This is a genomic window from Bosea sp. OAE506, from assembly GCF_040546595.1.
Classification (GTDB): Bacteria; Pseudomonadota; Alphaproteobacteria; order Rhizobiales; family Beijerinckiaceae; genus Allobosea.
This window is the reverse complement of record NZ_JBEPOB010000001.1, coordinates 737,986-961,891: the sequence shown is the minus strand read 5'-3', so window position 1 is coordinate 961,891 and position 223,906 is coordinate 737,986. Positions and strand designations below refer to the sequence as shown.

At 68.8% G+C, this 223,906-nt stretch carries 208 protein-coding genes, 2 tRNA genes, 1 other RNA gene and 1 pseudogene (2 of these 212 running past the window's edge); 113 read left to right on the top strand and 99 right to left on the bottom strand.

Going from position 1 to position 223,906, the window contains the following annotated elements:
• Positions 1–782, top strand: partial view of an adenosine kinase gene (locus tag ABIE41_RS04605; RefSeq protein ID WP_192643614.1) — the 3' portion only. 217 nt of this gene lie to the left of the window's left edge; the window shows 782 of its 999 coding nt (coding positions 218–999); the start codon falls outside the window, past its left edge; the stop codon is at positions 780–782.
• Between the two features lie 123 nt (positions 783–905).
• Here the strand turns inward: ABIE41_RS04605 and ABIE41_RS04600 are convergent, their stop codons facing one another.
• The 3 genes from ABIE41_RS04600 to rpsO form a co-directional block, all read right to left on the bottom strand.
• Positions 906–1,541 (bottom strand): pyridoxamine 5'-phosphate oxidase family protein, encoded by a 636-nt coding sequence (locus ABIE41_RS04600; protein WP_192643613.1) that lies wholly within the window; start codon positions 1,539–1,541, stop codon positions 906–908.
• Positions 1,542–1,738: 197 nt separating this feature from the next.
• Complete coding sequence (pnp, locus tag ABIE41_RS04595) at positions 1,739–3,907, bottom strand: polyribonucleotide nucleotidyltransferase (protein WP_192643612.1); 2,169 nt, start codon at positions 3,905–3,907, stop codon at positions 1,739–1,741.
• A 266-nt stretch (positions 3,908–4,173) separates the two neighbouring features.
• The gene (gene rpsO / locus ABIE41_RS04590) at positions 4,174–4,443 is read right to left on the bottom strand and encodes a 30S ribosomal protein S15 (RefSeq protein WP_069053202.1); all 270 of its coding nucleotides are present in this window, start codon (positions 4,441–4,443) and stop codon (positions 4,174–4,176) included.
• Between the two features lie 225 nt (positions 4,444–4,668).
• On the opposite strand from rpsO, the gene ABIE41_RS04585 reads away from it, so the two are divergent.
• The 3 genes from ABIE41_RS04585 to ligD are packed head-to-tail and all read left to right on the top strand — an operon-like array spanning position 4,669 to position 8,499.
• Positions 4,669–4,893 (top strand): hypothetical protein, encoded by a 225-nt coding sequence (locus ABIE41_RS04585; RefSeq protein WP_354191777.1) that lies wholly within the window; start codon positions 4,669–4,671, stop codon positions 4,891–4,893.
• Positions 4,893–5,798, top strand: coding sequence for a non-homologous end joining protein Ku (ku, locus tag ABIE41_RS04580; RefSeq protein WP_192643610.1), 906 nt, complete (start codon positions 4,893–4,895; stop codon positions 5,796–5,798). The genes ABIE41_RS04585 and ku overlap by 1 nt, the downstream gene beginning before the upstream one ends.
• A gap of 19 nt (positions 5,799–5,817) precedes the next feature.
• Positions 5,818–8,499, top strand: coding sequence for a DNA ligase D (gene ligD, locus ABIE41_RS04575; RefSeq protein WP_192643609.1), 2,682 nt, complete (start codon positions 5,818–5,820; stop codon positions 8,497–8,499).
• A 7-nt stretch (positions 8,500–8,506) separates the two neighbouring features.
• Here ligD and ABIE41_RS04570 read toward each other — a convergent pair whose 3' ends face one another.
• The 7 genes from ABIE41_RS04570 to rimP all read right to left on the bottom strand — a co-directional run bounded on the left by ABIE41_RS04570 (position 8,507) and on the right by rimP (position 18,547).
• Complete coding sequence (locus ABIE41_RS04570) at positions 8,507–11,017, bottom strand: methyl-accepting chemotaxis protein (protein WP_192643608.1); 2,511 nt, start codon at positions 11,015–11,017, stop codon at positions 8,507–8,509.
• A 156-nt stretch (positions 11,018–11,173) separates the two neighbouring features.
• Positions 11,174–12,121 (bottom strand): tRNA pseudouridine(55) synthase TruB, encoded by a 948-nt coding sequence (truB, locus tag ABIE41_RS04565; protein WP_192643607.1) that lies wholly within the window; start codon positions 12,119–12,121, stop codon positions 11,174–11,176.
• Positions 12,114–12,542: a 30S ribosome-binding factor RbfA gene (rbfA, locus tag ABIE41_RS04560; protein WP_192643606.1), complete on the bottom strand. Its 429-nt coding sequence runs from the start codon at positions 12,540–12,542 to the stop codon at positions 12,114–12,116. The genes truB and rbfA overlap by 8 nt, the downstream gene beginning before the upstream one ends.
• A gap of 98 nt (positions 12,543–12,640) precedes the next feature.
• Positions 12,641–15,478 (bottom strand): translation initiation factor IF-2, encoded by a 2,838-nt coding sequence (gene infB / locus ABIE41_RS04555; RefSeq protein WP_192643605.1) that lies wholly within the window; start codon positions 15,476–15,478, stop codon positions 12,641–12,643.
• Positions 15,475–16,248 carry an RNA-binding protein gene (locus ABIE41_RS04550; protein WP_192643604.1) on the bottom strand — a complete coding sequence of 258 codons (774 nt, stop codon included), beginning with the start codon at positions 16,246–16,248 and terminating at the stop codon, positions 15,475–15,477. The genes infB and ABIE41_RS04550 overlap by 4 nt, the downstream gene beginning before the upstream one ends.
• A gap of 14 nt (positions 16,249–16,262) precedes the next feature.
• On the bottom strand, positions 16,263–17,855 hold the full coding sequence (nusA, locus tag ABIE41_RS04545) for a transcription termination factor NusA (protein ID WP_192643603.1): 1,593 nt from the start codon (positions 17,853–17,855) through the stop codon (positions 16,263–16,265).
• 5 nt (positions 17,856–17,860) lie between these two features.
• A complete protein-coding gene (gene rimP / locus ABIE41_RS04540; protein WP_192643602.1) occupies positions 17,861–18,547 on the bottom strand; it encodes a ribosome maturation factor RimP in 687 nt (228 codons plus the stop codon).
• A 343-nt stretch (positions 18,548–18,890) separates the two neighbouring features.
• On the opposite strand from rimP, the gene ABIE41_RS04535 reads away from it, so the two are divergent.
• The gene (locus tag ABIE41_RS04535) at positions 18,891–19,979 is read left to right on the top strand and encodes a DUF2336 domain-containing protein (protein WP_192643601.1); all 1,089 of its coding nucleotides are present in this window, start codon (positions 18,891–18,893) and stop codon (positions 19,977–19,979) included.
• Here ABIE41_RS04535 and trmB read toward each other — a convergent pair.
• The 24 genes from trmB to ABIE41_RS04415 form a co-directional block, all read right to left on the bottom strand.
• Entirely contained in the window at positions 19,954–20,646 is a 693-nt protein-coding gene (trmB, locus tag ABIE41_RS04530) for a tRNA (guanine(46)-N(7))-methyltransferase TrmB (RefSeq protein ID WP_192643600.1), read from the bottom strand. The two genes, ABIE41_RS04535 and trmB, sit on opposite strands and share 26 nt — an antisense overlap.
• A gap of 142 nt (positions 20,647–20,788) precedes the next feature.
• A complete protein-coding gene (gene metK / locus ABIE41_RS04525; protein ID WP_192643599.1) occupies positions 20,789–21,997 on the bottom strand; it encodes a methionine adenosyltransferase in 1,209 nt (402 codons plus the stop codon).
• A gap of 163 nt (positions 21,998–22,160) precedes the next feature.
• Positions 22,161–22,574 carry a helix-turn-helix domain-containing protein gene (locus ABIE41_RS04520; RefSeq protein WP_192643775.1) on the bottom strand — a complete coding sequence of 138 codons (414 nt, stop codon included), beginning with the start codon at positions 22,572–22,574 and terminating at the stop codon, positions 22,161–22,163.
• A 123-nt stretch (positions 22,575–22,697) separates the two neighbouring features.
• Entirely contained in the window at positions 22,698–24,293 is a 1,596-nt protein-coding gene (gene lnt / locus ABIE41_RS04515) for an apolipoprotein N-acyltransferase (RefSeq protein WP_192643598.1), read from the bottom strand.
• Positions 24,293–25,270 carry a hemolysin family protein gene (locus ABIE41_RS04510; RefSeq protein ID WP_192643597.1) on the bottom strand — a complete coding sequence of 326 codons (978 nt, stop codon included), beginning with the start codon at positions 25,268–25,270 and terminating at the stop codon, positions 24,293–24,295. The genes lnt and ABIE41_RS04510 overlap by 1 nt, the downstream gene beginning before the upstream one ends.
• Positions 25,267–25,875 (bottom strand): rRNA maturation RNase YbeY, encoded by a 609-nt coding sequence (gene ybeY, locus ABIE41_RS04505; protein WP_192643596.1) that lies wholly within the window; start codon positions 25,873–25,875, stop codon positions 25,267–25,269. The genes ABIE41_RS04510 and ybeY overlap by 4 nt, the downstream gene beginning before the upstream one ends.
• Positions 25,872–26,969, bottom strand: coding sequence for a PhoH family protein (locus ABIE41_RS04500; RefSeq protein ID WP_192643774.1), 1,098 nt, complete (start codon positions 26,967–26,969; stop codon positions 25,872–25,874). The genes ybeY and ABIE41_RS04500 overlap by 4 nt, the downstream gene beginning before the upstream one ends.
• A 207-nt stretch (positions 26,970–27,176) precedes the next feature.
• Positions 27,177–28,562, bottom strand: a complete 1,386-nt coding sequence (gene miaB / locus ABIE41_RS04495; RefSeq protein ID WP_192643773.1) for a tRNA (N6-isopentenyl adenosine(37)-C2)-methylthiotransferase MiaB — start codon at positions 28,560–28,562, stop codon at positions 27,177–27,179.
• Positions 28,563–28,668: 106 nt separating this feature from the next.
• The gene (locus ABIE41_RS04490) at positions 28,669–29,481 is read right to left on the bottom strand and encodes a lysophospholipid acyltransferase family protein (protein ID WP_354191776.1); all 813 of its coding nucleotides are present in this window, start codon (positions 29,479–29,481) and stop codon (positions 28,669–28,671) included.
• Positions 29,482–29,497: 16 nt separating this feature from the next.
• Entirely contained in the window at positions 29,498–29,926 is a 429-nt protein-coding gene (locus tag ABIE41_RS04485) for a GNAT family N-acetyltransferase (RefSeq protein WP_354191775.1), read from the bottom strand.
• Between the two features lie 136 nt (positions 29,927–30,062).
• On the bottom strand, positions 30,063–30,746 hold the full coding sequence (gene tsaB / locus ABIE41_RS04480) for a tRNA (adenosine(37)-N6)-threonylcarbamoyltransferase complex dimerization subunit type 1 TsaB (protein WP_192643594.1): 684 nt from the start codon (positions 30,744–30,746) through the stop codon (positions 30,063–30,065).
• A 107-nt stretch (positions 30,747–30,853) separates the two neighbouring features.
• The gene (locus ABIE41_RS04475) at positions 30,854–31,414 is read right to left on the bottom strand and encodes a NifU family protein (RefSeq protein WP_192643593.1); all 561 of its coding nucleotides are present in this window, start codon (positions 31,412–31,414) and stop codon (positions 30,854–30,856) included.
• 109 nt (positions 31,415–31,523) lie between these two features.
• Positions 31,524–32,018, bottom strand: coding sequence for a universal stress protein (locus ABIE41_RS04470; protein ID WP_192643592.1), 495 nt, complete (start codon positions 32,016–32,018; stop codon positions 31,524–31,526).
• A gap of 92 nt (positions 32,019–32,110) precedes the next feature.
• Positions 32,111–33,160 carry a tryptophan--tRNA ligase gene (gene trpS, locus ABIE41_RS04465; protein WP_192643591.1) on the bottom strand — a complete coding sequence of 350 codons (1,050 nt, stop codon included), beginning with the start codon at positions 33,158–33,160 and terminating at the stop codon, positions 32,111–32,113.
• Between the two features lie 44 nt (positions 33,161–33,204).
• A complete protein-coding gene (gene murJ, locus ABIE41_RS04460) occupies positions 33,205–34,767 on the bottom strand; it encodes a murein biosynthesis integral membrane protein MurJ (protein ID WP_192643590.1) in 1,563 nt (520 codons plus the stop codon).
• 11 nt (positions 34,768–34,778) lie between these two features.
• Positions 34,779–35,093: a type II toxin-antitoxin system RelE/ParE family toxin gene (locus tag ABIE41_RS04455; protein WP_192643589.1), complete on the bottom strand. Its 315-nt coding sequence runs from the start codon at positions 35,091–35,093 to the stop codon at positions 34,779–34,781.
• Between the two features lie 6 nt (positions 35,094–35,099).
• Positions 35,100–35,342 carry a ribbon-helix-helix domain-containing protein gene (locus ABIE41_RS04450; RefSeq protein WP_210320968.1) on the bottom strand — a complete coding sequence of 81 codons (243 nt, stop codon included), beginning with the start codon at positions 35,340–35,342 and terminating at the stop codon, positions 35,100–35,102.
• Between the two features lie 83 nt (positions 35,343–35,425).
• The gene (gene hslU, locus ABIE41_RS04445) at positions 35,426–36,736 is read right to left on the bottom strand and encodes an ATP-dependent protease ATPase subunit HslU (RefSeq protein ID WP_192643587.1); all 1,311 of its coding nucleotides are present in this window, start codon (positions 36,734–36,736) and stop codon (positions 35,426–35,428) included.
• A complete protein-coding gene (locus ABIE41_RS04440; protein WP_354191774.1) occupies positions 36,733–37,275 on the bottom strand; it encodes a GNAT family N-acetyltransferase in 543 nt (180 codons plus the stop codon). The genes hslU and ABIE41_RS04440 overlap by 4 nt, the downstream gene beginning before the upstream one ends.
• Entirely contained in the window at positions 37,272–38,354 is a 1,083-nt protein-coding gene (locus ABIE41_RS04435) for a hypothetical protein (RefSeq protein WP_192643586.1), read from the bottom strand. The genes ABIE41_RS04440 and ABIE41_RS04435 overlap by 4 nt, the downstream gene beginning before the upstream one ends.
• On the bottom strand, positions 38,351–38,920 hold the full coding sequence (gene hslV / locus ABIE41_RS04430) for an ATP-dependent protease subunit HslV (protein WP_354191773.1): 570 nt from the start codon (positions 38,918–38,920) through the stop codon (positions 38,351–38,353). Before hslV ends, ABIE41_RS04435 begins: the two co-directional genes overlap by 4 nt.
• A gap of 150 nt (positions 38,921–39,070) precedes the next feature.
• Positions 39,071–40,282 (bottom strand): 5-aminolevulinate synthase, encoded by a 1,212-nt coding sequence (hemA, locus tag ABIE41_RS04425; protein WP_192643585.1) that lies wholly within the window; start codon positions 40,280–40,282, stop codon positions 39,071–39,073.
• A gap of 86 nt (positions 40,283–40,368) precedes the next feature.
• Positions 40,369–41,628 carry an allantoate amidohydrolase gene (locus ABIE41_RS04420; RefSeq protein ID WP_192643584.1) on the bottom strand — a complete coding sequence of 420 codons (1,260 nt, stop codon included), beginning with the start codon at positions 41,626–41,628 and terminating at the stop codon, positions 40,369–40,371.
• A gap of 9 nt (positions 41,629–41,637) precedes the next feature.
• Entirely contained in the window at positions 41,638–42,384 is a 747-nt protein-coding gene (locus ABIE41_RS04415; protein WP_192643583.1) for an SDR family NAD(P)-dependent oxidoreductase, read from the bottom strand.
• A 420-nt stretch (positions 42,385–42,804) separates the two neighbouring features.
• On the opposite strand from ABIE41_RS04415, the gene ABIE41_RS04410 reads away from it, so the two are divergent.
• Together ABIE41_RS04410 and ABIE41_RS04405 are read left to right on the top strand one after the other, a co-directional pair.
• Complete coding sequence (locus tag ABIE41_RS04410) at positions 42,805–43,611, top strand: WecB/TagA/CpsF family glycosyltransferase (RefSeq protein WP_354191772.1); 807 nt, start codon at positions 42,805–42,807, stop codon at positions 43,609–43,611.
• Positions 43,608–44,498 (top strand): DUF6492 family protein, encoded by an 891-nt coding sequence (locus tag ABIE41_RS04405; protein ID WP_192643582.1) that lies wholly within the window; start codon positions 43,608–43,610, stop codon positions 44,496–44,498. Before ABIE41_RS04410 ends, ABIE41_RS04405 begins: the two co-directional genes overlap by 4 nt.
• Here the strand turns inward: ABIE41_RS04405 and ABIE41_RS04400 are convergent.
• The gene (locus tag ABIE41_RS04400) at positions 44,473–45,732 is read right to left on the bottom strand and encodes a lipopolysaccharide biosynthesis protein (RefSeq protein WP_192643581.1); all 1,260 of its coding nucleotides are present in this window, start codon (positions 45,730–45,732) and stop codon (positions 44,473–44,475) included. The two genes, ABIE41_RS04405 and ABIE41_RS04400, sit on opposite strands and share 26 nt — an antisense overlap.
• A 136-nt stretch (positions 45,733–45,868) precedes the next feature.
• Between ABIE41_RS04400 and ABIE41_RS04395 the strand changes: the two genes are divergently transcribed.
• Together ABIE41_RS04395 and ABIE41_RS04390 are read left to right on the top strand one after the other, a co-directional pair.
• Positions 45,869–46,957 (top strand): endo-1,4-beta-xylanase, encoded by a 1,089-nt coding sequence (locus tag ABIE41_RS04395; RefSeq protein WP_192643580.1) that lies wholly within the window; start codon positions 45,869–45,871, stop codon positions 46,955–46,957.
• Positions 46,958–47,040: 83 nt separating this feature from the next.
• Positions 47,041–49,431, top strand: coding sequence for an exopolysaccharide transport family protein (locus ABIE41_RS04390; RefSeq protein WP_192643579.1), 2,391 nt, complete (start codon positions 47,041–47,043; stop codon positions 49,429–49,431).
• Between the two features lie 9 nt (positions 49,432–49,440).
• On the opposite strand, the gene ABIE41_RS04385 is transcribed toward ABIE41_RS04390, so the two are convergent.
• Positions 49,441–50,469: a glycosyltransferase family 2 protein gene (locus tag ABIE41_RS04385; protein ID WP_354191771.1), complete on the bottom strand. Its 1,029-nt coding sequence runs from the start codon at positions 50,467–50,469 to the stop codon at positions 49,441–49,443.
• Positions 50,470–50,649: 180 nt separating this feature from the next.
• Between ABIE41_RS04385 and ABIE41_RS04380 the strand changes: the two genes are divergently transcribed.
• Positions 50,650–51,822 (top strand): glycosyltransferase, encoded by a 1,173-nt coding sequence (locus ABIE41_RS04380; protein ID WP_192643578.1) that lies wholly within the window; start codon positions 50,650–50,652, stop codon positions 51,820–51,822.
• Here ABIE41_RS04380 and ABIE41_RS04375 read toward each other — a convergent pair whose 3' ends face one another.
• Positions 51,823–52,932 carry an AbrB family transcriptional regulator gene (locus ABIE41_RS04375; protein ID WP_354191770.1) on the bottom strand — a complete coding sequence of 370 codons (1,110 nt, stop codon included), beginning with the start codon at positions 52,930–52,932 and terminating at the stop codon, positions 51,823–51,825.
• A gap of 303 nt (positions 52,933–53,235) precedes the next feature.
• On the opposite strand from ABIE41_RS04375, the gene ABIE41_RS04370 reads away from it, so the two are divergent.
• From ABIE41_RS04370 to ABIE41_RS04350, 5 genes are all read left to right on the top strand, one after another.
• Positions 53,236–54,306 (top strand): DMT family transporter, encoded by a 1,071-nt coding sequence (locus ABIE41_RS04370; protein WP_192643576.1) that lies wholly within the window; start codon positions 53,236–53,238, stop codon positions 54,304–54,306.
• A 114-nt stretch (positions 54,307–54,420) separates the two neighbouring features.
• Entirely contained in the window at positions 54,421–55,464 is a 1,044-nt protein-coding gene (locus ABIE41_RS04365; RefSeq protein WP_192643575.1) for a GMP reductase, read from the top strand.
• A 99-nt stretch (positions 55,465–55,563) separates the two neighbouring features.
• Complete coding sequence (locus ABIE41_RS04360; protein ID WP_210320966.1) at positions 55,564–56,595, top strand: amino acid ABC transporter substrate-binding protein; 1,032 nt, start codon at positions 55,564–55,566, stop codon at positions 56,593–56,595.
• A 142-nt stretch (positions 56,596–56,737) separates the two neighbouring features.
• Positions 56,738–57,901, top strand: coding sequence for an amino acid ABC transporter permease (locus ABIE41_RS04355; RefSeq protein WP_354191769.1), 1,164 nt, complete (start codon positions 56,738–56,740; stop codon positions 57,899–57,901).
• A complete protein-coding gene (locus tag ABIE41_RS04350) occupies positions 57,898–58,947 on the top strand; it encodes an amino acid ABC transporter permease (protein ID WP_192643574.1) in 1,050 nt (349 codons plus the stop codon). The genes ABIE41_RS04355 and ABIE41_RS04350 overlap by 4 nt, the downstream gene beginning before the upstream one ends.
• 69 nt (positions 58,948–59,016) lie before the next feature.
• On the opposite strand, the gene ABIE41_RS04345 is transcribed toward ABIE41_RS04350, so the two are convergent.
• The gene (locus ABIE41_RS04345) at positions 59,017–59,580 is read right to left on the bottom strand and encodes a GcrA family cell cycle regulator (RefSeq protein WP_192643573.1); all 564 of its coding nucleotides are present in this window, start codon (positions 59,578–59,580) and stop codon (positions 59,017–59,019) included.
• Positions 59,581–60,144: 564 nt separating this feature from the next.
• On the opposite strand from ABIE41_RS04345, the gene ABIE41_RS04340 reads away from it, so the two are divergent.
• The 4 genes from ABIE41_RS04340 to ABIE41_RS04325 are packed head-to-tail and all read left to right on the top strand — an operon-like array spanning position 60,145 to position 64,103.
• Entirely contained in the window at positions 60,145–61,371 is a 1,227-nt protein-coding gene (locus ABIE41_RS04340) for an aspartate aminotransferase family protein (protein WP_192643572.1), read from the top strand.
• A gap of 40 nt (positions 61,372–61,411) precedes the next feature.
• Positions 61,412–62,332: an ornithine carbamoyltransferase gene (gene argF / locus ABIE41_RS04335; RefSeq protein WP_354191768.1), complete on the top strand. Its 921-nt coding sequence runs from the start codon at positions 61,412–61,414 to the stop codon at positions 62,330–62,332.
• Positions 62,332–63,357, top strand: coding sequence for an Hsp33 family molecular chaperone (locus ABIE41_RS04330; RefSeq protein ID WP_192643571.1), 1,026 nt, complete (start codon positions 62,332–62,334; stop codon positions 63,355–63,357). Before argF ends, ABIE41_RS04330 begins: the two co-directional genes overlap by 1 nt.
• 26 nt (positions 63,358–63,383) lie before the next feature.
• Positions 63,384–64,103 (top strand): HAD family hydrolase, encoded by a 720-nt coding sequence (locus ABIE41_RS04325; protein ID WP_192643570.1) that lies wholly within the window; start codon positions 63,384–63,386, stop codon positions 64,101–64,103.
• An 18-nt stretch (positions 64,104–64,121) separates the two neighbouring features.
• On the opposite strand, the gene argE is transcribed toward ABIE41_RS04325, so the two are convergent.
• Both argE and apaG read right to left on the bottom strand, forming a co-directional pair.
• The gene (gene argE / locus ABIE41_RS04320; RefSeq protein WP_354191767.1) at positions 64,122–65,297 is read right to left on the bottom strand and encodes an acetylornithine deacetylase; all 1,176 of its coding nucleotides are present in this window, start codon (positions 65,295–65,297) and stop codon (positions 64,122–64,124) included.
• Positions 65,294–65,686, bottom strand: coding sequence for a Co2+/Mg2+ efflux protein ApaG (gene apaG, locus ABIE41_RS04315; RefSeq protein ID WP_192643569.1), 393 nt, complete (start codon positions 65,684–65,686; stop codon positions 65,294–65,296). The genes argE and apaG overlap by 4 nt, the downstream gene beginning before the upstream one ends.
• Before the next feature lie 196 nt (positions 65,687–65,882).
• Here apaG and ABIE41_RS04310 point away from each other — a divergent pair, with 196 nt between their 5' ends.
• Both ABIE41_RS04310 and ABIE41_RS04305 read left to right on the top strand, forming a co-directional pair.
• On the top strand, positions 65,883–66,971 hold the full coding sequence (locus ABIE41_RS04310; protein WP_192643568.1) for a 2'-deoxycytidine 5'-triphosphate deaminase: 1,089 nt from the start codon (positions 65,883–65,885) through the stop codon (positions 66,969–66,971).
• A 113-nt stretch (positions 66,972–67,084) separates the two neighbouring features.
• Positions 67,085–67,159: transfer RNA gene (locus ABIE41_RS04305), tRNA-Gly, on the top strand.
• 64 nt (positions 67,160–67,223) lie between these two features.
• On the opposite strand, the gene ABIE41_RS04300 is transcribed toward ABIE41_RS04305, so the two are convergent.
• From ABIE41_RS04300 to ABIE41_RS04290, 3 genes are all read right to left on the bottom strand, one after another.
• Positions 67,224–68,924 carry an AMP-binding protein gene (locus ABIE41_RS04300; protein WP_192643567.1) on the bottom strand — a complete coding sequence of 567 codons (1,701 nt, stop codon included), beginning with the start codon at positions 68,922–68,924 and terminating at the stop codon, positions 67,224–67,226.
• Positions 68,925–69,130: 206 nt separating this feature from the next.
• Positions 69,131–69,673, bottom strand: a complete 543-nt coding sequence (locus tag ABIE41_RS04295; protein ID WP_192643566.1) for a hypothetical protein — start codon at positions 69,671–69,673, stop codon at positions 69,131–69,133.
• Between the two features lie 35 nt (positions 69,674–69,708).
• Entirely contained in the window at positions 69,709–70,008 is a 300-nt protein-coding gene (locus ABIE41_RS04290; protein ID WP_192643565.1) for a PepSY domain-containing protein, read from the bottom strand.
• Between the two features lie 193 nt (positions 70,009–70,201).
• Between ABIE41_RS04290 and ABIE41_RS04285 the strand changes: the two genes are divergently transcribed.
• The gene (locus ABIE41_RS04285) at positions 70,202–70,387 is read left to right on the top strand and encodes a hypothetical protein (protein WP_192643564.1); all 186 of its coding nucleotides are present in this window, start codon (positions 70,202–70,204) and stop codon (positions 70,385–70,387) included.
• A gap of 45 nt (positions 70,388–70,432) precedes the next feature.
• Positions 70,433–71,026, top strand: a complete 594-nt coding sequence (locus tag ABIE41_RS04280) for an SCO family protein (protein WP_192643563.1) — start codon at positions 70,433–70,435, stop codon at positions 71,024–71,026.
• On the opposite strand, the gene ABIE41_RS04275 is transcribed toward ABIE41_RS04280, so the two are convergent.
• From ABIE41_RS04275 to ABIE41_RS04265, 3 genes are all read right to left on the bottom strand, one after another.
• The gene (locus ABIE41_RS04275; protein ID WP_192643562.1) at positions 70,971–72,872 is read right to left on the bottom strand and encodes a glycosyltransferase family 2 protein; all 1,902 of its coding nucleotides are present in this window, start codon (positions 72,870–72,872) and stop codon (positions 70,971–70,973) included. The two genes, ABIE41_RS04280 and ABIE41_RS04275, sit on opposite strands and share 56 nt — an antisense overlap.
• Positions 72,873–73,033: 161 nt before the next feature.
• Positions 73,034–74,251 carry a tryptophan synthase subunit beta gene (gene trpB, locus ABIE41_RS04270; RefSeq protein WP_192643561.1) on the bottom strand — a complete coding sequence of 406 codons (1,218 nt, stop codon included), beginning with the start codon at positions 74,249–74,251 and terminating at the stop codon, positions 73,034–73,036.
• On the bottom strand, positions 74,248–74,934 hold the full coding sequence (locus tag ABIE41_RS04265; RefSeq protein WP_192643560.1) for a phosphoribosylanthranilate isomerase: 687 nt from the start codon (positions 74,932–74,934) through the stop codon (positions 74,248–74,250). Before ABIE41_RS04265 ends, trpB begins: the two co-directional genes overlap by 4 nt.
• 121 nt (positions 74,935–75,055) lie before the next feature.
• Here ABIE41_RS04265 and ABIE41_RS04260 point away from each other — a divergent pair, with 121 nt between their 5' ends.
• Together ABIE41_RS04260 and typA are read left to right on the top strand one after the other, a co-directional pair.
• Positions 75,056–76,357: a TAXI family TRAP transporter solute-binding subunit gene (locus tag ABIE41_RS04260; protein ID WP_354191766.1), complete on the top strand. Its 1,302-nt coding sequence runs from the start codon at positions 75,056–75,058 to the stop codon at positions 76,355–76,357.
• Positions 76,358–76,533: 176 nt separating this feature from the next.
• Positions 76,534–78,357, top strand: a complete 1,824-nt coding sequence (gene typA / locus ABIE41_RS04255) for a translational GTPase TypA (protein WP_192643558.1) — start codon at positions 76,534–76,536, stop codon at positions 78,355–78,357.
• A 76-nt stretch (positions 78,358–78,433) separates the two neighbouring features.
• Here the strand turns inward: typA and ABIE41_RS04250 are convergent, their stop codons facing one another.
• Positions 78,434–79,273, bottom strand: a complete 840-nt coding sequence (locus ABIE41_RS04250; protein ID WP_192643557.1) for a universal stress protein — start codon at positions 79,271–79,273, stop codon at positions 78,434–78,436.
• Positions 79,274–79,409: 136 nt separating this feature from the next.
• Between ABIE41_RS04250 and ABIE41_RS04245 the strand changes: the two genes are divergently transcribed.
• From ABIE41_RS04245 to ABIE41_RS04235, 3 genes are all read left to right on the top strand, one after another.
• The gene (locus ABIE41_RS04245) at positions 79,410–79,811 is read left to right on the top strand and encodes a hypothetical protein (RefSeq protein ID WP_192643556.1); all 402 of its coding nucleotides are present in this window, start codon (positions 79,410–79,412) and stop codon (positions 79,809–79,811) included.
• Positions 79,812–79,834: 23 nt separating this feature from the next.
• Positions 79,835–80,680, top strand: a complete 846-nt coding sequence (locus tag ABIE41_RS04240) for a universal stress protein (RefSeq protein ID WP_192643555.1) — start codon at positions 79,835–79,837, stop codon at positions 80,678–80,680.
• Positions 80,681–80,796: 116 nt separating this feature from the next.
• A complete protein-coding gene (locus ABIE41_RS04235; RefSeq protein WP_192643554.1) occupies positions 80,797–81,729 on the top strand; it encodes an aldo/keto reductase in 933 nt (310 codons plus the stop codon).
• Positions 81,730–81,869: 140 nt separating this feature from the next.
• On the opposite strand, the gene ABIE41_RS04230 is transcribed toward ABIE41_RS04235, so the two are convergent.
• Complete coding sequence (locus tag ABIE41_RS04230; protein WP_192643553.1) at positions 81,870–83,324, bottom strand: AMP nucleosidase; 1,455 nt, start codon at positions 83,322–83,324, stop codon at positions 81,870–81,872.
• A 167-nt stretch (positions 83,325–83,491) separates the two neighbouring features.
• Here ABIE41_RS04230 and ABIE41_RS04225 point away from each other — a divergent pair, with 167 nt between their 5' ends.
• Positions 83,492–83,974 (top strand): DUF1579 domain-containing protein, encoded by a 483-nt coding sequence (locus ABIE41_RS04225; RefSeq protein WP_192643552.1) that lies wholly within the window; start codon positions 83,492–83,494, stop codon positions 83,972–83,974.
• A gap of 29 nt (positions 83,975–84,003) precedes the next feature.
• On the top strand, positions 84,004–84,435 hold the full coding sequence (locus ABIE41_RS04220) for a VOC family protein (protein WP_192643551.1): 432 nt from the start codon (positions 84,004–84,006) through the stop codon (positions 84,433–84,435).
• A 167-nt stretch (positions 84,436–84,602) separates the two neighbouring features.
• Here ABIE41_RS04220 and ubiB read toward each other — a convergent pair whose 3' ends face one another.
• Both ubiB and ubiE read right to left on the bottom strand, forming a co-directional pair.
• Positions 84,603–86,159 carry a 2-polyprenylphenol 6-hydroxylase gene (ubiB, locus tag ABIE41_RS04215; protein WP_192643550.1) on the bottom strand — a complete coding sequence of 519 codons (1,557 nt, stop codon included), beginning with the start codon at positions 86,157–86,159 and terminating at the stop codon, positions 84,603–84,605.
• Between the two features lie 103 nt (positions 86,160–86,262).
• The gene (gene ubiE / locus ABIE41_RS04210; protein WP_192643549.1) at positions 86,263–87,075 is read right to left on the bottom strand and encodes a bifunctional demethylmenaquinone methyltransferase/2-methoxy-6-polyprenyl-1,4-benzoquinol methylase UbiE; all 813 of its coding nucleotides are present in this window, start codon (positions 87,073–87,075) and stop codon (positions 86,263–86,265) included.
• A 62-nt stretch (positions 87,076–87,137) separates the two neighbouring features.
• Here ubiE and mutM point away from each other — a divergent pair, with 62 nt between their 5' ends.
• Positions 87,138–88,037, top strand: coding sequence for a bifunctional DNA-formamidopyrimidine glycosylase/DNA-(apurinic or apyrimidinic site) lyase (mutM, locus tag ABIE41_RS04205; RefSeq protein ID WP_192643548.1), 900 nt, complete (start codon positions 87,138–87,140; stop codon positions 88,035–88,037).
• A gap of 23 nt (positions 88,038–88,060) precedes the next feature.
• On the opposite strand, the gene ABIE41_RS04200 is transcribed toward mutM, so the two are convergent.
• Positions 88,061–88,612 carry a lipocalin family protein gene (locus ABIE41_RS04200; RefSeq protein WP_192643547.1) on the bottom strand — a complete coding sequence of 184 codons (552 nt, stop codon included), beginning with the start codon at positions 88,610–88,612 and terminating at the stop codon, positions 88,061–88,063.
• Positions 88,613–88,792: 180 nt separating this feature from the next.
• Here ABIE41_RS04200 and ABIE41_RS04195 point away from each other — a divergent pair, with 180 nt between their 5' ends.
• The 9 genes from ABIE41_RS04195 to gyrB all read left to right on the top strand — a co-directional run bounded on the left by ABIE41_RS04195 (position 88,793) and on the right by gyrB (position 101,603).
• On the top strand, positions 88,793–89,566 hold the full coding sequence (locus tag ABIE41_RS04195; RefSeq protein WP_192643546.1) for an enoyl-CoA hydratase: 774 nt from the start codon (positions 88,793–88,795) through the stop codon (positions 89,564–89,566).
• 7 nt (positions 89,567–89,573) lie between these two features.
• Complete coding sequence (locus ABIE41_RS04190) at positions 89,574–90,569, top strand: threo-3-hydroxy-L-aspartate ammonia-lyase (RefSeq protein WP_354191764.1); 996 nt, start codon at positions 89,574–89,576, stop codon at positions 90,567–90,569.
• A gap of 183 nt (positions 90,570–90,752) precedes the next feature.
• Positions 90,753–91,019 carry a 30S ribosomal protein S20 gene (gene rpsT / locus ABIE41_RS04185; protein ID WP_192643545.1) on the top strand — a complete coding sequence of 89 codons (267 nt, stop codon included), beginning with the start codon at positions 90,753–90,755 and terminating at the stop codon, positions 91,017–91,019.
• Between the two features lie 760 nt (positions 91,020–91,779).
• Positions 91,780–93,339 (top strand): chromosomal replication initiator protein DnaA, encoded by a 1,560-nt coding sequence (dnaA, locus tag ABIE41_RS04180; RefSeq protein ID WP_354191763.1) that lies wholly within the window; start codon positions 91,780–91,782, stop codon positions 93,337–93,339.
• A gap of 147 nt (positions 93,340–93,486) precedes the next feature.
• The gene (gene dnaN, locus ABIE41_RS04175) at positions 93,487–94,602 is read left to right on the top strand and encodes a DNA polymerase III subunit beta (RefSeq protein WP_192643544.1); all 1,116 of its coding nucleotides are present in this window, start codon (positions 93,487–93,489) and stop codon (positions 94,600–94,602) included.
• A 13-nt stretch (positions 94,603–94,615) separates the two neighbouring features.
• Entirely contained in the window at positions 94,616–95,743 is a 1,128-nt protein-coding gene (gene recF / locus ABIE41_RS04170; RefSeq protein ID WP_192643543.1) for a DNA replication/repair protein RecF, read from the top strand.
• A gap of 79 nt (positions 95,744–95,822) precedes the next feature.
• On the top strand, positions 95,823–97,148 hold the full coding sequence (locus ABIE41_RS04165) for a methyl-accepting chemotaxis protein (RefSeq protein WP_192643542.1): 1,326 nt from the start codon (positions 95,823–95,825) through the stop codon (positions 97,146–97,148).
• Positions 97,149–97,205: 57 nt separating this feature from the next.
• Positions 97,206–99,044 (top strand): DNA helicase RecQ, encoded by a 1,839-nt coding sequence (gene recQ / locus ABIE41_RS04160; RefSeq protein WP_192643541.1) that lies wholly within the window; start codon positions 97,206–97,208, stop codon positions 99,042–99,044.
• A 120-nt stretch (positions 99,045–99,164) separates the two neighbouring features.
• Positions 99,165–101,603, top strand: a complete 2,439-nt coding sequence (gyrB, locus tag ABIE41_RS04155; RefSeq protein ID WP_192643540.1) for a DNA topoisomerase (ATP-hydrolyzing) subunit B — start codon at positions 99,165–99,167, stop codon at positions 101,601–101,603.
• Positions 101,604–101,636: 33 nt separating this feature from the next.
• On the opposite strand, the gene ABIE41_RS04150 is transcribed toward gyrB, so the two are convergent.
• Both ABIE41_RS04150 and ABIE41_RS04145 read right to left on the bottom strand, forming a co-directional pair.
• Positions 101,637–103,991, bottom strand: a complete 2,355-nt coding sequence (locus tag ABIE41_RS04150; protein ID WP_192643539.1) for a methyl-accepting chemotaxis protein — start codon at positions 103,989–103,991, stop codon at positions 101,637–101,639.
• Positions 103,992–104,109: 118 nt separating this feature from the next.
• Positions 104,110–105,852 carry a methyl-accepting chemotaxis protein gene (locus ABIE41_RS04145; protein WP_354191762.1) on the bottom strand — a complete coding sequence of 581 codons (1,743 nt, stop codon included), beginning with the start codon at positions 105,850–105,852 and terminating at the stop codon, positions 104,110–104,112.
• Positions 105,853–106,093: 241 nt separating this feature from the next.
• Here ABIE41_RS04145 and ABIE41_RS04140 point away from each other — a divergent pair, with 241 nt between their 5' ends.
• Positions 106,094–106,537 carry a hypothetical protein gene (locus ABIE41_RS04140; RefSeq protein WP_354191761.1) on the top strand — a complete coding sequence of 148 codons (444 nt, stop codon included), beginning with the start codon at positions 106,094–106,096 and terminating at the stop codon, positions 106,535–106,537.
• 62 nt (positions 106,538–106,599) lie between these two features.
• Here ABIE41_RS04140 and ABIE41_RS04135 read toward each other — a convergent pair whose 3' ends face one another.
• From ABIE41_RS04135 to ABIE41_RS04120, 4 genes are all read right to left on the bottom strand, one after another.
• Positions 106,600–107,532, bottom strand: coding sequence for a glutaminase (locus ABIE41_RS04135; RefSeq protein WP_354191760.1), 933 nt, complete (start codon positions 107,530–107,532; stop codon positions 106,600–106,602).
• Positions 107,533–107,601: 69 nt separating this feature from the next.
• Complete coding sequence (locus ABIE41_RS04130) at positions 107,602–108,807, bottom strand: diguanylate cyclase domain-containing protein (protein ID WP_192643536.1); 1,206 nt, start codon at positions 108,805–108,807, stop codon at positions 107,602–107,604.
• A gap of 144 nt (positions 108,808–108,951) precedes the next feature.
• Entirely contained in the window at positions 108,952–109,746 is a 795-nt protein-coding gene (locus ABIE41_RS04125) for a class I SAM-dependent methyltransferase (protein WP_354191759.1), read from the bottom strand.
• 143 nt (positions 109,747–109,889) lie between these two features.
• Positions 109,890–110,648, bottom strand: a complete 759-nt coding sequence (locus tag ABIE41_RS04120) for a Crp/Fnr family transcriptional regulator (protein ID WP_192643535.1) — start codon at positions 110,646–110,648, stop codon at positions 109,890–109,892.
• 222 nt (positions 110,649–110,870) lie between these two features.
• Here ABIE41_RS04120 and ABIE41_RS04115 point away from each other — a divergent pair, with 222 nt between their 5' ends.
• From ABIE41_RS04115 to ABIE41_RS04105, 3 genes are all read left to right on the top strand, one after another.
• Positions 110,871–112,679, top strand: coding sequence for an ABC transporter ATP-binding protein/permease (locus ABIE41_RS04115; RefSeq protein ID WP_192643534.1), 1,809 nt, complete (start codon positions 110,871–110,873; stop codon positions 112,677–112,679).
• Positions 112,680–112,810: 131 nt separating this feature from the next.
• Positions 112,811–113,089, top strand: coding sequence for a hypothetical protein (locus ABIE41_RS04110; protein ID WP_192643533.1), 279 nt, complete (start codon positions 112,811–112,813; stop codon positions 113,087–113,089).
• Positions 113,090–113,238: 149 nt separating this feature from the next.
• Positions 113,239–114,117 (top strand): transglutaminase family protein, encoded by an 879-nt coding sequence (locus ABIE41_RS04105; protein ID WP_192643532.1) that lies wholly within the window; start codon positions 113,239–113,241, stop codon positions 114,115–114,117.
• Positions 114,118–114,135: 18 nt separating this feature from the next.
• Here ABIE41_RS04105 and ABIE41_RS04100 read toward each other — a convergent pair whose 3' ends face one another.
• Genes ABIE41_RS04100 through ABIE41_RS04090 form a run of 3 tightly spaced genes read right to left on the bottom strand, consistent with a single transcriptional unit; the run spans position 114,136 to position 116,553 of the window.
• Positions 114,136–115,782 (bottom strand): histidine kinase dimerization/phosphoacceptor domain -containing protein, encoded by a 1,647-nt coding sequence (locus ABIE41_RS04100; protein ID WP_192643531.1) that lies wholly within the window; start codon positions 115,780–115,782, stop codon positions 114,136–114,138.
• Positions 115,782–116,342 carry a sigma-70 family RNA polymerase sigma factor gene (locus tag ABIE41_RS04095; RefSeq protein WP_067253624.1) on the bottom strand — a complete coding sequence of 187 codons (561 nt, stop codon included), beginning with the start codon at positions 116,340–116,342 and terminating at the stop codon, positions 115,782–115,784. The genes ABIE41_RS04100 and ABIE41_RS04095 overlap by 1 nt, the downstream gene beginning before the upstream one ends.
• Positions 116,329–116,553: a NepR family anti-sigma factor gene (locus ABIE41_RS04090; RefSeq protein ID WP_354191758.1), complete on the bottom strand. Its 225-nt coding sequence runs from the start codon at positions 116,551–116,553 to the stop codon at positions 116,329–116,331. The genes ABIE41_RS04095 and ABIE41_RS04090 overlap by 14 nt, the downstream gene beginning before the upstream one ends.
• Before the next feature lie 215 nt (positions 116,554–116,768).
• Between ABIE41_RS04090 and ABIE41_RS04085 the strand changes: the two genes are divergently transcribed.
• From ABIE41_RS04085 to ABIE41_RS04075, 3 genes are all read left to right on the top strand, one after another.
• Positions 116,769–117,569 (top strand): response regulator, encoded by an 801-nt coding sequence (locus ABIE41_RS04085; RefSeq protein WP_192643530.1) that lies wholly within the window; start codon positions 116,769–116,771, stop codon positions 117,567–117,569.
• Positions 117,570–117,742: 173 nt separating this feature from the next.
• Positions 117,743–117,907 (top strand): hypothetical protein, encoded by a 165-nt coding sequence (locus ABIE41_RS04080; RefSeq protein ID WP_192643529.1) that lies wholly within the window; start codon positions 117,743–117,745, stop codon positions 117,905–117,907.
• 274 nt (positions 117,908–118,181) lie between these two features.
• Positions 118,182–118,733, top strand: a complete 552-nt coding sequence (locus ABIE41_RS04075; RefSeq protein ID WP_192643528.1) for an extensin-like domain-containing protein — start codon at positions 118,182–118,184, stop codon at positions 118,731–118,733.
• Between the two features lie 24 nt (positions 118,734–118,757).
• Here the strand turns inward: ABIE41_RS04075 and ABIE41_RS04070 are convergent, their stop codons facing one another.
• Positions 118,758–118,982 (bottom strand): hypothetical protein, encoded by a 225-nt coding sequence (locus ABIE41_RS04070; protein ID WP_192643527.1) that lies wholly within the window; start codon positions 118,980–118,982, stop codon positions 118,758–118,760.
• Between the two features lie 122 nt (positions 118,983–119,104).
• On the opposite strand from ABIE41_RS04070, the gene ABIE41_RS04065 reads away from it, so the two are divergent.
• On the top strand, positions 119,105–119,605 hold the full coding sequence (locus tag ABIE41_RS04065) for a DUF992 domain-containing protein (protein WP_192643526.1): 501 nt from the start codon (positions 119,105–119,107) through the stop codon (positions 119,603–119,605).
• A gap of 165 nt (positions 119,606–119,770) precedes the next feature.
• Entirely contained in the window at positions 119,771–120,142 is a 372-nt protein-coding gene (locus tag ABIE41_RS04060) for a response regulator (protein ID WP_192643525.1), read from the top strand.
• Positions 120,143–120,200: 58 nt separating this feature from the next.
• On the opposite strand, the gene ABIE41_RS04055 is transcribed toward ABIE41_RS04060, so the two are convergent.
• The 3 genes from ABIE41_RS04055 to ABIE41_RS04045 all read right to left on the bottom strand — a co-directional run bounded on the left by ABIE41_RS04055 (position 120,201) and on the right by ABIE41_RS04045 (position 123,546).
• The gene (locus tag ABIE41_RS04055; RefSeq protein WP_192643524.1) at positions 120,201–121,070 is read right to left on the bottom strand and encodes a VOC family protein; all 870 of its coding nucleotides are present in this window, start codon (positions 121,068–121,070) and stop codon (positions 120,201–120,203) included.
• A 121-nt stretch (positions 121,071–121,191) separates the two neighbouring features.
• Positions 121,192–122,433, bottom strand: coding sequence for an NAD(P)/FAD-dependent oxidoreductase (locus ABIE41_RS04050; RefSeq protein ID WP_192643523.1), 1,242 nt, complete (start codon positions 122,431–122,433; stop codon positions 121,192–121,194).
• Positions 122,434–122,496: 63 nt separating this feature from the next.
• Positions 122,497–123,546 (bottom strand): YihY/virulence factor BrkB family protein, encoded by a 1,050-nt coding sequence (locus ABIE41_RS04045; protein ID WP_192643522.1) that lies wholly within the window; start codon positions 123,544–123,546, stop codon positions 122,497–122,499.
• Positions 123,547–123,738: 192 nt separating this feature from the next.
• Here ABIE41_RS04045 and ABIE41_RS04040 point away from each other — a divergent pair, with 192 nt between their 5' ends.
• Positions 123,739–124,464, top strand: coding sequence for an outer membrane protein (locus ABIE41_RS04040; protein ID WP_192643521.1), 726 nt, complete (start codon positions 123,739–123,741; stop codon positions 124,462–124,464).
• Positions 124,465–124,477: 13 nt separating this feature from the next.
• Here ABIE41_RS04040 and recR read toward each other — a convergent pair whose 3' ends face one another.
• The 4 genes from recR to ffs all read right to left on the bottom strand — a co-directional run bounded on the left by recR (position 124,478) and on the right by ffs (position 127,607).
• Positions 124,478–125,083 (bottom strand): recombination mediator RecR, encoded by a 606-nt coding sequence (gene recR, locus ABIE41_RS04035; RefSeq protein ID WP_192643520.1) that lies wholly within the window; start codon positions 125,081–125,083, stop codon positions 124,478–124,480.
• A 104-nt stretch (positions 125,084–125,187) separates the two neighbouring features.
• Positions 125,188–125,508, bottom strand: coding sequence for a YbaB/EbfC family nucleoid-associated protein (locus tag ABIE41_RS04030; protein WP_192643519.1), 321 nt, complete (start codon positions 125,506–125,508; stop codon positions 125,188–125,190).
• A gap of 16 nt (positions 125,509–125,524) precedes the next feature.
• Positions 125,525–127,399, bottom strand: coding sequence for a DNA polymerase III subunit gamma/tau (locus ABIE41_RS04025; protein WP_192643518.1), 1,875 nt, complete (start codon positions 127,397–127,399; stop codon positions 125,525–125,527).
• Between the two features lie 111 nt (positions 127,400–127,510).
• Positions 127,511–127,607: signal recognition particle sRNA small type (ffs, locus tag ABIE41_RS04020), an RNA gene on the bottom strand.
• Between the two features lie 241 nt (positions 127,608–127,848).
• Between ffs and rpmH the strand changes: the two genes are divergently transcribed.
• The 14 genes from rpmH (at position 127,849) to hisA (ending at position 139,447) form a co-directional block, all read left to right on the top strand.
• Positions 127,849–127,983 (top strand): 50S ribosomal protein L34, encoded by a 135-nt coding sequence (rpmH, locus tag ABIE41_RS04015; RefSeq protein WP_067253664.1) that lies wholly within the window; start codon positions 127,849–127,851, stop codon positions 127,981–127,983.
• A gap of 67 nt (positions 127,984–128,050) precedes the next feature.
• Positions 128,051–128,503 carry a ribonuclease P protein component gene (gene rnpA / locus ABIE41_RS04010; protein ID WP_192643517.1) on the top strand — a complete coding sequence of 151 codons (453 nt, stop codon included), beginning with the start codon at positions 128,051–128,053 and terminating at the stop codon, positions 128,501–128,503.
• A gap of 47 nt (positions 128,504–128,550) precedes the next feature.
• Positions 128,551–130,425 carry a membrane protein insertase YidC gene (gene yidC / locus ABIE41_RS04005; protein ID WP_192643759.1) on the top strand — a complete coding sequence of 625 codons (1,875 nt, stop codon included), beginning with the start codon at positions 128,551–128,553 and terminating at the stop codon, positions 130,423–130,425.
• A 43-nt stretch (positions 130,426–130,468) separates the two neighbouring features.
• Positions 130,469–131,095 (top strand): CatB-related O-acetyltransferase, encoded by a 627-nt coding sequence (locus ABIE41_RS04000; RefSeq protein WP_192643516.1) that lies wholly within the window; start codon positions 130,469–130,471, stop codon positions 131,093–131,095.
• Between the two features lie 10 nt (positions 131,096–131,105).
• Positions 131,106–131,771 carry a ribosome biogenesis GTP-binding protein YihA/YsxC gene (gene yihA, locus ABIE41_RS03995; RefSeq protein ID WP_192643515.1) on the top strand — a complete coding sequence of 222 codons (666 nt, stop codon included), beginning with the start codon at positions 131,106–131,108 and terminating at the stop codon, positions 131,769–131,771.
• A gap of 111 nt (positions 131,772–131,882) precedes the next feature.
• A complete protein-coding gene (locus ABIE41_RS03990; RefSeq protein WP_192643514.1) occupies positions 131,883–133,118 on the top strand; it encodes an alpha/beta hydrolase family protein in 1,236 nt (411 codons plus the stop codon).
• Between the two features lie 110 nt (positions 133,119–133,228).
• On the top strand, positions 133,229–133,597 hold the full coding sequence (locus ABIE41_RS03985) for a DUF423 domain-containing protein (protein WP_192643513.1): 369 nt from the start codon (positions 133,229–133,231) through the stop codon (positions 133,595–133,597).
• A 79-nt stretch (positions 133,598–133,676) separates the two neighbouring features.
• On the top strand, positions 133,677–134,576 hold the full coding sequence (argB, locus tag ABIE41_RS03980) for an acetylglutamate kinase (protein ID WP_192643512.1): 900 nt from the start codon (positions 133,677–133,679) through the stop codon (positions 134,574–134,576).
• A 166-nt stretch (positions 134,577–134,742) separates the two neighbouring features.
• Positions 134,743–135,486: a pyrimidine 5'-nucleotidase gene (locus ABIE41_RS03975; protein WP_192643511.1), complete on the top strand. Its 744-nt coding sequence runs from the start codon at positions 134,743–134,745 to the stop codon at positions 135,484–135,486.
• Positions 135,487–135,613: 127 nt separating this feature from the next.
• Positions 135,614–136,810, top strand: a complete 1,197-nt coding sequence (locus ABIE41_RS03970) for an O-succinylhomoserine sulfhydrylase (protein WP_192643510.1) — start codon at positions 135,614–135,616, stop codon at positions 136,808–136,810.
• 170 nt (positions 136,811–136,980) lie between these two features.
• Complete coding sequence (gene hisB / locus ABIE41_RS03965) at positions 136,981–137,568, top strand: imidazoleglycerol-phosphate dehydratase HisB (RefSeq protein WP_192643509.1); 588 nt, start codon at positions 136,981–136,983, stop codon at positions 137,566–137,568.
• 12 nt (positions 137,569–137,580) lie between these two features.
• Positions 137,581–138,066 carry a DUF2628 domain-containing protein gene (locus tag ABIE41_RS03960; protein WP_192643508.1) on the top strand — a complete coding sequence of 162 codons (486 nt, stop codon included), beginning with the start codon at positions 137,581–137,583 and terminating at the stop codon, positions 138,064–138,066.
• The gene (gene hisH, locus ABIE41_RS03955) at positions 138,063–138,719 is read left to right on the top strand and encodes an imidazole glycerol phosphate synthase subunit HisH (RefSeq protein ID WP_192643507.1); all 657 of its coding nucleotides are present in this window, start codon (positions 138,063–138,065) and stop codon (positions 138,717–138,719) included. The genes ABIE41_RS03960 and hisH overlap by 4 nt, the downstream gene beginning before the upstream one ends.
• Positions 138,707–139,447 carry a 1-(5-phosphoribosyl)-5-[(5-phosphoribosylamino)methylideneamino]imidazole-4-carboxamide isomerase gene (gene hisA / locus ABIE41_RS03950; RefSeq protein ID WP_192643506.1) on the top strand — a complete coding sequence of 247 codons (741 nt, stop codon included), beginning with the start codon at positions 138,707–138,709 and terminating at the stop codon, positions 139,445–139,447. The genes hisH and hisA overlap by 13 nt, the downstream gene beginning before the upstream one ends.
• A 173-nt stretch (positions 139,448–139,620) precedes the next feature.
• Here hisA and ABIE41_RS03945 read toward each other — a convergent pair whose 3' ends face one another.
• Genes ABIE41_RS03945 through trpA form a run of 4 tightly spaced genes read right to left on the bottom strand, consistent with a single transcriptional unit; the run spans position 139,621 to position 143,639 of the window.
• Complete coding sequence (locus tag ABIE41_RS03945) at positions 139,621–140,466, bottom strand: aldo/keto reductase (RefSeq protein ID WP_192643505.1); 846 nt, start codon at positions 140,464–140,466, stop codon at positions 139,621–139,623.
• Positions 140,467–140,484: 18 nt separating this feature from the next.
• Positions 140,485–141,807 (bottom strand): bifunctional folylpolyglutamate synthase/dihydrofolate synthase, encoded by a 1,323-nt coding sequence (locus ABIE41_RS03940; RefSeq protein WP_192643504.1) that lies wholly within the window; start codon positions 141,805–141,807, stop codon positions 140,485–140,487.
• Between the two features lie 16 nt (positions 141,808–141,823).
• Positions 141,824–142,729: an acetyl-CoA carboxylase, carboxyltransferase subunit beta gene (gene accD / locus ABIE41_RS03935; protein WP_192643503.1), complete on the bottom strand. Its 906-nt coding sequence runs from the start codon at positions 142,727–142,729 to the stop codon at positions 141,824–141,826.
• Between the two features lie 49 nt (positions 142,730–142,778).
• Positions 142,779–143,639 (bottom strand): tryptophan synthase subunit alpha, encoded by an 861-nt coding sequence (gene trpA / locus ABIE41_RS03930; protein WP_192643502.1) that lies wholly within the window; start codon positions 143,637–143,639, stop codon positions 142,779–142,781.
• Positions 143,640–143,725: 86 nt separating this feature from the next.
• Between trpA and hrpB the strand changes: the two genes are divergently transcribed.
• Complete coding sequence (gene hrpB / locus ABIE41_RS03925) at positions 143,726–146,236, top strand: ATP-dependent helicase HrpB (protein WP_192643501.1); 2,511 nt, start codon at positions 143,726–143,728, stop codon at positions 146,234–146,236.
• Positions 146,237–146,352: 116 nt separating this feature from the next.
• On the opposite strand, the gene ABIE41_RS03920 is transcribed toward hrpB, so the two are convergent.
• From ABIE41_RS03920 to aroA, 3 genes are all read right to left on the bottom strand, one after another.
• Entirely contained in the window at positions 146,353–147,165 is an 813-nt protein-coding gene (locus ABIE41_RS03920) for a DUF1194 domain-containing protein (RefSeq protein ID WP_192643500.1), read from the bottom strand.
• Between the two features lie 75 nt (positions 147,166–147,240).
• Positions 147,241–147,915 carry a (d)CMP kinase gene (cmk, locus tag ABIE41_RS03915; RefSeq protein ID WP_192643499.1) on the bottom strand — a complete coding sequence of 225 codons (675 nt, stop codon included), beginning with the start codon at positions 147,913–147,915 and terminating at the stop codon, positions 147,241–147,243.
• A complete protein-coding gene (gene aroA, locus ABIE41_RS03910) occupies positions 147,912–149,252 on the bottom strand; it encodes a 3-phosphoshikimate 1-carboxyvinyltransferase (protein WP_192643498.1) in 1,341 nt (446 codons plus the stop codon). The genes cmk and aroA overlap by 4 nt, the downstream gene beginning before the upstream one ends.
• Before the next feature lie 211 nt (positions 149,253–149,463).
• Between aroA and ABIE41_RS03905 the strand changes: the two genes are divergently transcribed.
• Together ABIE41_RS03905 and ABIE41_RS03900 are read left to right on the top strand one after the other, a co-directional pair.
• A complete protein-coding gene (locus ABIE41_RS03905) occupies positions 149,464–149,865 on the top strand; it encodes a TIGR02300 family protein (protein ID WP_192643497.1) in 402 nt (133 codons plus the stop codon).
• Between the two features lie 193 nt (positions 149,866–150,058).
• A tRNA-Ala gene (locus tag ABIE41_RS03900) sits at positions 150,059–150,134 on the top strand.
• 275 nt (positions 150,135–150,409) lie between these two features.
• Here ABIE41_RS03900 and ABIE41_RS03895 read toward each other — a convergent pair.
• Positions 150,410–151,198 (bottom strand): class II glutamine amidotransferase, encoded by a 789-nt coding sequence (locus ABIE41_RS03895; protein WP_192643496.1) that lies wholly within the window; start codon positions 151,196–151,198, stop codon positions 150,410–150,412.
• A 171-nt stretch (positions 151,199–151,369) separates the two neighbouring features.
• On the opposite strand from ABIE41_RS03895, the gene ABIE41_RS03890 reads away from it, so the two are divergent.
• Complete coding sequence (locus tag ABIE41_RS03890; protein ID WP_192643495.1) at positions 151,370–152,794, top strand: sodium:proton antiporter; 1,425 nt, start codon at positions 151,370–151,372, stop codon at positions 152,792–152,794.
• 107 nt (positions 152,795–152,901) lie between these two features.
• Here the strand turns inward: ABIE41_RS03890 and ABIE41_RS03885 are convergent, their stop codons facing one another.
• Positions 152,902–154,203: a polyhydroxyalkanoate depolymerase gene (locus tag ABIE41_RS03885; protein ID WP_192643494.1), complete on the bottom strand. Its 1,302-nt coding sequence runs from the start codon at positions 154,201–154,203 to the stop codon at positions 152,902–152,904.
• Positions 154,204–154,404: 201 nt separating this feature from the next.
• On the opposite strand from ABIE41_RS03885, the gene ABIE41_RS03880 reads away from it, so the two are divergent.
• Complete coding sequence (locus tag ABIE41_RS03880; RefSeq protein WP_192643493.1) at positions 154,405–155,760, top strand: ActS/PrrB/RegB family redox-sensitive histidine kinase; 1,356 nt, start codon at positions 154,405–154,407, stop codon at positions 155,758–155,760.
• A gap of 76 nt (positions 155,761–155,836) precedes the next feature.
• A complete protein-coding gene (locus tag ABIE41_RS03875; protein ID WP_192643492.1) occupies positions 155,837–156,403 on the top strand; it encodes an ActR/PrrA/RegA family redox response regulator transcription factor in 567 nt (188 codons plus the stop codon).
• Positions 156,404–156,428: 25 nt separating this feature from the next.
• Here ABIE41_RS03875 and mmcB read toward each other — a convergent pair whose 3' ends face one another.
• Positions 156,429–156,893, bottom strand: coding sequence for a DNA repair putative endonuclease MmcB (gene mmcB, locus ABIE41_RS03870; protein WP_192643491.1), 465 nt, complete (start codon positions 156,891–156,893; stop codon positions 156,429–156,431).
• A 105-nt stretch (positions 156,894–156,998) separates the two neighbouring features.
• Between mmcB and ABIE41_RS03865 the strand changes: the two genes are divergently transcribed.
• Both ABIE41_RS03865 and ABIE41_RS03860 read left to right on the top strand, forming a co-directional pair.
• Positions 156,999–158,045, top strand: a complete 1,047-nt coding sequence (locus tag ABIE41_RS03865) for an MraY family glycosyltransferase (protein WP_192643490.1) — start codon at positions 156,999–157,001, stop codon at positions 158,043–158,045.
• Positions 158,042–158,972, top strand: a pseudogene (locus tag ABIE41_RS03860) (NAD-dependent epimerase/dehydratase family protein). Before ABIE41_RS03865 ends, ABIE41_RS03860 begins: the two are co-directional and overlap by 4 nt.
• On the opposite strand, the gene ABIE41_RS03855 reads toward ABIE41_RS03860, so the two are convergent.
• From ABIE41_RS03855 to ABIE41_RS03845, 3 genes are all read right to left on the bottom strand, one after another.
• Positions 158,896–160,860 (bottom strand): SDR family NAD(P)-dependent oxidoreductase, encoded by a 1,965-nt coding sequence (locus ABIE41_RS03855; RefSeq protein WP_192643488.1) that lies wholly within the window; start codon positions 160,858–160,860, stop codon positions 158,896–158,898. The pseudogene ABIE41_RS03860 and the gene ABIE41_RS03855 overlap by 77 nt on opposite strands.
• A gap of 72 nt (positions 160,861–160,932) precedes the next feature.
• Positions 160,933–161,529, bottom strand: coding sequence for a TetR/AcrR family transcriptional regulator (locus tag ABIE41_RS03850; RefSeq protein WP_192643487.1), 597 nt, complete (start codon positions 161,527–161,529; stop codon positions 160,933–160,935).
• Positions 161,530–161,766: 237 nt separating this feature from the next.
• The gene (locus ABIE41_RS03845; protein WP_192643486.1) at positions 161,767–163,251 is read right to left on the bottom strand and encodes a cobyric acid synthase; all 1,485 of its coding nucleotides are present in this window, start codon (positions 163,249–163,251) and stop codon (positions 161,767–161,769) included.
• 274 nt (positions 163,252–163,525) lie between these two features.
• On the opposite strand from ABIE41_RS03845, the gene ABIE41_RS03840 reads away from it, so the two are divergent.
• Positions 163,526–164,686, top strand: a complete 1,161-nt coding sequence (locus tag ABIE41_RS03840) for an aminotransferase (RefSeq protein WP_192643758.1) — start codon at positions 163,526–163,528, stop codon at positions 164,684–164,686.
• 8 nt (positions 164,687–164,694) lie between these two features.
• Here the strand turns inward: ABIE41_RS03840 and ABIE41_RS03835 are convergent, their stop codons facing one another.
• From ABIE41_RS03835 to ABIE41_RS03805, 7 genes are all read right to left on the bottom strand, one after another.
• Positions 164,695–166,086, bottom strand: coding sequence for a hypothetical protein (locus ABIE41_RS03835; RefSeq protein ID WP_192643485.1), 1,392 nt, complete (start codon positions 166,084–166,086; stop codon positions 164,695–164,697).
• Between the two features lie 70 nt (positions 166,087–166,156).
• Positions 166,157–166,507, bottom strand: coding sequence for a RidA family protein (locus tag ABIE41_RS03830; protein WP_192643484.1), 351 nt, complete (start codon positions 166,505–166,507; stop codon positions 166,157–166,159).
• An 81-nt stretch (positions 166,508–166,588) separates the two neighbouring features.
• A complete protein-coding gene (locus ABIE41_RS03825; RefSeq protein WP_192643483.1) occupies positions 166,589–167,035 on the bottom strand; it encodes a YqaA family protein in 447 nt (148 codons plus the stop codon).
• A gap of 51 nt (positions 167,036–167,086) precedes the next feature.
• Positions 167,087–168,046, bottom strand: a complete 960-nt coding sequence (gene coaA, locus ABIE41_RS03820) for a type I pantothenate kinase (protein WP_465247110.1) — start codon at positions 168,044–168,046, stop codon at positions 167,087–167,089.
• A gap of 69 nt (positions 168,047–168,115) precedes the next feature.
• Entirely contained in the window at positions 168,116–168,433 is a 318-nt protein-coding gene (locus tag ABIE41_RS03815) for a phosphoribosyl-ATP diphosphatase (protein WP_192643481.1), read from the bottom strand.
• A 4-nt stretch (positions 168,434–168,437) separates the two neighbouring features.
• Positions 168,438–169,199: an imidazole glycerol phosphate synthase subunit HisF gene (hisF, locus tag ABIE41_RS03810; RefSeq protein ID WP_192643480.1), complete on the bottom strand. Its 762-nt coding sequence runs from the start codon at positions 169,197–169,199 to the stop codon at positions 168,438–168,440.
• Between the two features lie 58 nt (positions 169,200–169,257).
• Positions 169,258–170,043 carry a hypothetical protein gene (locus ABIE41_RS03805; RefSeq protein WP_192643479.1) on the bottom strand — a complete coding sequence of 262 codons (786 nt, stop codon included), beginning with the start codon at positions 170,041–170,043 and terminating at the stop codon, positions 169,258–169,260.
• Between the two features lie 263 nt (positions 170,044–170,306).
• Between ABIE41_RS03805 and ABIE41_RS03800 the strand changes: the two genes are divergently transcribed.
• On the top strand, positions 170,307–171,032 hold the full coding sequence (locus ABIE41_RS03800; RefSeq protein ID WP_192643478.1) for a carbonic anhydrase: 726 nt from the start codon (positions 170,307–170,309) through the stop codon (positions 171,030–171,032).
• Positions 171,033–171,055: 23 nt separating this feature from the next.
• Here ABIE41_RS03800 and ABIE41_RS03795 read toward each other — a convergent pair whose 3' ends face one another.
• Positions 171,056–171,808, bottom strand: a complete 753-nt coding sequence (locus ABIE41_RS03795; RefSeq protein WP_192643477.1) for a sulfite exporter TauE/SafE family protein — start codon at positions 171,806–171,808, stop codon at positions 171,056–171,058.
• Between the two features lie 233 nt (positions 171,809–172,041).
• Between ABIE41_RS03795 and ABIE41_RS03790 the strand changes: the two genes are divergently transcribed.
• Positions 172,042–172,509: a L,D-transpeptidase gene (locus ABIE41_RS03790; protein ID WP_354191756.1), complete on the top strand. Its 468-nt coding sequence runs from the start codon at positions 172,042–172,044 to the stop codon at positions 172,507–172,509.
• A gap of 61 nt (positions 172,510–172,570) precedes the next feature.
• Entirely contained in the window at positions 172,571–172,693 is a 123-nt protein-coding gene (locus tag ABIE41_RS03785; protein ID WP_354191755.1) for a hypothetical protein, read from the top strand.
• A gap of 7 nt (positions 172,694–172,700) precedes the next feature.
• Here ABIE41_RS03785 and ABIE41_RS03780 read toward each other — a convergent pair whose 3' ends face one another.
• Entirely contained in the window at positions 172,701–173,594 is an 894-nt protein-coding gene (locus ABIE41_RS03780) for an aldose epimerase family protein (protein ID WP_192643475.1), read from the bottom strand.
• A 10-nt stretch (positions 173,595–173,604) separates the two neighbouring features.
• Positions 173,605–174,372: an IclR family transcriptional regulator domain-containing protein gene (locus tag ABIE41_RS03775; RefSeq protein WP_192643474.1), complete on the bottom strand. Its 768-nt coding sequence runs from the start codon at positions 174,370–174,372 to the stop codon at positions 173,605–173,607.
• An 82-nt stretch (positions 174,373–174,454) separates the two neighbouring features.
• Here ABIE41_RS03775 and ABIE41_RS03770 point away from each other — a divergent pair, with 82 nt between their 5' ends.
• The 7 genes from ABIE41_RS03770 (at position 174,455) to ABIE41_RS03740 (ending at position 180,020) form a co-directional block, all read left to right on the top strand.
• On the top strand, positions 174,455–175,312 hold the full coding sequence (locus ABIE41_RS03770; RefSeq protein ID WP_192643473.1) for a CoA transferase subunit A: 858 nt from the start codon (positions 174,455–174,457) through the stop codon (positions 175,310–175,312).
• Positions 175,309–176,082, top strand: coding sequence for a CoA-transferase subunit beta (locus tag ABIE41_RS03765; protein ID WP_192643757.1), 774 nt, complete (start codon positions 175,309–175,311; stop codon positions 176,080–176,082). The genes ABIE41_RS03770 and ABIE41_RS03765 overlap by 4 nt, the downstream gene beginning before the upstream one ends.
• The gene (gene pcaH / locus ABIE41_RS03760; RefSeq protein WP_192643472.1) at positions 176,079–176,789 is read left to right on the top strand and encodes a protocatechuate 3,4-dioxygenase subunit beta; all 711 of its coding nucleotides are present in this window, start codon (positions 176,079–176,081) and stop codon (positions 176,787–176,789) included. Before ABIE41_RS03765 ends, pcaH begins: the two co-directional genes overlap by 4 nt.
• Complete coding sequence (gene pcaG, locus ABIE41_RS03755) at positions 176,779–177,369, top strand: protocatechuate 3,4-dioxygenase subunit alpha (RefSeq protein ID WP_192643471.1); 591 nt, start codon at positions 176,779–176,781, stop codon at positions 177,367–177,369. The genes pcaH and pcaG overlap by 11 nt, the downstream gene beginning before the upstream one ends.
• Positions 177,370–177,486: 117 nt before the next feature.
• Complete coding sequence (locus ABIE41_RS03750) at positions 177,487–178,383, top strand: 2-dehydro-3-deoxygalactonokinase (protein WP_192643470.1); 897 nt, start codon at positions 177,487–177,489, stop codon at positions 178,381–178,383.
• On the top strand, positions 178,380–179,288 hold the full coding sequence (locus ABIE41_RS03745; RefSeq protein WP_192643469.1) for a ribokinase: 909 nt from the start codon (positions 178,380–178,382) through the stop codon (positions 179,286–179,288). Before ABIE41_RS03750 ends, ABIE41_RS03745 begins: the two co-directional genes overlap by 4 nt.
• Positions 179,289–179,453: 165 nt before the next feature.
• Positions 179,454–180,020, top strand: a complete 567-nt coding sequence (locus ABIE41_RS03740; RefSeq protein ID WP_192643468.1) for a retropepsin-like aspartic protease family protein — start codon at positions 179,454–179,456, stop codon at positions 180,018–180,020.
• An 87-nt stretch (positions 180,021–180,107) separates the two neighbouring features.
• On the opposite strand, the gene ABIE41_RS03735 is transcribed toward ABIE41_RS03740, so the two are convergent.
• From ABIE41_RS03735 to ABIE41_RS03725, 3 genes are all read right to left on the bottom strand, one after another.
• A complete protein-coding gene (locus ABIE41_RS03735) occupies positions 180,108–180,734 on the bottom strand; it encodes a TadE/TadG family type IV pilus assembly protein (RefSeq protein WP_192643467.1) in 627 nt (208 codons plus the stop codon).
• 8 nt (positions 180,735–180,742) lie between these two features.
• Complete coding sequence (locus tag ABIE41_RS03730) at positions 180,743–181,378, bottom strand: TadE/TadG family type IV pilus assembly protein (protein ID WP_192643466.1); 636 nt, start codon at positions 181,376–181,378, stop codon at positions 180,743–180,745.
• Positions 181,379–181,586: 208 nt separating this feature from the next.
• Positions 181,587–182,006, bottom strand: coding sequence for a pilus assembly protein N-terminal domain-containing protein (locus ABIE41_RS03725; protein ID WP_192643465.1), 420 nt, complete (start codon positions 182,004–182,006; stop codon positions 181,587–181,589).
• Positions 182,007–182,524: 518 nt separating this feature from the next.
• On the opposite strand from ABIE41_RS03725, the gene ABIE41_RS03720 reads away from it, so the two are divergent.
• The 10 genes from ABIE41_RS03720 to ABIE41_RS03675 all read left to right on the top strand — a co-directional run bounded on the left by ABIE41_RS03720 (position 182,525) and on the right by ABIE41_RS03675 (position 191,506).
• Positions 182,525–182,698, top strand: coding sequence for a Flp family type IVb pilin (locus tag ABIE41_RS03720; protein WP_192643464.1), 174 nt, complete (start codon positions 182,525–182,527; stop codon positions 182,696–182,698).
• An 87-nt stretch (positions 182,699–182,785) separates the two neighbouring features.
• Complete coding sequence (locus ABIE41_RS03715) at positions 182,786–182,959, top strand: Flp family type IVb pilin (RefSeq protein WP_192643463.1); 174 nt, start codon at positions 182,786–182,788, stop codon at positions 182,957–182,959.
• A 148-nt stretch (positions 182,960–183,107) separates the two neighbouring features.
• On the top strand, positions 183,108–183,620 hold the full coding sequence (locus tag ABIE41_RS03710) for an A24 family peptidase (RefSeq protein WP_354191754.1): 513 nt from the start codon (positions 183,108–183,110) through the stop codon (positions 183,618–183,620).
• Positions 183,621–183,757: 137 nt separating this feature from the next.
• Complete coding sequence (cpaB, locus tag ABIE41_RS03705; protein ID WP_192643462.1) at positions 183,758–184,537, top strand: Flp pilus assembly protein CpaB; 780 nt, start codon at positions 183,758–183,760, stop codon at positions 184,535–184,537.
• A complete protein-coding gene (locus ABIE41_RS03700; protein ID WP_192643461.1) occupies positions 184,534–185,979 on the top strand; it encodes a type II and III secretion system protein family protein in 1,446 nt (481 codons plus the stop codon). Before cpaB ends, ABIE41_RS03700 begins: the two co-directional genes overlap by 4 nt.
• 30 nt (positions 185,980–186,009) lie before the next feature.
• Positions 186,010–186,750, top strand: a complete 741-nt coding sequence (locus ABIE41_RS03695; RefSeq protein ID WP_192643460.1) for a CpaD family pilus assembly protein — start codon at positions 186,010–186,012, stop codon at positions 186,748–186,750.
• Positions 186,750–188,009, top strand: a complete 1,260-nt coding sequence (locus tag ABIE41_RS03690) for a CpaE/TadZ family protein (protein ID WP_192643459.1) — start codon at positions 186,750–186,752, stop codon at positions 188,007–188,009. Before ABIE41_RS03695 ends, ABIE41_RS03690 begins: the two co-directional genes overlap by 1 nt.
• A 52-nt stretch (positions 188,010–188,061) precedes the next feature.
• Positions 188,062–189,513: a CpaF family protein gene (locus ABIE41_RS03685; protein ID WP_192643458.1), complete on the top strand. Its 1,452-nt coding sequence runs from the start codon at positions 188,062–188,064 to the stop codon at positions 189,511–189,513.
• A 27-nt stretch (positions 189,514–189,540) separates the two neighbouring features.
• Positions 189,541–190,518 carry a type II secretion system F family protein gene (locus tag ABIE41_RS03680; protein ID WP_192643457.1) on the top strand — a complete coding sequence of 326 codons (978 nt, stop codon included), beginning with the start codon at positions 189,541–189,543 and terminating at the stop codon, positions 190,516–190,518.
• 10 nt (positions 190,519–190,528) lie between these two features.
• Positions 190,529–191,506, top strand: a complete 978-nt coding sequence (locus tag ABIE41_RS03675) for a type II secretion system F family protein (RefSeq protein ID WP_192643456.1) — start codon at positions 190,529–190,531, stop codon at positions 191,504–191,506.
• Between the two features lie 199 nt (positions 191,507–191,705).
• Here ABIE41_RS03675 and ABIE41_RS03670 read toward each other — a convergent pair whose 3' ends face one another.
• Positions 191,706–192,608: a tetratricopeptide repeat protein gene (locus ABIE41_RS03670; RefSeq protein ID WP_354191753.1), complete on the bottom strand. Its 903-nt coding sequence runs from the start codon at positions 192,606–192,608 to the stop codon at positions 191,706–191,708.
• 110 nt (positions 192,609–192,718) lie between these two features.
• Here ABIE41_RS03670 and ABIE41_RS03665 point away from each other — a divergent pair, with 110 nt between their 5' ends.
• The 3 genes from ABIE41_RS03665 (at position 192,719) to ABIE41_RS03655 (ending at position 195,450) form a co-directional block, all read left to right on the top strand.
• Positions 192,719–194,104: a leucyl aminopeptidase family protein gene (locus tag ABIE41_RS03665; protein ID WP_192643455.1), complete on the top strand. Its 1,386-nt coding sequence runs from the start codon at positions 192,719–192,721 to the stop codon at positions 194,102–194,104.
• Positions 194,105–194,185: 81 nt separating this feature from the next.
• A complete protein-coding gene (locus tag ABIE41_RS03660; protein WP_192643454.1) occupies positions 194,186–194,539 on the top strand; it encodes a MarR family transcriptional regulator in 354 nt (117 codons plus the stop codon).
• A gap of 38 nt (positions 194,540–194,577) precedes the next feature.
• Positions 194,578–195,450, top strand: coding sequence for a C40 family peptidase (locus ABIE41_RS03655; RefSeq protein WP_192643453.1), 873 nt, complete (start codon positions 194,578–194,580; stop codon positions 195,448–195,450).
• Here the strand turns inward: ABIE41_RS03655 and mutS are convergent.
• Positions 195,447–198,146, bottom strand: a complete 2,700-nt coding sequence (mutS, locus tag ABIE41_RS03650) for a DNA mismatch repair protein MutS (RefSeq protein WP_354191752.1) — start codon at positions 198,144–198,146, stop codon at positions 195,447–195,449. The two genes, ABIE41_RS03655 and mutS, sit on opposite strands and share 4 nt — an antisense overlap.
• A 238-nt stretch (positions 198,147–198,384) precedes the next feature.
• Here mutS and ABIE41_RS03645 point away from each other — a divergent pair, with 238 nt between their 5' ends.
• The 3 genes from ABIE41_RS03645 (at position 198,385) to ABIE41_RS03635 (ending at position 204,554) form a co-directional block, all read left to right on the top strand.
• Positions 198,385–200,220 carry a methyl-accepting chemotaxis protein gene (locus tag ABIE41_RS03645; RefSeq protein WP_192643451.1) on the top strand — a complete coding sequence of 612 codons (1,836 nt, stop codon included), beginning with the start codon at positions 198,385–198,387 and terminating at the stop codon, positions 200,218–200,220.
• 75 nt (positions 200,221–200,295) lie between these two features.
• Positions 200,296–202,128: a methyl-accepting chemotaxis protein gene (locus ABIE41_RS03640; protein WP_192643450.1), complete on the top strand. Its 1,833-nt coding sequence runs from the start codon at positions 200,296–200,298 to the stop codon at positions 202,126–202,128.
• A 140-nt stretch (positions 202,129–202,268) separates the two neighbouring features.
• Positions 202,269–204,554: an NADP-dependent malic enzyme gene (locus ABIE41_RS03635; RefSeq protein WP_192643449.1), complete on the top strand. Its 2,286-nt coding sequence runs from the start codon at positions 202,269–202,271 to the stop codon at positions 204,552–204,554.
• Between the two features lie 8 nt (positions 204,555–204,562).
• On the opposite strand, the gene ABIE41_RS03630 is transcribed toward ABIE41_RS03635, so the two are convergent.
• Positions 204,563–204,871, bottom strand: a complete 309-nt coding sequence (locus tag ABIE41_RS03630; protein ID WP_192643448.1) for a plasmid stabilization protein — start codon at positions 204,869–204,871, stop codon at positions 204,563–204,565.
• 185 nt (positions 204,872–205,056) lie between these two features.
• Here ABIE41_RS03630 and ABIE41_RS03625 point away from each other — a divergent pair, with 185 nt between their 5' ends.
• The 3 genes from ABIE41_RS03625 to ABIE41_RS03615 all read left to right on the top strand — a co-directional run bounded on the left by ABIE41_RS03625 (position 205,057) and on the right by ABIE41_RS03615 (position 208,554).
• Positions 205,057–206,814, top strand: coding sequence for an ABC transporter ATP-binding protein/permease (locus tag ABIE41_RS03625; RefSeq protein ID WP_192643447.1), 1,758 nt, complete (start codon positions 205,057–205,059; stop codon positions 206,812–206,814).
• 28 nt (positions 206,815–206,842) lie between these two features.
• Positions 206,843–207,418 (top strand): hypothetical protein, encoded by a 576-nt coding sequence (locus ABIE41_RS03620; protein WP_210320964.1) that lies wholly within the window; start codon positions 206,843–206,845, stop codon positions 207,416–207,418.
• 161 nt (positions 207,419–207,579) lie between these two features.
• The gene (locus ABIE41_RS03615; protein ID WP_192643446.1) at positions 207,580–208,554 is read left to right on the top strand and encodes a lysylphosphatidylglycerol synthase domain-containing protein; all 975 of its coding nucleotides are present in this window, start codon (positions 207,580–207,582) and stop codon (positions 208,552–208,554) included.
• Between the two features lie 9 nt (positions 208,555–208,563).
• Here ABIE41_RS03615 and ABIE41_RS03610 read toward each other — a convergent pair whose 3' ends face one another.
• Positions 208,564–209,154 carry a hypothetical protein gene (locus ABIE41_RS03610; protein WP_192643445.1) on the bottom strand — a complete coding sequence of 197 codons (591 nt, stop codon included), beginning with the start codon at positions 209,152–209,154 and terminating at the stop codon, positions 208,564–208,566.
• Positions 209,155–209,526: 372 nt separating this feature from the next.
• Between ABIE41_RS03610 and ABIE41_RS03605 the strand changes: the two genes are divergently transcribed.
• The 4 genes from ABIE41_RS03605 to fhuF all read left to right on the top strand — a co-directional run bounded on the left by ABIE41_RS03605 (position 209,527) and on the right by fhuF (position 215,083).
• Positions 209,527–210,765 (top strand): multidrug effflux MFS transporter, encoded by a 1,239-nt coding sequence (locus tag ABIE41_RS03605; RefSeq protein WP_354191751.1) that lies wholly within the window; start codon positions 209,527–209,529, stop codon positions 210,763–210,765.
• 234 nt (positions 210,766–210,999) lie between these two features.
• The gene (locus ABIE41_RS03600; protein ID WP_192643444.1) at positions 211,000–213,099 is read left to right on the top strand and encodes a TonB-dependent siderophore receptor; all 2,100 of its coding nucleotides are present in this window, start codon (positions 211,000–211,002) and stop codon (positions 213,097–213,099) included.
• Between the two features lie 8 nt (positions 213,100–213,107).
• Positions 213,108–214,331 carry an MFS transporter gene (locus ABIE41_RS03595; RefSeq protein ID WP_354191750.1) on the top strand — a complete coding sequence of 408 codons (1,224 nt, stop codon included), beginning with the start codon at positions 213,108–213,110 and terminating at the stop codon, positions 214,329–214,331.
• An 8-nt stretch (positions 214,332–214,339) separates the two neighbouring features.
• Positions 214,340–215,083, top strand: a complete 744-nt coding sequence (gene fhuF / locus ABIE41_RS03590; RefSeq protein WP_192643443.1) for a siderophore-iron reductase FhuF — start codon at positions 214,340–214,342, stop codon at positions 215,081–215,083.
• A 206-nt stretch (positions 215,084–215,289) separates the two neighbouring features.
• Here the strand turns inward: fhuF and ABIE41_RS03585 are convergent, their stop codons facing one another.
• Complete coding sequence (locus tag ABIE41_RS03585) at positions 215,290–215,499, bottom strand: cold-shock protein (protein ID WP_066718201.1); 210 nt, start codon at positions 215,497–215,499, stop codon at positions 215,290–215,292.
• A 240-nt stretch (positions 215,500–215,739) separates the two neighbouring features.
• Here ABIE41_RS03585 and ABIE41_RS03580 point away from each other — a divergent pair, with 240 nt between their 5' ends.
• The 7 genes from ABIE41_RS03580 to ABIE41_RS03550 form a co-directional block, all read left to right on the top strand.
• Positions 215,740–216,426 carry a fumarylacetoacetate hydrolase family protein gene (locus ABIE41_RS03580; protein WP_192643442.1) on the top strand — a complete coding sequence of 229 codons (687 nt, stop codon included), beginning with the start codon at positions 215,740–215,742 and terminating at the stop codon, positions 216,424–216,426.
• A gap of 41 nt (positions 216,427–216,467) precedes the next feature.
• Positions 216,468–217,397 (top strand): dihydrodipicolinate synthase family protein, encoded by a 930-nt coding sequence (locus ABIE41_RS03575; protein WP_192643441.1) that lies wholly within the window; start codon positions 216,468–216,470, stop codon positions 217,395–217,397.
• 109 nt (positions 217,398–217,506) lie between these two features.
• On the top strand, positions 217,507–220,557 hold the full coding sequence (polA, locus tag ABIE41_RS03570) for a DNA polymerase I (protein ID WP_210320963.1): 3,051 nt from the start codon (positions 217,507–217,509) through the stop codon (positions 220,555–220,557).
• A 76-nt stretch (positions 220,558–220,633) separates the two neighbouring features.
• A complete protein-coding gene (locus tag ABIE41_RS03565) occupies positions 220,634–221,755 on the top strand; it encodes an AI-2E family transporter (RefSeq protein ID WP_192643439.1) in 1,122 nt (373 codons plus the stop codon).
• A 127-nt stretch (positions 221,756–221,882) separates the two neighbouring features.
• Positions 221,883–222,245: a glycine zipper domain-containing protein gene (locus ABIE41_RS03560; protein ID WP_192643438.1), complete on the top strand. Its 363-nt coding sequence runs from the start codon at positions 221,883–221,885 to the stop codon at positions 222,243–222,245.
• A 4-nt stretch (positions 222,246–222,249) separates the two neighbouring features.
• Entirely contained in the window at positions 222,250–222,687 is a 438-nt protein-coding gene (locus ABIE41_RS03555) for a hypothetical protein (RefSeq protein WP_192643437.1), read from the top strand.
• 124 nt (positions 222,688–222,811) lie between these two features.
• Positions 222,812–223,906, top strand: partial view of a sensor histidine kinase gene (locus ABIE41_RS03550; RefSeq protein WP_192643436.1) — the 5' portion only. It continues 210 nt past the right edge of the window; only the first 1,095 of its 1,305 coding nucleotides appear in the window; it begins with the start codon at positions 222,812–222,814; its stop codon lies off the right edge, out of view.

Sequence of the window (223,906 nt, the reverse complement as noted above, 5' to 3'; positions counted from 1 at the left end):
TCGGCGGCAAGGGCGCCTTCATCGGCAAGGTCAAGGCCGACGAGCTCGGCAAGCTCTACCGCCACGACCTCGCCTCGCTCGGCGTCGCCTTCGACACGCCCGCCGCGACGGAGGGGCCCGCCACCGCCCGCTCCTTCATCATCGTGACCCCCGATGGCGAGCGCACGATGAACACCTATCTTGGCGCCTGCCAGGGCCTCGGCGTCGCCGATGTCGATGCGAAGGCGATCGAGAACGCCGACATCATCTATCTCGAGGGCTATCTCTGGGATCCGCCGGCCGCCAAGGACGCCTTCCGCAAGGCCTCCGAGATCGCCCACAAGGCCGGCGGCAAGGTCGCGATCACCCTGTCCGATTCCTTCTGCGTCGACCGCTATCGCGACGAGTTCGTCGGGCTGATCCGCAACCGCATGGTCGACATCGTCTTCGCCAATGAGCACGAACTGAAGAGCCTCTACCAGGCGCCAGCCTTTGAGGATGCGCTGGCGGCCCTGCGGCAGGAGAACATCCTCGCCGTCGTCACCCGCTCCGAGAAGGGCGCGCTGGCGGTGACGCCCGAGGGCGTGATCGAGGAGCCGGTGTTTCCGATCGAGCGCGTTGTCGATGCCACTGGCGCCGGCGATCTCTTCGCTGCCGGCTTCCTCTTCGGCCTGACCTCGGGCCGCGAGGTCCGTGACTCGCTGCGGCTCGGCGCGCTCGCCGCCGCCGAGATCATCAGCCATGTCGGCGCCCGGCCGGACGTTAACCTGAAGACGCTGGCGGGGAACGAAGGGCTGCTCTGAGCCTTGCCGTCATTCTCGGGCGCTTCGGGCGGACCCGAGAATCTCCTGCAGGACCAGATGCGCGTGACCGCGCCCCACTTGTCATGAGATGCTCGGGTCAAGCCCGAGCATGACGACGGATGTTCAATACAGCGTCGCCTTGACCCGCTCGGGCAGCGCCTTGTCATAAGCCGCACCATCGAACATCTCGACCGCCGCGTCCCGCGCTGTGATGGCGCGCAGGATCGTGCCCGCGCTCGGCACCTTGCTGCGGTCGACATGCCGCTCGGCATTCCACAGCTCCGCCCGGACGACCGCGCGCGAACACTGGAAGTAGACACTCTCCACGGTGACAACGATGACGCAGGCCGGAGCCTTTCCGGCGACGGCGAAGCCCGCGCACAACCCAGGGTCGCCGGAGAGGGTCGCGACTCCGTTGACGCGCAGCGTCTCCCCGTAACCGGGGATCAGGAAAAGCATTCCGATTCTCGTATCGAACAGGATATTCTTCAACGAATCCAGACGGTTATTGCCTCTTCGGTCGGGAATCAGCAGCGTTTTCGCGTCCCGGACCGTGACAAAGCCCGGCTTATCCCCGCGCGGTGAACAATCCAGGCCGTCCGGACCGTTCGTTGCGAGCACGAAAAACGGTGAGGCGGCGATCAGCGCGCCATAGTTCTCGTCGACATGGTCGATCTCCTTGTGGATCGACGCCGGTGCGACCGGGTTGGGGTAGAGCGCCATGAGCTGCCCGAGCGAGGTGATGGCGTGAGCGGTCATGTCCGGCGTCCGTGAGCAGCATTCGATAAGTCTAGACTATGACGATCCCGCCGCGGCGGCCAGCACCACACTGACAATATTCGCAATCTGTCAGCCAAGGCTGCGTGTTTTCCGGTTCACGCACCCGCAACGAAAAAGCCCCGCATCGTCAGATGCGGGGCTTCGCGTTTCACGTGAATCGCGTGAGGAGCTGCGGCTTACTCGGCCGACTGCTTCTCGCGGGTCTTCTCGGCATCGCGCTGGGCCTTGAGCTTCTCGGTGATGTCCTCACCGGTCTCCTGGTCGACGACCTTCATCGAGAGGCGGATCTTGCCGCGCTCGTCCTGGCCGAGGAACTTGACCTTGACCTTGTCGCCTTCCTTGACGACGTCCGAGACCTTCTGGACGCGGGCGGCGGCCAGCTCCGAGATATGGACCAGGCCGTCCTTGGCGCCGAAGAAGTTCACGAAGGCACCAAACTCCATGATCTTCACGACGGTGCCGTCATAGATCATGCCCGGCTCTGCCTCGGAGACGATCGACTTGATCCACTTGATCGCGGCTTCGATCGACTTGCCGTCGGCCGAGGCGATCTTGATGGTGCCGTCGTCCTCGATGTTGACCTTGGCGCCGGTCTTCTCAACGATCTCGCGGATGACCTTGCCGCCGGAGCCGATGACTTCGCGGATCTTGTCGACCGGGATCTTCATCGTCTCGATGCGCGGGGCATACTCGCCGAGCTGGCCGCGCGCGGTGGCGAGCGCCTTGTTCATCTCGTTGAGGATGTGGTCGCGTCCGCCCTTGGCCTGGTCGAGGGCGACCTTCATGATCTCCTCGGTGATGCCGGCGATCTTGATGTCCATCTGCAGCGAGGTGATGCCCTCGGCCGTGCCGGCGACCTTGAAGTCCATGTCGCCGAGATGGTCCTCGTCACCCAGGATGTCGGAGAGCACCGCGAAGCGCTCGCCTTCCAGGATCAGGCCCATGGCGATACCCGCGACAGGCGCCTTCAGCGGCACGCCGGCGTCCATCAGCGCCAGCGAGGTGCCGCAGACGGTGGCCATCGAGGAGGAACCGTTCGACTCGGTGATCTCCGAGACGACGCGGATCGTGTAGGGGAACTCCGACTTCGCCGGCAGCATCGGCCGGATGGCGCGCCAGGCGAGCTTGCCATGGCCGATCTCGCGACGGCCGGGCGAACCCATGCGGCCGGCTTCACCCACCGAATAGGGGGGGAAGTTGTAGTGCAGCAGGAAGGTCTCCTTGTAGGTGCCTTCCAGCGAGTCGATGAACTGCTCGTCATCGCCGGTGCCCAGCGTGGTCACGACCAGCGCCTGCGTCTCGCCACGGGTGAACAGGGCCGAGCCGTGGGTGCGCGGCAGGATGCCGGCTTCCGCAACGATCTTGCGGACCGTCTTGAGGTCGCGGCCGTCGATGCGGATGCTGTCGTCCAGGATCATCCAGCGCACGACCTTGGCCTGCGCTTCCTTGAACTGGCTGCCGACCTGCTCCTTGGTGAAGGTCGTGACGCCGTCCGGGGTCTCCGAGATCAGCGAGGCGACCTTGGCCTTGGCGGCATCGAGAGCCTTGTAGCGCTCGGCCTTGGTGCGGATCTGGTAGGCGGCGCGGATGTCGGCGTCGACCAGCTTGAGCACGGCGTCGAGAACGGTGGAGTTGTCGGCCGGCGTGTAGTCGCGCGGCTCCTTGGCGGCCTTCTCGGCCAGGCGGATGATCGCGTCGATCACCGGCTGGAAGTGCTTGTGGCCGAACATCACGGCGCCGAGCATGATCTCCTCGGAGAGCTGCTTGGCTTCCGACTCGACCATCAGGACGGCGTCGGGCGTGCCGGCGACGACGAGGTCGAGCTGCGACTCCTTGATCTCGTCGACCAGCGGGTTGAGCTTGTAGGCGCCGTCGAAATAGCCGACGCGGGCGGCACCGACCGGGCCGGTGAAGGGCACGCCCGACAGGGTCAGGGCGGCGGAGGCGGCGACCATCGCGACGATGTCGGGGTCGTTCTCGAGGTCATGCTGCAGCACGGTGCAGACGACCTGCGTCTCGTTGCGGTAGCCCTCGACGAAGAGCGGGCGGATCGGCCGGTCGATCAGGCGGGAGACCAGCGTCTCCTTCTCGGTCGGGCGGCCTTCGCGCTTGAAATAGCCACCCGGGATGCGGCCGGCGGCGAAGGTCTTTTCCTGGTAGTTCACGGTCAGCGGGAAGAAATCGATCCCCGGCTTCGGCGATTTGGCGGAGACGACGGTCGCGAGCACGACGGTCTCGCCATAGGTGGCGAGCACGGCGGCGTCGGCCTGGCGGGCAATCTTGCCGGTCTCGAGCACGAGCTTGCGCCCGCCCCACATCAGTTCTTCGGTCTGGACATCGAACATGGATTTTCTTTCGGATCGGATGCGACCCGCCTTCGCGTCCCAAGCCCATGGGCAAGACGGCGAAGCGCTCGGTTCCGGACGGTCACGATCCGCGCCCGAGCGCTCGGCGATCCTGCCATGGGCGAGAGGCGCCCGGCGGGTCATGCGGCAGGCCGCCCCATGCGGCTGCCGCGTTGGAGAGGGGTCGGTGCCGCACCATTGCGGCGAACCCCTTTAACGAAAGCGCCCGGAGCGGAACCGCACCGGGCGTTGGCGTCAGCGGTCGATCAGCGGCGGATGCCGAGCTTCTCGATCAGCGAGCGGTAGCGCGGCTCGCTCTTGCTCTTCAGGTAGTCGAGCAGCGAGCGGCGCTGCGAGACCATCTTGAGCAGGCCGCGACGGGAGTGGTTGTCCTTGGTGTGGGACTTGAAGTGGCCGGTCAGGTTGTTGATGCGCTCGGTGAGGATCGCGACCTGGACTTCCGGCGAGCCGGTGTCGTTCGGCTTGGTGGCATGCTCTTTCATGAGCGCGGTCTTGCGCTCGGCAGTGATCGACATCGTGTGATCCTTCGGTTGGGTGTTGATCTGGCGGGCCGCAGCCGGGATGTCGTCCAGCAGGGTCCGAAGCCCGCGATCCGCCTCATCGGGGAGGGGTCGCGCAGCCGGCGGGGAGGCCGGTTGCGGGCGGTATACACGAAATCGCGGGAAATGCCAGCGCGCCGGGCGGAACCTGTCGGGAAGCCGCCCGTTGCACGAGTCTGGTCGATGGAGGGGTGTGGCGTCATGCGCAATTCGGACAAGGATCGCCTCATTCTCGCGCTGGCCGCGCAGCTGCAGGCGGAGCGCCAGACCCGCGAGGCGCTCGCCGCCGTCGTCGCCAACGGCCAGCTCGACCGCGAGGTCCTGCTCGCCATCCTCGAGGATCCTGTTCCGGCCCCGTCCCGCGAGGATCTCCTGCGCGCCGAGGCACTGTCCCGCCGGCCGCATCTCGCGGCGAGGGCCGCCTGATGGCGCCGCGTCCCGCCTGGAAGGGCTATCTCAAGCTGTCGCTCGTTTCCTGCGCCGTCGAGCTGACCGGCACCACCGACCACAGCGAGAAGGTCTCCTTCCGCATCATCAACCGCAAGACCGGCCATACCGTGAAGCGGCAATATGTCGACGGCGTCACCGGCAAGCCGGTCGAGGACGACGACGAGGTCAAAGGCTACGAGATCGGCGACGACGAGTATCTGCTGGTCGAGGAGGACGAGATCGACGCCGTCCAGATCGAATCCTCACACACCCTCTCGATCGAGCATTTCGTCGACCGCGCCGACATCCCGCAGATCTATTTCGACACGCCTTATTACGTGACCCCCTCCGACGACGTCTCGGAGGAGGCCTTCGCGGTCATCCGCGAGGCGATGGCGCGGCAGAAGAAGGCTGGCATCGCCCGCATCGTGCTCTATCGCCGCGAGCGCCCGGTGATGATCGAGCCCTTCGACAAGGGCCTGCTGCTGACGACGTTGCGCTACGACAAGACGGTGCGGAAACCCGACGAGATCTTCAGCGATCTGGGCAAGCCCAAGATCGATTCAGAGCTGATCGACCTCGCCACCCACATCATCGACAAGAAGCAGGCCGCCTTCGACCCGTCGGGCTTCGAGGACCGTTACGAGAGCGCCCTGCTGGAGCTCATCCAGGCCAAGCAGAAGGGCAAGAAGCCGCCCGTGGTGCAGGCGGCCGAGCGGCCTGCCAATGTCGTCAACCTGTTCGAGGCGCTGAAGAAGAGCCTCGCCGGAGACGACGGGGCCGGCGCGGGCAAACCCGCCCCGAGCAAGGGCAAGAAGGCCGCCGACGAGCCGGCGCCCGCGAAATCGTCCGCGCGCGCCAAATCGGCTGCCAAGCCCGCCAGGACGAAGAAGAGCGCCTGAGCGGCCGGGAGCGCGTCGAATGGCTGGCCTCGACCTTTATCGTGCCAAGCGGGACTTCAGCCGCACCGGCGAGCCGGAGGGAGCCCGGCAAGGCAAATCGGGCAAGGCCCAGGCGCGCAAGGCCCATGGCGGCGCATTCGTCGTCCACAAGCATGCCGCCCGGCGCCTGCATTACGATCTCCGGCTCGAACATGACGGCGTGCTCTGGTCCTGGGCGGTGACGCGCGGGCCGAGCCTCGATCCCGACGAGAAGCGCCTCGCCGTCCATGTCGAGGATCACCCGCTCGAATATGGCAGCTTCGAGGGCACCATCCCCGAGGGGCAATACGGCGCCGGCTCCGTCATCGTCTGGGACGAGGGGCGCTGGGTCCCGGAAGGCGATCCCGCCTTCGGCCTCGAAAAGGGCCATCTCTCCTTCATGCTCGAGGGCCACAAGCTCGCCGGGCAATGGCATCTCGTGCGTCTGAAGCCGCGCCGGGGGGAAAAGCGCGACAACTGGCTGCTGATCAAGGTCGATGACGCGGCCGCGAGGCCCGACGGGGACATTCTCGAAACCGCGCCGAACTCGGTCGCGTCGGGGCTGAGTATCGAGGACATCGCCGCCGGCAAGGCGTCAGAGCCGCGAGTCTGGGGCAAGACGAAGCGGCCGGGCACGAACGACGTCAGCGACGCCGGCCGGCAGCCGCAGGCCAAGCCGGCCCCGAAGGCCTCGCGCGCCGCAAAGTCCAACACAGCTCCCAAGACGGCTCGCAAGACCACTCCCAAGGCGCCGCAGCGCGATGCCCTGCCAGATTTCGTGCCGCCCTGCCTAGCGACGCTGCAGGAGAAGCCTCCGGCCGGCGAGCGCTGGCTCCACGAGGTCAAGTTCGACGGCTACCGTCTTCAGGCCCGCATCGAGAACGGTGCCGTGCGTCTCCTGACCCGCTCGGGGCTGGACTGGACGGAGCGTTTCGGCACGACGCTTGCCGAGGGGCTCGCCAACCTGCCCTGCGAAACGGCCCTGATCGACGGCGAGGTCGTCGCCCTCGGCGAAAGCGGGGTCTCCTCGTTCGGGGCGCTGCAGGAGGCACTGTCCGCGGGTCGCCCCGGGGTCCTGGTCTTCTTCGCCTTCGACTTGCTGCATCTCGACGGGCAGGATCTGCGTGCCGACCCGCTGATCGCGCGCAAGGGCCGGCTCGAGGACCTGCTCCGCGGTGCCGACGAGGCCGGCCCCTTGCGCTACAGCGAGCATTTCGTCGAGCCCGGCCAGACCATGCTGCGCCATGCCTGCCGCATGGGGCTTGAAGGCGTCATTTCCAAGCGCGCCGACGCGCCCTATCGAAGCGGCCGTGGCCGGGACTGGGTGAAGTCGAAATGCACGCTGCGGCAGGAATTCGTGATCGCCGGCTATGTGCCTTCCAAGGGCTCGGGCCGTGAGCTGGGTTCGATCGTCGCGGCCTATCACGAGGGAGGCGTGCTCAGGCCGGCCGGGCGCGTCGGGACCGGCTTCACCCGCGCTTCCGCAGCCGTGCTGAAAAAGCGCCTCGACGCGCTCCGGAGCGAGACATCGCCCTTCGAGGGTGCAGCAGGCCGCGAAAAGGGCATCGTCTGGGTCAAGCCGGAACTCGTCGCGGAGGTCGAATTCGGCGCCTGGACCGGGTCGAAAACGCTGCGCCATGCCAGCTTTCTCGGCCTCCGGGAGGATAAGCCGGCGCAGGAGGTGGTGGCCGAGCAGCCGCAGAAAGCGACGGCTAAAGCTGAGCAGGCGCAGCCGCGCGAGCCGACCAGGACGTCAAAGGCGCGCCCCACCGCCGGTCAGGCCAAGGCGAAGCGCCTTGCGGCGAAGTCAACAAGCAGGCCCGCGGCCCCGAAGGCGGCGACCTCGGTCAAGCTCAGCAGCCCCGACAAGCCGCTCTGGCCCGATATCGGCTTCACCAAGCAGGATCTGCTCGACTACTACGCCACCATCTGGCCGGTGATGGCGCCGCATGTGATCGACCGACCGCTCAGCCTCGTCCGGGCGCCGAACGGCATTGGCGGCCACTCCTTCTTCCAGAAGCACGCCATGCCGGGAATGCCCGAGGCGATCCACCGCATCCGCGACAAGGATGGCGAGGAGTTGCTCTTCATCCGCGATTTCGACGGGCTGGCGGCGCTGGTCCAGCTCGGCACGGTCGAGATCCATCTCTGGGGTGCGACGATCGAGGCCGTCGAAACGCCGGACCAGATCATCTTCGATCTCGACCCCGATCCCGGCGTGCCGCTCGAGCGCGTCCGTGAGGCCGCGTTGACCGTCCGCGACCGCCTGAGCGAGATCGGGTTCGAAAGCCTGCTGAAGACATCCGGAGGCAAGGGCTACCACGTCGTGATGCCCTTGAAGGCGCGCGCCGGCTGGGACCGGGTAAAGGGCTTTGCGCGCGATTTTGCCCAGGCCCTGGCCGGCAGCGAGCCGTCGCGCTTCACCGCGACGCTGTCGAAGAAGGCGCGCAAGGGCAAGATCTTCGTCGATTATCTGCGCAATGGCCGTGGCTCGACCGCGATCGCGCCCTATTCGACCCGCGCCCGCCCCGGTGCGCCGGTGGCGATGCCGATCGCCTGGGACGATCTGGCGACCACCACCCCCGACGCCTTCAGCGCCGGGGCCGTGCTGAGGGATGGGCCGCCGGCCGATCTCTGGGCCGGCTTCTTCGATTCAGCCCGCCCCCTGACGGGGAAGGGCTGAATTCCACTCAGAACTCTTCCCAACCGGCATCGCTGGCGCGGCTGTTGGCGACCTTCTTCGCCGGAGCGGGGGCCGGGGCAGGAGCGGACGCCTGCGGCCGGGGCGCGGCGGGACGGGGCGCTGGGCGCGGCGCCTGCGCCTTGGTCTGAGCAAAGGCGGCTTCCGCGAGCTCGCGCAGGCGGGCGGGCTCGCCTGCTGGCGCGGAAGGTGCCGCATGCGCCGCGTGGCCGGAGTCCGGCCCGGTTTTGAACGCCGCCACGAGGTCGTTGAGCTGGCCGATGCGGTTGGAGAGCGAGCCGGCGGACGCCGCGCTCTGCTCGGCGAGTGCCGCATTCTGCTGGGTCATCTCGTCGAGATGGGCGACAGCCTGGCTCATCTCGTCGATGCCGTTGGCCTGCTCGCCCGACGCCGCCGAGATGTCGGCGATGGTGGCGGCGACCTTCTTCGAGGCGGAGAGAATCTGGCTGAGCTGCTCGCCCGCCTGACGCACGAGCTTCACGCCCTCGCCGACCTCGCTGTTCGACGACGAGATCAGCGCCGAGATGTCCTTGGCCGCCTCGCTGGAGCGCTGGGCGAGCGTGCGGACTTCCGAGGCCACGACCGCGAAGCCCTTGCCGGCATCGCCGGCGCGAGCCGCTTCGACCGCCGCGTTCAGCGCCAGCAGGTTGGTCTGGAAGGCGATGTCGTCGATCACCCGGATGATGTCGGAGATCTTGGTCGAGGCGCCCTCGATGCGGGCCATGGCGTCCACAGCCTGGCCGGCGATGGTGCCGCCGGTCTGGGCGGCTTCCATGGCTTCGTTCGCGATCGAAGCCGCCTGGCGCGAGGCCTGGGCCGAGGCCTTCACCGAGGCCGCGAGCTCTTCGGTGGTCGCGGCAGTCTCTTCCAGGCTCGAGGCCTGCTCCTCGGTGCGCTTCGACAAGTCGTCCGCGCCCATGTTGATCTCGCGGGCGGCCAGGCCGACCTCCGAAGAGGTCAGCTGGATCGTCTTCACCGTGGCCGAGAGCCGGTCGACCGTCTCGTTGATGGCGCCCTTCAGTTCGGCGAACTTGCCGCGATAGGCGGCATCGACCCGCACCGTCAGGTCGCCGGCGGCGACCGCCGAGAGCGTGCGGGCGAACTCGCTGGTGGCGGAATCGACGACCGCATTGATCTCGTTGATGCCGGCGACGAGCTTCTGCATCTGCTCGTCGGCCTGGTCGATCTGCAGCCGCGCCGAGAAATCGCCCGCTGCCGCAGCTGCCACCACCTCGCCGACATCGGAGACCACCGCCTCCATCGACTGGGCACGGGCGAGGCGCGCCGCTGCCGCAGCCTGCTCCTGCTGCTCGAGCGCGCGGATGCGCTTGATGTTCTCCTGGAAATCGCCGAGCGCATGGCTGATCGCATCGACCTCGACCATGCCGACCTTGGACGGGATCCGCGCATCATCGGCGCCCGACAGCATCAGCCCGACCGATTCTGCGAGCTGCCCCAGCGGACGCACCACGCCGCGGTGGAACAGCACGACGATGCCGATGACGATGCCCGTCACGGCGAGGATGGCGACCAGCGACAGCGCCAGCTGCCAGCCGGCGCGGGTCAGGCCGGCATCGATCTCGGCCTTGGCCTGGGCGAAGGCGGCGTCGCGCATCTCGAGAATCGTGGCCAGCGACTTCTGCGTCCAGGCGCGCCAGTCGGTCAGGCTCATGCCGGGCGGCGTGCCGTCACGCGCCGCCTCGTACATGGTGCGGTAGGTCTTGGCCTCCTCCTCGCGGAAGCCGTTCTGCACCGTGGCAAGCGCCGCCTTCAGCTGCGGCGTAACCTCCATCTGGGCCACGGCCTGGTCGATCAGGACCCAGAGCTGCTCGATGCGACCGCCGAAGCGGTCGACCTGCGAGATCGCCGTCGGCGTCAGCTTCACGCCGCTGCCGACATATTGGGTGAAATGGACCGAACGGCTGCCGGCCGCCTCGCGGATCGTCGTGGCGAACTCGCCGAGCGACACGGTGTTGCTGACCTCGGGGTTGAGATCGCCGATCCGGGCGCCGATCTGGCGTTGCAGGGCGGTCTGCTGGTTCAGCAGTTCGAGCACGGTCGCGCTGAACTGCTGGGCGATCTTGGGGTCGCGCTGCTGCAGGGGCTTGGTGCCCTCGGCCATCGCGATCCGGCGCGCCTCGGCGAGCCGCGGAGCGATGCTGGCCACCGGGCCGGCATAGTCCGCACGCTTGGCGAAGCCCGTCTCGGCGACGCTCTCCTGCATCTGGGCGACGCGGGCATCGGTGTCCTGGGCGGATTGCTTGGCCGTGGCGGCGATCTTGCCGTCGGGATCGGCCGACAGGATGACCTGGGTCATGCCGCCGCGCTCGATCGCGGCGCGCTCGATGACCCGGCTGATCGCCTCGGAGGCGACGACGAGGCTGCGGGTCTCCCGCGCCGTCGAGAGCGCCTGCATCTGCTGATAGGCGACGTAACCGCTGGCCAGGATGGCGGCGCCACCGGCCGCGATGGTGCAGATGAGAAAATGCGTGACGCGCATGGCGCTGTGTCCCCGACGGCCGCCGCCTCGAATCCGGGTGGCGGGCCGTGCCGTTCTGATGCGGCTGGGGACCCGCGCTAACCGGAGCGTTGTCGTCCGAGAGATAGGCGCCGGGCCGTTAACGCGACCTTTCGATCGACCGCCTCGGCGCTGCAGTCAGAGATTGAAGACGCGGTGGGGGACGAATTCACCCTGCTCGACCGCGCCGATGGCGATCAGGACGCCGCCGCAGGTGGCATAGACCGCCGGGCTCGCCGGCAGCGCGTCGCGCCCACGCAGCAGCACGCTCTGCCCGCGCTTCAGCCGCATCGCCGCATCGCGGTTGATCGCGATCTCCGGGATCAGCGACAGCGCCGCCATCACCGGCTGAAGGGCGCCGGCCGCACTCTCCGCGCTTTTGCGCAGGGTCTCGACCGAGGTCGCGTCGGCAATGCCGAAGGGCCCGACGCGGGTACGCCGCAGATGCGCGACATGGCCGAGGCAGCCGAGCGCTAGCCCGAGATCGCGGGCGATGGCGCGCACATAGGTGCCCTTGCCGCATTCGGCCTCGAAGGTCGTGGTAGCGCCGTCATGGGCGACGATGCGCAGCGCGTCGATCTCGACCGGGCGGGCCTCCAGCACGACCTCCTCGCCATCGCGGGCGAGGTCATAGGCGCGCTCGCCGGCGATCTTGATGGCGGAGAATTTCGGCGGCACCTGGCTGATCGTGCCGGTGAAGCGCGGCAATAGCGCCGCAATCGCCGCTTCGTCCGGCCGCGCATCCGAGGTCGCGATCACCTTGCCTTCGGTGTCGTCGGTATCGGTCTGGCTGCCCCATGACACGGTGAACTGGTAGGCCTTGCGCCCGTCCATGACGAAGGGAACGGTCTTGGTGGCCTCGCCGAGCGCGATCGGCAGCAGGCCCGAGGCGAGCGGGTCGAGCGTGCCCGCATGGCCGGCCTTCTTCGCCGCGAAGGCTCGCTTCACCACCGCGACCGCATGGGTCGAGGTCATGCCGACGGGCTTGTCGAGAACGACCCAGCCATGCACGTCGCGTTTTTTCGGACGCGGAGCGAAGCTTTGGCCCTGGGGTTCGAGCACATCCGGAGAGGCCGGCTCAGTCATCGTCCTGCTCGTCGGTCTGGATGCGCAGCGGCTGCTTCAGGATGTCCTGGCGCACCTTGTCGGAATAGAGGATGGCATCGACGCGCTCGGCCTCGGCGAAGCTCTCATCCGCCAGGAAGCGGATATCCGGCGCGAATTTCAGGTTCACCCGATGGGCGATCTCGCCGCGGATATAGCGCTTGTGGTCGTTGAGCGCCTTCAGCACCGGCTTCACGTCGCCGCCGCCCAGCGGCATGATATAGCAGGTCGCGAGCTTCAGATCCGAAGAGAGGCGCACCTCGGGCACGGTGACGACATGCCGGGCCAGGACCTCGTCATGGATGTCACCGCGCGAGAGCAGCTCCGCCAGCGCGTGACGGATGACTTCGCCGATACGCAGCTGGCGCTGGTTCGGTCCGGAGGGTTTTGCAGGTCTTGCCATGGTTCTCGTTCTCCGGGTTCGGACCGGATGGACGGTCGATAAAAGCATCATGGCCGGGCAAGCCCGGCCATGATCAGCCTGGGTCGAAGCGCAACGCCTCAGAGCGTGCGCTTGATCTCCTCGACGCGGTAGCACTCGATGACGTCGCCGGCGCGCATGTCCTGGTAGTTCTCGAAGGACATACCGCACTCCTGGCCCGCCACGACTTCCTTGGCGTCGTCCTTGAAGCGCTTGAGCTGGGCGAGCTTGCCCTCGTGAACCACGACATTGTCGCGGATCAGGCGGACATTGGCGCCACGCTCGATCGTGCCGTCGGTGACGCGGCAACCGGCGATCTTGCCGACCTTCGAGACCGCGAAGATCTCGAGGATCTGCGCGTTGCCGAGCATGGTCTCGCGCAGGGTCGGAGCCAGCAGACCCGACATCGCCGCCTTCACATCGTCCACGAGGTTGTAGATGATGTTGTAGTAGCGGATTTCGACGCCGGCCCGTTCGGCCGCCTCGCGCGCTTCCTTGTGGGCACGCACGTTGAAGCCGATCACGGCCGCGCCCGAAGCCTGGGCCAGCGTGATGTCGGATTCCGTGATGCCGCCGACGCCCGACTGCAGCACGCGGGCGCGCACCTCGTCGTTGCCGACCTTTTCAAGCGTTCCCACAATGGCTTCGACCGAACCCTGCACGTCGCCCTTGACGACGAGCGGGAATTCCTTGCGGCCGGCGCCTTCCTTGAGATCGCGCATCATGTCGGCGAGCGAGCGGCCGGCCGACGATCCACCGCCGCGAGCGGCGATCCGGTCGCGCTTCTGGCGCTCGCGGTAATCGGTGATCTCGCGGGCACGGGCCTCGGACTCGACCACCGCGACGCGGTCGCCGGCCTCGGGCGTGCCGTTGAAGCCGAGAACCTCCACGGGAAGTGACGGAGGCGCTTCCTTGATCTGGGCGCCGGTGTCGCCGATGAGGGCGCGCACGCGACCCCATTCCGAACCCGCCACGACGATGTCGCCGGTGCGCAGCGTGCCGCGCTGGACGAGCACGGTCGCGACCGGGCCGCGGCCGCGATCGAGCTTGGCCTCGATCACCGTGCCCTCGGCCGGACGATCCGGATTGGCCTTGAGGTCGAGCAGTTCGGCCTGCAGCGCAATCGCCTCGAGCAGCTTGTCGAGGTTCTTGCCCGTCTTGGCGGACACCTCGATTTCGAGCGTCTCGCCGCCCAGCGTCTCGACCTGGATCTCGTACTGCAGCAGTTCCGCACGAACCCGCTCGGGGCTCGCATCGGTCTTGTCGATCTTGTTGATCGCCACGATCAGCGGAACGCCCGCAGCCTTGGCGTGATTGATCGCCTCGACCGTCTGCGGCATCACGCCGTCATCGGCCGCGACGACCAGCACGACCACGTCCGTCACCTTGGCGCCGCGGGCGCGCATCGCCGTGAAGGCGGCGTGGCCGGGCGTGTCGATGAAGGTGACGAAGGCGCCCGACGGCGTCTTCACCTGATAGGCGCCGATATGCTGGGTGATGCCGCCGGCCTCTCCGGTGACGACATGGGTCTGGCGGATCGCGTCGAGCAGCGAGGTCTTGCCGTGGTCGACATGGCCCATGATCGTGACGACGGCGGGCCGCGAGAGCAGCGTCTCGTCGGTGTCGGGGGTGTCGAAGAGACCCTCTTCAACGTCCGATTCGGCGACGCGCTTGACCGTGTGGCCCATTTCCTCGGCCACCAGCTGGGCGGTGTCGGCGTCGATCACGTCCGTGATCTTGTGCATCGCGCCCTGCTTCATCAGCAGGCGGATGACGTCGACGCCCCGCTCGGTCATGCGGTTGGCGAGTTCCTGGATGGTGATCGTCTCGGGAATGATCACCTCGCGCATCACGCGTTCCTTCGCGACGTCCGAGGCGCGATGCCCGGTCATGCGCTGGACACGGCGGCGGAAGGCGGCGACCGAACGCGTACGCTCGTCGTCTCCGCCGGTCGCGGTCGACAATGTCAGACGGCCGCGCGGCTTCTCGCCGACCTTCGGGGTCTTGGGAGCCGGAGCCGGGGCGCCGCGCGGCGGACCACCCGCACCACCGCCGGGGCGGCGGAAAGCGGGCCGGGCCTCGCCGTCATCAGGACGGCTGCGCGGGGTGGCGGTGGACGGTGCCTGACGCGTCGGCCGGGTGATGGCGGGCTCGGCCGGAGCCGCCGCATCGACGCGCGGCGGCCGCGGCGTCTCGAGACGCGGCGGACGGGAATCGAGGCGCGGAGGACGCGCGCCGACATCCCGCATCGGGGTGCGGGGCGCGAATTCGGGACGCGGGCCGGCAGCGGCCGGGCGCGGCGCAAAGCCGGCGGCCGGCGGCGGGGCCGATTGCGGCTGCGACGGAGCGGCCGGGGCGACATCGCGCGGCGGCTGCGGCGCACGCGGGGCCTGGGGCTCATCCATGCGCTGGCGGGCGGCGCTTTCGGCGCGGCGCTTGCGATCTTCTTCCTGCCGGCGACGCTCTTCCTCTTCGCGCTGGCGGGCGAGGGCGGCTTCACGCTCCTGGCGCTCGCGCTCGGCGGCCAGCGCACGGGCACGGGCCTCGTCCTCGGCGATCCGGCGGGCTTCCGCCTCGCGGCCGCGGGAGTCGGAGAGGGCGCGCTGACGCGCCTCCTTCTCGTCCTCGGAGAGGGTCCGCAGCAGCATGCCGGAAGCAGGGCGGGCGGGCGGCGTCGGCGCGGCGGGAGCCGGGCGGGGCGCAGCCTGCTGGACCGGCGGCGCGGCAGGGCGCGGTGCCGCGACCTCCTTGACGTCCGGGCCGGCGACGCGGCGCTTGACCTCGACGACAACCTGCTTGGAGCGCCCATGCGAGAAGCTCTGCCGGACAGTGCTCTGTTCGACAGGACGCTTCAGGCTCAGGGTCTTCGGGGGGCTGACGGTCAAAGTCTTGTCGCCCGGGGTCTTGGTATCGCTCATTCTGTGCTCGGTCCTGCCGCGTTCGGTCCAGCCGGTTCGGTCGTTCGTTGGTCTACGGAATCGTCGCCTGCGGGGTTGGCACCGGTCGGCTTATCCGGGTCGGTTGCGCCGGCATCGCCCGTCCGATAGCGAACGAGCCGACGCCAGCGGGAGAGGAAACCCTCCGCCGCCGGTCCCGGAGCAAGCGCCGCATGTATCACATGTGGGCGGCCCAACGCCAATTCCAAATCTTCGCTCGCAAAAATTGCCACGACGTGAGGCCTTCGCGGCTTCAGACCGGCCTCTTCGCGGGCCAGTTCGGCCCGGCGCAGGGCCTGGCCGATCTTGCGGCGCCCGTCCTCGGCCCCGTCGCTGGCCTCGATCACGCCGGCACACTGGCCGGAGCCGATCATCGCCTCGACCTTGGCGAAGCCCGCCTGCACCAGCCCGGCCTTGTTGGCCATGGCCAGCGCCTGCAGCGCGTCCTTGTGCATCAGCCGGTCGATCATCGCGACCAGATCGGGCGGCACGACGACTTTGGTCTTCAGCGAGCGCTCGAAGGCGCGGCGCTTGATCGCCTCGGCGACGGTTGCCGCGCTGAGGCTGGCCCAGACGCCGCGCCCCGGCAGCTTGCGGCGCAGATCCGGCACCAGCACGCCTTCGGGGCCGACGACGAAGCGGATCAGCTCGTCGGGCGACTGGACCGTCCGCGTCACGACGCAGCTCCGCTCCGGCCCGTCGCGGCGGGCCTGGGGCGTCTCGCGCGCAGCGCGCGCTTGAGCCGCGTTCATGGCGGGTTTCCGGCTCAGGCCTCGGCCGTCGCCTCGGCGGCGTCCTCGGTCTCTTCGGCGGGCGCCTCGACCCAGCCGGCCTGGACGCGGGCGGCCATGATGATGGCCTCGGCGTCCTGGCGCGACAGGTCGAACCCGTCGAGATAGCCGGAATGGCGGGTGGTCTCGCCATCCTTGCGCTCGGTCCAGCCGACGAGGTCGTCGGTGGCGCAGCCGGCGAGGTCCTCGACGTTCTTCACGTCGTTCTCGCCCAGCGCCACCATCATCGCGGTGGTGATGCCGGCGACCTCGCGCAGCCCGTCCTCGACGCCCAGCGCACGGCGCTTCTCGTCGAACTCGGCCTCGACCGCGGCCAGATACTCCTGGGCGCGCGACTGGATCTCGGCACCGGTCTCCTCGTCGAAGCCCTCGATCGAGGCGAGCTCGGAAGGATCGACATAGGCGACCTCCTCGACCGTGCGGAAGCCTTCCGACGCGAGCAGCTGGCCGACCGTTTCGTCGACGTTCAGCGCGTTCATGAAGATGTCGGTGCGGGTGACGAATTCCTTCTGGCGCCGCTCGGATTCCTCGGCCTCGGTCAGGATGTCGATGTCCCAGCCGGTGAGCTGCGAGGCCAAGCGGACGTTCTGGCCGCGACGGCCGATCGCGAGCGAGAGCTGCTCGTCGGGCACCACGACCTCGATCTTGTCGGCCTCCTCGTCGAGCACGACCTTGGCGACTTCCGCCGGCTGCAGCGCGTTGACGACGAAGGTGGCGACGTCGGGCGACCACGGGATGATGTCGATCTTCTCGCCCTGGAGCTCGCCGACGACGGCCTGCACGCGCGAGCCGCGCATGCCGACGCAGGCGCCGACGGGGTCGATCGAGGAATCGCGGCTGATCACGGCGATCTTGGCGCGAGAGCCCGGATCGCGGGCGACGGCCTTCACCTCGACGATGCCGTCGTAGATTTCCGGCACTTCCTGGCCGAACAGCTTGGCCATGAACTGCGGATGGGTGCGGGACAGGAAGATCTGCGGGCCGCGCGGTTCACGGCGCACGTCGTAGACATAGGCGCGGGCACGGTCGCCGACCTTGAAGGTCTCACGCGGGATCATCTCGTCGCGGCGGATGATCGCCTCGCCGCGGCCGAGATCGACGAAGACGTTGCCGTATTCGACGCGCTTGACCGCGCCGTTGACGATCTCGCCGATGCGATCCTTGTACTCGTCGTACTGGCGGTCACGCTCGGCCTCGCGGACCTTCTGCACGATGACCTGCTTGGCGGCCTGGGCGGCGATGCGGCCGAAATCGAAGGGTGGCAGCGGATCGGCGATCACGTCGCCGACCTGGGCGGCCGGGTTGTGGCGCTTGGCCTCGTCGACGGTGATCTCGACGGCCGGGTTCTCGACGCTGTCGACGACCTGGAGATGGCGCGCCAGGCGCAGTTCGCCGGTCTTGGTGCTGATCTCGGCATGGACGTCGGTCTCGGCGCCGTAGCGCGAGCGGGCGGCCCGGGCGATGGCGTCCTCCATCGCGTCCAGCACGATCTGCCGGTCGATCGATTTCTCGCGGGCGACGGCGTCCGCGATCTGAAGCCATTCGAGCCTGTTGGCTGCGACCACCATGGCGCTCACTCCTCTTCGGTTGTGTCGGGCGGAGTCTGTCCGCGCATCTTGTCGGGCCGCGGGCCCAGCGACTTCTTGCGCCCCTTGGGCGGCGCGGCGATCTCGTCGGCCGACGGCATCGCGGGCGGCAGCCCCGCCTTGCCGCGGCGCAGCGACTCGGTCACCAGCGCGTCGGTCAGCACCAGCCGGGCATCGCCGATCAACGTCATCGGAATCGCGACGTTGCGCTCATCCTCGGTCTTGGCGTCGTCGCGGGCGAGCAGTGCGTTGTCGCCCTCGACGCCGAGAAGGATGCCGCGGAAGCGCTTGCGACCATGGACGGGGGTCTCGGTGTCGATCTTGGCCAGATGGCCGGCCCAGCGGGCGAAATCGCCGGCGCGGACAAGGGGCCGGTCGATGCCGGGCGACGACACCTCGAGGTGGTAGGCGACCTGGATCGGGTCGTCGACGTCGAGCGCCGGCGAGACCGCCTGGCTGACCTCCTCGCACCCCTCGACATTCATCGTGCCGTCCGGCCGTTCGGCCATGATCTGCACGGTGCAGCCGTTCTGGCCGGTGACCCGCACCCGCACCAGCCGGTAGCCGAGATCGACGATGGCGGGCTCGATGATCGCGGCGACGCGCGCCGCCACACCGCTCTCGACGACGAGGCGGGGATCGTTGTCCTGTTCGCTGGCGTTCGGCTCGTTCATGCCCTGGCTGCCTGCCTCTCAGACGGGCTCGAGCCCGGCTGCGACCGAAGGATGGCGCATGGAGCGCCGGGAGCGGCCGCGCGGGGGCCGCCGGCCATCGGCGTCATGCTCGGCCCCGGCTGGGCTGCGGCCAACAAAAAAGAGCGGACCTTCCGGCCCGCTCTTGATCATCGGCTGATACCGAAACCAGAGCTGTTGGCGCCTATTTAGTCTGCATCGGCCCTGCTGGCAAGCGTCCTCTCCCGACCGCGACCGCGCGAAACTCTGGTGCGGCATTCCGCTAACCCGCTGGTCATCCTTCTGCGCCATGTTGGGGCCGCTGCGCGTTGTTTGGGGATGCGGTATGAGTTCTGTCAGTTCGCTGTTGCGCGATCTCGAGACGACGATGGTGCGCGGCTCGGCCGACGAGCGCACGCAGATCCTGTCGCGTCTGACCGATCTCTTCCTCAGCACCGCGGCCGTCATGGACGACGACCAGGTTGGCATTTTCGACGTCGTCATCGGCCGGCTCTCGCGGGCGATCGAACTCAGGGCGCGCATCGAGCTCTCCGAGCGGCTGGCACCGGTGCCCAACGCGCCGGCGGGCGTGGTGCGCCAGCTGGCGCTGGACGAGATCGCCGTGGCCCGTCCCGTCCTCGTCGCCTCGCCTCGTCTCACCGATCAGGACCTCGTCGCCATCTCCGCGGCGAAGGGGCGCGATCACATGCTCGCCATCACCGAGCGCGAGGATCTCGGCGAGCCGGTGACCGATTTCCTGATCCTGCGCGGCGGGCGGCTCGTCACCCACGCGATCGCCGCCAATCACGGCGCCCGCTTCTCGCATCACGGCATGGGCGTGCTCGTCATGCGCGCCAACCAGGACGATGCGCTCCAGTCCGCGCTCGGCGACCGCAGGGACCTGCCGGCCGAACTCGCCGCGCAGCTGATGGCGGCAGCGAAGAACTCCGCCCGGCGCCGGCTCTCGGCCGGTCTCGATCCGAACATGGCCGAAGCCGTCGGCGACGCGGTCGAGCGCGGCGCGCGGGCCGTTGCAGCCGATGCGGAGATCCAGGGTAATCTCGGCACGGCCAACGAGGCGCTGGTCGAGATCAACCGGCTCCGCGATGAAAACCAGCTCGACGAGGCCACGCTCGTCCGCTTCGCCACCTCCGGCGCGACGGAACATGCGATCTGCGCCGTGGCGGTGCTGTCGGAACTGAGCCTGCCGGCAGCCGAACAGGCCGTGCTCGGGCCGGATCGCGACGCGGTGCTGCTGGTTGCGCGTGGGCTGGGCTGGTCCTGGGAGACCGCCGCCGCGCTGATCGGCCTGCGCAAGGATTTCGGCAAGTCCGACGCCGCGGTTGATCGGGCCCGGCAGCATTTCCGCACCATCGCCCAGCCGACGGCGCAGCGGGTGCTCGGCTTCCTCAGGATGCGCGACGCACAGCAGTGAGATAGCTCGACACCCGCCCCGCCGCGACCGCCTTGGCTTCGTAGCGGGTCTGGATCCAGCCGAGATAGGGCTGGCGCCAGTCGTCGGCCTTTTCGTCGGTCCAGTCGAAATCGGGCGAGCGCGCCAGCCGCGCCAAAGTCCAGCCGACATAGTCGTCGATGTCGCTGGCGAAGCGGAAGCGCCCGCCCGGACGCAGCGTCCGGGCAAACAGCGCCAGCGTCCGCTCGGACACGAAACGGCGTTTGCGCTGGCGCCGCTTCGGCCAGGGATCGGGATAGAGCAGGTCGATCGCGTCGAGAGAGCCGGCCGGCAGGCGCGGCAGCATCAACGCCGCATCACCATCCCAGATGCGGATATTGGTCAGGCCTTCGCGCTCGATCACGGCCAGGAACTTGGCCATGCCGTTGATGAAGGGCTCGACGCCGATGAAGCCGATCTGCGGGCTCTCGCGCATGCGGCTGAGCAGATGTTCGCCGCCGCCGAACCCGATCTCGAGCCTCACCGCCTCGACCGGCTGCGGAAACAGCGCCCCCAGGTCGGCGATCTCGCCCTCCGGCAGCCGCAGCCGCGGCAGAACCGTATCGATCATCACGCTCTGGCCGTCGCGCAGGGCCTTGCCCTTGCGCCGGCCGAAGAAGGCGCGGTCGGGATCATGGTCATGGGTCATCGGGCGGGTCTTCTGGCTTCGTGACAGGTCGGTCGAACGGCGGGCCGGGCAGGCGGCGAGGTAGCGCCGGACGGGTCCCTAGCAAAAGAAAAGGGCCGGAGCGATCCGCTCCGGCCCGATGGGCTGCTTGCTTGAGCGCAGCTCAGGCGGCGACGGCCTTCTTCAGCGCGTCGACCAGATCGGTCTTCTCCCAGGAGAAGCTGCCGTCGCGGCCGGCCTTGCGGCCGAAATGGCCATAGGCCGCCGACTTGGCGTAGATCGGCTTGTTGAGCTGCAGATGGGTGCGGATGCCGCGCGGGGTCAGGTCCATCACCTCGCCGAGGACCTTCTCCAGCTTGGCCTCGTCGACCTTGCCGGTGCCGTGCAGGTCGACATAGATCGACAGCGGCTTGGCGACGCCGATGGCGTAGGAGAGCTGGATCGTGCAGCGCTCGGCGAGCTTGGCTGCGACCACGTTCTTGGCCAGGTAGCGCGCCGCATAGGCCGCCGAACGGTCGACCTTGGTCGGGTCCTTGCCGGAGAACGCGCCGCCGCCATGGGGCGCCGCGCCGCCATAGGTGTCGACGATGATCTTGCGGCCGGTCAGGCCGGCATCGCCATCGGGGCCGCCGATGACGAACTTGCCGGTCGGGTTGACGTGCCAGACCGTGTCCTTCGAGATCCAGCCCTCGGGCAGGGTCGCGCGGATATAGGGCTCGACGATCTTGCGGACATCCGCCGAGGACAAGGTCTCGTCGGTGTGCTGGGTCGAGAGCACGATCTGCGTCACGCCCACCGGCTTGCCGTTCTCGTACTTGACCGTGACCTGGCTCTTGGCATCGGGGCCGAGCTTGGCGGCGCCGCCTTCCTTGGCGTGACGGGCCTTGGCCAGCACCTCGAGGATCTTGTGCGAGTAGTAGATCGGCGCCGGCATCAGCTCAGGCGTCTCGCGGCAGGCATAGCCGAACATGATGCCCTGGTCGCCCGCGCCCTCGTCCTTGCTGCCGGAGGCGTCGACGCCCTGGGCGATGTCGGCGGACTGGGCGTGCAGTAGCACGTCGATCTTGCACTTCTTCCAGTGGAAGCCGTCCTGCTCGTAGCCGATCGCCTTGATCGCGCGGCGAGCGGCCGACTTGACCTTGCTCTTCATCGCCTTCTCGTCGAGCGAGGTGCGGACCTCGCCGGCGATGACGACGCGGTTGGTCGTGGCCAGCGTCTCGCAGGCGACGCGCACCTGCGCGGCATCCATGCCGGCCTTGGCGGCTTCCTTGAAGAACAGGTCCACGACCTCGTCGGAGATGCGGTCGCAGATCTTGTCGGGATGGCCCTCGCCGACGGATTCGCTGGTGAACAGGTAATTCTGGCGTGACACGGTCGGGGAACCCTTGGTCAGCGATGGAAGGAGATCGGCCCTGGAACCAAGGCCGATCGACGAAAAACGGCCAACCTCTTTGCAGCGGACGTGTTCGGCGTCAAGCACGCCGAACCGTTTATCGGGAGAATCGTTCGACAGGGCGAACGTTCGGAGCCGGTTTTCAGCTGTTTTCCGGCTCTTCCTCGGCCAGCGTCTCGACAAGGTCGATGATCCGGCGCCTCGCCTTGGCGCTCTTGATGCGGACGAAGGCCTTCGTCAGCTGCACGCCTTCGCTGCTCGACATGAAGTCGGAGACATAGGCATTCGCCGCGGAATCGGAGAAACCGCCGGTCGGCATGTCGCCGGTGGGCGCGCCCTCGAAGAAGAAGGAGACCGGCACGTCGAGCATCTTGGCGATCTGCTGGAGCCGGCTGGCGCTGATCCGGTTCGAACCCTTCTCGTACTTCTGGACCTGCTGGAAGGTCAGCCCCAGCGCATCGCCGAGCTTTTCCTGGCTAACGCCCGCGAGCATGCGCTGCATCCGCACGCGACTGCCGACATGGCGGTCGATCGGGTTGGGGACTTTCTTCAACATAGGATTGCCTTGGCTTTTTTGGCGCTGGCCCGGATGGATGTGTGCAGGCGACAGCATAGTCAATTGGTTTAAGGCGGTGGAGGTCGGCACCCTATCCCCTCGGTTTACAAGTTCCAAATGGGATTAGTCACGGGGCAGCAATCGCGCCAGCAGCAGGAAGCCTGCCAGCATCGCCGCATAGGCCCAATCGGCGATGCGGCCATAGAGCGTCGCCGGGCTGACGCGCGGCAGGCCAACATCCAGCACGCCTTCGCGGCCGAGCGGCAGGCTTGCCAGCGTGCGGCCATAGCCGTCGGTCACGGCGGAGATTCCGGTATTGGCGACACGCACCAGCGGCAGCCCTTCCTCGATCGCGCGCAGCCGCGCCTGGGCGAAATGCTGGTAGGGCCCGCTGGTCAGGCCGAACCAGCCGTCATTGGTCAGGTTCAGCATGAAACCGGGGCGCGGACCCTGTGGTGCGGCCTCGCCCGTAAACACTACCTCGTAGCAGATCAGCGGGGCGGCCGGCGGCAGGCCGCGGATCGCCAGCGGCAGCCGGCGCGTTCCGGCCGCGAAGCCGCCGGGCACGGAGACGAACTCCGAGAGCCCGACGCTGCGGATCAGCCGTTCCAGAAACGCCGGCAGATACTCGCCGAACGGCACCAGATGGACCTTGTCGTAGCTCGAGACGATCGCGCCCTCGTCGTCGACGACCTGGATCGAATTGAAGATCGGAGGCCGGCTCTCGCCGGGCAGCACCTCGCCGGCCCGTGCCGCGCCTGTGATCAGCGTCGTGTTGGGCGGCAGCAGCGCAGCGATGCGCGCCAGCGCCTGCGGTGTGCGCCCGAGCAGGAAGGGGAAGGCCGATTCCGGCCAGATTAGATGGGTCACGGCCTGGACGCCCGGCGTGGACGGGCTCGTCGCCCGGTCGCTGAGCGCCAGATACTGGTTCAGGATCGCCTCGCCATTGCGGGCGTTAAACTTGGCGTCCTGCGGCAGGTTCGGCTGCATCAGCCGCAGTTTGACGCCGGCGACGAGCGGCACCGGGTCCGTCGGCACGCGCCAGAAGCCGAAGCCTATGAGCCCGGCCAGTGCCAGCAGCGCCAGAACCGGCATCCGCCAGCGCGCGACGGCGCCGTCCGAGGTGCCCAGCGTCGCCGGAGCGGCGCCGATCGCAACCGCCAGCAGCGTCAGGCCATAGAGCCCGACGAGGGAGGCGATCTGCGCGATCTGCGCCTGGCCGGCGAGCATCATGCCGTAGACGTTCCAGGGAAAGCCGGTCAGTACATGGCCGCGCAGCCATTCGCTGAGCGAGAGCATGACGGCAAGAACGAGGATGCGGCCCGCGCCGGTCGACCAGAGCAGCCTCGCGCAACCGAAGCCGAGCGCGGGGAAGAAGGCGAGCAGCGCCGGCAGTGCGACAACCCCCAGCGGCATCGCCCAGGCGAATTTGTCGGCCTCCACGAGAAAGGCCGCACCCAGCCACCAGAGCCCGGCCAGGAAAAAGCCGAAACCCCACCACCAGCCAGCGGCGGCGGCGGCGCGGAACCGCGCGAAGACGCTGCCGCCGACGGAGCCATCGACCAGCCAGACGGCCACCGTCATCGGCACGACGATCAGCGGCCAGAGGTCGAGCGGGGGCAGGGCAAGCGCGCCGCAGGCGCCCGCGACGAAGGCGATCGATCGCCTGCGCCATCCCCAGGCGAGAATGACGCCATCGGCGAGAGCAGCGATCCGCATCAGCCCGCTTCCGCCGCGCTCTCGCCCTCGGTGGCCGGGCGCCGGTGAATGCTCAGCCGCTTGACCCGGCGGCTATCGGCCTCGATCACCTCGAAAAACAGCCCGTCGGGCCCCTCGACCGTCTCGCCCTGCGCCGGGACATGTCCGGCGAGCGTCACGATCAGCCCTCCCACGGTGTCGACCTCTTCGGCGATCGGGCTCTGCGACAGGTCGATTCCGGTCGCCTCCCGGAGTTCCTCCAGGGTGGCGCGAGCGTCGGCGCTGTAGCGGCCCTCGCCATCGGGGGTGATGGTCGGCGCCTCCTCGAGGTCATGCTCGTCCTCGATATCGCCGACGACGATCTCGATCAGGTCCTCGATGGTGACGAGCCCGTCCGTGCCGCCATATTCGTCGATCACCAGCGCGATATGGGTCCGCGTCGCCTGCATCCGCACCAGAAGCTCGACGGCCGGCATCGAGGGCGGGACATAGAGCACCGGCCGCATGATCTTGGTCGAAGCCAGCGTCATCGTCAGGTCGACGGCGCCGAGATCGTGGAAGGCCGGCTCGGAGAGGCCGGCGCTCGGCTCCGCCTTGGCCTGGCCGGCGATGAATTCGAGGAAGTCGCGGATATGGACCATGCCGCGCGGGTCGTCGAGCGAGTCGTCGAAGACCGGCAGGCGGGAATGGCCGGCTGTGCGGAACAGTGCCAGCAGCTCGTCGAGCGTGGCATCCGCCGGCACGGCGATGATGTCAGCGCGCGGGATCATGACGTCGCCGACGCGCCGCTCGCGCAGGCTGAGCACATTGGAGAGCATGGCGCGCTCCTGCGCGCTGAGATCGGCAAGCTGCCCGCTCCCCTGCGCTAGCGCCTCGGTGATCTCCTCGCGGATGGTGCCGCCGCCACGCAGGCCGAGCCTGTCCAGGAAATGGCTGAGCCAATGGGTGAGGCCGCGGCCGGCGGCTTCGGGCTGGGTCTGTCGACTGTCGTCGCTCATGATCGTGAGGGTCGGTCCGGGGTGGAAACATGCGAGGATGAAACGGAGGGCGGCGCGGTGACGAGTTCGCCGTCGGCATAGGGGTCGGCGATGCTGAGCCGGGCCAGGGCCGCCACTTCGAGCGCCTCCATGCGCTGCGCTTCGGCGTCGGTCTCATGATCCTCGCCGAGCAGATGCAGCAGGCCATGGATCACGAGATGGCTGAAATGATCGGCGACGGCCTTGCCTTCGGCCTCCGCCTCGCGCGCCACGGTCTCGTAGGCGATGACGATGTCGCCCAGGACGGGGCTCGCGGCGATCCGGTCCGCCGGAGCGGCCGGGAAGGACAGCACATTGGTCGCCTTGTCGAACCCGCGCCAGTCGCGGTTGACGATTCGGATACGCCGGTCGTCGGTCAGCAGCAGGCTGAGTTCGGCGCCCGGGCTGGGCTGCACCGGCGCGACCGCCAGCGCTGCCTCGATCGCTCGCGCGGCGTGGGCCCGCAGGACCGGCAGATCGCCCAGCGCGCGCCATTGCCGCGACTGCGCCCGCAGGGCGAGCGCGGGCGGGGCCGGCCGGGTCTCGGGTCGCGGCGCCGAACGCCGCGCGCGAGGTCGATCGTTCATCGCGGGCGCTCCCGCGAGAGCGTGCGCTTCAGGCCCTCGGTATCGCTTTCGATCGGCGCCTCGGGAAGGGGTGCGCGCATCCGCTCCTCGCGTTCCTCGCGCTCGCGCCGGGCCGCGCCCTCATAGGCCATGACGATGCGGCGCACGAGGTCGTGGCGGACGACGTCGCCCTCCTCGAACTTGGCGTAGCCGACGCCCTCGACGCCCGAGAGCAGCTTTACCGCTTCGATCAGCCCCGAGCGCTGGCCCGGCGGCAGGTCGATCTGGGAGGGGTCGCCGGTGATGATCATGCGCGAACCCTCGCCCAGGCGGGTGAGGAACATCTTCATCTGTACGGAGGTCGCGTTCTGTGCCTCGTCGAGCAGCACCACCGCATTGGTCAGGGTTCGCCCGCGCATGAAGGCCAGCGGCGCGATCTCGATCATACCGGTCTGCAGCGCGCGCTCGACATGGCGCGCCTCCATGAAGTCGTTGAGCGCGTCGTAGATCGGCCGCAGATAGGGATCGACCTTCTCGCGCATGTCGCCAGGCAGGAAGCCGAGCCGCTCGCCCGCCTCGACCGCCGGGCGCGACAGCACCATGCGCTCGACCACGCCCTGCTCGATCAGCGAAACGGCATGGCCGACCGCGAGCCAGGTCTTGCCCGTGCCGGCCGGCCCTTCGGCGAGGACGAGCTCGTTGCGCTTGAGCTGGCGCAGATAGGCGTCCTGCGCCGCATTGCGTGCCCGTACGGGGCCGCGCTTGCGCGTGACGATCGCGTCGAAGGAGGCCTTGCCTGCATCGGCCGCCGGAAACAGCGAACGCTGGACGTTGCTTTCTTCGATCGCGCCGTCGACCTCGCCCAGGGTCACCGGGGCGCCGGCCTTGGCGCGCGTGTAGAGCGTCTTCAGCACGCGGCCGGCCTGCTCGGCGGTCTCGCGCGGCCCCTTGACCGTAGCGTGATTGCCGTTGGGGCTGATCACCACGCCGAGCCGGCGCTCGAGATGCGCCAGGTTCTGGTCGTAATGGCCGAAGACCAGGCTGGCGAGGCGGTTGTCGTCGAAGGAGAGCAGCACTTCGGTCGCCGGCAGCCCGTCCCGCGTCAGCCCGTCGATCCGTGTCGGCGTTGCCTCGCGGCGGGGGCTGCGGTCCGGGCGGGGTGTCGTCGTGTCAGCCTGTGCCAATGGCGTCGTCTCCCTGGCGCCTGTTCCGGCCGGACAGGAGCGTGAGGCCGGGTCGTCTACCCTGTGCAACGGTCATATCAGCCGGCGCGACGGTGGCAGGCTGATGACAAGGACGCGCGGAACGCAACGGAACGGGGCTCACGCGGCGATGTCCTCGGAGGAGGGCTTGCCCGTGCCTGCGCCGGCCGCCTCGGCCTTGCGGCCGAACAGCGAGTTGGAGCCCGCCCGCTCGATCACCACCTGCACGAGCTCGCCGATCTGATTCGTCTCCGTCTCGATCTGGACAGCCTGAAGGTAGGGCGATTTGCCGGCAAGCTGGCCGGGATGGCGCCCCGCCCGTTCCAGCAGCACCTCGACCGTCCGTCCCACCATCGCATGGTTGAACGCCTGACGGTGATGTTCGATCCGTGCCTGGAGACGCTGAAGCCGCTCGTCCATCACTACGGCGGGAACCGCGTCGTCGAGATCGGCGGCCGGCGTGCCCGGGCGCGGCGAATACTTGAAGGAATAGCTCGAGGCGAAGCCGATCTCGTCGACCAGCGCCAGCGTCGCCTCGAAATCCGCATCCGTCTCGCCGGGGAAACCGACGATGAAATCCGAGGACAGCGCGATGTCGGGCCGCGCCTGCCGGATGCGGTCGACGAGCCGGCGGTAATCCTCGGCGCTGTGCTTGCGGTTCATCGCGGCCAGGATGCGGTCGGAGCCGGCCTGGACCGGCAGATGCAGGAACGGCATCACCTGCGGCAGGTCGCGATGCGCGGCGATGAGATCGTCGTCCATGTCGCGAGGATGGCTCGTGGTGTAGCGGATGCGGGCGATGCCCGGCACCTCGGCGACCCGGTGCATCAGCCGCGCCAGACCCCAGACGCGCCCGTAGGGCCCCTCGCCGTGATAGGCGTTGACGTTCTGGCCGATCAGCGTGACGTCCTGCACCCCCGAAGCCGCCAGCCGCTCGATCTCGGCCATGACCTGTGCCACCGGCCGCGAGAACTCGGCGCCGCGCGTATAGGGCACGACGCAGAAGGCGCAGAACTTGTCGCAGCCTTCCTGGACGGTGACGAAGGCCGAGATGCCACGCTGGCGGATCGTTTGCGGCCGTGGTGCGGGCAGGTGGCCGAACTTGTCGTCGATCGGCAGGTCGGTATCGACGACGCGCCGCGCCCGCGCCCGCTCCAGCAGTTCGGGCAGGCGGTGATAGGCCTGCGGCCCGACGACGAGATCGACCGCCGGCTGGCGCCGCTGGATTTCCGCGCCCTCCGCCTGAGCGACGCAGCCCGCCACGATGATGCGGGTGTCCTGCCCCTCCGCCTTCTGCGCGGTCTTGATGTCGCGCAGCTTGCCGAGCTCGGTATAGACCTTCTGCACCGCCCGGTCGCGGATATGGCAGGTGTTCAGCAGGATCAGGTCCGCGCCCTCGGGCGTCGCCGTCTCCTCGAAGCCCTGTTCGCCCAGGATGTCGGCCATGCGCTGGCCGTCATAGACGTTCATCTGGCAGCCGAAGGACTTGATGTGGACTTTCTTCATCGCGCCGGGTCTGAACTCCAAACCGTCTCCTTACTCCGGATCGCGCCGCGAGGAAACGCCCGGCACCGCCCCGGAGCCCAAGCAATGACCGGGCCAGTGGTGCGCCTCACGGCAGCGGCCGCCCGCTGACGGTTTCCTGCCGGGCCTTGCGGATCGCGTCCTGCGCGCGCCGCGTCGCTTCCTTGCGCGAGGTGGCGCGACCCATGGCGATCGGCTCGCCCCAGGCGAGCTCGACATCGATGGCGCCGGCCCGCAGCACCGCCTGCAGATGCGGGGCGAGCTCGGTGTCGCCATACCAGGCCAGCGCCGTGCGCTCGAAGCGCCCGCCCGCCATGCCGTGAAAGCCCGTATAGCTGATCGTCAGCGGATAGACGGCAATGTCGTCCTCGGCGCCGGGTTCGCCCTTGCCAAGCGCCTCATGGGCGGCCCCGAGCAGCGAGGAGCGCAGCGGCAGGATGCGGGTGCCGTCGCCCGTCGTCCCTTCCGCGAAGAGCACGACCGCCTCTCCCGCCGACAGCCGCTCGCCCATCTGCGCCGCGACGTCCGCCGTCGCCCCCCGTCGCGAGCGATCGATGAAGACGGTGCGCTGCAACTTCGCCAGGAACCCGATCATCGGCCAGCCCGCCACCTCGCTCTTGGCGACGAAGCAGACCGGCCGCTCGGCACCGAGCACCGAAATGTCGAGCCAGGAAACATGGTTGGCGACGATCAGCCCGGCGGCGCCTTTCGGCGGCGGCGTCCCGCGGACACGGCGCCGCACGCCGAGGCAGCGGCAGGTCAGGCGGTGGAACAGGCGCGGGATCGCGGCGCCCCTGGCCGGTGCCAGCCGCATGACCAGCAACTGCACCGGCAGCAGCGCGATCATGCCGACCGCAAGGGCCGTGACACGCAGGAGCGCACCGGGCGGCAGGGTCTTCATGATGTGCGTGGCGGGGTCACGCCAGATCGAGCCGCATCGCGACAGCGGTGGCGCGGCTGCCATCGGGCTTCGGATAATAGCCCTTGCGACGGCCGACCTCGCGGAAGCCGAGATGCCGATAGAGCCGCTCCGCCGCGACATTCCCGTCCTCGACCTCGAGGAAGACCTGCGAGACGCCGTTGCCGGCGAGCCGGGAGAGATGCGCGCCGAGGAGATTGGCGGCCAGCCGGTTGCCGCGATGCGCGGGCGCGACCACGATCGACAGGATCTCGGCCTCGTCGGCGGCCTGGCGCGACATCACGAAGCCGGCCGGCTGCGCGTGATGGCCGGTGAAGACGCCATCCGCCGCGATGCTGGCGTCGCTCAGCAGGGCGGCGCATTCGCCCGCCTCCCAGCCGCGCGCGAACCCGCCCCTGGCCGTGCAGCGCCGCGATGTCGCGGGCATGGCGCGCGTCGAGCCGCGCCGTGCGCGCCGGGCAGGATTCGGGATGGAGAAGTCGGCGCAGCCAGTCCATGGCGCTTGATGGCACAGCCAGGGTGCGCGGCAAATACCCTTGCGTCATGTAGGCCGTTCGCCTCGCTCAGCGCCGCGGCAGGCGCGCGCGGTCCTGAGGCGTCGTCTCCGGCGCCTTCAGATAGAGCGGCCGCGGCGGCGCCTGGTCGGGATCGGCGATCAGCCCGAGCCGGGCCACCCAGGTCACGTCCGGTGCGCGCGCATCGTCGATCACCAGCGCATCGAGCCCGATCGCCCAGGCCTCGTTGGCGACGGCCAGCGCAGCCGATCCGACGAGGCTGACCGGGCCCGCCCCGATCGCGCGCGCCGCATCGCGATAGCTGACCTGGCGCAGCGCGACGATCGGGCGGCCTTCGGAACTCAGCGCCTGGAACCAGACCTGGCCGTGCTTGGCGTCGAGAGCGGCGGCGATCACCCGGCCGCTCTCGCGGCCGACCAGGGGCGCGGCGCAGGCGGCGAGCGTGGTCACGCCCACGGCCGGGATTTTCGCAGCAAGCGCGATCGCCCGTGCCGCGCTGACGCCGACGCGCAGGCCGGTATAGCTGCCGGGTCCGACCGTCACGGCGACGCGGTTGAGCGAGGAGAAGCCTCCCGGCACCGCTTTCATCACGCGTTCGATCAGCGGCATCAGCGCCTCGGCATGACCGCGCTCCATCGCGATCTGCTCGATCGCGAGGGGCTCGGCCGAGCCGGCCTCGAGTACGCAAGCCGAGCAGGCGCCGAGCGCGGTGTCGATCGCGAGGATGCGCATCAGCCTAGGCCTTGCCTGTCCGGTAGTCTTGCAAGCGGGACGTCATCTCGGACAGGCGGCTCAGCCGCGAAGCCCGGGATGACGGCAGGAGGTTTGACCGACGACGATCAAATCGCCTCGACTTCCCGCACATCCGGCAGGAAGTGACGCAACAGGTTCTGGATGCCGTGCTTCAGCGTCGCGGTCGAGGAGGGGCAGCCCGAGCAGGAGCCCTTCATCGCCAGATAGACCGTGCCATCCTTGAAGCCACGGAAGGTGATGTCGCCGCCATCGCCGGCTACCGCCGGCCGGATGCGCGTCTCCAGCAGGTCCTTGATCGTCTCGACCGTCTGGGCGTCCTCGGGCGCGAAGAACTCGCCCTCTTCCGTGACATCCGCCTGTGAGCCGCTCGCCAGCACCGGCGCGCCCGACATGAAATGCTCCATGATGGCGCCGAGGATCGCGGGCTTCAGATGCGGCCACTCGCCGCCGGCCTTGGTCACGGTGATGAAATCGGCGCCGAGGAAAACGCCGGAAACGCCCGAGACGCTGAAGAGCCGCTGCGCCAGCGGCGAGCGCTCGGCCTGCTCGGCGTCGCGCAGCTCCAGCGTGCCGTCTTGCATGACGGTCCGGCCGGGCAGGAATTTCAGGGTCGCCGGGTTCGGCGTGGCTTCGGTCTGGATGAACATGCTGGAGTCTCCGGTCCCGGACGGGTCAAGGCCGCCGTTCCATCGGCGAGATATAGGCGCGTGGCGCGAATCATTCCAGCGTGAAGCGGGTGGTTGGCCCCGCCGGGGATCACGCCAGCGCGTCGATTTCCTCGTCCTCGAGATGACCGGGCACGATCGCGACGGGAATCGGGAAGCTCGCGGCGGATTTGCCGGCAAGCGCGCTGACCAGCGGCCCAGGGCCGTCGCGGCCGACGCCCGCGGCGAGAACGAGCAGCGAGATGTCCTCGTCGGACTCGATCAGCTTGACCACCTCGTCCGCCTTATCGCCGGTGCGCACGACGCGCTCGGGCTCCAGCCCGGCGAAAGTGCGCACAGCCTCCGCGGCGGCCTCGATCAGCTTCTCGGCCTCGGCCTCGGCCTCCGCCTGCATCACCTCGCCGACGCCCAGCCAGGTCTCGTGCTCGGGCGGCGTGATGACGCCCAGCAGGACGATCGACGCGCCCAGCCGCGCGCAGCGACGCGCCGCAAAGCGAACCGCCTTGGCGCATTCGACGCTGTCGTCCACCACCGCGAGGAACTTCGGTCGATGGCCCGTCTCGTAGGACCGCCGTCGTTTCACCATGTCGACTGTCCTGCCGCCGCTTCAGGAGACGGCATGGTGGCCCGCGCCGCGAGGTCAGCGCAAGCCCATACCGTCAGGTCTGGCCGCACCGCTCAGCCGCGCCGCACGAAGCCGACGATGTCCTTGACGTCGCGCATGATGGGGGCGGCGATGGCCTCCGCCCGCTGCGCGCCATCGCCGAGGATCGCGTCGATATGGCTGACATCGGCCAGGAGCCGGCGCATCTCGCCGGCGATCGGCGCGAGCTTCGCCACGGCGAGGTCGACCAGCGCCGCCTTGAAGCCGGAGAACTGCCCTCCGCCGAACTGCGCGAGAACCTGCGCCTTGGTCTCGCCGTTCAGCCCGGCATAGATGCCGACGAGGTTCTCCGCCTCGGGCCGGCCCTCCAGCCCCTTCTCCTCGGACGGCAGCGCGTCGGGGTCGGTCTTCGCTTTGCGGATCTTCTGGGCGATGGTCTCGGCATCATCGGTCAGGTTGATGCGCGAATTGTCGGAGGCGTCCGACTTCGACATCTTCTTGGTGCCGTCGCGCAGGCTCATCACGCGGGGTGCCGGGCCCTGGATCATCGGTTCCGGCTGCGGGAAGAACCCGAACTCGCCCGTGCCGAGCCCCTTTTCCGCGATCTGCGCGCCGAAATCGTTGTTGAACTTCTGCGCGATGTCGCGGGCGAGCTCGAGATGCTGCTTCTGGTCCTCGCCGACCGGCACATGCGTCGCCTTGTAGAGCAGGATGTCGGCCGCCATCAGCGCCGGATAGGCATAGAGCCCGATCGAGGCATTCTCCCGGTCCTTGCCGGCCTTTTCCTTGAACTGCGTCATGCGGTTGAGCCAGCCCAGGCGGGCGACGCAGTTGAAGACCCAGGCGAGTTCCGCATGCTGCGAAACCTGGCTCTGGTTGAAGATGATGCTGCGCTTGGGATCGACGCCGGCCGCGACATAGGCCGCCGTGACCTCGCGGATCGCCCGCGTCAGGTCGGCGGGGTTCTGCCAGACCGTGATCGCGTGCATGTCGACGACGCAATAGATGCACTCATGCGTGTCCTGCATCGCGACCCAGTTGGTCAGCGCGCCCAGATAATTGCCGAGATGCAGCGTCGAGGTCGGCTGCATGCCGGAGAAGACGCGCTGGTGAAAGGTCGCCATCGGGCGCTCCGTCGTCACGAACGGGAGGGAGGGGGGCTTCTGGCTCAACCCCGGCGCTTGCGCAAGGGGCCGGGCCAGCCGCGCGGCCCGAAGACGCCGAGCGCCCAGCCCGCCGCGCCATAGCCGGCGAGCCCGGCGCCGCAGAGCAGCGCGAGCCCCGCCGCGCGCACGATCACCGCTTGGCCCGGCGCCATCCAGCCCTGCAGGGCCGGGCCGAGGCCCATGAGCAGGAGGAGCATCGCGAGACTGGCGACGGCGACGCCCGCTGCCGGTCGCAGCGCCGAGGCCGGCCGCCAGAGGCCTTCCCGGGCGAGCAGCACGCCCAGCATCAGGGCCTGGAGCAGGAAGGCGAGGCTGGCGGCGAGCGCCGCCGTCGCGGCCGCCGGCCCGAAGGGAGAAAGCAGCCTCCCGGCGGCGGCGGCGACTGCCACGGCGGCCAGGCCGACCAGAAGCGGGGTTCGCGGGCGCTGGCGGGCGAAATAGGCCTGGCCGAGAACCTTGGTCACGACCGCGAAGGGCAGCCCCGCCGCCAGGAGCGCGAGCGCGGCGGCGGTGCGCGCCGTATCGTCGGTGCCGAAGCGGCCATGCTCGAACAGGATCGAGACGATCGGCCGCGCCAGCACGATGAGTGCGACCGCCGCCGGAAGGGCCAGCGCCAGCCCGAGCCCCAGCGCCCGCCCGAGCAGCGCGTCGTCGCCGGCGGGGCGCTGCGCCATCTCGGAGAAGACGACGGTCCCCATCGCCACCCCGACGAAGCCCAGCGGCAGCTGGAAGATCCGGTCGGCGTAGTAGAGCGCCGCGACCGCCCCCGCCTCGCCCGAGGCGATCTGCGTTGCGACCAGCAGGACGAGCTGCGCGCTCGAGGCCGCCAGCAGCGTCGCGCCGCCGGTGCGGATCAGGCGGCTCATGGCGGGCGACCAGCGCAGGCTCGGCCGCGGCCAGCCGACCCGTCGCAGCGCCAACAGCACCAGCCCGAGATGGGCGAGGCCGGTGGCGCTCACCGCAAGCGCCTGCCACCGCGCCGCCATCGCCGGCTCGGTGCCCTGCAGAAGCTGCAGGAGCAGGATCGCGATCAGCAGCGCATTCATCAGGGCCGGGGCCAGCGCCGCCATGACGAAACGCCGCTCGGCATTGAGCAGCGCCGCCAGCAGCGCAGCGACCGTCGTCAGCAGCAGGAACGGCAGCATCAGCCGCGTGTAGGAGGCCGCCAGCGCCAGCGTCTCCGGCTCCTCGGCGAAGCCGCCCGCGATGGCGAGCACGACCCAGGGCGCGAACAGCTCGCCGAGCCCGACCAGCACCAGCAGCATGAGCGCGAGATGGCTCGCTGCCTCGCCGGCGAAGCCCCTCGCAGCCGCCTCTCCCTGCTCCTGCCGGACGGCCAGATAAATCGGCACGAAGGGCGCATTGAGACCGCCCTCGCCCAGCACGCGCCGGACCAGATTCGGCAGGCGCAGCGCCGCGAGGAAGGCATCCGCCACCGGGCCCGCGCCGAGAAGCCGGGCGACGAGCACATCGCGGGCGAAGCCGAGCAGGCGGGACAGGATGGTGGCCGCGCCGACCACGAGCGAGTCGCGGGCAAGGCGGGATGGTGGCGGGTTCGCTTCCACGATCGGCTGCGTCAGGATCGAAGATCGTCGCGGAAGCGGTCGATCTGGTGCATGCGCTCATGAAGGATCGTCACGATGCCGATGTCGCCATTGGAAAGGCGGCGCCAATAGACAAAATGCCGCTCGTGGCGAAACACGAACCCATCGACGCCGAACTCTGCCGGGACGGGGCGCGACAGAACGCCATGGCCGTCGATGTGCGCGAACGCCGCAAACAATCCTGAGATGTAGCGATCCGCCTGCTCTTCGCCCCAGCGCTGCTTGGTGTAGCGATAGATCTCGTCGAGACGATGCGAAGCAGCTTCTTGAATGCGAACGGTAGCCATTCGCGCTCAAACTTTGTTTCGCGCGATGACCTCGGCTGCCGTCAGGGGCACATAGCTCGATTCGGGAGCAGCAAAGGCTCGGGCCAGTTCCGCCTTCAGCCTGTCGAACGCTTCGCTCTCGCTGCGCTCGCGGTCGCGCCGGATCAGATCACGGATGTATTCGCCGGCATCCGCATAGGGTCCGTTCTCCCCGACCTTGTCCGCGACGAAGTCGCTGAGCGGACCATTGAGCTCGATGGTGGTCGTCATGGTACCGGACATGCGGAGCCTCCCTTGCCGGGATTATATCCGGGATCGCGCAGAGCAGAAGGGCCGGACCGATCCGGCCCATGCTACAGGATGAACCGGCTCAGATCCGCGTTCTTCGCAAGATCGCCGATGCGGGACTGCACATAGGCGGCGTCGATCGTCACGGTCTCGCCGGAGCGGTCGGGCGCGGTGAAGGAGACGTCGTCGAGAATGCGCTCGATCACGGTCTGCAGCCGCCGCGCGCCGATGTTCTCGACGGTGGAATTCACATCCACCGCAATGCGCGCGATCGCGTCGATCGCGTCCGGCGTGAAATCAACCGTGACCTCTTCGGTGGCCATCAGCGCCACCGTCTGCTTGATCAGGCTGGCTTCCGTCTCCGTCAGGATGCGCCGGAAATCGTCGACGTCGAGCGGCGACAGCTCGACGCGGATCGGCAGGCGCCCCTGCAGCTCGGGTAGCAGGTCGGAGGGGCGCGAGACATGGAACGCGCCCGACGCGATGAACAGGATGTGGTCGCTCTTCACCGCGCCATGCTTGGTCGCCACCGTCGTGCCCTCGATCAGCGGCAGCAGGTCGCGCTGCACGCCCTCGCGCGAGACATCGGCGCCGCCCTTGCCCTCGCGGGCACAGATCTTGTCGATCTCGTCGAGGAAGACGATGCCGTTGTTCTCGACCTCGCGGATCGCCGCCTGCACGATCGCCTCCTGGTCGATCAGCTTGTCGCTTTCCTCCGTCAGCAGCGGCCCATAGGCGTCCTTCACCAGGATGCGCCGGGGCTTGCCCTTCTGGCCGAAGGCCTTGCCGAACATGTCGGAGAGATTGATCGCGCCGATCGAGGCGCCGGGCATGCCCGGTACCTCGAACATCGGCGCCGACGCGCCGCTGCCCGCCGCGATCTCGACCTCGATCTCCTTGTCGTCGAGCTCGTTGGCGCGCAGTTTCCGGCGGAAGGAATCGCGGGTGGCGGGGCTGGCGTTGACGCCGACCAGAGCATCGAGCACGCGCTCTTCCGCCGCGACATGCGCCTTGGCCTGCACATCCTTGCGCCGGTTCTCGCGCACCAGCGCAATCGCGATCTCGACGAGGTCGCGCACGATCGACTCGACATCGCGGCCGACATAGCCGACCTCGGTGAACTTCGTCGCCTCGACCTTCAAGAAGGGCGCATTCGCCAGCTTGGCGAGGCGGCGCGCGATCTCGGTCTTGCCGCAGCCAGTGGGCCCGATCATCAGGATGTTCTTCGGCGAAACCTCCTCGCGCAGCGGCCCTTCGAGCTGCTGCCGACGCCAGCGATTGCGCAAGGCGATGGCGACCGCACGCTTGGCGTCGTTCTGGCCGACGATGAAGCGGTCGAGCTCGGAAACGATCTCGCGGGGGGAGAAAGAGGTCATGTCAGGTCTGAATCCTGCTGGAACTGCATGATGAGGACGCCGGGCGTGCGCCCTTCGAGATCGGGAACGGGCCGGAAGCCGGCCTTGCGATAGGCCCCGACGGCGCGCGCATTGGTGGGGTCTGGGTCGATCAGGATCGTCTCGTGGCCCTGCGCGACCAGGCTGTCAGCGAAGCGGCGCAAGGCGGCGGAGCCGATCCCCTGCGACAGCCGCTGCGCATCGGCCAGCGAGAGATCGACGCCGACAGCCTCGGCCGGGACCTCCAGCAGCCAGGGGCTCGCCGCGGTCCATTCGGGGATCTGGTGCGGACCGACGCGCCAGACCTGGATGTACCCGGCCGGCTCACCGTCGAGCGTGATGAGGAAGGGCGAGCAGGTGTCGTCGCGCCCCTCGATCATCTCCCGGATATGGCCGATCTCGCTCTCTGGCTCGCCCCACCAATCCTGCCAGTGCGGCTGCGCGATCCAGCCGGCCAGCCTTGGCAGGTCGTGGGGCTCGACCGGGCGGAAGGCGATCATGTCGGCGACAGGTGCGCTCACGCGGGCTCCACCGGAGGCAGCCGGTCGCGCCAGCGGCCGAGCGGCAACGCAGGCAGCAGGGCCCGGCGCAGGGCCCGCCAGCCGGCGGAGAGTGCGAGCACGAGGATGGCGAGGCCCAGCAGGGCCAGCGGCAGGCTGAGATTGCCCGAAACGCTCTGGGAGATCAGATAGGCCACCGCGATGCCCGCATAGCTCAGCGCCGAGACCAGCAGCGCGCGCCGGTCGATCACGAGTGCGACGATGCCGAGCGCCGCGAACAGCCCAAGGATCATCAGGGATTGCGTTGTGCCGAAGCCGGCCGCCGTGCCCACCAGGCCGCGGAACACCGGATGCACGATCAGCCCGGCAGCCAGGAGATGGAGCCAGAAGGCCGCATCGGCGCGTCGCGTCAGGCGACGCGGGTCGCGCATGTCGAGCCGCAGCGCAAGCGCGAAGACGGACAGGCCGCAGACCGCAAGGATCGGGTTGATGTAAGCCTGCGCCTGGGCAGGCGCGATGGCCGAGATCAGGGCGAGCAGCATGCCGATGCCGCCTCCGGCGATCAGCGCCAGATCCACGGGCACGCGAAAACGCCAGTGATGCAGCAGCGCGGCGCCCGAAAAGGCCGCCGCGGCGAACACCCAGCCGCCATAGAGCAGAGAAGGCAGGCTGAGGCCGGCCGTCAGTTGGGCTACCAACAGGGCCGCCGACACGCAGAACATCACGGCCAGCAGGATCGAGGGCAGGGCGAGCCGCATCCGCCGGGCAAACACCTCGCTCAGCCCCCAGGCCGCGACGAGCGCCACCGCCGCGAAGGCATCGCCGAAGCCGACGATGCGCGACAAGCCGAGCAGGGCGCCGGCCAGGAGGCCGACGCCGATCGCCACGAAGACGTCGTTGAAGCCGCCGATCAGACGGAAGCGCTCGTCATCGGGATCGACGGCGCGGACCGCGTCGGCCGAGACGCTGTCGCCGAGGCGCGGCGGCGCCGTGCGCTGCCGCTCGAGCCGCAGGCGGGCCAGATGCGCGATCCGCACGGCCTGGGCCTGGTCGATGATGCCGTCCGCGACCGCCTGCTGCAGATCCTGCTCGGCGATCATGACGCGTCCAACGTTTCGATCACGAGCGAATGGTTGGTGTAGACGCAGATGTCGCCGGCGATCTTCATCGCCTTGCGCACGATCGCCTCGGGGTCGGGCTCGATGTCGATCAGCGCGCGCGCTGCCGAAAGCGCGTAATTGCCGCCCGAGCCGATCGCCATCACCGAGCCGTGCTCGCTCGCTTCCGGCTCGAGCACGTCGCCGGTGCCGGAGATCAGCAGCGAAACCTCCTTGTCGGCGACGAGCAGCATCGCCTCCAGCCGGCGCAGATAGCGGTCCGTGCGCCAGTCCTTGGCGAGCTCGACACAGGCTCGCAGGAGCTGCGTCGGATACTGCTCCAGCTTGGTTTCCAGCCGCTCAAACAGCGTGAAGGCGTCGGCCGTGGCGCCGGCGAACCCTGCGATCACCGCGCCCTTGGCAAGGCGGCGTACCTTGCGGGCGTTGCCCTTCATGATGGTCTGGCCAAGCGAAACCTGCCCGTCGCCGCCGATCACGACCCGCCCCTTCTTGCGCACCATCAGGATGGTGGTCGCGTGCATCGTCGGGGCTGAGTGGGCGTCTGACATCACGATTCGGCCTCGGCGGTTCGCAGCATGGAAGCCGCCAACATGTTCAGCGATGCACGCCGTATCAAGGGGTGGCTCCGCCGACGCCCCGGGCAAGGGCGGGCCTCCGCAGCGATTCACGTGAAACCGCCGACCCCGCTGACGCAGCCCTCAGGCCGCCCGCTGCAGCCCCACCCGTCCCCAGATCGCGATCAGAGCCTCGACGAGATGGTCGATGTCGGAGTCGGAATGCAGCGGCGAGGGCGTGATCCGCAAACGCTCCGTGCCGCGCGGCACGGTTGGGTAGTTGATCGGCTGGACATAGATCGCGAAGCGTTCGAGCAGTTCGTCGCTGACCGCCTTGCACAGCACGGGGTCGCCGACCATCACCGGCACGATGTGGCTCGGATTGGGCAGATGCGGCAGCCCGGCGGCGTCGAGGCGCCGGCGCAGCGTCGCCACCCGCTCCTGATGGCGCTCGCGCTCCGTCTGGCTCTGCTTGAGATGGCGGATCGCGGCAAGCGCGCCGGCCGCGACCGGCGGAGGCAGCGAGGTCGAGAAGATGAAGCCCGATGCGAAGCTGCGGACATAGTCGCACAGCGCCGCCGAGCCCGTGATGTAGCCGCCCATCACGCCGAAGGCCTTGGCGAGCGTGCCCTCGATCACGGTCAGGCGCGAGGACAGGCCCTCGCGCTCGCTGACGCCGCCGCCGCGCGGACCGTAGAGCCCGACCGCATGGACCTCGTCGATATAGGTCATCGCGCCGAATTCCTCGGCGATGTCGCAGAAATCCGCAATGGGGGCGATGTCGCCATCCATCGAATAGACCGACTCGAAGGCGATCAGCTTGGGCCGCGCCGGATCGAGCGCGGCCAGCTTGCGTCTGAGATCGTCGGGGTCGTTATGGGCGAAGATGTGCCGTTCCGCCCGCGAATGGCGAATGCCCTCGATCATCGAGGCATGGTTGAGCGCATCCGTCAGCACGACACAGCCCGGCATGCGCGAGGCGAGCGTGCCGAGCGAAGCCCAGTTCGACATGTAGCCGGAGTTGAACAGGAGCGCGGCTTCCTTGCCGTGCAGATCGGCGAGCTCCTGCTCCAGCAGCACGTGGTAGTGGTTCGTGCCGCCGATGTTGCGGGTGCCGCCGGCGCCGGCGCCGCAGCGGTCGAGCGCCTCATGCATCGCCGCCAGCACGGACGGGTGCTGGCCCATGCCGAGATAGTCGTTGGAGCACCAGACGGTGATCTCGCGCGGGCCGCCCTCGCCGTAATAGGTCGCCCGCGGAAACTGCCCGGCCCGGCGCTCGAGATCGGCGAAGACGCGGTAGCGGCCTTCCTGGCGCAGGCCGTCCAGCTCTGTGCGGAAGAATGTCTCGTGGTCCATCGCCAGCCTCCTGCGGCGCGCGCTTTCTAAGCATAGGGCCGGACAGGCGAAATGGCACGCGGTGTCGCGCCCCGCCTTGATCGCGATCAGGCCTCGCGCCGCGCCAGCTCCAGGATCGCCTCCAGCAGCGCCCGGATCGCGATGCCGGCATCGGCTTCCGTCATCGCCTCCAGGGGCGAATGGCTGATGCCCTTCTCGTTGCGCACGAACAGCATCGCCGCCGGGCAGAGCGCGGCCATCGCCATCGCGTCGTGACCCGCGCCCGAGGGCAGGCGTCGCGGCGTGGGATTGACGCCCATCCGCGCGATGCCGGTGCTGAGCGCGTCCTGCAGCGTCGGATCCATCGGAACCGCCGACGCCTTGGTATAGGTGGTGATGCTGAGCCCCACCCCGCGCCGCGCCGCGATGTCGGCGAAGCGCTCCCGGACGATGGCTTCCATCGCCGCGACCGTCTCGTCGCGGGGCGAGCGGATGTCGACGGTGAAGGAGACCGCACCGGGCACGACATTGGCCGCCCCGGGCTCGACCTGGAACACGCCGACCGTGCCGACGGCCTGCTCGTGCCCGGCCGCGATCCCCTCCAGCGCCAGCGCCATCTCGGCGCTTGCCGTCAGCGCATCCTTGCGCAGCGCCATCGGCACGGTGCCGGCATGGCCGGCCTCGCCCGTCACGCGGACGCGGGCGCGCCGCTGGGCATTGATCGCTGTGACGATGCCGACGGCCTCGTTCTCGACCTCCAGCACCGGCCCCTGCTCGATATGAACCTCGAGATAGGCCTTCACCGATCCCGGCTTGCGCGCCAGCCCGGCGATGCCGCCGGGGTCGCCGCCGAAGGCGACCAGCGCATCCGCGAGCCGGACACCGTCCGCATCGCGCGCGTCGAGCCAGGCCGGGTCGTAATCGCCCGCCAGCGCACCCGAGGTCGAGAGATGCGTCGGGAAGCGGACATTCTCCTCGTCGCCGAAGGCCACGACCTCGAGCGCGAAGGGCAGGACGATCCCCGCGTCGCGCAGGGCTTGCGCTGCAAGAATTCCGGCGACGACGCCGAGATTGCCGTCGAAGCGCCCGCCATCCTTCACCGTGTCGATATGCGAGCCGATCATCACGGCAGGCCCGCCGGGCACCGGCCCTTCGCGCCGGCCCTGAACCGAGCCGGCGGCGTCGATGAAGGCGGTCAGCCCCGCGACCTCCATCGCGCCCTTCGTCCATTCCGCCGCCTGCCGATGGGCTGGCGAGAGATAGAGCCGCGTCAGCTTGCCGGGCTCGTCGGAGAAGCGGTTGAGGCCCTGCAGAGCGGCGAAGGCACGCGCGCCGAGGACGGCGGCGGAGGGAAGCGAGGCGGCCATCGATCGGTCCTAGTAGGTCGCCCGGCCGCCCGACAGGTCGAAGACGCCGCCGGTGGTGAAGCTGTTCTCGGCCGAGGCCAGGAAGGCCACCATCGAGGCGACCTCTTCGGGCAGCAGGAAGCGTCCGCGCGGGATCTTGGCGAGCATGTAGCCGATGTGCTCCTCCGTCATCTGGTCGAAGATGCGGGTGCGGGCGGCTGCGGGCGTGATGCAGTTGACCGCGATGTCCTGCGTCGCGAGCTCCTTGCCGAGCGACTTGGTCAACGCGATCACCGCCGCCTTCGAGGCTGAATAGGCCGAGGCATTGGGGTTGCCCTCCTTGCCGGCGATCGAGGCGACCAGCACGAGACGCCCGTAATTGCGCTTGATCATGCCGGGGATTACCGCCTGGCAGCAATGCAGCGTGCCATCGACATTGAGCTTCATCACCCGCGCCCATTCGTCGAGCGGATACTCCCAGGTCTTCAGATTGGCTCCGGCGATGCCGGCGCTGGTGACGAGGATGTCGACGCTGCCCTGCCTGGCCTCCAGCGCGTCGGCCGCGGCCTTCACCGCCGCCGCATCCGTGACGTCGATTCCGAGCCCGGTTGCCGTCCCGCCGATCTCGGCCGCCGTCTTCGCCGCGAGAGCAGCGTCGAGATCCCAGATCTCCACATGGGCGCCGCTGGCCGCGAAGCGCTCTGCGACGGCACGGCCGATGCCCTGGGCGCCCCCGGTGACGATGGCGGTTCTTCCCTGCAGATCGATCTGGTTCATTGTCGGCCCCTGACTCGTTGGACGCGCACCCTAGTGGGTCGAAGGCCGCCGGGACAAGGTCGCCGGCGGCGAGGCCGGGGCCTTGCCGGTGCAGGGGCTGCAAGGATTCGTTAAGCATGACGGCCGACGCGCCGCCGTGGCGGGGGCCGTTCCGAAGTGGGACGCAGGGGCTGGTCCCGTGCCGATCCCGCACAGGGCGCGACGCACCCCGCAAACCGGGGCTCCGCCGACGCCCCGTTCCGGAACAGGGCGTGATTTCAGCGGCTTCCGCGACGGACCTTCGCTCGCGGATCGGCGGAAGGCGCCGTTCACCACCCTGCCCGGTTCGCCTTGATTCCCGCCCGCATTGCGTCATGACCAAAGGGCGCCGGCAACCGGTGCGAGACGCCGCCGACGGACCTGCCCCGGATCGACCGACCCGTGACCGCCAGCCTGACCCTTCCCCGCAACGTTCCGGCCCCGCCCTCGAGGCCGACCGGCATCGTGCAGCGCGACATCGGCGGCATCGGCGTCGCCGTGCTGACCCGCGCTGGTGCGCTGGCCGAGCTGTCGGAGGCGATGAGAACCGGGCGGCATGTCAAGCTCGCCTTCTGCAACGCCAACCTCGTCAATATCGCCGCAGACGATCCCGCTTTGCTGCGGCTGCTGTCGGGCTTCCTCGTCCTCACGGACGGCATCGGTGTGGATCTCGGCGGCTGGCTGCTCCATGGCGTGCCCTTTCCGGCCAATCTCAACGGCACCGACTTCATCCCCGCCCTGCTGGAGGCAGAGCCGCGCTCCCTGAGCGTCGGCCTGCTAGGCGCCAAGCCCGGCGTTGCCGAGCGGGCGGCCCGGGCGCTGGCGCAGCGCTACCCTCGCCACGCCTTCCGTGTCGTCGGCGACGGCTTCTTCGACGCGGCCCGCGAAGCCGCGATGCTGGCTGATCTCGCGGCCGCCCCGCCCGATCTTCTGCTCGTCGCGCTCGGTAATCCCCGCCAGGAGCGCTGGATCGCCGAGGCGCTCGGGCCTCAGCACGCCGCGGTGGCCGCCGGCATTGGCGCATTGTTCGATTTTCTCGCCGGCGAAGTGCCGCGCGCGCCCGAAGCCTGGCGCCGGGCGCGGCTGGAATGGCTCTACCGGCTCTGGTGTGAGCCCGGCCGGCTCTGGCGCCGCTACATCCTTGGAAACCCGCTTTTCCTGCTGCGCCTCCTGCGTCAGCGCCTGCGGACGGGCAGGCCGACGCGGTGACCTTGAGCTTCGCCATCGCGACGCCGAGCTATGCCGGTGATGTCGAGCGCTGCCGGCTGCTCTGCGCCAGCATCGACCGCTTCGTCACCGGCCATGCGGCGCATTATCTCCTCGTCGAGGACGCCGATGTCGCCCTGTTTCGCCCGCTCGAAGGCCCGCGACGCCGCGTCATCGCCGAATCCGAGCTGCTGCCGGGCTGGCTGAAATCCTGGCCCGACCCCCTCAGCCTCGGCCGGCGCCGCGTCTGGACCGGCGCACGCGCGTTGCTGCGCGGCGTGCCGCCGCTGCGGGGGTGGCATGCCCAGCAGCTGCGCAAATTTGCCCTGCCGCTGAAGAGCGACGAGGACGTCGTCCTCTTCGCCGATTCCGACATGCTCTTCCTGCGACCCTTCGACGTCGCCAGCCTCGCGACGCAGGACGGCGTCCGGCTCTACCGCAAGCCCGACGGCATCGCCGCCGGGATGCTCGAGCACCGCGGCTGGTGCGACAGCGCCGCCGGGCTGCTCGGCCTGCCCGCGCCGGATTTTCCGAGCCCGGACTACATCAACAACATGGTGAGCTGGCGCCGCGACAATGTCCGCGCGCTGATGGCCCATGTCGAGCGCATGAGCGGGCGCGAATGGGTCAGTGCCATCGCCTCGCGGCGCGGCTTCTCGGAATACATGATCTACGGCTATTTCGTCGAACGCGTGCTGGGGCTCGACCAGGCCCGGCACTGGCCGGACCCGCGCGAACTCTGCAAGGTCTATTGGGGCGGCGAGGCCGGCGCGATCGAGAGCCTGCGCTCTTTCGAGGAAGTGCTGGAGCCCTGGCAGGTCGCCGTCGGCGTTCAGTCGTTCATCGGCGAACCGGTCGAGACGATCAGGGCGCTGTTCGAGACGCAGTGACCCGTCCGCCGGCCTGCGCCAGCAGCCGGTAGGTCACGGCCGCGGAGAGAACATAGACCGCCCCGAAAACGAGGTTGAGCCAGGGCGCCCAGGCTTCGTTGGCCGGGAAGCGCAGCATCGCCCAGGAGAGCAGCGCAGCCTTCAGCCCTGTGATCGCCAGGAGCAGCGCGATTCGCGAGCCGGTGCGCTCGCGCGCATAGAGCAGCTCGGCATGGTACTCGACCAGGTTGCGGAAGGCCGGCACCAGCAGCAGCGGCAGGAAGAGATACGAGGCTTCCGCGACGTTTCGGCCGAGCAGGCCGGGGAAGGGCTGCAGCGCGACGATCACGGCGACGAGCCCGCCCACCGAAATCACGGCGATGCCGGCCTCGACCAGCGCCAGACGGCCTGCCCCGCCGGCGAGGCCGCGGTCCTTCATGATCTTCTGGACCAGCATCTGGTTGAAGCTGCGCACCGGCATGGCGGTGAGGTCGATGACCCGCATGGCGATCGCGTACAGCCCGGCGACCCGCTCCCCCGCCAGCGCCAGCATCAGGAGCTTGTCGAGCTCGGCCTGCACATAGAAGACGATCTCCGCCGCGCCGGCATAGACGGCGTCCGCCATGCGGCGCGGATAGAGCCGACGGACGAAACGCAGCCGCATCGGCGGCAGGAAGAAGATCAGCGCCAGGCTCAGTGTCGCCGTCGTCGCCACCAGATAGGCGATGGCCCAGATTTCGAGGCTGTGCCGGCCGAACGCCGCGAACAGGAGCGCGGCGACGGTGCGCAGCGACGAGCCGATGATGACGAGCAGGGCCGCCTGGCGGAAGCGCCGCAGCCCGTTGTTGACGATGGCAACGACCTCGACGAGCCGCCAGCACAGAATCTCCGCCACCAGGATCAGCGCGAAGGGAAGCGCCCCGAGCCTGTCCGCGAAGAGGAAGACATAGGCCAGCATGGCGGCCGCCGCGATCACCGGCAGCGAGAGCGCAGCGAGCGCCGCGAAGCCGGCCAGATAGGTTCCCAGCAGCCGCGGCTTCACCGTCGCGACCCGGTAGACCGGCGAGACGAAGCCGAAGGCGAGCATGCGCGACAGGATCAGGCCCGTGGCCGAAGCCGTTGCGAACAGACCGAATTCGCCGAGGGTCAACGTATTCGCAACGATGAGGAAGTAGACAAGCGAGATCACGAGCCGGCCGGCTGAGCCGCTCAGGATGGTGAGGTAGGCGAAAATGGCGGCGCGGTCTGGCAGCATGAAATCCGTCTTCGCGGCGCGGAGGGTGCGCCCGGGGCCGTCTGGCCCGGCTTCTGCCTCTTCCGGACGGCGTCGAGGCGCGACCCTAGCCGACAGGCGTTGAACGACCCTAAACGAAACGGAACCGTCCCCGCCCATGCGACAGCCCGATCCGGATCGAGACATCGATGGCCTGACCCGGCGCGGCGCGCTGGTCGCCGCCGCGGGTCTGGCGTCGACCGGTTTCGCGCGTGCCGCCGGCCTGACCTCGGCCCAGCCCATTCCCCTGGGCTCGGCCGCGCAGATCGAGACCTTCCGCGCCGATCCGCGCTATCGCGACGCGCTGAAGCGCTATTGCGACGTGATCGTGCCGATGAACGACCTGAAATGGGAGACGCTGCGCCATGACCGCACCCGCTTCGACTTTTCGGGCGCCGACGAACTCGTCGCTTTCGCCGAGCGCAACGGCCAGGCGCTGCGCGGCCATGCTTTGCTCTGGGGCGAGGCGCTGCCGCCCTGGGCCCGCGAGATGACCAGCCGGGCCGAGGCCGAGCGTGAGCTCGTCGAGCACATCGGCACCGTGGTCGACCGCTACAAGGGCAAGATCGCGACCTGGGACGTCGTCAACGAGGTCATCCGCTTCGAGCCCCTGCCCGGCGAGCCGATGCGCGACACCATCTGGCAGCGCCTGCTCGGGCCCGCCCATGTCGAGATCGCCTTCCGGGCCGCCGCCGCGGCCGACCCGAAGGCGCGGCTCGTGCTGAACGATTTCAACTTCGAGGAGCCGGGCGAGGGCACGGCGGCGCGTCGCCGCATCGCGCTCGATCTCTGCCGCCGGCTGAAGGACAAGGGCATCCCCGTCCACGGCATCGGCATGCAGGCTCATCTTTACGCCGACCGCCCGCTCGACATCGACGGTTTGCAGAACTTCATGGTCGAGATCGGCAAGCTCGATCTCGACGTCGAGATCACCGAGCTCGACGTCATCGACTGGAAGCTGCCCGCCGACGCCGCGACGCGCGACCGCGCCGCCGCGAGCCTGGTCGGGACCTTCCTCAACGCGATCGTTTCGGTCCGCCGGCCCCGAGCCATCGTCACCTGGGGCCTGAGCGACCGCTATTCCTGGATCCACGAGACCTTCCCGCGGCAGGACCGGGCCAAGGCCCGGCCGCTGCCGCTGGATGTCGACTTCCGGCCCAAACCGATGATGGCGGTTCTCGACCGCTATCGCCGCGGCCAGAGCTGAGTGCCTGCGCCAAGACAGGACCATGAAGACGAGCTGCCCGTACCGATACGCCCCCGTCCCGGTGTCCGGCGAGGACTTGAAGAGTGAAGCGTAGCGTCATGTTCACCAACGAGACCGCCGTCAGCGAGCCGGAGCCGAGGCGAGATCGCTGCGAGCGCCGGGCCGTGCCTGCGGCGGTTCCGGCCGTCATGGCAAAGCTTACCGATCCTGCCTGGCTGTTCCGCACCCTCTGGGCCCGCAAGGGGCTGATCCTGCTCTGCGCCGTTCTCGGCCTCGTCCTGGCGGGGCTGGCCAGCCTGCTCGTGCCCCCGAAATACGTCTCGACCGCCCAGCTCTTCATCGACCCGCGCGACCTGCGCGTGCTCCAGAACGAGGTCTCGCCCAATGCCACCGGCGGCGACCCGACCTCGATCACCAGCTATCTCGAGAGTCAGGCCCGCATCATCGCGTCTGACAGCATCAAGACGCCGGTGGTCTGGAGCGAAGGTCTCGACAAGGACCCCGAATTCGGCGGCGAGGCCCCGAAATCGGGATTGGGCCGGCTGCTCGCCGATTGGCTGCCGAAGAGCGGCGCGCCCGATCATGACGGGCTCGTCTACGCGCTGGCGGCCCTCGACCGGAACGTCAGCGTCCGCCGCGGCGAGCGCACCTTCGTCATCGACATCTCGGTCACCTCGCGCGAGGCGGCCAAGGCCGCCCGCATCGCCAATGCGCTGGCGGAAACCTATCTCGAAAACCAGGCCAAGGTCCGTGCCGAGGCCGCCCAGCGCGCCACCGCCTCGCTGACCTCGCGCCTCGAGGAGCTGCGCAACCGCCTGCGCACGGCCGAGGACAAGGCCGAGCGCTACAAGGAAGCCAACAACATCGTCGGGGTCGGTGCCGGCCGTTCGATGACCGAGGAGCAGCTCGCCCTCAATAACGCTCAGCTCGTCGCGTCGCGCACCCGCGTCACCGAGGCGCGGGCCAAATACGACCAGATCATCGCCACCCGCCCGGCCGGCATCGAGGCCGGCGCGATCCCCGAGGCGGTCGCCTCCAACACCATGACGGCGCTGCGCGCCCAGCTCGGTGCGGCGCTGGCCAAGGAGGCGGACCTGCTCGCCTCGCTCGGCGCCCGCCACCCGGCGCTCGCCGCCGCCCAGGCCCAGACCCGCGACGCCCGGCGCCAGATTTCCGACGAATTGTCGCGGATCTCGCGCTCCGCCAAGGTCGAGCTGGATCGCGCGGTCGAATCCGAGCGCCAGATCGCGCGCCGCGTCGACCAGCTCACCGCCACGCAATATGCGGCCGGCCGCGCCTCGGTCGAGCTGCGTGAGCTGGAGCGCGAGGTCGAATCCTCGCGCGTCGTCTACGACGCCTTCCTGCGCCGCGCCCGAGAGACCGGCGAGCTCGCCGGCATCGACACGACCAATGCCCGCGTCATCGGCGCGGCGATGCCGCCGCTCGAGAAGAGCGGCATCAGCCGGCGCACGCTGGCTCTGCTGGGCGGCGTCGCCGGCGGCGGGGCCGGCGTCGCGCTGGCGCTCGGGCTCGCCCTGTTCGGCCCGATGCCTCCGCTGCGGCGCCCGGCCCGGCAGGCCGACGAGACCGAAACGAGCCAGCCGCCAGCCGCCGCTGCTCCGGCCGAATCGAAGCCCGTCTCGGCGCCGCTGATGGCGGTGCCTCTGGCCCCGGTCGTCGCGACGCGTCCTGTCGCGGCCAAGGCCGGCTGGCGCCGGCTCGTCGCGATCCCTGGTGGGCAGGCCGAGCGCGTGCCCGATCTGCTGCGCACCGCGGCCGCCCCGCTGCTGGCGACCCTGCCTGCCGTCCGCCATCGGCGCTGGCGCCGTGACGACGGCGAGGTCCGTTCCGTCTTCCAGGCGAAGGCACATCTGGTCGATGTGCTCGACAAGCCTAATGCCGGCTTCGCCAAGGCGGTCCGGGCTGTGCGCACGGCGCTCGTGGCGCAGACCTCCGGCGGCGACCGCCGGCGTATCCTCGTGCTCGGCCTGCGGCCGGATGCGGGCGCCTCGACGCTCGCCCTCAACCTCGCCCTCGATGCGGCCCAGGCCGGCCTGCCCTCGATGCTGGTCGATGCCGGCCTCGGCGATGACTCGCTGACGCGGATCTACGCGCCCGAGGCGCAGTCCGGCCTGCACGACGTCGTCACCGGCAAGGTCGGGCTGGTTCGGGCGGCGCTGCAGGACGAGGGCACCGGCCTGTTCTTCCTGCCGCGGACGGGCCGGGCCGACGAGGTCACCACCGCGCAGATCGGCGGCGGCTTCCTCGACAAGGCCCGCCGCTTCGGGCCGATCGTGGTCGATGGCGGCGCGGTCGGCACGGATGGTCTGGCGCTGCGCTTCGCCGAGGTCGCCGACGACATCGTTCTCGTCCTGCGCGAGGGGGCGGTCGGCGAGAGCGACCTCGCCAGCGCGACGGCAGCGCTGGGCGAGCATGCCGAAAAGCTGCGCGGCTTCGTCGTCAACGAGGCCTGATCGCCGCGCTCAGTTTGTCTCGGGCTTGCGGTACTGCTCGTTGGCGACGCCGAATTCCGACAGCAGGCGCCCGGTCGCCACCTGCGCGTGATAGAGCCCGATCACGGCAGACCCCGTCTTCAGGCCGAGCGCGAGGCCGCGTGGAAGGCTGGCGCCCAGCAGCGCGAGCGACTTGGCCAGCACGCGCAGCCGGCCGGGCGGCCCCGGCCGCTGCCGCCGCTCGATCGCGGCCGAAATCGCGCCGTTGCGCAGGGCCCGCGCCTGGATCCAGCCGAATTCGCTGCGCCGCGACGGCATGGTCTCGCGTTGCGCCGCCTCCTGCACCCACCAGAAGCGGAAGCCGGCGGCGCGGGCACGGGCGAAGAAGTCGCTGTCGCCGCCGCCGGTGAAGTCGAACGCCTCATTCAGGAACGGATATCCCAGCCGTTCCAGCACCGTCCGTCGGATCAGGTAATTGGCGCTCGAAAACAGGATCGGTACCGGCCCCGAGGTCTCGTAATGCGAGCGGAAGACCGGGTGGGCGGACAGCCAGGCGCGCGAGGAATCCTCGAATTCAGGCGTGACCGAGCCGCCGAACAGCTCGGCCGGCGCACTGCGCGCGGCCTTCAGGAAGGCATCGAGCCAGAGCGGCGTCGCCGTCTCGTCGTCGTCGATGCCCAGAACCTGCTGCAGCGCCGGAAAGCGCGTCAGCGCGCAGCGCCAGGCGGCGTTGTAGGCTTTGCAGTTGCCCTGGCGCGGCTCGACGATGACGAGCCCCTTGAACAGCCCTTGCGCGAGCAGGGAGGCGGCGCGCTGCGCACCAGCCTGTTCCGTGCCCTCGTTCTCAACGATGATGACCGCAAAATCATGCCCGCCCCGCTGGGCCGCGAGCGAGCGCAGGGTCGCCTCGAGCAGGTCGGGCCGGCGAAAGGTCGGCACGCAGACGACGCTCTCGACACCCGCCAGCGAAGCCGTGGGCGAGGCCGCCAGCACGCTGAAGGGCTCAGGCGTCGTGAAGAGCGGCATGGCGCGGTCGTGGATCGGGTCGAGAGCATTCATGCCCTCCATCATCGCCGGCCGCGCTTAAGGTTCCGTGATCGCGATGGCCGGATCGGCGGGGGACTGCGGCCATAAAGCGTTGGTCATGCTCGTTCGACGCGCTTGACCCGCGCCCGCGGGAGAGGCCTTGCTGCCGATGCGGTGCGCGCCGCACCGTGTTCTCCGGCCGGGCTTCTTCCCTTGCGTCTCGCCTTTCTCACCGCCCTGGTTCCCGTCGCCCGGCCCGACACCGGCTTCGAGATCGCCAATGCCGCGATCCTCGACGCCCTGCGGGAGGCCGGGCACGAGGTCACCGCCTTCGGCTTCCTGCGCCCGGGCGAGGTGCCTGCCGATCCAGACCGCTCCCGCATCATCGCCGAGACCGAGATCGAGAATGCCGTGGCGTCCCCCGCCACGCGCCTGCGCTGGATCGCCGCCGCCCTGCGGATGCGCCTGCCGGTGGCCTGCGCCAAGCTGCGCCTCGTAGGCGCCGGCCGGCTGGTCGAGGTGGTCCGCGCCGAAGGCCCCTTCGACGCCATCGTGCTGAATTCCGTGATGCTGCCCGGCGCCTTCCCGGAGCTGCTCTCGCTCGCGCCCTGCCTGCTGGTGGAGCACAATATCGAGCATGTCTCGGCGCGTCAGAGCGCCGCCCACGCCCGCAACCCGGTCCTGCGGCGGCTCTACCGGCGCGAGGCGCGCCTGCTGGAGCAAATCGAGCGGCGGCTCTGGCGGGATTGCCGCTTCGTCTGGACCCTGGCGGAGGAGGATCGCGCCGCGCTCGGGCCGGCGCTGGCGGCGCGCTCGGCCGCTTTGCCGCTCCTCCCCGTCGCGGCAACGCCGGAGACGCCCGCGATCGCCGAACCGGAGCCGGCCCATGATGTCGGGCTGATCGGCACCTGGACCTGGACGCCCAATTTTATCGGCCTCGACTGGTTTCTGCGCGAGGTCTGCCCGCACCTGCCGCCGGACGTCACGGTCGCTGTCGCCGGCCGGCTGCCGCCCGGTATGGCGGCGGCCCCGCGCGGGGTGCGCCTGCTCGGGCGGGTCCCGGCGGCCGACGCCTTCCTGCGCTCCTGCCGCATCGTCGCGCTGACCAGCCGCGCGGGCACCGGCGTGCAGCTCAAGACGGTCGAGGCGCTCGGGCTCGGCCTTCCGGCGGTTGCAACCCCGCTCTCCTGCCGCGGCTTTTCGGCCATGCCGGCCAATGTCACGCAGGCCGAGGATCCGCGCGCCTTTGCAAACGAGCTTGTCGCGCGGCTCGCCGTCATCCGCGCCGGGGATCGCCAGCGCCTCGACGGGGCCGCTTTTCTGGATCGCCAGCGCCAGGCCCTGGCGGAGGGGCTGGAGCGCGGTCTCGCGGCGGCGCGGGGCTGACTATTCGGCCGGCTTTGCGGGGCCGCGCCCGATCGTGAAGCCGAACAGCGGCCCGGCGCTGATCATCACCAGGAAGACCCTGACGATGTGGTGGGCCGCCACGAAGGCGACTTCGGTGTGGAGCGCCAGCGCGATCAGGCTCATCTCGGCAAGGCCGCCGGGCGAATAGGCCAGGATCAGCGGCACATGCCCGTGCACCGAGACCTTCGCCACCAGCCAGGCGAAGGCGAGCGTCAGCGACAGCAGGATCACCGTCGAGCCGGCCGAGAGGGCCAGCACCCGCAGGATGGTGCGCGGCAATGTGCCGACGAAGCGGCAGCCGATGGTAATGCCGAGGATGAGCTGGGCGGCGTTGACGATCTCGAAGGGCGGCACGGAGTCGCTCAGGCCCGAAACATGCACGATCGCGCTGACGATCATCGGCCCGAGCAGGAACTTCGCCGGCAGACGCAGCCATTCGCCCAGCACGATCCCGGCCACACCGCAGGCGAGCAGGACGAGTTCGGCCGAGAGCGGCGTTTGGAACACGGAAGGCCCGGCGACGCGGTTGCCGCCGATCGGCACCCCGCCGATCCACTGCACGATGAAGGGTAGCGTCATCACCACCAGCAGGATGCGGGCGGAGTGGATCAGCGCGATGATGCGGGCATCGCCGCCCTTCTCCTCGCCGAGCGTCACCATCTCGATCAGCCCGCCCGGCATCCCCGCAAAGAAGGCTGTGATGGGGTCGAATCCCGCGACCTTGCGGAAATAGGCGACGCAGGCGAGGGCGCAGGTGATCATGAACAGCACGAGCCCGGCCAGCGTCGGCAGCCAGTTCGGCAGCTGCGCGATCACCTCGGGCTTGAAGCCGGCGCCGAGCATGACGCCGATCACCATCGTCATCGGCGGGCGGATCACGGAAGGCGCCGCCACCGGCCAGCGCAGCAGCGCGGCGGCCGTGCAGGCCACCATCGAGCCCAGCATCCAGGGCAGGGGCAGGCGCATGAGCACGAAGAGATAGCCGCCCAGCCCGCCGATCAGCAGCGCCAGCGCGAAGCGCCGATAGGGAAAGCGGGTCGGATGCAGCCCGCGCACACCCGAGGCGAAATCGCTCAGCAGGGTCCTCACCGAAGGCGGCCCGCCCGCTTCGCAACGCCCGGCGCAACGGCCGGGCACAGGCCCGGGACAGCGGATCGGGAAGGGGCTGACATGCAAGCTCCGGCGTCGTGGCGATGCGGTGCACCTCCTAGACCGTAGGGGCGGGGTGCGAAAGTCCGCGCTGGACATGCCGCATCTGCCGATCCGGCGCATCGCCGCGACACAACCCCGGCATGTGCGACCGGCTCTGGCGCGACTCCGCGATTTCATCGATCACTCTTGCGGGGGAACACCCGGCCGGGCCTCGACGCCCGAGGCCGACGGTCGAGGGCGATGAGCGAAGAACGGCAGACCGGGCGCACGGATCGCCCGGCGCAGGGCGAGGGTTCGGCCGAGATCGAGCCACCCCCGCGCATCCTCGACATGGCGGAGCCTGTCGCAAGCCGAGAGCCGCCCCTCACGCTCGAGCCGGCCGCAGCGGTCGGTGCCTTGCACTCCGGGCGGGCGCGCCTTACGCACTGGTGGGGCGCCGCGAGCCCCAATCTGCGTGGCTCGGCCTATATGATGGCGGCGCTGCTGGTCTATGCGGTGATGGTCGGCGCCATCAAGCATGTCGGCGGCGTGATCCCGCTGGTGCAGATCCTGCTCATCCGCCAGGTCGTCATGAGCCTCGTCTTGCTCGCGGTCTCGCGCGGCGGCCTGCGGCCGATGCTGCGCACACGCCGGCCGGGCCTGCAGATCGTCCGCAGCGTCCTGACACTCACCGCGATGCTGTGCGGCTTCACCGCCGTCATCCAGATCCCGCTGGCGCAGGCGACGGCGATCGGCTTCAGCCAGGTTCTCTTCGTCACCATCGCCGCCGTCATGGTGCTGAAGGAGGTCGTCGACGCCCGCCGCTGGATCGCGACCGTGATCGGCTTCCTCGGCGTGCTCGTTATGTTGAAGCCGAGTGGCGACGGCCTCGATGCCTTCGCCCTGCTCGCGGTCGCCGGCGCGCTGCTCAACGCCGGCATCACCGTCAGCGTCCGCATGCTGGCCGCGACCGAGCGCACGGACACGATCCTGATCTGGCAGGGCATGGTGATGATTGCGGCACTCGCCATCCCGAGCTGGCTCTGGTGGGTCCCGCCCGATGCCAACCAATGGTTCTGGCTGATCGTGCTCAGCCTGTTCGGCACGGCCGGGCAATGGCTGATCACCCGCGCCTACCAGGTCGGCGAGGCGGCGGCGCTCGCCCCGCTCGACTTCAGCCGCCTGATCCTGGCGAGCCTGACCGGCTTCGTCTTCTTCGCCGAAATCCCGGCGCTTTCGACCTGGATCGGCGCGGGCATCGTGGTGGGCGCGACGCTCTACACCATCCGCAAGAACGCGCGCACCCTCCCCCGCGAGCCGGCCACGCCCTGACGACCGCTCGCCCGCGGATTGCTCCGCGCCCGTCGCCGGGGTTATGAATCGGCGCACGCGGGCCCGATCCGGCCTCACTCGCGCGCGTGCAGACCCGACGCGAAGGAGCCGCCCATGCGCATCGAGAACGACCCGAAGCTCGATTTCCGCGACGTCCTGATCCGCCCCAAGCGCTCGACGCTGGGCAGCCGCGCCGAGGTAGATGTCTTCCGCTCCTTCCGCTTTGCCCATACCGGGCGGGACTGGACCGGCTTCCCGCTGATCGCGGCGAACATGGACGTGGTCGGTACCATGCAGATGGCGCGCGCCCTGTTCCGCCATGGCGCCATGGTGGCGCTGCACAAGCACTACGGACCCGAGGAGCTCGCCGCCTTCTTCCGCGAGCCGGAATCGGCCAACGCCTTCTTCTCGCTCGGCACCACCGAGGCGGACCACGACAAGCTCGCCCGCGTCCACGCCCAGTCGCCGATCGGCAAGATCTGTCTCGACGTCGCGAATGGCTACACCGAGAAGTTCGTCGAGACGGTCAAGGCGACCCGGGACGAGTATCCCGACGCGGTGATCATGGCCGGCAATGTCGTCACCGGCGACATGACCGAGGCGCTGATCCTGGCCGGCGCTGACATCGTCAAGGTCGGCATCGGCCCCGGCTCTGTCTGCACCACTCGCAAGATGACCGGAGTCGGCTATCCGCAGCTGTCGGCGATCATCGAATGCGCCGATGCCGCCCATGGGCTGAAAGGCCTGGTCTGCGGCGATGGCGGCGTGACCGTGCCGGGCGACCTCGCCAAGGGCTATGGCGCCGGCGCCGACTTCATGATGCTCGGCGGCATGCTCGCCGGCCATGACGAGTGCGAGGGCGACATTCGCTACGAAGAGCGCGACGGCGAGAAGGTTCCCGTCGGCATGACCTTCTACGGCATGTCCTCGGACACGGCGATGAAGCGCTATTCCGGCGGCGTCGCGAAATACCGCGCCTCCGAGGGCAAGACCGTCGAGGTGCCCTATCGCGGCCCGGTCGAGGGCACGATGCAGGAGCTGATGGGTGGGGTGCGCTCGGCGATGACCTATATCGGCGCCGTCCGGCTCAAGGAGGTGCCCAAGCGCACCACCTTCATCATGGTCGGCAGCCAGCTGAATACCGTCTTCGGCAGCTGAAAAACGCCGTGTCCCGCTCTACCGCCGCCGGCCCGGCTGTTGCATAGTCGCGCCCTTCGAGAAGCCGAAGGCCGCAACGGGCCCGGGGGAGAGACGACGATGATGAAGACAGTTCTGGCGGCCACCGCCGCTTTGGCGGCGAGCGCCTCCCTGGCGAGCGCCCAGCAGCTCGCCCCGAGCCCGACGCTCGATGCGATCAAGGCGCGCGGCCATATCGAATGCGGCGTGCATCTCGGCCTGCCCGGCTTCTCCTTCGCCGACGACAAGGGCGAGTGGACCGGCCTCGACGTCGATTACTGCAAGGCGCTGGCCGCTGCCGTCCTCGGCGATGCCAAGAAGGTCAAGTTCACGCCGACCTCGGTGCAGCAGCGCTGGCCGATCCTGCAGTCGGGCCAGGTCGACCTGCTCTCGCGCAACTCGACCATCACCTTCTCGCGCAACGCCTCGCTCGGCCTGAACTTCCAGGGCATCAACTTCTACGAGGGCCAGACCTTCATCGTCCGCAAGGCGACCAACGCCAAGAGCGCGGCCGATCTCGACGGCGCCTCGGTCTGCGTCGCCGCCGGCTCGACCGAAGAGAAGAACGCCTCCGACTGGTTCCTCGAGCGCAACCTCAAGGTCACCATCACCAATTTCCAGAAGAACGACGACGCCATCGCCGCCTATGACGCCGGCCGCTGCGACGCCTACACCGCCGGTGTCGGCGCGCTCGCCGGCCAGCGCGTCAAGCTCAAGGTCCCCGGCGACCACATCATCCTGACCCAGCCGATCTCGAACGATCCGCAGGGTCCCGTCACCCGCTGGGGCGACGAGCGCTGGCAGCTGATCGTGCGCTGGGTGCTGAACGGCACCATCGCGGCCGAGATGCTCGGCGTCACCTCTGCCAATGTCGACCAGATGAAGTCGAGCTCGAAGAACTCGGAAGTCCGCCGCCTGCTCGGCGCCGAGGGCAATTTCGGTGCGATGATGGGCCTGTCGAACGACTGGATGTACAACGTCATCAAGCAGGTCGGGAACTACGGCGAGAGCTTCGAGCGGACCGTCGGCATGGGCTCGACGCTGAAGCTCGAGCGCGGCCAGAACCAGCTCTGGACCAAGGGCGGCCTGCTCTTCACCCCGCCCTTCCAGTGAGAGCCCCTCGCCAGTGAGTGCCTCTCGTCATGGTCGGGCTTGACCCGACCATCTCGGAAACCAGCCTCCGCGTCATGAGCTTCTCGGGTCGCAGCGTCGCTGCGCCCGAGAATGACGCCCAACGATCCCTTGGCGCCGCTTCGTGACCAGAGCCTTCGCCCTCCTCAACGACAAGCGCGTGCGCGACGTGGTCTATCAGGCCGCGCTGCTGCTCGGGCTCGTGGCCCTGACCGTGTTCTTCGTGCGCAATGCCTCGGAGAACATGGTCAAGGCGGGCATCGCCTCGGGCTTCGACTTCCTCTGGCGCAATTCCGGCATCGACGTGCCCTTCGTGCTGACGGGCTACACCCGCTCCAGCACGGTGCTCGACCTGTTCTGGGCCGGCGTCGCCAATACGATGCTGGTGACCGTCGTCGCCATGGTCCTGGCCACCGCGCTCGGCTTCCTCGTCGGCATCGCGCGGCTCTCCTCGCACTGGCTGCTCTCGACCGTCGCCGGTGCCTATATCGAGTTCGTCCGCAACATCCCGCTGCTGTTCTTCGTGCTGTTCTGGTATTTCGGCGTGATCGCCGCCCTGCCGGCGCCGCGCGACAGTGTCAGCCTCTTCGGCGTCGCCTTCCTCAACAATCGCGGCCTGACCATCCCGCTGCCGGAGGCGCCCGTGACCTTCCGCTGGGCGGTCGCGGCGATCCTCTTGTCCTGGATCGCCCAGGCGCTGGTCGCCGCCTGGGCCCGCCGCCGCAAGGAGCGCACGGGGCAGGACGCGCCGGTTCTGGCAATCGGCCTTGGGCTCGTCGTGGTGCTGCCGGCTCTCGCCGTGACCTGGGCGAGCCTCGCGACGGGCTGGGACGTGCCCGTGCTGCGCGGCTTCAACTACCGCGGCGGCTTCGTCGTCATCCCCGAATTCGTCGCGCTGCTGGCGGCGCTCGTCACCTACACGGCGGGCTTCATCGCCGAGATCGTGCGCGGGGGCATCCAGGCCGTGCCGCGCGGCCAGACCGAGGCTGCCGCCGCGCTCGGCCTGCGCCCGGGGCGCATCCTGCGGCTCGTCACCATCCCGCAGGCGTTGCGCGTGATGATCCCGCCGCTGACCAACCAGTATCTCAACGTGCTCAAGAACTCGTCCTTCGGCGCGGCGATCGCCTATCCCGACGTGGTCAGCCTGTTCATGGGCTCGGCGCTCAACAACACCGGCCAGGCGATCGAGATCATCGCGATGACGCTCGCCGTCTATCTCGTCATCGGGCTGGCCGTCTCGGCCTTCATGAACTGGTACAACGCCCGCATCGCCCTGGTGACGCGATGAGCGCGGCCTCCACCTCGCTCTGGCGCCAGCGCCTGTTCGGCACGCCCGCCACGGCCGTCGTCACGCTGCTGCTGGCGGCAGCGATCGCGTGGCTGGCGATCCCGATGATCCGCTGGGCGCTTGTCGATGCGAGCTGGCGCGGCACGACGCGGGCCGACTGCGTGACGGGCGGGGCCTGCTGGGTCTTCGTCAAGGCCCGCTTCGGCCAGTTCATGTACGGGCTCTACCCGCAGGATCAGCGCTGGCGCGCCGATCTCGCCGGCCTCCTCTTCGCCCTCGCCACCGCCGCCGTCGTCTTCGCGCCGCCGCGCCTTCGACTGAAGGCGGCGATCGCGGCGCTGATCGTCCTGCCGCCGCTCGGCATCTGGCTGCTCGCGGGTGGGTTCGGCCTGCGCTGGATCGAGACGCGCGAATGGGGCGGGCTAATGCTGACCCTGTTCATCTCGGTCTATGCCAGCCTAATCGCGATCCCGCTCGGCATCCTGCTCGCGCTCGGCCGCCAGTCGCAGCTGAAGGTGGTCCGGCTGGTCAGCGTGCTCTTCATCGAGTTCTGGCGCGGCGTGCCGATCATCGCGGTGATCTTCCTGGCCTCGCTCCTGCTGCCGCTGATTCTGCCCGGCGGCGTCGGCATCGACCGGCTGGCCCGCGCCGTCATTGGTCTCGGCCTCGTCATCGCCGCCTATATGGCCGAAGCGGTGCGCGGCGGACTGCAGGCGCTGCCGCCCGGCCAGCGCGAGGCGGCGACCGCGCTCGGCCTGACCTACTGGAAGGCGACGGGGCTGATCATCCTGCCGCAGGCACTGCGCATCTCGCTGCCGGCGATGACCAACGAATTCATCGCGCTGGTGAAGAACACGACGCTCGTGCTCGTCGTCTCGATCCTCGACCTGCTCGGCATCGCCCAGGCCTCGCTGGCCGACCCCGCCTGGGTCGGCATGAACATGGAGGCCTATGTCTTCTCGGGCTCGATCTACTGGTTGATCTGCTTCGCGCTCTCGCGCTGGAGCCGCCATCTCGAAATGCTGGGCCGGCGCCAGCATCGCTGAAGCGACATCCGCTCAACGAAAAAGCCGGCCTCGCGGCCGGCTTTTCTGCATCAGACGCAGGCGCTGCGTTCAGGCGCGGACCTTGCTGCGGTCGCGGCGGCGGTCGGCGGCCGGCTGGTAGGCGATGCGGGCGTGATAGCTGCAATAGGGCATGCCGGTCTGCGAGCGCCCGCCGCAGAAGCGGAATTCTGCCGTCGTCGGGTCGCCCATGGGCCAGCGGCACATGTATTCGCGCAGATCCATGATGGTGACCCGCTCGGAGAACGGAATCACCACATCCTCCGACGGGGCGGGCGCCTGTGCCGCCTCGGTATCGGCCTCGGGTTCCGGCGCATATTGCGGGGCGAGCGCGTTAGCGCCGCGCGTCATCGCGCCCGGATTGGAGGACTGACCGCCCATTGGATGGCTCGGCGAACGCGTCGGCGCCTTGCGGGGCGCAGCCGTGCGCGGCGTGCTTGCGGCGGCCGGGTTCTTGGCGCGGCCGGACAGGCCGAGGCGATGGACCTTTCCGATCACGGCGTTGCGGGTCACGCTGCCGAGTTCGGCGGCGATCTGGCTGGCGCTGAGCCCGTCGCTCCAGAGCTTCTTCAAAAGCTCGACGCGCTCTTCCGTCCATGCTCCGGCTTCGTTCATCGGCTCACCTGTCTTCTCGGCCGGCTCCTTGGCGGAGCCGTCCTATGGGCGGATCGTGGCGGAATCCGATATCCCCGGCGCCCGCCGAAAGACGGAAGCCGTGACAGTCGAAACTGACGGATACTGGGGTCGCCGCACGAAATGTCGTATCTGACGAAGCCGACCCTACAAGATACCCTGACTCGGCGACAAGAGTCGGCGAATCGGAAATTGCTTTTTCCCCAGTCGATTCGCCGATCCGGCCGAAACCGAATCCTTTCGGCAACACTGTCGGAGCGAGTGGAATCTGGTCCGGGCCCGTCCGGAATTGACAGGGGCGGCGCCCTTTAGCATAGTTCGACCACGACGCCGCCGCCCTCTCGGGCGGCGCTTATGTTTTGCGGATCAGGGCTTTGCAGCGATGCGAATGACGGCGCGACGAGAAACCGGACTCTGGCTGCGACGATAACGTCGTCGCCGGGTCGTATTCGGCTGCCTCCCTTCTGGCGCCGTCTCGCCCGGACCACCGTTTTCAGTCCGGCGCCACTCCGTTTTCACCATCGCCCGTCGCGAGGATCGCATCCCATGGCCTCTACCCCTGTTTCCGCTTCCGCCGCCCCCTCCGTCCTGCTGCCGACCTATGCGCGTGCGCCCGTCGCCTTCGAGCGCGGCGAGGGACCCTGGTCGATCACAGCCGACGGCACCCGTTATCTCGATTTCGGCGCGGGCATCGCGGTCAACGCGCTCGGCCACGCCCATCCGCATCTGGTCGAGGCGCTGACGACCCAGGCCGGCAAGATCTGGCACACCTCGAACCTCTATTCGATGCCCGAGGGCGAGAAGCTGGCGCGGCGCCTCTGCGAGGCGACCTTCGCGCAGCGCGTCTTCTTCGCCAATTCGGGGGCCGAGGCCAACGAGGCCGCCATCAAGATGGCGCGGAAATACCATGCCGCGAAGGGTCACCCCGAGCGCTACCGCATCATCACCTTCGAGGGCGCCTTCCATGGCCGCACGCTGGCGACGATCGCCGCCGGCGGCCAGCAGAAATACATCGAAGGCTTCGGCCCCAAGGTCGACGGCTTCGACCAGGTCCCCTTCGGCGACCATGCCGCGCTCGAGGCCGCGATCACCGATGAGACGGCCGCGATCATGATCGAGCCGATCCAGGGCGAAGGCGGTCTGCGCTCGGTGCCGCCGCAATGCCTGCGCGGCCTGCGCACGCTGTGCGACGATCGGGGGCTGCTGCTGATCTTCGACGAGATCCAGACCGGCGTCGGCCGTACCGGCAAGTTCTTCGCTCATGAGCTCTCGGGCGTGACGCCCGACATCATGTCGATCGCCAAGGGCATCGGCGGCGGCTTCCCCATGGGCGCCTGCCTCGCCACGGAAGAGGCCGCCTCGGGCATGACGCTCGGCACGCATGGCACGACCTTCGGCGGCAATCCGCTCGCCATGGCCGTCGGCAATGCAGTGCTGGACGTCGTCCTGGCGCCGGGCTTCATCGAAAAGGTCGGGCAGATCGCTCTGCGGCTGAAGCAGTCGCTGGCCGAGCTCAAGGACAAGCACCCGCAGGTCATCGCCGAGATCCGCGGCGAAGGCCTGATGCTCGGCCTCAAGCTGCACACGCCGAACACCGATTTCGTCACAGAGGCGCGCGCCGCGGGTCTCCTCGTCGTCGGCGCCGGCGACAATGTCGTGCGCCTGCTCCCGCCGCTGATCATCGGCGAGGCGGATGTGGCCGAGGCGGTCGCCCGTCTCGACCGCGCCGCGAGTGCCGTCGAGGCCTCGCTGAAGCGGCCCGCGGCCGAATAGCACCGGCCACGCCCCCATCTGGCAAGCGAAGGATGCGCCCGTGACGCGCCATTTCCTCGATCTCTCCGATTTCTCCGAAGCCCAGCTGCGCGCGATCCTGCGCGCCGGCGAGGAGATCAAGGCCCGCCGCCGTACCCCGGCGGCCGCCGGCGACCGCCTGCTCGAGGGCAAGGTCGTCGCCATGGTCTTCGAACAGCCGAGCCTGCGCACCCGCGTCTCCTTCGACGTCGGCATCCGCGAACTCGGCGGCTCGCCGATGATGGTGACCGGCCGCGAGATCGAGCTCGGCGAGCGCGAGACCATCGCCGACACTGCCCGCGTGCTCTCGCGCTATGTCGACGCCATCATGATCCGCATGCTCGACCATGATTCCGTGGTCGAGATGGCCCAGCACGCCACCGTCCCGGTGATCAACGGGCTGACCAAGCGCCAGCATCCCTGCCAGGTCATGGCCGACGTCATGACCTTCGAGGAGCGCAAGGGCTCGATCAAGGGCAAGCGCATCGCCTGGACGGGCGACACCAACAACGTGCTGACCTCCTGGATTCACGCCGCCGGCCGGCTCGATTTCGAGCTCGCCATCGCGACGCCCGAGGAGCTTGCGCCGCCGCCGGCCCTGCTCGCCTGGGCCAAGGATCAGGGCGCTCGGCTCTCGCTGAGCACCAGGCCCGAGGCCGCGGTCGAAGGCGCCGACTGCGTCATCACCGATTGCTGGGTCTCGATGGGCGACGAGGAAGGCACGCGTCACAACCTGCTCCGGCCCTACCAGGTTGACGAGCGGCTGCTCGGCCGGGCCGAAAAGGACGCCATCTTCATGCATTGCCTGCCGGCCAGCCGCGGCGAGGAGGTCACCGATGCCGTCATGGACGGCCCGCAATCGGCCGTCTTCGACGAGGCCGAGAACCGCCTGCACGCGCAGAAGGGCATCCTCGCGTGGTGCTTCGGCGGGGTTGCCGCCTGATGGATGGAACCGACAGCGGCGCGGGGCATTCCGCGGTTGAAGGCTTGGCTGCGCTCGACGACCGCGTCGTCCCCTTCACCGTGCCCGATCTCGATGTGCGCGGCCGCGTCGTGCGGCTGGGCGCCTCGATCGACACGATCCTCGCCCGGCACGGCTATCCGGAGCCCGTGGCGCGCGTGCTCGGCGAGGCGGCGGCGCTGACCGTGCTGCTCGGCACGGCGCTGAAGTTCGAGGGCCGCTTCCAGCTCCAGACCAAGAGCGACGGGCCGATCTCGATGCTCGTGGTCGATTTCAACGCGCCCGACGTCTACCGCGCCGTCGCCCATTTCGACGCGGAGCGGCTGGCGGAGGCCGAAGTCGCGGGCCGCCTCTCGACGGGCGAGCTTCTCGGCGAGGGCCACCTCGCCATGACGGTCGACCAGGGCTCGGCCACCACCCGCTACCAGGGCGTCGTGGCGCTGACGCGCCAGAGCCTCGAGGAGGCGGCGCATCAATATTTCCGCCAGTCGGAGCAGATCCCGAGCCGGGTGCGCCTCGGCGTCGGCTCGATCGTTACCGGCGAGGGCCGGCAGTGGCGGGCCGGCGGCCTGCTTGTGCAGTTCATGCCGCATTCGGTCGACCGGCTGCGGGCCGCCGACATCCACCCCGGGGATGCGCCGCAAGGTCACGAAATCCTGACCACGCCGGATCCGGACGGCATCAGCGACGATGCCTGGGCCGAGGCGCGCTCGCTCGTCGAGACGGTCGAGGATCACGAACTGCTCGATCCGCTGCTGGAGAGCGAGCGGCTGCTCTACCGGCTCTTCCACGAGCGCGGCGCCCGCGTCTTCGAGCCGGTCCTCGTCCATGAGGACTGCCGCTGCTCGCGGGAGCGCGTGCTCGGCATGCTCCGGGGCTTCGCGCCGGAGGATCGTGGCGCCATGGTCGCCGATGATGGGCAGCTCGCCGTAACCTGCGAGTTCTGCTCGCGGCGCTATGTCTTCACGCCGGCTGAGGTCGAGGACGGGCTGTCCGCCGGGGCCTGACCGGCCGGCCGAAGGGAGCGGGACCGATGGCGCGCCCCATCACCACGATCGGCTTCGACGCCGACGACACGCTCTGGCAGAACGAACGCTTCTTCCGCCTGACCGAGGAGCGCTTCGTTGCCCTGCTCGGCGCCCATGGCGCCGCCGCCGAGATCTCCGGGCGGCTGCTCGAGGCCGAGCGCCGCAACCTCGCCTTCTATGGCTTCGGCATCAAGGGCTTCGTGCTCTCGATGATCGAGACCGCGATCGAGATCACCGACGGCACCGTCCCGGCCTCCGTCATCGGCGAGATCCTTGCCGCCGGTCGCGAGATGGCGGCCCATCCGGTCGAGACCCTGCCGCAGGCGCGCGAGACGCTGGAACGGCTCGCCGCCAGCCACCGCCTCGTCCTGATCACCAAGGGCGATCTCTTCGACCAGGAGCGCAAGCTGGCGCAGTCCGGCCTCGGCGAGCTGTTCCACGGCGTCGAGATCGTCAGCGACAAGACATCGGAGGTTTATCGCCGCGTCTTCGAGCGCCATGGCAACGGCCCGCAACGCGCGATGATGGTCGGCAATTCGCTGAAGTCGGACGTGCTGCCAGCCCTCGCCGCAGGCGCCTGGGCGGTGCACATCCCGCACGAACTCACCTGGGCGCTGGAGCACGCCGAGGAGCCGGTCGGTGCGCCGCGCTACCGGCGCCTCGCCCGTCTGTCGGCGCTCGACGAACTCGTCGGGCTGATCGAGGCGGAGGCGGCGGCCGGATAGATCGCCGCCGGGCGGACCTTATCCCCGGCACTCCGCCATCAGCTTGCGCATGAAGGCCTCGCCCGCGGCGAACTGCTCCAGCGAGATGTACTCGTCGGGCTGATGCGCCTGGTCGATCGAGCCCGGGCCGCAGACGATCGTCGGCAGTCCGGCGCGCTGGAAATGCCCGGCTTCCGTCGCATAGGCGACCGCGATGGTGCGATTGCGGCCGGCGAGCCGCATCACCAGCGTCTCGGCCTCCGAGCCCGGATCGGGCGCCAGCCCCGGCACATCCGAACTCATCACCGTCTCGATCGCAGCCGCAGGCGCGGTCTTGCGCATCCGGGCGAGAACCTCCTGCGACAGCGCGGCGAAGCGCGCCGGCACATCCTGCGGATCGGAGCCCGGCAGCGTTCGCACCTCCCAGGAGAGGTCGCAGCGATCGGCCAGGATGTTGCGGGCGATGCCGCCATGGAACTTGCCGACATGGACGGTGTCGTAAGGCGGGTCGAAGCGCCCGCTGTCGTCGGGGTTGGCTTCCAGCTCGTCGGCCATCGCCACGAGGCCGGCGGTGAGCCGGATGCCGCCATGGACGGCGCTCGCCCCCAGATGCGGCTTGGAGGAATGGGCAGCGACGCCGGTGATCGTCGTGAAGAAGGTGCGGATGCCCTTGTGAGCATCGGCCAGCTCCAGCGAGGTCGGCTCGCCGACGATCACGGCGCGGGGCCTGGGCAGGTCGATGCCCATCCGGGCGATGCCGTCTACGACGCCGAGGCAGGTGACCTCCTCGTCATAGGAGAAGAACAGGTGGATCGGCGTCTTCAGGTTAGCCGCCAGGAAATCCGGCACCAAGGCCAGGGCGAGCGCGATGAAGCCCTTCATGTCGACCGCGCCGCGGCCATAGGCCTTGCCGTCCTCGATGTGCAGCGTGAACGGGTCGCGGCTCCAGGCCTGGCCCTCGACCGGCACGACATCGGTATGCCCCGACAGCAGCATGCCGCCCCGGTCCTGCGGGCCGATCGTGGCAAACAGCGCCGCCTTGTCGCCCGTAGCGTTGGGAATCCGGATCGAGGCAACGCCCCAGCCCGCGAGATAGTCCTCAACGAAGGCGATCAGCTCCAGATTGGATTTGTGGCTCACGGTGTCGAAGGCGACGAGCCGGGCGAGCATGTCGAGCGGCGCCAGGCGCTGGCCCGTGGAGGAGGACAGGGTCAATGCAGGACCTTCTTCACATAAGGGGAATCGAGCGGAAACAGCGGCACCGCGACATCGAAGATCGTGCCGTCTTCCGCCAGCATCGCATAGAAGCCGCGCATCGAGCCGTCTGGCGTCATCAGCGGACAGCCGGAGGTGTAGCTGTAGCTTTCGCCCGGCCGCAGCACCGGCTGCTGCCCGACGACGCCCTCGCCACGGACCTCGTGGACCTCGCCGCGCCCGTCAGTGATGAACCAGTGCCGGCTCATCAGCTGCACCGTCCGCGTCGAGAGATTGAGAATCTCGATCGTATAGGCCCAGAAATAGCGGCCCTGTGCCGGGGAGGACTCGCCCTCCATGAAGCTCGGCACAGCGGTGACCCGCACGCCCTGCGTCTCAGCCTGATACATCGCGACGGCTCCGTCCTGATGCGCCCGGCCCGGCGGGCCGCTGACTTGTTAGCGAGGCCGGGGCGGAAGGGTCAATGCCGGAGCCGGCCATTCTCGCGTGGACAACCCGCGCCGCCGCCGCTTCGCCGCGGCCTCTGCGCTTGGCCTTTGCGCGCGGCTTCGCTAGGCGTGACCGATTGTCCTTCCGGGATTTCGCATGCTGACCCTCCAGCCCGGCATCCAGCCCGACCACTGCATCCGCGCCTTCGTCGAGGCCGGGGCGATCCGACTTGCCCAGCCGCCGGCCGAGGGCCAGATCCAGCCCGCCAGCCTCGATCTGCGCCTGGGCGAGAAGGCCTACCGTGTCCGCGCCAGCTTCCTGCCTGGCCCCGACCGCACGGTGCGGCGCCGGCTGGATGATCTCGCCCTGCACGAGATCGACCTGACCCGCGGCGCGGTGCTTGAGACCGGCTGCGTCTACATCGCCGAGCTGATGGAGGGGCTGAAGCTGCCGGCCGGCCTGCGCGCCGCCGCCAATCCCAAGAGCTCCACGGGCCGGCTCGACGTCTTCACCCGCATCATCACCGATTGCGCCCGCGAATTCGATCTGGTCGAGGACGGCTATGAGGGCCCGCTCTTCATCGAGATCTCGCCGCGCACCTTCCCGGTGCTGGTGCGCTCGGGCTCGCGTCTCTCGCAGATCCGCTTCCGCGCCGGCGAAACGAAGCTCGATGACACCGCGCTCGGCGAACTGCACAAGCGCGAGACGCTGGTCACGGCCGCCGAGCCCTCCTTCCAGGGCGGCGTTGCCGTCAGCGTCGATCTCTCGGGCTTCGACGGGCTGATCGGCTATCGCGGCAAGCACCACACCGCGCTGATCGACGTCGACCGCGTCGGCGCCTACCGCGCCTCGGAGTTCTGGGAGCCGATCGCGAGCGACGGCTCGCGCGCGCTCATCCTCGATCCCGGCCAGTTCTACATCCTCGCCTCCAAGGAGGCGGTGCATGTCCCGCCCGATTTTGCCGCCGAGATGACGCCCTTCGACGCGCTGGTCGGCGAATTCCGGGTGCATTACGCCGGCTTCTTCGACCCCGGCTTCGGCCATAGCGGTGCCGGCGGGCAGGGCGCGCGTGCCGTGCTCGAGGTCCGCTCGCGCGACGTGCCCTTCATCATCGAGGACGGGCAGATCGTCGGCCGGCTGGTCTATGAGGCGATGGCGAGCCGCCCGGCCGCGCTCTACGGCGCCGGGCTGAAGTCGAACTATCAGGGCCAGGCGCTGAAGCTCTCCAAGCATTTCCACGACTGAGCCAGCCTCGCCAGCGATGCGGCTGTCCCCCGCTTTTCCCGGATGACACCCGCCCCGCAAGCCGCTATGAACACGCTGCTCCGGCGTTGTGCGACATGCCGCGCCGGACGCATGCGGGCGTAGTTCAGTGGTAGAACGTCAGCTTCCCAAGCTGAATGTCGTCGGTTCGATCCCGATCGCCCGCTCCAACATCCTCTCCTGACGATCTGCGATGGCGCGCTGTCGGCGACAGGCCGGGCGAACCCCCGACCGTCAAAGCAGGGCCCGCAACTCTTCCTTCTTGACCTTGCCGGTGGCCGTCATCGGAAGGGCCTTCACCAGCCGGATTTCGGGCACCTTGTAGCCGGCCATGCGCTCGCGGCACCAGGCGGAGAGCGTCGCTTCGTCCAGCCCCACCGCCTGTTGGCCGAGCGCAATGAAGGCGACCGGCACCTGCCCGCGCTCGGCATCCTCGCGTCCGATCACGCCCGATCCCGCGATGTCGGGATGCTGGCCGAGCATGGCCTCGATCTCGGCCGGGAAGACGCTCATGCCCTTGACCTTGAGCATCTCCTTGCGGCGCCCGAGAAAGTGCAGATAGCCCTGCTCGTCGATGACGCCGATGTCGCCCGTATGCAGGAAGCTGTTGCGGATCGCCTCGGCGCTCGCTTCCGGCTTGTTCCAGTAGCCCTTGAACAGCGAGGGCGTGCGCACGCAGATTTCGCCAGTCTCGCCCAAGGGCATCAGCGCGCCGCTGTCGAAATCGCAGATCTTGAAGTCCGTGCCCGGCACCGGCAGCCCGACGAAAACGGGCTGCGACAGGAGATCGAAATCGCCCTGCTGCATGCCGATCGAGAAGGTGTCCATCGTGTGGGTTTCGGTCATCCCCCAGGCGGCTTCGATCATGTCGGCCCCCGTGAGTGCACGCCAGCGGGCCCGGAAGTCCGGATTGAGCTTCTTCACGAAGGATGAGACGCGCACCTTGCGCAGCGAGCTCAGGTCGAAGGCGGGTGTCCGGGGATGGTCGAGAATCTCCACGGCGTTGTCGACGAGCAGATAGGCGAAGCTCGCCTTGTGGCGCTCCACCGCCGTCATGAAGCCCACTGCATCCCAGCGCGCCATCAGAACCAAGGTCGCGCCCGCCACCAGCGGAAACAGCAGCCCGGTATCCTCGCCGGCAATCCAGAAGATCGGCACGAAATTGAGCACGACATCGTCGGGCGACAGCTGGAAACTCGCCGCCAGGGATGTCCCGGCGGTGTAGAGCATGTCGCGCTGGGTGTGGATGCAGCCCTTCGGCATGCCCGTCGTGCCGCCAGTGTAGTTCAGCGCCGCGACCGCATCGAGATCCGGCGCCACAGCGGGAGCCGGCGCCGTCACACGGGCCAGGGCCGGCAGCAGGTCGATGGCATCGTCGCAGGGGATCTTCGGCTGCAGCAGCGCCTGCGGCACCGGAAAGCTCGGCTCCGCGGGCAGCATCTCGGCCAGGCTCGTGACGAAGACGGCTCTCACCTGCGTCTGGTCGCGGACCTGCAGCAGCGGCGGCATCAGGCTGTCGAGGCAGAGGATGGCCTGCGCGCCGGTATCGTTGAGTTCATAGGCGAGTTCGGCCTCGCGAAACATCGGGTTGACGGGCACATGCACCGCGCCGAGCTTGAGGATGCCGAAGAAGGCCAGGATGAATTGAGGGCAGTTCGGCAGGTAAACCGCGACCCGGTCTCCCGGCTTGACCCCGTGCTCATGCAGAAGCGCAGCGAAGCGGTCGCTCAGCGCGTCCAGCTCGCGATAGCTGATGTCGCGTCCGTAGAAGATGCAGGCCGGCTTTTCGGGCTGGCGCCGCGCCCATTCGCGCAGATGATCGCTGATGGCGATGGGGCCAAGAGGGTAATGCGGCTCGCGAGCGATGCCGGTAGGCCAGGCCGCATTCTGAAGCTGACGCAGGCGTTCGAAATAGGCTGCTTCATTGATGGTCATCGTCGGGTCGGCCTGCCGTGTCTGCCCCGGTCATGAGGCCCGCTCTCACGACATGTCTGGCAAACCGCGAGGGTAGCGGCGGCGTCGCCCGGCGCAAGGCCGGCGCCTTGGCCGCTTCGACTTCGACTGGCTTCGGCACAGCGTCCCGCAACAAAAAACCTCCGGGGCCTGGGCCCCGGAGGTTGTCGTATCGATCCGATGCGAGATCAGACCAGCGGCGCCTTGGCGCGGTAGGGCTCGGCCTTCTCGTCGAAGCGCGACCAGCCCTCCTGACGGTACTGGGCGAGGCGGGCGTCGCGGTCGATCGGCGTGGCGCCGTCCATGATCGCCTCGGCCGCCGGGGCCTGGGACTCGCTCGTCTTCACGGAGACGACGCTGCCGCCGCGACGCACGGTCTCGGCATAGTAGTGCGCGTCCTCCTCGTCGACGCCGGCGCCCATGAAGGAGCCGACCAGGCCGCCGGCAGCGGCACCGGCGACGGCACCGGCCGCGGTGGCGGCGAGCCAGCCCGCCGCGACGACCGGGCCGATGCCCGGAATGGCGAGCATGCCGAGCCCGGCGAGCAGGCCGGCGGCGCCGCCGACGCCGGCACCGATGCCGGCGCCCTCGGCGGCGTTGCTCTCTTCGCCGCGCTCATTGCGGCCGACGAGGCTGATGTCGGATGCCGGGATGCCGGCCGTCTCGAGCTTCTCGACCACATCGGCGGCGACCGTGTAGCTGTCATAGGAACGGGTGATGGTGCGGGTCATGGTGACCTCCGAAGACTGGTTGAGGACGGGATGGATCAGTTGCGGACGATGTTGCCGCGATAATCGACGGAGACGTTGACCTTGGCGCCGGCATGGGTGGCCATTCCCTTCCAGACGCCGTTCTCGTCCTTCTTCAGGCCCGACACGTCCGAATAGCCGTTCGCCTCGAGCCGGCTCTTGGCCTGGCCTTCGGTGAAGCTGTTGGCGCCGGGCAGCGGCGCGTTCTTGTCGGTATCGGCCTGCGGAGCGGGCATGGGCGAGGTCGTCGAGGTCTGCGCCATGGCGCCGAACGAGGTCGCCGAGACGAGCATCGTTGCGATGAGCAGCTTCTTCATGGGAAATCTCCGTAAGGCAGGGCGGCTTGGGCCGCTGATGCTCATGGAAACGGCGCACTGCCTCGAAACGTTCCAGAAATAAGCCCTCGAGAGGTGGCGGAACCGCAGGGCCCTTCGGCCGTTGCGGGCCCGCCACCGGCCTGCGGCGTGGACGGCGCTTCCGGGAGCGCACGCGCAGCGCTATGGTGACGCCATGAACGCGCCCGAGACCGGACCGCTGGACAGCGTCGCGCCCGAGGCCGCAGCCTCGCGGCTTGGAATCGCGCTGCTCTGCGGCGGCGCCCTGACGCTGCTGCTGGCCGGCCTGCTGCTGTGGTGGCGCGAGGGCGACCGTCTCTTCACCGACGGCCTCATCGCCGCCATCGTCGCCTGTTTCTGACGCGCATCGCCGCGCCGCTTTCAGGCCCCCGACAGGACCGCTCCCGTGAACCGCCGCCTTATCCTGCCTCTCGTCGTCTTCCTCGCCGGCGCGCTCGTGCTCGCCGCCGCCGCCATCATCACCTTCGCGCCGGGGCGGCAGGGCCAGTCCGGCACGGGCACGGCGAGCGTAGGCGGGCCCTTCGCCCTGACGACGCAGGAGGGCAGGACGCTGACCGACAAGGATCTGCGCGGCTCACCCTTCCTGGTCTTCTTCGGCTTCACCCACTGCCCGGATATCTGCCCGACCAAGCTCTTCGAGATTTCCGAGGTGCTGCGCGCAGCCGGGCCGAAGGGCGAAAAGCTGCGCGCGCTCTTCGTCACGGTCGATCCCGAGCGCGACACGCCCGAGATCATGAAGAGCTATCTCGGCTCCTTCGATCCGCGCATCATCGGGCTGAGCGGCGACCGGCCCGCCATCGACGCGATGGTCAAGGCTTACCGCGCCTATGCCCGCAAGGTCCCGCTCCAGGGCGACGACTACACTATGGACCACACCGCCCTGGTCTATCTCATGGCCAAGGATGGCGGCTTCATCGGTGCCTTCAATATCGAGCAGACGCCGGCGCAGGCGGCGCAGGAATGGCTGCGTCACCAGTAGGCGCCCCATCCTTCGGAAGCGGCGCGCGCCGCCGCGCCAGCCCATGTGCCGTCTTGTTCCAGGCGAACCGACGCGCGCGGTACTCGTGCAGCGCCATCCAGGCCGCGATGCAGACCAGCCCGTAATAGAGCGGCAGCAGCGGGAGCAGCAGCAGGAGCTTCGGTGAACCGCGCCGCAGCGCCCCCAGCGCCGGCGGCAGGAACAGCGCCACCGTGCCGAACAGCCAGACACTGACCGCCAGCGCCGAGGCGACGCTGCCGAAGACATGCGTCGGCGCCAGGAGCGAGCCCTCGCGCCAGGCCAGAAAGGCCGCGACCGCAAAGACCGGATAGGCCAGCGCGGTGACGACCGTGCCGAGCCCGAGCGAGAGGAAGGCGAAGGTCGCCGGCGGGCCGGCCTCGCGAAGCACCGTCAGCGGCGCGCGCGAATGCGTCACCAGCGTCTGCATGTAGCCCTTGATCCAGCGCGAACGCTGCCTGAGCCAGGCCCGCAGCGTCAGCGGGGCTTCCTCGCGCGTGTGCGAGGGCAGATCGCCCATGCGGTAGCCGGCCCGCGCCAGCCGGACGCCGAGATCGGCATCCTCGGTCACGTTCCACGCATCCCAGCCGCCCACCGCCCGCAGCGCACGCGTGCGGAAATGGTTGGAGGTCCCGCCCAGCATGATTGGTAGCCCCGCGCGCAGCAGGCCGGGATTGAGCACCTCGAACAGCCCGGCATATTCCAGCGCGAACAGGGCCGGCAGCAGGCCCTCCCCCGGATGGTCGATCACCAGGTGGGCCTGCAGGCAGGCGAGATCCTCCGGCGCGCGCAGGAAACGCGCCGCCGCCATGCGCAGCTGCTGCGGATCGGGAATGTCCTCGGCGTCGAAGATCGTGAAGAGCTCGCCACGGGCCTCGATCAAGGCCAGGTTCAGCGCCCGCGGCTTGGTCCTCGGATCGCCGGGCGGCACGATCGTTACCTGGATCTGTGGCGGCAGGGTGAGCCGCGACAGCGCGCGGCGCATGCCGGTGTCGTCGGCTTCGATCAGCAGGCGGATGTCGAGCTTCGCTGCCGGATAGTCGAGTTGCCGCAGCGCATCGAGCAACTGCTCCAGCACCTTTTCCTCGCGATAGAGCGGGATCGCGACGCTGTAGACCGGCAGCCGGCTGTCATCGACGCGCCAGCGATGCCGGTGCCAGAGATCGGGCAGAGGCTGCTCGATCGAAGCCCCCAGCCGCAGCAGGATCAGCCCGAGGAAGAGCGGCCCCAGCAGCAGCGCGACCGCAAAGAAGGTCTCGAGCGGCGCGACCACGGCGCCGGCCAGCGCGGCCGCCACGGCAAGAGCGGCGGCGATGCGCTGGCCGCGGCTGGAGCCGGTCCGGGCGCTGTCGCGGGCGAGGCCCGGCGCATCGAGATTGGCGGCGCGAAGCGCGAGCCTGTCCGCATTGGCCTCGCGTAGCGCGGCATGGAAGCGTCGCGGCGTCACCACGGCGACATCGTGGCGCCGGCGCGGCCCGGCTTCCAGCATGGCACGCAGCGCTGGCCCCTCGGGGGCCATCACGAACCGCGGGCCGCTGCAGCTGTCGGGGCGGACTGGCGCGATGCCGCCACGTAGGATCGCCTCATGCTCGCCGCCCGGCGTGAGCGCGAAGGGGCCGGCCTGGAAGGGCAGGCCGAACTCCGCCGCCAGTGCGCGGTAAAAGCCTTCCTCGTCGATCAGCCCGCGGGCGAGCACCTCGCGGGCGGGCTCGGTCCGGTCACGCTCGGCGCGTTGCGCCATGGCGGCGAGATCGGCCGGCGCGATGCCCTGGCGCGCGAGAAAAGCGATCTCGACCGGCAGGCCGGTCGAGGCCAGCGCCGGTAACACCGGATGCCTGTCGTGACCGTTGCCCCCCACCGGCCCGGTTCCGCTCCACGCAACGACGAGACTGTCCCGGGCCTGACGGGCCGGGACAACTCATGGTTGCCGGATCGGGGCGATGAGTCGAGAGGGTGGGTGCGATTTTCCCGCCGGGGCGGGATTGTCGCTCACATGCCGCCGAGGATTTCCGCCACCTGCGGGATGTCCTTGTCGCCGCGCCCGCAAAGATTCATCACCATCAGGTGGTCCTTCGGCAGGGTCGGGGCGAGCTCGATCACCTTGGCCAGCGCATGCGCTGGCTCCAGCGCGGGAATGATGCCCTCGAGCTTCGAGCAGAGCTGGAAGGCCGAGAGCGCCTCGTCATCTGTGGCGGAGATGTAGGTGACGCGCCCGGTGTCATGCAGCCAGGCATGCTCCGGTCCGATGCCGGGATAGTCGAGACCCGCGGAGATCGAATGCGCGTCCTTGATCTGCCCGTCCTCGTCCATCAGCAGATAGGTCCGGTTGCCATGCAGCACGCCCGGCTGGCCGCCGGTCAGCGAAGCCGCGTGCTGCGCGGTCGAGAGGCCGTGACCGGCCGCCTCGACGCCCCACATCTTGACGCTCGGGTCGTCGAGGAAGGGATGGAACAGGCCGATCGCATTCGAACCGCCGCCGATCGCCGCGATCAGTGAATCCGGCAGGCGGCCTTCCGCCTCCAGCATCTGCTCGCGCGTCTCGCTGCCGATCACCGACTGGAAGTCGCGCACCATGGCGGGATAGGGGTGCGGGCCGGCCGCCGTGCCGATGCAGTAGAAGGTCGTCGCGACATTGGTCACCCAGTCGCGCAGCGCCTCGTTCATGGCGTCCTTGAGCGTCTTGGTGCCGGACTGCACGGGCACCACGCTGGCGCCGAGCATCTTCATGCGGAAGACGTTGCTCGCCTGCCGGGCAACGTCGACGGCGCCCATATAGACGATGCATTCCAGCCCGAAGCGTGCGCAGAGCGTCGCGGTGGCGACGCCGTGCTGGCCGGCGCCCGTCTCGGCGATGATGCGCTTCTTGCCCATGCGCCGCGCCAGAAGGATCTGGCCGAGCACGTTGTTCACCTTGTGCGCGCCGGTGTGGTTGAGCTCGTCGCGCTTGAAATAGATCTTCGCGCCGCCGAGATGCTCGGTCATGCGCTCGGCGAAATAGAGCGGCGAGGGCCGCCCGACATAGTGCTTGAGATAGCTGGCCATGTCGGCCTGGAAGCCGGGATCGACCTTGGCGGCCTCATAGGCCTGCTCCAGCGAGAGCACGAGCGGCATCAACGTCTCGGCGACGAAGCGCCCGCCGAACAGGCCGAAGCGGCCGTTCTCGTCGGGGCCGGAGCGGTAGGTGTTCGGGTTCTGGGGGGCGTTCATGTCCGGCCTGCCTCTGTTGCTGTGGCCGCCGCGGCGCGGGCCGCGACGACGAAATCCGTGATCCGGTCGACATCTTTGACGCCGGGCGCCCGCTCCACCCCGGAGGAGACGTCGACGCCCCGGGGCCGTGCGATCGCAATGGCCTGCGCCACATTCGCCGGATCGAGCCCGCCCGATAGCATGAAGGGCGAAGTCCGGTCGAGCGCCGCCAAAATCGACCAGTCGAAGGCGCGCCCATGCCCACCGGGATAGGCGGCGTCCTTCGGCGGCTTGGCGTCGAGCAGAATGCGATCCGCAACCCCCTCGTAGGCGGCGAAGGCGGCGAGATCGTGCCGGTCCGCGACGCCGAGCGCCTTGATCGCCCGCAGCCCGGTCGCAGCCTTGACGGCGCGCACCGTCTCCGGCGTCTCGCGACCATGCAGTTGCAGCCAGTCCGGCCGGACGGCCGCGACGAGGTCCGTCAGCTCGCCGATCTCGCGGTCGACGACCAGCGCCACGATCTCGGCACGACCGCGCGCCATCGCCGCCAGCGTGGCCGCCTCTTCCGGTGGTACGAAGCGTGGGCTCTTCGGATGGAAGACGAGGCCGATCATCTCGGCGCCGGCGGCCAGCGCAGCCTCGAGCGTCTCGGGCGTCGAGAGGCCGCAGATCTTGATGGTGAGGGGCTGCGCGGAGGCGGACATCCGCCCGGCTTTACACGAAGGTGATCGCCGCCGCACTTGCGACATGATGACGGGCGAAGCAAAGCTGGCGCGGCCAGGCGGTGCCGGCGGAGCGAAGCGGCGACAGGGCGGGCGGACTCGATTGTTCGGCAAGGGGCGGCGCGGTTTCACCATTCTCGCGGGGCTGCTGGCGCTCGCCGGCGTCACCGCGGCTGTCTTCTATGTCCTGAGCCAGCCGCGCACCCTGCGGCTCGCCGTCGGGCCTCTCGGCTCGGAGGACGCGCGCATGGCCGCGGGCTTCGTGCAGGGGCTGAACCGCGAGAAATCCCAGATCCGCCTCAGGCTCATCCTCACCGAGGGCTCCGAGGAAAGCGCGCGCAAGGTCGATGCCGGCGATGCCGAGCTCGCCATCGTCCGGCCCGACATCGCGCTGCCGGCCAAGGCCGATACCGCGCTCATCACCCGCCGCTCCTTCCCCTTCCTGATCACCGACAAGGAGAGCGGCATCGGCCGCATCGCCGATCTGCGGGGCAAGCGCGTCGGCGTCGTGCGCTATCCGCAGGGCAACATCGCCCTGCTGCGGCTGGTGCTGGCCCAGTACGAGGTCGGCCCGCAGGATGTGCAGATCGTCGGGCTCACCCCCGACGAGATCGTGCCTGCTGCCAAGGATCGGCGCATCGACGCCTTCTTCACCATCAACGCCGTCGGCGCCCGCGCGGGCGGGGACGGCGCCGGGCGGCTGCGCTCGGCCTGGGGGGAGGACCCGGTCCTGATCCCGATCCGCGAGGCCGACGCGCTGGCGGCCCGCATCCGCACCATCGAGACCGGCGAGATCGTGCGCGGCGCCCTCGGCGGTGACCCGCCCCGGCCTTCCGAGAACCTGCCGACCATCGCGGTCACCTCGCGCCTCGTCGCCTCCCAGGATCTCGATGACGATGTCGTCGGCAATCTGGTCAGCGCGCTGCTTGCGCTCCGGGTGACGCTCGCGGCCGAACTGCCGCAGATCCAGGCGCTGGAAACCCCCGCGACCGACAAGGACGCGCCGCTGCCTGTCCATAGCGGCGCGGCCGCTTTCATCGATGGCGAGCAGAAGACCTTCTTCGAGCGCTATGGCGACTGGTTCTATCTCGGCGTGATGGGGCTTTCGCTGCTGGGCACCGGCGCGGCCGGCCTGCTCGGGCGCGAGAGCGCCGCCCGGCGCCGGCAGGCGATGCTGGGGCTCGACCGGCTGCTGGCGATCCTGCCGAAAATCCGCGCCACGACGGATGTCGAAGCGCTCGACAGCTACCGGTCCCAGGCCGATGCGATCCTGCTCGAGGTTCTCGGCGATTTCGGCGAGGGCAATCTCGACTCCTCCGCCATCGCCGCCTATCGGCTGGTCTTCGATCAGGTCAGCCGCGCTGTCGTCGAGGCCAAGATCCGGGCGGCCGCCGTCCAGATCTGAACACGGCCCCAAGAGCCGCGATTCACGCTGCGCCGCGCGGGCGGACCCTTCGTGGTTGCTCAAACGCCCGTCAACGTTTATGTGCAGCGCAGCGAATTCCAGTTTCCTCGAGACGGGCTGCGCCGGCAGGGCTTTGATCCTCGCCGGCTTGTGGCCATGAAAAAGGCCCTCCCCGCATGTCCATGCGCAACATCGCCATCATCGCCCACGTCGACCACGGCAAAACCACGCTCGTCGACAAGCTGCTGCAGCAGTCGGGCACCTACCGCGACAACCAGCGCGTCATCGAGCGCGTGATGGACTCCAACGAGCTGGAGAAGGAGCGCGGCATCACCATCCTGGCCAAGGCGACCTCGGTCGTCTGGAAGGATACGCGCATCAACATCGTCGACACCCCCGGCCACGCCGACTTCGGTGGCGAGGTCGAGCGCATCCTGAACATGGTCGATTCCGCGATCGTGCTGGTCGATGCCGCCGAGGGCCCGATGCCCCAGACCAAGTTCGTGGTCTCCAAGGCCCTCAAGCTTGGCCTGCGCCCGATCGTGGCGATCAACAAGGTCGACAAGCCCGACGCCCGCGTGACCGAAGTCATCAACGAGGTCTTCGATCTCTTCGCCGCGCTCGACGCCACCGATGAGCAGCTCGATTTCCCGATCCTCTACGGTTCGGGCAAGCAGGGCTGGATGGCGCATGACCCGGCCGGCCCGCAGGACCAGGGCCTCGCTCCGATGTACGACCTCATCCTCAGTCACGTGCCGGAGCCGCGCATCGAGGAAGGGCCCTTCCGTATGCTCGGCACGCTGCTCGAGGCCAATCCCTATCTCGGCCGCATCATCACCGGCCGCGTCGTCTCCGGCACCGCCAAGCCCAACCAGCAGATCAAGGTGCTCTCCGGCGATGGCAGCCTCGTCGAGAGCGGGCGCATCACCAAGATCCTCGCCTTCCGCGGCCTCGAGCGCACCCCGATCGAGGAAGCGATCCCCGGCGACATCGTCTCCATCGCCGGCCTCGTGAAGGGCTCGGTCGCCGACACCTTCTGCGACCCGTCCGTCGAGATCGCGATCAAGGCCCAGCCGATCGACCCGCCGACCGTCTCGATGACCTTCATGGTCAACGACTCGCCGCTGGCGGGCACCGAGGGCGACAAGGTCACCACCCGCGTGATCCGCGACCGCCTGTTCAAGGAGGCCGAGGGCAATGTCGCGCTGAAGATCGAAGAGGCCAAGGACAAGGACAGCTACATCGTCTCCGGCCGCGGCGAACTCCAGCTCGCCATCCTGATCGAGCAGATGCGCCGCGAGGGCTTCGAGCTCGGCGTCTCGCGTCCGCGCGTCGTGCTGAAGCGCGACGAGAACGGCCAGCTGCTCGAGCCGATCGAGGAGGTCATCATCGACGTCGACGAGGAGCATTCCGGCGTCGTCGTGCAGAAGATGTCCGAGCGCAAGGCCGACATGCTGGAGATGCGCCCCTCCGGCGGCAATCGCCTGCGCCTGATGTTCCATGCTCCGACGCGCGGCCTCATCGGCTATCAGGGCGAGCTGCTGACCGACACCCGCGGCACCGCGATCATAAACCGCCTGTTCCATGCCTACATGCCCTACAAGGGCGAGATCGGCGGCCGCCGCAATGGCGTGTTGATCGCGATGGAGACCGGCGAGGCCGTGGCCTATGCGCTCTGGAACCTCGAGGATCGCGGCCCGATGATGATCGAGCCCGGCTGGAAGGTCTATCAGGGCATGATCGTCGGCGAGCACACCCGCGAGAACGATCTCGAGGTGAACGTCCTCAAGGGCAAGAAGCTCACCAACATCCGCACCACCTCGAAGGACGAGGCCGTGCGCCTGACCCCGCCGATCCGGATGACGCTGGAGCGCTCGCTGGCCTGGATCGACGATGACGAGCTGGTCGAGGTCACGCCGAAGTCGATCCGCCTGCGCAAGGGCATCCTCGACCCCAACGAGCGCAAGCGCTCGCAGAAGATGAAGCAGGACGTCGCCTGAACCAGGCGGTCCTGATGGATTTGCGAAGGGCGGGCAGCAAGGCCCGCCCTTCGTCGTTTCGGGAGCCAGCCGCCGCTTAGTGGCTCATCAGGATCGGCAGCGTGCAGGCCTGCAGCAGCGATTGCGTGACGCCGCCGAGCAGCCACTCGCGCAGGCGCGAATGCTTGTAGGCGCCGCAGACGATGAGGTCCGCCGCGAAGTCGGCCGCCGCCCGGCGGATCTCGCTGGCGACGTCGGAGCCTCCGAAGGCGACGTTGCGAACCGTCACCTTGATGCCGTGCCGCGCGAGATGCGGGGCGAGGTCGGTGCCGGGCAGCAGGCCGGCGAGGTCTTTCTCGCCGGTGACGGTGAGAATCTCGACCTCTTCCGCATCCTTCAGGAAGGGCAGTGCGTCCGCCACGGCACGGGCCGCCGAGGCACCGCCGTCCCAGGCGATCACGATCCGCTTGCCGGCATAGCGCTCGCTCCCCGGCGGCACGATCAGGGCCGGGCGGCCGCTGTCGAACAGCGCCGCCTCGATCAGCCCGCGGTCGCGCTGGACCGGATCGGTCTCCATGTCGAGCACCGTGACGTCGTGGACGCGCGCATGGGCGAGCAGCCGGTCGCAGAGGCTGGCGAAGACGAGCGACGGGGTCTCGACGCTGCAGACGACACCGGCGAGGTCGGCCCGCCCCTTAGACTGTTCGGCGAAGGCCTCGGCCAGCTCCTGGATGCGGCGGTTTTCATGCGAGATCAGCTCGGCCCCGAATGCGCCGACCAGCGACCCTGGCACGGCATAGCGCATCGATGCTGCCTGCAGCGTCAGATGGGCGGCAGCGGCTTGCGACAGGGAAATGGCATAGGCGACGGCCGAGCTGTGGTCGCCGCGTCCCTGCTCGGTGAAGCCAACGAGAACGCTCTTGATCGAGAGTGGCATGGCGGATCCTCCACGGGTTGACGCTGGCCCGCAGCATGCCCGAACCGGCCGCCCGGCCCTTGCGCTGGATCAACCCGGCCCGTCCCGATCGGTGGGACAGTGCGACCCGTCGGCGACCGACACAGGAGACCGCCCCATGCTGCACCGCATCACGCTTCATCTGGGTCGCACGCCCGCCCAGCCCGAGGGCAGCGCCCGCGACGGCTACGAGATCACCGCCCCGCTCGATGTGGAGGGCCGGCTCCTCGCCGATGAATGGCATGCCGCGCGCGAAAAATGTCGCGTCCGGCGCTTTGAGCCCAACGAGCCCGATCGCCATGGCTGGCTGCTTCACCGCGCCGGCGGCGAGGGCGGCGCGAGCTGGGGCATCGACTATGACGATGCCTCCAGCGACGATGACGAGGTCGGCTACAAGCTCGACCGGCATTGCTTCCAGCTCGACGAATATGTCTCGATCTGCGACCAGGACGGCGACTTTAGGCCCTACAAGGTCGTGGCGCTCCGGGCCGTGGCGGCGCCCGCTCCCGTCGGCGCCTGACCGCCTCGCCTGAGGAGATGACCATGGCCGACGTCCGCTCGACCGCCCAGCCGCTCGGCTTCGGCACGCTCCTGACCCCCGTCCATCTCGGACCGGGGGCGGAGGCGACGATCCGCTTCGCGGCGCGGCTCGCCCGCTGCCTGTCCTGCCGCCTGATCGGCACCGGCGCCGACCAGCTCGAGCTGCCCTATTACGGGGACGGCGCCGGCATGGTCGATGCGGTGCTGGTCGAGAATGCCCGGGCCGTGATGGAGGAGGATCTGGCCAAGGCGCAGGCGCTGTTTCGCCGGGCGGCGGATGGCGTGGCGCTCGACTGGCGCGGCGCCGTCGAGCCGCCCGTCGCCTTCGTTCTCACCCAGTCGCGGGCGGCCGACCTCGTCGTCTTCGCCCGCCAGGGCGGCGGCGATCCGCCTCTCGGCCGCATGGGCGTCGCCCCCGGCGATGTCGTTCTCGAACTGGGCCGGCCGATCCTGCTCGTTCCGCCGGGCGTGGAGTCGCTCGCGGCGCGCAGCGTGGTCATCGCCTGGAAGGATACACGCGAGTCGCGCCGCGCCGTGCAGGATGCGCTGCCCTTCCTCGTCCGGGCCGATATCGTCACCGTGCTCTCCGTCGGCGCCGATCCGGCCGATGAGGGCGCGCAGGATGTCTGCGGCTATCTCGCGCAATTCGGCATCGCGGCGCGCGTGGTGAAACGGCCGAAGAGCGGCACCACCGTCGCGGCCGAGATCGCCGAACTGGCGCGGCTCCAGAACGCCGATCTCATCGTGGCGGGCGCCTATGGCCATAGCCGCCTGCGCGAATGGATCTTCGGCGGCGTGACGCGCGACCTCATCGAATCCACGCCGGTCTGCTGCCTGATGTCCCACTGAGGGAGGGCGGCTGTGCCCGCCCTGCGTGCGGCGCAGCGGGGACGGCATACGAGCGACCTTGCTGGTACTGCCAGCCTCTGGTCCTCTGCACCCTCTCTTCGAGGGGGAGCCTCCCAATGCAGTTCCGCAATCTCGGCCGTTCCGGCCTCCGCGTTTCGCTCGTCGGCCTCGGCTGCAACAATTTCGGTGGGCGCATCGATGACGAGGCGACGCGCAAGGTGGTCGATGCCGCGATCGAGCACGGCATCACCCTGTTCGACACCGCCGACATCTATGGCGAGAAGGCGGGCTCGGAGCGCGTGCTGGGCGAGGTGCTGGGCGCCCGCCGCAAGGACATCGTCCTGGCCTCGAAGTTCGGCATGAAGATGTTCCATGGCGGGCAGGGCGGTTCGCGCCGCTACATCATGAGCGCCGTCGAGGAATCCTTGACGCGGCTGAAGACCGACTGGCTCGACCTCTATCAGTTCCACACCCCCGACCCGCTGACCCCGATCGACGAGACGCTGCGCGCGCTCGAGGATCTCGTGACCCAGGGCAAGGTCCGTTATGTCGGCTGCTCCAACATGCCGGCCTGGCAGGTTGCGGACGCGCAATGGAGCGCACGCGATCTGCGCCTTGCAGGCTTCGCCTCGGCGCAGGACGAGTACAGCCTGCTCAAGCGCGGCGCCGAGAAGGACCTGATCCCCGCACTCAGGCATTATGGCATGGGCCTGCTGCCCTATTTCCCGCTCGCCAACGGGGCGCTGACCGGCAAGTACCGGCGCAATGCGCCGATGCCGGACGGGGCGCGGCTGACCAAGCTGCCCGAGCGCGCCGGCCAGATCTTCAGCGACGCCAACTGGGCGAAGATCGAGGCGCTGACCGATTTCTGCGAGGCGCGCGGCAAGACGCCGGTCGAGCTCGCCTTCTCCTGGCTCGCCGCCCAGCCAGTCGTCTCCAGCGTCATCGCCGGCGCCACCAGGCCCGAGCAGATCGCGGCCAATGTGAAGGCGGCCGACTGGGCGCTGACGGCAGACGAGCTCGCCGAGATCGACCGGATCACGGTCTAGGTTTCCTCGGAACCACGCCGTCATCCCGGACAAGGAGCGCAGCAGCGCCGCTCCGGGATCCATCCTAAAGATCCGGAGCCCTCCGATGGATCACGGGTCAAGCCCGGGATGACGCCGTGGTTTCCGGAAAACGCGGGGGCCTATCGGAAAGGCGGCTCGTCGAAGCTGCGCAGCTTGCGCGAATGGATCGTCGAGCCGGCCTTCTTTAGTTTCTCCAGCGCCGCGAGCCCGATCCGCAGATGCTCGCTGACGGCGCGCTCATAGAAGGCGTTGGCTGCGCCCGGCAGCTTGATCTCGCCATGCAGCGGCTTGTCGGAGACGCAGAGCAGCGTTCCATAGGGCACGCGTAAGCGGTAGCCCTGCGCCGCGATCGTGCCGGACTCCATGTCGACCGCGATGGCGCGCGACAGGTTGATCCGGCGCCGCTCCTTGGTCCAGCGCAGCTCCCAGTTGCGGTCGTCCTGCGTCACGACCGTTCCGGTGCGCAGGCGGTTCTTGAGATGGTCGCCCTTCTCGCCCGTCACCTCGGCGGCGGCCTCCTGCAGGGCGACCTGCACCTCGGCCAGGGCCGGGACGGGCACGTCCGGCGGCACCAGCTCGTCGAGGATGCCGTCCTGGCGCAGATAGGCATGGGCGAGGACATAGTCGCCAATGATCTGCGTCTGCCTCAGGCCGCCGCAATGGCCGACCATCAGCCAGCAATGCGGGCGCAGCACAGCCAGATGGTCGGTGATGTTCTTGGCGTTGGAGGGGCCGACGCCGATATTGACCAGCGTCACGCCCTGCCCGTTCTCGCGCAGCAGGTGATAGGCCGGCATCTGGAACCGGTGCCAGGGCGCCGACATCACCCGCTCTGCGGCGCTGACATCGACGCCGTCGCGCTCGATCCGCACCCCGCCCGGCGTCACCAGCGCCAGCGCCGTGCCGGCCTCGATCTCGGCGAGCCCCAGCCGCACAAACTGGTCGACATAGCGGTGGTAGTTGGTCAGCAGCACCCAGGGCTGCACCGCCCGCCAGTCCGTGCCGGTGTAATGCACCAGCCGGCGCAGCGAATAATCCACCCGCACCGCGTCGAACAGCGAGAGCGGACGCGGCTGTCCCTCGACGATGTCGAAGGTGCCGTCAGCGATCTCGTCGCCGACGAGCGAGAGCAGCGGCGTCGGGAAATGCCTTGCCAGCTCGGCCGCCGTAACCTTGCCCCGACCAAGCTCGTTCCCGCCGTCGAGCGCATAGGGGTAGGGTATCTCCTGGTCGCTGCTGCCGGTCTCGATCGTCGCGCCGTATTCCTGGACCAGCGGCACCAGCTGATCGAGCAGATAGGCGCGGAACTCGGCCGGCTGCGTGATCGTGGTCGAATAGACGCCGGGAGCCGCGAACTTTGCATAGCCGCGCCGGGTCGCCGTCGGCAGTTTCGACGGCTCATAGGTCACGCGCAGCAGCGGGTAGCGATAGGCCGCGCGCTCGTCGGGCGTCGGCGCCTGTCCCGTCTCGAAGAAGCGCTGCAGATCGCCGCGCAGCGCGGCCCGCGCCTCGCCATAGAGCCGTTCGAGCCGGTCGATGGCGGCGGCGGGATTTGCGGCTGTCTCGAACGTCATGGGCGGGGGCGTCCTTTCGTTCGCACGAGCTTTAGCCTTGGCCCCGCGCGCGTGACAACTGCCGGAGGCCGACAGGGCGCCAGCTTGACTCGACGGCTGGGACCAATTACTAAACCAATCAGTTAACTTAAGGCCGACCCGAGAATGGCCACCAGGAGGAAATGCCCATGTTCGCAAAACCGCAGAAGGAGCACGACTGGCTGCAACAACTCGTCGGCGAATGGACCTCGGAGATGGACTGCGCCATGGGCCCCGACCAGCCGCGATCGAAATCGAAAGGCCGGGAAACCGTGCGTTCGCTCGGCGGGCTCTGGACGCTCTGCGAAGGCGAGGGCGAGATGCCCGACGGCAGCACGGGCAAGACCCTGCTGACGCTCGGCTTCGACCCCGTGAAAGGCCGATTCGTCGGCAGCTGGATCGGCTCGATGATGACCCATCTGTGGATTTATGACGGGGCTCTCGACGAGAGCGGTAAGGTCCTGACGCTCGAAAGTTCAGGTCCGAACGTAATGGGCGACGGCGCCATCATTCCCTATCGCGACGTGATCACCATCGTCGCGCCCGATCACCGCATGCTGACCTCCTACACGCCCGACGGGAGCGGCGGCTGGGCCGAGTTCATGACCGCCCATTACCGCCGCGCAGCGTGATCGCCCGCTTCCGTTCGAAGGAGAGACCGATGAAGATCGCCCCCTATCTGATGTTTGAAGGCCATTGCCGCGAGGCCTTCACCGTCTATGAGACCGTCTTGGGCGGCAGGATCGTCGCGATGATGGACCATCGCGGCACGCCGGCAGAGGCGCATGTCGCGCCCGAATGGCTGGACAAGATCATGCATGCCTGTCTGGAGCTCGACGGCCAGATGCTGATGGCCTCCGACGCCCCGCCCGGGCGCAGCGACGGGCCGATGCGCAGCGTCTCGGTGTCGGTCAACGTCCCCGAGGTCGCCGAGGCCGAGCGCATCTTCGCGGCCCTCTCCGAGGGTGCGACCATCCAGATGCCGATGGAGGAGACCTTCTGGGCGCCCCGCTTCGGCATGCTGCGCGACCGCTTCGGAACGAACTGGATGATCGCCGCCGAGATGCCGGCGGACAGGGCCAATTGCGGCTGAGCGCGTGCGTCATTCTCGGGCGGAGCCCTCGGGTCCGATCTTCGATCGGCCCAAGGATAAACTCCGCGCAGACCCGAGAATCTCAGGCCGGACGGAGCATTGTCGACTGAGGCACGATCCTCGTCACGAGATGCTCGGGTCAAGCCCGAGCATGACGGCTTCGACCCCTACCCCAGCACCGCCCAGGCAATCAGGCCGGCGATCACCCACAGCGCCCAGTTGCCCCACCGGTTGCGCTGGGCTTCGGCCCGGCCGATCGCAGCCACGCTGCGCTCGTCGAGCGAGAAGCCATGGCGCGAGGCGTCCTCGAGCTGGCCGAGCACGCGCTCGGCCCGGGTCACCGTCTCCGGCAGGCGCGACAGGCTGTCGAGCAGTGAGCTGGCGCCGCGCCCGGCCTCGGCCAGCTTGCCGAGGGGGCCGAGATTCTGCGTGATCCAGTCGCGCACCACCGGTTCGGCCGTGCTCCACATGTCCAGATGCGGATCGAGCGTGCGCGCCACGCCCTCGACCACCACCATGGTCTTCTGCAGCATGACGAGCTCGGTGCGCGTCGCCATGTCGAACATGCCGGTGATCTCGAAGAGCAGCGTCAGCACCTTCGCCATCGAGATCTGATCGGCGCTCTTGTCGTGGATCGGCTCGCCGACGGCGCGGATCGCCTGGGCGAAATCGGCGACGTCGTGATGAACCGGCACATAGCCGGCCTCGAAATGCACCTCGGCGACGCGGCGGTAATCGCGGGTGATGAAGCCGAGGAGGATCTCGGCGAGGAAGCGCCGCTCCTTCAGGCCGAGGCGCCCCATGATGCCGCCATCGACCGCAACCAGCCGGCCCTGCGCATCGACGAACAGGTTCCCGGGATGCATGTCGGCATGGAAGAAGCCGTCGCGGATCGCATGCTTCAGGAAGGACTGGATCACGATCCGCCCCAGCGCCGGCAGGTCATGGCCGGCGGCCTTCAGCGCTTCGACATCCGAGAGGCGGATCCCGTCGATCCACTCGTCGACCAGCATTTCGCGGGCGGTGAGCTGCCAGTCGGGCTCCGGCACCCTGAAATCGGCGTCGTCCTTGGTGTTCTCTGCGAATTCGGAGAGTGCCGCGGCCTCGAGCCGCAGATCCATCTCCATTGTCACCGAGCGCGCCAGCGTCTCGACCACGCCGGTGAAACGCAGGCGGCGCGCCTCGGCCGAGCGCCGCTCGGCGAGCTCTGCGCCGAAGCGCATCGCGCCGAGATCGCGCTGGAACCGGTCGCGGATGCCCGGCCGCAGCACCTTCACCGCGACCTCGCGGCCGTCGTTCAGCCGGGCGCGGTGGACCTGAGCAATTGAGGCGGCGGCCACCGGCTCGCCGAAGGAGGCGAAGACCTGCTCGACCGGCCGGCCATGGGCGGCCTCGATGATGGCGCGCGCCTGCGCCATCGGGAAGGGTGGCATCCGGTCCTGCAGGGCCGAGAGGTCGGAGGCGATCTTCATGCCGACCACGTCGGGCCGTGTCGCCAGGAACTGCCCGAACTTGACATAGGAGGGGCCGAGTCGGGTCAGGGCCGCGGCCAGCCTTGTCGCCGAAGTGCCGGCCTCGCGTCGCTCGATCAGCCGCCCGAGCCGGATCAGCCCGCGCGCCAGCGGCGGCAGCACGGAGGGATCGACCAGGGCGAGCGCTCCCTCGCGCGCCAACACGAAGCCGACGCGAGCGGTACGCGCGAGATGGAAGAGCGAGGAGATCATGGCTCAGCCGTCATGGTCGGGCCTGACCCGACCATCTCCTGCCAAAAGAGGCTCTCGTCGAGAGATGCTCGGGTCAAGCCCGAGCATGACGCCCAACGCTTCCTCACAGCTTCCAGCCCGAATGCAGCGCCACGACGCCGCCGGTCATTGGCGTGAACTTGGCGCGGCGGAAGCCGGCCGCCTCGATCATGCCGGCGAAGGCCTGGGGCCGCGGGAATTTGCGGATCGACTCGACGAGATACTGGTAGGGCTCGGCCTCGCCCGTCACCATCCGCCCCATCGGCGGGATGACGTTGAAGGAATAGGCCTCGTAGACCTTGTCGAGCAGCGGCACGTCGACATGGCTGAATTCGAGGCAGAGGAAGCGCCCGCCGCGCTTGAGAACGCGGTAGGCCTCGCTCAGCGCCTTGTCGATGCGCGGCACGTTGCGGATGCCGAAGGCGATCGTATAGGCGTCGAAATGATTGTCGGGCAGGCCGAGCTCCTCGGCATTGCCCTGGACGAAGGCGATGCGGTCGTCGTCGGGAAAGCGCTTGGCCGCCCGGTCGCGCCCGACGCTCAGCATCTCCGCGTTGATGTCGAGCACCGTGACCTGCGTTTGCGGTCCGCCGGCCTCGAGCACGGCGAAGGCGACGTCGCCTGTACCGCCGGCCACGTCGAGATGCCGGAAGGGCCGGTCCTTCGCCGGGTTGATCGCCGTCAGCAGCGCACTCTTCCAGGCCCGGTGCAGCCCCGCCGACATCAGATCGTTCATCAGATCGTAGCGGCCGGCGACCTTGTGGAAGACGTCGTCGACCTTGGCCTGCTTCTCGGCCAGCGGCACGGTCTCGAAACCGAAATGGGTGGTGTCGGAAGCTGCTGTCACGATCGGTCCGATCCTGTGCAATCTGTCTTGTCTTTGCCTGGGGCGATGCATAGCCAAACGAGCGGGGCTTGTCGCGGCCCCTCTCGACGCAGGCCGACCGGAGAGAATGTGAGATGCCCGAGCTTCCCGAGGTCGAGACCGTCCGGCGCGGGCTGGAGCCGGCCATGCTGGGCGAGACGCTGCTGCGGGTCGAGCAGAACCGGCCGGATCTACGCTTTCCGCTGCCCGACCGCTTTGCCGCCCGCCTCACCGGCCGGCGCGTCGAGGCGTTGTCGCGCCGTGCGAAATATCTGATCGCCGATCTCGACGACGGCCAGGCGCTGATCATGCATCTGGGCATGAGCGGACGCTTCGTCGTCGAGGCGCCGGGCACGCCACCGGTCGAACCGGGCGCCTATTACAACGAGATCGGCCGGCATCTCATCCACGACCATGTCGTCTTCCACATGGGGTCCGGCGCGCGCATCACCTATAACGATGTCCGCCGCTTTGGCTTCATGGACCTCGTGCCGCGCGCCGAGCTCGCCACCTCCAAGCATTTCGCCGGCATGGGCATCGAGCCGCTCGGCAACGAACTCTCCGGCGAGACGCTGGCGCGGCTTTTCGCGGGCAAATTCGCGCCGCTGAAGGCCGCGCTGCTTGACCAGCGCCTCGTCGCCGGTTTGGGCAATATCTATGTCTGCGAGGCGCTGTTTCGCGCCGGCCTCCATCCCGAGGCCGAGGCCGGCTCAATCGCCACGCCCACCGGCCGGCCGCGCCCCGCGGCGCACGCGCTGGCGCAGATCATCCGCGAGGTCCTGGAGGAGGCGGTGGCGGCCGGCGGCTCGACCTTGCGCGACTTCGCCCATGCCGATGGCTCGCTCGGCTATTTCCAGCACCGCTTCAAGGTTTATGACCGCGAAGGCGAGCCCTGCACGGCGCCGGGCTGCGGCAGCCTCGTCAGCCGTCTTGTCCAGTCCGGCCGTTCGACCTTCTATTGCGAGACCTGCCAGCCTCGCACCCCGCGACGCTGAAGCGCCGCGGGGCAGGGCCGGCCTCAGCGCCGCGGCAGCTCGGGATATTCAAGCTTCGACACGTCATAGCCGAGCGCGGCGGCGCGCTGGACCAGCTGGCGCCGCAGCGCCGGGCTCATCTTCGGATCGCGCACGAAGATGTAGAGGTCGGTGAAGGTCGGATCGGCCGAGATGAACCAGCTGTAGTCGGCGGCGCGGTCGAGGATCCAGTAGTCGCGCACCACCGGCACGACGCCGAAGACCGTGTAGGTCACGCGCAGCTTCGCATTGGTGCCGGGGTCGAGGATCTCGCCCGGTCCGCCGATCGTCTTGAGTTCGCCCGAGGGCGTGCCCATCCGGCAGGAATCCAGGACCTCGATCCGGCCGCCCTCACCGCGCTTGTATTCGGTGGCACCGGCGACGCAGCCATCGGTGATCGCCATCGGCCGCCGGGCGAATTCATGCCAGAGCCCGGTATACAGCCGCTCGACCGCGACCGGCTTGGCGGGCTGCGGCGCATTGCTGCTCTGGAGCCCGGCCGAGGCACAGCCGGCGAGCAGGAGCCCGGCGAGGAAAGCGATGATCGGGGCGCGCATCAGGAAATCCTCCGGCGGGTTGCATGTGTCTCCACACTACGCGCTCGCCCCCCTGCCGGATCCATTCAGGCCCGCGGCACCTCCCCGTGGCGGCACAGCCCGCCTTGCGCCCGCGCGCATGGACCGCGGCCGGCCCGCCCGCTAAACCTTGTCCCCGCAAAGCAGATCCGGGAGGGCGCCATGGCTTACGAGACCATTCTCGTCGAAACGAAGGGCAAGGTCGGGCTCGTCACGCTCAACCGCCCGCAGGCGCTGAATGCGCTGAACGGCCAGCTCATCGCCGAGATCAACACGGCGCTCGACGGCTTCGAGCGCGACCCCGGCATCGGCTGCATCGTCCTGACCGGCTCGGAGAAGGCCTTCGCCGCCGGCGCCGACATCAAGGAGATGCAGGACCGGACCTACCCTGAGACCTATCTCGACGACAAATTCGCCGATTGGGACCGCATCGGCCAGCGCCGCAAGCCCATCATCGCCGCGGTCGCGGGCTTCGCGCTGGGCGGCGGCTGCGAACTTGCCATGATGTGCGATTTCATCATTGCCGCCGACAACGCCAAATTCGGACAGCCCGAGATCAATCTCGGCGTGATCCCCGGCGCCGGCGGAACCCAGCGGCTGACGCGCGCGGTCGGCAAGGCCAAGGCGATGGATCTCTGCCTCACCGGCCGGATGATGGATGCGGCCGAGGCCGAACGCGCCGGGCTGGTCGCCCGCATCGTGCCGCTCGCTGATCTGATGACCGAGGTCATGAAGGCCGCGGACGCGATCGCCGCCAAGTCGCTGCCCTCCGCGCTGATGGTCAAGGAGACGGTCAACCGCGCCTTCGAGGTGACGCTGGCGGAGGGCGTGCGCTTCGAGCGCCGGCTCTTCTCCTCGCTCTTCGCCACCCATGACCAAAAGGAAGGCATGGCCGCCTTCGCCGAGAAGCGCAAACCCGCCTTCAAGAACAGCTGAGACCGCCATGACCCTGATGATCAAGAGCCCGGACGGCCTCGTCCTGCCGGGATACGCCGATGTCGAGACGGCCGCCGCGCGGCTCAAGGGCGTCGCCCATCACACGCCGGCCCTGACCTCGCGCACCGCCAATGAGCGCACCGGCGCCAATATCGTCTTCAAGCCCGAGAACCTGCAGCGCATGGGCGCCTTCAAGTTCCGTGGCGGCTACAACGCCATCGCGGCGCTCTCGCCGGAGCAGAAGAAGGCCGGCGTCGTGACCTTCTCCTCCGGCAACCATGCCCAGGCGATCGCCTATGCCGGCCGCCTGCTCGGCGTGCCCACGACGATCATCATGCCGCTCGATGCGCCCGCGGCGAAGGTCGCCGCCACCCGCGGCTATGGCGCCGAGGTGGTGACCTATGACCGCTACACCCAGGATCGCCTCGCCATCGGCCGCGAGCTGGCGCAGGCGCGCGGCCTCTCGCTGATCCCGCCCTACGACCATCCCGACGTCATCGCCGGGCAGGGCACGGCGGCCAAGGAGCTGATCGAGGATGCGGGCCCCCTCGACATGCTGCTGGTCTGCCTGGGCGGCGGCGGCCTGCTCGCCGGCTGCGCGCTCGCGGCCAAGGCGTTGAACCCGACTTGCCGCATCTTTGGCGTCGAGCCGGAGGCCGGCAATGACGGCCAGCAATCGCTGCGCTCGGGCAAGATCGTCCGCATCGACGTGCCCAAGACGATCGCCGACGGCGCCCAGACCCCGTTCCTGGGCGATTACACCTTCCCGATCATCCAGGCGCTGGTCGAGGACATCGTCACCGTCAGCGACGCGGCGCTGGTCGATGCGATGCGCTTCTTCGCCGAGCGGATGAAACTCGTCGTCGAGCCCACCGGCTGTCTCGCCGCCGCGGCGGCTTTTACCGGTGCCGTGCCGGTCGCGGGCCAGCGCGTCGGCGTCATCATCAGCGGCGGCAATGTCGATCTGGGCAGCTATGCGCGCTTCCTGGCAGCGGGCGCCTGAAATCGCTGGCTCCACAGCAATTCCGCGTTGACGCCGCGCCAGCTTGCGACTATACGCCTCCCACTCGCGACGGCCTGCGCAAGCACCGGCCATCGCTCGCGGATTTCCATCACGGTAGCGATCGTGTTCCGCCGGCATCATGCCAGGCGCCCGGTCGCGATGCAGAAGACGAGGACGTATCCGATGGCCAATACGACGTCGGCCAAAAAGGCGACGCGCAAGATCGAGCGCCGCACCGAGGTCAACAAGGCGCGCCGCTCGCGGATGCGCACCTTCCTGCGCAAGGTCGAGGAGGCGATCGCCTCCGGCGACAAGAGCGCCGCTGCCGAGGCTCTGAAGGCCGCCCAGCCGGAGATCATGCGGGCCGCCCAGAAGGGCATCGTCCACAAGAACACCGCCTCGCGGAAGGTCTCGCGCCTGGCTCACCGGATCGGCGCCATCGCCTCCTGAGCGCGGCCGTTCGGCCCCTCATCGACGACCCTGAAAAGCCCGGCCGCGCGCCGGGCTTTTTTCATGCGTTCAGCCCTTCTTGTTGCATCCTCGCAACACCGAAAAGATCGTCGAGATCGCCCGTCAGACGACGCGATTCCGCAACGTTTCCGACGCTTTACGGGCTTGACTCCATCTGCCCTTTAAGGGCGCGAAATCGGCCTGACCACCCCCTTTGACCGCGCAGGGAAAGCCCTGAATTTTCAGGATGTTAGCGGGCAAAGCATCGGGCCTCCGGGAATCCCGGCGACTCCGGGGCGCCTCTCCGCGGGCGCCGAAAAAAAAGATTCGGGGCCCTGCCGGACGGCCCTTCATGAAGAAAATCTTAAGTTCCCCAACCAATTGCGAGCCGGCTGCCGGTCCGTCATCGGGGGGGCTTCTGGGGGTGACTCTGAGGCATCCCGAAAACGGCGTATTGCAGGCCTTCGAGGGCGCCCTGTAAGGTCATTTTCAACGCCGGACGGACAGCGATGGCCACCCGGTGTTTCCACAAGATAAACGCTTTTTGGCTCGCGACCCGGAGGTTGGAGGATGCGGCTCTTTGTCTTCCTAGATTGAGATGAAGTGCGGTTTCGTCCTGCGACGAGCCTTGAAAGCGTAATCGATCAGATTGGATCGGGGGAAGCCGGCAGACGGTCACGTTTGCGGGAACCCTGAGCCATGACCGGAAAGAACAGCTCCGGTCCGGCCCGCCTTCGTGGCGGCCGGGTCAGGCGCGTGCATGACTGAAGAAATGGGGCAGACGATGTTCGAGCGGCGGCGGATGGACGAAACGGTGGAGGTTGTGTCGGCGTTGAGCGTGGTGGTTCCGGCCGAGCAGGCCCGCTCCGTGGAGCGGGAGACGGTGACCGTGCTGGCGAATGCGTCTGAGGCCTGGGACCGGGTGCGGCGGCGTCTGCGGGCGGAACTCGGCGAGGACGTGTTCTCGAGCTGGTTCGCACGCGTCGAGCTCGGCAACATCGTCGACGGCGTCGCCTATCTCACCGTCCCGACGCGGTTCCTGAAGAGCTGGCTCGAGGCGCATTACGCCGAGCGGCTGCGGGTCAACTGCATGGCCGAGCTCCAGGGCTTGAACGGCATCATGCTGTCGGTGCGCCCGGTCTCCCGCGACCTGACGCAGCCGCCGGCCGAGATCGTGCCGCTGCGTGGCCGCCAGCCGGCTGCGGCCCCCGCCGCCGAGCCCAAGCCCGCTCCCGCCGGCTCCGCCCCGATCGAGGCCGCCGAGCGCGATCTCGTCGATGCCTGCGGCACGGTGCTCGACCGGCGCATGAACTTCCAGGCCTTCATCGTCGGCAAGTCGAACCAGCTCGCCTTCGCGGCGGCGGAGCGGATCGCCGCGGCGCCGGCCGGCAGCAGCCCCTACAATCCGCTCTACATCCATGCCGGTGTCGGGCTCGGCAAGACGCATCTGCTCCAGGCGATCGCCCAGGAGGCTCGCAGCCAGGGCAAGCGCGTCGCCTATTTCACCGCCGACCGCTTCATGTACGGCTTCGTCGCGGCGCTGAAGTCCCAGACGGCACTCGCCTTCAAGGAGAAGCTGCGCGGCATCGACCTGCTCGTAGTCGACGACGTCCAGTTCATCCAGGGCAAGTCGATCCAGCAGGAGTTCGGCCACACGATCAATGCGCTGATCGACGCCGGCAAGCAGATCGTCGTCGCCGGCGACCGGATGGCGAATGATTTGGAGGCGCTGGACGAGCGCATCCGCTCGCGGCTCGGCGGCGGGCTCGTCGTCGAGGTCGGCGATCTCGACGAGGCGCTGCGCGCCAAGATCCTCGGGAACCGGCTGGACGCGCTGCAGGCGGCCCATCCCAACTTCCAGGTCCATCCGGACGTGGTCGCCTATGTCGCCCGCGTCGTCGCCACCAATGGCCGCGATCTCGATGGCGCCGCCAACCGGCTGCTCGCCCATGCGACGCTGTCGGGCCAGCCCGTCTCGCTGGAGACGGCGGAGGCCGCTATCCGCGATCTGGTGCGCACCCGCGAGCCGCGCCGCGTCAAGATCGAGGACATCCAGAAGCTCGTCGCGACCCGCTACAATGTCAGCCGCGCCGACATCCTCTCGGAGCGGCGCACGGCGGCCGTGGTCAAGCCGCGCCAGATCGCGATGTATCTGGCCAAGGCGCTGACCCCGCGCTCGCTGCCGGAGATCGGCCGGCGCTTCGGCGGGCGCGACCACACCACGGTGCTGCATGCGGTGCGCAAGATCGAGAAGGCCATCGCCGAGGACCGCACGCTCCATGACGAGGTCGATCTCCTGAAGCGCATGCTGCAGGAGTGAGGCGGGCGGCGTTTTCGCAGCGCGGCATTTTGGTTGTGTTTGCCGGCGTGGCGCCCTTGCGCCCCGCTCTGCCCTCCGGCAATGTCGCGGGCCATTCATGAGGCCCGCGTTTTCGTTGCGGGCGCAGAGACGCCAGAAGACTTGAAGATGAAGGTCACTGTCGAACGCTCCACCCTGCTCAAGTCGCTGGGCCATGTGCACCGCGTCGTGGAGCGCCGCAACACGATCCCGATCCTCTCGAACCTGCTGCTCAGCGGCACCGAGGCGGGGCTGAAGCTCAAGGCGACCGATCTCGACATCGAGGTGGTGGAGACGGTCGCGGCCGATGTGCCCGAGCCTGGCGCGACCACGGTTCCGGCCCACACCCTCTACGACATCGTCCGCAAGCTGCCCGACGGCGCCCAGGTCTCGCTCGAGACCACCGGCGAGACCGGGCTGGTGCTGCGCTCGGGCCGTTCGCGCTTCCAGCTCCAGACCCTGCCCGAGAGCGATTTCCCCGACATCACCGCCGGCGAGATGGCTCATGGCTTCAAGCTGCCGGCCGGCGAACTCAAGCGCCTGATCGACAAGACCCAGTTCGCGATCTCCACCGAGGAGACGCGCTATTATCTCAACGGCATCTATCTCCACACCATCGACGTCGATGGCCGCCCGATGCTGCGCGCGGTCGCGACCGACGGTCACCGCCTCGCCCGTGTCGACACCGCCGCGCCGCAGGGCTCGGTCGGCATGCCGGGCGTGATCGTGCCGCGCAAGGCCGTCGCCGAGATCCAGAAGCTGCTGGAGGATGGCGAGAGCGAGGTCACGATCGAGCTCTCCGCCACCAAGATCCGCGTCGCCACCGCCGCCGTGGTGCTGACCTCGAAGCTGATCGACGGCACCTTCCCGGACTATCAGCGCGTCATCCCGAGCGGCAACGACAAGCGCCTGACCGTCGACAAGGGCGATTTCGCGGCTTCCGTCGATCGTGTCTCGACGATCTCGTCGGAGCGCGGCCGGGCCGTGAAGCTTTCCATGGCCGATGGCCGGATGACGCTCTCCGTCACCAACCCCGATTCCGGCTCGGCGACCGAGGAGATCGAGGTCGACTACGATGCGAGCCCGCTCGATATCGGCTTCAACGCGCGCTATCTGATGGATATCGCGGCCCAGCTTGACGGCGACACCGCCCTGCTCAAGCTTGCCGATCCCGGCTCGCCGACGGTCATCCAGGATCGCGAGGGGGCTTCCGCGCTCTATGTGCTGATGCCGATGCGCGTCTAGGCGTCATCCCGCCGTGGCCGCCGTCGCGCGCCTGATCCTGCAGGATTTCCGCTCCTATCAGGCCCTCGATCTCGCGGTCGGGGGCCAAATCATTGCGCTCTGCGGCGAAAACGGCGCCGGCAAGACCAATATCCTCGAGGCGCTCTCGCTATTCGCGCCCGGTCGCGGCCTGCGCCGGGCCGATCTCGCGGACATGGCGCGCCAGGAGGGCGACGGCGCCTTCGCCGTCTCGATCGCGCTTGCCGATGATGGCGCGAGGCTTGGCGTGGGGCTGGGGCCGGCCGATGCCGAGGGCAAGCGCGCGCGGCTCGCCCGCATCGACGGCGCAACCGCCGGTTCGGCGCTCGCCTTCAGCGAGCATCTGCGCGTCGTCTGGCTGACGCCGGATCTCGACGGGCTGTTCCGGGGTGCGGCCGGGGACCGTCGGCGCTTTCTCGACCGGCTGGTTCTGGCGGTTGATCCCGCCCATGCGACCCGCTCGAACGCGCTCGAACGGGCGCTGCGCTCGCGCAACCGCATCCTCGAGGAGAGCCCGCATCAGGGCCAGTGGCTGGATGCGGTCGAGCGCGAGATCGCCGAGCTCGGCGTCGCGGTGGCCGCAGCCCGTGCCGAGACGGTGGCGAGGCTCTCGGCCATCATCGCCGAGACCCGCGACGAAGCCTCGCCCTTCCCCCATGCCCAGCTCGCGCTCGCAGGCGAGATCGATCTTCTGGTCGCGCGACACGCCGCGCTCGACGCCGAGGACGGCTACCGCGCCTTGCTGCGTCAGGGTCGGGCCCGCGACCGGGCGGCGGGGCGGACGCTCACCGGCCCGCAGGCCTCCGATCTCGAAGTGCGACACGGCCCCAAGGACATTCCCGCCGGGCAGGGCTCGACCGGCGAACAGAAGGCGCTGCTGATCGGGCTCGTCCTCGCCCACGCCCGCCTCGTCGCAGCGATGAGCGGGCTCGAGCCGCTCGTGCTGCTCGACGAGATCGCCGCCCATCTCGATCCGCGCCGCCGGGCGGCGCTTTATGAGGGCCTGACGGCGCTGGGCTGCCAGGTCTGGATGACCGGCGCCGACGCGGCGCTCTTTACCGATCTGCCGGCGGGCTCCCAGCGTCTTGCCGTCGCGCCGGGCCGGGTCGAGCCTCTCGCCTGAGCTGTGGACCGCCGCGGTCTCGCGCCCGATTCGTCATGGTTGATCGTCGGTTAACCAATTCATGGCAGAACCCGGCGCCATGCAGCCTTCGCGGACCATGTTCTCGGCGACGGAGAAGGAGATCGCGAGCCGCTTGCTGGCCGTGCTCTCCCCGCATTTCGGCGCGTCGATCGACCAGCTCCAGGGCATCGAGGTCGGCCTCGACAAGCGCGAGCGCGACCTCGAGCTTCGGCAGAACGAGCTGACCAAATATCGCCTGCTCTTCGGCCTGGATTTCGGCGAGGAATACGTCGCCGCCAAGCGGCGCATCGTGGCCCGCGCCAACCGCAACGGCATCGACCTGTCGGATTACCCGCTGTTCTTCCTGGCTGACTTCTCGCATTTCCTGCCCGTCATCGTCGCGAAGTGGAAACGCCGCTGGGGCAAGGTCGACACCGCCCTGCAGGTCTTCGCCAAGCTGATGCTGACCGATATGAGCTATTCGATCGCCCAGTTCGACGGGGCGATCGAGGCCCGCACGGCCGACCGCATCCGCCAGGTCGAGCAGGCCTTCCGGGATGGCATCGCCGAGCGCATCTCCGCTATCGAACTCAGCCTCGGCGACGTCTCGGGCTTTTCGACGCAAATGTCGGCCAAGGCCGCCCAGACCCTGCAGGCGGTGGCGGAAACGCAGCGGCGGCCCGAGCAGGTGGCGGCCTCGGTGATGGAGATCGTCGCTGCGACCCGCAATTTCGGCGCCTCCTGCGCCGACATCTCCGCCGAAACCGCGCAGTCCAGCCGGGCGGCCGACGAGGCCGGGGCGGGGTGCGAGGGCATCGCCGGCAACGTCGCGATGCTGCGCCAGGCCAACAGCCGCATCGGCCATGTCGTCGAGCTGATCCGCAGCCTCGCAGCGCAGACCAATCTGCTCGCCCTCAACGCCACGATCGAGGCTGCCCGCGCCGGCGAGGCGGGCCGCGGTTTCGCCGTGGTCGCCGCCGAGGTGAAATCGCTGGCCACCGCGACCAACCAGGCGACAGAGACCATCCGCCAGGGCATCGAGGAGGTCGTTATGGCGAGCCAGGCGATCGACGATGCCGTTGGCCGGCTCGGCCAGACGGTTCTCGCCATGCAGGCGAGCGCTCGTCTCGTCGCGACCTCGACGGCCGACCAGCAGGGTCGCATCGAGCGCGTCGCGGCGCAGGCCGAAACCTCATCGCTTGGCGTCGATGCCATCGCGCGCCACGCGGCGCTGGTCGAGGGGCTGGCGGGCGAGGCCGCGGTGCTGGCAAACCAGACCGACGAGCGCGTCAAGGCGGCCCTGGGGCGTGCGCAGGAGCTGGAACGCTCGATTGGCGGGTTCCTCGGTGAAATCGCCGAGGCGCGGGCCGAGCGGAGCGCGGCCGTGATCCGCGACGCGGTCTGAGCCGGCCTGCCATCGCGGGACTGGTCATCGCCGCGCGCCTCGGGCACACCCTCCCCCATGTCGCCCTCCCGCGAATCAGACGCCCGCGCGATCCTGAAATCCGTCTTCGGCTATGACGATTTCCGTCCCGGCCAATGGGAGGTGATCGAGGCCGCGCTCGCCGGACGCGACGTCTTCGCGGTGATGCCGACGGGCTCGGGCAAGTCGATGTGCTATCAGCTGCCCGCGCTGGTGGCCGGCGGTCTGACGCTGGTCGTCTCGCCGCTGATCGCGCTGATGCGCGATCAGGTCGGGCAATTGACGCGGGCGGGCGTCGCCGCCGCCTCGCTCAACTCCATGAACAGCGAGACCGAGGCCGCCGAGGCCTGGGACAAGCTGAATGCGGGGGAACTGCGCCTGCTCTTCGTCTCGCCGGAGCGCTTGGCCGGTGAGGGGCTTGTCGGCCGGCTGCGCCACCTCGGGGTGACACGGCTGGCCATCGACGAGGCCCATTGCGTCTCGCAATGGGGTCACGACTTCCGCCCCGAATACCGGCTGCTCGCCAAGACCCGCGAGGCGCTGGGCGGCGTGCCGGTGACGGCGCTGACCGCCACGGCCGACCGCCAGACCCGCGAGGACATCGCCCAGCAGCTCTTCCCGCGGCCGCCGCATCTGGTGGTGCACTCCTTCGACCGGCCGAATCTCAAGCTCGCCTTCGCGCCCAAGGACCAGCCGCGCCGCCAGATCGACGCCTTCCTGCGCAGCCATCGCGGCGGCTCGGGCATCGTCTACTGCTCCTCGCGCAGCCGCACCGAGCGGCTCGCCGAAGGTTTGCGCGAGAAGGGCTGGAATGCGCTCGCCTACCATGCCGGGATGGAGCAGGAGCAGCGCAACCGCAACCAGGACATCTTCCTGCAGGAGGACGGCGTCGTCGTCTGCGCCACGATCGCCTTCGGCATGGGCATCAACAAACCCGATGTCCGGTTCGTCGTCCATGCCGACATGCCCGGCTCGATCGAGAGCTATTACCAGGAGATCGGCCGCGCCGGACGCGACGGGCTCAACGCCGACACGCTGACGCTCTACGGCGTCGACGACATGGCGCTGCGCCGCCGCCAGATCGACGAGAAGGCGATCGACGACGAGCGCCGCCGCATCGAGCACAAGCGCCTCAACGCCATGATCGACCTTTGCGAATCGGCGCTCTGCCGGCGCAGCGCGCTGCTCTCCTATTTCGGCGAGGAAACGCCGAGTTGCCGCCACGCGAAGGCGCCGATCCGCTGCGATCTCTGCGCCGCGGAGGCGCCCGAACTCACGGATGCGACGCTGGATGCCCGCAAGCTCCTGTCGGCGGTCGCGCGCTCCGGCCAGCGATTCGGCGCTGCCCATCTCGCGGATATCCTGACCGGCACGGCGACGGAGGCGATCCGCCGCCAGAACCATGACGGGCTCAAGACCTTCGGCGTCGGCCAGGACAAGCCCAAGAGCGCCTGGACCGCGCTGACCCGCAAGCTCTTCGCCGCCGGCGCGCTGGCCGAGGCGAGCGTCGAGCATGGCGGCTTCTGCCTGACCGGCAAGGGCGAGGACATCCTGTTCGGCCGCGAGCCGATCGCGCTGCGGGCCGATCCCTTCTCCGAGCGCGTCAGCCGGCGCAGCGGACGCGAGCAGGCCCGCGCCGATGGACTCGATGAGGGCACCGCCGGGCTGTTCGAGCATCTGCGCCAGCTGCGCCTGTCGCTCGCCCGCGAGGAGGGCGTCGCGGCCTACATCATCTTCACCGACCGCACGCTGATCGCGATGGCGCGCGCCCGGCCGGCGGGTCTCGAGGAGATGCGCGCGATCGAGGGCGTGGGCGAGCGCAAGCTGACGCAGTACGGCGAGGCCTTCTTGGAGGCGATCTCGCGTTTCCCGGGTTGATCCGGCCACCCCTACGCGTGTACGCGCGCACACGCGTGAAAAAGCCGCAGTCGGCGGCTATAGTTGCCTTAACGAATCAAGATCACCGCGGACGCCCTGCGCCCGCTGAAGGACGACGAGATGAGCGACGCTGCCCGCGACCTTGAAGACGCCGCATATGGCGCCGATTCCATCAAGGTTCTCAAAGGCTTGGACGCGGTGCGCAAGCGCCCCGGCATGTATATCGGCGACACCGATGACGGCTCGGGCCTGCACCACATGGTCTATGAGGTCGTCGACAACGCCATCGACGAGGCGCTCGCCGGCCATGCCGATCTCGTTACGGTGACGCTCAACGCCGAAGGATCGGTCACCGTGACCGACAATGGCCGCGGTATCCCCACCAATATTCACACCGAGGAAGGCATCTCGGCGGCCGAGGTCATCATGACCCAGCTCCATGCCGGCGGTAAGTTCGACCAGAATTCCTACAAGGTCTCGGGCGGCCTGCACGGCGTCGGCGTCTCCGTCGTGAACGCGCTCTCCGTCTCGCTGAAGCTGCGCATCTGGCGCGGCGGCAACGAGCATTTCATGGAATTCCGCCATGGCGACGCAGTCGCGCCGCTGGCCGTCGTCGGCCCCGCCGGAGACAAGCGCGGCACGGAGGTGACCTTCACCCCGTCCCAAGAAACCTTCACGATGATCGAGTTCGACTACAAGACGCTCGAACATCGCCTGCGCGAACTCGCCTTCCTCAACTCCGGTGTCCGCATCGTCCTGACCGACGCCCGCCGCGCCGAGGTCGTGCGCGAGGAGCTGATGTATGAGGGCGGCGTCGAGGCCTTCGTGCGCTATCTCGACCGCGCCAAGACGCCGGTGATCTCGCAGCCGATCATGCTCTCCAGCGAGAAGGACGGCATCACCGTCGACGTCGCGCTCTGGTGGAACGACAGCTACCACGAGAACGTGCTCTGCTTCACCAACAACATCCCGCAGCGCGACGGCGGCACCCATCTCGCCGGCTTCCGCGCGGCGCTGACGCGCCAGGTCACCGGCTATGCCGAAACCTCGGGCATCGCCAAGAAGGAGAAGGTCTCGCTCACCGGCGACGACTGCCGCGAGGGCCTGACTGCGATCGTTTCGGTCAAGGTGCCGGACCCGAAATTCTCCTCCCAGACCAAGGACAAGCTGGTCTCCTCTGAGGTTCGCCCGGTCGTCGAGAACGTCGTCAACCAGGCGCTCTCGACCTGGCTCGAGGAGCACCCCAACGAGGCCAAGACCATCGTCGGCAAGGTCGCCGAGGCTGCGGCCGCGCGCGAGGCCGCCCGCAAGGCCCGCGATCTCACCCGCCGCAAGGGCGCACTCGACATCGCCTCGCTGCCGGGCAAGCTGGCGGACTGCCAGGAGCGCGACCCGGCCAAGTCCGAACTCTTCATCGTCGAGGGTGACTCGGCCGGGGGCTCCGCCAAGCAGGGCCGCGCCCGTGAATATCAGGCCGTGCTGCCCCTGCGCGGCAAAATCCTTAATGTCGAGCGGGCGCGCTTCGACAAGATGCTCTCCTCCGACCAGGTCGGCACGCTGATCACGGCGCTCGGCGCCGGCATCGGCCGTGAGGAGTTCAACATCGAGAAGCTGCGCTACCACAAGATCATCATCATGACCGACGCGGACGTGGACGGCTCCCACATCCGCACCCTGCTGCTGACCTTCTTCTACCGGCAGATGCCGGAGGTGATCGAGCGCGGCCACCTCTTCATCGCCCAGCCGCCGCTCTACAAGGCGGCCCGCGGCAAGAGCCATGTCTATCTCAAGGACGAGCGCGCGCTGGAGGACTACCTCGTCGAGAGCGCGCTGGACGGCGCGGTCTTCAAGACCAGCGGCGGCGAGGGGGCCGGCGTGGTCGAGCGGGGCGGCGCCGATCTGCGCGGGCTGATCGAGGAGGCGCGCGGCATCCGCTTCACGCTGGGCCAGCTGCATTCGCGCTATGACCGGCGCGTCGTCGAGCAGATGGCGATCGCCGGCGCGCTGCATCCGGTGTCCGAGGAGAACGAGGCGCAGGCCCAGGCCGCGGCGGCCAAGGTCGCCGCCCGTCTCGACGCGATCTCGGACGATCTCGAGCGCGGCTGGGAGGGCAAGGTCGCCGAGGGCGGCTTCCAGTTCTCCCGCATGGTGCGCGGCGTCAAGCAGGTGGCAGCGGTCGATGCCGGGCTGCTCGCCAGCGCCGAGGCCCGCAAGCTCGACGCGGCCTCCGCCTCGCTGCAGGAGGCCTATTCCCGGCCGGGCGTCCTCAGCCGCAAGGGCGACGACCAGGCCGTCAATGGCCCGACCGATCTGTTCGAGGCCGTCACCGCCATCGGCAAGAAGGGCGTCTCGCTGCAGCGCTACAAGGGGCTGGGCGAGATGAACCCCGAGCAGCTCTGGGAGACCACGCTGGATCGCGAGGTCCGCTCGCTGCTCAGGGTCAAGAACGACCAGAACGACGAGGCGGACGATCTCTTCGTCAAGCTGATGGGCGACGTGGTCGAGCCGCGCCGCGAATTCATCCAGAGCAACGCGCTGAACGCCACCGTCGACACCTGACGCCGTTTCCGGCGTCAGGCCCGATTACGGGCTTCAGGCGGCCCAGCGGCGCTCGGCCCGCTGGCCCTGCTCGGACGGACCCGTCCGGAACGCCGCGACGAGATCGTTGAGCTGCGCGATCTTGCTGGCGAGCGACCCTGCCGAGGCCGCGCTCTGCTCGGAGAGCGCCGCGTTCTGCTGGGTCATCTCGTCGAGATGCGCCACAGCCTTGCTCATCTCGTCCACGCCGCTCGCCTGCTCGCCCGACGCGGAAGAGATCTCGGCAATCGTGGCGGCGACCTTCTGAGAGGCGCCGAGAATCCGCTCCAGCGCTTCCCCGGCCTGGCGCACGAGCTTCACGCCTTCGCCCACCTCGTTGTTCGAGGAGGAGATCAGGGCGGAGATGTCCTTGGCCGCGGCGCTCGAACGCTGGGCCAGCGTCCGCACCTCGGAGGCGACGACTGCGAAGCCCTTTCCGGCGTCACCTGCCCGCGCCGCTTCCACCGCCGCGTTCAGCGCCAGCAGATTGGTCTGGAAGGCGATGTCGTCGATCACCCGGATGATGTCCGAGATCTTGGTCGAGGCGGTCTCGATCCGCGACATCGCATCGACGGCCTGGCCGGCAATGGCGCCGCCGTTCTGGGCAGCTTCCATCGCCTCGGTGGCGATCGAGGCGGCCTGGCGCGAGGCTTGCGCGGTCGCCTTGACCGAGGCGGCGAGCTGTTCGGTCGTGGCCGCCGTCTCTTCGAGCGAGGAGGCCTGTTCCTCCGTGCGCTTCGAGAGATCATCCGCGCCCATGTTGATCTCGCGTGCGGCCAGCCCGACATCCGCCGACGTGACCTGGATGGTCCGCAGCGTCGAGGACAGGCGGTCGACCGTGTCGTTGATCGCACCCTTGAGGTCGGCGAAGCGCCCGCGATAGGCGGCATCGACCCGCACCGTCAGATCGCCGGCGGCGACCGCCGAGAGCGTCTGGGCGAACTCACGCGTGGCCGAGTCGACCACAGCATTGATCTCGTTGATGCCGGCGACGAGCTTCTGCATCTGCTCGTCGGCCTGGTCGATCTGCAGCCGGGCCGAGAAATCGCCGGCAGCCGCCGCGGCGACCACCTCGCCGACATCCGAGACCACCGCTTCCATCGACTGGGCACGAGCCAGGCGCGTGGCAGCGGCGGCGCGGTCCTGGTCTTCCAGGGCGCGCATCTTCACCAGATTGTCGCGGAACACCGAAAGGGCTGCGGCCATGGCGCCGATCTCGTCCTGCCTTTCGATCCGCGGCAGCGCGGTGGCGAGGTCGCCCTCGGCCAGCCGCGTCATCGAGGTCGTCATCTGGGCGAGCGGGTTGGTGACGCGGGAGCGCACGACGAAATAGCCAGCGACCGCGATCATCAGCGAGAAGAGCAGGATGCCGGCATAGCGGGCGATCGCGAAGAAGGCGTCGCTGGCGGCCTCGTTGGCGCCGACGATGGCGCGGTCGAGCGCGACATTGGCGACGGCTGCGAGACCCTCCAGCGCCGGAACGATCAGGCCACGCCAATCGTCGGCCGACATGTCGGGCTTGCCGCCGGTCGTCGTCAGGGTCGTGATCGCCTCGCGCTTGTCCTTGATCGGACCGGCGAAATAGCCCGCATGGCCCTTGGCGACAGCGGCGCGGATGGCGGGGTCCGTCTGCGCGGTGTCGGTCAGGTCTCGCAGGGCCTGCCAGCTCGCAACCGCGCTGGCGTTGGCGTTGAGGATGGTGCGCGTCTCCTGCGCGTCGAAGGGGCGCTGCTGCGCCGCGATGCTGCTGATCATGACGCCGGCGGTGCCGGCATAGGTGCGGGTGGCCCAGGCCAGGGCCCGAGCGATGACCAGTTCAGTCAGGCTGGGATTGAGTGTCCGCAACTCGCTGTCGACGGCGAGCGAGGCGCGGTCGAGCTTCTGCAGCAGCTTCTCGCCGACGACCAGGATACGGTCGGGCAGCTGCTTGTCGCGGTTGGCGACCGGGAGCTTGACCTCCCTGTCGACGGTCTCGCGCAGGGTCTTGTTCTCGTCATAGACGGACGTCAGCTCGCTGCGGGCGGCCGCCAGCCCGGGCCGCGCCGTTGAGGCGAACGCGGCCTGCGCCTGCACCATCGCGTCGTCGATGAGCTTGCGCCGGTGCAGATAGGTGTCGACCGAGGTCTGGTTCTTGTCGCTGGGGATCAGCACCGCGGTCTGCATCGCCGCGCGCTCGAGCCGGAAGGCGCCGAGCGCATCGAACAGGTTCTTGTTGAGCCCCGCGAGCTGCACCACCTGCTGGGCGACGCCATAGCGGGTGACGGCGGACCAGATGCCCTGCAGCGCCAGGCCGCTGCTCACCAGCGCCATGGCGCAGACCAGACCGAACAGGATCGTCCGGATGGATGCCTTGCCAGCAAAACTCGTCATGAACTCCCCCCGGAGTCTGTCAACGCGCGATGAGCGCAGTTAACCTAAGGTAATGATTGAGGGTTGAGGAAAGCTTACGTGGAAGTGGCGGCCTTGCCGCTACGCCCGCGCAATCGATTCAGGCCGCCCGTCGCGTCGGAGCCGAGGCGGAACGCCCCATGCCGGTATCCGGGCCGGTCTTGAAGGCGGCGACGAGGTCGTTGAGCTGGCCGATGCGGCCGGAGAGCGCTGCGGCCGAGGCCGCGCTCTGCTCCGAGAGCGCCGCGTTCTGCTGCGTCATCTCGTCGAGATGGGCGACGGCCTGGCTCATCTCGTCGATCCCGCTGGCCTGTTCGCCGGACGCCGCCGAGATTTCCGCGATCGTCGAGGCCACCTTCCTCGATGCTCCGAGGATCTGCTCCAGAGCTTCGCCGGCCTGACGCACCAGCTTCACGCCCTCGCCGACCTCGTTGTTGGACGAGGAAATCAGCGCGGAGATGTCCTTGGCCGCCGAGCTGGAGCGCTGGGCCAGCGTGCGAACCTCGGAGGCGACCACCGCGAAGCCCTTGCCGGCATCGCCGGCGCGCGCCGCTTCGACCGCCGCGTTGAGCGCGAGCAGGTTGGTCTGAAAAGCGATGTCGTCGATGACGCGGATGATGTCCGAGATCTTGGTCGAGGCGCTCTCGATCCGGGCCATGGCGTCGACCGCCTGGCCGGCGATGGCGCCACCGTTCTGCGCGGCTTCCATGGCTTCGGTGGCAATCGAAGCCGCCTGGCGCGAGGCGTGGGCGGTCGCCTTGACCGAGGCCGCGAGCTGCTCGGTCGTGGCCGCGGTCTCCTCCAGCGAGGAGGCCTGATCCTCGGTGCGCTTCGAGAGATCGTCCGCACCCATGTTGATCTCGCGGGCGGCGAGGCCGACATCGGAAGAGGTAACCTGGATGGTCTTCACCGTGGACGAGAGGCGGTCGACCGTGTCGTTGATCGCATTCTTGAGGTCGGCAAAGCGGCCGCGATAGCCGGTGTCGACGCGGTGCGTCAGGTCGCCATTCGCGACCGACTGCAGTGCCTCCGCGAATTCCGTCGTCGCGCCGTTCACCACCGCATTGATCTCGTTGATGCCGGAGACCAGGTCGCCGAGCGGGCCACCGACCTCGCCGACGCTAGCGCGGCCCGAGAAGTCGCCGTTCTGCGCGGCGGAGACGATGCCGGCGACCTCGCCGAGCAGCCTCTGGACATTGGCGGCCTGCTGGCTGTCGGCCAGCATCGCCAGTTCGCGGTCGCGCCGGCTCGCCTCGAGCGAGAGCGCGTTCTCGCGATAGGCTTCCAGCGCGCCGCTGAGCGCGCCGATCTCGTCGGGAGAGGCGGCTGCGGGGATCGGCTGGGAGAAATCGCCGGCCTGCATGACATCGAGAGCGGATTTCAGCGCGACCACCGGCTTGGCGATGCGGCGCTGCACGCCGCGCCAGCTCACCACGCAGACGACCAGCAGGGCGGCCAGCAGCGCGCCGATCACGGCAAGATGCGTCCAGGCTTCGTTGAGCTTGTCCTGGGTGGCGCTCGACATGTCGTCGAGCGATTGCGTGATGGCCGAGAGCATGGCGGTGAACGGGCCGTTGCACAGCTTCGTCCAGTCCTCGGCCGAGATCACCGGCGCGGTGCCCTGGCCGAGCTTGCCGGCGAGAGCGTCCATCGACTTGTTGGCGGCGTCCATCTCGGAGCCCATCACGCCGACCTTGCGGGCGAGTTCGGCACCGACGCCGCTGCGCTGCGTCATCTGGCGCAGCTGCTCCATGCTGGAATCGGCCACGCCGCGCAATTCGCCGAGGCGGCGGATCTGCGCTGGTTCCAGCGCCTTGCCCGACGCCATATGCGGCCGCAGCACGGAGCACTGGATGCCGTAGCTCGAACGGGCCCGCCAGCACGGTCGCCTTGACGTTCTGGAGATCGGCCATGATCGGGTCGGAGAGGCGGACGGCGAGCGAGGTTGCGTCGGCCGCCTTCACGAGTGCCGTCTCGATGTCGCCGACGCCGTTATACCAGGGCAAAGTGGCCTGCAGGCTGCGCTGGGCCTTCGGCTTGGCGGCCTCGGCGCGCAGATCGGCGAATTTCGCGTCGGTCGCCTTTTGCTGGGTGGCCACCGCTTCCGCCAGGGCGGCACGGTCGGCGAGCGAGGTTGCGCTCAGCCGGGCGATGGCCTCGTCGAGATCCTTGCGGTTCGCCTGCTCGACCTTGGCGATGATCGGGGTCGGGTCGTCGGCAGCCTGGATGGCGGTCTGCGCCTGGCCGCGATTGGCGCGGATGCTGTTGCCTGCGATCAGCAGCGCCTTGTCGGCCTCGACCAGATTCGCCAGCCGCATGTTTTCGCGCACGTCGCCGAAGGACTGGGTCGCCATATAGGCCAATGCGCCGACACCCGGAATGCACAGGCAAGCCATGGTGGCGACGAGGTAATTCTTGATCGAGGCTGGGAAGAGCTGCACGGGCACCGTCCTGGTCGTTGCGACATCGCAAAGGCTTCTGCCTTCGATATCGCTTGGAATCCTGACCCGGAGCTTGCTGTGGAATGATTAAGATTCTCTGTTCTTGCGCGACATCTGGGTAACCTTACCCGCACTTGCCCGCCTTCTGTTTACGCGGCGCCGAAGACCGACCAGCCGGTCGCCTCGGCGAGGCGTTCGAGCGCCAGCGTGCCGATCTGCGAATTGCCGTTCGCGTTGAGGCCCGGCGACCAGACGGCGATCGAGGCCCGGCCGGGGGCGATGGCGAGGATCCCGCCGCCCACCCCCGATTTGCCGGGCAGCCCAACCCGGAAGGCGAAATCGCCGGAGGCGTCGTAATGGCCGCAGGTCAGCATCAGCGCATTGATGCGGCGTGCCCGGCGCGACGAGACGATGCGTGCGCCGCCGGGTCGAAGAACGCCGCCATGCATCAGGTAGCGGCCGGCCATGGCGAGCTGCAGGCAGTTCATCGCGATGGCGCATTGGTGGAAATAGACACCCAGCGTCAGTTCAGGCGCATGGCGGATATTGCCGAAGGCCTTCATGTAGTTCGCCAGCGCGATGTTGCGGAAGCCGGTCGCCTGCTCGGCCCGCGCCACGGGCTCGTCGATGGCGATGCCGTCGTCGTCTGCGAGATGGCGCACGAAGCGCAGCAGCTCGCCGATCGCCACCCGCGGCGCATGGCCGCCGAGATTGACGTCCGCCACCACCAGCGCGCCCGCATTGATGAACGGGTTGCGCGGGATGCCCTGCTCGCGCTCGAGCTGGACGATGGAGTTGAACGGCGTGCCCGACGGCTCGCGCCCGACCCGCTGCCAGAGCGCCTCGCCGACCTTGCCGAGCGCCTGGGTCAGGGCGAAGACCTTGGAGATGCTCTGGATCGAGAAGGGCTCCAGCGCATCGCCCGCCCAATGAACCTCGCCTTCGGCCGTGACCACGCAGAGGCCGAAACGGGCCGGATCGACCGCCGCCAGCGGCGCGATATAGGTGGCGACCGCGCCCCGGTCGGGGATCGCGGTCATCTCGTCGGCGATCTCGCGGACGAGCCGCGCCAGATCCTTCACGCTGCCCGTCCTCCCGCCTGCGCCGCAGAAGGCCCGAGCCATGGCGAGGGGTCAAGCGCCCGACGCGCGCTAGGAGGCGTTGCGCAGCTCCGCCATCGCGACCGGGGCGGGGGCGAAACCCGAGGCCCGCGGCCGGGTCCCGGCCATGATGCAGCGCGCCTTGCCCTCGGACTTGGCCTGGTAGAGCGCGGCGTCGGCCGCCGCCATCAGGCTTTCGAGGTCGAGCCCATGCTCCGGGGCGCGGGCGATACCGACCGAGGCGCCGATCGTGGCGGTGACCGCACCGTCGAGCTGGTAGGGCTGCGAGATCTCCCGCACCAGCCTGTCGCCGAAGCGCTTCCGCGGACCGCCGCCGATCTGCTCGGAAACCACGATGAACTCGTCGCCGCCGATCCGGGCGACGAAATCGCCCGGCCGCACCAGCCGTCGCAGCCGGTCCGACACCAGCCGAAGCACGCGGTCGCCGCTGTTGTGGCCATGGGTGTCGTTGACCGTCTTGAAGCCGTCGAGATCGACATAGATCAGCGCCAGCGGCCGCGATCCGTCATAGCGCAGCAAGCTGGCCTGGAGGGCCTGCTTCAGCCCGGTGCGGTTCGGCAGGCCGGTGAGCACGTCGTGCTTCGCCTGGAAGGCGTGCTCGCGCTCGGCCTGCATGGTCGAGACCAGCATCGCATTGAGGCCGAAGGCGGCCCGCGACATGCTGTAGATGTAGACGGGCAGCTGCAGCAGGCCGATCAGCAGGATCGGCTCGTCCAGGAAGGGCGTGGCGAAGGTGCAGGGTCCCAGCGTCAGCACGATCATCAGCCCGACCATTCGCGGCGCGCCGAAATTGCGGAAGCAGATGCCGCCGACCATGGCTGTGGCGGTCAGGCAGACCAGGGTCGCGGCGACCCAGTCACCGCTCAGCAGGCTGATGAAGGCGCCATAGCCGATGCCGGCGGCCCAGGCGACGCCGAGCAGGATGTAGAGATCGGTCGGCGTCGGCTGCTGCCGGGCGGCGCGGCGGCGCGCGATCAGGAGCACGACGAGCCGGGCCGTGCAGCACAGGATGTCGAAGGCGCACCACAGGATGAAGGGCCAGCTCGGCATCCGCAGGGCAACGAGCAGAGACACCGTGACGGTGTTGAAGACCCCCGCGATAAAGATCGGCAGGGTCCCGAACAGGCTGGCGATCAGCGCGAACCGGATTTCGAGCGGGATATCGGGGCCGGTATCGGCGAGCCACCGCGTCAGGCGCCACCGCGGCAGGCTGTATCGCGGTGTCTCCCCATCCATGCGCAGGCCCTTCCGCGGCGGCCTGGCTGGCCGACAGCTCATGCCGCGCGTCATAACGCAAAGGCGTTACCAACCGGTGTGTTTCTTGAAAAACGAGAGCTTTTTTCGCTCTCGCACCGCCAGCTCCGCCGGAGGAGGCGCGTCTCAGCCCGGCTGGCGATAGACCCAGACGCGGGCCGGCGGGATGTTGCGCAGCACCCAGTCCGAGACGCTGGCCTTCAGGCCCGAGCCCTTGCGCGGCACGGGCGACACCACCGAATAGGTGAACTGGATCAGCGGCGCCCCGTCGACGAGCAGCGTGAAGGCGTCCTTCGCCAGGGCGCTGCGCTTGGCCGGCGTCTGGTTGAACAGCGGCAGGCTCGAGACCACGGCGATCGCCTTCTCCGGCAGATGGCCCTCGAGCGTCTTGGACAGCGCATAGGCGTCGCCCTCGATCACGGTGGCGCGCGGGAAGCGCCGGCGCAGCAGCGTGCAGAACTCGGGGCTGTATTCGACGAGAATGAGCCGCTCTTCGCTGATCCCGCGTTCGATCAGCGCCTCGGTCACGGGGCCAGTGCCCGGGCCGATCTCGATCACCGGTCCGGGTTGCGAGGGATCGACGAAGGAGGCCATGCGCCGAGCGAGCGCGGGGCTGGACGGCGTCACCGAGCCGGTGCGGGCGGGATTGTCGATCCAGGACTTGATGAATCGGGCTTCGTCCTCGAGCTTTGTGCGCGCCTCGCTGACGCGCGAGCGCAGCTTCTCGGTCTTGCTGCGGACCTCGTCCTCGACCTTGTAGCGCACGGTGGCGACCTTGAGCCTCGCCTGGGCGACGCTGTCGACAAGATCCGCCGCAGTGACGCGCATCTCGTCCTCGAGCCGCGCAGCCACGCGGGAGCGCCCGAGACGGGCGGCCAGCGAAGCTCCCTGGACAGGGCGGCGTGAGGAGGTGAGCGACATGAGGCCTCTGACGTCGGACCGGAGGTCCGACCTTGGGGGGACGGAAACGTTACCTGCGCGTCATATGGGGTCAAGTGTCCTGCCGAGCCAAGGTCTTTCCTCGGCCCGGCCTGCGAATAGACGCGCAGACTGCCCGCTTTGTTTCAGATCAGCGGGCGCGGCGCCATCTCCCGTTCGTAAAGCAGCGCCATGCGCGAGGTCAGGCGCGGGTTCAGCAGGGTCAGCCGCCCCTCGCCGGTGGCGAAGAGGCCGGCCTTGCGCAGCCGCGACCAGGTCTTGCTGGTGTGGACCAGCGACAACCCGAGCGCGTCCGCGAGCTGCTGCTGCGAGAGCGGGAAGCGGAAGCTGCCATCCGTCACGAGACCGAGCGCCTCCGCCCGGCGGTAGAGCGAGATCACCAGCGCGGCGATGCGCTCGCCCGCATTGCGCTGCCCGACCGAGGTCAGGTTCTGGTCGATCAGGCTCTCCTCGCGGGACCCGAGCCAGGCGACTTCATAGGCCATCGCCGGCATCTGGACGAACAGGTCCCACACCCGCTTGCGCGGGAAGACGCAGAGCTCGACCTCCGTCAGCGCCTCGATGCCGTGCTGCGCCGCGGTCAGGAGCGAGGCCTGCAGGCCGACGAGATCGCCCGGCAGCAGGAAGTTGAGGATCTGGCGCCGGCCGTCGGGCAGGAGCTGGTAGCGGAAGGCCCAGCCCGAAAACAGCGTGTAGAGCTCCGCATCCTGCTGTCCCGGGTGGATGATGTCGGCGCCCGCCGGCAGATGGCGATGCTCGATCTTCATCGACTGGATGAAGCGGATTTCCTCGTCGGTCTTGTCCTTGAAGGCCGGCTTCAGCCGCAGCGGACAGGACAGGCAGGGCACGCCGTTTCGACCGTTAGGATAGGCGCTGTCCGTCATCGGCGTGTCGGGTCTCCCGGAGCCGATCGCGCGCGGCTCTCCTCCCCTCAATAGCAAGCCCGCCGCGCGACGGGAACCGACGCGCCATCATTGTCACCAGAGGGAACCGCCGGGGGTGCCCGGACGTTACGGAAGGCCTTCACCGTTGCACGGGTGACATTGCAGCACGTGCCGCTACAGGAGGGCAGCCGCGCGCTGCCCCGATTCCGAGAGACGCCTCCCATGACCGATCTGCCGCGCGCCGCCCAACGGTCGCGCATGCGCCGCTTCTTTGCTCTCGCGCTGCCTTTCTGGCGCGGAGAGACCAAGCTGCGCGCCTGGACCCTGACCTTCGCCGTGCTCGTTTTCGTTGCGGCGCAGCTCGCCACCGCCGTCGGCGTCAACACCTGGAACCGCTTGTTCTTCGACGCGCTGGAGAAGCGGGACGCGACGGCGGCCTGGCAGATCGCGGCCTGGCTGCCCCTTCTGGTCGGCGTCTCGGCCCTGACCCTGTCGGCACTGGTGATCAGCCGGATGCTGCTGCAGATGCGCTGGCGCGAATACCTGACACAGCGTCTCGCCGGATGGTGGATCGCCGATCAGCGCTATTACCGGCTGCAATTCGTCGCACGCGAGCAGGCGGCGCCGGAATACCGCATCGCGGAGGATGTCCGGCTGTCGATCGAGCCGCTGGTCGAGTTCGCGATCGGCCTGATCAGCGCCTTCGTCACGGCCGCGACCTTCGCCGCCATCCTCTGGCATGTCGCCGGTTCCGCCCGCTTCACGCTGGGCGGGGTCGCGTTCGAGATCCCGAGCTATATGGCGCTGGCGGCGATCGGCTACGCCATCGTCGCCTCGCTCGCCGCCTATGTCACCGGCCGGCCGCTGGTCGGCCGTATCGCTGCCAAGAACGAGACCGAGGCGCAGTTCCGGGCCGAAATGACGCGGCTGCGCGAGAATGCCGAGAGCATCGCGCTGATCCGCGGCGATTCCGACGAGCGCGACTCGGTCGGGGAGACCTATGGCCGCGTCGTCGCCGCCTGGCTGCGTGTCATCCGCCAGCAGGGGGTCATTGCCCTGGTGCTCAACACCAACGGCGCCCTGTTTCCGATCGTGCCGCTGCTCCTGATCGCGCCGAAATATCTCGCAGGCGACGTGACGCTGGGCGCGGTGATGCAGGTCGTGGCCGCCTTCAGCGCGGTCCAGGCGGCGCTGATCTGGTTCGTCGACAACTTTGTCCGCCTGGCGGAATGGTTCGCGTCCGTTACCCGCGTCGACGAGTTGCAGGAGGCCCTGGAGGGCCTCGACATCGGCACGATCATGGAAGGCGACACGCAGATCGCGCTCGAGGAGAGCGATGACGGCGCCATCCATCTCGACAGGCTCTCCATCGCCCACAGCAATGGCCGGGCCGTCATCACCGACGCCTCGGTCGTGATCGGGCTGGGCGAGAAGGTGCTGATCGTCGGCGAGAGCGGCACGGGCAAGAGCACGCTGATCCGTGCGCTCGCCGGTCTTTGGCCGTGGGGCTCGGGGTCGATCGCGGTACCGCGCGGAAAGTCGATCGCCTTCGTCCCGCAGAAGCCCTATCTGCCGATGGGCGATCTGCGCACCGTTCTGCTCTATCCCGAGGCCGACAAGCCGGTTTCGGACGAGGTGCTGGTCGCGGCGCTGCGACGCTGCGGGCTGGGCTATCTCGCGCGGCGCCTCGACGACGCGGACAAATGGGACCGCATCCTGTCGGGCGGCGAACGCCAGCGCATCGCCTTCGCCCGGCTCGTCATCCGCAAGCCCGACATCATCATCATGGACGAGGCGACGTCGGCGCTCGACGAGGATAGCCAGAACGCCCTGCTCGGCTTGTTCGAGGCGGAGCTCGCCCATGCCACGCTGATCAGCGTCGGCCACCGGCCGGGCCTCGAGGACTTCCACGACCGCAAGATCACGCTGGAGAAGCGCCTCGCCGGTGCGCATCTGACCTCGCGCCGTCTCGGCAAGTCCTTGTGGCGCCTGTTCAGGGCCCGCAACGCCGCCAATGACGAGGTCGGTTGAGGCCGGTTCATCGCGCCGATGTGATCGGCGCGGTTGACCCAGCGGGCGTGGCAATGGAACCGGTTCGACATCCATCCGTTAACTTCCCGGAAGCCGACAGTTGTTGTCGGTGCGGGCGTCGGGAGAGACAGATGTTGAACAACAGCTTTGCCCCCATTCGGCGCGCCGGACTTTTCTTCGGCTTCATGGCCGCAGGTGTCGTTGCCCTGACCATGGGGTCGAACTTCCAGGAAACCAATCCTACCAGCTCCGCGGCCGTCGCCCAGGCCAAGATCGAGCGTCAGGTTCCCACCGACACGCGCTTCGCCGCCGTCGATCCTTCGCATCGTTCCGTGGGCGTGACCAAGCGCGCCATCGGCGGGACGCAGCAGGCGCAGGCGCCGCGGGCCCAGAATGTCGTGTTGCGTTGAGTTGATTTCGTTTTTCCCGACGTGACGGAACCTTCCCCTTACCGTTGCGTTGGGTCACCGGCACATCCCTCGTGCCCCACTTCAGAGCCGCCTCCGGGCGGCTTGTTTTTTGGGATGAGCACCGCTCGTCGAACCGGACCGGACCCGCGATGTACCTGCGCATTCGCCATTCCACGACCTATCGCTATGGCGGCCCGGTGCAGTTCGGGCCCCATCGGCTGATGCTGCGCCCGCGCGACAGCTTCGACCTGCGTGTGGTCGACACCGCGCTGACCATCTCGCCGCGGGCCCGGCTGCGCTGGATGCACGATGCCTATGGCAACTCGGTTGCCATCGCCAATTTCGACGAACCCGCCGATACGCTCGATATCGTCAGCGAGCTGGTGGTGCAGCGCTTCGGCTCCGCCCTGCCACGCACGCAGCTCGAGCCCTCGGCCGCCATGACCGGCGTGGTCTACACCGAGGGCGAGCGCGCCGTGCTCCAGCCCTATCTCGACCTCGCCGCCGAGGACCCCGACAATCTGCTCGATCAGTGGCTGGCGGATTTCCGTGCCCGGATCGGCCAGGGATCGGGCCATCTGTTGCGCGATCTCGCCCACGCCATCCATGCCGGGCTGAGCTACGCGGTGCGGTATGACGAGGGCACCCAGCATCCCGCCGACACGCTGCGCCAGCAGGCCGGCTCCTGCCGCGACTATGCCTGGCTGTTCATCGAGCTCGCGCGCCGCATGGGCTTCGCCGCCCGCTTCGTCACCGGCTACATCCACGACCGCACGCCCGATGCCACCGGGCTCGTCTCGACGGTGGGGCTGACCCATGCCTGGGGCGAGGTCTTCATTCCCGGCGACGGCTGGGTCGAGTTCGACCCGACCAACGATCTCGTCGCCGACCGGCAGCTGCTGCGGGTGGCGGTGGCACGCGTGCCGGAGGATGCCTCGCCCGTTTCGGGCAGCTTCACCGGGTTGACGGGCTCCTTCCTCGGTCTCGGCGTCGGCGTCACCATCGAAACCATCGAGCGCCCGGCCTGAGCCGGGTGCGCCACCGTCTCAGGCGCGGTGGCGGATCTGCCAGCTGCCGAGATGGCGCCCCTCGGGCTTCTCGACCTGCACCGCCTCGATCTGTGCGACGAGCCCGGCGAACATCTTCGGCGGCTCGCTGAGCGGGATCGGCCGGTCGGCGTCGAGCGCAACCTCCAGCGTCGTCGCATCGACGTCGCGCACCGTGATCGTCAGGCTGACACCCGGCGTGCCGCGCAGGACGCGCGAGGCGACATCCACCACCAGGAATCCGAGCGGGATGATCCGGTCGACCGACAGCGTCGCCTCGGTCTCGAGGCGGCTGCTGACCCACTGGTCGCGGCTGCGCACGAGATTGGTGATCATCGTCACCACGTCCTCGATGAAGAGATCGACGCGCACGGGCTGCATCTCGCCATCGGCGAGGGTGAAGCGATACGCCGCCGACAGGACATGCACCCGCGTCTCGGCATCGGCGAGGGCGAGCCGCGCCTCGTCGCGATAGTCGCGCTTCTTCAGCCCGATATAGCTCTGGACGACCTGGAGGCTGTTCTTCACCCGGTGGTGCAGTTCGCGCACCAGGAAACGGTTGTCGTCGAGCGCGGTTTGCAGGCGGCGCTGGCGCACCTCCTGCTCGTCCACCATGGTGTTGAACGCCTCCGCCACGCTGCGGATGTCGCTGGGCATGTCCTCGGCGATCACGGCCCGGGCATTGGGCTGGCTTGATCGCGCCCGTGCCGCCGCCTCGATCGCGCGCAGCCACTGCACGCAATGCTGGTCGATCGCCCGCAGATAAACGAGGCAGAGCAGGATCAGCGTCAGGATCGGCGCCACCAGCAATGCCAGGAACTGCATGCGTGCCGCCCGCTCCGGGGCGTTGCTGAAGCTCGCGATGACATAGAGATCGGGTGCCGTGACCAGTCGCGCGGCATAGGAGCGCTTCTGCCCGCCGCGGCTGCGGGCTTCCCAGCGCCGCCCGTCGGTCGGGAAGACATCCTCCTGCGGCAGCCAGGACAGGTCGTCCTTGCCGTCCTCGCCGCGATGCATCACGACAGCGTCACGGCCCGAGACGAGGGCCACGTTCACGCCGTCGCTGGCGCCGCCGAGTTCGAAGACCTGGTCGAGCAGATCGGGGTCGGCGAGCAGCACCGCCTCGCGCAGCACCGGATCGCTGTCGATCCGGACCGCCGTGACGAGATGGTCGGTGCCGGCGATCCGGACCTGGTCGAAACGGGCCGGTGGAAGCCCGACCGAAGAACGCGTCGCGGAGCGTGGCAATCCGCCCAGACGGGCCGACAGGTCCGCCATGGCAGCATCGGTCACGCCCGGCACGACCGAGGCGAAGCAGACCCGCCCGTCCGCCAGCACGAACCGCGCAGCCCTGTAGCCCGGGATGCTCGACAGCGCTGTCCGGGCGCCGTCCGCGCAGGAACCGGTATCGGGGGTGGCAATCAGCTGGCCCGAGGCCAGCAGCACGCGCAGCGCCCCGCGATGCCAGACGCGCGTGCGCACCGCGAAATCATCGGCGGTGCGCGCCTGCGCCAGTTCGATCGCGGCGATGACCGTGTTGTAGGTGGTGAGGGCGGCAAGCGCCGTCAGGCAGGCGATCGGAAACGCGATCGCCACCAGCAGCGCGAGGAGCCGCCCTCGGACGGTCGGGAAACGCGCGAGCCGCATCAGGGTCCGACGATTTCGGAACCGACCCTTTGTATCGCGGCGGCGCTCTGCCGATCGGGCCCGAGATCGTCGAGGCTGCCGATGGAGAGAAGCTCGGCCAGCTTTGTGCGGGCGCGGTTCACGCGGCTCTTGATGGTGCCGATGGCGACGCCGCAGATTTCTGCCGTCTCCTCATAGGAGAGGCCCGTCGCGCCGACCATGATGAGAACCTCGCGCTGCTCCTCGGGGAGCTTGGCGAGCGCCTTGCGGAAATCGGCGAGATCGAGATGGCTTTCCTGGTTGCCATGCGTCGCCATGCGCTCGGCATAGGTGCCCTCGCTGTCCTGAACTTCGCGGCCGCGCTTGCGGTAGAGCGAGTAATAGGTGTTGCGCAGGATGGTGAATAGCCAGGCGCGCAGGCTGGTGCCCGGCTCGAACTTCTCCGAATTGCCCCAGGCCTTGAGCAGCGTGTCCTGAACCAGATCGTCCGCGAGCTGGATGGAGCCCGACAGCGAGGCGGCGAAGGCTCGCAGGTTCGGAATTTCCTTGATCAGGCCGTCCTTGAATTCAGTTGAGCTCATCGGACGATGCTCCGTCAGCGCGACGTTCGGTGGCCTCGAGCTGAGCGAGCAGCACCAGAAACTTGTCAGGGACGGGTGCGTTCACGATGTCGTCGTAATGCGCCTTGAGGGATCGCCCGATGGACTCCTGCACCCGCGGGTCGAGCATGACCTCGACATCGATGTCCGCACCGTCCTCCGGTGCAGCCATGGCTGAATTCACGTCGCTCATCTCTGCCCTCGTGCGAATATCGGGCCGGCTTTTCCAGCCGGTCCCGACCCATCGACAAACGTCAGTCGGACGCCCCCTCACGGCGAATTCCGACACGGATAGTCCCGTTTAACAGGTGTTGCCGCAAAAGGTTCCGCTCTTTTTGAAAAATAAATCGCTTGTCATAGCGGCAACCGAAGTGCTCATTTCCGGCCTGTTTTAATGAGGACGTTTCTATGTCGATCGCCAAGGAAATTGCGCCGCATCTGCCTTACCTGCGCCGATTCGCCCGCGCCTTGACCGGTACGCAGAGCAGTGGCGACGCTTACGTCGTCGCAATGCTCGAGGCGCTCGTGCTCGATCCGGCCTCCTTCCCGCGTGACCTCAATCCGCGGATCGGCCTCTATCGCACCTTCCTGACGCTGTGGTCGTCGGTCGGCCTGAACACGGCGGATCCGGCCGTGCCCGTCACGCTCAACCCCAACCCGGTTGAGCGCAATCTCGAGGCGCTGACGCCGCGTCCGCGCCAGGCCTTCCTGCTGCGCACCGTCGAGGGCTTCTCCATCGACGAGGTCGGGTCGATCATGGGCGTTTCGTCGGCGGAGGCCTCGGCCCTTGTCCAGACCGCCGGGCAGGAGATCGCCGAGCAGGTCGCCACCGATGTGCTGATCATCGAGGACGAGCCGATCATCGCGCTCGACATCGAGACGATGGTCGAGGAACTCGGCCATACCGTCACCGGCGTCGCCCGCACCCAGCGCGAGGCGATTGCCCTCGTGGCGAAGAAGCGCCCCGGCCTGGTACTGGCCGATATCCAGCTCGCCGATGGCAGCTCGGGCCTCGACGCGGTCAACGAGATCCTCTCGACCATCGACGTGCCGGTGATCTTCATCACCGCCTATCCCGAGCGCCTGCTCACCGGCGACCGGCCGGAGCCCGCCTTCCTGATCACCAAGCCCTTCCAGCCGGAAGCGGTGAAGGCGGCGATCAGCCAGGCCCTGTTCTTCGACCGCCGGGCCGGCCGCAAGGCTGCCTGAGTTAGGCCATCCAAACTCAACGATTTGACCCGCGGCGCCCCGGCGCCGCGGGTTTTTCGTGTCGCATGGTGCTGGAAAGGGGCGCGACATGCGGCACCGGGAACAAGGGAGATCCCTGCACGTTGCACGCGAAGCGAGGCGGGACAGCCGCTCTGCTCAAGGGAGTGCGTGTCATGGCGATGACCTGCGTTGCGGCGATGATCGGGGCTGCCTCCATCGGCCTGGCGCTGTTCGGGGGTGTTGTTCCCGACGGCACGATCGGGATGGAGCTAATGTCGCTGGCCCTGGCGGCGTTGACGGCCCTGGCCGTCGCCAGCGCTTCAGCGCTCGACATCTAACGCGCGCGGCGATTCGCATCCGCGGCACGGACGAGACGTGTTGAGCAGACCTGTCGCCTGGCCGAACAGCGTCGCGCTTGCGCTCGTTCTCCTCGGCGGTCTTGCCATGGGCGCCGCAGGCGAGACGCTGCCGCCACCGCCACCGCCACCGCGACCGGCCGAATGGCCCCGCGCCGCACCCCAGAATCCGCCGCAACCGAGCCCGCCAGCGACGCCCGAGCTTCCGGCCTCCGCGGCCACTCCGCCCCCCGCGCCGGCCCAGGCCTGCCTGAGCATGCTCAAGGAGCGCTATGGCCCTGACATCAGGGCCGTGACGCTTCCTTCCGCCAATGCCGGATGTGCCGTCGTCGAACCCGTCGAGCTCTCAGCGGTGACCATCCGCGTTGGCGCGCAGGGCGAACGTCGGAAGGTGGAGTTGCAGCCGCCAGCGACGTTGGCCTGCGAGATGGCGGGCGCCGTCGGGGCCTGGATCGAGACCAGCGTCCAGCCACTGGCACGCGGCCATTACGGCCAGGATCTCACGCTGCTGCGGGTCGGCGGGGGCCATGAATGCCGGCGCCGCAATCGTCGCGCCGAGGGCAAGTTGAGCGAGCATGCCACCGGCCGGGCGCTGGATCTCTTCGCGGTGGTGATCGGGTTAGGGGCTACCCGGGTATCAGCCGAGCTGGCCAGGCCGGCAGGTCACGAACCTTTCCTCACCGCCCTACGCCAGTCGGCCTGCGGTGCCTTCATGACGGCGCTCGGCCCGGGCTCGGACGCCGCCCATGCGGATCATCTCCACATCGACATCCAGCAGCGCCGCGCCTCGAGTCGCTTCTGCCAGTGAGCGTGTCAGTCGCGGTAGTCGGGCTCAGCCATGCGCCGCATCGCGAAGCAGCGAACGATCGCGCGCAGCCCGCGGCCGGTCGGCCATGACGCTTCGATCCATCAGGGCGCGGCGCGCCGCGATCCGCTGCAAGGCGGGCTCATGCCCGAGACCGAGCGCGATCAGCTTCTCGAGCTCCCAGAAAGGCGGCTGCGCCATGGCGAAGCGGTTGCGCAACCAGGCGGGGAGGGTGGGCCGGGGTTGGTTCACGGTGTGCAACCTTTCAACTTTGTGATCGTTTGAACGCCGCAGATGTTGACCAGTTCCAGCTTGCGCGGAACTGTGCCGGCCGTGGGGCGTTTGAGGGACATCTTCATGTCAGGAGCTTCTCGATGATCACTTTTGCCAAGGCGGCCTGCGCTGCTTTTGTCGCGTCGACCGCCCTCGTGGTTTCGAGTCTGCCGTCCGCGGCGCAGTCCGGATCGCCGGCCGGGCGTTTGACCTGCAATGTCGGCGCGGGAATCGGTCTCGTCGTGACCTCGCAGCGGCCGATGAACTGCACCTTCACACCGCGTCGCGGCCCGAGCCAACGCTACACCGGTATCGTCCGCAACTTCGGGCTCGATCTCGGCACCATCCGCAGCAGCACGATGTCGTGGCGGGTCTACGGCCCCTATGCCCGTGCGCCGCTGGGCGCCCTCGCCGGCCGTTACGGCGGCGCGACGGCCGGTGCCTCGGCGGGTGTCGGCGGCAGCGCCAATCTGCTCGTGGGCGGCAACAACAATGAGGTGACGTTGCAGCCGCTTTCGCTGCAGGGCGCACGCGGCATCAATGTCGCGGTCGGCGTCACCGGCTTCGAGCTGTCGCTGGCGGGTTCGGGCCGGCGTCGTTGAGCCGTTCAGAAACGTTACGGTTTGCTAACCGTAATGGCTCAAATTGAGTGGAATGGCACGTCAGGTAGCAGCGGATAGGGCGTCATCCCGGAACATTAGCCAGCGCGAGGCCGTTGTCGTTCGTATAACGTCAGCGTTGGCAGAATAAGGGAGGAGCGGCGATCCATGTCTGATATCCGCATCCTGATTGTCGAAGACGATCCGTTCATCGCGATGGACATCGAAGCCGCTGTGGCCGAGCAATTCGGCCCGGCGGCGGAACTGATCGTCGTGGATTCCGTGTCGCAGGCCCATCGGGCGGCGACGGCGGCTTCGTTGTCCTGCGCCTTGCTCGACATCGACGTCGTCGGTGGCAAGACATTCGAGGTCGCCGCCAACCTGCTGCTGAGGGGCACGCCCTTCGCCTTCGTCTCGGGCTCCACGCCGAGCGACGTGCCCGAGCCGCTGCGCAAGGTCCGCTTCCTGCGCAAGCCTTTCTCGACGCGCGAGATCACCAGCTTCGTCACGGCCGCGGTCGCCCAGCCTGCCAAGGGCTGAGCCATGACTGCAGACTGAATCGATGGGCGAGCCGCCGGTTTCCGGCGGCTTTTTGCCTTCAGGCGCGGGCGGGTACCAGCACCAGCCGGTTGCCCCAGGGATCCTCTACCGTCGCACCAGAGCCGGCCTCCCGGCCGCCGGCCGCCATCATGCGCCCGCGCATCGCTTCGAGATCGGCCCTATCGCGGGCGACAATCTCGAAGGCGGCGAGCCCTGCCTCGCCCGGCTGTCGCGGGCCGGCGCCACGGCTGTTCCAGACATTGCCAGCGATGTGGTGGTGGTAGCCGCCGCTCGCCAGGAAGCTGGCGCCGGGATAGCGAACCATCAGCTCGAAACCGAGCGCGCCCGCATAGAAGGCCTCCGCCGCAGCGGTGTCGCCGACGCGCAGATGGATATGCCCCATGCGGGTGCCGGCTGGCATCCCTGCAGAGCGGCCGGGCCTCGCTTCAGCGAGCAGGGCCTGCAGATCGAGCCGTTCCGTGGCCATCTGGATCGCGCCGTCGCGCCGCGGCCAGTCGGCCCGGGGACGGTCGCGATAGATCTCGATGCCGTTGCCTTCCGGATCCGACAGGTAGAGCGCCTCGCTGACGAGATGATCCGACGCGCCTTCCAGCGGCAGCCGGATCGTGGCGGCGTGGGCCAGCCAGTCGGCGAGATCGGCCCGAGACGGCAGCAGGATGGCGAGATGGAACAGACCGGCGGCCGAGGTGGGCCGGGTCGCGCCCCGCTCGAGGCGCACCAGAACCTCGTCATCGATGCCAAGGTCCGATGCGTCGGCGCTTTCGGCGATCACACGAAGCCCGATGCCGTCGCGATAGAACGCCGTCAGTCCGGGCAGATCGGTGACGCGCAGCGTGACGGTGCCGATGTGGAAGGGGGCCTGCAAGGCTTCCAAAGCGGGTCTCGACAGATCAGCGACAGCGGCCATGGCCGTCTCCTCTTCGCTTCGCGGCAAAACGCGCCACGGCCCGAGACATGACCATTGTGGCCGGGTTTGTCTCCTGCAGGGGCTGCAAGCATGCGATTGCAGCCTCGCAACCCTGCCCCTGTCAGCCGCGAGCCGGGTCGGGCCGGTCGATCGCGAAATGGCTGAACCAGGGAGCCTCGATGCCGCCGATCAGCGCCCCCATCAAGCGCGAGGCGAGATAGCTGAAGGTGATGCCGTTGCCGCCATAGCCATAGGCCGCGAGCAGCCGGGGATGACCGGGAACGCGCCCGATCAGCGGCAGGCCGTCGGCCGTCTGGCCGAAGGCACCCGACCAGGCATGGCCGAGGGTCGGTGCCGCTCCGGGTACCAGGGCCTGCAGCTTGGCGAGGAGCGCGGCCGTCTTTTGCGGTCCGGCCGCCTTGCGGTGATCCGGATCGTCGTTGTCCTCGTCCTCGCCGCCGATGATGATGCGCCCGTCGACGGTGGTGCGGCAGTAGACGTAGTCCTCCGAGGCCTCCCAGACGAGGCCGGGACCCGGCCAGAGCACCTCGCTCGCCTGCGGCAGCGTCGCGATCGCCCAGCTCGAGGCGACGCGATGGAGATCGCTGTGCACGCAGTCGGGCATGACATAGCCCGTCGCCAGCACGACATGCCCGGCCTCGATGGTGCGGCCGCAGGCGAGCTGCACCATGGCGCTGCCGGGCGTGCTGTCGAAGGCAACCGCCTCGCCGCGGACGAGCCGCGCGCCGCGTTGCGCCGCGACATGGAGCAGCGCGTGGCAGAGGCTGAGCGGATCGCCCTCGGCCGAGCCGGGGGAGACGATCGCGGCGGCCCGGTCGAAGCCGTAATGGCCGAGCAGCGCCGCATGGTCGAGCAATTGCCCCGGCAGCCCGGCCTTAACCCGCAGGGCGCACTCTTCCATCAGCTCGCGAGGCCCGATATCGCCCGCCGCCAGATAGACCGTGTCGCGGGGATGGAAGGCGGCGCCGAGCCCGAGCGTCGCGACGCTCTCGATCAGGCCCTCCACGGCCTTGAAGCTGCGCCGGTAGACGTCCGCCGCCTTCTCGAAACCGTAGAGTTCGGCGAGCCGGCGCAGGGGCAGGTCGATCTCCCATTGCAGCATCGCGGTGCTGGCCGCCGTGCTGCCGAAGCCCTCGCGCTCGCGATCGACGATGATCACGTCATGGCCGAGGCCGGTCAGATGCTCTGCCGCCAGCGCGCCGGTGATGCCGCCGCCGATGATCGCGACGTCGCAGCGCGTGTCGGAGGCAAGGCCGATGCTGGCGGGCCGGGGTGGTCCGGAGAGCCAGGGGCTTGCGCCGCTGCGCAGGTCTTCATGGCGGGTACTGTCGGGATCGAGCATGGCGTGACACTCCGTATCCGGCGGCGAGCGCCGGCGGAGGAAAGGCTGCGGGAAGGCGTCGGTCTAGCCGGCGGCGGGCGGGCCGATCGTGTCGGCCATCCGGGCGCCGCGCAGCCCCATCGGCTTGGGCGTGCCGGTCGTGGTGTCGTGGGCGGTCTGATGCTCGAGCTCGGCGTTGAACTCGGCGCCGGCGAGCACGATCATCGCCGACAGCCAGAGCCAGGTCATGAACACGACGATGGTCGCCAGCGAGCCATAGGTCGCCGTGTAGTTTCCGAGCGTGCCGACATACCAGGAGAACGCCCAGGAGGCGCCGGCCCAGAGCAGGGCGGCCGCGACGGCGCCCGGCATCACCCAGACGAAACGGGCGCGCTCCCGGCTGGGGCCGATCCAGTAGAGCGCCGCGATGGCGAGCGTCGCCATCAGGAAGAAGGCCGGCCAGCGCACCAGGCGGATCAGCCGCTCCAGTTCGAAGGCGAAGGGGAACAGCGCGGTGACGACGGGCAGGCTGGCGATGACGGTGAGCGCGGCCACCAGCAGCACGACGCCGCTGATCGTCGTCGCCAGCGAGATCAGGTTGAGCTTGATGAAACTGCGCTTCTCCTGCTCGCGATAGATGATGTTGAGCGCGTCGAAGACCGCCTTCACCGCCGCATTGGCGGACCAGGCCGCGACCCCGAAGCTGATCAGGAAGGTCAGGGACAGGACCTGGACGTCTTGGGCCGCGAGCCGCATCGCCTGTTCGTGGATCAGTTCGCGAGCGGCCTGCGGAAACACTGTCGTGACCGCGTCGAGCTGCTCGGCGATCGTCGCAGGGTCCGTCAGGTAGCGGTAGATGGTGACCAGCAGCGACAGGGCCGGCACCATCGACAGCAGCGTGAAGAAGGCCACAGCGCCGGCGAGCGAGCTGATCCGGTTGTCCGCGACATTGGCCGCGAAGCGCAGCATCACGTCCTTCCAGCCGAGCCAGGTCATCTGCCACGGCACCTGCGCCATGCGCCCGCGCGCGGCCTCGCGGCTGCCGCGCGACAGCTTGCGCGACACGATTTCGGCCGCGTAGCCCAGGACAACGCCCGCCCCGGCGGCACCCGTGATCCGTTTTAGAAGGGACATGCAGAACGCTCCACTGCCGCGTGGTCTCGCTGCGGCAGCACCGCCTAGCAACGGCGCGCCTGCGCGAAGGTTCCGGGCCTGTCGGCGAGCGGCCCGGAGTTAGCCGCTCGTTAACCTTAATGCTTTCTGATCGTCGAGACAGCCGCTCGCCCCGCGGCCTGTTCCCCGTTTCGTAAAAGCGTTGAGGCTGCGATGACGATGCACAAGAAAGCGGCTCTCGCCGGCGTGTCCGCCCTGTGCGGCGCCTGGCTGGCGCTCTCTCCCGCATGGGCCGCCGACATGCCCTCGTCCCGCCAGCTGCCACCGGCCCCGGCGCTGCCGTCCTTCTATTCCTGGACCGGCGTCTATCTCGGCGTTCAGGCCGGTTATGCCTGGGGCCGCGACAGGACGACCCTGTCGGACACGCTCGGCCGGGCCTTCAACGGCGCCGCCTTCCGCCAGAGCTCGGATGCGGCGCTCGGCGGCGGCCATGCGGGCTTCACCTATCAGACCGGCAGCCTCGTCTTCGGCATCGAGGGCGACATCGAGGCGCTGGACGGCGGCGAGACGCTGGTCGCGCCCGGCATCTCGGCGCGGATCACGCGCGACTGGCAGGGGTCGCTGCGCGGGCGCGCCGGCTTCGCCCTCGACCGATTCATGATCTACGCCACCGGCGGCGCGGCCTTCACCGAATTCAGCTACCACCTCGCCGGAGCGGCCGCCGCCGCGCCCGAGAGCATCGACCGGTCGCGGACCGGCTGGACGGCCGGCGCCGGCGTGTCCTTCGCCTATACGGACAATCTGATCCTGGGCGCGGAATACCGCTACAGCGATTTCGGCAAGGTCGGTCAGGCGGCCCGCGGCCCGCTGCTGGGGCTGGCGGTGCGCCAGGAGCCGACCTTCCACACCCTGCGCGCCAGCGTCGCCTACAAGTTCTGACCGCGGCCCGCCGTCAGAAACCGGTGCGCTGGCGGATCGCGGCGGCCAGCGTGCCGTCGTCGAGATAGTCGAGCTCGCCGCCGACGGGCACGCCATGGGCGAGCTTGGTCACCTTGAGCGGCAGATGCGCCAAGAGATCGGTGATGAAATGCGCCGTGGTCTGGCCATCGACCGTGGCGCTCAGCGCCAGGATGATCTCTTTCACGGCCGGGTCGGAGGCGCGCGCCACCAGCGCATCGAGCGAGAGATGCTCGGGCCTGACCCCGTCCAGCGCCGAGAGCACGCCGCCCAGCACATGGTAGCGCCCGGGCACGGCGCCCGAGCGCTCCAGCGCCCAGAGGTCGGAAATGTCGGCGACGACGACGATCAGCCCGTCCTCGCGGCGTGGATCGCGGCAGAGCCCGCAGGGGTCGCTGGTGTCGACATTCCCGCAGGTCGAGCAGACCACGATCTTCTCCCGCGCCACGGCCATCGCCTCGGCGAGCGGGCCGAGCAGGGCCTCGCGCTTCTTCACCAGATGCAGCGCGGCACGCCTGGCCGAGCGGGGCCCGAGCCCCGGCAGCTTGGCGAGCAACTGGATCAGCCGCTCGATCTCGGGACCGGCGATGGCGCGGGACATGGAGGTGTAACTCGCGTCATGGTCGGGCTTAACCCGACCGTCTCCTGCAGAATGGTTCTCGAAGCAGAGATGCCCGGGTCAAGCCCGGGCATGACGGCCGCGGATTAAAACAGCTTCATCCCGGGCGGGATCGGCAGGCCCTTGGTGATCTCGGACATGCGCTCCTGCATCACGCGTTCGGCGCGGGTGCGGGCATCGCCGCAGGCGGCCACGACCAGGTCCTCGAGGATCTCGCGCTCGTCCACGACCATCAGGGACGGGTCGATCTTCACCGACTTGACCTCACCCTTGGCGGTCATCGTCACGGTGACCATGCCGCCGCCAGCCGCGCCCTCGACCTCGATCGTGTCGAGTTCGGCCTGCACATTGGCCATCTTCTGCTGCATCTCCTGCGCCTGCTTCATCAGGCCCATGATGTCGCGCATCGCGAAAACTCCTCCGTCAGAAATCGATGCCGTCGAAATCGGGTTCCGCATCGTCGAAGAGCGGCTCCCCGTCGGGCAGATACTCGTCGGCCGGCGCGACCGTGGCCGCGTTATCCGGCTCGGCCGCACGCGGATCGCGCACATCGACGATGCGCGCGCCGGGAAAGCGTTCGAGTACGGCCTTGACGGCCGGGTGCGAGGCCGCGTCGCTTTCGCGCTGGCCCTTGGCGGCCTCGGCCTGCTCGCGCAGGGTTGCGCCGCCCTCGGCATTAACGACGGCGACCATCCAGGTCTGGCCGGTCCATTCCTTCAGGCGCCGCGAGAGATCCGTCGCGAGCGTGCGCGAACTGCCGCTCGCCACCGAAAACTCGATCCGCCCCTGCTCGAAGCGCACCGGGCGCACATCGCGCTCCAGCGCCAGCTTCAGCGTGATGTCGCGATGCTGCGAGGCGAGCGCGACGACATCCTCCAGCGAGGCGACGCTGACGGCCGGCAGGGCCTGGGCACGCGGGGCAGGCGCCATGGCGGGGGCCGGGTTGGCGCTCGCCAGCACGGGCCGCGCCGCCAGGGCGGTGTTGCCGCCGCCCGAGGGCGGCCGCGGGGCCGAAGTGGCGGCCTGGCCGCCCACGGCGCCCGAGCCGTCGCGCAGCATGCGCAGCGCCTCGTCGGGGGTCGGCAGGTCGGCGGCGTGCGCCAGCCGCACCAGTACCATCTCGGCGGCCATGATCGGCCGGTCGGCCTGCTTCACCTCGCCGAGGCCCTTCAGCAGCATCTGCCAGGTCCGCGCGAGGATGCGGATCGACAGGCGCTGGGCGAAATCGCCGCCGCGCACGCGCTCCGCCTGGGCCAGGCTGTTGTCCTTCACGGCGTCGGGCACGAGCTTGAGGCGCGTCACCAGATGGGTGAATTCGGCGAGATCGGAGAGAACAACGGCAGGATCGGCACCGGCGTCGTACTGCGCGCGCAGCTCGCCCAGCGCCGAGGCGATGTCGCCCTTCATCACCGCCTCGAACAGGTCGATGACGCGCACCCGGTCGGCGAGGCCGAGCATGGAGCGGACGTCGTCCAGCGTGATCGTGCCGGCGGCATGGGCGATCGCCTGGTCGAGGATCGAGAGCGAATCGCGCACCGAGCCCTCGGCGGCGCGCGCGATCGCGGCGAGCGCCTCGTCCTCGGCCGAGACGTTCTCCGTCCGGCAGATTCCGGAAAGATGCGAGACCAGCACTCCGGCATCGACGCGGCGCAGGTCGAAGCGCTGGCAGCGCGAGAGCACCGTCACCGGGACCTTGCGGATTTCCGTCGTCGCGAAGATGAAGCGCGCATGCGGCGGCGGCTCCTCCAGCGTCTTCAGGAAGGCGTTGAAGGCCCCCGTCGAGAGCATGTGCACCTCGTCGACGATATAAACCTTGTAGCGGGCCGAGACGGGAGCGTAGCGCACCGCGTCGTTGATCTGGCGGATGTTGTCGACGCCGTTGTTGGAAGCCGCGTCGATCTCCTGCACGTCGATATGCCGGCCCTCGATGATCTCCTTGCAGTGGATGCCGAAGGTCTCGAGATTCGTCGTCGGCCCGCCACCGCCATCGGCCGTCTGGTAGTTCAGGGCGCGGGCGAGGATGCGGGCGGTCGTGGTCTTGCCGACGCCGCGGACGCCGGTCAGCATCCAGGCCTGCGGGATGCGCCCGGCGGCGAAGGCGTTGGTGAGGGTGCGCACCATCGCGTCCTGGCCGATCAGGTCGCCGAAATGGGCAGGCCGGTACTTGCGGGCGAGCACGCGATAGGGCGAGGCCGCTGACGCGGCCAGAGGCGCGGAAGCCAGCAGTGCGGGAGCCGGGTCGAAGCCGGCGAATCCCGGCTCGTCGGCCGGAGGCACTGCGGTCGTATCGTCGCTCATCGGTCTGGTTTGGCGGTTCGCCGCATGGGGGTCAACGCCCGTTATCGGGGTGCCGCCCGCTGCGGGACAGGGCGGCGGCGCGACCCCGGCCGCCGGGCGCCCGCCGGCGGAGGTGGGAGGCTGGACGAAGACCCGTTCGGTCTCGTTAGGGCTGCTTCCTTCCGGACCTGACCCGGTTGGCGAGTGAGACGTCCCTCGCCAACCTCCCGCCCGCTATATCGGTGATCGGGCGCGCGAGCGCAAGCCGGGGCGGAACGCTGCGCGAAACCGGCGCGCGGCTTCGCCGCAGGAGGCGCCTTCGGCATTGACTTGGACTGGGCCATCCGTCATAAGCCCGCCACTTGCGCAACCCTCGGGGCGGCGCGGAACCTTTCGCATGCAGGCTCGGTCGGCCACGCTTTCACGGGAAAGCCGCGGCCATCGATGCCGACGAGCCCCGGAGACGGACGATGAAGAGAACCTATCAACCCAGCAAGCTGGTCCGCAAGCGCCGCCACGGCTACCGCGCCCGCATGGCCACCGCCGGCGGCCGCAAGGTCATCGCCGCCCGGCGCGCTCACGGCCGCAAGAAGCTCTCGGCCTGAGCGTCCGGCGCGTGACATGCGCGCGCCGCATCCGCGAGCGTTTTTTCCGGAAGACTGGCCAATCGCCATGCGCCTCGCCCGTCTGACGCAACGCAAGCAGTTCCTGGCGGCGGCCGATCGAGGCCGCCGTTTTCGTTCGTCCGCCTTCACCGTGCAGGTCCTCGACGGCCCGCAGCGCGCCGAGGACGACCGCCCGGCGCCGGACGGCCTGCGCCTTGGCCTCACCGCCTCGCGCAAGGTCGGCAACGCCGTCATCCGCAACCGCATCCGGCGGCGCCTGCGCGTCGCGGCGCAGCAGGCTCTCGGCCCCCAGGCGGAACGGCCGTGCGACATCGTCGTTGTCGCCCGTCCGGAGACGCTGACGGCGCCCTTCGAGACGCTGGTGGGCGAGTTGTCGGTCGCGATCGAGCGGGCCCGCCCGCAGGGCCAGGGACGCCGTCCGCGCCCGGCTCTGGGGCCTGCCGCCGGCAAAACGCGGGGCAAGGGCGGCGAGCGCCTGCCCGGCCCCCAGAACGACTGAATCCCCCGAGCCCGACGCGACGTCAGCGAGATCTGTTCCCGATCATGATGAAAGAAGACAACCGCAACCTGCTTCTCGCGATCACGCTCTCCGTGGTCGTGCTGTTCGGCTGGCAGTACTTCTACGGCGTGCCGCAGATGGAGAAGCAGAAGCAGATCGCGCAGCAGAACCAGCAGGCCCAGAGCCAGACGGCTCCGGTGCCCGCCCCGGGCAGCGCGCCGGCTCCCGCGGCCGCGCCGGGCCAGACGGTGGCCCCCGCCGTCGCTCCGGCCACGGGCGTCGCCGTCACCCGCGACCAGGCCCTCGCCCAGAGCCCGCGCGTTCGCATCGAGACGCCCAAGATCGCGGGCTCCATCGCCCTGACCGGCGCGCGCCTCGACGACGTCTCGCTCAAGGCCTATCGCGAGACCGTCGATCCCAACAGCCCGATCATCGTCCTGCTGTCGCCGCTCGGCGGCCCCAACGGCTACTACTCCGACTTCGGCTGGGTCGCCGCGCCGGGCGCGGCCGTGTCGCTGCCGAACGCGACCACCGTCTGGACGGCCGATGCGCAGGTGCTGACGCCGGCGAAGCCGCTCACCCTCACCTGGGACAACGGCCAGGGCCTGCTCTTCCGCCGCGTCGTCACGGTCGACGACAACGCCATGTTCCAGATCCGCGACGAGGTCGACAACAAGGGCTCCGCGCCTGTCAGCCTGTTCCCTTATGCGCAGGTCGTGCGTCATGGCCGGCCGGCCACCCTCGGCTACTACGTCCTGCATGAGGGCCTGATCGGCTATGTCGGCGATCATGGCCTGCAGGAGTTCACCTACGACCATGTCGACAAGGAGCCGCTGCTCTCGCCCGGCACCAATGGTCGCGTCTGGAAGGATGCCGTCGGCGGCTTCGTCGGCATCACCGACAAGTACTGGGCCGCGGCGGTCGTGCCCGACCAGTCGCGCAAATACGACGGCCGCTTCTCCTCGGTGCAGACCGGTGCGGCGCGCACCTACCAGGCCGATTTCCTGTCGGAGGCCGTGACGGTCGCCCCCGGCGCCAGCGCCACCAGCACGGCGCGCCTCTTCGCCGGCGCCAAGGAAGTGGCCGCGATCAGCGGCTACGAGACCAATCTCGGCATCAAGCGCTTCGACCTGATGATCGACTGGGGCTGGTTCTATTTCTTCACCAAGCCGATGTTTTTCCTGCTCGACTGGATCTTCAAGCATGTCGGCAATTTCGGCGTTGCGATCCTGATCGTCACGCTGCTGCTTAAGGGCGTCTTCTTCCCGCTCGCGAGCAAGTCCTACGCTTCGATGGCCAAGATGAAGGCCTTGCAGCCGGAAATGCTGGCGCTCCGCGAGCGCTATGCCGACGACAAGATGAAGCAGCAGCAGGCTCTGATGGAGCTGTACAAGACCCAGAAGATCAACCCGCTCGCCGGCTGCTGGCCGGTGCTGGTGCAGATCCCGGTGTTCTTCGCGCTCTACAAGATCCTGTTCATCACCATCGAGATGCGCCATGCGCCGTTCTTCGGCTGGATCCGCGATCTCGCGGCGCCGGACCCGACGAACCTGTTCAACCTCTTCGGCCTGCTGCCCTTCACGCCGCCCTCGATCCTTCATCTCGGCCTGTGGCCGATCATCATGGGCATCACGATGTTCGTGCAGATGAAGATGAACCCGGAGCCGCCGGATCCGGTCCAGAAGATGATGTTCACCTGGATGCCGGTGTTCTTCACCTTCCTGCTCGGCTCGTTCCCGGCCGGCCTGGTGATCTACTGGAGCTGGAATAACCTGCTCTCGGTGATGCAGCAGGGCTACATCATGCGCAAGCACGGGGTGAAGATCGAGCTCTTCGACAACATCAAGTCGATGTTCGGCAAGAAGCCCGAACCGGCGCCCGCCACCGCGCCGGCCAAGCCGGCCAACAGCAACAAGAAGTGAGTTGGCGAGGGCGGGGATTTCCCCGCCCTTCGCTTTGGTGCCGATGCCCCTGCCAGACCCGCTCACGCGCCATCCCGTTCCCGGCTGGAAAGGCACTGCCTTCCTGAAGGCGATCGTCGACCACCCGCGCATCGAGGTCGGCGAGTACAGCTACTATGACGACTCGCGCGGTCCCGAGCATTTCGTCGCCCGCTGCGTGCGCTACCATTTCGAGGATGTCGGCGATCGGCTGGTGATCGGACGCTTCGTCGCGATCGCCCAGGGTGCGCAGTTTGTGATGAATGGCGCCAACCATCCCACCGGTGGCTTCTCGACCTATCCCTTCGCCCTCTTCGGCCTCGAAGGCGCTGCGCCGCGCGCGCAGTGGCCCGGCCGCGGCGACATGATCATCGGCAACGACGTCTGGATCGGCCGCGAGGCCGTCATCATGCCCGGCGTCACCATCGGCGACGGGGCGATCATCGGCACGCGTGCGCAGGTGGTGAAGGACGTGCCGCCTTATGCGGTGATCGCCGGCAATCCCGGGCGCGTCATGCGGATGCGCTTTCCCCCCGAGATCGTCGCCGAGCTGCTGGCGATCCGCTGGTGGGACTGGGAGGCCGGCAAGATCGCCCGCAATCTCGCGGCGATCGCAGGCGCCGACATCGACGCGCTGCGTCGGGCCGTGTAGGCGTAACGCCATGACGACCAGCGCCACCACTCCCTTCACCGACGACGAGATCGAATCCGCCCGCAAGCTCTTCGAGGGCCCGTGGGACTTCGTCTGGGCCTCGACGCATATCGACGACCTGCCGCCCATGGTCGGCCAGGAGATCGCCTTTGCGGGTCGCTCCAATGTCGGCAAGTCGAGCCTGATCAACGCCGTCACGCGCCGCAACGCGCTGGCGCGGACCTCGCACACGCCGGGCCGCACCCAGCAGCTCAACTTCTTCCGGCAGGTCGGCGCCGACGAACGCCTGACCATCGTCGACATGCCCGGCTACGGCTATGCCGCCGTCGGCCGCGCCAAGGTCGCCGCCTGGACCAATCTGATTCACAACTACCTGCGCGGCCGGCCCAACCTGATGCGCGTCTATCTGCTGATCGACGCCCGACACGGTCTCAAGGACGTCGACAACGCCGTGCTCGAGACGCTCGACAAGGCGGCGATGTCCTATCAGGTCGTGCTGACCAAGGGCGACGCGCTCAAGAAGAGCGACCAGCAGTTCATGCTGGAGGCGACCTATGACGAGATCAAGCGCCGCCCGGCCGCCTTCCCCGAGGTGCTCCTGACCTCCAGCGAAACCGGGCTCGGCATTCCGGAGCTGCGCGCCGCGGTCGGCCGCGTGCTGGCCGAGCGCAGCTGAGCCGCGGGGCGGCCGGCCACCAAATCTTTACAGCGCCCGTGCAGGATGGCGATCGTGCCGCGGCGACGGCCGGGGCATGATGACCCGGAGCCCCGGCTGGCTGGGGGCTCCATGACGATCCTGAACCGAATCCGTTCCTTGGCCGTGCTGCTGGCGACGACCCTCGCCGTCGCGAATCCGGCCTCGGCCCAGCAGGCGGCGCCGGCACCCGCGGCGCAGGCCGCGCCGGTCAAGGTCACCTCCGGCGTCCAGTATGAGCTGATCGGGCGCTGGGATGTGGCGCGGCTGAATCAGATTCTCACCACCGACACGCCGAAATTCGCCGGCATCACCGTCAGCTACACCCCGGCGCGCAACGCGGTGAAGCTCTATCGCGTCACCTATCCGTCGGTGGTGCCGGAGCAGGGCAACCGGCCGATCTCGGCGACCGGGCTGCTCGCGGTGCCCGACACGGCCGACACCGTCTTCCCGATGGTCTCCTACCAGCACGGCACGGTCTACGGAAAGGAGCAGGTCCCCTCCTTCCCCGAGCAGTCGCCCGAGACGCAGCTGATGATCGCCCAGTTCGCGGGCCAGGGCTATCTCGTCACTGGGGCCGACTATTTCGGCATGGGCGCCTCGAAGGAGCCGGAAGGCTACCTCGTCAAGGGCAGCCACCAGCAGGCGACCTATGACATGGTCCTGGCCAGCCGCGCCGTGCTCGCCGATCTCAAGCTGTCGGACAGCAAGCTCTTCCTCAGCGGCTGGTCGCAGGGCGGCTTCGTTACGCTCGCCATGCTGGAGCGGCTCGAGGCCGTCGGCATGCCGGTGAAGGCCGCAACCACCGCCAGCGCGCCTGCGGACGCCTTCGCCGCCTTCAACGGCTTCCTGAACTTCCCGCGCAAGATCGATGCGAGCTGGATCACGACGATCTTCATGCTGAACGTGTTCTCCTTCGAGAACTATCACAACATGCCCGGCCTCGCCCGTTCGCTCCTGACCGACGAGACCTACGAGATTTCGCGCAAGGCCTATTATCGCGAACCCTTCGATCCGGCCGCCGTGCCGACCGACCTGCGCAAGCTGATCCGGCCGGAGTATTTCGACGCCCAGTTCTTCGCCAACTCGGCCTATGGCCGGCTCGTGGCCCAGACCAGCGCCTATCGCTGGGTGATCAAGACGCCGGTGCGGACCTATTACGGGCTGACCGACGAGGCGATCCGCATCGAGATCGGCCAGTTGCCGATGACCTATCAAAAGGCGATCGGCAACGACAAGGTCGAGGCCGTGCCGACCGGCGACACCAGCCATCGCGGCACCTTCGCCACGGCCGTGCCGCAGTGGAAGGCCTGGTTCGACGCGCAGTAAGGCGCGCGGCGCGTCACCGGGCCGCTGCCGGCTGCGCTTGACGCCGGGCGGCCGCGCCCCGCATCCAGCCTGCGCGCCGCAGCATCGTGGCGCGCAGCCCAGGGGCCTCGATGACCGCCGCCAAGATCCATCTCGTTCTCGCCGCCCTGATGGGGCTGGCCGGCGTCGCGCTGCTCGCCGCCGCCGCCCATGTCACGGGCACGAGCAACGTCCAGACGGCCGGCCAGATGCTGCTCTTCCACGCTTCGCTGGTCTTTGGCGCGACCGCCGCCCGCAAGGCCGGCTTACTTTCCGATCTCATGTCGCGCATCGCGCTTTCGCTGATCGTCGCGGGCGTGGCGCTGTTTGCGGCCGATCTGTCGCGACGCGGCTTTTCCGGCGCAGCACTCTTCCCGCGCGCAGCCCCGATCGGCGGCTTCGGGATGCTCGGCGGCTGGCTGCTGCTGGCGCTGTCGGCTGCTTTTGCGAAGCGGAGCTGACGCTTCCGTCCGCCCCCATCTTCCTCTAGAAGCCGCACCCGGCGCGGATGCCTCGCGCGCCGTCGCGGAGCCTCGACCGATGATCAACCCCGCCGCCCATCTGACGCCATCGCAGGCCGCCGACCTGCTCGTCCAGGCGCTGCCGCACATGCAGCGCTACGACCAGGAGATCATCGTGATCAAATATGGCGGCAACGCCATGGGCGATGCCGCGACCGCCGAGGATTTCGCCGAGGACATCGTGCTGCTTGAGCAATCCGGCCTGAAGCCGGTCGTCTGCCATGGCGGCGGCCCGCAGATCGCCCGCATGCTCGACAAGCTCGGCATCAAGTCCGAGTTCAAGCAGGGCCTGCGTGTCACCGACGCGGCGACCGTCGATGTCGTCGAGATGGTCCTCGCCGGCTCGGTCAACAAGGAGATCGTCGGCTATATCTCCCGCGAGGGCGGCAAGGCGATCGGGCTCTGCGGCAAGGACGGCAACATGGTCACCGCCCGCAAGGTGACGCGCACCGTCGTCGATCCCGATTCGAAGATCGAGCAGGTTCTCGACCTCGGCTTCGTCGGCGAGCCCGATCGGGTCGACACCTCCGTGCTCGATTCCGTGCTGAAGGCGGAGCTGATTCCGGTGCTGGCGCCGGTCTGCGCCGCTGCGGACGGCCAGACCTACAACGTCAATGCCGACACCTTCGCCGGCGCTATCGCGGGCGCGCTCAATGCCAAGCGCCTGCTGCTGCTGACCGACGTGCCCGGCGTGTTGAACAAGGACAAGCAGCTCATCCCGGAGCTGACGGTCGAGGAGTGCCGCCGCCTGATCGCCGACGGCACCATCTCCGGCGGCATGATCCCGAAGATCGAGACCTGCATCTACGCGCTGGAAAAGGGCGTCGAGGCGGTCGTCATCCTCGACGGCAAGGTGCCCCATGCGGCCCTGATCGAGCTCTTCACCGACACCGGCTCGGGCACGATCATCCGGCGGTGAGAGGAGAGCGTCATTCGCGGGCGTCGCGCAGCGGCGACCCGGGAATCTCGTGACGTGAAGGGCTGGTGTCAGAGATGCTCGGGTCAAGCCCGAGCATGACGCGTTGCTCTTAACCGCTAGCAGAACTCTTGCATGTCAGGCTCGGCTCGCCACATGAGTCCGTCCCATGAACACGCACGCACCGCTCCTCGCCGAGACCGATCCGCCCGTCGCGACCCCGCCGCTCCAGGTGGAGGCCTTCGCGCATGTCGACCACTGGATCTTCGACCTCGACAACACGCTCTACTCGCATGAGAGCCAGGTCTGGCCGCAGGTCAATCAGCGGATCACCCTGTTCCTGCAGGAGCTGTTTGGGCTCGACGGACTCTCCTCCCACGCACTGCGCAACTATTATTACCATCGCTACGGCACGACGCTGAACGGTCTGATGGCCGAGCATGGCATCGAGCCCGACGATTTCCTCGACTTCGCCCATGACGTCGATCTCAGCCTGCTCGAGCCGGATCCGGCGCTGGGCGACGCCATTGCGGCCCTGCCGGGCCGCAAGCTGATCCTGACCAACGGCTCTGTCGCCCATGCCCGCAACGTCGCCGGCAAGCTCGGCATCATCGACCATTTCGAGGATGTCTTCGACATCGTCGCGGCCGGCTTCACACCCAAGCCGGAGCGCTCGACCTATGAGCTCTTTCTTGCCAAGCATGCGGTAGATCCCGGTCGCGCAGCGATGTTCGAGGACATCGAGAAGAATCTGCTGGTGCCGAGCGAACTCGGCATGAAGACCGTGCTGATCATCCCGCGGACGCCGGATCCCTTCCGCGAGGCCTGGGAGCAGGCCGCCGTCGAGGCGGGGCATGTCCACCACGTCACCTCCGACCTGACCGCTTTCCTGACGCCGCTCGCTCGCGGCTGAGGACCCGACGACCGGTGGAAACACGGGCCGACCGCTCGCGACGGCGGGCGGGTTCGCGCCGCTTTACCGCAGGCGACAAGAGTGATACCCGAAAGTTCTGTAAAAAGAACGCTTTGGAGTTTTCATCATGTCGGACCGGAACGATGGGGCAGGAGCCTTCCATCCCGAGACGCGTCTCGTCCATGCCGGCACGCTGCGCTCGCAGTTCGGCGAGACCTCCGAGGCACTCTTCCTGACGCAGGGCCATGTCTATGACAGCGCCGAACAGGCCGAGGCGCGCTTCCTGAACAAGGACCCGGGCTTTCAGTACGCCCGCTTCTCCAACCCGACCGTCGCCATGCTGGAAGCCCGCATGGCCGCCTTCGAGGACGCGGAAGCCTGCCGCGCGACAGCGACCGGCATGGCCGCCGTCACCGCCGCGATCATGGGTCAGGTCCGCCAGGGTGACCATGTCGTCGCCTCGCGGGCGCTGTTCGGCTCCTGCCGATATGTCGTCGAGGAGCATCTGCCGCGCTATGGCGTGACCTCGACGCTGGTGGACGGCACGGACATCTCCGCCTGGCGCGAAGCCGTGACGCCGCAGACCAAGGTGTTCTTCCTGGAAAGCCCCTCCAATCCGACGCTGGAGGTCATCGATATCGCGGCCGTCGCCGCCGTGGCGAAGGAGGTCGGTGCCACGCTCGTGGTCGACAACGTCTTCGCCACGCCGCTTTTCCAGCGCCCGCTGGAACTCGGCGCCGATTGCGTCGTCTACTCGGCGACCAAGCACATCGACGGGCAGGGCCGATGTCTCGGCGGGCTGATCCTCGCCTCGCAGGACTTCATCGAGACCCATGTCCAGACCTTCCTGCGCCAGACCGGCCCGGCGATCTCGCCCTTCAACGCCTGGGTGATGCTGAAGGCGTTGGAGACCCTGCCGCTGCGCGTGCGCCAGCAGGCGCACAACGCCGCGATCGTGGCCGAATGGCTCGCCAGCCGCCCCGGCCTGTCGCGGGTCATCTTCCCGGGCTCGAAGAACCATCCGCAGGCCGACATCATCGCCCGCCAGATGACGGGCCCCTCCACGCTGGTCGCCTTCGAGGTCGAGGGCGGCAAGGAGGCCGCCTTCCGCTTCCTCAACGGGCTGAAGCTGATCCGCATTTCCAACAATCTCGGTGACGCCAAGAGCCTGATCGTCCACCCGGCGACGACGACGCATCAGCGCTTCTCCGCCGAGATCCGCGCCAGCATGGGCATCTCGGAAGGGCTGATCCGCCTCTCCGTCGGTCTGGAACACGCCGATGACCTCATCGCGGATCTGGCGACGGCACTGGCGGGGGTGTGAGCGTCGAGCGCCACCGCGTCATTCTCGGGCGGAGCACAGCGTAGACCCGGGAATCTCCGGCAAGAGATGCTCGGGTCTTCGCCCGAGCATGACGAGCCTGGCCTCGGCCATGGCCATCCCGCCGGCCGCCTGCTAAAGCCTCGCGAATTGCTCCGGAAACAGAGGCCGTCATGCGTTCTGGCGAAGTGAAGCGCCGCACCAACGAGACCGATATCGCGGTCTCGCTCGTTCTCGACGGCACCGGCAAGGCCGAGATCGCCTCGGGCGTCGGCTTCTTCGACCATATGCTCGACCTCTTCGCCCGCCATTCCCTGATCGACCTCAAGGTCGCGGTGAAGGGCGATACCCATATCGACGACCACCATTCCGTCGAGGACACCGGCATCGCGCTCGGCGAGGCGCTGAAGCAGGCGCTCGGCGACAAGAAGGGCATCCGCCGCTATGCCGACATCCATCTGCCGATGGACGAGACGCTGACGCGTGTCGCCGTCGATGTCTCCGGTCGCCCCTTCCTCGTCTTCCGCACGCGTTTTGAGGCGCAGAAGATCGGCACCTTCGACACGGAGCTGGTGCGCGAGTTCTTCCAGGCCTTCGCGATGAATGCCGGCATCACCCTGCATGTCGAAACGCTCTATGGCGACAATGCCCACCACATCGCCGAGAGCTGCTTCAAGGGGCTGGCGCGGGCGCTGCGTCACGCGCTCGAGGTCGATCTGCGCGAGGGCGGCCGCGTGCCCTCGACCAAGGGCGCGCTCTGAGAGGATCGCAGCATGGCATTCTACACGGTGATGATCCCGCCGCCGGGCTCGGGCGGTGCGCGTGACGAGATCGAACAGGCCCGTCTGCTGCCGGAAACCTTCGCCTGGCCGGCCTTCGTTCTCGGCGGGCTCTGGCTGCTCGGGAAGCGGCTCTGGCTGGCCACGCTGATCTATGCCCTGCTCTGGGGCGCGCTGCTCTATGCGGGAAACCGGTTCGGCCTGACGAATGGCGCCCTGCTGATCGCGCACTGGACGATCGCGTTGTTCCTCGGGCTCGAGGGCCATAACCTCCAGGCCCGCAAGCTAGCGCGGCAGGGCTGGCGCCTGGCCGATGTCGTCGAGGCGCGCGATCTCTCCGAGGCCGAGCGGCGCTATTTCGAGCGGGCGCTGGCCGGCGAGGCCGCCCCGTCGCGCCTGCCCGCTCCGGCTCCGGCGCGAACGCAGCCGAGCGGCCCGGTTCCCGTGATCGGGCTCTTCCCCGAGGCGCAGGGCCGATGAGCCAGTCGGTCGTCATCATCGATTACGGCTCGGGCAATCTGCACTCCGCCGCCAAGGCCTTCGAGCGTGCGGCGGCTGAATCCGGCGTCGCCTCGACCATTTCCGTCACCAGCGACACCGATGCGGTCCGCGCCGCGGACCGCATCGTGCTGCCCGGCGTCGGTGCCTTCGCCGATTGCCGCCGCGGACTCGATGCCGTGCCGGGCATGGTCGAGGTGCTGGATGAGGTTGTGCAGGGCAAGGGTCGTCCCTTCCTTGGCATCTGCGTCGGCATGCAGTTGCTGGCCTCGCGCGGGCTCGAATACACCGTCACCGACGGCCTCGGCTGGATCGAGGGCGATGTGTCGCTGATCGTGCCTGACGGCGAGGGCCTCAAGATTCCGCATATGGGCTGGAATACGCTGAGCAGGCAAAACGACCACGCTTTGCTCGACGGCATCGAGACCGGCCCCGACGGCCTGCACGCCTATTTCGTCCACTCCTATGCGCTGGCCGCCGCCCGTCCGGCGGAGGTGATCGCCGTCACCGACCATGGCGGGCCCGTCACGGCGATGGTCGGGCGCGACAATATCGCCGGCACCCAGTTCCACCCGGAGAAGAGCCAGACGCTCGGGCTCCGGCTGCTCGCCAATTTTCTGAGATGGAAGCCGTGATTCTCTTCCCCGCCATCGACCTCAAGCACGGCCAGTGCGTGCGCCTGAAGCAGGGCGACATGGACCAGGCGACGGTCTTCAACGACGATCCCGCCGCGCAGGCCGCCGCTTTCGAGGCCCAGGGCTTTCAGTGGCTCCACGTCGTCGATCTCGACGGCGCCTTCGCCGGCAAGCCGATGAATGCGGCGGCGGTCGAGGCCATCCTCAAGCGTGTCGCCTTCCCGGTGCAGCTCGGCGGCGGCATCCGCGACATGAAGACGGTCGAGGGCTGGCTCGCCAAGGGCATCCGCCGCGTCATCATCGGCACGGCTGCGGTGCGCGACCCGGGCTTCGTCCGCGAGGCGGCGAAGGCCTTTCCGGGGCAGGTCGCGGTCGGCATCGATGCGCGCGACGGCTTCGTCGCCGTCGAAGGCTGGGCCGAGACCTCGACGCTGGCGGCCGCCGATCTCGGGCGGCGGTTCGAGGATGCTGGCGTCGCCGCGATCGTCTACACCGACATCGCCCGCGACGGCATGCTCCAGGGCATCAACTGGGACGGCACGATCGGCCTCGCCCAGGCGCTGACCATCCCCGTCATCGCCTCGGGAGGCCTGGCCTCGATGGCCGATATCGAGCGGTTGATGGCGCAAGACGCCGCGATCCTCGAAGGCGCCATCACCGGCCGCGCGCTCTATGACGGCCGCATCGACCCCGCCGCCGCGCTGGAGCGGCTGGCGCGCGCCGCCTGAGCGCGGGCCGCAAGCCTTCACAGTATTCTGAGTTATCTCGGAAGCACGGCGTCATCCCGGGCTTGTCCCGGGATCCATCGGAGGGCTCCGGAGCTCTATGATGGATCCCGGATCTGCGCCGCTTCGCGGCTTGTCCGGGATGACGGCGTGTTTCCGTGCCAAATCACCATTCGCTACAGCATCGGCAGCGAGGACGGCTTCCGGCCGAGCGGAAAGGCCGCCCCGATCCGCGCCAGCTCGTCTTCCGTCAGCGTGAGCCGCAGCGCGCCGGCATTATCCTCGACATGGCCCTGCGTCCCGGCCTTCGGGATCGCGAAGACGCTGGCGCGTCGCGTCAGGAAGGCGAGCGCGACCTGCCGCGGGCTTGCGCCATGGGCCGTGGCGATGTCCGCCAGAACCTGGCCGCCCGGGCTGCCCGCCGCCGGGAACCCGTCATGTCCGAACGGGCTGTAGGCGGTCACCGCGACGCCGTGGCGCTCGCACCACGGGATCACCGCATGCTCGATCGCGCGTTCGCGGAGATGATAGAGGACCTGATTGCAGGCGATCCGGCCCGGGCCCGCCACATCGAGCGCCTCGTCGAGATCGTCCTCGTCAAAATTGCTGACGCCCCAGGACAGGATCTTGCCCTCGGCCTTGAGGTCCTCAAAGGCTGCGAAGGTTTCCGCCAGCGGATGCGGCCCGCGCCAGTGCAGCAGGTAGCAATCGAGCCGATCGGTCTTGAGATGGCGCAGCGAGCGCTCGCAGGCGGCGCGCACACCAGCCTTCGAGGCGTTGTGCGGCAGCACCTTCGAGACGAGAAAGACCTCTTCGCGCAGCCCGACGATCGCCTCGCCGATGATCGCCTCCGAACGCCCGTCGCCATACATCTCGGCGGTGTCGAGATGGGTCAGGCCGAGATCGAGCCCGCGCCGCAAAGCCGCGACGGCCTCAGCCCGGTCGCCCTGCTCGATATACCAGCTGCCCTGGCCGATGGCCGGGACATCGCGGCCGGTGGGTCCGAAGGGACGAGTCGCCATGTCTGTCTCCCAGAGGCCTCAGGCCGGCAGCGTGCCGTTCGCCGACAGCACCTCGCCCGCGAGATAGAGCGACCCGCAGATCAGGATGCGCGGCGGCGCCGACCAGTCGCGCGCAGCGATCTCGCGCAGCGCCTGCTCGACGGAGCCCGCAACCTCGGCCGTGAGACCTGCCGCGCGTGCGAGTCCCGCCACCTCCTCGGCCGGCCGGGCGGCAAGCTGGTTCTGCATCGGGACGGCAAACAGCATCTGCGCCAGCCCCTTGAAATGGCCGAGCGTCGCGCCCGCATCCTTGGTCGAGAGCAGCCCGGCGATCATCACCAGAGGCGCCGGGTTGCGGTCGGCGAGATCGGCCATGGCCTGGGCCAGCACGCGGCCGCCATCGGGATTGTGGCCGCCATCGAGCCAGAGTTCGGCGCGGCCCGGCACCAGTTCCGCGAGCTTGCCACGCGCGATCCGCTGCAGCCGCGCCGGCCAGTCGGCATTCAGCATGCCCTGCTCGAAGGCGGAACTCGGCAGTCCGCCATAGCCGGCCGCCCGCAGCGCGGCGATCGCCGTGCCGGCATTGACGTGCTGGTGGCGGCCCGCGAGCTTCGGCAGCGGCAGGTCGAGCAGTCCGTCGCCATCCTCGTAGACCAGCCGGCCGCCGGCCTCGTGGACCGTGAAATCCTGGGCGCCGATGAGGATCCGGGCAGCGCCGATCCGCTCGGCTGTCGCCTCGAGCACGGCCGTCGGCTCGGGCTCCTGCGGGGCGATGACGGCGGGAGCGCCGCGCTTGAAGATGCCGGCCTTTTCGCCCGCGATCTTGGTGACGGTGTCGCCGAGATATTCGGCATGGTCGAGCGAAACCGGCGTCACCACCGTGCAGGCCGGGTTGGCGATGACGTTGGTGGCATCGAAACGCCCGCCGAGGCCGACCTCGAGCAGAACCACATCCGCCTCATGCTCGGCGAAGAGGAGCAGGGCGACGGCCGTCGTGATCTCGAAGAAGGTGATCGCATCCCCGGCATTGGCCCGCTCGCAGCGCTCCAGCGCCTCGACCAGCACCGCCTCGTCGACGAAGCGGCCGCCGCCAGGCGCCCCCAGCCGGATGCGCTCGTGGAAACGCACGAGATGAGGCGAGGTGTAGACATGGACCCGCAGCCCCGCCGCCTCGAGGATCGCCCGCATGAAGGCGATGGTCGAGCCCTTGCCGTTGGTGCCGGCGACATGGATGACCGGCGGCAGGCGCTTCTGCGGGTCACCGAGGCGCTCGAGCAGCGTCAGAATCCGCCCGAGCGAGAGGTCGATAAGCTTCGGGTGCAGCGCCAGCAGGCGAGCCAGAACCGTATCGGACGACCCCATGATCCCGAACGCAGCCTCAGACGGCTTCGGCGACCGGTGCGGCGGGCACCGCAGGCTTGGCGTCCTGGCCCGCCGCCGGCTGCTTCGTCAGCAGGCGGCCGAGGCGGGCGAGCGTCTCCGGCAGGTCGTGGCGGTGCACCACCATGTCGACCATACCGTGATCCTTGAGGTATTCCGCCCGCTGGAAGCCCTCGGGCAGCTTCTCACGGATCGTCTGTTCGATCACGCGGGGACCGGCGAAGCCGATCAGCGCGCCCGGCTCGGCGATGTGGATGTCGCCCAGCATGGCATAGGAAGCGGTAACGCCGCCGGTCGTCGGGTTGGTCAGCACGACGATATAGGGCAGGCCGGCCTTGCGCAGCATCCGCACCGCGACGGTGGTCCGCGGCAGCTGCATCAGCGAGAGAATGCCCTCTTGCATGCGCGCCCCGCCCGAGGCGGCAAAGACGACATAGGGGGTCTTCTTCTCGATCGCGGTCTGGGCGCCCTTGATGAAGGCTTCGCCGGCGGCCATGCCGAGCGAACCGCCCATGAAGTGGAAATCCTGCACCGCGATCGTCAGGGCGAAGCCCTTGACCCGGCCATAGCCGACCTTGAAGGCGTCGGCCGCGCCGGTCTTGGCGCGGGCGTCCCTCAGCCGGTCGATATAGCGCTTCTCGTCGCGGAATTTCAGCGGATCGGCGGCGACCTCGGGCAGCGGCACGTCGAGCCACTTGCCCTCGTCGAAGTTCATCTTCAGCCGGTCCTGCGCGGTGACGCGCATATGGTGGTCGGAGCCGGGAATAACGAAGCCATTGGCCTCGACATCCTTGTGGAAGACCATCTGCCCGGAATCGGGGCATTTGATCCAGAGATTCTCCGGGCTCTCGCGCTTGAACAGCGTCTTGATGCGTGGCCGGACGACTTCGGAAATCCAGTTCATGGATCGACCCTTGCGGTTCTGGCGCGGAGGACGGGCGAGGCCGGTGGCCTCAGGCCGCGGCGCGGGCGGCCGAGCGGATGCCCGCAGCCAGTTCGGAGACCAGCGAGGTGACAGCCGAAACGGTCTTTTCCGTGGCCTTGCCATCGGCATCGAGCGAGAGGCGCACGCGCTCGACCAGTGCCGACCCGACGACGACGCCGTCGGCGCCCCGCGCGATGGTCTCGGCATCCTGCGCCGTCTTCACGCCGAAGCCCACCGCGACCGGCAGGTCGGTGTGGCGCTTGATCCGGGCCACCGCATCGCCGACCGCGTCGTAATTGGTGATCGCGCCGCCGGTCACGCCGGTCATCGAGACGTAGTAGACGAAGCCCGAGGTGTTCTGCAGCACCTTGGGCAGGCGCCGGTCGTCGGTCGTCGGCGTCGCCAGGCGGATGAAGCTCACGCCCGCCGCCAGCGCCGGCAGGCAGAGCTCGGTGTCTTCCTCCGGCGGCAGATCGACGACGATGAGACCGTCGACGCCCGCGGCGCGTGCATCCTGCAGGAAGCGCTCGACGCCATAGACATAGATCGGATTGTAATAGCCCATCAGCACGATCGGCGTGTCGTGCCCGGCGCCCCGGAATTCCGCGACCATGGCCAGCGTCTTCTTCAGCGTCTGGCCGGCCTTGAGCGCGCGCTGCCCGGCGAGCTGGACGGGGATGCCGTCGGCCATCGGGTCGGTGAAGGGCACGCCGAGCTCGATGATGTCGGCGCCGGCCGCGGGCAGAGCGGTCAGGATCGCGGCCGAGGTGGCGAGGTCGGGGTCGCCGGCGGTGACGAAGGTCACGAGCGCGGCGCGGCCCTCGGCAGCGCAGGCCTGGAAACGGGCCTGGATGCGAGCCTGGCCGGTGGCTGTCTGGGTATCGGTCATGGGCTGAGCGGTTAGCATGGCGCGCGCGCACTGGCGAGAGGGTTGCGCTTGCGCACGATGGCGGGCTGCGTCACATCCCACCGGTCATGCGCGCCTTCGACACGCCCCTCCCGATCGACGCCGTTCTCGGTGATCTCGCGGCCGCCCTGCGCAACCGGCCGAACGCCGTGCTCGTTGCGCCGCCGGGTGCCGGCAAGACCACGCGCGTGCCGCTCGCCCTGCTCGACGAGCCCTGGGCAAAGGGGGGCAAGCTGATCGTGCTGGAGCCGCGCCGGCTGGCGGCGCGCGGCGCCGCCTCCCGCATGGCGCAGACGCTGGGCGAGCGTGTCGGCGAGACGGTCGGTCTGCGTGTCCGGCTGGGATCGAAGATCGGCCCGAAGACGCGCATCGAAGTGGTCACCGAGGGGGTCTTCGCCCGCATGATCCTCGACGATCCGGCGCTGGACGGCATCGCCGCCGTGCTCTTCGACGAGTTTCACGAGCGCTCGCTCGATGCCGATTTCGGGCTGGCGCTCGCCCTCGATGCGCAAGGAGGCCTGCGCGAGGATCTGCGCATCCTGGTGATGTCGGCGACGCTGGATGGGGCGCGTGTCGCCAGATTGCTCGGCGAGGCGCCGGTGATCGAGAGCCAGGGCCGGGCCTTCCCGGTCGAGACGCGCTATCTCGGCCGCGAGCCGCTGAAGCGCATCGAGGACCAGGTCGCCGACGCGGTGCTGCTGGCGCTCGCCGAACAGCCGGGCTCGCAGCTCGTCTTCCTGCCCGGCCAGGGCGAGATCAGGCGGGTCGAGGAACGGTTGCGCGAGCGCATCCGCGACAGGGATGTCGAGATCGCGCCGCTCTATGGTGCACTCGACCAAGCCGAGCAGGACCGCGCCGTGCTGCCGGCGCAGCCTGGCCGTCGCAAGGTCGTGCTCGCCACCGCCATCGCCGAGACCTCGCTGACGATCGAGGGCGTCAGGGTGGTGATCGATTCAGGGCTCGCCCGCGTTCCGGTCTACGAGCCCGATCTCGGCGTGACCCGGCTGGAGACACGCCGTGCCAGCCGCGCGGCCTGCGACCAGCGTCGCGGCCGCGCCGGCCGCACCGAACCCGGCATCTGCTACCGGCTCTGGGAGGAAGCCGGCAACGGCGCGCTGGAGGCCTTCGCACGACCCGAAATCCTCTCGGCCGATCTCGCGCCGTTGCTGCTCGACTGCGCCGCCTGGGGCGTGTCGGACCCCACCAGCCTCTCCTTCCTCGACCCGCCCCCAGTACCGGCCCTGAAGGAGGCGCGCAGCCTTCTGAGCAGCATTGGCGCGCTCGACGGCGATGGCCGGATCACGCCGGAAGGCCGCACCCTCCAGACCCTGCCGCTGCCGCCGCGCCTCGCGCGCATGGTGGTGGTAGCGGCGCGCTTCGGACAGGCCGGGCCGGCTGCTCAGCTCGCGGCCCTTCTGGTCGAGCGCGGCCTGGGAGGCGATGCGATCGACCTGTCGGAGCGGCTCGACCGGCTGGAGCGTGAGAGAGGCGGCCGCGCCGCCGATATGCGCCGCCTCGCCGAGGGCTGGGCGCGCGCCGCCGAACGGGCTGCGGGCCCGTCCACCCCCCGCGAAGCCCTCTCAGTGGGGCTCCTCCTCGCCTTCGCCTATCCCGAGCGCGTCGCCAAGGCACGCAGCGCCGGTTCGGGGCAGTATCTCCTCGCCAATGGCCGCGGCGCGACGCTGGAGGCGTCCCAGCGCCTCGCCCGCGAAACCCACCTCGTGGTCGCGGAGATGACCGGCGCGGCCCAGCAGGCGCGGATCCTCTCGGCTGCGCCCTTCACGGAAGCCGACATCGCCTGGCTCGTCGCCGCAGGACTCTCGCCCTTCGCGATCGAGGACCGCAGTGAGACAACCTTCGACCGCACGGCCCGCGCCCTGCGTGTGCGGGCGGTCCGGCGCTACGGCGCTCTCAGCCTGGCCGAGCGGCCGCTGCCCGCCGAGCCGACGCTGGCGAACGCGACCGTCCTCGCGGAAGGCATCGCCATGCTCGGCATCGGCCTGCTGCCCTGGACGAAGGCGCAGCTGCAGTTGCGCGAGCGCGTCGGGTTTCTGCGACGGGCCGCGACGGAGGCCGGCGCGACGGACGCCTGGCCCGATCTCTCGGATGAAGGCCTGGCCTTCGATGCCGCCCTCTGGCTCGCGCCGCATCTCGTCGGGCGGGTGTCGCTGGCAGCGATCCAGCCGGGCGATCTCGACGGAGCGCTGGCTGAGCTTTTGCCCTGGGAGCTGAAGCGCAGGCTCGAAGCCGAGGCCCCGACGCATTTTACCGCGCCGACCGGCTCCAGCCTCGCGGTCGATTACGGCGCCGAGGCCGGCCCGACGATCTCGGTGCGCGTCCAGGAGCTCTTCGGGCTGTCGAAGCATCCGGCGCTTGCCGGCGGACGGGTGCCGCTGGTGCTGGAGCTGCTCTCGCCTGGCCATAAGCCAGTCCAGATCACCCGCGACCTGCCGGGCTTCTGGCGCGGCTCCTGGGCCGCGGTGAAATCCGAGATGAAAGGCCGCTATCCCCGCCATCCCTGGCCGGACGATCCCGCCGCGGCTCCGCCGACGACGCGGGCCAAGCCACGCGGAACGTAAGGGCTTGGCCGTCATTCTCGGGCGAAGCGAAGCGCAGACCCGAGAATCTCGCGAAGGAAGGGCGCCGGTTGGAGAGATGCTCGGGTCAAGCCCGAGCATGACGGCTCGGAGGCTCCTCAATTCCCCATGCGGTCGCGCCATTGCCGCTCGCCGGCCAGGCAGCTGGCGTTGTTTCCCGTCGACTGCGCTTTCTGAACCACCGCCTCGCCGTCGCGGGGCATCTCGGCGATCTCGCGGATCAGCTTGGTGCGCGTCGCATCGACAAACTGGTGCCGTTCGCGGATCGGGATCACGAAGGCGCCGGGCCCGGTGACGACGCAGTCCTTGTAGTAGACGTCGAGATTGTCGATGTCGAAATAGCTCGCCTGCTTCAGCATCACCGGCAGCCCGTTGATGCTGATGCCCTTGGCGGCGGCCTCGTCGCGGGCGACGGTCACGGGGCGTCCGTCATTGTTGGCGCCGTCCCCGGAGATGTCGATCACCTTGCGCATCGGCGTGACATTGGCCTGCTCGAGCAGCTGCACGGCCGTGTCGATCGCCGCCGAGATCGAGGTGCGGCGTCCGCGCCGTGTCTGCGCCTCGCCGAGTTCCTCGGCGAAGGCGATGGCCGAGGCGGGCGTGTCGATGATCGTCCAGGGCTTGACGATGTGCTGGAAATGCCCGCCCGCCCATTCGAAATAGGTCACCGCGATCTTGCCGATCGCGCCCTTGGCGATGGCGTCGTGCAGCGGCTTGGACCGGAAGGCCTCGATATAGCCGTTGCGCTGCAGGGCGAGCTCGTCGAGATCCATCGAGAACGAGACGTCGACCGCAAGAACGAGCGCGACATCGACCTCTTCGGGCGGGCCGGCAGCCGGCTGGGAAAGGGCGGCGGCGGAGACAAATCCCGCGGCCGCCAGACTCAAGAGACCGTACAGCCAACGCCGCATCGCCACCTCCGTCATCCCGTCGTGACGAAACTGTGCGCCCGGTTTTGATTCTGTCCAAGCCCTAAAGGCACGCAGTCACCGCTCCGTGAGCGGGCGCTCCGGCGAAGCCGCCCGCCGCCGCTCGACGATCGCGATGGCGGCCGCCAGCGCTTCCTCGATCGTCAGTGCCGAGGTGTCGAGGATGACGGCATCATCGGCGGCCTTCAGCGGCGCGTCGCTGCGCCCCGAATCGCGCGCATCGCGCCGCCGGATATCGGCGAGAATGCCGTCGAAAGGGGCGTTTTCGCCGCGGCCGGCCAGTTCCTTGTGCCGCCGTGCGGCGCGCACCTCCGGCGTGGCCGTGACGAAGAGCTTCGCCGGCGCGCCGGGGCAGATCACGGTGCCGATATCGCGTCCGTCGAGCACGGCCCCGCCGGGCTGCGCGGCGAAGCGCCGCTGTCGCTCGATCAGCCCGCTGCGAACGGCCGGCATCGCGGCAACCACGGAGGCCGCCTCGCCGATCTCACGGCCTCGCAAAACGTCCTCGTCGAAGGCGCCCTGGTCGAAGCGGGAGACGATCTCGCCCGCCGCGGCCGCATCGCGGATGTCGTGCCCGGCGTCGAGCATAGCGCTCGCCACCATCCGGTAGAGCAGTCCGGTGTCGAGATAGGGCAGGCTGTAGTGCGCCGAGAGCCGGCGCGCGAGCGTGCCCTTGCCGGAGGCGGCAGGCCCGTCGACTGCGATGACGAGCCCGGCGGTGGGGGCGGTCATCCGATCTCGCCCCCGAGCCCGTTCATCAGGCCGACGAAGCTCGGGAAGCTCGTCGCGATCATCGCCCCGTCATCGACCTGCATCGGCTTGTCCGTCGCCAGGCCCATCACGAGGAAGCTCATGGCAATGCGGTGGTCGAGATGGGTGGCGACAGTGCCGCCGCCCACCACTGCGCCGCCCGAGCCCTGGACGACCAGATCGTCGCCCTCGATCGCGCAGGTCACGCCCGCCGCCTTCAGCCCGGCCTCGACGGCTGCCAGCCGGTCCGATTCCTTGACCCGCAGCTCCTGCAGCCCGCGCATCCGCGTGGTCCCGGTCGCGAAGGAGGCGGCCACCGCCAGCACCGGATATTCGTCGATCATCGAGGGCGCCCGCTCCGGCGGCACGGTCACGCCCTTGAGCGAGCCGGCGCGCACGCGCAGCGTCGCCACCGCCTCGCCGCCCTCATTGGCCTCGCTCTCGATGCTGATGTCGGCGCCCATCTCGCGCAGCGTGGTCAGAAGGCCCGAGCGCAGCGGGTTGGTCATCACGCTCTCGATCAGCACGTCCGAGCCCGGCACGATCAGCGCCGCGACCAGCGGGAAGGCCGCCGAGGAGGGATCGGCCGGCACCACGATCGGCGCCGCCTGCAGTTCCGGCTGGCCTTTCAGCACGATGCGCCGGCCATGGTCGCCCTCATGCGACACCGTCACCTGGGCGCCGAAATGCGTCAGCATCTTCTCGGTGTGGTCGCGCGTCGCCTCCGTCTCGATCACCGTCGTCTCGCCCGGCGCGGCAAGCCCGGCGAGCAGCACGGCGGACTTGATCTGCGCCGAGGCGACCGGCGTGCGATAGATGATCGGCAGCGCCTCGCGCGGCCCGCGCAGGGTCAGGGGCACGCGCCCTCCCTCTTCCTGCGAGACAATGACCGTGCCCATCTGCTCCAGCGGGTCGAGGATACGGCGCATCGGCCGCTTCCGCAGCGAGGCGTCGCCGTCGAAGGTTGTGGTGATGGGGTGCGAACCGCAGACACCCATCATCAGCCGGGAGCCCGTGCCGGCATTGCCGAAATCCAGCGTTCCGGCCGGCTCGCGCAGGCCGCCGACGCCGACGCCGCGCACGCGCCATGAGCCCGGCCCGTCATGATGCACGGTTGCGCCCAGCGCACGGGCGGCCTCGGCGGTGCGCATCACGTCCTCGCCCTCGAGCAGGCCAGTGACCTTCGTCTCGCCGATCGCGAGCAGGCCGAAGATCATCGCGCGGTGCGAAATCGACTTGTCGCCGGGGACGCGGACGCGGCCGCGCAGCGGGCCGCTGCGGCGGGCGGTGACGGGAACGGGGGTGTGAGCGTGGGCCACGGGCGTGTTCTTCTGCAGGCTGGTCGATCGGGCAGGGCGTGGCCTAGCATGCCGGCCCGGCAGGCGTCACGTCCGCGTTGGGCGGCCTCCCGGCACCCGCCGCGGCACCGTTCCTGCACCATGCGGGCGAATCAGCATTTGACAGCGCCGGCCGCCCCGACTAACGGACGCGCCTGCTTTTCAGAACATGATTGATTGAAGGTCCGACGCAGTGGCGAAACCGGAACTTGGCACCAAGCGCGTTTGCCCGACGACGGGGCGCAAATTCTACGACCTGAACAAGGATCCGATCGTCTCGCCTTACACGGGACAGTCCTATCCGCGCTCGATGTTCGAGCCACAGGCCAAGGCCGCGGCGGCTGCCGTTGCGGCCAAGTCCGACGAGGACGAGGATGAGGTCGAGGCCGCCGACAGCGCGGTCGAGCTCGTCTCGCTCGACGAGGCCGATGCCGAGGCGACCGAGAAGGACGCCGTCGTCACCAGCGAGGACGACATCGAGGTCGAAGACGACGTCGCGCCCGATGACGACACCTTCCTGGAAGAGGACGAGGAAGGCGATGACGACGTCGCCGACCTGATCGATGGCGACATCGAGGGCGACGAGGACGTCTGAGCCCACCCTCGCCGGAGCGGCGAAAAAGAATGACGATCGAGCGACAATCGGTGCTTGAGTCTTCCTCCGCTCCCGCCTATAGAGCGCTTCGCCGCTGACGCGGCGCCCGGTTCCTGGATCCTCCGAGGCGAAAGCCCGGCCTTCCGGAACCGAATAAGACCCCGGCCGACCCCCATGTCCGCCGGCTGAGAGTGGGGCCATAGCTCAGTTGGGAGAGCGCTTGAATGGCATTCAAGAGGTCGGCGGTTCGATTCCGCCTGGCTCCACCATCTCCCCTCTCAGATCTCTGACATCTTCCCCGGGCCGTCCGGAAGCCTCCGAGGCCCGGCCATCAGGTCGCGCTTCTGCTCCCCGCACAATCGTCGGGCGGGCACGGCGCGCCGGCCTGCAACCATCGCGCCGAATCGCTAAAGCGGAATCGCCGCCCCGATGGCCTTTGGGAGGGGTGGATCGGGGCGGCGAGGTGTGCAGCCGCGATGCAGCGACCAGTCGTTAATCGCGCGAGCCCCCCTTCGGGTTCATCCGGCCCGCCGAAATCTCGGAGTCAGGCCGCTGCGGCGAGCCCGATCTCGAAGGGCGCGATGGTCACGGTTCCCGCCTTCACCGTCACGAGCGCGCTGCCGGCCAGCGGTTGCCAGCATTCGCGCGCCGCATCGACGGGCTCGGAGGCGACCACGACGCTGTCGGAGCGCTGGCAGACATAAAGGCTCGGCGGCTTGCCGTCCGAGGCCCAGCGGACGGCATGGATCGTCTCGCCGTCGGAGAGGGCGGCGGCACAGCGCAGGGGCTCGGTCGTGCCCGCCTGCCGCATCAGGTCCAGCGCATCGCCGAGCGCCGCCGCCAGCGCTGCAGACGGTGCCATCCCGGCCTCGATGCGCGCCAGGACGAGCAGGAACAGCGCCTCCGAATCGGTCGTCCCGACCCGGGCGGCATAAAGCGAATCCGGAATCAGCCCCTCGAGGCGGCGGCGGATCAGGCCATAGCCGCCGATCTGGCCGTTATGCATGAAGAGATGCCGGCCATGGGCGAAGGGGTGGCAGTTCGCCCGCGTCGTGGCCGTGCCGGTCGCGGCCCGGACATGCGCGAAGAAGAGCGGGGAGCGGACCTGCCGGGCAATCGAGAGCAGGTTCTCGTCCGACCAGGCCGGGCGCACCTCGCGATACTGGCCGGGCTCGGGACGTTCGCCATACCAGCCAACGCCGAAACCGTCGCCATTCGTCCCCGTCTTCGCCTCAGCCGCATGGAGCGACTGGTGGATCAGCGAATGACACGGCGCCGCGACGAGATCCTCGAGGAAGACCGGCGCGCCGGAATAGGCCAGAAAACGACACATGGGCGGGTCCGAATCGCGCGAAGTCCGCGCTGCGCGGAGAAGATTATTCTCGCGAATCGCAGCGATGGCAAACCCGGATGCCCGTGCTCCCGGCCCGGTTGCCGCCATCCGAGCCATCGTATAACCGTCGCTCGACGGATTGCGACAGGCACGAGACGAGTGGGGCGGGGGATGGCCAAGAACACCGGTCTGGCGGGGCTCGCCGCTGCCGTCCTGCTATGCCTGCCCGCCGGGCCGGCCCTCGCGGCCACCGGCATCGACGGTGCCTCGATGGGCGTGCTCTGGGCGCTGCCCTTCGCCGGCATGCTGCTCTCGATCGCGCTGGGCCCGATCCTCTTCCCGCATTTCTGGGAGCTGAACTACGGCAAGTTCGCCTTTGTCTGGGCGGCGCTGGTGCTGATCCCGCTTGTCGCGCTGCGCGGCGTCGAGCCTGCGCTGGGGGCGCTCGCCCACACCGCCCTGCTCGAATACATCCCCTTCATCATCCTGCTGTTTGCCCTGTTCACCATCGCCGGCGGCATCCTGATCATGGGCAATCTGCACGGCACGCCTGCCACCAACACCGCCCTGCTGGCGATCGGCACGCTGATGGCGAGCTTTGTCGGCACGACGGGGGCCTCGATCATCATGATCCGGCCTGTCCTGCGCGCGAATGACAGCCGCCGCCACAACGTCCATGTGGTCGTGTTCTTCATCTTCCTCGTCTCGAACATCGGCGGCTCGCTGACGCCGCTCGGCGACCCGCCGCTCTTCCTCGGCTTCCTGCGCGGGGTCGATTTCTTCTGGACGACGACGCATCTGCTGCCGGAGACGGGGCTCGCCGTCGCCATCCTGTTGGCGGCGTTCTACGCCCTCGACACCTGGTTCTACCGCCGGGAAGAGGGGATGCCCTCGCTGAAGGACCCGACGCCCGACCGCGACATCAAGCTCTACGGCAAGGTCAATTTCGTCCTGCTCGGGGGCGTCATCGCCGCGATCCTGATGTCGGCGAGCTGGAAGCCGGGCATCGCCTTCGACATCCTCGGCTCGAAGGTGGAACTCCAGAACCTCGTGCGCGACGTCGTGCTGCTCGCCCTCGCCGGCCTCTCGCTGAAGCTGACGCCCAACCCGGTGCGGGCCGGCAACGAGTTCAGCTGGGGGCCGATCAAGGAGGTCGCCAAGCTCTTCGCGGGCATCTTCGTCTGCATCATTCCCGTGCTGGCGATGCTGCAGGCCGGCCGCAACGGCGCCTTCTCCGGCCTCGTCGCGCTGGTCACCAATCCCGACGGCAGCCACAACACCGTCGCCTATTTCTGGATGACGGGCCTGCTGTCGTCCTTCCTCGACAATGCACCGACCTATCTCGTCTTCTTCGAGCTCGCGGGCGGCGATCCCAAGGTGCTGATGACGACGGGCGCGCTGACGCTGGCGGCGGTCTCGGCGGGCGCGGTCTTCATGGGCGCCAACACCTATATCGGCAATGCGCCGAACTTCATGGTCTACGCCATCGCCAAGGACCGGAAGGTGAAGATGCCGAGCTTCTTCGGCTACATGGCCTGGTCGGGCGCGATCCTGATCCCGATCTTCCTGCTCCAGACGGTTATCTTCTTCCGCTGAGCCCTCGAACGAAAACGCCCGCCGGTTGCGACCGGCGGGCGTTTTCCTGTCTTCGAGCGGCGCCTGGGACCCGCTATGCGCGGGCGCCGAAGCGGCCGGGCCTTGCCTCAGCTCGCGACCTTGAGCCCCTTGCGCGCCTCCGTGGCGCTGGCGTCCCGGCGGCTCTTGGCCGCCTCCATGTCCAGCGTCAGCATGAAATCGGCGATGCGCGGGGCGATCTCGGAGCGGAAGCGCGAGCCGTTGAAGACGCCGTAATGGCCGACGCCCATCTGCAGATAGTGCACGCGCTTGTCGTCGGGGATGTTCGGGCAGAGATCATGGGCGGCCTGGGTCTGGCCGACGCCGGAGATGTCGTCCTTCTCGCCCTCGACCGTCATCAGCGCGACGCGACGGATGGCCGTGCAGTCTACCGGCTTGTCGCGATGCATCATCGTGCCCTTGGGCAGCGCATGCTCGACGAAGACGGTCTCCACGGTCTGGAGATAGAACTCGGCGGTGAGATCCATCACCGCCATGTACTCGTCGTAGAAGTCGCGATGCTTCTCCGCCGAGTCTCCGTCGCCCGCGATCAGGTGCTTGTACATCTCGTAATGGGCGCTGACATGCCGGTCGATGTTCATCGCCATGAAGCCGGAGAGCTGCATGAAGCCCGGATAGACGTCGCGGAAGGTGCCGGGATGCGGGAAGGGCACCTTGGTGATGCAGTTGCGGCGGAACCAGTCCGTCCCGCGCTCCATCGCCAGGCAGTTGACTGCGGTGGGCGAGCGGCGGGTGTCGATCGGCCCGCCCATCAGCGTCATCGAGCGCGGCGCACAGGCGTCGCCCTCGGCCTCCATCCGGGCGGCAGCCGCCAGCACCGGCACGGAAGGCTGGCAGACGGCCATGACATGCGTCTCCGGCCCGAGCATCTGCAGCATGGCGATGACGTAGTCGATGTAATCGTCGAGATCGAAGCGGCCCGCCATCATCGGCACCAGACGGGCATCGACCCAGTCGGTGATGTAGACCTCGTGCCCGGGCAGGAAGGCCTCGACCGTGCCGCGCAGCAGCGTCGCGTAATGGCCCGACATCGGGGCGACGATCAGGACCTTGGGCTGCGGCTTGCGGCGGCCCTCGATGCGGCGGTCGAAATAGACCATGCGGCAGAAGGGCCGCTCCCAGACCACGCGCTCCTCGACCGCGACCTTGACGCCGTTGATCGTCGTCTCCGCCAGGCCGAAGGCTGGCTTGCCGTAGCGGCGCGTCGTCCGCTCGAACAATTCGCAGGAGGCGGCGATGGTGCGCCCCATCGGGGTGTAGGTCAGCGGATTGGCCGGGTTGCGGAAGGCGAGATGCATCGCATCCGAAACCCCTCGCGCCGGTCCGAGCATCATGTGAGCCGCTTCATAGGCATGGTAGGCGAACGACATGGCGGCACCATACATACGTTTTTGTCCTTCGGGCGGCGCAGCAGGAATGATGCGCCGCAACAGCAACGCACCCTATGCCCAATTTGTTCTCATACAACCCTGCAAAAGGCTAAGATTTCACTCCTGCCCCGCTCGCTCACAGTTCATCGCATTCCGGAGAACCCGCTTGACCCCCGACCTGCCGCAGGATCGTCTCCGCGCATGATCCCCGCAGACGCCACTCGCCCCGCCTTCGGCCGGGTCAACCGCCAGCTTCGCCTCGACACGCTCGTGCGCCTGCGCTGGCTCGCCATCGCCGGCCAGAGCCTCGCCGTGGCCGGCGTCCATTTCGGCCTGGGCTACCCGCTGCCCTTCGGCTGGTGCTTCACCGCGATTGCCGTGTCCTCCTGGCTCAATATCGCGCTGCGCATCCGGTTTCCGTTGAATCACCGGCTGCAGCCGGGGGCGGCGACGGCGCTGCTGGCCTTCGATATCGTCCAGCTCTCGGTGCTGCTTTACCTCACCGGAGGGCTGCAGAACCCGTTTTCGATCCTTTTGCTGGCCCCGGTGATGATCTCCGCGACCGCGCTTCCCCCGCAGCGGACGCTGCTGCTGGGCGGCCTCGCCATTGCGCTTGCGACGCTGGTCAGCGTCACGCACTGGCCGCTGCCCTGGGCCGGGCCCGATCGCCCCGTGCTGCCGCTGCACTACCAGCTCGGCAGCTGGGTCGCGCTCGTGCTCGGGCTGGGTTTCACCGGCATCTATGCCTGGCGCGTCGCCAAGGAGGCCCGCGATCTCTCGGATGCGCTCGCGGCGACCGAGCTGGTCCTGGCGCGCGAGCAGCACCTCTCGCAGCTCGATGGCCTGGCCGCGGCCGCTGCTCATGAACTGGGCACGCCGCTCGCCACCATCGCCCTCGTCTCGAAGGAACTGTCGCGTCTGGCGCCGCCGGAGGGCGAGATGGCCGAGGACATTGCGTTGCTGCGCGAGCAGGTCGAGCGCTGCCGCGGCATCCTCGGCAAGCTCACCTCGCTCCAGGACGACGAGGCCGGGCCGCTCCACCAGCTCAGCCTGCGGCTGCTGATCGAGGAGGCGGCCGGGCCGCAGCGGCCCTTCGGTGTGCCCTTCGAGATCGTCCTGCAGGGCGAGAAGCCCGAGCCGGTCTGCCGTCGCAACCCCGGCATGATCTATGGGCTCGGCAACATCGTAGACAACGCAGTCGATTTCGCCCGCTCGACCGTGACGATCACGGCCGAGTGGAACCAGGACCATGTGATGCTCACCATCGCCGATGACGGCCCCGGCTTTCCGCCCGACGTGCTGATGCGGGCGGGAGACCCGTATCTGACCCACGGCGCCGGCGAGAACCGGGCCGGCGGCGGCCTCGGCCTCGGGCTCTTCATCGCCAAGACGCTGCTCGAGCGCGGCGGGGCGGCGATCGCATTTTCCAACCGCCCGGAGCCCGCCAGCGGCGCCTGTGTCAGCATGACATGGCTGCGCGCCGCCTTCGAGGCGGATCTGCCGCCCGCCGGGGCTTCAAAGGTGGACCTCGCGATACCACATGGAGTTGGCTCATGAGGGCCGATCCCACCATGCGTTGCGGCAGAGGCCGCGCTGCCGGGGCTCGGACCGAGCCCGGCCGGAGGAGGTTGTGATGCAGGATATGCTGGCCGAACCGGTGTCGGCCACCGCGGTGACCGACAGGTCGCTGCTGCTGGTCGACGACGACAAGCCCTTTCTGACCCGTCTCGCCCGCGCCATGGAAAGCCGCGGCTATGCGGTACGGATCGCCGACAGCGTCAGCGCCGGCATCGCTGCTGTGGATGATGCGGCGCCGGCCTTCGCCGTGATCGACCTGCGGCTCGCCGACGGCAACGGTCTCGACGTGATCGCCCGTCTGAAGGAACGCCGGCCCGAGGCGCGCGGCGTGGTGCTGACCGGTTATGGCAACATTGCCACCGCCGTCAGCGCGGTGAAGCTCGGCGCCTTCGATTTCCTGGCCAAGCCGGCGGATGCCGACGAGATCCATGCCGCTCTCGCAGCGGCGCGCGATGCGCGTCCCCAGCCTCCGGAAAACCCGATGTCGGCGGACCGGGTGCGCTGGGAGCACATCCAGCGCGTCTACGAGCTCTGCAACCGCAATGTCTCCGAGACGGCGCGCCGGCTCGGCATGCATCGCCGCACGCTGCAGCGGATTCTGGCCAAGCGCGCCCCGCGCTGAGCAGACCGCTCGACAGCGCGGCGGCTCAGGCCGGCTGCGGGTCTTCGAGTCCCGCCAGCCGCGCTGCGGCCAGGCGGCCGAAGGCGATCGTCAGCGCCTTGCGCCGTGCCGGCGCCAGCGGATGGCGCGGTGCATCGCGCATCAGCGCGCCACCATAGGCATCCGCGACGATGAGCCCGACATCGGCGGGCAGGATCTCGGCGGGAAACTCCGGTGCCACGGCGAACAGGAAACCGTCGCAATAGGCCCGGTAGTCGGGCCATTTGCCGTCGATCCGGTAATCCTCCAGCCCCGACTTGACCTCCACAACCAGCAATTCGCCGGCGGGCGATAGCGCCACGATGTCGCCGCGGCGTCCATTGGCGAAGGTCATCTCCTTGACGACGGCATAGCCCAGCGCGCGCAGATGCCGCGAGGCGCCGCGACAGACCGCGCGCGTCACGTCAGGCCGCGTCGGGGGCAGGTTGAGCAGGGAATCGGCCTGGTTCATGCCCTATGTTCCCTCTTTGTGCCGGCTCGGGCAAGCGCCGACGCCTGCATTGCGTGATGCCCGGCGCGAAAACGATTCCCGCCGAAGCATCCGATGCTCTAGGGAATGCACAACGACACCACGGTCCCTCTCGCCTTGCCCAGCACGCTCGCCACGCTCCTGACCCTGATCGCTGCGGCTGGTGTCGCGGCGCTGCTCTGCGTTCTGCTCCGGCCGCTGCTGCTGCGCTATGCGCTGGCGCGCCCCAACGCCCGCTCCAGCCACCGTGTGCCGACCCCGCAGGGCGGTGGCATCGCCGTCCTCGCCGGGGCCTTCGCGGCCTTGGCAGCCATGGCCGCGCTTCTGCCGCCGCCCGGCGGCATGGGCGGCCTGGTCTTCGTCGCAGCGGCGGCGTCTACGCTGGCCATCGTCGGCGCCTGGGACGACATCCGGCCGCTCTCGCCGGGGCTGCGGCTCGGGCTGCAGGCGCTCTGCGTCGCGGTGGTGATCGTCTATGCGGCGCCGGACCTGCGGCTCTTTCCGGGCTCGTTGCCGCTCGCGGCGGAGCGCTGCCTCGCGCTGCTTGCCGGCATCTGGTTCGTGAACCTGACCAATTTTATGGACGGGCTCGACTGGCTCACCGTCGCCGGCTTCGTCCCGTTCGCCGGCGCCTTGGCGCTGGCGGGGATGGCGGGCATCGTCGATCCCGCCACCGGCCTGCTCGCTGCGGCGCTCTGTGGCGGGCTGATCGGCTTTGCGCCCTTCAACAAGCCCGTGGCGCGGCTCTTTCTTGGCGATGTCGGCTCGCTGCCGATCGGCCTGCTTGGCGCCTATCTGCTCTATCGCCTGGCCGGAACCGGCGCGCTGACGGCGGCACTGATCCTGCCGCTCTACCATGTCGCCGACAGCACGCTGACCCTGCTGCGCCGGCTCGCGCGCCGCGAGCGGGTCTGGGAGGCGCATCGCTCCCATTTCTATCAACAGGCGACGACCAACGGGCACGCGGTCCTGCGCATCGCAACCGAGATCGGCCTGCTCAATCTCGCGCTGGTCCTGCTCGCCGGCCTCACCATCCTGATACCCGCGGTCCCGGTGCAGATCGGCGCGTTGGGCCTCGCCCTGCTGCTCGCCGGCCTGCTGATGCGGCGCTTCGCGCGTCGCCGGCCCTCATGAGCGGCGAACGCGTCCTGGTCACCGGCGCCGGCGGTTTCGTCGGCCCCCATGTCGTCAAGGCGCTGCTGGCGGCCGGCTACCGGGTCCGCATCACCCAGCGCAGCGCCGCCATGCCTCCGCCTGGCGTCGAGGCGGTCGTTACCGGCGATCTTTCCTCGCCTGTCGACTGGGCGCCGGCGCTCGCGGGCATCTCCCATGTCGTCCATCTCGCCGGGCTCGCCCATGCCGGGCCGGGGCTCGACGAGGCGCTCTACCGGCAGATCAACACGCAGGCGACGCTCGATCTCGCGCAGGCCGCCTACCGCGCCGGTGTGGGTCGTTTCGTCTTCGTCTCCTCGATCAAGGCCCTGTCGGGGGCGTTCGATGGCCCCCCGCTGCGCGAGGACGATCCGCCCGCCCCGGACGATGCCTATGGCCGCTCAAAGCTCGCCGCCGAGCGGGGGCTCGCCGGGCTCGATCTCGACTGGGTGGCCCTGCGCCCGGTGCTGGTCTACGGGCCGGGCGTGAAGGCTAACATGGCGGCGCTGGTGAAGCTGGCGCGGCTGCCGCTGCCCTTGCCGCTGGGCGGGCTGACGGCGCCGCGCTCGCTGCTGGCGGTGGAGAATCTGGCGGACGCCGTGCTCTTCGCGCTCACGCCGCGCTGCCCCGCCCGGCGAGCCTATTCCCTGGCCGATCCAGAGCCGCTGGGCGTGGCGGAGATGCTGGCGGCACTGCGCAAGGGCATGGGGCGCGCACCGGGGCTCATCCCCGTGCCACCGGGCCTATTGCGGCTGGCAGCGCGGCTGCTCGGACGACAGGACGCCTTCGACAAGCTCGCAGGCAGCCTCGTGGCGCGGCCCGACGCCCCTGCTCAGGGCTGGATGGCGGCCGCCACTGGCGACGCGGACTGGGCTGGAGCGCCTGGCGCAGCCCCGTGACGCAGGCTGAAATCGGGAATCGCCTCGTCCAGCACCCCGTCGGCGGCGACGCGGTCATCCGCCTTCAGGGCGGTTTCGAGCCGTGACAGCCAGCCCTGCAGCCGCTCCCGGTTGGCGAAGACGGGCTTCGCCGCCATCACGCCGTCGAGACCGGTCTCGGCCATCGGCTCGTCGCGGGCGAACAGGATCTCGTTCAGCCGTTCGCCCGGCCGCACGCCGGTGACGACGATCTCGATATCCTCGCCCGGCTCGAAGCCGGCGAGCCGGATCATCCGCTCGGCCAGGTCCATGATCTTCACGGGCTGGCCCATCTTCAGCACATAGACCGCGGCCCGCTCCTCCTCCGGCCCGTCGGAACGGGCATGCGACGCAGCCGTCAGCACGAGGTCGCAGGCCTCGCGGATGGTCATGAAGTAGCGGATCATGTCGGGGCTGGTGACCGTGAGCGGCCCGCCACGCGCGATCTGCGCCTTGAATTTCGGCACCACCGAGCCGACCGAGCCCAGCACATTGCCGAAGCGCACGGCGACGAGGCGCATGCCGCCGGCCGCGGCGATGAATTCGGCGTCGCGCGACTGGGCGTACATCTCGGCGAAGCGCTTGGTCGCGCCCAGCATCGAGACGGGCTCGATCGCCTTGTCGGTCGAGATCAGCACGAAGATCTTGGCCCGCGCCGCGATCGCGGCATCGGTGACGTTGACCGAGCCGAAGATGTTGGTCTTGACGCCCTCGCTCCAGTCCGCCTCGAGATAGGGCACATGCTTCAGCGCTGCGGCATGGATGACGATGTCGGGCGCGAAGGCGACGAACAGCGCCGCGATCCGGTCACGGTCGCGCACATCCGCCAGGACGCCCGAAACACGCGTCTCGTGCTCCTGGATGCTGAGCTGCTCCGTCACCTGGAACAGGGCGGGCTCGGAACTCTCGACGATCAGCAGTTCCGCGGCGCCGAAAGCGGCGCAGCGCAGGCAGATCTCTGAGCCGATCGAACCGCCACCGCCGGTGACGACGACGCGCTTGCCCTTCAAAAAATTGCCCAGCCGCTCGCGGTCGATCCGGACCGTCGAGCGCACCAGCAGATCCTCGATCTCGAGCGGCGCCAGTTCCGTGTCGCGCGCGCCCTCGCCCAGCGTCTCCATGCGCGAGATCGGCAGGGCGAGCTTGCGGGTGCGCGCCAGCCATTTGTCGGGCTCCGCCTCCGGCTGCAGCGCGCTCGGCGTAGCGACGATACGACGGAAACCCTCGCCGCGCTCGGCCGCCTCGCCGACGATCTCCTCGATCTGGGAGAGCAGCCCCAGCACGGGCACGCCGCGGATGCTCTGGCCGAGATCGTCCGCGCGCGGCGAGAGGATGCCGGCCGGCCGCAGCTTGCGCATGGTGCCGGCCTCCATGGCGCGGATGACCATCTCGACCTCGAAGCCGCGCCCGAGCAGCAGCGCGGGATGGGACGCCTCGCGCGCGGCCTGGTGGCGCGAGCGGGAGAATTTGAAATAGCGATAGGCCAGCCGGGGCCCGCCCAGCAGCGCGATCTGCACCAGCCAGTAGAGCGCGATGCTGATCTTCCCGAAATAGAAGGCGCCGTAAAAATTCGGCGAGACGAGGACGTAGTCGACGATGATCAGCGTCAGCGTCAGGATCGTCGACGCCTTGACGATGTTCGACAGGTCCGGCAGCGAGGCGAAGCGCCATTTCGAGCGGTAGAGCGAGAAGGCCCAGTAGACCAACCCGCCATAGACCACGAAAAAGGGCAGGAAGCGCGGCAGATAGCGCAGATGCTCGTCGAGCAGCGACCCCTCGAAGCGGATGACGAAGACGAGCCAGATCGCCGCCGCCGTCGCCGTGAGGTCGTGAGCGATGACGGCGAGCTTCTTGAAGCTCTGCTTGGAGAGACTGGGCATGACGGGCGGGGTATCCTGCTCCCTCGGCGGGCTTGTCAACGCGCGGGCGCGCCGGGCGAGGCCCGGGCGCCGTCAGGAGCCGGCCTTGGGCTGCTCCAGCCCGGCCATGATGAAGCCGATCATCTCCTCGGCGCTGGGGCCGGGCATGCGCGCGCATTGCGCCATCAGCAGCGGATGCTGGAAGCGGATCATCGCCGTGCGGATGCACTGCGTCGCCGCCTGCGGATCGACCGGGCGGAACTCGCCATTGGCCACGCCCTCGGCCACCACCCGCCCGATCAGCGCGTCATAGCGCTCGATATGGCCGATGATCGCGTCCCAGCTCTCCTCCATCGCGGCGCACACCATCTCTTGCATGCGCTGCTGGTCGACGAAGCGCGCCTGGTTGATCCGGTAGGAGGCCATCAGCATCTCGCGCAGCCGGCTGCCGGCGGGTCGCGGCTCGGCAATGATCAGCGAGAGCGATTCCTCGAGTTCGCCCTTGAAGCGCGCCAGCACCGCCTCGTTGATCGACTTCTTGGAGTCGAAGAAGCGGTAGACATTGGCCGGGCTCATGCGCAGCGATTTGGCGATGTCGGCGACGGTCGTCTTCTGGTAGCCGATGTCGCGGAAGAAGCGCTCGGCCGCGTCGACGATGCATCGCCTCGTATCGCGCTCGGGGTGACTCACGGAAAGGCCTGTCCTTGTGAAGGCGGCGTCTGTCGGCAGGACCTGACGGCTATGACGAAATTTGTCACTCGTCAACGTTTTGGCGAAGCTGATCTTTCGACAGGATGGCAGAAGACGCCGCGTTGCATTGATCTGGATTAAGCGAGGGCCCGCCCGTCACGCGTGGGGGCCGCCTCGCGAGCGGGGAATGGGTTGCGAACGCGCCGGCGGGACGCCCGGTTCCCGCCTCCGCGCCTCTCAGCCGGGAGCAGGGCGTTGCCGCGCCAGCGCCAGGATCGCCTCAATGTCGAGATGCCGCTCCAGATGCGCCGCGAGCTCGTCCAGCGTCGCCTCGACCGCCTCCTCATAGGACATCCCGCCCGACAGCCAGGAGCCGGCGATCGGCTCCAGAAAGGCGGCGCGCACGGGGTCTGAAGCGAAGACGCCGTGCAGATAGCTGCCGACCACGCGCCCATCGGGGCTGGCCGCACCCTCGCCGCGCCCGTCCACCGAGAACGGCGCACGGACCCGGTCGGGGCCGTCGGTGCGCCCGAGATGGATCTCGTAGGCGCGGCCGGCCCTTTGGCTCGCGCCATGCACGAAATCGGTCTCCCGCACGGTCTTGGCGCGGTCGAGCTCGGTCTCGACATCGAGCAGGCCGAGCCCCGGCGCTTCTCCGGGCGGGCCTTCGAGCCCATGCGGATCGCGCACCACCCGGCCGAGCATCTGGTAGCCGCCGCAAAGGCCGAGCACATGCCCGCCGCGCCGGCGATGGGCGAGGATGTCGCCGTCCCAGCCCTGCGCCCGCAAGGCGGCGAGGTCGCGCAGCGTCGTCTTCGATCCCGGCAGGATGACCAAGCCGGTATCGCCCGGCAGGGCCTGGCCCGGCCGCAGCAGCACGAGATCGATCGCCGGCTCCAGCTTGAGCGGGTCGAGATCGTCGAAATTGGCGATGCCGGGCAGCACCGGCACGGCGATCTTCAGTTCTGCGCCCGGCCGGGCCGGTGTGCTGCGCAGATCGAGCCCATCCTCGGCCGGCAGGTGCGAGGCCTGCGCGAACCAGGGCACGACCCCGAGGCAGGGCCAGCCGGTGGCGCGGCGGATAGTCTCCACCCCATCGGCAAAGAGCGCGACCTCGCCGCGGAAGCGGTTGACGGCGAAGGCGCGGATCATGCCGCGATCGGCCTCGTCCAGCACGGCATGCGTGCCGACGAGACTGGCGATGACGCCGCCGCGGTCGATGTCGCCGACCAGGATGGCTGGGACGCCGGCGGCGCGGGCGAAGCCGAGATTGGCGATGTCGCGCGCCCGCAGATTGGTTTCGGCCGGCGAGCCGGCGCCTTCCACCACAACGAGATCGGCCTGCGCGGCCAGCCGCTCGAAGCTCTCCAGCACGCGGGGCAGGAAATCGCCGCGCCGGGCAAAGTCGCCGGACGGGAGGTGGCCCGCGACGCGGCCTTGCAGGATGATCTGGCTGCCGGCCTCGCTCTCGGGCTTAAGCAGGACCGGGTTCATGTCGACATGCGCGGCGATGCGGGCGGCACGCGCCTGCAGGGCCTGCGCCCGGCCGATCTCGCCTCCCATCGTGGCGGCGGCGTTGTTGGACATGTTCTGGGGCTTGAACGGCCGGACCCTGAGGCCGCGATCGGCGAAGAGGCGGCAGAGGCCGGCGACGACGAGCGACTTCCCGACATTCGAGCCGGTGCCGAGGATCATGATGGCGGGAGTGCGGGAGGAGGCCATGCGCCTGATTAGGGGGCGGCTGGGCTTCGGGCAATCGGCGCTGCCGACGCAGAGGGTCACCGGTTCACGTCGCATCCCGTCGCGCCAAAGGGGCGAAGTCGCGCCGAGGGGCGTCGTGAACCGGCGAAGAGGAGTAAATCCTGATCGGTGACGAATGTCAACATTCATCACTTCGCATTTTTGAGAGCCTTGACGTGGTGTGGGAGCTGCGTGCGTCGGCGCCGCCAGCATGCTAGAGGCGCTGCCCGGCTCCTTCGGTCAGGCGATGCATGCGATGAACCCGATCTTCTCCGCCCTTTCGACCAGCGTCTTCGAGGTGATGTCGCAGCTCGCCCGCGAGACCGGCGCCGTCAATCTCGGCCAGGGCTTCCCCGACGATCCGGGCCCCCTCGATGTCCGGCGCAAGGCGGCCGATGCTGTGGTCGACGGCTGGAACCAGTATCCGCCGATGATGGGCCTTCCGGAGCTGCGCCGCGCCACGGCGGACCATTACAAGCGCTGGCAGGGGCTCGATCTCGATCCCGACAGCGAGATCATGGTCACATCGGGCGCGACCGAGGCGATCGCGGGCGCCCTGATGGCGATCCTGTCGCCGGGCGACGAGGTCGTGCTGTTCGAACCGATGTACGACGCCTATGTCCCGCTGGTGCGACGCGCGGGCGGCATCCCGAAATTCGTGACGCTGACACCGCCGCATTTCGGCCTGACCGAAGAGGCGCTCGCGGCCGCCTTCTCGCCGCGGACGAAGGCAGTGCTCTTCAACAACCCACTGAATCCGACAGCGACAATCTTCTCAGCCACCGATCTCGATCTCCTCGCCGATTTCTGCATCCGCCACGACGCGATCGCGATCTGCGACGAGGTCTGGGAGCATGTCGTGTTCGATGGCCACCGGCACGTTTCGGTGCTCGGCCGGCCCGACATGCGCGAGCGCACCGTCAAGATCTCCTCGGCGGGCAAGATCTTCTCGCTGACCGGCTGGAAGGTCGGGCTGGTGATGGCGGCTCCGCCGCTGATGAAGGTGCTCGCCAAGGCGCATCAGTACATCACCTTCACGACGCCCCCCAATCTGCAGGCGGCCGTGGCCTATGGGCTCGGCAAGGAGGACGATTATTTCGAGGGGATGCGGGCCGGTTTCCAGCGCTCGCGCGACCGCTTTGCGCTGGGGCTGAAGGATCTGGGCTTCAGCGTGCTGCCCAGCGTCGGCACCTATTTCCTGAATGTCGACATCGCGCCGCTGGGCGAGAGCGACGATGTCGACTTCTGCCGCCGGTTGGTGACCGAGCACGGCGTCGCCGCGATTCCCGTCAGTGCCTTTTACGACCAGGCCGCGGTGAAGACGGTGGTGCGTTTCTGCTTCGCCAAGCGCGACGCCACGCTGGACGAGGCGCTGGAGCGGCTGGCGAAGCGCCAGCGAGCGATATCCGGCGCCTGAACCGGGCTTCAGCCCCGGGCCATCGTTTCCGCCAGGCTGCCGGCCTGGATCAGCTTCTTCTGCAGCGCCGCCGCATCGGCGCCATAGCCTGCCTCGCGCATCGCCTCGACCGCCGAGGCGATCTGCAGCAGCGCCCGCTGCGCCAGGCCCTGGTCCTTGCGCCGGGCCGCCAGCTGCATCGAGACGAGGCCCTGATTGGCGGCGCTCGCAGCCCAGAGCTGAGGGCTGCGCTCGCGCCGGCGCTCCTCCAGAGCCGCATCGAAGGCGGCGACAGCCTCTTCCAGAACGATCGATTCGCTGTAGCGCTCGCCCATCGCGGCGAGGACGCCACCCATCAGGTCCTGCAATTCGGCCCAGCGCATCGGCTCGCGCTTGCGGTCGACCGTCTTGGCGACCCGGTTGAAGCCGTTGAAGGCCCGCTCGAGCAAGGCGAGATCGCTGGTGCGCCGCCCCAGCGCGGCCCGGCCGCGCGAGATCAGCTGCTCGGCCTCCAGCCAGCGGGCCTCGTCGCCGTCCCGGTTCCAGCGGGCGAGCGCCGTCGCCAGAGCCGAAATCGCCTCCTCGAGCAGCGCCTCGTCCTCGCGCTGGTCGGCGAGCGGAATCGCGATCCGGCCGAAGCGTACCTTCAGCGCCCGCCAGAGCAACGGGGCCTCGTCGTGGCGCAGATCCTCCAGCGCCGTCCGGCAGCAGGCGAGCGCCTCGTCCAGTCGCGCCTCGTCCCCCGTCACGGTCGCGAGCCCGGCGAGGCTGCGCGCCAGACGCTCCTGCACCGTCGCCCAGGCGAGCGTGTCCTCGAAATTGTCGAGCCCGGCGAGGAGCTTGCGGAAATGCTCGATCGCCGCCTCGAACCCGGTGCGATCGACGAAATCCTCGCCGATTCGCGCCAGCGCATCGCCCTGGCGCATCGCCAGGTCGCGGCTGCGCGCAACATCCGCGACGCCGACGATGGCGGCGGCCTCGGCATAGCGCTGCGACGCCTCGCGGCAGGCATTGGGCGTGAGTTCCAGCAGCGCCGTGGCGGCGCGGTCGCTGCGGGTTTCGCCGGCGGCGATGCGCCGGTCGGCGGGCATGGTGGACAGATCCGTCATGCCGCCGAAGAAATGCAGTTCGAGCTGCGCCAGCGCCCGCTCGACCTCGGCGAACTGCCCGCCTTCGAGGGCGCGAGCCGCCTTGCGCCGCGCTTCGGCGACGACGCCGTCCTTGCTGGCCTGGTCGAGGCGGCGTCGCAGGGCGACGACCTCCCGGGCCTTGCGACCGAGCAGCTGTTCGAGGCGCGCCAGGTTGGGACGGGCGCCGCTCTTGACGAGGCTGGCCATCACCGCGAGCAGGACCGCCAGCGGCACGTCGTGCCGTTCGGCGACCCGCTCGATCATGGCGGACATGTCGGTCTGAGAGGTCACGGTAGCACCTCCCGTCTCCTGCGGGTCACGGCCAGCGGCGCACCCCCGTCGCCGGGGGCGCTGCCCACACTCACTTCGCGGCGATGACCGCGATCTCGACGGTAAACTGCGGCCCTGCGAGCTTGGCCTCGACCGTGGCGCGGCCGGGCGTCTGGCCGGCGACGACCCACTTGTCCCAGACGCCGTTCATCTCGGCGAAGGTCGACATGTCCGACAGCCAGATATTGACCATCAGCAGCTTGGTCTTGTCGGTGCCGGCCTCTGCGAGCAGGCCGTCGATGATGCCGAGGATCTCCTGCGTCTGCTCGGCGACGCTCTTGCCCGCCGCCTTGTCCGCGACCTGGCCCGCCAGATAGACGGTGTCGCCATGGACGACGGCCTTGGACATGCGCGGGCCGACGGCGATGCGCTGAATGCTCATGATCAGATCTCCAGAAAGGGACGACCGCTGGTAGCTTGTGCAGAGGTCCGGCGCAACGCCGCAAAGGTTGCGGAAGTTCCCTTAGGTCAATGATACCCAGCCGGCCAGCAGAACGCCATAGCGCGCCGCCTTGCCCGCCAGCACGAGCAGGATGAAGCGCCCGAGCGGATAGTTCAACGTACCGGCGACGAAGGTGAGCGGATCGCCGCCGATCGGCAGCCAGGCGAAGAGCAGGGAAGGCCAGCCGAAGCGGGCGAACCAGCCCTGCGCCTGGGCCAGCCGCCGGGGATCGGGCCGCAGGCGCCGCGGCAGCTTCTCGACACCGTGGCGCGCGATCAGGCGGCCGAGCCACCAGTTGACGACGGACCCGGCCGTGTTGGCGAGGCTGGCGACGATGAACAGCAGCAGCGGATCGACCGTCCGCGCCGCCAGCAGCCCGAGGAACACGGCTTCCGACTGCGCCGGCAGCAGGGTCGCGGCGACGAAGGCCGCGCCTGCCATGCCGGCCAGCGACCAGAAGGTCTCCATCAGCGCGGCATGGCGGGTGAGAGCGCCGGGTTCGCGCGCGGCGTCATCGCCTTACAGCCGCCGCAGCGCGACCTGCTGGATCCGGTGGCTCGCGCCCTTGGTCAGGATCAGGCTGGCGCGCTGGCGCGTCGGCAGGATGTTCTCCTGCAGGTTCGGCAGGTTGATCCCGGTCCAAAGATTTTCCGCGATCGTCAACGCCTCCTCCTCGGCGATCTCCGCATATTTCCGGAAGAAGGAGCGCGGGTCGCGGAAGGCGGTCTGGCGCAGCGTCATGAAGCGGTTGACGTACCAGCGATGCAGGTCGTTCTCGTCGGCATCGAGATAGACCGAGAAGTCGAAATAATCCGAGACGAAGGGGATGACCGTGCCGTCCTTCGGCATCCGGCTCGGCTGCAGCACGTTCAGCCCCTCGAGGATGAGGATGTCCGGCCGCTCGACCGTCACCGTCTCGCCCGGCACCACGTCATAGACGAGGTGGGAGTAGACCGGAGCCTTCACCTGCGGCTTGCCGGCCTTGACGTCGGAGAGGAAGCGCAGGATCGCCGAGCCGTCATAGCTCTCGGGGAAGCCTTTGCGCTGCATCAGCCCGCGGCGCTCGAGCTCGGCATTCGGCAGCAGGAAGCCGTCGGTGGTGACGAGCTCGACCTTCGGCGTGTTGGGCCAGCGCGAGAGCAGCGCCTTGAGCACGCGCGCCGTGGTCGACTTGCCGACCGCGACCGAGCCCGCCACGCCGATGATATAGGGAACCTTGACCTCGGCCTCGGCCAGCAGGAAGCGCTGCGTCGCCTTGAACAGCCCCTGCGTGGCGGCGACGTAGAGCGAGAGCAGGCGCGACAGCGGCAGGTAGATCGCCACGATCTCGTCGAGCGAGATCGGGTCGTTGATCGACTGCAGCTTGGTCAGGTCGTCGACCGACAGCGTCAGCGGCGTGTCGGCGCGCAAATGCGCCCACTCGTCGCGGGTGAAGCTGCGATAGGGCGAATCGAGATCGGGAAGGGCCGGGGCGGGCATTGCGCGCTGGTCCATGGGGCGGCCCGCAATCCAGGCTTCGAGGTTCAACGCAGGACTAGCCTCGACTCATCAACGGGGGCGTGCGGCTTTCTCCGCCAGACCGGAGCGCACAGTGCGGGCCTCAAGCTGGCTCAACACGTCCTGCAATGCAACATCACGGGCCTTCAGTACAACCAAGAGATGATAGAGTACGTCCGCGCTTTCCGCGATCAGCTCGTCCCGGTCGCCCTTCACCGCGGCGATCACGGCCTCGACCGCCTCCTCGCCGAACTTCTTGGCGCAGCGCTCGGGGCCCGCGGCGAGCAGCTTCGCGGTCCAGGATTCGTCCACTGACGCGGCGGCGCGCTCGTCGATGCGAGCTTCGAGATCGGAGAGGGTGAAGGTCATCGCTTCAATCCAGCCGCATCGCCAGCCCGGCCCGCGCCATGTGCGCCTTGGCCTGGCCGATCGTGTAGGTCCCGAAATGGAAGATGGAGGCCGCCAGAACGGCCGAGGCGTGGCCCTCGCGCACGCCGTTGACGAGATCGTCGAGGTCGCCGACGCCGCCCGAGGCGATCACCGGGACGCTGACCGCATCCGCGATGGCGCGGGTCAGGCCCAGATCGTAGCCGACCTTGGTGCCGTCGCGGTCCATCGAGGTCACCAGCAGTTCGCCGGCGCCCAGCGAGACGACCTCCCGCGCAAAGGCCACTGCCTCCAGACCCGTGGGGTTGCGCCCGCCGTGGGTGAAGATCTCCCAGCGGCCCGACGAGACCTGCTTGGCGTCGATTGCCACCACGATGCACTGGTCGCCGAACTTCTCGGCCGCCTGCTTGACGAACTGCCGGTTGGTCACGGCAGCCGTGTTGATCGAGACCTTGTCGGCGCCCGCCAGCAGGAGCCCGCGGATGTCCTCGACCTTGCGCACCCCGCCTCCGACGGTCAGCGGCATGAAGCAGGCTTCCGCCGTCCGCGTCACCACGTCGAACAGAATGCCGCGGTCCTCATGGCTGGCGGTGATGTCGAGGAAGCAGAGCTCGTCGGCGCCGGCCGCGTCATAGGCCTTGGCGGCCTCGACGGGATCGCCCGCATCGACGAGATCGAGGAACTTCACGCCCTTGACGACGCGGCCGTCCTTGACGTCGAGGCAGGGAATGATGCGGGTCTTGAGCATGGCGGAGCCGGCTTCCGGAAGGGCTGGCGCGAGCCTATGCCGGATTTCCGCCCCGGCGTCACCCTCGCGGCGCGGCTTCGGCGGCCTGCGCCGCCCGCGCCGTCTCGGCGATCCAGTCCCAGAAGCTGCAAAACCACGCCTCGCTCTCCGCGAGCAGCCGCGGCGTCAGCGCGACGCGACCCTTGAGGCGGTCCTGGACCAGCAGGCCCTCGGCCTCGGACCGGTTGACGATGTTGCGGACATGGGAATGGGAGAGCCCGAGGCGTGAGGCGATCTCCCGCGCATGGAGATCGAACCAGACCGGGTCGTTGCCCGCAGCCGCCCCAACGCGATGATGCGCGCCGAGAAGGATGAGACCGATCCGGTCGCCACAGTCGAAGCGGTCGAGCCAGGCCCAGGCGCCGGCCCCCGCCGTCGCCTCCCGTGTCCGCGCGAAGAGATCGCGGGCATGGCCGAGAAACAGCCGCAGGAAGGCATCGTCGGCGCGCAGGCGCTCCGCGAGCCCGGGCTCGGCCAGGCCCAGGATCTCGCCGCAGCGGGCGTGATGCGACAGCCATTGCCGCAGCCCCTCGAAAAGCGGTGCCGCCGGCACAAGCCAGGCCGACCGGGCATCGCCGGGGACGGGCTCGCGCGTGACATAGCCGGCGAGCCGGAGCAGCCCGAAGAAGGCGGCGAGCGTGCGGGCACTGCCCATCTCGCGCTGGACCAGCGCCAGCGTCGGCCTCTGACCGGCGCCGCGCTCGGCCTCGCAATGCATGACGACGACGAGCCCGGCCGCATGCGATTGCAGATTGCGGCCGAAGATCTTGCTGACGATCTTCTCGGCCACATGCATCCGCAGCACGGAGTCTGCGCAATGGAGAATCGCGCGGCGGAAGCTCGCAGGCCCGGTCGCGGCATCAGAGAAGGGAATAATTTGACGCGTATTGTAATTCAACTGAAGATAAGGACCTGTTTCAGGGATCGTTCAGCAAGTCCTCGTCGGCAATCGATCGGTGCAGACTTTGGACTGTTCAGCTATCGCAGCATCAATACATTCACAAGGCAAGCCGGGATTGTCGCTCCATAGGGATGCGGACCCTGCGGCTGGCCTGAAGGATGGCTCCCATGTGCGAACGCTGTGCGCCGAATGCTCCTCTTTCCTCCTTCTCTCGCCGCTCCGTGCTGCGCCTCGGCGGTGGCCTCGCTGTCTCAGTCGGCCTCGCCGGCCCGGCCTGGGCGCAGGGGGCCGCCACCGCGCCAACGCCGATCGGTGGAACGGAGGCGCTCGACCGGCTGATGGCCGGCAATGCCCGCTACGCCGCCAACAAGCCCAACCAGCGCGATTTCTCGGCCGGCCGCGCGGCGCGGACCCGCTCGCAGCACCCCTTCGCCTCGATCGTGAGCTGCGCCGATTCGCGCCTCGCGCCCGAACTGGCCTTCGACCAGGGTGCCGGCGATCTCTTCGTCGTCCGCGTCGCCGGCAATTTCGTCAATGAGGATGGGCTGGCGAGCCTGGAATTCGGCGCGGCGGTCCTGCAGTCGCCCCTAATCCTCGTGCTTGGCCACAGCCGCTGCGGCGCCATCGCCTCCACGATCGACGTGGTGAAGAACGGGACGCAGTTGCCCGGGCACCTCCCCTCGCTGATCAACGCGATCAGGCCGGCCGTGCTCGACGCGCAGAAAGCCGGCGCGCCCGATCTGCTGGAGGCGGCGATCGAGGCCAATGTCCGCCTCAATGTCGAACGATTGAAGAGCGCCGCGCCGATCCTCGCCGAGCGGGTGGCCCAGAAGACGCTCACCGTCGCCGGCGGCGTCTACGACCTCGCCACGGGCAAGGTGAAGCTCATCTGAGGCCTTGCGAGTAACGCGCCGCGTCAGAAGCCGGCGGCGCGGCGCAGCAGGTCGAGGCCGACCACCGTCAGGATCGCCTTGATCGCGACCGCGAACCAGCGCTCCGGCAGCCGTTCCAGCAGCCTCGTCCCCAGCATCGTCCCGGCGAAGCCCGAGACGATCATGGCGCCGATCAGCGGCAGCCAGTCCGAGAAGGCAAAGCCCAGCGCGCCGAAGGCGAAGACCTTGAGCAGGTGCTGGATCGTCGTGCAGGCCGCATGGGTCGCGATCAGCTGGCGCTTCTCCAGCTTGAGCGGCAGCAGCAGCGCCTGCACGAAGGGCCCGGTCGCGCCCACGAACATGGTGACGATGGTCGAGAGCCCGCCGCCGATCACCAGCCCGCTCGAGGCCAGCCCGGGAATGCGCGGCTTCGGCAGCCAGGTCATCACGAGGATGAAGGCACCGAGCAGGCCGAGCAGGATGCGCTCGGGCAATTCCACCACCAGCAGCGCGCCGATCACGGCCCCGATCACCGAGCCCGCGGTGAAGCGCGCCACCAGCGGCCAGAGCGCATGCGCCCGCTGCACATAGGTCCGCCCGACATTGGAGCCGACCTGAACCAGCCCGTGGACGGCGATGATCACGGAGGGCGGCACCGTGCCGGCGAGTGCACCCAGCATCGCCACCCCGCCGCCGATGCCGAAGGCGGCGGTGAAGGCCGAGGTCAGGAAGCTGACGGCGATCAGCAGCAGCGCGATGGCGGGCGCGACGCCGGCCGGCAGGAGCATGTCGAGCATGGAGGACCGCGGGGCGGGAGGGCAGCGAAGCCCCCTGCTACACCCGCCGCCGCTCCCCGCAAAGCCGCAGGGGGCTGAGCCTGCGCCGGTCCGGAAACCACGATTTTGTCGCGCGCTTTACAAGCGCCGGCCGTCGGCGTTTGCTGATGGGCAATGGCCGCCGCTCCGGGCTCGATCCCGGATGCAGGACAAGGCCGAGGCGTTCAGCGGTTGCGTGGTTTCGGAGTGGTGTGATGCGTCGTCTGTTCGGCCTGCTGGCCGCCTGTTTCCTCTCGCTTGCCGGTATCGCCTCGGCGCAGGCCGGCGTCGATGTCCGCGTCGATATCGCCGCCCAGCGCATCCAGGTCACCACGACCGACGGCGAGAGCTACAACTGGGCGATTTCCTCGGGCCGCAAGGGCTATCGCACGCCCAACGGCCTCTACCGCCCGACGCGGCTGGAGAAGAACTGGTATTCGCGCAAATATGGCGGGGCCATGCCCCATGCCGTGTTCTTCCGCGGCGGCTATGCGATCCATGGCACGACGGCGGTGGGCGCGCTCGGCCGCCCGGCCTCGCATGGCTGCATCCGCCTGCACCCGGCCCAATGCCGCCAAGCTCTTTGCGCTGGTCAAGAAGCATGGGCCCAGCCAGACCAGCATCGCGCTGAACGGCGCGGCGCCCGACAATCTCTCGCAATTCGCCAAGGCCTCCGGCGGTAGCAAGGCCAAGATCGCCAAGGCGAAGAGCAAAAAGCCCGCCGCCGTCGCCCAGCAGCGCAAGGTGCCGAACTGGGATGCCGCCCGCGAGCAGATCCTGCTGCGCCCGGCCATTCCGGCCGGCGCCTATGGCTTCCAGCCCACCAACCTTCAGCGCTATTACGAGACCGGCCCGCGCTGGCGCTGAGCCAGGCTCACAGCGCCTCGGGCACGATCCGCAGCCAGCCTTGCAACGTCTCGCCGGGGGCGAGGCGCGTAAGCGGTGATGCCTCCCGCGCCGCCCTCTCGCTCGGCGAACCGATCGCATGGCTCTGCGGCTCGACGCAGAGGAAATCCGCTCCCGGCGGCGCCCAGACGACCGGGCAGCGCAGGCTCTCGCTTGCGGTCAGGGTGATGGCGAGCCCGGTCGAGGGCGTCTCGATCCGCGCCGTCCCGTCCCAGCCGAGGAAGCTCCACGCGACCTCCCCGCCCGTCGCGAAGACGGCGCCGTTCGCATAGGGCCCGCCGCCGTCGAGTGTGCGGGAGCCGGTGGCGCGATAGCCTTCGCCGCCGAAGAGGAGAGCCCCGCGCGCCGTCATCCGCAGCCGCGTATCCGGCGCGGCTGGAAACCAGGGATGATGGCCCAGACCATAGGGTAGGGCCTGGTCTGCCTCGTTGGTGATCGCGAGTTTGACGGTCAGACCGGCCTCATCGAGCGCGATCTCCTGGGTGACCCGGTAGCGATAGGGGTCGGGGCCGGCCTCGCGCCGGTGTTCGAGCAGGGTATGGCCGGCGGGATGGCCGAGTAGGGCCCAGTCGGACTGCCAGCCGAAGCCATGGATGCAGTGCCCGCCGCCCAGCCGGTTGTCCGGTAGTGCGAAGCGTTGCTCGCCATCATCGACGATGCGGTCGAAGGCGCAGTTGGCGAAGGGCACCATCGCCCAGCTTCCCATCTTGTTGGGGGCTGCGGTCGAAGGCGCGAGGCCCGGCGGGGCGCGCAGGAGCGGATGCAGGCGCCCGTCCGGCCCCCGCCACTCCAGCGCGGCGATGATGCCGCCGATCTCCGGGTGGATGCGGGCGCTCAGCGGCCCCGCCTTCAGCTCCAGCATGGTGTCGTCCTCAACTGATCATGGGGCGCAGCAGCATCTGGAGCTGGCGCATGCTGGGCAGGAAGCGCTCGGCCATCTCCGCAGCCGAGCTGCGCTGGACCTGGCCGGAGAGGTTGAAGGCGGCGACCACCTCGCCCCGTGCGTTGATGAGCGGCAGGGCGATCGAGATCAGGCCCAGTTCCAGCTCCTGATCGACGATGCAGTAGCCCTGCGCCCGCACGACGGCCAGGATCTCTGTCAGCCGATCCGGATCGGTCACGGTGTGGGGTGTTAGGGCGCGGGGCTTCCCCGCCAGAATGCGCGCCCGGGCGTCGGCGGGATCGCGAGCCGCCAGCAGCACCCGGCCCATGGAGGTGCAGGAAGCCGGTAGCCTCGTGCCGACCGAGAGCCCGACGGACATGATCCGCCTTTGCGCCGAGCGCGCGATGTAGACGATCTCGTGCCCGTCGAGCAGCGAGGCCGAGGATGACTCGTGCGTCTCCTCGGAGAGCCGCTCCAGAAAGGGCTGCACGAGCTGGGGCAGCGCGCTGGAGGCCAGCCAGGCATGGCCAAGCCGCAGCACGCGCGGCGTCAGGGTAAAGAACTTCCCGTCGAAGCTGGCATAGCCGATCCGCGTCAGCGTCAACAGGCAGCGCCGGGCGGCGGCGCGGGAGAGATCCGTCGCCCGCGCGACATCCGCGATCGTCAGTCTGTCTCGGCCGGCATCGAAGCACTCGATCACCGCCAGTCCCTTTTCGAGGGCGGCCATATGGTCGCGGTCGGGCGCCTCTCCAGCCATTCTTGACCGCCTGCCCCCGTCGGCCTAACGTTCGATTATCAACACAGTGTGCGATAAACGCACAGAATGAGGAGATGTCAAGGTGGCGGAATTCGTCTCCCTCTCGCAGGGAATCGAGGCGGTCCTCAGCGATGGCTGTTCCGTCGCGATGGAGGGCTTTACCCATCTCATCCCCCATGCCGCGGGTCATGAGACGATCCGTCAGGGCAAGCGTCGCCTGACGCTAATCCGGATGACGCCGGACCTGATCTACGACCAGCTGATCGGCACCGGCTGCGCGGAGAAGCTGATCTTCTCCTGGGGCGGCAATCCCGGCGTCGGCTCGCTGCACCGCTTCCGCGACGCGGTCGAGAATGGCTGGCCGCACCGGCTCGAGATCGAGGAGCACAGCCACGCCGCCATGGCCAACGCCTATGAGGCGGGCGCCGCGAACCTGCCCTTCGCCGTGTTCCGTGGCTACAAGGGCGTCGATCTGCCCTCCGTCAATCCGCAGATCCGCTCCGTCACCTGCCCCTATACCGGCGAGGTGCTGGCGACGGTGCCGGCGATCCGCCCCGATGCGGCGATCATCCATGCGCTGAAGGCCGATCGCGAGGGCAATGTCCTGCTCGAGGGCATTGTCGGCGTGCAGAAGGAGGCGGTTCTCGCGGCGAAGCGCTCGCTCGTCACGGTTGAGGAGATCGTCGACGATTTCGGCCCGCGCAACGCCAATGCGGTGATCCTGCCGTCCTGGGCCGTCACCGCGATCGCCCATGTGCCGGGCGGTGCCTACCCGTCCTACGCCCATGGCTATTACAAGCGCGCCAACGATTTCTACATCGCCTGGGACAAGATCGCCCGGGAGCGCGAGACCTTCTTGGCCTGGATCAAGGAAAACGTGCTGGAAAAGGGGCCTGATGCCTTCGCCCGCCATGCGCAGGCCCGGAAGGAGGCAGCCTGATGAACGCGACCCCCACCGAGATGATGACGATCGCGGCCGCGCGCCTGCTGACGAACCAGGATGTCTGCTTCGTCGGCATCGGCGCGCCCTCGGCCGCTTGCAACCTCGCCCGCCTCACCCATGCGCCCAAGATCACGCTGATCTACGAATCCGGCACGCTCTCGACGCGGCCCAGCGTGCTGCCGCTGTCGATCGGCGACGGCGAGCTCTGCGACACCGCGCTGACCACCGTCGCGGTGCCCGAGATGTTCCGCTACTGGCTCCAGGGCGGGCGCATCACCATCGGCTTCCTCGGCGGCGCGCAGATCGACCGCTTCGCCAATCTCAACACCACGGTCGTCGGCCCCTATGACGCTCCCAAGGTGCGTCTGCCCGGCGGCGGCGGCGCGCCCGAGATCGCCAGCAATTGCGGCCAGATCTTCATCACCATGGCGATGGGCACCCGCGCCTTCGTCGACAGGCTGCCCTTCATCACCTCCTTCGGTCACGGCAAGGGCAAGGGAGACCGCGAAGCGATCGGCCTGAAGACGAAGGGTCCGACCAAGGTGATGACCGATCTCTGCGTGCTGGAGCCCGATCCGGCAACGGCGGAACTCACCGTCGTTTCGCTGCATCCGGGCGTGACGCGCGAGCAGGTCCAGGCCGGTTGCGGCTGGCCGCTGCGCTTCGCGGCCGACGTCGCGGAAACGCCGGCTGCGACGGAGCAGGAATTGTCGGTGCTGCGCGATCTCCACGCCCGCACCAAGCAAGCCCATGGGGTGGCGGCATGAGCCTGATCTATCCGCGCGAGAGCCTGGCCGCGCATCCGGCAAATACCTCGCCCGCCTACGGCTCGACGGTGAAGCGCGCCCCGTCGAAGCCCCTAATCCTGCTGCCGCACACGCTCTCGGAGACGACCGGCCCGGTCTTCGGCCATACGGCCGTCGCGGCGGGCGATGCTGACCTGACACGCCAGCATGTCGGCGAACCGCTGGGCGAACGCATCATCGTCTCGGGCCGCGTTCTCGACGAGGACGGCCGGCCGGTGCCGCACACGCTGATCGAGATCTGGCAGGCCAATGCCGGCGGGCGCTACGTCCATGTCCGCGATCAGCATCCGGCCCCGCTCGACCCCAATTTTACCGGGGCAGGGCGCGCGCTGACGGATGCGGAAGGCCGCTATCGCTTCGTCACCGTGAAGCCCGGCGCCTATCCCTGGCGCAACCACCACAATGCCTGGCGCCCGGCCCATATCCATTTCTCGCTCTTCGGGCCGAGCTTTCTGTCACGCGTCATCACCCAGATGTATTTCCCGGGCGACCCGCTGTTCAAATACGACCCGATCTTCCAGTCGATCACCGACGCGCAGGTGCGCGATCGCCTCGTCTCGCGCTTCGACCTGGCCACGACCGAGCCGGAATGGGCGCTCGGCTACCAGTTCGACATCGTCCTGCGCGGCCGCAACGCGACGCCGGTGGAGGAGCCGCATGAGCACTGATCCGCAAACGGCCGAGGCCCCCCTCGGCATCACGCCGTCGCAGACCATCGGCCCCTTCTTCGCCTATGCGCTGACGCCGCGCGCCTATGGCGGCAGCGAGCTCGCGACCGGGACCGTCGCGGCCGAGGGCGTCGCCGGCGAGCACATCCGCATTGCCGGCACGGTCTATGACGGCGACGGGGCCCCGGTGGGCGACGCCATGCTCGAAACCTGGCAGGCCGACGCGCAGGGTCGCTACAACGCCGCCGGCAATGCCGGCTTCACCGGTTTCGGCCGCGTGGAGACGACGGCCGAGGGCGCCTTCCACATCGAGACGATTCGCCCAGGTCCTGTCGCCGCCCCCGACGGAACGATACAGGCGCCGCATCTCTCGCTCTCCGTCTTCGCCCGCGGCATCCTCACCCGGCTGACGACGCGGATCTATTTCGAAGGTGAAGCGGCCAATGCGGCCGATCCCGTGCTGGCGCTGGTGCCGGCCGAGCGGCGCCAGACGCTGATCGCGACGCGCCAGCCCGACGGCAACTTCCGCTTCGATATCCATCTGCAGGGCGAAAACGAGACGGTCTTCTTCGCGGCGTGAACACCTGACGTCATGCCCGGGCTTGACCCGGGCATCTCTCGCAGGGGATTCTCAGGCTCTGCGCTACGCTTCGCCCGAGAATGACGGGAGCGTCAGCAATCAGCCGGAGCCTTCCCCATGCCCAGACCCCTGATCGCGCTCGACTGGGGCACGACCCGCGCCCGCGCCTTCCTTATCTCGGCAGCGGGCGAGGTTCTGGAGCGCCGCAGCGCCGAACAGGGCATCCAGTCCGTACCTGTAGGAGCCTTCCCGGCCGCCTTCGAGGCCATCGCCGGCGACCTGCGCCGGATGGCGCCCGAGGCGCAAATCGTGCTGGCCGGGATGGTCGGCAGCCGCAATGGCTGGGTCGAGGCGGCTTATGTGCCATGCCCCGCCGCGCCGGATGCCATCGCCGCAGCCGGCCTGAAGGTCGCGCTGGCCGACGGCACGCCTGCGCTGATCCTGCCCGGCCTCTCCTGTGACGAAGGCGCCTTCGACGTCATGCGCGGCGAGGAGACGCTGATCGTCGGGCTCGGGTTGGAGGACGGTATCGCCTGCCTGCCCGGCACGCATTCGAAATGGGCGCTCGTCGAGGGCGGACGGATCACCCGCTTCGCCAGCTTCATGACCGGCGAGATCTGGGGCCTGCTGCGGCAGAACTCGATTCTTTCCCGGCTCGCCGAGGAGCCTAGCGAGGAGGGCGCACGGCTCGGCCTTGCGGCGGGCTTTGCCGCCTCGCCCCGCCCCGGCGGCCTGCTCAACACGGCCTTCGCGGCCCGCTCCGAGGTGCTGGCCGGGCGGCTGCCTGGTTCGGCCGTCGGCCCCTATCTCTCGGCCCTGCTGGTCGGCCACGAGATCGCCGGCGCGCTCGCGATGTTCGGGCGGCATGACACCGTCCATCTCGTCGCCGACGGCGCCATGGCGGAGAGCTACGGCGCAGGCCTGGCCGCAGCGGGGCTGAAGACCATTGTGACCACGCCGGAAGCCGCCTTCGTCGCCGGCATCCGCCGCCTCGCCGGAGCCATCGCGGCATGATCGTCGTCTTCGGATCGCTCAATGTCGATCTGGTCACCCCGGTCGAGCGCCTGCCCGGCGCCGGCGAGACCGTCATCGGCCCCTCCTACGCGCTCCATCCCGGCGGCAAGGGCGCCAACCAGGCGCTGGCGGCCCGCCGCGCGGGAGCGCCGGTGCGTCTCGTCGGCGCGGTCGGGACCGATGCCTTCGCCGACATCGCGCTCTCGCTGCTGGCAGCCGATGGCGTCGACCTCGCCGATGTCGCGCGCGTCGCGGCGCCGACCGGCGCCGCCTTCATCGCCGTCGATGCCGACGGCGCCAACCAGATCGTCGTTGCCGCCGGTGCCAATGCGCAGGCGAGCGCGGCGGCGATGGCGTCGGTGCCGCTCGGCGAGGGCGACATCCTGCTGCTCCAGCGCGAGGTGCCCGAAGCGGAGTGCCTAGCGGCGGCGCGGCACATGAAGCAGTCCGGCGGCCGCGTCATCCTCAATCTCGCGCCCGCCGGGCCGCCGGATCACGCGCTGCTCGCCGGCCTCGATATGCTCGTCGCCAACGAGCACGAGGCGCTGGTGCTGGCGCAGTCGCTGGGCTGGGCCGAGCGGGAGCCCGACGACATCGCCCGCCGCTGCGATGGCGAGCTCGGCATCGTCTGCATCGTCACGCTCGGCGGCGAGGGCGTCGTCGGTTGGCATGGCGGCGTCCGCCGCCGGCTCGCGGCCCCCGCGGTCAGCGTGGTCGATACGGTGGCGGCGGGAGACAGCTTCACCGGTGCCTTCGCGGCGGCACTGTCCGCAGGCTACGGCTTCTCGGGCGCCCTGCAGCGCGGGCTCGCGGCCGGTTCGCTCGCCTGCACGGCGGCCGGGGCCCAGCCGAGCATCCCGCACAAAGACGCCATCGAGGCCCTCGTCGGGCAGTCCTTCCTCTGACCGGGGTGCCGCCGCCGCTTTCGCGAATGTCGGCAAGCCGGCGTTAAGGCTGATCCCGCGCAGCATGCGGCGGGCCGCCGACGAGACGCGATCCGCGGGCCCGTCTTCACCCTTCGGCAGGAACTGGCTCCCATGCTGCCCACCTCGACAGGGGAGGCAGCCGCCATGACGCAGAAGCCGATCATCTGGGCGCTGGGGACCGCGGCAGTCGTCTCGCTGGTCGCGGTCAGCTATGGCAGCAAGCTCGCCCGCTGGGTCGGCCGCGACGATGCGCCGAGCGCCGCCTCCGTGACGGCCGCGCCGGCATCGACGCAGGCGCGCCTGCCGGAGCCCGCCGCTGCGCCGTCCCGCCCATCCGAACCGCCGACATTGACGGTGGCGGCCGATTATCGCGGGCACTTCGTCGTGCACCCGTCGATCGACAATTACCGCGTGCAAATGCTCGTCGATACGGGGGCCAGCGTTGTCGCGCTGACCGCGAAGGATGCCAGCGCGCTCGGCATCCGCCCCTCCAGCGCCGATTACAAGATGACGCTGAGCACCGCTAACGGCACCGTGAAGGGCGCCCGCGTCAATCTGCGCGAGGTCCGTCTGGGCTCCATCCTAGTGCGCAATGTCGAGGCCGTGGTGCTGCCCGAAGGGGCGCTGGCGATGAGCCTGCTCGGAACGTCCTTCCTCGCCAAGCTCAGGGGCTACGAGGTCCAGACCGGCCGCATGATCCTGCGCGGCTGAGCGGCGCAGGCCATTTCGCGGACCGGTCTGATCTGTCAGGAAATCTCAGGCGGCCGCGCGATGCGAGAGGCGCTGTCTCACGCTGTCTCAGCTGAAGCCCGGGCACATCGCCACGCCGACGCGCTCGATCTGCTCGATGTTCGCGGTGCCGCCGGACTTGCCGAGGCGCGGACGCATATAGATCGGATCGCCGCCGATCTTGAGCGGCCCACCCTTGATGATCCAGCCGACGACCGGCGTGAACTCGTAGGTCGCCTCCGCCATCATGATGGAGGTGTTCGGCAGGCGCAGATCCGCAGGAATGGCGACGGTCGCGCCGCGCGCGAGCTTCGTCGAATTGCGCTGCTCGCTCCAGCAGACCTTGGCGACGCCGGCCGAGTCGATGACGATGTGATGCACCGACATCGCCGGGGCGACCGAGTTGTAGGGCATCATCACGGTCTGGGCGGCGTCGAAGATGTTGCTCATCTCGGTATTGCTGATCTGGCCCGCCTGGGCCTGGGCCGTCAGGTCGGCCAGCGAACGCGTCAGCTGCGCGACCTTGCGGTCGATCATGACGCCCTGGCCCGTCTCGACGATGCCGAAATAGATCGCCAGCATCGCCGGCAGGATCATCGCGAACTCGACCGCGGCGACGCCGCGGGCATTGCGGCGGAACCGCCGCGCGAGGCGCCGCAGACCGGCGCGATTGAGGGTTTCGAAGGCGTGCGTCATCGGGAACCTCATGTCGCCGGCGCAGTGAACGGTTCTGCCCGGAACGTCGTCGAGGCGACGATGCCGCGGCGTCCCTGGCCGATATTGGCCAGGCTCGACGTCCAGGAGGTGAAGAAGAGCGGATATTCGAGCACCGCGCGCACCACGATGATCTGCTGGGGCTGCGGTGAATTGTAGCCGAAGCCCGTCGTGTTCAGCCCGCCGGCGGTGATCGGATTGCTGCCGTCGACGCCGGTCTTGGCGCCGGCAAAGGAGCTGTAGGTCCGCACGTCGATGACGAGCTTGGAGCAATCGACGAGCCCCGGCGAGCTCGCGCAGACGTCGTTCTTGAAGGCCGCCGTGTTCTCGGGGCCCGTCTTGTTGTAGCGGGCCAGCGCCTCGCCGGTCAGCAGCCTCCGGGAGGTCTGCGAAACCGATTCCTCGAGCACCTGGCTGGTCCAGAACATCATCGCGGTCTCGATGATGGCGGCGAGCAGCATCAGGAAGGGAACGGCGATCAGCGCGAATTCGACCGCCGTGGCTCCGTCCTGGGAGCGGCGGAAGCGCTTCAGCAGTCGCGGCCGCAGGCGGCGGCGCGGACCCGCCGCAGGCTCGCGAAGGGCCACAGGCGGGTTGATCGGATCGGTCGGGGACGGAACTGTCATGCGGTACGGGGTCCGGTTGTCGCGTCGCAGGTCGTCGCCGCGGAGCCTCGCGCCCGCTGTCGCCCAATCATGCGACGCGGCATCGGCTCCGACGACCACGCCAGTCATAGCGGCAAAGCCTTGCCGATCCGTTAGAACCGCGCCCAGCCCGTCCGAAACAGGGTTAGCTGATGGTTTACCTTAGGCAATGGGCCGAAGGCCCGGCGGCTCAGCGCTTGCTCGCCCCCAGCGCTGCGCCGTTGCGGGCGTTCGCCTGGGATCCGACTTCGCCGAAATAGCGCTGCGCATCGCCGAGCTGCGCGGCGGGCTGGCAGATTGGGGTGCAGGAATAGCTTTCGCGATCCAGCCCACGCTGAACGGTCAGCACGGCATCGCTGTCCGCGCCCACGCGCACGAGCGATTCCGCCAGCAGGCCGCCGCTGGCATCCAGCGCGATCAGGTTGGTGACACCGAAGCTCTTGCCCGTCACGATCATCACGCCGTTCTTCTGCACGGCAACATCCGCGATGGCGGGGTTGCCGATGATAACGGTCTGGGCCTTTTCGGGCAGGCGCACGACCTTGGCGTGATCGACCATCACGACGACGCTCTCGATCTTGGCCGGTGTCGGGGCCGCGCGGAGAGGCATGGGGCCTGCCGTCAGCCAGAGGGCGCCGACGCAGGCGGCGAGCGCTGCTTTCGTCCGGGCGGAACCCGCACGGGATCGCGATCCTGCTGCCGAAAGAGTGGACATCGCGCTGCCTCAAGATTTCCGAGGCGCTCAGGAAAGCGCAAAATGATGAATCAATCCCTAATCGGGCGCGGCCGATTGATTTCAATGCCCGGGAACGTGCCTGACCGAGGGAGAGAGCGCGGCGAAAGTTTTCGGACCGGGGCGGTCGGGAGCGCACAACGCTAGTTTTCGGCCGAGAGAGCAGCGTATTGTTCTCAAATAATCTTCATTTATGTCAATCAAAACTCAATATAGTCAGTATTATATTACGTCAATCACGCATTAACCATCGGAACAATGTTCCGGAGGCCGCTCGAATTCTTCTGTTCCTTTAACTGATCCGCAAGAGAGGCGCGGTAATGTCCTCCTGTCGCTGACCGAAGCCGTCTCAGAGCAAAGGCAGCCGTCAAACCGTGGTTCAAAAGGAGCTTCACATGACCAACGTTTTCGCTCGCTTCGTCAAGGATGAGTCCGGCGCCACCGCCATCGAGTACGGCCTGATCGCGGCCCTCGTCGCCGTCGTCTGCATCACCGCCCTGACGACGCTCGGCACCAAGCTGTCGACGACCTTCACCAACGTCGGCGCCGAGCTCGGCAAGGCCAAGTAAGGGCCCGACCCTCGCACGAACCCGCTCGGACGCCACAGGCGATCCCGAGCGGAGTTCGCGCTCATCAAGGTCCGAAAGGAATTTCACATGACCAACGTCTTCGCTCGCTTCGTCAAGGACGAGTCCGGCGCCACCGCCATCGAGTACGGCCTGATCGCGGCTCTCGTCGCCGTCGTCTGCATCACTGCCCTGACGACGCTCGGCACCAAGCTGTCGACGACCTTCACCAACATCGGTGACGAGCTCGGCAAGGCCAAGTAATCCGAAGCGGATCGCATCCGCTTCGTGCGAGACGGGAGGCGCTTCAGACAGGCTCTGGAGCGCCTTCGCGCATCAACCGCCTGCGCCTGACCCGTGACGGGTCCGTTTGCGCCGGTGGCGATCTGAGCTCACTCCGGGGATCTCGACCATGACACCCGCCCTCTTCATGATGATCGTCGTTTTTCCGGCCGCGATGGCCTACGCCGCCGCGAGCGACCTCGTCTCGATGACGATCTCCAACCGCCTCTGCCTCGTGCTGGTCGCGGCCTTCGTTGTCTGTGCTGCCACGCTCGGCCTCGGCTGGCCCCAGATCGGCTGGCACCTGGCCGCGGGAGCGGTCGTCCTGATGGTCTGCTTCGGCATGTTCGCAGCCGGCTGGGTCGGCGGCGGCGACGCCAAGCTCGCGGCTGTCACCGCCCTGTGGTTCGGCTTCGAGCAGCTGATGCCCTATCTCGCCATCGCGGGTCTCGCCGGCGGGGTCCTGACGCTGGTCCTTCTGCAGGTCCGCGCGAATCCGCTGCCCGCGCCGGTCTTTCGCTGGTCCTGGGCCCGGCGGCTCCATTCGCCCAAGGAAGGAGTGCCCTACGGCATCGCGCTTGCCTTCGCGGCGCTTCTGATCCTGCCGGAAACCGCGCTGTGGCGGGCCGCGATCGGCGTCTGAAGGGTGACGTTGCGGCCACTCGCTGCCGTTAAGGTCGCAAGGCTGAAAAAAGATACGTCCGATTAACCATAAGTTGACGATTCGAGCCTCACCATCCTGACCGAGCGCCAACTGGGTTTGGCCGAGGGTCAGTCGCAATGAGTCCCGCCCGCATCATCATTCTCCTGGTTGCACTGGTGGCCGGTGTCGGCGCCGCCATGCTGATCAGCAAGCCGTCCCAGGCGCCGGCCCCGGCTGCCCTGATCGAGCCCGCGCCGACCGTACCGGTTCTGGTCGCGGCCGCCGACATTCCGGTCGGCAATGTCGTCGCCGCAGCCGATATGCGCTGGCTCGACTGGCCGCTCGCCAGCGTCCCGGCCGGCGTCGTCCGCAAGGACGAGGCGCCCCAGGCCGAAGCCGAACTGGCCGGCCAGGTCGTCCGCTACGGCATGCTCGCCTCCGAGCCGATCCGCCGCGAGAAACTGATCAAGACCGACGGTACCGGCTTCCTCTCCGCGATCCTGCCCTCCGGCATGCGCGCCGTCGCGATCTCGACCGACAGCCGCGGCGCCAACACCGCCGGTGGCTTCATCCTCCCCAATGACCGCGTCGACGTGGTCGTGACCGTCAAGGGCCCCGCCGTCGAAGGCGAGGGCGACGCCTTCCTCAGCGAGACGATCCTGCGCAACCTCCGCGTCCTGGCGATCGGCCAGAACGTTCAGGAGCGCAACGGCGAAAAGGTCGTGATCGGCGAGACGGCGACGCTCGAGGTCGAGCCCGGTCAGGCCGAGACGCTGTTCCGCGCCCAGAAGATGGGAACGCTCTCGCTCGCGCTGCGCAGCCTCAAGGATGCCGGGCAGGTCGTGACGGGTCAGACCAACGAGGGCGCCATGACCATCGTCAAATATGGCGTCAGCATGAGGAGTGCGAACCAGTGATCCGGGACCGTCTCCTCCTCTCAGTCGCCCTCGCGTTGGCGCTCGCCGGGCCGGCCTTGGCCCAGGCCACCGGCCAGGCCCCCGTCCTGAACGTCGGCACCAGCGAGCACTCTATCTCGCGCAAGCTCGATCTCTCGATCGGCCGTTCGCTCATCGTCGAGCTGCCGCGCGACGCCAAGGAGGTCTTCGTCGCCAATCCGAAGGTCGCCAACGCGGTCGTCCGCTCGGCCCGCAAGCTCTTCATCATCGGCATCGCCGACGGTCAGACCTCGATGTTCGTCATCGACGGCGAAGGCCGCCAGATCACCGCTCTCGAGATCGAGGTCGGTCGCGACCTCAACGTGCTGCGCCAGACGCTGCGCACGGCGCTGCCCAGGGCGCAGATCGAGATCAAGCCGGCAGGCAACTCGATCCTGCTCGTCGGCAACGTCGCCAACGCGTCGGAGGCAACCCAGGCCGTCGACATCGCCAACGCCTTCGTAGGCACCACGGGCGGGCTGTTCACCTCCACCAAGGGCGCGGTCATCAACTCGCTGACGATCCGCGGCCGCGACCAGGTCATGGTCAAGGTCGTCGTCTCGGAGGTTTCGCGCAAGGCGATCAAGCAGCTCGGCATCAACTCGACCGGCGAGTGGAAGCTCGGCAACTTCTCGCTCACGCCGACGCTGGACAATCCGCTGCCCCTGCAGCCCCAGTCGCTGGCCGCCACCGCGATCACGGCCGGCATCGGCAACTCGACCAACTTCACCTTGCGAGCGCTCGAGCGCGCCGGCCTCTCCCGCGTTCTCGCGGAGCCGACGGTGACCGCGATCTCGGGCGAGAGCGCCAAGTTCACCGCCGGCGGCGAAGTGCCCGTGCCCAGCGGCTATACCTGCGACCTCAACAATCTCTGCACGCTCGGCATCTCCTACCGGCCGGTCGGCGTCGCGCTGAACTTCACGCCGATCGTCCTGTCGGACAACAAGATCAGCATGCGCATCGCCACCGAGGTGACGGAGCTCGACTTCGAGAACCAGCTCCGCCTGACCAACACCTCGAACAGCTCGACCGCGCAGAACGTCAATGCGCCGGCCTTCCGCGTCCGCAAGTCCGACACCACGGTGGAGCTGCCCTCGGGCGGGACGCTGGCTACGGCGGGCCTGATCCAGCGCGTTTCCAAGACCTCGATCAACGGTTTCCCGGGCCTGATGAACCTGCCGATCATCGGCGCGCTCTTCCGCTCGCGCGACTATCAGCGCGAGGAGACCGAGCTGATGATCACGGCGACGCCCTACATCGCCAAGCCGATGGAGCCCAATCAGGTCCAGCGGCCCGATGACGGCTTCGTCGAGGCGCACGACGCCCAGGCCGCCCTGCTCGGGCGTCTCAACAAGATCTACGGCACCAACGGCGGCGCCGCGCCGCAGGCCTACAAGGGGCGCGTCGGCTTCATCGCCGACTGACCGCGGCGACACGCAAGGGATGGCGAGACCATGACGGCTCGAGCACAGAACCACTCCGGAATCCGGCCTCTCGGCCTCGGGATCGCCCTCGCCGCGGCGACGCTGCTCGGCGCCTGCGCCGGCAAGCGCGACTATGCCGAAAGCGGCGTCCCGATCGACGTCCGCGAGCGCCATCCGATCGTGCTGCGCGACGCGCCGCGCTCGCTCGACGTCTTCGTCGGACGCGCTGGCGGCGGGCTCGACGAGCGCCAGGCCGAGGATGTCGCGGAGTTTGCGCGCGAATATCGCCGGTCCGGCAAGGGTGGGCTCGTGGCTCAGGTCCCGACCGGAACCCGTCGCGAAATGGCGTCGCACGACACGCTGAATGGCATCCGCTCGGCGCTGACACGCGCCGGCGTCTCTGGTGCCGCCCTGTCTGTGCGCACCTATCCCGTCGCCGACGCCAATCTGGCTTCGCCGATCCGCCTGACCTTCGCCTCGCTCCAGGCCCGCCTGCCGCATGATTGCGGCCAGTGGCCGGGGGACACCGGCGTGTCGAACTGGACCGAGGGCATGACCAACGAGCCCTACTGGAACTTCGGCTGCTCGAGCCAGGCGACGCTCGCCGCCCAGGTGGCCGATCCGATCGATCTCGTCCGTTCGCGCAGCGAAGGTCGTCCCGACATCGCCAAGCGCATGGGCGCCATCGCGAAAATCCGCGAGGGCAAGGATCCGTCGACCCAGTACCGGCAGGAAACGCCGCAGATCAACTCGACGGTCGGAGGCCGCTGATGAGCGCCGGGCAGGATCAGGCCACAGCCTCGGCCGGCGCCGCCGACGAGGTGATCGCGCCGCTTCCGCGCGTCACCCTCCAGGCCTTTTGCGAAACGCCCGGCGTGGCGGCCACGATGCAGGCCGCCATTGCGGACCGCCGGATGGACAAGGCCCATGCGCGCATCCAGATGGGCGGCCCCGCGGCGGCGGTCGAGGCCTTCCGGGCCGCGCCGACGCCCAACATCATCGTGCTGGAGACGGTCTCCGATTCCGCCACGCTGGTCGGCCATCTCGACGCGCTCTCGGAGAGCTGCGACGCCGGCACCAAGGTGGTCGTGATCGGCCATGTCAACGACGTCCAGCTCTACCGCGACCTGATCCGCCGCGGCGTCAGCGAATACCTCATCGCCCCGCTCGGCACGCTCGACGTGCTGAAGACGCTCTCGGAACTCTACATCGCGCCCGGCGCCCGCAATCTCGGCCGCATCATCGCGGTGATGGGCGCCAAGGGTGGCGTCGGCGCCTCGACCGTATCGCACAACGTCGCCTGGGCGATCGCGCGCAACCTCGACGCCTCGACGGTGATCGTCGATCTCGACATCGCCTTCGGCACCGCGGGTCTGGACTTCAACCAGGACCCGCCGCAGGGCATCGCCGAGGCGGTCTTCTCGCCCGAGCGCCTCGACGCCAACATGCTGGACCGTCTGCTCTCCCGCTGCAGCGACAATCTCGCGCTGCTGGCCGCGCCGGCGGTGCTCGATCGCACGCTCGACCTGCCGGAGGATGCGTTCGAGCAGCTCTTCGATCTGCTGCGCGCCACCGTTCCCTGTGTCGTTCTCGACGTGCCCCATGTCTGGAGCTCCTGGGCGCGGCGGGCCCTGATCAGTTCGGACGAGATCGTCGTCGTGGCCGCGCCCGAGCTCGCCTCGCTGCGCAATGCCAAGAACATGGTCGATTTGGCCAAGGCCAACCGCCCCAACGACGCCGGCCCCAAGCTGGTGCTCAACCAGGTCGGCATGCCCAAGCGTCCCGAGATCGACTCCGCCGAGTTCTCCAAGGCGCTGGGCCTCGATATCCTGGCCTCGATCCCCTTCGACGCCCAGCTCTTCGGCACCGCCGCCAACAACGGCCAGATGATTGCCGAGGTCCAGGCGGGCAGCAAGATCGCCGAGGCCTTCGTCCAGATCGCGAGCGGCCTGACGGGCCGCGGCGAAGCCAAGCGCGGCAAGCGCAGCCTGTTCGAGCCGATCGTGGCGAAGCTTCGGCGCAAGGCCTGAGCCATGAGGCTTGGGCGGGCGACGGGGCTGACCTGCGTAGGAGAGGGTTGAGATGTTCGGAAAGCGATCCCCAGGGGGAGCGGCCGCACCGGCTCTGGCGCTGAAGGCGCCCGCCGTGGCCGCGGCTCCGCTGCGTCCGTCGGAACCGGCCTCGCCGGCCGCCGATCCGCGCCGCGCGGCCCCGCCGCCCGCGCCGGCGGAGCAGCAGCGCTCCGACGAATACTACCAGATGAAGAGCATGATCTTCGGCGCTCTCATCGAGGCCATCGATCTCTCACAGCTCGCCAAGCTCGACGGTGAATCCGCCCGCGAGGAAATCCGCGACATCATCAACGAGATCATCTCGCTGAAGAACGTCGTGCTTTCCATCGCCGAGCAGGAAGAACTGCTCGACGACATCTGCAACGACGTCCTCGGCTACGGACCGCTCGAGCCGCTGCTGGCCCGCGACGACATCGCCGACATCATGGTCAACGGCGCCACCCGGACCTTCATCGAAACGGGCGGCAAGATCACCCTCACCAACATCCGCTTCCGCGACAACGCGCAGCTGATGAACATCTGCCAGCGCATCGTCAGCCAGGTCGGCCGCCGCGTCGACGAAAGCTCTCCGATCTGCGACGCGCGCCTCGCCGACGGCTCGCGCGTCAACGTCATCGCGCCGCCGCTGGCGATCGACGGCCCCGCGCTCACCATCCGCAAGTTCAAGAAGGACAAGCTGACCCTCGATCAGCTCGTCAAATTCGGCGCCATCTCGCCGCCGGGCGCGGATATCCTCAAGATCATCGGCCGTGTCCGCTGCAACATCGTCATCTCCGGCGGTACGGGCTCGGGCAAGACGACGCTGCTCAACTGCCTGACCAACTACATCGACGAGGACGAGCGCGTCATCACCTGTGAGGACGCGGCCGAGCTCCAGCTGCAGCAGCCCCATGTCGTGCGGCTCGAAACCCGCCCGCCCAATCTCGAGGGCACCGGCGCGGTCACCATGCGCGACCTCGTCAAGAACTGCCTGCGCATGCGCCCCGAGCGGATCATCGTGGGTGAGGTGCGCGGACCGGAGGCGTTCGACCTGCTGCAGGCGATGAACACCGGCCATGACGGCTCGATGGGCACGCTCCACGCCAACACCCCGCGCGAATGCCTTAGCCGTATCGAGTCCATGATCACGATGGGCGGCTTCTCGCTGCCGTCGAAGACGCTGCGCGAGATGATCTGCTCCTCGATCGACGTGATCATCCAGGCCCAGCGCCTGCGCGACGGTTCGCGCCGCATCACCCACATCACCGAGGTGATGGGGATGGAGGGTGACGTCATCATCACCCAGGACATCGTCAACTACGACATCCTCGGCGAGGACGCGAACGGCAAGCTCATCGGCCGTCACCGCGCCACCGGGATCGGCCGTCCGCGCTTCTGGGAGCGGGCGCGCTACTATGGCGAGGAACAGAGGCTCGCCGCCGCGATCGATCTGCTCGAGAAGGGCGAAGCCGATGCCGCCTGATCGCTCCCGCCAGCCGGAGCCGCGGCCATGGATCTGACCCTCGTCTCGGTCGTGGTGCTGGCGACGCTGGCGGCCGGCGGCGTCACCTATGCGCTGTTCTACCCGATGCTCAGCGGCGAGGCGCGGGCCGAGAAGCGCCGCAAGGAATTCGCGGCCCCCGTCGCCGCCCGCGCCTTCGATCGCGAGGCGCAGGCACGGGCCAAGCGCGGCCAGATCGCCCAGAGCCTCAAAGAAATCGAGAGCCGCGAAAACGCCCGCAACAAGCTGACGCTCGAGCAGAAGATCCAGCAGGCCGGCCTGAACTGGAACCGCAAGAAATACTACATCGTCAGCGCGCTCCTGGCTGTCGGGGTGGGGTTCGCCCTGTTCGTGCTCAGCGGCAACCCGCTGCTGGGACTGGTCGGGCTGTTCATCGGCGGGTTCGGCGTGCCGCCCTGGTTCCTGCAGCGCTGCCGCAACAGCCGCCTGAAGAAGTTCGGCATCGAGTTCCCCAACGCCATCGACGTCATCACGCGCGGTATCAAGGCGGGTCTGCCGCTGAACGACTGCCTGCGGATCATCGCGACCGAGGCGACCGAGCCGGTGAAGACGGAATTCCGCCTGATCATCGAAAGCCAGGCGCTGGGCCTGCCGCTGACCGAGGCCGTCTCCAAGCTCTATGAGCGCATGCCCTGCGCCGAATCGAACTTCTTCGGCATCGTGCTGGCGATTCAGCAGAAGACCGGCGGCAACCTCTCCGAGACGCTCGGCAACCTGTCGAAGGTCATCCGCGAGCGCCGCAAGATGCGCGACAAGATCCAGGCGGTCTCGATGGAGGCGAAGGCCTCCGCCGCGATCATCGCCTGTCTGCCGCCCGCCGTCGCCGGCCTCGTCTACCTCACCACCCCTCGCTACATCGAACTGCTCTGGCTCACCCAGGCCGGCAAATTCGCGCTCGTCGGCTGCGCGATCTGGATGCTCATGGGCATCCTGGTCATGCGCAAGATGATCAACTTCGATATCTGAGGCAGCGCCGATGATTTCCCTGATCGCGGACAAGGTCGTCGACAGCCAGTTCCTGCTGGCGCTGTTCGCCGCCATCGCCGCCGCGGCGACGGTGCTGACGATCGCGATCCCGCTGACGGAGGGCTCGAACCTTCAGAAGCGCATGAAGAACGTCGCGACCGAGCGCGAGAAGATCCGCGCCCGCGAGCGCGAGCGCCTCAACCGCCAGACCGACCGCGTCTCGCTGCGCCAGGAACCGAAGGCGTTCATGCGGCGCATCGTCAAGCAGTTCAAGCTGGGCGACTGGCTGGGCACCGAGACGGCCAAGAACCAGCTCGCCATGGCGGGCTATCGCGGCCAGCAGGCCGAGGTCGCCTTCCTGTTCTTTCGCCTGGTCATGCCGATCGGCCTGTTTCTGTTCACGCTGCTCTATGTCTTCGCCATCAACGATTTCGGCCAGCCCGTGATCCTGCGCATCGGCATGGCGGTCGGCGGCGCCTATCTCGGCATCAAGGCGCCGGAGCTGTTCCTCTCGAACCAGATCAGCAAGCGCCAGGCCTCGATGAAGACGGCCTTCCCGGACGCGCTGGACCTGCTCCTGATCTGCGTCGAATCGGGCATGTCGATCGAGCACGCCTTCCGCAAGGTCTCGACCGAGATCGGCGGCCAGTCGGTGCCGCTGGCCGAGGAGTTCGCGCTCTGCACGGCCGAGCTCTCCTATCTCTCCGAGCGCCGGCAGGCCTATGAGAACCTTTCGGCCCGTACCGGGCTCGAGGGCGTCAAGTCGGTCTGCACCGCGCTGATCCAGGCGGAGCGCTACGGTACGCCGCTGGGCACGGCGCTGCGCACGCTCGCTCAGGAAAGCCGCGACCAGCGCATGGTGGCCGCCGAGAAGAAGGCGGCGGCGCTGCCGCCCAAGCTGACCGTGCCGATGATCCTGTTCTTCCTGCCCGTGCTCTTCGTCGTCATCATGATGCCGGCGGTCATCCAGACGATGAAGCTGCAGTAGACGCGGGCCGTACCGACGGAAGTCGCCCCAGGCGCAGCGTCGTCGGGCTAGGGCTGCCCGTTCCGAGAGCCACGCGTAGAGGCATGAGACGCCGCATCCGCCTGACGCGTCGCAGACATCTCAAAGGTCTCGTCTTGGGCGTGCTGGGAGTCCTGCGCGCAATTGGCGAAGGTTGCGGGCCGACATCCGGAAGCAGGGCTTAGCCCTGTGGCGGCGCGGCCTGCACTCCGGCCTGGGCCGGCGCGGGTTTCGGCTTGGGCTTGGCGCCGCCGGTCTTGAGCATGTCCCAGCTGTTCGGCTGGCTCACGCTGCGCTTGAGATAGGCGACCGTGGCGGCGGCTTCCGCCGGGCTCTGGTCCTGCCGCGCCAGCGTCTCGGCTTCCGCGAAGCGACCCTGCAGGCCGAGGACGAGGACGAGGTTCTGGCGCACCCGCGGGTCGCTGCGTCCGCTTGAGACCGCTTCCCGCAGCACGCGCTCGGCCTCGGGCAACTGACGCGACAGCGCAAGCGAGAGGCCGAGATTGGAGAGGATCGTCGGTTCGCCCGGGGCGATCTTCAGGGCGGCCTGGTAGATCTGCTGGGCGCGGGGATGTTCGCCGAGCTGGTCGGCGACGGTGCCCTGCGCGGAGAGGATGCGCCAGTCCGGCCGCTCGGGCGAATGGGCGCGCGACAGCACCTCGTCGGCCTCTTTCAGCCGGCCGTTATCGGCCAGCGAGCGGCCATAGGCGCCGAGCATTTCGCGATCATTGGTGCGCGTCAGCACCGCGCCCTGCAGCACGGCCAGCGCCTGTGCGTTCTGGTCGAGCGAGCGCAGGGCGCGCGCATAGTAGAAGGCGGCGTCGCGATCCCTGGGGTTGGCGTCGTAGCGCTTGCTCCAGCGCTCGCTTTCCGCATGCCAGTCGGCGCTGCTGCGCGGCTGAGCGGTGCTGCTGCCGATCGAACCGGTGATGTCGCCGAGGCCGCCCTTGCTCTGGCAGCCCGCAAGCGCCAGGCCGGCGAGGCAGAGCGTCAGGCCCAGGACTGGACGGGAGAAGGCACGCGGGCGAGCCGGTGCGGAGGACGACGCTCCTCCGAAAGCCGCTGACAGATGACTGGACAACATGGATCTCACCGCCTCGCCACCATGGCCGATGTGGTCGATCCGGTGATAAAACGTTAACCCTAACGCATCCTTAACCGGCGGCCTCCGCCGCTCTCTCAGGTAGCTCCCGCGTGAACAGCCTCGTCTCCGCCGCGTCCTCCGACGCGATCCCTCTCCACTGCGTGACGAAGGCGGGCCTGCGGGCCCTGCTCGCCGATCTCGCCCCGGAATCCCGGCGCTTCGCCGAGGCCCAGGGCTTCGCCGCCCAGCCTGGGCAGCATCTGCTGCTGCCGGACGGCACGGGCGCCGTGGTCGCCGTCCTGCTCGGCGTCGAAGGGCCGGAGGCGCGCCGTCGCGATCCCTTCGCGCCAGGCCGTCTCGCCGCGGTGCTGCCGGCGGGCGACTACGTGCTGTCCGGCGAAACCGGCGATCCGGATCTCGCGGCGCTGGGCTGGCTGCTGCAGGTCTACCGCTTCGACCGCTATCGCAAGCCCGTTTCGCCCGCCGCCCGGCTCGTGCTGCCCGAGGGCGTCGACGGCGCCGATCTGGTCCGCGTCGCCGAATCGGTCGCGCTCGCCCGCGACCTCGTCAACACGCCGGCCAACGACATGGGCCCGGCCGAGATCGAGGCCGCGATCCGTGCGCTGGCGGGGGAAACGGGGGCGTTGGTGACCGCGATCCTGGGCGACGATCTCCTCGCCCGCAATTTCCCGATGATCCATGCCGTCGGCCGTGCCTCGCCACGGCCGCCGCGGCTGGTCGATCTGGTCTGGGGCGATCCCGGCCACCCGCTCGTCACGCTCGTCGGCAAGGGCGTCGCCTTCGATACGGGCGGCCTCGATCTCAAGCCCTCGGCCGGCATGCTGCTGATGAAGAAGGACATGGGCGGCGCGGCCGCGGCGATCGCCGCCGCGCGCATGATAATGCTGGCGAAGCTGCCGGTGCGGCTGCGCCTGCTCGTGCCGGCGGTAGAGAACGCGGTTGCCGGTGCGTCCTTCCGCCCGGGCGACGTGCTGCCGAGCCGCAAGGGGCTTAGTGTCGAGATCGGCAATACCGATGCGGAAGGCCGGCTGATCCTGGCCGACGCGCTCGCGCTCGCCGATGAGGAGGCGCCCGAGCTGCTGATCGACTTCGCCACGCTCACGGGCGCCGCCCGCACCGCGCTCGGCCCCGAGCTGCCGCCCTTCTACACCCATGACGAGGGGCTCGCCTCCGAGATCGCGCGGCTGGGGCAGGCGGTGAACGATCCCGTCTGGCGGATGCCGCTCTGGCCGCCCTATGAGCGGATGCTGGACTCCCGCATCGCCGATCTCAACAACGTCTCGGGTGGCAGTTTCGCGGGCTCGGTCACGGCGGCGCTGTTCCTCAACCGGTTCGTCGAGAAGACCGCCTCCTACGCGCATTTCGACATCTACGCCTGGAATCCCTCGGCCCGTCCCGGGCGTCCCGAGGGCGGGGAGTGCCAGGCGGCGCGGCTGGTCTACGCTCTGGTCAAGCAGCTCCACCCGCCGGGTTAAGCCTGTCGGGAGAACCCTGTTGCGCTGCAACGACCGCCGGACAATGATACGGACCCGTAACGATCGCGACGGTTCCGAGACATGCCGCTGGAGATCAGGCCGTCCCAGGCTCTCAAATTGTGGCGCCAGGTCCATCTCGACCTGGTGCGGGACGGCGAGTCCGACCTCTCGGCCCGCCAGACGGCGATCCTGCTGACGATCTATCTGGAACTGCCGCCCCATACGGTGCGCGGGCTGGCGGCCCAGCTCGGCGTCACCAAGCCGGTCATCACCCGGGCGCTGGACACCATGGGTAAGCTCGGGCTGGTGACGCGGCGGCGCGACGAGGCCGACCGCCGCAATGTCGTAATCCAGCGCACGGTCGCCGGTGCGCTCGCCGTCGAGCGCCTGGCCGACCGCGTTGTCGAGCGCGCGCGCGAAATCGGCGCGGCCTGAGCGTTCCCGCCGCGGCGGCACGGCGATAGAGTGCCGCGATGAACGCGATTCTCGACCGCCGCCTGACGCCCGCCCGTCCCGATCTCGCAGCCCGGAGCCTGATCGGGCAGGTCGAGGCCCGTGCCTTCGTCGATCCCGAGCCGATGCGCGTGTCCGCGCCTTCTGCGCCGCTGCGCCGCGAGCCGCGGCCCGACGCCCCGCTCGACACCGAGGCGCTCTGCGGCGAGGCGGTCGATGTCTACGAGCGCTTCGAAGGCTGGGCCTGGGTCCAGCTTCGTTCGGATGGCTATGTCGGCTACGTGCCCGATGACGCTCTGCGGCCGGATGCGCTCGCGCCGACCCACCGCGTCGGCGCGCTGCGGACCTTCGTCTATCCCGGCCCGTCGATGAAGCTGCCGCCGCTGGCGGCGCTTTCGCTCGGGGCCGGGGTCGCGGTGGCCGGCGAGAGCGGCGAGTTCCTGACGCTTGCCGAGTTCGGCCGCTACGCCACCGGCTTCGTCTTCGCGCCGCATCTCGTGCCGCTGGAGCAGCCCGCGCCCGACTTCGTCACGGTCGCCGAGGGCTTCCTGAACGTGCCCTATCTCTGGGGCGGCAAGACCAGTCTCGGCCTCGACTGCTCCGGGCTGACGCAGCTTGCCCTCTCCGCCGCCGGCATCGCCTCGCCCCGCGATTCGGACATGCTCGAGCGCGAGATCGGCGAGCCCGTGGCCTTCGACGAGGGCCTTCACGGTCTGCGGCGTGGCGACCTCGTCTTCTGGAAGGGCCATGTCGGCATCCTGAGCGACCCCGAAACGCTGCTGCACGCGACCGCCTATTCGATGACGGTGATGAGCGAGCCGCTGCGCGCCGCCCGCGACCGGATACTGGCGAAGAGCTTCGGCGCGATCACCAGCATCCGGCGGATCGGCTAACCCAGCCCCTTCAGGCGGTACAGCGCCTCCAGCGCTTCGCGCGGGGTCATCTCGTCGAGGTCGAGTCCGTCGAGGGCGAGCCGCAGCGGGTCTTCCGCCGGCAGAGCGGGCGGGGCGGCGGCGCGGCGCTGGGGAGCTGCGAACAGCGGCAAATCGTCGACCAGCGAGGCGACGGGTTTCTCCCGCTCGCTCTTCTCCAGTTCGCCGAGAATGGTGCGGGCGCGCTCGACCACGGCCGGCGGCAACCCGGCGAGCTTGGCGACCTGGATGCCGTAGGAGCGGTCGGCGGCGCCGGGCACGACCTCGTGCAGGAAGACGACCTCGCCATTCCACTCGGTGACGCGGACGGTCGCGTTGGCAACGCGGTCCAGCCGGTCGGCTAGCGCGGTCAGCTCGTGATAATGCGTCGCGAAGAGCCCCCGGCAGCGGTTGACCTCGTGCAGATGCTCGATCGCGGCCCAGGCGATCGAGAGCCCGTCGAAGGTCGCGGTGCCGCGCCCGATCTCGTCGAGGATGACCAGGGCGCGCGGCCCGGCCTGGTTCAGGATCGCGGCGGTCTCGACCATCTCGACCATGAAGGTCGAGCGCCCGCGGGCGAGGTCGTCTGCGGCGCCGACGCGCGAGAACAGCCGGTCGACAATGCCGATATGGGCGCTCGACGCCGGCACGAAGGCGCCCATCTGCGCCAGCACGGCGATCAGCGCATTCTGGCGCAGGAAGGTCGATTTACCCGCCATGTTCGGGCCGGTGATCAGGCAGATGCGGCCACCCTTGGCGCCGGGGCCGGGCGGCGACAGCTCGGTGTCGTTGGCGACGAAGGGCTTGCCGTCCCGCTTCAGCGCCGCCTCGACGACGGGGTGCCGTCCGCCGGTGATGGCGAAGGCCTCGCTGCCATCGACCAGCGGCCGGCTCCAGCCTTCGCTGGCGGCGAGCTGGGCCAGCCCGGCCGCGACGTCGATCTCGGCCAGCGCCGCGGCCGCGCGCTTGATCGGCTCCGCCTGAGCCAGCACCGCCTCGCTCAGAGCGGCGAAGATGCCGAGCTCCAGCTTCAGCGCCCGGTCGGCCGCAGAGGCGATCTTGGCCTCCAGCCCGCCGAGCTCCACCGAGGAGAAGCGCATCGCGTCCGACATCGTCTGGCGGTGCACAAAGGTCGCCCGCCAGGGCTCCTTCAGGAAATCCTCGCCCACCGCCTGCGGCACCTCGACGAAATAGCCGAGCATGGCGTTGTGCTTGATGCGCAGCGTCCGGCAGCCGGTCTCGGCCGCATAGCGCGCCTGCAGCTGCGCGATCACCTTGCGCGAATCGACCTGCAGCAGCCGCAGCTCGTCCAGCGCCGGGTCATGGCCCTCGCGCACGAAGCGCCCGTCGCGCCGGTTCAGCGGCAGCTCCTCGGCCAGCGTCGTCGCCAGCCGCGCCGGCAGGTCCGGATCGATCTCGGACAGGGCGCGCGAGGCCTTCGACAATTCGGCCGGCAGGGCCGCGCGGTCGAGCAGCATGGCGACGATGGCGCGCGCCGCCGTCAGTCCGGCCCCGAGCGCGGCGAGGTCGCGCGGGCCGCCGCGGTCGAGCGCGAGCCGTGCCAGTGCCCGGGCGATGTCGGGCACGCGGGCGAGCGCGGCCTGGAGGTCCTCGCGCAGGGCGCCGTCCGCCAACAGCGCTGCCACCGCATCGTGACGTGCTGCGATCGCCTGGGTGTCGGTCAGCGGCCCGGCCAGGCGCTCCGCCAGCAGCCGCGCGCCCCCGGGCGTCACCGTCCGGTCGATTGCGGCGAGCAGGCTGCCGCCGCGCTCGCCCGCGAGCGTCCGCGTCAGTTCGAGATTGGCCCGCGTTGCCGCGTCGATCAGCATCGTGTCCGAGCCGGAATCGCGCACCGGCGGCGAGAGCGGCGGCCGGGCCCCGAACTGCGTGCGCTCGACATAGGCCAGCGCTGCACCGGCCGCCGCGATCTCGGCGCGGCTGAACGCACCGAAGGCGTCGAGCGTGACGACGCCGAAGAATTCCTTGAGCCGGCGTTCTGCCGAGGCGGCGTCGAGCCCCTCGCGCGCCAGCGGCGTCACCGGCAGGCCGAGGTCGCGCCAGAAGCCCTGCAGGGCGGGATCGTCATGGATCGCGTCGGGGCAGACGATCTCGCGCGGCTCGAGCCGCGCGAATTCGATCGCGAGGCGCTCCTGCGGCGCCTCCATCACGCTGAAGCGCCCGGTCGAGATGTCGATCGCGGCGATCCCGTAGAGCGCGCTGGCGTCGCCTAGCTTTCGCCGGGCGACAGCGACCAGCAGGCTGGCCCGGCCGGGTTCGAGCAGGCGCTCCTCGGTGATCGTGCCGGGGGTGACGAGGCGCACCACGTCGCGCCGCACCACGGATTTCGGCCCGCGCTTCTTCGCCTCCGCCGGATCCTCGATCTGCTCGCAGACGGCGACGCGGTGCCCCGCCGCGATCAGCCGCTGCAGGTAGTCGTCGGCCCGCTCGACCGGCACCCCGCACATCGGGATGTCGTCGCCCTGGTGCTTGCCGCGCTTGGTCAGCACGATGCCGAGCGTCCGCGAGGCGATCTCGGCATCCGTGAAGAACAGCTCGTAGAAGTCGCCCATCCGATAGAACAGCAGGCAGTCGGGATTGGCGGCCTTGATCTCGATGTATTGCGCCATCATCGGCGTGACGCGCGCGCCCTCGTCCCGGCCGCTGGTGGCGGACGTCATGGCGGCGGAAGGCCTGTTGGCCTCGTCGGCGAGGGGAGCGCTGGATGGGAGCATCGCGCGAAACGCTAGCGTTTCGCCCCCGACTTGCAACCCGTCCGCCGCCGGCATCGGGCGCCGGGCCGGTTTTTGATGTGGATGCGGCACTCCCGCGACCGCGCCGCAACAAGGTTCAGGATTCGTTAGCAGCAATCGCAGTAGATGAAGCTGTGCCGATCTCAGCCGCAGCAGGCAAGGCGATATGCTACTGGAACTGACCCGGGGTCTGGGTTACCTCATCGTTGCGGCCGTCCTGGTCCCGCTGGCGACGCAGCGACTGGGCAGCCATCACCGGCTCCGGCAGATCGTCATCGGCCTGATCATCGCCGCCGGCGGCAGTGCCAGCATGTTCGACCCCATCGTCGTCGAGCCCGGCATCCTACTCGATTTCCGCAACATCGCCGCCGTCCTCGCCGGACCGCTCGGCGGGCCGATCGCTGCCGTCATCACGGCCGCCGGCCTCGGCGCAGCGCGGATCTATATCGGCGGCGCGGGGACGCAGGCCGGCATCGTCGGCCTCATCCTCTGTGCCGCCATCGGCCTCGGCGTTTCGCTCTGGCTTCGGCGCTCGGGCCGCAGCGTCACGATGAGCGGCTTCGTCGCGCTGAGCCTGGTCGCGGCCTGGATGCCGATCGCCATGATCCTGCTCTATGCCGAGTTTCCGCGTGCCTGGGACCTCATGAGGGCGATCTCCGGCCCCGCCGCGACGGCGGTCAACGTCGCCGGCGGCCTGCTGATCGGCTTCATCATCAAGAGCGACCACCAGCGCATCGAGGCGATGCTGCGGCTGGAGGCCTGCACCGCCAACATGCCGGGCGTCCTCTACCAGAAGATCCTGCGCCCGGACGGCACGATCCAGCACAAGCTCGCCAATTCCAAGATCGAGCAGTTCCTCGACGTGACGCGCGAGGAGGTCGAGCGTGATCCGGAAAGCTGGCTGCGCTGGATGGTGCCCGAGGATCGCGCCTTCCTCAACGAGGCCAACGCGACGGCGGCCGCAGACCGGACGCTCAAGCCCTGGCGGTTCGAGGCGCGCCATATCCGCGACGACGGCACGCTGATCTGGCTGCGCACCGATGCCGCTCCGCGCCGGTTGCCCGACGGTTCGATCTGCTGGGACGGCATCATGACCGACGTCACTGCCGAGCGGACCCTGGCGCAGCAGCGCCACGAGATGGACCAGGATCGCAAGGCCGCGGTCGAGGAACTCGCCGTCCAGCTCGAGGCCAAGGTCGGCAAGGCCCTCCAGGAGGTCGCGTCCTCGGTCCGCGGCATGCACGACGCGGCCAATGCGATGGCCGGCAGTGCCCACAACACCGCCCTGCGGGCGGGCGAGGTGACCCGCGAGGCGGAGCTCGCCTCCCGCCGCGTCGGCAGCGTCGCCGTTGCCGCCGAGGAGATCGAGGCCTCGATCCGAGAACTGACCCGGCAGACGGCCCATGCCGACGAGATGGTGCGCGGCGCCGCGAGCTATGTCCGCACCACCCGGCAGGACGTGGCGGGCCTCGGCGCGGCGGCCGACAAGGTCAGCTCCGTGCTCGATTTCATTGAGGACATCGCCTCCCGCACCAACCTGCTCGCGCTCAACGCCACGATCGAGGCGGCGCGGGCCGGAGCAGCCGGGCGCGGCTTCGCCGTCGTCGCCGGCGAGGTCAAGAACCTCGCCGAGCAGACCCAGAAGGCGACGCGCGACATCGCGGCGACCCTTCAGGACATCCGCGGCGCGGCAGCCACCGCCTCCGACGCCGTGGCCCAGATCGAGGGCACGATGACCGCGATCGAGCAGACCTCGGGCGCGATCGCCGGCGTCGTCAGCCGCCAGGCGGATATTGCCACCTCCATCACCATCGACGCGCAGGCGGTGGCCGGCAGCACCAGCGCGGTGACCTCAAGCGTCGGCTCCGTGGCCGCGGAGGTCTCGGTTACGGGGGATGCGGCCGAGCGTGTGCTCGACGTCGCCCGCCGGGTCGACGACCAGACCGCTTCGCTCGACCGCTATGTCGGTGAGTTCGTCGGCAGCCTGCGACGTCGCCTGTAGGCTGGGGGCGGGGATGATCCGGCCAAGCTTCCGCTCATCCGCCGCCGCGACACCGGCTCGGTGCAAGGCTTTGCGATGGACCTGATCATCGCCCTCGTCGAGAGCCTGTCCTTCATTCTCCTGGCCGCGCTCGCCGTCACCATCGTGACGCCGCGGGTCGAGCGCTACAAGCTGCTGCAGCCGCTGCTGGTCGGTGCGCTCTTTGCGTTGGCGGGCCTTGCGAGCATGACGCATCCTTTCATGATCGCGCCCGGCGTCACGGTCAGCTCGCGCAACATCGCGGCGCTTCTGGCCGGTGTCGTCGGCGGTCCGCTCGCGGCGGTCGTCACGACGCTGCCGCTGTCGCTGCTGCGCTATGTCCAGGGCGGCAACGGCATGACCATGGGCATAGCCGGCATACTCCTCAGCGGAGTGTGCGGCCTGGCGATCTTCTGGCGCAGGCCGCGTCGCGAGCGCACGATCTTCCGCAGCGACATCCCCCTGATCGCGCTTGGCGCCGCCGTCGTTCTGCTGCCGACGCCGCTGTTGCTGCCCGATTCCGCGATGATCTGGCGGGTGCTGACGCAGGCTCTGCCGCCGACGCTGATCGTCAATGTCGCCGGCGCGACGCTCGGCGCCCTCATCATCCTGATCGATGCCGAGCGCCGGGAGATGGCCTACCAGTTCCAGAATCTGGCGGAGCGGGTGCCCGGTACGCTCTATCAGCGCATCCTCTCGCCCGATGGCCGCGTCAGCTATCGCTTCGCCTCCTTCCATCTCGGCGATCTGCTGGGGCTGAAGCAGGACGAGGTCGAGCGCGACGCCCGGATCTGGATCGACCGGATGGTCCCCGAGGATCGCGCCCGCTTCGAGGAGGCCTGCCGCAACGGCTTCGACCCCAGCGACAACTGGCGCCTCCAGCTGCGCTACCAGGGCAAGGATGGCCGCATCGTCGCCCTGCGCAGCGAGGCGACGATGCGGCAACTGCCCGACGGCACCCGGATCTGGGACGGCATCCTCTTCGACGCGACGGATGAGCGGACCCTCGAGGCGCGGCGCGCCGAGATCGAGGAAGCCCGCCGCCAGCAGCTCGACGAACTCGCGGGCCAGCTCGAGGTCACGGTCGGCAAGGCGTTGCGGGAGGTCGCCCAGTCGGCGCGCCGCATGCACGAGGCGGCCGGCGCGATGGCGCTCAGCGCGGACGCCACGACCAAGCGCGCGGAAGCGGTGACGCGCGACGCCGACACGGCCTCCACCCGCATCGGCAGCGTTGCCGCGGCGGCCGAGGAGATCGACGCCTCGATCCGGGAGCTGACGCGCCAGACGGACCGGGCCGACCAGGCTGCCCATGACGCGGCGAGCTATGTGCGCGAGACGCAGGCCGATGTCGCCGGGCTGAACGCCGCCGCCGACAAGGCCAGCGCCGTGCTCGATTTCATCGAGGATATCGCGGCCCGCACGAATCTGCTGGCGCTCAACGCCACCATCGAGGCCGCTCGCGCCGGAGCCGCCGGGCGCGGCTTCGCCGTCGTCGCGGGAGAGGTCAAGAACCTCGCCGAACAGACCCAGAAGGCGACCCGCGACATCGCCGCGACCCTGCAGGATGTCCGCTCGGCCGCCGCGACCGCCTCCGGCGCGGTCTCCTTCATGGACCGCACGATGAGCGACATGGAGCAGAGTTCCGGCGTGCTGGCGCGCGTCGTCAACCGTCAGGCGGACATCGTCACCACCATCGCCGCCGACGCCCAGGCCGTGGCCCGCAGCGCGGTTGCCGTAACCTCGAATGTCGGCTCCGTCGGCGACGAGGCCCGCGTGACCGGGGAAGCCGCCCGCCTCGTGCTCGAGGCGGCCCGCACGGTCGAGGAGCAGACCGGCGCGCTCGATCAATATGTCGGCGATTTCGTCGCCAGCGTCCGCCGCCGGCTCTGAAGCCGAGCCGCCAGCCGCCCCACCATTCTCCTTTCGGACAGCCGGGCATGGAAGAACCGCGCCCCGCGCGGCTTGTGGCAGGCCGGCCGCTTGCCTATGGTCCGCGTCCCCTGGGAAACGCTCACAAAAAGAACATTGCGATGTCCGACCAGCCGCCGATCAAACGCACCCGCCCGACTTTCACCGACCAGGAAGCCCTCCTGTTCCATTCGGAGGGCAGGCCCGGCAAACTCGAGATCGTGGCGACGGTACCGATGGCGACGCAGCGCGACCTGTCGCTGGCCTATTCGCCCGGCGTCGCGGTGCCCGTGCTGGCGATCGCAGCCGACGCCACTCGCTCCTATGACTACACGGCGCGCGGCAACCTCGTCGCCGTCATCTCCAACGGCACCGCCATCCTCGGTCTCGGCAATCTCGGCGCGCTCGCCTCGAAGCCGGTGATGGAGGGCAAGGCCGTCCTGTTCAAGCGCTTCGCCGATGTCGATTCGATCGACCTCGAGGTCGATACCGAGGATGCCGACAAGTTCATCGAGGCGGTGCGCTATCTCGGTCCCTCCTTCGGCGGCATCAATCTCGAAGACATCAAGGCGCCGGAATGCTTCATGATCGAGCAGCGCCTGCGCGAGCTCATGGACATCCCGGTCTTCCATGACGACCAGCACGGCACCGCGATCATCGCCGCCGCCGGCCTGATCAACGCGCTCGATCTCACCGGGCGCGACGTCAAGACGACCCGCCTCGTCATCAACGGCGCCGGTGCGGCCTCGATCGCCTGCACCGAGCTGCTCAAGGCGATGGGCTTCAAGCCCGACAACGTCATCCTCTGCGACACCAAGGGCGTGATCTACCAGGGTCGCACCGAGGGCATGAACCAGTGGAAGTCGGCCCATGCCGCGATCACCGACCGGCGCACCCTGGCGCAGGCGCTGGACGGGGCGGACGCCTTCTTTGGCCTGTCGCAGAAGGGCGCGGTGACGCCGCAGATGGTCGCCTCGATGGCGAAGAACCCGATCATCTTCGCCATGGCCAACCCCGATCCGGAGATCACGCCGGAGGAGGTCCATGCCGTGCGCGACGACGCCATCATGGCGACCGGCCGCTCCGATTATCCCAACCAGGTCAACAACGTCCTGGGTTTCCCCTTCATCTTCCGCGGCGCGCTCGATGTCCGCGCCAAGACCATCAACATGGAGATGAAGATCGCCGCCGCCGAGGCGCTGGCCTCGCTCGCCCGCGAGGACGTGCCCGACGAGGTCGCCGCCGCCTACCAGGGCTCGCGGCCGCGCTACGGCAAGGACTACATCATCCCCGTCCCCTTCGATCCGCGGTTGATTCAGGTCGTGCCGATGGCGGTGGCCAAGGCCGCGATGGAGACCGGCGTCGCCGGCAAGCCGATCGTCGACATGAACGCCTACAAGGCGCAGCTCTCGGCTCGGCGCGACCCCGTCGCCGGGACGCTCAACCGCATCTTCGAGCGCGTCCGGCGTTATCCCAAGCGCGTCGTCTTCGCCGAGGGCGAGGAGGAGCAGGTGATCCGCGCCGCGGTCTCCTTCGTCAATCAGGGCCTGGGTCACGCCATCCTGGTCGGCCGCGAGGAGCGCGTCTTCGAGACCGCGACCTTCCTCGGCATCGACCTCGAGACCAAGGGCATCTCGGTCCAGAACGCCCGGCTGTCGAAGCGCAACGCGGCCTATGCCCAGTATCTCTACGAGCGCCTGCAGCGGCAGGGTTATCTCTTCCGCGACTGCCAGCGCCTGATCAACCAGGACCGCAACCATTTCGCCGCGGCCATGGTCGCGCTCGGCGACGCGGATGCGATGGTCACCGGCGTCACCCGCAACTATTCGATCGCGCTGGAGGAGGTCCGCCGCGTCATCGACGAGAAGCCGGGCCATCGCGTCATCGGCGTCTCGATCGTGCTCTCGCGCGAGCGCACCGTCCTCGTCGCCGACACGGCCATCACCGAGATGCCGACGGCCAAGGAGCTGTCCGAGATCGCGATCGAGGCCGCGGGCGTCGCCCGGCGCCTGGGCTACGAGCCGAAGGTCGCCATGCTCGCCTTCTCGACCTTCGGCCACCCGGCCGGCGAGCGCTCGGAGAAGGTGCGCGAGGCGGTCAAACTGCTCGACGGTCAGCGCGTGGATTTCGAGTATGACGGTGAAATGGCCGCCGATGTCGCGCTGAACCGCGATCTGATGGCGCAGTACCCCTTCTGCCGCCTCAGCGGGCCGGCCAACGTGCTGATCATGCCGGCGTTCCACTCGGCCTCGATCTCGACCAAGATGCTGCAGGAGCTCGGCGGCTCCACTGTGATCGGCCCGCTGATCGTCGGCCTCGACAAGCCCGTCCAGATCGTTCCGCTTGGCGCCAAGGACAGCGACATCGTCAACATGGCTGCGCTTGCCGCCTTCAATATCGGCGGCTGACCGAGGGTTCAGGAGGCTGTCGCGCGCTTCTTGCGCGTCGCGGCCGCCTTCTTGGCCGAAGCCGAGCGCTGGGCGGCGGTGCGGGCTGAGGATGCCTTGCCGCCGATCCCGCCGCCGCGTTTCGCGGCGCTGTGGTCGTCGGGCTGGCCGCGCCCGGATCCGCTCTTGTTGCCGCCGCCGCTCTCCTTGTTGACGGTGGCCCAGGCGCGCTTCTCGGCCTCGTCCTGCGGGACGCCGCGCGCCTCGTAGCTCTCCTCGATATGCTCCGCCTTGCGCTTCTGCTTGTCCGTGTAGGCGGATTTGTCGCCGCGTGGCATGGCCGGCCTCCCTGGCTCCTGCGCGTGGAACGCCGGCTCGGCCCTGCGGTTCCCGTTCATTCGGAGTTCATTCGGTCGCAGCCAGCCTGTCGCCAAGGCCGGAAAACCGGCGGTTGGGGATTGTCGGGTTGGTGCGGGCGCCAAGCGAGACGCCGGGTAGGGGGGCTGTGCCGGGGGATCGGCAGGTGGCGTTGCGTTTCGCGCGGCTCACCGGCGGATTCTGGCGCGGCGCGCAGGCGCGCAGGGCCTGGTTCTGGTCCCTGCTGCTGGCCGCCGCCATCATCCTCAACGTCTTCGCCAATGTCACCGTCAACCGCTGGAACGGCTGGTTCTTCGACGCGCTGGAGAAGCGCGACAGCGAGAGCGCCCTGATCGCGGTGGCGGTCTTCCCGGTGCTGGTGCTGATCGTGGCCGGGCTCGGCGTGGTCATCCTCGTCGCGCGCGAGACCTTCCAGGTGCATTGGCGGCAATGGGTCACCGCCAGGCTCGCCGATGGCTGGGTCGGCCAGCGCCGCTTCTTCCGTCTCAGCCTCTCCGGCTACGAGCCGGCGAACCCCGAATATCGCATTGCCGACGATGTGCGCTGGGCCACCGAACCGGTGGTCGATTTCGCCATCGGCCTGCTCTCGGCGGTCATCACCATCATCACCTTCATCGAGATCCTCTGGCAGATCGGCGGCGCGCTTACGGTGCAGGCCTCAGGAACCACCCTGGTGATCCCGGCCTATCTCGTGCTGGCGGCGATCTTCTATGCGGTTCTGGTCTCGCTCCTCGTCACCGTCGTCGGCCGGCGCCTGCCGGGCCTGATCGCGGCCCGCAACGAGGCAGAAGCGCGGCTGCGCTTCTCGCTGATGCGCATTCGCGACCATGGCGAGACGATCGCCCTCTCGCGCACCGAGGCCGGCGAGCGCCGCGCCGTCGCACGTACCTATGACGGGCTCGTCGGTCGCTGGCTCGCCATGATCCGCCAGCGCGGCCGGCTGACCTGGATCACCAATGGCAGCGGCGCGCTCGTGCCGGTGGTGCCGCTGCTGCTGGCCGCGCCGAAATATCTCTCCGGCGAGATGTCGCTCGGCGGCGTTGTCCAGGTCGCGGCCGCCTTCGTCGCCGTGCAGAACGCCTTCAACTGGCTGCTCGACAACTTCATGCGCATCGCCGAATGGCTGGCGGCGGCGCGGCGCGTCAACGAACTCGCCGATGCGCTGGAGCGGATCGATGGCGAGCCGCCGGGCGAGCATCTGGCCGTCTCCCCGAGCGAGGACAGCTCGTTCCGGCTCGACGACATCACCCTCATCGATCGCGACGGGCGGACCCTCGTCGCCGACATCTCCTGTGCGCTGCCGCCGGGCGCCACCCTGCATGTCTCGGGCGAGCTCGGCCTCGGCAAGGCGGCGCTGATTCAGGCCGTGGCCGGGCTCTGGCCCTGGGGGCGCGGCGAAATCCGACTGCCGCCGGGCGCCTTCGTCACGGCCGTGCCGCACAAGCTCCATCTCTCGGAGGGCAGCCTGCGCGCCGTGCTCGAAACCGGCCACACCCTGCCGGAGGAGCAGTTGCAGGCTGTGCTGCGGCGCTACGGCCTGTCCACGCTCGCCCCGTCCCTGGACGAGACCCGCGACTGGGACCGCGAGCTCGCTACCGGCGACCGGCAGCGCCTGGCACTGGCGCGGTCCGAGCTCGAACAACCCGACATCGTCCTCCTGGACGAAGCGACGAGCGCCTTCGACACCGATGCCGCGCTCGAACTCCTCGGCCATCTGCGCGCTGCGCGTCCCGACGCGATCATCATCGCCTTCGGCCAGGGTGCAGGCTTCGCCGAGGTGGCGACCCACCGCCTGCTGCTGAAGCGGGCCGGCGGCGTCGTGCGGATGGCGTCGCGCCAAGTCGCCCCCGACACCGCCGCGCCGCCCGCCGCGCTGCCCGTTCACGCCGAACCCGCCGAATGACCCTCACCGCCTTCTGGAGCCTGAGACGATGACTGCTGCCGCGATGAACATCTGGGACGTCTATTGGGGCCTGCGCGTCGAGCAGTGCCCCTGCGACGTGCATTTCGTCGAATGGCTCGAGGAGCTCGGCCTCACCGGCCAGCGCGTCTACCATTTCGGCACCGGCGGACATCACTATGTCGGCATCCGCTGCGCCGAGCCCGAGCTCGACTGCACGGTGCTGGGCATCACCGCCTCGCCGAAGGAATACGACGCCTTCGTCAAGCTCGCGACCGGCAACCCCACCATCACCAAGACCTACAGCGCCTATTTCGGCGACATCTACACCAGCAATGCCAAGCTTCTGCCGCGTTTCGACATCGTCACCCTGTTCCATGCCTGCGAGTTCAGGACGGAGGCCAACGACGCCTATGGCGCGCTGACCGACCGCGAGGTCATCGACCTCTTCACGGCCCAGACCGATGCCGGCGGCTACCTGCTGTTCTACACCGGCTCCTTCGCCTATGCGACGGCCGAACCGATCATCGCCGACTGGGCGAAGACCGCCCCGGTCGAGGAGGTGGCGTCCTTCAAGACGCTGCGCGTGTTCCGCAAGACGGGCTGAGGCGACCCTGCGCCGGGCTCATGGGACCCATTCCGCCGTCCACCCCGCCTTGTGGATTGGCGCGCAGGCTTTATCTCTGCGGCCGGGGCCTACAGCGCCTCGTGCCCGTAATCGGCGCAGCCGCCTTCCCGGCACTGCGCCAGAACCGACCATGAGTGCGCATGTCGTTCGGCCCGCTCGAGCCTGGAATGCCGCCGCGCCGGCGCAGCCGCTGGTGGTGGCTCGGCCCGCTCGCCAGCATCGTCATCTTCGGCGCTTCGCTGGTGGTGCTCTGGTACATCGTCCGGGAGATCGAGCCCGGCGAACTCGCCAATGCCTTCGCCAATGCCAGCCTGCGCCAGCTCGGCCTCGCCTGCGGCTTCACCGCGCTGAGCTATCTGCTGCTGACCGGCTATGACGCGCTCGCCCTGAAGCGGCTTGGGCTGTCGATCCCCTATCGCACGACGGCGCTGGCCTCCTTCACCAGCTATTCGGTCTCCTTCACGCTCGGCTTCCCGATCGTGACCGGCGGCACCGTGCGCTACTGGATCTATTCGCCCAAGGGCGTGCGCGCCTCCGAGGTCGCGAGCCTCACCGTCATCGCCGGGCTGACCTTCTGGCTCGGCCTCGGCGCTATCCTCTGCGTCAGCCTTTTCTACGCCACGCCGTCCGTCGCGATGCTGGCGCGCACCTCGCCGCTCGTCGTGCAGGCGGTCGGCGCGGCCGTGGCGGCCGGCACCATCGGTTATCTGGTCTGGATCGCGAGCGGCGAGCGCACCATCCGCGTCCGCGGCTGGAACCTGCCGCTGCCCGGGCTCGGCATCACGCTCGGCCAGATGTTCCTCGGCGCGGCCGAGGTCTGCGCGGCGGCGGCCGTGCTCTTCGTGCTGCTGCCGGGCGGCCATGGCATCGACTATCCGACCTTCCTGGCCGTCTATGTCTTCGCCTGCCTGGTCGGCATCGCCAGCCATGCGCCGGGCGGGCTGGGGGTCTTCGAGGCGACGATGCTGGTTGCGCTCAGCCGCCTGCCCTTCGAGCCGGTGCTCGGCGCGCTGCTGATCTTCCGCATCATCTACTACATCCTGCCCTTCATCCTGGCGCTGGTGCTGCTGGCGCTGAACGAGATGGTCCGGCGCATCCGTCGCCACGAACGCTGAGGCCGGCCCTCACTTCAGCGCCACCACGATCAGCAGGAACATCAGCACCAGCGCGATCTGCTTGAGGCTCCAGTTGATGCGGGCGAGGAGATCGGACGCCGCCTCGGCCGGCTCTTCGTCTGTCTCAGGTCGGGGCGCGGCTTCGCTCTCGCTGCGCGGATGCCATTCCAGGCTCTCCACCAGCCCCCGCGCCGGCGCGCTCGCGCGCCCGTCGGTGTCGACGCCGAGGAACCAGGACACGGGCACGCCGGACGGCGTCTCGCGCTCGGTCTCGCGCACCCAGAGGCTCGTCACCGCGATGATCGCAAGGGTCTCGGCCTGGCCGTCGGCAAGAGCGCTGGCGAGACCGTCGAACACGCGCTGCGGCGCGTAGATTTCAGCGAGATAGCGTCCCTCCGGGCGCTCATCCGTTTCCTGGAAGCTGAGGATGAGCAGCGCGCGGGCCTCTCCTGCCGCGGCGAGCGGCCGGACGACCAGCGCCAGCGACGCCGCCTCGCCGGGAAAACCGGCCCGCATCAGCCGGTCCCCGCCAAGCTGGGCCAGCCCCTCGATGCGCGTCGCATCCTCGACCTGGCCTTCGCGCAGCGCGAAGCCGCCCACCCTGCGCAAGCCTCCGGCGACGATCCGCAGGGGGCCCCGAGTCCCTGGACGTAGCGATCCGGCGAGCCTTCGACGGTCATCAATCCTTGCGTCATGGCGACACGTCGTGTCGCGCCCGTTTCGACCATGTGATCATCGCTCCCCAGCTCGCGCGACGATAACAGGTCGCCGGTCCGCGACGAAACGGGCAGGCGCGCGGGCGCGCGACAGGCGGCTGCTGCGGACATCGGGACGGTGCCGCCTCAGGCGTTCTGCGCATGGCAAACCCTGTCCAGCCCGGGTTGTCACGCGTTTCCCGAAGCCCTAGAGCGGCCATGGGGCTTACGACCATCTGCGCCCGCCGTCAGGCGTGAGGCGCCCAGACAGGCTGCCATGACCGACGCTGCGACGACCGCCGGGCCCCGCCACGGCATGAGCTTCCGTTCCTTCGTCGCCCTGATGGCGGCGCTGATGGCGGCCAACGCGCTCGCGATCGATTCGATGCTGCCCGCCTTGCCGCAGATGGCCGAGGCGCTCGGCATCGCCGGCGCCAATGAGCGGCAATGGATCATCACCGCCTATCTGCTCGGCTTCGGCTCCGCCCAGATCGTCTACGGCACGCTGGCCGACCGCTTCGGGCGCCGCCCGGTGCTGCTGTTCGGCCTCGTCGTCTATGTCGTGGCGAGCATCGCGGCGGCCTTCGCCGGCTCCTTCGAGACGATGATGGCGGCCCGCGTCGCCCAAGGCATCGGCGCGGCGGCGACGCGCGTGCTCGTCGTCTCGATCGTGCGCGACTGCTACTCCGGCCGCGACATGGCGCGGGTGATGTCGCTGGCGATGATCGTCTTCCTGGCCGTGCCGATCCTGGCGCCCTCGATCGGCCAGGCGATCCTGCTCGTCGCTCCCTGGCGCTGGATCTTCGGTGTGCTGACGCTCTTCGGGGCCCTGGTCATGGTCTGGGCCATGCGTCGGCTGCGCGAGACGCAGGCGCCCGAGGATCGCAAGCCGATCAGGGTCGCCACCGTTGTCGCCGCGTTCCGGACCACGCTGACGACGCGGCTGGCCGTCGGCTACATGCTGGCGATGGCCTTCGTGCTCGGCGGGCTCTTCGGCTTCATCAACTCCGCCCAGCAGGTCTTCGTCGATGTCTTCCAGGCTCCGGAGTGGTTCACCACCATCTTCGCGCTGATCGCGATGTTCATGGCCGCCGCCTCGCTGCTGAATTCGCGCATCGTCGGCCGGCTCGGCATGCGCCGCGTCTCCCACGGCGCCCTGCTGGCCTATATCGGCCTGACCGGCGCGCACGCCGTGGTCGCCTGGTGGGGCTATGAATCGCTCTGGAGCTTCGCCGCCTTCCAGGCCGGGGCGATGTTCTGCTTCGGGCTGGTCGCGCCGAATTTCGGCGCCATGGCGATGGACCCGCTCGGCCATGTCGCCGGCACGGCCTCCTCGGTCCAGGGCTTCGTCACGACGATCGTCGGCGCGCTGCTCGGCTTCTATATCGGCCAGCATTTCGACGGCACGGTCGTGCCCCTCACGCTCGGCTTCGCGCTGTGCGGGCTGGTGGCGCTCGGCATCGTGCTGGTGGCGGAGAAGGGCCGGCTCTTCCGCCCCGCGGCCGGGCGGTCCTGAGCGGCACTTGATGCGTGACGACACCCAGCGCTCCTGCACGGTCGATCTCATTCGGCATCGAAACGATGATGCTAATGGCCAGAAAGCGGCAGTAACCAAAGGTCATGATCTAAGTTTTTAATTGTTCTAATCAAGTATTGAAGCATCTATTTACAGATACGAGTCGAATCTGTGTTGATTCGACGTTTGGCATTGGGCTACGGCTCCGGGCAGATCATCTTCCGGAGACGTGGAATGAACCGCTCGATCATGGCGCTGTCGGCTGTTGCCGCCCTGGTTCCAGCCTGGCCTGCCGGCGCCCAGCAGGCGCGCGTCGAGCAGCTCGACGAGATCGTCGTCCAGGGTGAGGCGGCTCGCCGCCCCGGCAGCGGCGCCACCGGCGTCGTCGCTAATGACGGCTTCGTGCCCAAGACCACCCGGACCGCCACCAAGACCGAGACGCCGGTGGCGGAGACGCCGCAGACCATCAACACGGTCACGCAGAGGCAGCTTGAGGAGCGTCGCCCGCAATCGCTGACCGAGGCGCTGGGCTATACGCCGGGCGTCCGCACCGGCGGCTACGGCTTCGACCCGCGCTTCGACAGCTTCGCCATCCGCGGCGTCGACATCACCTATACCGGCGTCTTCCGCGATGGATTGCGGGACTTCAACAGCCCGAGCGGCCTGTTCCGCCTCGAGCCCTATGGCGTCGAATCGATCTCGATCCTGAAGGGCCCGGCCTCGTCGCTCTATGGCGCCAGCGCCTCCGTCGGCATCATCGACGCGATCTCGAAGCGCCCGACCGAGACGAAGTTCGGCGAGGTCGAGATCCAGGGCGGGTCCTTCAACCGCCGGCAGATCAATTTCGACATCGGTGGCCCGGCCAATCCGGCCGGCACGGTTCTCTACCGGATCACCGGCTTGCTGCGGGATTCCAACACCAGCCTGCCGGGCGTCCCCGACGATCGCGTCTTCATCGCGCCGGCCATCACCTTCAAGCCGAACGACAACACCAAGCTCACCATTCTCGGCGAGTACATGGATTCCAAGACCGGCGGCTCCACCGCCTATGACAACAATTACGGCAGCTTCACGCTGAGGGACGGGACGGTGATCTTCCCGACCACCGGTGCCAAGCGGACGATCCTGTTCAACCCGACCTATAACGACTTCACCCAAAAGCAGGGCCGCATCGGCTACGAGTTCGAGCACAAATTCTCGGACACGGTCTCGTTCCACCAGAACCTGCGCGTCTCGACGCTCTCGACCGACGAGAAGTTCGGCACGACCACCTATGCCGGCCGGGTGAAGGAGGATCTCGATGCGATCTCGACCGACACCTATCTCAAGACGCTGCTGCGCACCGGTCCGATCAGCCATACGATCCTGACCGGACTCGATATCGGCCGCGCCAGCTACGGCTCGCGCATCGGCTACAACTTCGCCAGCATTTCCGATCCGGCGCTGCCCGAGCCCACGAAGCAGCGCCAGACGCTGATCGGGGCCTATCTCCAGGACGAGATGAAGATGGGCCCCTGGCGCCTGCTGCTGAGCGGCCGGCACGACTGGCTCTCCAGCACCTACACCGTGCCCGGCACCGCGCCCTCGAAGCAGGATGAGGGCGCCTTCACCGGCCGCGCCGGGCTGAGCTACGTCACCGATTTCGGGCTGACGCCCTATGTCAGCTACGGCACCTCCTTCAACCCCAATCCCGGCACAGTGCTGAATGGCGGCGTCGCCAAGCCGACCAAGGGCGAGCAGGCGGAGGCCGGCGTCAAATACGCCGTGCCGGGCTACAACGCCTTCATCAACGCCTCGGTCTTCTGGCTGAAGCAGACCGACGGCATCGTCTACACCGTGGTCGACGCGGTGAATCGCCAGACCCAGCTCGACTTCGAATCGCGCGGCTTCGAGATCGATGCGACGACCTCGCTCGGCAATGGCGTGAGCCTGCAGGCCTCCTATGCCTATACCGACACCGAGATCACCAAGCTCTCGCCCGACACGGTCGGCAACCAGATCAACAGCGTGCCCAAGCACGCCTTCTCGGTCTGGGCGGGCTACGACATCGCCACCGGCCCGCTGCGCGGCCTCGGGCTCGGCGCCGGCGTGCGCTACACCGGCGCCAATTTCGGCGACGACTACAACCGCCTGATCATCCGCAACAGCGCGACGGCCTATGTCGATGCCCGGCTGACCTATGATTTCGAGAAGCTCGATCCGAAGCTGAAGGGCTTCAGCGCGCAGGTGAACGCCCAGAACCTGCTCGACAAGGTCGATCAGGTCTGCACCGCCGGCTATTGCTACTTCAACCAGGGCCGTAAGGTGCTCGCCAGCCTCCGGTACCGCTGGTGAGCGCGGCGGTGAGCGAGGCCCTCCCCGAGGCCGGGCCGCGGGCTCCGGTCGCCCAGCTCGTTGTCGGGCTCGGCGGCCTCTATGTGGCGCAGAGCGTCATCGGCGGCGTGATCTTCACGGGCCTGCCGGCGGTGATGCGCAAGAGCGGCGCCTCGCTCGACGACATCGCCTTCATTCTGCTCACCGTTCTGCCCTGGTCCTTCAAGTTCCTCTGGGCGCCGGCGGTCGAGCGCTTCCGCTCGCCGCATGGCGGTATCAGGCGCTCGCGCAGCGCGGTCGCGCTCTTCGGAGCCTTCGCCGTCGGGGCGGTGATCGCCTGCGCGCTGATCGGACCGACGGCGCTCGGCCCCCTGACGGTCGCGATGATGGTGGCCTCCTTCTCTTCGGCCACGATCGACATCGCCTGCGACGGCCATGCGGTCGAGAGCTTCGCCGAGCGCGACCGCGGCTGGGCCAATGCCGCGCAGGTCGGTGGGGCCTATCTCGGCTCGGCGATCGGCGGCGGCATCTTCCTCGTGCTGATCGACCACTGGGGCTGGCAGCCGGCGACGCTGGTGATGGCCTGTGCGCTGGTCGCACTCGCGGCCCCCTTCCTGCTGATGCCGGACGGCACTGTGGCCGCCCGCAAGGACAAGCCGCCCCAGTCGCTCAAGCAGGCCCTGAAGCGCCCCGAGATCCGCTCCGGCCTCGCACTGGTCGCGCTCTATGTGCTCGGCCAGAAGGTGTCGATGCTGCTGGTCGGGCCGTTCCTGGTCGATGCCGGCCTCAGCCTCACCGCCATCGGCACGCTGAACGGGCTCGGCGTCACCGCGCTCGGTCTGGCTGGCGCGCTCGGCGGCGGCTGGATTCTGCGCCGCATCGGCGCCTATCGGGTGATGGGCTGGACGCTGGGTATCCAGATGCTCGTCATGCTCGCCTTCGCGCTCTTCGCCCATCTGAAGGTCGATGCGCCGGTGGCACTGATGGCGATCTATCTCGCCTCGGCGGGCACGCTCGCGCTCGGCTTCGTCGCGCTCTACTCGGAGCTGATGGGCCGCGCCTCGCTCGACCAGGCGGGCGTCGACTTCACCCTTTTCCAGAGCATGGATTCAATCGTCAGCCTCGTCGGCTGGCGCGTCGCCGGGTTCGCCGGCGACAGGCTCGGCTATGCCGCCTGCTTCGCCGCCGCCGCCGTGCTTGCCGTCGTCGCAGCCACGCTGATCCCGCGCTGCGCCCGCGCCCAGGCGGGCTGAGGCGCGCCATGGCCCCCGCCCTGACGGTGTCGGATCTCGCGGGCTGCTTTGCCGGGGATCTCGCCCGCTTCGCCGGCAGTCTCCGCGTCGATGATGGGGCGGCCCATCTGGCCGGGCGCAGCCTGCTGGAACTGGCGGCTCTGCGCGAACTGATCGACCGCTTCGGTGCGACGCAAGCCGGCGGTGAGCCGCGGGCCGTCGTCTCGATGTGGAGCCAGTGGCACTTCTCCAACACCATCGTCCCGGCCACCGTGGCCCAGTTGCTGGCCGGTGTCGCCCTGCCCCTGTCGCTGGAGGAGGGGCGATTTGCCCTGCACGCCAATGGCTGCACGGCCGGAATCGTGGTTCCGCATGATCGCCCGCTGCCGCCCTGCCGGGCCGAGGCGGGGTTTGAGGCGCTCATCGAGGGGCATCTGTCCCCGCTGATCGCGCTGCTGGCGGGCCATTTCGGGGTCTCGGCAAAGTTGCTCTGGAACAATGCCGCCGTCAGCCTTGCCTGGAGCGTCCAGCAATGTGCTGGCGATCCGCGCGTCGATCGCGAAGGCCTCGCGGCGGCGCAGGCGCTGCTGACCGCGGCGCTCACGCCGGCCGGGCGCAAAAACCCGCTCGACGGCGCCTTGCGGCCCTCCGCGCTTGCGCCGATGGAGGGCTGCCAGCGCAAGATCTGCTGCCTGCGCTATCTGCTGCCCGGCATGGCCGATTGCGGGTCGTTCTGCCCGCTGCCGCGACATGCGCGTGCCGCCGCGGCGTGAACGCCGCGTAGGGACGGAGCGGGATCGGGGAGGGAGATGGCCGCCTTCCGCTCGCGGAGGCCCGGCCATGGTCTTTCGGGAAACTTCACCGCCGCCATCGAGGCGACGGGCATGCCGGGAATCGTCTTCAGTCCGGTCAGATAGAGAGAGATTCGCAGTGGCTCGGGAAGCGACGCCGCCGATCGGCCTCCCGTCTCGTATTCAACTCACGCCGTCTTGAGATTGACGGCCGAAGACTTGCCGGTCTTGCGGTCCGCCTCGAGATCGTAGCTGATCTTCTGGCCTTCATTCAGGCCGCGCATGCCCGAGCGCTCGACAGCGCTGATGTGCACGAACACGTCCTGTCCGCCCTGGTCAGGGGTGATGAAGCCATAACCCTTGGTCTCGTTGAACCATTTCACAGTACCTGTGGCCACGTGATGTTCCTTTGGTCTTCAGTTCAGCCCGGCACATGCCGAGCCGAACCTACTGTAGGGGGCAATTCGCTCCGGTTGCAATGACGCGGCGCACAACGAGAATTTGAGTCGCAGGGGCAACGGGTGCTTCTCCCACGGGCGGCATGCCGCAGGAGCAAGGCCGGGCGCGAGCGGGGGCCTTGCCCGCCGCGCCGCGCTCACGCATGAACGACGCCGACAAGAGCGCAGGAGAGCCTCCCTATGACGAATTACGTGATCGATCCGCCGGCGGTGACGGCCGTGCCGGTGGCGGGCGGCGGGATGTTCCCGGTGCGCCGCGTCTTCTGCGTCGGCCGCAACTATGCCGAACACACCCGCGAGATGGGTGGCGATCCCGATCGCGAGGAGCCGTTCTTCTTCAGCAAGCCCGCCGATGCGCTGGTCATCAACGGTGCCGACACGCCCTATCCGACCAAGACCGCTGACCTCCATCACGAGATGGAGCTGGTCGTGGCCATCGGGACCGGCGGCAAGGACATCGCCGAGGCCGACGCGCTCGCCCATGTCTTCGGCTATGCCGCGGGCCTCGACATGACGCGCCGCGATCTCCAGGCCGCCGCCAAGAAGGCCGGCCGCCCCTGGGACATGGCCAAGGGCTTCGACCTCTCCGGTCCGGTCGGCGAGATCGCCCCCGCCAGCCAGATCGGCCATCCGGCCGCCGGCAAGATCGAGCTCGTGGTCAACGGCGTGCCGCGCCAGAGCTCCGACCTCGCCAAGCAGATCTGGAACGTGCCCGAGACGATTTCCTATCTCTCCGGGCTGGTCGAACTCGCCCCGGGCGACCTGATCTTCACCGGAACGCCCGAAGGCGTCGCCGCGGTCGTCCGTGGCGACGTGCTCGAAGGCGAGATCGCCGGCGTCGGCACCGTCCGCACGCGGATCGCCTGAGGCGCCGCAACCCGTTCCCCTTTCGCAGGAAAGCCGTGTCCATGACCCTGACCGCCGACGCCGCTGGCGTCTTCCCGATCGCGCCGACCCCGTTCAACCCCGACGGCTCGGTCGACTGGGGCTCCACCGAGAAGCTCTTCGCCTTCTATGACGAGATCGGCTCGGACGGCACGACGGTGCTCGGCATCATGGGCGAGGCGCCCAAGCTCGAGCCGGAGGAATCCCTGCGCATCGTCAAGACGGCTGTGGCCGGCATGCCGGGCAAGCCGGTCATCGTCGGCGTCTCGGCGCCGGGCTTCGCCGCCATGCGCACCCTGGCGCGCCAGTCTATGGAACTCGGCGCCGCCGGCGTCATGATCGCGCCGCCGCCGAGCTTGCGCACCGATGACCAGATCACCGGCTACTACGCCCAGGCCGTCGAGGCGATCGGCACCGACATCCCCTTCGTCATCCAGGACTATCCGCTGACGCTCTCGGTGGTGATGACGCCGGCCGTGATCCGCAAGATCGTCACCGACAACCCCTCCTGCGTCATGCTCAAGCACGAGGACTGGCCGGGGCTCGAGAAGATCTCGACCCTGCGCAAGTTCCAGAAGGAGGGCAGCCTGCGCCCGATCTCGATCCTCACCGGTAATGGCGGCCTCTTCCTCGATTTCGAGATGGAGCGCGGCGCCGACGGCGCGATGACCGGCTACGCCTTCCCGGAGCTGCTGATCGACGTCGTGAAGCTGCAGAAGGCCGGCAAGCGCGACGAGGCGCATGACATCTTCGACGCGCATCTGCCGCTGCTGCGCTACGAGCAGCAGCTCGGCGCCGGCCTCGCGGTCCGCAAATACACGCTGATGAAGCGCGGCATTCTCGCCAGCGACGCCCAGCGCAAGCCGGGCTCGGCGATCAGCGCCCTGGCGAAGACCGAGGTCGACTATCTGCTGGCGCGCGTCGCCAAAACCGACAAGCGCGCCGCGCTCTGATCAGCGGGCGGGGCCGCCTCATGAGGCGGTCCCGCTCCTGACAGCATCTTGCGGATCGGCCGCCCGCGCCGATGGACACAGGTTACGCCGGACCACTATGGTCCGCGCCATGAGCGAGACAGCCAAAACCGCCGCCGGTACCGCCGCAGCCCCCGCCCTGAAGCCCGGCGACCACCTCTTCCTGGTCGACGGCTCCAACTTCATCTTCCGGGCCTATTTCCAGTCGATCAACCAGGACCGGAAATACAATGTCCGCTCGGACGGTCTGCCCTCCGGCGCGGTGCGGCTTTTCGCCACCAAGCTCTTCCAGTTCGTGCGCGAGGGCGTGCTCGGGGTCCGCCCGACCCACCTCGCCATTGTCTTCGACAAGTCCGAGAACTCCTTCCGCAAGGCGATCTACCCCGCCTACAAGGGCAATCGCTCGGACCCGCCGCCGGACCTGATCCCGCAGTTTCCGCTGATGCGCGAGGCGGTGCGCGCCTTCGGGTTGCTGCCGGTCGAGCAGGATGTCTACGAGGCCGACGACCTGATCGCGACCTATGCAAAACAGGCGCGCGAGGCCGGCGCCGACGTGCTGATCGTCTCGGCCGACAAGGATCTGATGCAGCTCGTCCGTCCGGGCGTGGCGATGTACGACCCCGCCTCCGGCGACGCCAAGAAGGGTGCGGGCTTCCGCGCCGAGCGCAGGATCGGCGAGCCAGAGGTCGTCGAGTATTTCGGCGTCATGCCGGACAAGGTCACCGACGTTCAGGCGCTGGCCGGCGACGCCACCGACAATGTCCCCGGCGCGCCCGGCATCGGCATCAAGACCGCGGCCCAGCTCATCGGCGAATATGGCGATCTTGACACGCTGCTGGCCCGCGCCGGCGAGATCAAGCAGCCCAAGCGCCGGGAGACCCTGACCAATCCCGAGATTGTCGAGAAGATCCGCATCTCCCACAAGCTCGTCTCGCTGGTCGACGATGTCGTGGTCGAGACGCCGCTCGAAGACCTGACGCTCGGCCAGCCCGATCCCGTCCGGCTCGTCGCCTTCCTCAAGGCGATGGAGTTCACCACCATCACCAAGCGCGTCGGCGAAGCCTATGAGGCCGATGTCGCCGCGATCGACGCCGATGCCGATCTGGCGCCGGGCGGCACGCGCGCGGCCGAGCTCAAGGCGCTCCATGTCGGTGCCGATGCAGCCGGGGAGGCCCCGTCGGTTGCCGAGATGGCCCGGGCGGCCGTGACCCAGCCGGTCTCCACCACCGGAGGCGAGGGCTGGTTGAAGCCGGCCGATCTCGCCGCCGCCCGCAAGGGCGAGGCGCTGGCGGCCAAGATCGACCGCACGGGCTATGACTGCGTTCGCGATCTCGCTTCGCTGGAGCGCTGGGTCGCTGCAGCCTTTGAAGCCGGCCATGTCGCGATCGATACCGAAACCAGCGCGATCGATCCGATGCAGGCCGATCTCGTCGGCATTTCGCTGGCCGTCGCGCCCGGCAAGGCCTGCTACATCCCCCTGCAGCATCGCGGCGGCACGGATCTCTTCGGCGGCGGCATGCTGGAAGGGCAGATCCCGCTGGATCAGGCGCTGGCGGCGCTGAAGCCGCTGCTAACCGACCCCGGCGTGGTCAAGATCGGCCAGAACCTCAAATACGATCTCGTTTTGCTCAAGCGCTACGGCGTCGACGTCGCCCCCATCGACGACACGATGCTGATCTCCTATGCGCTCGATGCGGGCAACAACAGCCACGGCATGGACCGCCTCTCCGAGCTGCATCTCGGCCATGAGACGATCACCTTCGGGCAGGTGGCCGGGACGGGGAAGGCGCAGGTCACCTTCGACAAGGTCGCGCTCGACAAGGCGACGGACTACGCTGCGGAGGATGCCGACGTCACGCTGCGGCTCTGGCGCACCCTGAAGCCGCGCCTCGCCGCAGAAGGCCGCACCACCGTCTACGAGACGCTGGAGCGCCCGCTGATCGCCGTGCTCGCCCGCATGGAGGCGCATGGCATCTCGATCGACCGGCAGATCCTGTCGCGCCTCTCGGGCGATTTCGCCCAGTCGCTGGCGCGGCTGGAGGACGAGATCTACGAGATCGCGGGCGAGAAATTCACGATCGGCTCACCCAAGCAGCTTGGCGACATCCTCTTCGGCAAGATGGGGCTATCGGGCGCCAAGAAGACCGCGACCGGCCAATGGGCGACCGGCGCCGGCGTGCTCGAGGAACTGGCCGAGCAGGGCCACCCGCTGCCCTCCAAGATTCTGGAATGGCGCCAGCTCTCCAAGCTGAAATCGACCTATACCGACTCGCTGCCGGCCTATGTGAACCCGCAGACGCAGCGCGTGCACACCTCCTTCGCGCTGGCGGCGACGACGACCGGCCGGCTTTCCTCCTCCGAGCCCAATCTGCAGAACATTCCGATCCGCACCGAGGCCGGCCGCAAGATCCGCACGGCCTTCGTCGCGGAGAAGGGCTACAAGCTCGTCTCGGCCGATTACAGCCAGATCGAGCTGCGCCTGCTCGCCCACATCGCCGAGATCCCGCAGCTGCGGCAGGCCTTCGCGGATGGCATCGACATCCACGCGATGACGGCATCCGAGATGTTCGGCGTGCCCGTGCAGGGCATGCCGAGCGAGGTCCGCCGCCGCGCCAAGGCGATCAATTTCGGCATCATCTACGGCATCTCGGCCTTTGGCCTCGCCAACCAGCTCGGCATCGGTCGCGAGGAGGCGAGCGCCTATATCCGCAAGTATTTCGAGCGCTTCCCCGGCATTCGCGACTACATGGAGCAGACCAAGACCTTCGTGCGCGCCAACGGCCATGTCGAGACCATCTTCGGGCGGATCTGCCACTTCCCGGCGGTGGCCTCGAAGAACCCCTCCGAGCGCGCCTTCGTCGAGCGCCAGGCGATCAACGCGCCAATCCAGGGCTCGGCGGCCGACATCATCCGCCGCGCCATGATCCGCATGGAGGACGCGCTGGCGGCGGCCCGGCTCGATGTTCGCATGCTGCTGCAGGTGCATGACGAACTCGTCTTCGAGGTGCCCGACGCGCAGGTCGAGGCGGCGCTGCCGGTGATCACCAAGGTCATGGTCGAGGCACCGCATCCGGCGGTTCAGCTGCGGGTTCCGCTGCAGGTCGATGCCCGCGCGGCGGGCAACTGGGACGAGGCCCACTGACGGAACCTTCCCCGGCGAACTGACGTTGAGACTGCGCACGCGCCGGGGGGCGCAGCCGCGCGTCGGAACCGAAGTCATGCTCACGACATCTGCCTGGAAGCCGTTCCCGCGCTATATGGCGGAACCGGAGGTCGAGGATCTCAACGAGGACGTTACGCCGTCCGAGCACGATCTCATCGTCCGCTACACGATCATCGGCATCTTCGTCATCCTCGCCACCGCGGCGCTCTATCTCACCAAGGTCATCGCTCTGCCGATCACGGCAGGCATCATCTTCGGACTGGTTCTCGGGCCGGCGGTGGACGCGCTCGTGCGCCGCAGCGTGCCGCAGCATCTGGCGGCGGCCATCGTGGTGCTCGCCTTCCTGTCGGTGATCGTCTCCGCCATCATGGTACTGGCCGTGCCCGTCGCCGGCTGGAGTGACCAGGGGCCCGCCATGGTCGCGGCGCTCAAGACCAAGCTCGCCGGCATCTTCGTCATGATGGACGATGCCAAGGCCGCGATCGGCTCGCTGATGGGCAAAAGCGGCGACGAACTCAGCGTCTCGCAGGGCAACCCGCTGCTCGACCTCGCCATGTCCTCCTCGGCCATCGCCGGCGGCATGCTGATCTTCGTCGCGACGGTGTATTTCTGGCTGGCCACCCGCCGCCATCTCAAGGCCCGTGCGCTGCGGCTCTGCCTCGGCCGCGGTGCCCGGAAATCCGCCGGCGCTTTTTTCCAGGAGATCGAATCCCGCGTCGCGCGCTATTTCGCGCTGGTGACGCTGATCAATCTCGGCATGGGCCTGCTGACCATGGGCATCGCCTGGCTGGCGGGGCTGCCCTACCCCGTCTTCTGGGGGGCGCTGGCCTTCGTCCTCAACTATCTCGCCTTCATCGGCCCCATCATCGTCACCGTCACGATCTTCGCAGGCGCGCTGATCGACGCCCCCTCCGTGCTGGCGGCGCTGTGGCCGGCGGCGGCCTATTTCGTCATCCACCTGATCGAGGGCAATGCGATCACGCCGGTCTACGTCGGCAGCCGGCTGACGGTGTCGCCCTTCCTCGTCTTCATCGGCTTCATCTTCTGGCTCTGGCTCTGGGGCCCGGTCGGTGCGGTCCTCTCGACTCCGATCCTGCTCGTCGCCATGGTGGCGCAGGAAGAGTTCGCCCGCTATCGCGCCGCCCAGGCCGAGGAGCAGGCACCGGCTCCCGCCTGATCGGCGGCAGGGAACACCGGGGCAGCCTCTGCGTTGGGCCGGATATCGAACGGTCCGACGCCGGGCGGCGCTGCCCGCTGCATGCGCGATCGATCACAGAGAACAAGGCAAGGACAGGATGAGCGACATGGCCAACACCACCACTTCCGCTAAGCGCCAGGCCGCCGCCTCCGCCCAGCGCGTCAAGGACGAGGTCGTCGCCGGCGCCGAGGATATCGCCGGCGAGGCCCGCTCCGCGGCCACCAAGGTCAAGCGCGAGGCCGGCGCCATCGAGGAGAGCCTGACCCGCGGGGCCGAGGATCTCGTCGCAACCGTCGGCGAGAAGCTCCGCTCGGTCGGCGTCGACACCGACCGCATGGCCGACGTCGCCAAGGAGCAGGCCACCGAACTCCAGCGCCTGATCGAGGAGGAAATCCGCGAGCGTCCGCTGCGCGCGCTCGGGCTGGCCGCCGCTGTCGGCCTGTTCGTCGGCTTCCTCTCGGCGCGCTGACGTCATGCTCGGGGGCATCGGGGCCTATATCGCCGGAGAAATCTCCGGCGCGGTCCGTCGTAACGTCACGGTCGCCGTCCTCCTCGGGTTCGGCGTCCTCCTCATGCTCTGCGCCGGCGGCTATCTGGTCGCCGCCCTGCACACGGCCCTGGCCCTGCGCTACGGCTCGGTCGAGGCCAGCCTCTTCGTGGCGGGCGGATTGTTCGTGGCGGGGCTTCTGGCGATCGCGATCGGCTTCTATGTGAAGAACCGCCCGCGGCCGGCACGCCCGATGGCGGCCACCGCCCTCGTCGCGGCACCTCTGGCTGCCAAGCTGCTCGGCTCCGGGCTGACGTCGAAGAAGGGTCTGCGCGTGGCGCTCGTCGGCGGTGTCGTCGTGCTCGGCGCCCTGCTCGGGCGGCAGTTCTTCACCGGCGGCGATGACGAGGCCGGCGACGCCTGAGCGGCCCGCATGTCATTTGATGTAGGGCTGCCGGGTCCTGCCCGCTAAGACGGAGCGTATGTCGATTCAGGCGAGGCCCCGCACACGCTTCTTGATTCCCGTGATCCCGGCCCTCAGAGCGCGGTTGCGCTCTGCCACCACGACCGTGGTCGCGATCGGTGTGGTCGCCGTGGCGGTGTTGCTGGCGGCCTGGATCAATCTCCAGGCCCAGAACACGGCCGAGCGCGTCAGCCGGGCCATTGCCGTCCGCGAGCATGCCGAACGCTTCCTCGGCCATCTGCGCGACACCGAGACCGGCCAGCGCGGCTATCTGCTGACGGGGCTGGCGAGCTATCTGCAGCCGTTCACGGAAGGCCGGGGCGCCGTCCTGCCCGCGCTGGAGACGCTCGATCGGCTGGTCGCCGACGATCCCGATCAGCAGAAGCGTGTCGCCTCGCTGCGCGAGCAATTGCAGCGCAAGCTCGACGAACTGGATTCGACGGTGGCTCTGATGCGGGCCGGCCGGCAGCCCGAGGCGCTGGCCGTGATCCGGCAGGGCAAGGGCATCGGCGCGATGGACGCCCTGCGCGACCTCGTCCAGCAGATCCAGCATGCCGAGAATGTCCGGCTGGTCTCGCTGAACCGCAACGAGGAGCGGCGTCGCCTGCTCGCCAGCGTCGGCATCGTCGTTGCACTGGCCGGGCTCGCCTTCGCCGCCTGGCAGCAATTGCGGATCCGTCAGCGGCGGAGCATCTCGCTGGCCGAGAGCAATGCCGAGCTGGAGCGCCTGATCGGCGAGCGGACGAGCGAGCTCGAGAACGAGCGCCTGCGCATCGAGGCCCTGCTGCGGGACGTCAATCACCGCGTCGGCAACAACCTCGCCATGGTCTCGGCGCTTCTCAGCGTCCAGAGCCGGCAGAGCCGGGAACCCGCGGTCCGCACCGCACTCCAGCAGGCGCAGTCCCGCATCCAGGCCATCGCTGCCGGGCAGCGCCGCCTGCGCCTCGATCTCGACACCGACGAGATCGAAGCCCGCCCCTATATGGAGGATCTGCTGGCCGAGATCGGCAAGGCGGCGGAAGGTCGGCCGATCGAGATCGCGCTCGCCATGGACGACATCCGCCTGCCCGGCCGCGACGCGGTCTCCTTCGTGGTGATCGTCAACGAGCTCGTCACCAACGCCATCAAGCACGCTTTCGCCGATGGCAGGCCGGGCCGCATCGTCATCCGCTTCGAAGCC

What these genes read in the sequence shown, in the direction of transcription:
- ABIE41_RS04600 (WP_192643613.1), bottom strand. Translation starts at nt 1,541, where the DNA reads ATGACCGCTCACGCCATCACCTCGCTCGGGCAGCTCATGGCGCTCTAC.
- pnp (WP_192643612.1), bottom strand. Translation starts at nt 3,907, where the DNA reads ATGTTCGATGTCCAGACCGAAGAACTGATGTGGGGCGGGCGCAAGCTC.
- rpsO (WP_069053202.1), bottom strand. Translation starts at nt 4,443, where the DNA reads ATGTCGATCACTGCCGAGCGCAAGACCGCGCTCATGAAAGAGCATGCC.
- ABIE41_RS04585 (WP_354191777.1), top strand. Translation starts at nt 4,669, where the DNA reads ATGCGCAATTCGGACAAGGATCGCCTCATTCTCGCGCTGGCCGCGCAG.
- ku (WP_192643610.1), top strand. Translation starts at nt 4,893, where the DNA reads ATGGCGCCGCGTCCCGCCTGGAAGGGCTATCTCAAGCTGTCGCTCGTT.
- ligD (WP_192643609.1), top strand. Translation starts at nt 5,818, where the DNA reads ATGGCTGGCCTCGACCTTTATCGTGCCAAGCGGGACTTCAGCCGCACC.
- ABIE41_RS04570 (WP_192643608.1), bottom strand. Translation starts at nt 11,017, where the DNA reads ATGCGCGTCACGCATTTTCTCATCTGCACCATCGCGGCCGGTGGCGCC.
- truB (WP_192643607.1), bottom strand. Translation starts at nt 12,121, where the DNA reads ATGACTGAGCCGGCCTCTCCGGATGTGCTCGAACCCCAGGGCCAAAGC.
- rbfA (WP_192643606.1), bottom strand. Translation starts at nt 12,542, where the DNA reads ATGGCAAGACCTGCAAAACCCTCCGGACCGAACCAGCGCCAGCTGCGT.
- infB (WP_192643605.1), bottom strand. Translation starts at nt 15,478, where the DNA reads ATGAGCGATACCAAGACCCCGGGCGACAAGACTTTGACCGTCAGCCCC.
- ABIE41_RS04550 (WP_192643604.1), bottom strand. Translation starts at nt 16,248, where the DNA reads ATGAACGCGGCTCAAGCGCGCGCTGCGCGCGAGACGCCCCAGGCCCGC.
- nusA (WP_192643603.1), bottom strand. Translation starts at nt 17,855, where the DNA reads ATGGTGGTCGCAGCCAACAGGCTCGAATGGCTTCAGATCGCGGACGCC.
- rimP (WP_192643602.1), bottom strand. Translation starts at nt 18,547, where the DNA reads ATGAACGAGCCGAACGCCAGCGAACAGGACAACGATCCCCGCCTCGTC.
- ABIE41_RS04535 (WP_192643601.1), top strand. Translation starts at nt 18,891, where the DNA reads ATGAGTTCTGTCAGTTCGCTGTTGCGCGATCTCGAGACGACGATGGTG.
- trmB (WP_192643600.1), bottom strand. Translation starts at nt 20,646, where the DNA reads ATGACCCATGACCATGATCCCGACCGCGCCTTCTTCGGCCGGCGCAAG.
- ABIE41_RS04520 (WP_192643775.1), bottom strand. Translation starts at nt 22,574, where the DNA reads ATGTTGAAGAAAGTCCCCAACCCGATCGACCGCCATGTCGGCAGTCGC.
- lnt (WP_192643598.1), bottom strand. Translation starts at nt 24,293, where the DNA reads ATGCGGATCGCTGCTCTCGCCGATGGCGTCATTCTCGCCTGGGGATGG.
- ABIE41_RS04510 (WP_192643597.1), bottom strand. Translation starts at nt 25,270, where the DNA reads ATGAGCGACGACAGTCGACAGACCCAGCCCGAAGCCGCCGGCCGCGGC.
- ybeY (WP_192643596.1), bottom strand. Translation starts at nt 25,875, where the DNA reads ATGAACGATCGACCTCGCGCGCGGCGTTCGGCGCCGCGACCCGAGACC.
- miaB (WP_192643773.1), bottom strand. Translation starts at nt 28,562, where the DNA reads ATGAAGAAAGTCCACATCAAGTCCTTCGGCTGCCAGATGAACGTCTAT.
- ABIE41_RS04490 (WP_354191776.1), bottom strand. Translation starts at nt 29,481, where the DNA reads ATGAAGACCCTGCCGCCCGGTGCGCTCCTGCGTGTCACGGCCCTTGCG.
- ABIE41_RS04485 (WP_354191775.1), bottom strand. Translation starts at nt 29,926, where the DNA reads ATGCCCGCGACATCGCGGCGCTGCACGGCCAGGGGCGGGTTCGCGCGC.
- tsaB (WP_192643594.1), bottom strand. Translation starts at nt 30,746, where the DNA reads ATGCGCATCCTCGCGATCGACACCGCGCTCGGCGCCTGCTCGGCTTGC.
- ABIE41_RS04475 (WP_192643593.1), bottom strand. Translation starts at nt 31,414, where the DNA reads ATGTTCATCCAGACCGAAGCCACGCCGAACCCGGCGACCCTGAAATTC.
- ABIE41_RS04470 (WP_192643592.1), bottom strand. Translation starts at nt 32,018, where the DNA reads ATGGTGAAACGACGGCGGTCCTACGAGACGGGCCATCGACCGAAGTTC.
- trpS (WP_192643591.1), bottom strand. Translation starts at nt 33,160, where the DNA reads ATGGCGACCTTTCACCAGCGCGTCTTCTCCGGCATGCAGCCGACCTCG.
- ABIE41_RS04455 (WP_192643589.1), bottom strand. Translation starts at nt 35,093, where the DNA reads ATGGCTACCGTTCGCATTCAAGAAGCTGCTTCGCATCGTCTCGACGAG.
- ABIE41_RS04450 (WP_210320968.1), bottom strand. Translation starts at nt 35,342, where the DNA reads ATGACGACCACCATCGAGCTCAATGGTCCGCTCAGCGACTTCGTCGCG.
- hslU (WP_192643587.1), bottom strand. Translation starts at nt 36,736, where the DNA reads ATGACCTCTTTCTCCCCCCGCGAGATCGTTTCCGAGCTCGACCGCTTC.
- ABIE41_RS04435 (WP_192643586.1), bottom strand. Translation starts at nt 38,354, where the DNA reads ATGATCGCCGAGCAGGATCTGCAGCAGGCGGTCGCGGACGGCATCATC.
- hslV (WP_354191773.1), bottom strand. Translation starts at nt 38,920, where the DNA reads ATGTCAGACGCCCACTCAGCCCCGACGATGCACGCGACCACCATCCTG.
- hemA (WP_192643585.1), bottom strand. Translation starts at nt 40,282, where the DNA reads ATGGACCACGAGACATTCTTCCGCACAGAGCTGGACGGCCTGCGCCAG.
- ABIE41_RS04420 (WP_192643584.1), bottom strand. Translation starts at nt 41,628, where the DNA reads ATGGCCGCCTCGCTTCCCTCCGCCGCCGTCCTCGGCGCGCGTGCCTTC.
- ABIE41_RS04415 (WP_192643583.1), bottom strand. Translation starts at nt 42,384, where the DNA reads ATGAACCAGATCGATCTGCAGGGAAGAACCGCCATCGTCACCGGGGGC.
- ABIE41_RS04400 (WP_192643581.1), bottom strand. Translation starts at nt 45,732, where the DNA reads ATGCTGCCAGACCGCGCCGCCATTTTCGCCTACCTCACCATCCTGAGC.
- ABIE41_RS04395 (WP_192643580.1), top strand. Translation starts at nt 45,869, where the DNA reads ATGCGACAGCCCGATCCGGATCGAGACATCGATGGCCTGACCCGGCGC.
- ABIE41_RS04385 (WP_354191771.1), bottom strand. Translation starts at nt 50,469, where the DNA reads ATGAATGCTCTCGACCCGATCCACGACCGCGCCATGCCGCTCTTCACG.
- ABIE41_RS04370 (WP_192643576.1), top strand. Translation starts at nt 53,236, where the DNA reads ATGAGCGAAGAACGGCAGACCGGGCGCACGGATCGCCCGGCGCAGGGC.
- ABIE41_RS04365 (WP_192643575.1), top strand. Translation starts at nt 54,421, where the DNA reads ATGCGCATCGAGAACGACCCGAAGCTCGATTTCCGCGACGTCCTGATC.
- ABIE41_RS04360 (WP_210320966.1), top strand. Translation starts at nt 55,564, where the DNA reads ATGATGAAGACAGTTCTGGCGGCCACCGCCGCTTTGGCGGCGAGCGCC.
- ABIE41_RS04350 (WP_192643574.1), top strand. Translation starts at nt 57,898, where the DNA reads ATGAGCGCGGCCTCCACCTCGCTCTGGCGCCAGCGCCTGTTCGGCACG.
- ABIE41_RS04345 (WP_192643573.1), bottom strand. Translation starts at nt 59,580, where the DNA reads ATGAACGAAGCCGGAGCATGGACGGAAGAGCGCGTCGAGCTTTTGAAG.
- ABIE41_RS04340 (WP_192643572.1), top strand. Translation starts at nt 60,145, where the DNA reads ATGGCCTCTACCCCTGTTTCCGCTTCCGCCGCCCCCTCCGTCCTGCTG.
- ABIE41_RS04330 (WP_192643571.1), top strand. Translation starts at nt 62,332, where the DNA reads ATGGATGGAACCGACAGCGGCGCGGGGCATTCCGCGGTTGAAGGCTTG.
- ABIE41_RS04325 (WP_192643570.1), top strand. Translation starts at nt 63,384, where the DNA reads ATGGCGCGCCCCATCACCACGATCGGCTTCGACGCCGACGACACGCTC.
- apaG (WP_192643569.1), bottom strand. Translation starts at nt 65,686, where the DNA reads ATGTATCAGGCTGAGACGCAGGGCGTGCGGGTCACCGCTGTGCCGAGC.
- ABIE41_RS04310 (WP_192643568.1), top strand. Translation starts at nt 65,883, where the DNA reads ATGCTGACCCTCCAGCCCGGCATCCAGCCCGACCACTGCATCCGCGCC.
- ABIE41_RS04300 (WP_192643567.1), bottom strand. Translation starts at nt 68,924, where the DNA reads ATGACCATCAATGAAGCAGCCTATTTCGAACGCCTGCGTCAGCTTCAG.
- ABIE41_RS04295 (WP_192643566.1), bottom strand. Translation starts at nt 69,673, where the DNA reads ATGACCCGCACCATCACCCGTTCCTATGACAGCTACACGGTCGCCGCC.
- ABIE41_RS04290 (WP_192643565.1), bottom strand. Translation starts at nt 70,008, where the DNA reads ATGAAGAAGCTGCTCATCGCAACGATGCTCGTCTCGGCGACCTCGTTC.
- ABIE41_RS04285 (WP_192643564.1), top strand. Translation starts at nt 70,202, where the DNA reads ATGAACGCGCCCGAGACCGGACCGCTGGACAGCGTCGCGCCCGAGGCC.
- trpB (WP_192643561.1), bottom strand. Translation starts at nt 74,251, where the DNA reads ATGAACGCCCCCCAGAACCCGAACACCTACCGCTCCGGCCCCGACGAG.
- ABIE41_RS04265 (WP_192643560.1), bottom strand. Translation starts at nt 74,934, where the DNA reads ATGTCCGCCTCCGCGCAGCCCCTCACCATCAAGATCTGCGGCCTCTCG.
- typA (WP_192643558.1), top strand. Translation starts at nt 76,534, where the DNA reads ATGTCCATGCGCAACATCGCCATCATCGCCCACGTCGACCACGGCAAA.
- ABIE41_RS04250 (WP_192643557.1), bottom strand. Translation starts at nt 79,273, where the DNA reads ATGCCACTCTCGATCAAGAGCGTTCTCGTTGGCTTCACCGAGCAGGGA.
- ABIE41_RS04245 (WP_192643556.1), top strand. Translation starts at nt 79,410, where the DNA reads ATGCTGCACCGCATCACGCTTCATCTGGGTCGCACGCCCGCCCAGCCC.
- ABIE41_RS04240 (WP_192643555.1), top strand. Translation starts at nt 79,835, where the DNA reads ATGGCCGACGTCCGCTCGACCGCCCAGCCGCTCGGCTTCGGCACGCTC.
- ABIE41_RS04235 (WP_192643554.1), top strand. Translation starts at nt 80,797, where the DNA reads ATGCAGTTCCGCAATCTCGGCCGTTCCGGCCTCCGCGTTTCGCTCGTC.
- ABIE41_RS04230 (WP_192643553.1), bottom strand. Translation starts at nt 83,324, where the DNA reads ATGACGTTCGAGACAGCCGCAAATCCCGCCGCCGCCATCGACCGGCTC.
- ABIE41_RS04225 (WP_192643552.1), top strand. Translation starts at nt 83,492, where the DNA reads ATGTTCGCAAAACCGCAGAAGGAGCACGACTGGCTGCAACAACTCGTC.
- ABIE41_RS04220 (WP_192643551.1), top strand. Translation starts at nt 84,004, where the DNA reads ATGAAGATCGCCCCCTATCTGATGTTTGAAGGCCATTGCCGCGAGGCC.
- ubiB (WP_192643550.1), bottom strand. Translation starts at nt 86,159, where the DNA reads ATGATCTCCTCGCTCTTCCATCTCGCGCGTACCGCTCGCGTCGGCTTC.
- ubiE (WP_192643549.1), bottom strand. Translation starts at nt 87,075, where the DNA reads ATGCATCGCCCCAGGCAAAGACAAGACAGATTGCACAGGATCGGACCG.
- mutM (WP_192643548.1), top strand. Translation starts at nt 87,138, where the DNA reads ATGCCCGAGCTTCCCGAGGTCGAGACCGTCCGGCGCGGGCTGGAGCCG.
- ABIE41_RS04200 (WP_192643547.1), bottom strand. Translation starts at nt 88,612, where the DNA reads ATGCGCGCCCCGATCATCGCTTTCCTCGCCGGGCTCCTGCTCGCCGGC.
- ABIE41_RS04195 (WP_192643546.1), top strand. Translation starts at nt 88,793, where the DNA reads ATGGCTTACGAGACCATTCTCGTCGAAACGAAGGGCAAGGTCGGGCTC.
- ABIE41_RS04190 (WP_354191764.1), top strand. Translation starts at nt 89,574, where the DNA reads ATGACCCTGATGATCAAGAGCCCGGACGGCCTCGTCCTGCCGGGATAC.
- rpsT (WP_192643545.1), top strand. Translation starts at nt 90,753, where the DNA reads ATGGCCAATACGACGTCGGCCAAAAAGGCGACGCGCAAGATCGAGCGC.
- dnaA (WP_354191763.1), top strand. Translation starts at nt 91,780, where the DNA reads ATGACTGAAGAAATGGGGCAGACGATGTTCGAGCGGCGGCGGATGGAC.
- dnaN (WP_192643544.1), top strand. Translation starts at nt 93,487, where the DNA reads ATGAAGGTCACTGTCGAACGCTCCACCCTGCTCAAGTCGCTGGGCCAT.
- ABIE41_RS04165 (WP_192643542.1), top strand. Translation starts at nt 95,823, where the DNA reads ATGCAGCCTTCGCGGACCATGTTCTCGGCGACGGAGAAGGAGATCGCG.
- recQ (WP_192643541.1), top strand. Translation starts at nt 97,206, where the DNA reads ATGTCGCCCTCCCGCGAATCAGACGCCCGCGCGATCCTGAAATCCGTC.
- gyrB (WP_192643540.1), top strand. Translation starts at nt 99,165, where the DNA reads ATGAGCGACGCTGCCCGCGACCTTGAAGACGCCGCATATGGCGCCGAT.
- ABIE41_RS04150 (WP_192643539.1), bottom strand. Translation starts at nt 103,991, where the DNA reads ATGACGAGTTTTGCTGGCAAGGCATCCATCCGGACGATCCTGTTCGGT.
- ABIE41_RS04130 (WP_192643536.1), bottom strand. Translation starts at nt 108,807, where the DNA reads ATGGATGGGGAGACACCGCGATACAGCCTGCCGCGGTGGCGCCTGACG.
- ABIE41_RS04125 (WP_354191759.1), bottom strand. Translation starts at nt 109,746, where the DNA reads ATGTCGCTCACCTCCTCACGCCGCCCTGTCCAGGGAGCTTCGCTGGCC.
- ABIE41_RS04120 (WP_192643535.1), bottom strand. Translation starts at nt 110,648, where the DNA reads ATGACGGACAGCGCCTATCCTAACGGTCGAAACGGCGTGCCCTGCCTG.
- ABIE41_RS04115 (WP_192643534.1), top strand. Translation starts at nt 110,871, where the DNA reads ATGACCGATCTGCCGCGCGCCGCCCAACGGTCGCGCATGCGCCGCTTC.
- ABIE41_RS04110 (WP_192643533.1), top strand. Translation starts at nt 112,811, where the DNA reads ATGTTGAACAACAGCTTTGCCCCCATTCGGCGCGCCGGACTTTTCTTC.
- ABIE41_RS04105 (WP_192643532.1), top strand. Translation starts at nt 113,239, where the DNA reads ATGTACCTGCGCATTCGCCATTCCACGACCTATCGCTATGGCGGCCCG.
- ABIE41_RS04100 (WP_192643531.1), bottom strand. Translation starts at nt 115,782, where the DNA reads ATGCGGCTCGCGCGTTTCCCGACCGTCCGAGGGCGGCTCCTCGCGCTG.
- ABIE41_RS04095 (WP_067253624.1), bottom strand. Translation starts at nt 116,342, where the DNA reads ATGAGCTCAACTGAATTCAAGGACGGCCTGATCAAGGAAATTCCGAAC.
- ABIE41_RS04090 (WP_354191758.1), bottom strand. Translation starts at nt 116,553, where the DNA reads ATGAGCGACGTGAATTCAGCCATGGCTGCACCGGAGGACGGTGCGGAC.
- ABIE41_RS04085 (WP_192643530.1), top strand. Translation starts at nt 116,769, where the DNA reads ATGTCGATCGCCAAGGAAATTGCGCCGCATCTGCCTTACCTGCGCCGA.
- ABIE41_RS04080 (WP_192643529.1), top strand. Translation starts at nt 117,743, where the DNA reads ATGGCGATGACCTGCGTTGCGGCGATGATCGGGGCTGCCTCCATCGGC.
- ABIE41_RS04075 (WP_192643528.1), top strand. Translation starts at nt 118,182, where the DNA reads ATGCTCAAGGAGCGCTATGGCCCTGACATCAGGGCCGTGACGCTTCCT.
- ABIE41_RS04065 (WP_192643526.1), top strand. Translation starts at nt 119,105, where the DNA reads ATGATCACTTTTGCCAAGGCGGCCTGCGCTGCTTTTGTCGCGTCGACC.
- ABIE41_RS04060 (WP_192643525.1), top strand. Translation starts at nt 119,771, where the DNA reads ATGTCTGATATCCGCATCCTGATTGTCGAAGACGATCCGTTCATCGCG.
- ABIE41_RS04055 (WP_192643524.1), bottom strand. Translation starts at nt 121,070, where the DNA reads ATGGCCGCTGTCGCTGATCTGTCGAGACCCGCTTTGGAAGCCTTGCAG.
- ABIE41_RS04050 (WP_192643523.1), bottom strand. Translation starts at nt 122,433, where the DNA reads ATGCTCGATCCCGACAGTACCCGCCATGAAGACCTGCGCAGCGGCGCA.
- ABIE41_RS04045 (WP_192643522.1), bottom strand. Translation starts at nt 123,546, where the DNA reads ATGTCCCTTCTAAAACGGATCACGGGTGCCGCCGGGGCGGGCGTTGTC.
- ABIE41_RS04040 (WP_192643521.1), top strand. Translation starts at nt 123,739, where the DNA reads ATGACGATGCACAAGAAAGCGGCTCTCGCCGGCGTGTCCGCCCTGTGC.
- recR (WP_192643520.1), bottom strand. Translation starts at nt 125,083, where the DNA reads ATGTCCCGCGCCATCGCCGGTCCCGAGATCGAGCGGCTGATCCAGTTG.
- ABIE41_RS04030 (WP_192643519.1), bottom strand. Translation starts at nt 125,508, where the DNA reads ATGCGCGACATCATGGGCCTGATGAAGCAGGCGCAGGAGATGCAGCAG.
- ABIE41_RS04025 (WP_192643518.1), bottom strand. Translation starts at nt 127,399, where the DNA reads ATGAGCGACGATACGACCGCAGTGCCTCCGGCCGACGAGCCGGGATTC.
- rpmH (WP_067253664.1), top strand. Translation starts at nt 127,849, where the DNA reads ATGAAGAGAACCTATCAACCCAGCAAGCTGGTCCGCAAGCGCCGCCAC.
- rnpA (WP_192643517.1), top strand. Translation starts at nt 128,051, where the DNA reads ATGCGCCTCGCCCGTCTGACGCAACGCAAGCAGTTCCTGGCGGCGGCC.
- yidC (WP_192643759.1), top strand. Translation starts at nt 128,551, where the DNA reads ATGAAAGAAGACAACCGCAACCTGCTTCTCGCGATCACGCTCTCCGTG.
- ABIE41_RS04000 (WP_192643516.1), top strand. Translation starts at nt 130,469, where the DNA reads ATGCCCCTGCCAGACCCGCTCACGCGCCATCCCGTTCCCGGCTGGAAA.
- yihA (WP_192643515.1), top strand. Translation starts at nt 131,106, where the DNA reads ATGACGACCAGCGCCACCACTCCCTTCACCGACGACGAGATCGAATCC.
- ABIE41_RS03990 (WP_192643514.1), top strand. Translation starts at nt 131,883, where the DNA reads ATGACGATCCTGAACCGAATCCGTTCCTTGGCCGTGCTGCTGGCGACG.
- ABIE41_RS03985 (WP_192643513.1), top strand. Translation starts at nt 133,229, where the DNA reads ATGACCGCCGCCAAGATCCATCTCGTTCTCGCCGCCCTGATGGGGCTG.
- argB (WP_192643512.1), top strand. Translation starts at nt 133,677, where the DNA reads ATGATCAACCCCGCCGCCCATCTGACGCCATCGCAGGCCGCCGACCTG.
- ABIE41_RS03975 (WP_192643511.1), top strand. Translation starts at nt 134,743, where the DNA reads ATGAACACGCACGCACCGCTCCTCGCCGAGACCGATCCGCCCGTCGCG.
- ABIE41_RS03970 (WP_192643510.1), top strand. Translation starts at nt 135,614, where the DNA reads ATGTCGGACCGGAACGATGGGGCAGGAGCCTTCCATCCCGAGACGCGT.
- hisB (WP_192643509.1), top strand. Translation starts at nt 136,981, where the DNA reads ATGCGTTCTGGCGAAGTGAAGCGCCGCACCAACGAGACCGATATCGCG.
- ABIE41_RS03960 (WP_192643508.1), top strand. Translation starts at nt 137,581, where the DNA reads ATGGCATTCTACACGGTGATGATCCCGCCGCCGGGCTCGGGCGGTGCG.
- hisH (WP_192643507.1), top strand. Translation starts at nt 138,063, where the DNA reads ATGAGCCAGTCGGTCGTCATCATCGATTACGGCTCGGGCAATCTGCAC.
- hisA (WP_192643506.1), top strand. Translation starts at nt 138,707, where the DNA reads ATGGAAGCCGTGATTCTCTTCCCCGCCATCGACCTCAAGCACGGCCAG.
- ABIE41_RS03945 (WP_192643505.1), bottom strand. Translation starts at nt 140,466, where the DNA reads ATGGCGACTCGTCCCTTCGGACCCACCGGCCGCGATGTCCCGGCCATC.
- ABIE41_RS03940 (WP_192643504.1), bottom strand. Translation starts at nt 141,807, where the DNA reads ATGGGGTCGTCCGATACGGTTCTGGCTCGCCTGCTGGCGCTGCACCCG.
- accD (WP_192643503.1), bottom strand. Translation starts at nt 142,729, where the DNA reads ATGAACTGGATTTCCGAAGTCGTCCGGCCACGCATCAAGACGCTGTTC.
- trpA (WP_192643502.1), bottom strand. Translation starts at nt 143,639, where the DNA reads ATGACCGATACCCAGACAGCCACCGGCCAGGCTCGCATCCAGGCCCGT.
- hrpB (WP_192643501.1), top strand. Translation starts at nt 143,726, where the DNA reads ATGCGCGCCTTCGACACGCCCCTCCCGATCGACGCCGTTCTCGGTGAT.
- ABIE41_RS03920 (WP_192643500.1), bottom strand. Translation starts at nt 147,165, where the DNA reads ATGCGGCGTTGGCTGTACGGTCTCTTGAGTCTGGCGGCCGCGGGATTT.
- cmk (WP_192643499.1), bottom strand. Translation starts at nt 147,915, where the DNA reads ATGACCGCCCCCACCGCCGGGCTCGTCATCGCAGTCGACGGGCCTGCC.
- ABIE41_RS03895 (WP_192643496.1), bottom strand. Translation starts at nt 151,198, where the DNA reads ATGTGTCGTTTTCTGGCCTATTCCGGCGCGCCGGTCTTCCTCGAGGAT.
- ABIE41_RS03890 (WP_192643495.1), top strand. Translation starts at nt 151,370, where the DNA reads ATGGCCAAGAACACCGGTCTGGCGGGGCTCGCCGCTGCCGTCCTGCTA.
- ABIE41_RS03885 (WP_192643494.1), bottom strand. Translation starts at nt 154,203, where the DNA reads ATGTCGTTCGCCTACCATGCCTATGAAGCGGCTCACATGATGCTCGGA.
- ABIE41_RS03880 (WP_192643493.1), top strand. Translation starts at nt 154,405, where the DNA reads ATGATCCCCGCAGACGCCACTCGCCCCGCCTTCGGCCGGGTCAACCGC.
- ABIE41_RS03875 (WP_192643492.1), top strand. Translation starts at nt 155,837, where the DNA reads ATGCAGGATATGCTGGCCGAACCGGTGTCGGCCACCGCGGTGACCGAC.
- mmcB (WP_192643491.1), bottom strand. Translation starts at nt 156,893, where the DNA reads ATGAACCAGGCCGATTCCCTGCTCAACCTGCCCCCGACGCGGCCTGAC.
- ABIE41_RS03865 (WP_192643490.1), top strand. Translation starts at nt 156,999, where the DNA reads ATGCACAACGACACCACGGTCCCTCTCGCCTTGCCCAGCACGCTCGCC.
- ABIE41_RS03855 (WP_192643488.1), bottom strand. Translation starts at nt 160,860, where the DNA reads ATGCCCAGTCTCTCCAAGCAGAGCTTCAAGAAGCTCGCCGTCATCGCT.
- ABIE41_RS03845 (WP_192643486.1), bottom strand. Translation starts at nt 163,251, where the DNA reads ATGGCCTCCTCCCGCACTCCCGCCATCATGATCCTCGGCACCGGCTCG.
- ABIE41_RS03840 (WP_192643758.1), top strand. Translation starts at nt 163,526, where the DNA reads ATGAACCCGATCTTCTCCGCCCTTTCGACCAGCGTCTTCGAGGTGATG.
- ABIE41_RS03830 (WP_192643484.1), bottom strand. Translation starts at nt 166,507, where the DNA reads ATGAGCATTCAGCGCATCGCCGTCGGCCCGCGCATGTCCAAGGCCGTC.
- ABIE41_RS03825 (WP_192643483.1), bottom strand. Translation starts at nt 167,035, where the DNA reads ATGGAGACCTTCTGGTCGCTGGCCGGCATGGCAGGCGCGGCCTTCGTC.
- coaA (WP_465247110.1), bottom strand. Translation starts at nt 168,046, where the DNA reads ATGCCCGCCCCGGCCCTTCCCGATCTCGATTCGCCCTATCGCAGCTTC.
- ABIE41_RS03815 (WP_192643481.1), bottom strand. Translation starts at nt 168,433, where the DNA reads ATGACCTTCACCCTCTCCGATCTCGAAGCTCGCATCGACGAGCGCGCC.
- hisF (WP_192643480.1), bottom strand. Translation starts at nt 169,199, where the DNA reads ATGCTCAAGACCCGCATCATTCCCTGCCTCGACGTCAAGGACGGCCGC.
- ABIE41_RS03800 (WP_192643478.1), top strand. Translation starts at nt 170,307, where the DNA reads ATGTGCGAACGCTGTGCGCCGAATGCTCCTCTTTCCTCCTTCTCTCGC.
- ABIE41_RS03795 (WP_192643477.1), bottom strand. Translation starts at nt 171,808, where the DNA reads ATGCTCGACATGCTCCTGCCGGCCGGCGTCGCGCCCGCCATCGCGCTG.
- ABIE41_RS03790 (WP_354191756.1), top strand. Translation starts at nt 172,042, where the DNA reads ATGCGTCGTCTGTTCGGCCTGCTGGCCGCCTGTTTCCTCTCGCTTGCC.
- ABIE41_RS03780 (WP_192643475.1), bottom strand. Translation starts at nt 173,594, where the DNA reads ATGCTGGAGCTGAAGGCGGGGCCGCTGAGCGCCCGCATCCACCCGGAG.
- ABIE41_RS03775 (WP_192643474.1), bottom strand. Translation starts at nt 174,372, where the DNA reads ATGGCTGGAGAGGCGCCCGACCGCGACCATATGGCCGCCCTCGAAAAG.
- pcaH (WP_192643472.1), top strand. Translation starts at nt 176,079, where the DNA reads ATGAGCCTGATCTATCCGCGCGAGAGCCTGGCCGCGCATCCGGCAAAT.
- pcaG (WP_192643471.1), top strand. Translation starts at nt 176,779, where the DNA reads ATGAGCACTGATCCGCAAACGGCCGAGGCCCCCCTCGGCATCACGCCG.
- ABIE41_RS03750 (WP_192643470.1), top strand. Translation starts at nt 177,487, where the DNA reads ATGCCCAGACCCCTGATCGCGCTCGACTGGGGCACGACCCGCGCCCGC.
- ABIE41_RS03745 (WP_192643469.1), top strand. Translation starts at nt 178,380, where the DNA reads ATGATCGTCGTCTTCGGATCGCTCAATGTCGATCTGGTCACCCCGGTC.
- ABIE41_RS03740 (WP_192643468.1), top strand. Translation starts at nt 179,454, where the DNA reads ATGACGCAGAAGCCGATCATCTGGGCGCTGGGGACCGCGGCAGTCGTC.
- ABIE41_RS03735 (WP_192643467.1), bottom strand. Translation starts at nt 180,734, where the DNA reads ATGACGCACGCCTTCGAAACCCTCAATCGCGCCGGTCTGCGGCGCCTC.
- ABIE41_RS03730 (WP_192643466.1), bottom strand. Translation starts at nt 181,378, where the DNA reads ATGACAGTTCCGTCCCCGACCGATCCGATCAACCCGCCTGTGGCCCTT.
- ABIE41_RS03725 (WP_192643465.1), bottom strand. Translation starts at nt 182,006, where the DNA reads ATGCCTCTCCGCGCGGCCCCGACACCGGCCAAGATCGAGAGCGTCGTC.
- ABIE41_RS03720 (WP_192643464.1), top strand. Translation starts at nt 182,525, where the DNA reads ATGACCAACGTTTTCGCTCGCTTCGTCAAGGATGAGTCCGGCGCCACC.
- ABIE41_RS03715 (WP_192643463.1), top strand. Translation starts at nt 182,786, where the DNA reads ATGACCAACGTCTTCGCTCGCTTCGTCAAGGACGAGTCCGGCGCCACC.
- ABIE41_RS03710 (WP_354191754.1), top strand. Translation starts at nt 183,108, where the DNA reads ATGACACCCGCCCTCTTCATGATGATCGTCGTTTTTCCGGCCGCGATG.
- cpaB (WP_192643462.1), top strand. Translation starts at nt 183,758, where the DNA reads ATGAGTCCCGCCCGCATCATCATTCTCCTGGTTGCACTGGTGGCCGGT.
- ABIE41_RS03695 (WP_192643460.1), top strand. Translation starts at nt 186,010, where the DNA reads ATGACGGCTCGAGCACAGAACCACTCCGGAATCCGGCCTCTCGGCCTC.
- ABIE41_RS03690 (WP_192643459.1), top strand. Translation starts at nt 186,750, where the DNA reads ATGAGCGCCGGGCAGGATCAGGCCACAGCCTCGGCCGGCGCCGCCGAC.
- ABIE41_RS03685 (WP_192643458.1), top strand. Translation starts at nt 188,062, where the DNA reads ATGTTCGGAAAGCGATCCCCAGGGGGAGCGGCCGCACCGGCTCTGGCG.
- ABIE41_RS03680 (WP_192643457.1), top strand. Translation starts at nt 189,541, where the DNA reads ATGGATCTGACCCTCGTCTCGGTCGTGGTGCTGGCGACGCTGGCGGCC.
- ABIE41_RS03675 (WP_192643456.1), top strand. Translation starts at nt 190,529, where the DNA reads ATGATTTCCCTGATCGCGGACAAGGTCGTCGACAGCCAGTTCCTGCTG.
- ABIE41_RS03670 (WP_354191753.1), bottom strand. Translation starts at nt 192,608, where the DNA reads ATGTTGTCCAGTCATCTGTCAGCGGCTTTCGGAGGAGCGTCGTCCTCC.
- ABIE41_RS03660 (WP_192643454.1), top strand. Translation starts at nt 194,186, where the DNA reads ATGCCGCTGGAGATCAGGCCGTCCCAGGCTCTCAAATTGTGGCGCCAG.
- ABIE41_RS03655 (WP_192643453.1), top strand. Translation starts at nt 194,578, where the DNA reads ATGAACGCGATTCTCGACCGCCGCCTGACGCCCGCCCGTCCCGATCTC.
- mutS (WP_354191752.1), bottom strand. Translation starts at nt 198,146, where the DNA reads ATGACGTCCGCCACCAGCGGCCGGGACGAGGGCGCGCGCGTCACGCCG.
- ABIE41_RS03645 (WP_192643451.1), top strand. Translation starts at nt 198,385, where the DNA reads ATGCTACTGGAACTGACCCGGGGTCTGGGTTACCTCATCGTTGCGGCC.
- ABIE41_RS03640 (WP_192643450.1), top strand. Translation starts at nt 200,296, where the DNA reads ATGGACCTGATCATCGCCCTCGTCGAGAGCCTGTCCTTCATTCTCCTG.
- ABIE41_RS03635 (WP_192643449.1), top strand. Translation starts at nt 202,269, where the DNA reads ATGTCCGACCAGCCGCCGATCAAACGCACCCGCCCGACTTTCACCGAC.
- ABIE41_RS03630 (WP_192643448.1), bottom strand. Translation starts at nt 204,871, where the DNA reads ATGCCACGCGGCGACAAATCCGCCTACACGGACAAGCAGAAGCGCAAG.
- ABIE41_RS03620 (WP_210320964.1), top strand. Translation starts at nt 206,843, where the DNA reads ATGACTGCTGCCGCGATGAACATCTGGGACGTCTATTGGGGCCTGCGC.
- ABIE41_RS03615 (WP_192643446.1), top strand. Translation starts at nt 207,580, where the DNA reads ATGTCGTTCGGCCCGCTCGAGCCTGGAATGCCGCCGCGCCGGCGCAGC.
- ABIE41_RS03605 (WP_354191751.1), top strand. Translation starts at nt 209,527, where the DNA reads ATGACCGACGCTGCGACGACCGCCGGGCCCCGCCACGGCATGAGCTTC.
- ABIE41_RS03600 (WP_192643444.1), top strand. Translation starts at nt 211,000, where the DNA reads ATGAACCGCTCGATCATGGCGCTGTCGGCTGTTGCCGCCCTGGTTCCA.
- fhuF (WP_192643443.1), top strand. Translation starts at nt 214,340, where the DNA reads ATGGCCCCCGCCCTGACGGTGTCGGATCTCGCGGGCTGCTTTGCCGGG.
- ABIE41_RS03580 (WP_192643442.1), top strand. Translation starts at nt 215,740, where the DNA reads ATGACGAATTACGTGATCGATCCGCCGGCGGTGACGGCCGTGCCGGTG.
- ABIE41_RS03575 (WP_192643441.1), top strand. Translation starts at nt 216,468, where the DNA reads ATGACCCTGACCGCCGACGCCGCTGGCGTCTTCCCGATCGCGCCGACC.
- polA (WP_210320963.1), top strand. Translation starts at nt 217,507, where the DNA reads ATGAGCGAGACAGCCAAAACCGCCGCCGGTACCGCCGCAGCCCCCGCC.
- ABIE41_RS03565 (WP_192643439.1), top strand. Translation starts at nt 220,634, where the DNA reads ATGCTCACGACATCTGCCTGGAAGCCGTTCCCGCGCTATATGGCGGAA.
- ABIE41_RS03560 (WP_192643438.1), top strand. Translation starts at nt 221,883, where the DNA reads ATGGCCAACACCACCACTTCCGCTAAGCGCCAGGCCGCCGCCTCCGCC.
- ABIE41_RS03555 (WP_192643437.1), top strand. Translation starts at nt 222,250, where the DNA reads ATGCTCGGGGGCATCGGGGCCTATATCGCCGGAGAAATCTCCGGCGCG.